This window comes from Ensifer sp. GW101-20A05, assembly GCF_059424735.1.
The window spans coordinates 55,702-275,992 of sequence record NZ_JBWKZT010000001.1 but is presented as its reverse complement, the minus strand read 5'-3'; the positions used below and the strand labels follow the sequence as shown (position 1 = coordinate 275,992).

Annotated in this window: 232 protein-coding genes, 2 tRNA genes, 9 pseudogenes and 2 riboswitches (2 of these 245 running past the window's edge); of the genes and pseudogenes, 135 read left to right on the top strand and 108 right to left on the bottom strand. The window is 62.8% G+C overall.

Going from position 1 to position 220,291, the window contains the following annotated elements:
• Positions 1-1,627: the 5' portion of a DUF3604 domain-containing protein gene (locus AC070A_RS01485; RefSeq protein WP_057253858.1), read on the bottom strand. It extends 314 nt beyond the left edge of the window; 1,627 of the gene's 1,941 nt are visible here — the first part of the coding sequence; its start codon is at positions 1,625-1,627; its stop codon lies beyond the left edge, outside the window.
• A gap of 226 nt (positions 1,628-1,853) precedes the next feature.
• On the opposite strand from AC070A_RS01485, the pseudogene AC070A_RS01480 reads away from it, so the two are divergent.
• The 4 genes and pseudogenes from AC070A_RS01480 to AC070A_RS01465 form a co-directional block, all read left to right on the top strand.
• A pseudogene (locus AC070A_RS01480) lies at positions 1,854-2,093 on the top strand (efflux transporter periplasmic adaptor subunit); the annotation flags it as partial.
• Between the two features lie 128 nt (positions 2,094-2,221).
• Positions 2,222-3,094: a helix-turn-helix transcriptional regulator gene (locus AC070A_RS01475; RefSeq protein ID WP_057253863.1), complete on the top strand. Its 873-nt coding sequence runs from the start codon at positions 2,222-2,224 to the stop codon at positions 3,092-3,094.
• A gap of 87 nt (positions 3,095-3,181) precedes the next feature.
• Complete coding sequence (locus AC070A_RS01470) at positions 3,182-4,054, top strand: NmrA family NAD(P)-binding protein (protein ID WP_057253865.1); 873 nt, start codon at positions 3,182-3,184, stop codon at positions 4,052-4,054.
• A 73-nt stretch (positions 4,055-4,127) separates the two neighbouring features.
• Positions 4,128-5,060 (top strand): LysR family transcriptional regulator, encoded by a 933-nt coding sequence (locus AC070A_RS01465; protein WP_492384641.1) that lies wholly within the window; start codon positions 4,128-4,130, stop codon positions 5,058-5,060.
• A 26-nt stretch (positions 5,061-5,086) separates the two neighbouring features.
• Here AC070A_RS01465 and AC070A_RS01460 read toward each other — a convergent pair whose 3' ends face one another.
• Positions 5,087-6,097, bottom strand: a complete 1,011-nt coding sequence (locus AC070A_RS01460) for an aldo/keto reductase (RefSeq protein ID WP_058324842.1) — start codon at positions 6,095-6,097, stop codon at positions 5,087-5,089.
• Between the two features lie 584 nt (positions 6,098-6,681).
• Positions 6,682-7,074 carry a hypothetical protein gene (locus tag AC070A_RS01455; protein WP_112994450.1) on the bottom strand — a complete coding sequence of 131 codons (393 nt, stop codon included), beginning with the start codon at positions 7,072-7,074 and terminating at the stop codon, positions 6,682-6,684.
• A 323-nt stretch (positions 7,075-7,397) separates the two neighbouring features.
• On the opposite strand from AC070A_RS01455, the gene AC070A_RS01450 reads away from it, so the two are divergent.
• Both AC070A_RS01450 and AC070A_RS01445 read left to right on the top strand, forming a co-directional pair.
• On the top strand, positions 7,398-9,833 hold the full coding sequence (locus AC070A_RS01450; protein WP_113132233.1) for an arylsulfatase: 2,436 nt from the start codon (positions 7,398-7,400) through the stop codon (positions 9,831-9,833).
• 154 nt (positions 9,834-9,987) lie between these two features.
• Positions 9,988-10,317 carry a hypothetical protein gene (locus AC070A_RS01445; protein ID WP_112994448.1) on the top strand — a complete coding sequence of 110 codons (330 nt, stop codon included), beginning with the start codon at positions 9,988-9,990 and terminating at the stop codon, positions 10,315-10,317.
• Positions 10,318-10,549: 232 nt separating this feature from the next.
• On the opposite strand, the gene AC070A_RS01440 is transcribed toward AC070A_RS01445, so the two are convergent.
• Positions 10,550-12,298, bottom strand: a complete 1,749-nt coding sequence (locus tag AC070A_RS01440; RefSeq protein ID WP_113479429.1) for an adenylate/guanylate cyclase domain-containing protein — start codon at positions 12,296-12,298, stop codon at positions 10,550-10,552.
• 235 nt (positions 12,299-12,533) lie between these two features.
• Between AC070A_RS01440 and AC070A_RS01435 the strand changes: the two genes are divergently transcribed.
• The gene (locus AC070A_RS01435; protein WP_057253876.1) at positions 12,534-13,172 is read left to right on the top strand and encodes a glutathione S-transferase family protein; all 639 of its coding nucleotides are present in this window, start codon (positions 12,534-12,536) and stop codon (positions 13,170-13,172) included.
• Between the two features lie 95 nt (positions 13,173-13,267).
• Here the strand turns inward: AC070A_RS01435 and AC070A_RS01430 are convergent, their stop codons facing one another.
• From AC070A_RS01430 to AC070A_RS01420, 3 genes are all read right to left on the bottom strand, one after another.
• Positions 13,268-13,561: a putative quinol monooxygenase gene (locus tag AC070A_RS01430; RefSeq protein WP_057253878.1), complete on the bottom strand. Its 294-nt coding sequence runs from the start codon at positions 13,559-13,561 to the stop codon at positions 13,268-13,270.
• Between the two features lie 102 nt (positions 13,562-13,663).
• Positions 13,664-14,290, bottom strand: a complete 627-nt coding sequence (locus AC070A_RS01425) for a cysteine hydrolase family protein (protein ID WP_057253880.1) — start codon at positions 14,288-14,290, stop codon at positions 13,664-13,666.
• 32 nt (positions 14,291-14,322) lie between these two features.
• Positions 14,323-14,862: a hypothetical protein gene (locus AC070A_RS01420; protein ID WP_057253882.1), complete on the bottom strand. Its 540-nt coding sequence runs from the start codon at positions 14,860-14,862 to the stop codon at positions 14,323-14,325.
• Between the two features lie 157 nt (positions 14,863-15,019).
• On the opposite strand from AC070A_RS01420, the gene AC070A_RS01415 reads away from it, so the two are divergent.
• The 4 genes from AC070A_RS01415 to AC070A_RS01400 all read left to right on the top strand — a co-directional run bounded on the left by AC070A_RS01415 (position 15,020) and on the right by AC070A_RS01400 (position 20,344).
• Entirely contained in the window at positions 15,020-15,517 is a 498-nt protein-coding gene (locus AC070A_RS01415; RefSeq protein WP_057254424.1) for a winged helix-turn-helix transcriptional regulator, read from the top strand.
• A 303-nt stretch (positions 15,518-15,820) separates the two neighbouring features.
• The gene (locus AC070A_RS01410) at positions 15,821-17,332 is read left to right on the top strand and encodes a nucleobase:cation symporter-2 family protein (RefSeq protein WP_113133629.1); all 1,512 of its coding nucleotides are present in this window, start codon (positions 15,821-15,823) and stop codon (positions 17,330-17,332) included.
• Between the two features lie 256 nt (positions 17,333-17,588).
• The gene (locus AC070A_RS01405; protein ID WP_057253886.1) at positions 17,589-18,194 is read left to right on the top strand and encodes a deaminase; all 606 of its coding nucleotides are present in this window, start codon (positions 17,589-17,591) and stop codon (positions 18,192-18,194) included.
• Positions 18,195-18,439: 245 nt separating this feature from the next.
• Positions 18,440-20,344 carry an adenylate/guanylate cyclase domain-containing protein gene (locus AC070A_RS01400; protein ID WP_057253888.1) on the top strand — a complete coding sequence of 635 codons (1,905 nt, stop codon included), beginning with the start codon at positions 18,440-18,442 and terminating at the stop codon, positions 20,342-20,344.
• Between the two features lie 24 nt (positions 20,345-20,368).
• On the opposite strand, the gene AC070A_RS01395 is transcribed toward AC070A_RS01400, so the two are convergent.
• Positions 20,369-20,959, bottom strand: coding sequence for a TetR/AcrR family transcriptional regulator (locus AC070A_RS01395; RefSeq protein WP_057253890.1), 591 nt, complete (start codon positions 20,957-20,959; stop codon positions 20,369-20,371).
• 168 nt (positions 20,960-21,127) lie between these two features.
• Between AC070A_RS01395 and AC070A_RS01390 the strand changes: the two genes are divergently transcribed.
• Together AC070A_RS01390 and AC070A_RS01385 are read left to right on the top strand one after the other, a co-directional pair.
• Positions 21,128-21,550 (top strand): RidA family protein, encoded by a 423-nt coding sequence (locus AC070A_RS01390; protein WP_057253892.1) that lies wholly within the window; start codon positions 21,128-21,130, stop codon positions 21,548-21,550.
• A gap of 164 nt (positions 21,551-21,714) precedes the next feature.
• Positions 21,715-22,881, top strand: coding sequence for an IS481 family transposase (locus tag AC070A_RS01385; protein ID WP_057253894.1), 1,167 nt, complete (start codon positions 21,715-21,717; stop codon positions 22,879-22,881).
• A gap of 249 nt (positions 22,882-23,130) precedes the next feature.
• Here the strand turns inward: AC070A_RS01385 and AC070A_RS01380 are convergent, their stop codons facing one another.
• The 3 genes from AC070A_RS01380 to AC070A_RS01370 form a co-directional block, all read right to left on the bottom strand.
• Positions 23,131-23,988: a sigma-70 family RNA polymerase sigma factor gene (locus AC070A_RS01380; protein ID WP_057253896.1), complete on the bottom strand. Its 858-nt coding sequence runs from the start codon at positions 23,986-23,988 to the stop codon at positions 23,131-23,133.
• Positions 23,988-24,458: a carboxymuconolactone decarboxylase family protein gene (locus AC070A_RS01375; RefSeq protein WP_057253898.1), complete on the bottom strand. Its 471-nt coding sequence runs from the start codon at positions 24,456-24,458 to the stop codon at positions 23,988-23,990. Before AC070A_RS01375 ends, AC070A_RS01380 begins: the two co-directional genes overlap by 1 nt.
• A gap of 201 nt (positions 24,459-24,659) precedes the next feature.
• Positions 24,660-24,923 (bottom strand): hypothetical protein, encoded by a 264-nt coding sequence (locus AC070A_RS01370; protein ID WP_113479430.1) that lies wholly within the window; start codon positions 24,921-24,923, stop codon positions 24,660-24,662.
• A 175-nt stretch (positions 24,924-25,098) separates the two neighbouring features.
• Here AC070A_RS01370 and AC070A_RS01365 point away from each other — a divergent pair, with 175 nt between their 5' ends.
• Genes AC070A_RS01365 through AC070A_RS01345 form a run of 5 tightly spaced genes read left to right on the top strand, consistent with a single transcriptional unit; the run spans position 25,099 to position 29,682 of the window.
• Positions 25,099-26,079, top strand: coding sequence for an ABC transporter substrate-binding protein (locus AC070A_RS01365; RefSeq protein WP_057253902.1), 981 nt, complete (start codon positions 25,099-25,101; stop codon positions 26,077-26,079).
• 8 nt (positions 26,080-26,087) lie between these two features.
• Positions 26,088-27,860 (top strand): ABC transporter permease, encoded by a 1,773-nt coding sequence (locus AC070A_RS01360; protein WP_082616050.1) that lies wholly within the window; start codon positions 26,088-26,090, stop codon positions 27,858-27,860.
• Positions 27,848-28,903 (top strand): ABC transporter ATP-binding protein, encoded by a 1,056-nt coding sequence (locus tag AC070A_RS01355; protein ID WP_113133971.1) that lies wholly within the window; start codon positions 27,848-27,850, stop codon positions 28,901-28,903. Before AC070A_RS01360 ends, AC070A_RS01355 begins: the two co-directional genes overlap by 13 nt.
• A 54-nt stretch (positions 28,904-28,957) precedes the next feature.
• On the top strand, positions 28,958-29,257 hold the full coding sequence (locus tag AC070A_RS01350) for a hypothetical protein (protein WP_113133970.1): 300 nt from the start codon (positions 28,958-28,960) through the stop codon (positions 29,255-29,257).
• A complete protein-coding gene (locus tag AC070A_RS01345; RefSeq protein WP_113133969.1) occupies positions 29,254-29,682 on the top strand; it encodes a type II toxin-antitoxin system death-on-curing family toxin in 429 nt (142 codons plus the stop codon). The genes AC070A_RS01350 and AC070A_RS01345 overlap by 4 nt, the downstream gene beginning before the upstream one ends.
• Here the strand turns inward: AC070A_RS01345 and AC070A_RS01340 are convergent.
• A complete protein-coding gene (locus AC070A_RS01340; protein WP_112994439.1) occupies positions 29,603-29,899 on the bottom strand; it encodes a hypothetical protein in 297 nt (98 codons plus the stop codon). The two genes, AC070A_RS01345 and AC070A_RS01340, sit on opposite strands and share 80 nt — an antisense overlap.
• Before the next feature lie 258 nt (positions 29,900-30,157).
• On the opposite strand from AC070A_RS01340, the gene AC070A_RS01335 reads away from it, so the two are divergent.
• The 3 genes from AC070A_RS01335 to ftsZ all read left to right on the top strand — a co-directional run bounded on the left by AC070A_RS01335 (position 30,158) and on the right by ftsZ (position 33,226).
• Positions 30,158-30,955: a phosphotransferase gene (locus AC070A_RS01335; protein ID WP_112994438.1), complete on the top strand. Its 798-nt coding sequence runs from the start codon at positions 30,158-30,160 to the stop codon at positions 30,953-30,955.
• Between the two features lie 164 nt (positions 30,956-31,119).
• On the top strand, positions 31,120-31,728 hold the full coding sequence (locus AC070A_RS01330) for a glutathione S-transferase family protein (protein WP_113479431.1): 609 nt from the start codon (positions 31,120-31,122) through the stop codon (positions 31,726-31,728).
• A 463-nt stretch (positions 31,729-32,191) separates the two neighbouring features.
• On the top strand, positions 32,192-33,226 hold the full coding sequence (gene ftsZ / locus AC070A_RS01325) for a cell division protein FtsZ (RefSeq protein WP_093234707.1): 1,035 nt from the start codon (positions 32,192-32,194) through the stop codon (positions 33,224-33,226).
• A 396-nt stretch (positions 33,227-33,622) separates the two neighbouring features.
• Here the strand turns inward: ftsZ and AC070A_RS01320 are convergent, their stop codons facing one another.
• The 9 genes and pseudogenes from AC070A_RS01320 to AC070A_RS01280 form a co-directional block, all read right to left on the bottom strand.
• Positions 33,623-35,221, bottom strand: coding sequence for an ArnT family glycosyltransferase (locus tag AC070A_RS01320; RefSeq protein WP_113479432.1), 1,599 nt, complete (start codon positions 35,219-35,221; stop codon positions 33,623-33,625).
• Between the two features lie 822 nt (positions 35,222-36,043).
• Positions 36,044-36,175 carry a hypothetical protein gene (locus AC070A_RS01315; RefSeq protein WP_255571017.1) on the bottom strand — a complete coding sequence of 44 codons (132 nt, stop codon included), beginning with the start codon at positions 36,173-36,175 and terminating at the stop codon, positions 36,044-36,046.
• A gap of 232 nt (positions 36,176-36,407) precedes the next feature.
• Positions 36,408-37,508 (bottom strand): annotated as a pseudogene (locus tag AC070A_RS01310) (MFS transporter); the annotation flags it as partial.
• Positions 37,509-37,923: 415 nt separating this feature from the next.
• Positions 37,924-38,046: a hypothetical protein gene (locus AC070A_RS01305; RefSeq protein WP_255571016.1), complete on the bottom strand. Its 123-nt coding sequence runs from the start codon at positions 38,044-38,046 to the stop codon at positions 37,924-37,926.
• Between the two features lie 299 nt (positions 38,047-38,345).
• Entirely contained in the window at positions 38,346-38,765 is a 420-nt protein-coding gene (locus AC070A_RS01300) for a hypothetical protein (RefSeq protein ID WP_113133743.1), read from the bottom strand.
• 184 nt (positions 38,766-38,949) lie between these two features.
• A pseudogene (locus tag AC070A_RS01295) lies at positions 38,950-39,131 on the bottom strand (hypothetical protein).
• Positions 39,132-39,222: 91 nt separating this feature from the next.
• Positions 39,223-41,502 (bottom strand): mechanosensitive ion channel family protein, encoded by a 2,280-nt coding sequence (locus AC070A_RS01290; RefSeq protein ID WP_113737007.1) that lies wholly within the window; start codon positions 41,500-41,502, stop codon positions 39,223-39,225.
• Positions 41,503-41,776: 274 nt separating this feature from the next.
• Complete coding sequence (locus AC070A_RS01285; RefSeq protein ID WP_113737006.1) at positions 41,777-42,334, bottom strand: DsbA family protein; 558 nt, start codon at positions 42,332-42,334, stop codon at positions 41,777-41,779.
• 442 nt (positions 42,335-42,776) lie between these two features.
• On the bottom strand, positions 42,777-43,550 hold the full coding sequence (locus AC070A_RS01280; protein ID WP_057253927.1) for an SDR family oxidoreductase: 774 nt from the start codon (positions 43,548-43,550) through the stop codon (positions 42,777-42,779).
• 297 nt (positions 43,551-43,847) lie between these two features.
• Between AC070A_RS01280 and AC070A_RS01275 the strand changes: the two genes are divergently transcribed.
• Positions 43,848-44,750 carry a LysR family transcriptional regulator gene (locus AC070A_RS01275; protein ID WP_113737005.1) on the top strand — a complete coding sequence of 301 codons (903 nt, stop codon included), beginning with the start codon at positions 43,848-43,850 and terminating at the stop codon, positions 44,748-44,750.
• A gap of 104 nt (positions 44,751-44,854) precedes the next feature.
• On the opposite strand, the gene AC070A_RS01270 is transcribed toward AC070A_RS01275, so the two are convergent.
• From AC070A_RS01270 to AC070A_RS01260, 3 genes are all read right to left on the bottom strand, one after another.
• Entirely contained in the window at positions 44,855-45,265 is a 411-nt protein-coding gene (locus tag AC070A_RS01270; RefSeq protein WP_246805896.1) for a hypothetical protein, read from the bottom strand.
• A gap of 316 nt (positions 45,266-45,581) precedes the next feature.
• A complete protein-coding gene (locus tag AC070A_RS01265; RefSeq protein ID WP_192494766.1) occupies positions 45,582-45,725 on the bottom strand; it encodes a hypothetical protein in 144 nt (47 codons plus the stop codon).
• 136 nt (positions 45,726-45,861) lie between these two features.
• Entirely contained in the window at positions 45,862-46,233 is a 372-nt protein-coding gene (locus tag AC070A_RS01260) for a DUF2750 domain-containing protein (RefSeq protein WP_113737004.1), read from the bottom strand.
• Between the two features lie 354 nt (positions 46,234-46,587).
• Between AC070A_RS01260 and AC070A_RS01255 the strand changes: the two genes are divergently transcribed.
• Positions 46,588-47,361: a transporter gene (locus tag AC070A_RS01255; RefSeq protein ID WP_113737003.1), complete on the top strand. Its 774-nt coding sequence runs from the start codon at positions 46,588-46,590 to the stop codon at positions 47,359-47,361.
• Between the two features lie 75 nt (positions 47,362-47,436).
• Here AC070A_RS01255 and AC070A_RS01250 read toward each other — a convergent pair whose 3' ends face one another.
• Positions 47,437-48,141, bottom strand: a complete 705-nt coding sequence (locus AC070A_RS01250; RefSeq protein WP_112997053.1) for an SDR family oxidoreductase — start codon at positions 48,139-48,141, stop codon at positions 47,437-47,439.
• 125 nt (positions 48,142-48,266) lie between these two features.
• Here AC070A_RS01250 and gcvA point away from each other — a divergent pair, with 125 nt between their 5' ends.
• On the top strand, positions 48,267-49,175 hold the full coding sequence (gcvA, locus tag AC070A_RS01245) for a transcriptional regulator GcvA (protein ID WP_113737002.1): 909 nt from the start codon (positions 48,267-48,269) through the stop codon (positions 49,173-49,175).
• 24 nt (positions 49,176-49,199) lie between these two features.
• On the opposite strand, the gene AC070A_RS01240 is transcribed toward gcvA, so the two are convergent.
• Together AC070A_RS01240 and AC070A_RS01235 are read right to left on the bottom strand one after the other, a co-directional pair.
• Positions 49,200-49,745, bottom strand: coding sequence for a putative immunity protein (locus AC070A_RS01240; protein ID WP_210334441.1), 546 nt, complete (start codon positions 49,743-49,745; stop codon positions 49,200-49,202).
• 87 nt (positions 49,746-49,832) lie between these two features.
• Positions 49,833-50,486, bottom strand: a complete 654-nt coding sequence (locus tag AC070A_RS01235) for a glutathione S-transferase family protein (RefSeq protein WP_113737001.1) — start codon at positions 50,484-50,486, stop codon at positions 49,833-49,835.
• A 387-nt stretch (positions 50,487-50,873) separates the two neighbouring features.
• Here AC070A_RS01235 and AC070A_RS01230 point away from each other — a divergent pair, with 387 nt between their 5' ends.
• From AC070A_RS01230 to AC070A_RS01215, 4 genes and pseudogenes are all read left to right on the top strand, one after another.
• The gene (locus AC070A_RS01230; protein ID WP_113737000.1) at positions 50,874-52,253 is read left to right on the top strand and encodes a phenylacetate--CoA ligase family protein; all 1,380 of its coding nucleotides are present in this window, start codon (positions 50,874-50,876) and stop codon (positions 52,251-52,253) included.
• Positions 52,254-52,289: 36 nt separating this feature from the next.
• Positions 52,290-52,433 (top strand): annotated as a pseudogene (locus AC070A_RS01225) (DUF7674 family protein); the annotation flags it as partial.
• 124 nt (positions 52,434-52,557) lie between these two features.
• Positions 52,558-53,040: a transcription elongation factor GreA gene (greA, locus tag AC070A_RS01220; RefSeq protein WP_113736999.1), complete on the top strand. Its 483-nt coding sequence runs from the start codon at positions 52,558-52,560 to the stop codon at positions 53,038-53,040.
• A gap of 267 nt (positions 53,041-53,307) precedes the next feature.
• Positions 53,308-54,333 (top strand): DUF3095 family protein, encoded by a 1,026-nt coding sequence (locus AC070A_RS01215; protein WP_113736998.1) that lies wholly within the window; start codon positions 53,308-53,310, stop codon positions 54,331-54,333.
• Here AC070A_RS01215 and AC070A_RS01210 read toward each other — a convergent pair.
• Positions 54,282-54,521, bottom strand: coding sequence for a hypothetical protein (locus AC070A_RS01210; protein ID WP_113736997.1), 240 nt, complete (start codon positions 54,519-54,521; stop codon positions 54,282-54,284). The genes AC070A_RS01215 and AC070A_RS01210 overlap by 52 nt on opposite strands.
• Before the next feature lie 138 nt (positions 54,522-54,659).
• Positions 54,660-55,145 carry a MarR family winged helix-turn-helix transcriptional regulator gene (locus tag AC070A_RS01205; RefSeq protein ID WP_113736996.1) on the bottom strand — a complete coding sequence of 162 codons (486 nt, stop codon included), beginning with the start codon at positions 55,143-55,145 and terminating at the stop codon, positions 54,660-54,662.
• A gap of 154 nt (positions 55,146-55,299) precedes the next feature.
• Here AC070A_RS01205 and AC070A_RS01200 point away from each other — a divergent pair, with 154 nt between their 5' ends.
• Positions 55,300-55,695: an Ohr family peroxiredoxin gene (locus AC070A_RS01200; RefSeq protein ID WP_113736995.1), complete on the top strand. Its 396-nt coding sequence runs from the start codon at positions 55,300-55,302 to the stop codon at positions 55,693-55,695.
• 426 nt (positions 55,696-56,121) lie between these two features.
• Entirely contained in the window at positions 56,122-57,027 is a 906-nt protein-coding gene (gene dapA, locus AC070A_RS01195; protein ID WP_113736994.1) for a 4-hydroxy-tetrahydrodipicolinate synthase, read from the top strand.
• A gap of 160 nt (positions 57,028-57,187) precedes the next feature.
• On the opposite strand, the gene AC070A_RS01190 is transcribed toward dapA, so the two are convergent.
• Both AC070A_RS01190 and AC070A_RS01185 read right to left on the bottom strand, forming a co-directional pair.
• A complete protein-coding gene (locus AC070A_RS01190) occupies positions 57,188-57,400 on the bottom strand; it encodes a hypothetical protein (RefSeq protein WP_058323863.1) in 213 nt (70 codons plus the stop codon).
• A 158-nt stretch (positions 57,401-57,558) separates the two neighbouring features.
• Complete coding sequence (locus AC070A_RS01185) at positions 57,559-59,010, bottom strand: CYTH and CHAD domain-containing protein (RefSeq protein WP_492384639.1); 1,452 nt, start codon at positions 59,008-59,010, stop codon at positions 57,559-57,561.
• A gap of 332 nt (positions 59,011-59,342) precedes the next feature.
• Between AC070A_RS01185 and AC070A_RS01180 the strand changes: the two genes are divergently transcribed.
• Both AC070A_RS01180 and AC070A_RS01175 read left to right on the top strand, forming a co-directional pair.
• The gene (locus AC070A_RS01180; RefSeq protein WP_113736992.1) at positions 59,343-60,449 is read left to right on the top strand and encodes an endonuclease/exonuclease/phosphatase family protein; all 1,107 of its coding nucleotides are present in this window, start codon (positions 59,343-59,345) and stop codon (positions 60,447-60,449) included.
• Positions 60,450-60,451: 2 nt separating this feature from the next.
• Complete coding sequence (locus AC070A_RS01175) at positions 60,452-61,177, top strand: NUDIX hydrolase (RefSeq protein ID WP_113736991.1); 726 nt, start codon at positions 60,452-60,454, stop codon at positions 61,175-61,177.
• 226 nt (positions 61,178-61,403) lie between these two features.
• Here AC070A_RS01175 and AC070A_RS01170 read toward each other — a convergent pair whose 3' ends face one another.
• A complete protein-coding gene (locus AC070A_RS01170; RefSeq protein WP_110878568.1) occupies positions 61,404-62,663 on the bottom strand; it encodes a calcium-binding protein in 1,260 nt (419 codons plus the stop codon).
• 352 nt (positions 62,664-63,015) lie between these two features.
• Here AC070A_RS01170 and AC070A_RS01165 point away from each other — a divergent pair, with 352 nt between their 5' ends.
• Positions 63,016-63,945, top strand: coding sequence for an MBL fold metallo-hydrolase (locus AC070A_RS01165; protein ID WP_113736990.1), 930 nt, complete (start codon positions 63,016-63,018; stop codon positions 63,943-63,945).
• Between the two features lie 289 nt (positions 63,946-64,234).
• Positions 64,235-65,152 (top strand): PhzF family phenazine biosynthesis protein, encoded by a 918-nt coding sequence (locus tag AC070A_RS01160; RefSeq protein WP_113736989.1) that lies wholly within the window; start codon positions 64,235-64,237, stop codon positions 65,150-65,152.
• 55 nt (positions 65,153-65,207) lie between these two features.
• Here the strand turns inward: AC070A_RS01160 and AC070A_RS01155 are convergent.
• A tRNA-Lys gene (locus tag AC070A_RS01155) sits at positions 65,208-65,283 on the bottom strand.
• A 366-nt stretch (positions 65,284-65,649) separates the two neighbouring features.
• Between AC070A_RS01155 and AC070A_RS01150 the strand changes: the two genes are divergently transcribed.
• Positions 65,650-65,725 (top strand) — tRNA-Lys (locus AC070A_RS01150).
• Between the two features lie 143 nt (positions 65,726-65,868).
• On the top strand, positions 65,869-66,021 hold the full coding sequence (locus AC070A_RS01145; protein ID WP_156414716.1) for a hypothetical protein: 153 nt from the start codon (positions 65,869-65,871) through the stop codon (positions 66,019-66,021).
• Between the two features lie 37 nt (positions 66,022-66,058).
• Here the strand turns inward: AC070A_RS01145 and AC070A_RS01140 are convergent, their stop codons facing one another.
• Complete coding sequence (locus AC070A_RS01140; RefSeq protein WP_113132960.1) at positions 66,059-66,490, bottom strand: GFA family protein; 432 nt, start codon at positions 66,488-66,490, stop codon at positions 66,059-66,061.
• 701 nt (positions 66,491-67,191) lie between these two features.
• On the opposite strand from AC070A_RS01140, the gene AC070A_RS01135 reads away from it, so the two are divergent.
• Positions 67,192-67,452 carry a DUF1127 domain-containing protein gene (locus tag AC070A_RS01135; RefSeq protein ID WP_113736988.1) on the top strand — a complete coding sequence of 87 codons (261 nt, stop codon included), beginning with the start codon at positions 67,192-67,194 and terminating at the stop codon, positions 67,450-67,452.
• Between the two features lie 371 nt (positions 67,453-67,823).
• On the opposite strand, the gene AC070A_RS01130 is transcribed toward AC070A_RS01135, so the two are convergent.
• From AC070A_RS01130 to AC070A_RS01120, 3 genes are all read right to left on the bottom strand, one after another.
• The gene (locus tag AC070A_RS01130; protein WP_057253966.1) at positions 67,824-68,045 is read right to left on the bottom strand and encodes a hypothetical protein; all 222 of its coding nucleotides are present in this window, start codon (positions 68,043-68,045) and stop codon (positions 67,824-67,826) included.
• Between the two features lie 149 nt (positions 68,046-68,194).
• A complete protein-coding gene (locus AC070A_RS01125) occupies positions 68,195-68,464 on the bottom strand; it encodes a hypothetical protein (protein ID WP_057253968.1) in 270 nt (89 codons plus the stop codon).
• Positions 68,465-68,717: 253 nt separating this feature from the next.
• Positions 68,718-69,734: a glycosyltransferase family 2 protein gene (locus AC070A_RS01120; protein ID WP_057254434.1), complete on the bottom strand. Its 1,017-nt coding sequence runs from the start codon at positions 69,732-69,734 to the stop codon at positions 68,718-68,720.
• A 216-nt stretch (positions 69,735-69,950) separates the two neighbouring features.
• Here AC070A_RS01120 and AC070A_RS01115 point away from each other — a divergent pair, with 216 nt between their 5' ends.
• From AC070A_RS01115 to AC070A_RS01095, 5 genes and pseudogenes are all read left to right on the top strand, one after another.
• A complete protein-coding gene (locus AC070A_RS01115) occupies positions 69,951-70,478 on the top strand; it encodes an SAM-dependent methyltransferase (RefSeq protein ID WP_244495695.1) in 528 nt (175 codons plus the stop codon).
• Complete coding sequence (locus AC070A_RS01110) at positions 70,453-70,650, top strand: hypothetical protein (RefSeq protein WP_244495696.1); 198 nt, start codon at positions 70,453-70,455, stop codon at positions 70,648-70,650. Before AC070A_RS01115 ends, AC070A_RS01110 begins: the two co-directional genes overlap by 26 nt.
• Positions 70,651-70,780: 130 nt before the next feature.
• Complete coding sequence (locus AC070A_RS01105; RefSeq protein ID WP_057253970.1) at positions 70,781-71,146, top strand: hypothetical protein; 366 nt, start codon at positions 70,781-70,783, stop codon at positions 71,144-71,146.
• A 326-nt stretch (positions 71,147-71,472) separates the two neighbouring features.
• Positions 71,473-71,889 carry a hypothetical protein gene (locus tag AC070A_RS01100; protein ID WP_057253972.1) on the top strand — a complete coding sequence of 139 codons (417 nt, stop codon included), beginning with the start codon at positions 71,473-71,475 and terminating at the stop codon, positions 71,887-71,889.
• 448 nt (positions 71,890-72,337) lie between these two features.
• Positions 72,338-72,460 (top strand): annotated as a pseudogene (locus AC070A_RS01095) (entericidin); the annotation flags it as partial.
• A gap of 187 nt (positions 72,461-72,647) precedes the next feature.
• Here the strand turns inward: AC070A_RS01095 and AC070A_RS01090 are convergent.
• Genes AC070A_RS01090 through AC070A_RS01080 form a run of 3 tightly spaced genes read right to left on the bottom strand, consistent with a single transcriptional unit; the run spans position 72,648 to position 73,773 of the window.
• Complete coding sequence (locus tag AC070A_RS01090; RefSeq protein ID WP_057253974.1) at positions 72,648-73,052, bottom strand: heme-copper oxidase family protein; 405 nt, start codon at positions 73,050-73,052, stop codon at positions 72,648-72,650.
• Positions 73,053-73,087: 35 nt separating this feature from the next.
• Entirely contained in the window at positions 73,088-73,351 is a 264-nt protein-coding gene (locus AC070A_RS01085) for a hypothetical protein (protein WP_110881668.1), read from the bottom strand.
• Positions 73,348-73,773: a hypothetical protein gene (locus tag AC070A_RS01080; protein WP_112995530.1), complete on the bottom strand. Its 426-nt coding sequence runs from the start codon at positions 73,771-73,773 to the stop codon at positions 73,348-73,350. The genes AC070A_RS01085 and AC070A_RS01080 overlap by 4 nt, the downstream gene beginning before the upstream one ends.
• A gap of 247 nt (positions 73,774-74,020) precedes the next feature.
• On the opposite strand from AC070A_RS01080, the gene AC070A_RS01075 reads away from it, so the two are divergent.
• Positions 74,021-74,269 carry a hypothetical protein gene (locus AC070A_RS01075; RefSeq protein WP_057253978.1) on the top strand — a complete coding sequence of 83 codons (249 nt, stop codon included), beginning with the start codon at positions 74,021-74,023 and terminating at the stop codon, positions 74,267-74,269.
• 374 nt (positions 74,270-74,643) lie between these two features.
• Here the strand turns inward: AC070A_RS01075 and AC070A_RS01070 are convergent, their stop codons facing one another.
• Positions 74,644-75,291, bottom strand: coding sequence for a S24 family peptidase (locus AC070A_RS01070; protein ID WP_057253980.1), 648 nt, complete (start codon positions 75,289-75,291; stop codon positions 74,644-74,646).
• 95 nt (positions 75,292-75,386) lie between these two features.
• On the opposite strand from AC070A_RS01070, the gene AC070A_RS01065 reads away from it, so the two are divergent.
• The 5 genes from AC070A_RS01065 to AC070A_RS01045 all read left to right on the top strand — a co-directional run bounded on the left by AC070A_RS01065 (position 75,387) and on the right by AC070A_RS01045 (position 78,867).
• Entirely contained in the window at positions 75,387-76,292 is a 906-nt protein-coding gene (locus AC070A_RS01065; RefSeq protein WP_492384638.1) for a hypothetical protein, read from the top strand.
• Between the two features lie 5 nt (positions 76,293-76,297).
• Positions 76,298-76,498 (top strand): hypothetical protein, encoded by a 201-nt coding sequence (locus tag AC070A_RS01060; RefSeq protein ID WP_057253982.1) that lies wholly within the window; start codon positions 76,298-76,300, stop codon positions 76,496-76,498.
• A gap of 458 nt (positions 76,499-76,956) precedes the next feature.
• A complete protein-coding gene (locus AC070A_RS01055; protein WP_143032972.1) occupies positions 76,957-77,493 on the top strand; it encodes a hypothetical protein in 537 nt (178 codons plus the stop codon).
• Positions 77,483-78,160 carry a helix-turn-helix domain-containing protein gene (locus tag AC070A_RS01050; RefSeq protein ID WP_244495697.1) on the top strand — a complete coding sequence of 226 codons (678 nt, stop codon included), beginning with the start codon at positions 77,483-77,485 and terminating at the stop codon, positions 78,158-78,160. Before AC070A_RS01055 ends, AC070A_RS01050 begins: the two co-directional genes overlap by 11 nt.
• A 104-nt stretch (positions 78,161-78,264) precedes the next feature.
• The gene (locus AC070A_RS01045; protein ID WP_057253988.1) at positions 78,265-78,867 is read left to right on the top strand and encodes a hypothetical protein; all 603 of its coding nucleotides are present in this window, start codon (positions 78,265-78,267) and stop codon (positions 78,865-78,867) included.
• A gap of 159 nt (positions 78,868-79,026) precedes the next feature.
• Here AC070A_RS01045 and AC070A_RS01040 read toward each other — a convergent pair whose 3' ends face one another.
• Both AC070A_RS01040 and AC070A_RS01035 read right to left on the bottom strand, forming a co-directional pair.
• Positions 79,027-79,497, bottom strand: a complete 471-nt coding sequence (locus AC070A_RS01040; protein WP_057254438.1) for a nucleoside deaminase — start codon at positions 79,495-79,497, stop codon at positions 79,027-79,029.
• A gap of 235 nt (positions 79,498-79,732) precedes the next feature.
• Positions 79,733-80,197, bottom strand: a complete 465-nt coding sequence (locus tag AC070A_RS01035; RefSeq protein ID WP_057254440.1) for a cupin domain-containing protein — start codon at positions 80,195-80,197, stop codon at positions 79,733-79,735.
• Between the two features lie 341 nt (positions 80,198-80,538).
• On the opposite strand from AC070A_RS01035, the gene AC070A_RS01030 reads away from it, so the two are divergent.
• Entirely contained in the window at positions 80,539-81,345 is an 807-nt protein-coding gene (locus AC070A_RS01030; RefSeq protein WP_057253990.1) for a class I SAM-dependent methyltransferase, read from the top strand.
• Between the two features lie 108 nt (positions 81,346-81,453).
• Here the strand turns inward: AC070A_RS01030 and AC070A_RS01025 are convergent, their stop codons facing one another.
• From AC070A_RS01025 to AC070A_RS01015, 3 genes are all read right to left on the bottom strand, one after another.
• Positions 81,454-82,104, bottom strand: a complete 651-nt coding sequence (locus AC070A_RS01025; RefSeq protein ID WP_057253992.1) for a glutathione S-transferase family protein — start codon at positions 82,102-82,104, stop codon at positions 81,454-81,456.
• A 91-nt stretch (positions 82,105-82,195) separates the two neighbouring features.
• The gene (locus AC070A_RS01020) at positions 82,196-82,579 is read right to left on the bottom strand and encodes a nuclear transport factor 2 family protein (protein WP_112995609.1); all 384 of its coding nucleotides are present in this window, start codon (positions 82,577-82,579) and stop codon (positions 82,196-82,198) included.
• 250 nt (positions 82,580-82,829) lie between these two features.
• Entirely contained in the window at positions 82,830-83,282 is a 453-nt protein-coding gene (locus AC070A_RS01015; protein ID WP_057253994.1) for an Lrp/AsnC family transcriptional regulator, read from the bottom strand.
• Between the two features lie 115 nt (positions 83,283-83,397).
• Between AC070A_RS01015 and AC070A_RS01010 the strand changes: the two genes are divergently transcribed.
• A complete protein-coding gene (locus AC070A_RS01010; protein WP_093234675.1) occupies positions 83,398-84,021 on the top strand; it encodes a LysE family translocator in 624 nt (207 codons plus the stop codon).
• 15 nt (positions 84,022-84,036) lie between these two features.
• Here the strand turns inward: AC070A_RS01010 and AC070A_RS01005 are convergent, their stop codons facing one another.
• Positions 84,037-84,987, bottom strand: a complete 951-nt coding sequence (locus tag AC070A_RS01005; RefSeq protein ID WP_057254444.1) for an alpha/beta hydrolase — start codon at positions 84,985-84,987, stop codon at positions 84,037-84,039.
• A gap of 494 nt (positions 84,988-85,481) precedes the next feature.
• Between AC070A_RS01005 and AC070A_RS01000 the strand changes: the two genes are divergently transcribed.
• Together AC070A_RS01000 and AC070A_RS00995 are read left to right on the top strand one after the other, a co-directional pair.
• Positions 85,482-85,940: a MarR family winged helix-turn-helix transcriptional regulator gene (locus tag AC070A_RS01000; protein ID WP_063891506.1), complete on the top strand. Its 459-nt coding sequence runs from the start codon at positions 85,482-85,484 to the stop codon at positions 85,938-85,940.
• Between the two features lie 111 nt (positions 85,941-86,051).
• Entirely contained in the window at positions 86,052-86,867 is an 816-nt protein-coding gene (locus tag AC070A_RS00995) for an SDR family NAD(P)-dependent oxidoreductase (RefSeq protein ID WP_218372987.1), read from the top strand.
• A gap of 540 nt (positions 86,868-87,407) precedes the next feature.
• Here AC070A_RS00995 and AC070A_RS00990 read toward each other — a convergent pair.
• Both AC070A_RS00990 and AC070A_RS00985 read right to left on the bottom strand, forming a co-directional pair.
• Entirely contained in the window at positions 87,408-87,989 is a 582-nt protein-coding gene (locus tag AC070A_RS00990) for a dienelactone hydrolase family protein (protein WP_113736986.1), read from the bottom strand.
• A 19-nt stretch (positions 87,990-88,008) separates the two neighbouring features.
• The gene (locus tag AC070A_RS00985) at positions 88,009-88,152 is read right to left on the bottom strand and encodes a hypothetical protein (RefSeq protein WP_156414718.1); all 144 of its coding nucleotides are present in this window, start codon (positions 88,150-88,152) and stop codon (positions 88,009-88,011) included.
• A gap of 27 nt (positions 88,153-88,179) precedes the next feature.
• Between AC070A_RS00985 and AC070A_RS00980 the strand changes: the two genes are divergently transcribed.
• Positions 88,180-89,262, top strand: coding sequence for a D-alanine--D-alanine ligase family protein (locus AC070A_RS00980; RefSeq protein WP_057254003.1), 1,083 nt, complete (start codon positions 88,180-88,182; stop codon positions 89,260-89,262).
• Positions 89,263-89,379: 117 nt separating this feature from the next.
• Positions 89,380-89,925 carry a BA14K family protein gene (locus tag AC070A_RS00975; RefSeq protein ID WP_110879491.1) on the top strand — a complete coding sequence of 182 codons (546 nt, stop codon included), beginning with the start codon at positions 89,380-89,382 and terminating at the stop codon, positions 89,923-89,925.
• 127 nt (positions 89,926-90,052) lie between these two features.
• On the opposite strand, the gene AC070A_RS00970 is transcribed toward AC070A_RS00975, so the two are convergent.
• The 4 genes from AC070A_RS00970 to AC070A_RS00955 form a co-directional block, all read right to left on the bottom strand.
• The gene (locus AC070A_RS00970) at positions 90,053-90,355 is read right to left on the bottom strand and encodes a hypothetical protein (RefSeq protein WP_113398944.1); all 303 of its coding nucleotides are present in this window, start codon (positions 90,353-90,355) and stop codon (positions 90,053-90,055) included.
• 325 nt (positions 90,356-90,680) lie between these two features.
• Positions 90,681-90,812, bottom strand: a complete 132-nt coding sequence (locus tag AC070A_RS00965; protein WP_255571009.1) for a hypothetical protein — start codon at positions 90,810-90,812, stop codon at positions 90,681-90,683.
• Positions 90,813-91,146: 334 nt separating this feature from the next.
• Positions 91,147-91,314 carry a hypothetical protein gene (locus AC070A_RS00960; RefSeq protein WP_176907390.1) on the bottom strand — a complete coding sequence of 56 codons (168 nt, stop codon included), beginning with the start codon at positions 91,312-91,314 and terminating at the stop codon, positions 91,147-91,149.
• A 433-nt stretch (positions 91,315-91,747) separates the two neighbouring features.
• Positions 91,748-92,116, bottom strand: coding sequence for a tetratricopeptide repeat protein (locus tag AC070A_RS00955; RefSeq protein WP_057254007.1), 369 nt, complete (start codon positions 92,114-92,116; stop codon positions 91,748-91,750).
• A gap of 412 nt (positions 92,117-92,528) precedes the next feature.
• Here AC070A_RS00955 and AC070A_RS00950 point away from each other — a divergent pair, with 412 nt between their 5' ends.
• The 9 genes and pseudogenes from AC070A_RS00950 to AC070A_RS00910 all read left to right on the top strand — a co-directional run bounded on the left by AC070A_RS00950 (position 92,529) and on the right by AC070A_RS00910 (position 98,027).
• Complete coding sequence (locus AC070A_RS00950; RefSeq protein WP_113133112.1) at positions 92,529-92,918, top strand: hypothetical protein; 390 nt, start codon at positions 92,529-92,531, stop codon at positions 92,916-92,918.
• Complete coding sequence (locus AC070A_RS00945) at positions 92,803-94,242, top strand: terminase large subunit domain-containing protein (protein ID WP_112995535.1); 1,440 nt, start codon at positions 92,803-92,805, stop codon at positions 94,240-94,242. The genes AC070A_RS00950 and AC070A_RS00945 overlap by 116 nt, the downstream gene beginning before the upstream one ends.
• Positions 94,242-94,718 carry a hypothetical protein gene (locus AC070A_RS00940; RefSeq protein ID WP_113736985.1) on the top strand — a complete coding sequence of 159 codons (477 nt, stop codon included), beginning with the start codon at positions 94,242-94,244 and terminating at the stop codon, positions 94,716-94,718. Before AC070A_RS00945 ends, AC070A_RS00940 begins: the two co-directional genes overlap by 1 nt.
• Before the next feature lie 241 nt (positions 94,719-94,959).
• Positions 94,960-95,754, top strand: a pseudogene (locus AC070A_RS00935) (portal protein); the annotation flags it as partial.
• A gap of 25 nt (positions 95,755-95,779) precedes the next feature.
• Positions 95,780-96,214 (top strand): hypothetical protein, encoded by a 435-nt coding sequence (locus AC070A_RS00930; RefSeq protein ID WP_246805892.1) that lies wholly within the window; start codon positions 95,780-95,782, stop codon positions 96,212-96,214.
• Between the two features lie 70 nt (positions 96,215-96,284).
• Positions 96,285-97,088 carry a hypothetical protein gene (locus AC070A_RS00925; protein ID WP_494773555.1) on the top strand — a complete coding sequence of 268 codons (804 nt, stop codon included), beginning with the start codon at positions 96,285-96,287 and terminating at the stop codon, positions 97,086-97,088.
• Positions 97,085-97,288: a hypothetical protein gene (locus tag AC070A_RS00920; protein WP_058323330.1), complete on the top strand. Its 204-nt coding sequence runs from the start codon at positions 97,085-97,087 to the stop codon at positions 97,286-97,288. The genes AC070A_RS00925 and AC070A_RS00920 overlap by 4 nt, the downstream gene beginning before the upstream one ends.
• 120 nt (positions 97,289-97,408) lie before the next feature.
• Entirely contained in the window at positions 97,409-97,666 is a 258-nt protein-coding gene (locus tag AC070A_RS00915) for a hypothetical protein (protein WP_113736983.1), read from the top strand.
• Positions 97,638-98,027, top strand: coding sequence for a DUF1515 family protein (locus AC070A_RS00910; protein ID WP_309140267.1), 390 nt, complete (start codon positions 97,638-97,640; stop codon positions 98,025-98,027). Before AC070A_RS00915 ends, AC070A_RS00910 begins: the two co-directional genes overlap by 29 nt.
• A 357-nt stretch (positions 98,028-98,384) precedes the next feature.
• Here the strand turns inward: AC070A_RS00910 and AC070A_RS00905 are convergent, their stop codons facing one another.
• Positions 98,385-99,416 carry a GlxA family transcriptional regulator gene (locus tag AC070A_RS00905; RefSeq protein ID WP_309239022.1) on the bottom strand — a complete coding sequence of 344 codons (1,032 nt, stop codon included), beginning with the start codon at positions 99,414-99,416 and terminating at the stop codon, positions 98,385-98,387.
• A gap of 118 nt (positions 99,417-99,534) precedes the next feature.
• On the opposite strand from AC070A_RS00905, the gene AC070A_RS00900 reads away from it, so the two are divergent.
• Both AC070A_RS00900 and AC070A_RS00895 read left to right on the top strand, forming a co-directional pair.
• The gene (locus tag AC070A_RS00900) at positions 99,535-100,551 is read left to right on the top strand and encodes an alpha/beta fold hydrolase (RefSeq protein ID WP_192494765.1); all 1,017 of its coding nucleotides are present in this window, start codon (positions 99,535-99,537) and stop codon (positions 100,549-100,551) included.
• Between the two features lie 73 nt (positions 100,552-100,624).
• Positions 100,625-101,590 carry an MBL fold metallo-hydrolase gene (locus AC070A_RS00895; RefSeq protein ID WP_192494764.1) on the top strand — a complete coding sequence of 322 codons (966 nt, stop codon included), beginning with the start codon at positions 100,625-100,627 and terminating at the stop codon, positions 101,588-101,590.
• 75 nt (positions 101,591-101,665) lie between these two features.
• Here the strand turns inward: AC070A_RS00895 and AC070A_RS00890 are convergent, their stop codons facing one another.
• The 3 genes from AC070A_RS00890 to AC070A_RS00880 are packed head-to-tail and all read right to left on the bottom strand — an operon-like array spanning position 101,666 to position 103,606.
• Positions 101,666-102,778, bottom strand: a complete 1,113-nt coding sequence (locus AC070A_RS00890; protein WP_113737991.1) for an NADH:flavin oxidoreductase — start codon at positions 102,776-102,778, stop codon at positions 101,666-101,668.
• Between the two features lies 1 nt (position 102,779).
• Positions 102,780-103,172, bottom strand: coding sequence for a RidA family protein (locus AC070A_RS00885; protein ID WP_113737992.1), 393 nt, complete (start codon positions 103,170-103,172; stop codon positions 102,780-102,782).
• Between the two features lie 41 nt (positions 103,173-103,213).
• Entirely contained in the window at positions 103,214-103,606 is a 393-nt protein-coding gene (locus tag AC070A_RS00880; RefSeq protein WP_113737993.1) for a RidA family protein, read from the bottom strand.
• Between the two features lie 143 nt (positions 103,607-103,749).
• Here AC070A_RS00880 and AC070A_RS00875 point away from each other — a divergent pair, with 143 nt between their 5' ends.
• On the top strand, positions 103,750-104,658 hold the full coding sequence (locus AC070A_RS00875; protein ID WP_065377312.1) for a LysR substrate-binding domain-containing protein: 909 nt from the start codon (positions 103,750-103,752) through the stop codon (positions 104,656-104,658).
• Between the two features lie 17 nt (positions 104,659-104,675).
• Here AC070A_RS00875 and AC070A_RS00870 read toward each other — a convergent pair whose 3' ends face one another.
• Positions 104,676-104,972: a hypothetical protein gene (locus AC070A_RS00870; RefSeq protein WP_057254026.1), complete on the bottom strand. Its 297-nt coding sequence runs from the start codon at positions 104,970-104,972 to the stop codon at positions 104,676-104,678.
• A gap of 483 nt (positions 104,973-105,455) precedes the next feature.
• Between AC070A_RS00870 and AC070A_RS00865 the strand changes: the two genes are divergently transcribed.
• On the top strand, positions 105,456-107,231 hold the full coding sequence (locus AC070A_RS00865) for an SLC13 family permease (RefSeq protein ID WP_218372985.1): 1,776 nt from the start codon (positions 105,456-105,458) through the stop codon (positions 107,229-107,231).
• A gap of 81 nt (positions 107,232-107,312) precedes the next feature.
• On the opposite strand, the gene AC070A_RS00860 is transcribed toward AC070A_RS00865, so the two are convergent.
• The 4 genes from AC070A_RS00860 to AC070A_RS00845 all read right to left on the bottom strand — a co-directional run bounded on the left by AC070A_RS00860 (position 107,313) and on the right by AC070A_RS00845 (position 113,476).
• Complete coding sequence (locus AC070A_RS00860) at positions 107,313-108,992, bottom strand: aspartate:alanine exchanger family transporter (protein ID WP_218372984.1); 1,680 nt, start codon at positions 108,990-108,992, stop codon at positions 107,313-107,315.
• Between the two features lie 268 nt (positions 108,993-109,260).
• On the bottom strand, positions 109,261-110,913 hold the full coding sequence (locus AC070A_RS00855) for a bifunctional aspartate transaminase/aspartate 4-decarboxylase (protein ID WP_057254032.1): 1,653 nt from the start codon (positions 110,911-110,913) through the stop codon (positions 109,261-109,263).
• Between the two features lie 59 nt (positions 110,914-110,972).
• Complete coding sequence (gene aspT / locus AC070A_RS00850; RefSeq protein WP_309239021.1) at positions 110,973-112,661, bottom strand: aspartate-alanine antiporter; 1,689 nt, start codon at positions 112,659-112,661, stop codon at positions 110,973-110,975.
• Between the two features lie 521 nt (positions 112,662-113,182).
• A complete protein-coding gene (locus AC070A_RS00845; RefSeq protein ID WP_058327048.1) occupies positions 113,183-113,476 on the bottom strand; it encodes a DUF1330 domain-containing protein in 294 nt (97 codons plus the stop codon).
• A 215-nt stretch (positions 113,477-113,691) separates the two neighbouring features.
• Positions 113,692-113,907: riboswitch (cobalamin riboswitch) on the top strand.
• 105 nt (positions 113,908-114,012) lie between these two features.
• Here AC070A_RS00845 and AC070A_RS00840 point away from each other — a divergent pair.
• The 8 genes from AC070A_RS00840 (at position 114,013) to AC070A_RS00805 (ending at position 123,510) form a co-directional block, all read left to right on the top strand.
• Entirely contained in the window at positions 114,013-114,426 is a 414-nt protein-coding gene (locus tag AC070A_RS00840) for a DUF1636 family protein (RefSeq protein ID WP_113737995.1), read from the top strand.
• A gap of 160 nt (positions 114,427-114,586) precedes the next feature.
• The gene (locus AC070A_RS00835; RefSeq protein WP_375293054.1) at positions 114,587-115,531 is read left to right on the top strand and encodes an ABC transporter ATP-binding protein; all 945 of its coding nucleotides are present in this window, start codon (positions 114,587-114,589) and stop codon (positions 115,529-115,531) included.
• Entirely contained in the window at positions 115,458-116,255 is a 798-nt protein-coding gene (locus tag AC070A_RS00830; RefSeq protein WP_375374105.1) for an ABC transporter substrate-binding protein, read from the top strand. The genes AC070A_RS00835 and AC070A_RS00830 overlap by 74 nt, the downstream gene beginning before the upstream one ends.
• Before the next feature lie 3 nt (positions 116,256-116,258).
• The gene (locus AC070A_RS00825; protein ID WP_192494761.1) at positions 116,259-117,326 is read left to right on the top strand and encodes a FecCD family ABC transporter permease; all 1,068 of its coding nucleotides are present in this window, start codon (positions 116,259-116,261) and stop codon (positions 117,324-117,326) included.
• A 229-nt stretch (positions 117,327-117,555) separates the two neighbouring features.
• A complete protein-coding gene (locus AC070A_RS00820; protein ID WP_057254039.1) occupies positions 117,556-118,116 on the top strand; it encodes a DUF924 family protein in 561 nt (186 codons plus the stop codon).
• A 126-nt stretch (positions 118,117-118,242) separates the two neighbouring features.
• Entirely contained in the window at positions 118,243-121,056 is a 2,814-nt protein-coding gene (locus AC070A_RS00815) for a mechanosensitive ion channel domain-containing protein (RefSeq protein ID WP_375293053.1), read from the top strand.
• Between the two features lie 167 nt (positions 121,057-121,223).
• On the top strand, positions 121,224-121,502 hold the full coding sequence (locus AC070A_RS00810; protein WP_057254041.1) for a hypothetical protein: 279 nt from the start codon (positions 121,224-121,226) through the stop codon (positions 121,500-121,502).
• 451 nt (positions 121,503-121,953) lie between these two features.
• Complete coding sequence (locus AC070A_RS00805; RefSeq protein WP_113737609.1) at positions 121,954-123,510, top strand: caspase family protein; 1,557 nt, start codon at positions 121,954-121,956, stop codon at positions 123,508-123,510.
• A 53-nt stretch (positions 123,511-123,563) separates the two neighbouring features.
• On the opposite strand, the gene AC070A_RS00800 is transcribed toward AC070A_RS00805, so the two are convergent.
• Complete coding sequence (locus tag AC070A_RS00800; RefSeq protein ID WP_113737610.1) at positions 123,564-124,316, bottom strand: hypothetical protein; 753 nt, start codon at positions 124,314-124,316, stop codon at positions 123,564-123,566.
• Between the two features lie 227 nt (positions 124,317-124,543).
• Here AC070A_RS00800 and AC070A_RS00795 point away from each other — a divergent pair, with 227 nt between their 5' ends.
• Complete coding sequence (locus tag AC070A_RS00795) at positions 124,544-125,305, top strand: MBL fold metallo-hydrolase (protein ID WP_058327043.1); 762 nt, start codon at positions 124,544-124,546, stop codon at positions 125,303-125,305.
• Between the two features lie 178 nt (positions 125,306-125,483).
• On the opposite strand, the gene AC070A_RS00790 is transcribed toward AC070A_RS00795, so the two are convergent.
• Positions 125,484-126,893 carry an adenylate/guanylate cyclase domain-containing protein gene (locus tag AC070A_RS00790; RefSeq protein ID WP_058323463.1) on the bottom strand — a complete coding sequence of 470 codons (1,410 nt, stop codon included), beginning with the start codon at positions 126,891-126,893 and terminating at the stop codon, positions 125,484-125,486.
• 264 nt (positions 126,894-127,157) lie between these two features.
• Between AC070A_RS00790 and AC070A_RS00785 the strand changes: the two are divergent.
• Positions 127,158-127,739: pseudogene (locus AC070A_RS00785) on the top strand (DUF1254 domain-containing protein); the annotation flags it as partial.
• A 75-nt stretch (positions 127,740-127,814) separates the two neighbouring features.
• Entirely contained in the window at positions 127,815-128,555 is a 741-nt protein-coding gene (locus tag AC070A_RS00780; protein ID WP_309239025.1) for a DUF1214 domain-containing protein, read from the top strand.
• Positions 128,556-128,694: 139 nt separating this feature from the next.
• Here the strand turns inward: AC070A_RS00780 and AC070A_RS00775 are convergent, their stop codons facing one another.
• Positions 128,695-129,111, bottom strand: coding sequence for a nuclear transport factor 2 family protein (locus AC070A_RS00775; protein ID WP_057254051.1), 417 nt, complete (start codon positions 129,109-129,111; stop codon positions 128,695-128,697).
• Positions 129,112-129,300: 189 nt separating this feature from the next.
• Between AC070A_RS00775 and AC070A_RS00770 the strand changes: the two genes are divergently transcribed.
• From AC070A_RS00770 to AC070A_RS00745, 6 genes are all read left to right on the top strand, one after another.
• A complete protein-coding gene (locus AC070A_RS00770) occupies positions 129,301-129,711 on the top strand; it encodes a GFA family protein (protein ID WP_057254052.1) in 411 nt (136 codons plus the stop codon).
• 141 nt (positions 129,712-129,852) lie between these two features.
• A complete protein-coding gene (locus AC070A_RS00765) occupies positions 129,853-130,926 on the top strand; it encodes a cyclic nucleotide-gated ion channel (protein WP_192494760.1) in 1,074 nt (357 codons plus the stop codon).
• A gap of 184 nt (positions 130,927-131,110) precedes the next feature.
• Entirely contained in the window at positions 131,111-131,956 is an 846-nt protein-coding gene (locus AC070A_RS00760) for a response regulator (RefSeq protein WP_113737612.1), read from the top strand.
• A gap of 307 nt (positions 131,957-132,263) precedes the next feature.
• A complete protein-coding gene (locus tag AC070A_RS00755; protein ID WP_063891512.1) occupies positions 132,264-133,532 on the top strand; it encodes a GGDEF domain-containing response regulator in 1,269 nt (422 codons plus the stop codon).
• A 122-nt stretch (positions 133,533-133,654) separates the two neighbouring features.
• Positions 133,655-134,131, top strand: a complete 477-nt coding sequence (locus AC070A_RS00750; RefSeq protein ID WP_113737613.1) for a VOC family protein — start codon at positions 133,655-133,657, stop codon at positions 134,129-134,131.
• A 226-nt stretch (positions 134,132-134,357) separates the two neighbouring features.
• Positions 134,358-134,765: a DUF805 domain-containing protein gene (locus tag AC070A_RS00745; RefSeq protein WP_158539409.1), complete on the top strand. Its 408-nt coding sequence runs from the start codon at positions 134,358-134,360 to the stop codon at positions 134,763-134,765.
• A 36-nt stretch (positions 134,766-134,801) separates the two neighbouring features.
• On the opposite strand, the gene AC070A_RS00740 is transcribed toward AC070A_RS00745, so the two are convergent.
• Positions 134,802-135,401 carry a YdeI/OmpD-associated family protein gene (locus tag AC070A_RS00740; protein ID WP_057254066.1) on the bottom strand — a complete coding sequence of 200 codons (600 nt, stop codon included), beginning with the start codon at positions 135,399-135,401 and terminating at the stop codon, positions 134,802-134,804.
• Positions 135,402-135,551: 150 nt separating this feature from the next.
• Positions 135,552-136,556 (bottom strand): GlxA family transcriptional regulator, encoded by a 1,005-nt coding sequence (locus tag AC070A_RS00735; protein WP_057254457.1) that lies wholly within the window; start codon positions 136,554-136,556, stop codon positions 135,552-135,554.
• Positions 136,557-137,099: 543 nt separating this feature from the next.
• On the opposite strand from AC070A_RS00735, the gene AC070A_RS00730 reads away from it, so the two are divergent.
• Complete coding sequence (locus tag AC070A_RS00730; protein ID WP_162771003.1) at positions 137,100-137,822, top strand: hypothetical protein; 723 nt, start codon at positions 137,100-137,102, stop codon at positions 137,820-137,822.
• Positions 137,823-137,944: 122 nt separating this feature from the next.
• Here AC070A_RS00730 and AC070A_RS00725 read toward each other — a convergent pair whose 3' ends face one another.
• Positions 137,945-138,148 carry a hypothetical protein gene (locus tag AC070A_RS00725; protein WP_057254070.1) on the bottom strand — a complete coding sequence of 68 codons (204 nt, stop codon included), beginning with the start codon at positions 138,146-138,148 and terminating at the stop codon, positions 137,945-137,947.
• 99 nt (positions 138,149-138,247) lie between these two features.
• Entirely contained in the window at positions 138,248-138,526 is a 279-nt protein-coding gene (locus AC070A_RS00720; RefSeq protein ID WP_057254072.1) for a hypothetical protein, read from the bottom strand.
• Between the two features lie 112 nt (positions 138,527-138,638).
• Here AC070A_RS00720 and AC070A_RS00715 point away from each other — a divergent pair, with 112 nt between their 5' ends.
• From AC070A_RS00715 to AC070A_RS00700, 4 genes are all read left to right on the top strand, one after another.
• Positions 138,639-139,529 (top strand): LysR substrate-binding domain-containing protein, encoded by an 891-nt coding sequence (locus tag AC070A_RS00715; RefSeq protein WP_057254074.1) that lies wholly within the window; start codon positions 138,639-138,641, stop codon positions 139,527-139,529.
• Positions 139,530-139,603: 74 nt separating this feature from the next.
• Positions 139,604-140,251, top strand: coding sequence for a VIT1/CCC1 transporter family protein (locus AC070A_RS00710; protein WP_113737615.1), 648 nt, complete (start codon positions 139,604-139,606; stop codon positions 140,249-140,251).
• Positions 140,252-140,484: 233 nt separating this feature from the next.
• Complete coding sequence (locus AC070A_RS00705; protein WP_093234639.1) at positions 140,485-140,718, top strand: hypothetical protein; 234 nt, start codon at positions 140,485-140,487, stop codon at positions 140,716-140,718.
• 140 nt (positions 140,719-140,858) lie between these two features.
• A complete protein-coding gene (locus AC070A_RS00700; RefSeq protein WP_255571003.1) occupies positions 140,859-140,987 on the top strand; it encodes a hypothetical protein in 129 nt (42 codons plus the stop codon).
• A 154-nt stretch (positions 140,988-141,141) separates the two neighbouring features.
• Here AC070A_RS00700 and AC070A_RS00695 read toward each other — a convergent pair whose 3' ends face one another.
• Both AC070A_RS00695 and AC070A_RS00690 read right to left on the bottom strand, forming a co-directional pair.
• Positions 141,142-141,597, bottom strand: a complete 456-nt coding sequence (locus AC070A_RS00695; protein ID WP_093234637.1) for a hypothetical protein — start codon at positions 141,595-141,597, stop codon at positions 141,142-141,144.
• Between the two features lie 188 nt (positions 141,598-141,785).
• The gene (locus AC070A_RS00690) at positions 141,786-142,442 is read right to left on the bottom strand and encodes a GntR family transcriptional regulator (protein WP_058327032.1); all 657 of its coding nucleotides are present in this window, start codon (positions 142,440-142,442) and stop codon (positions 141,786-141,788) included.
• A gap of 274 nt (positions 142,443-142,716) precedes the next feature.
• Here AC070A_RS00690 and AC070A_RS00685 point away from each other — a divergent pair, with 274 nt between their 5' ends.
• The 8 genes from AC070A_RS00685 to AC070A_RS00650 all read left to right on the top strand — a co-directional run bounded on the left by AC070A_RS00685 (position 142,717) and on the right by AC070A_RS00650 (position 149,170).
• The gene (locus AC070A_RS00685) at positions 142,717-144,141 is read left to right on the top strand and encodes a M20 family metallopeptidase (protein ID WP_093234636.1); all 1,425 of its coding nucleotides are present in this window, start codon (positions 142,717-142,719) and stop codon (positions 144,139-144,141) included.
• Between the two features lie 33 nt (positions 144,142-144,174).
• Positions 144,175-144,894, top strand: coding sequence for an ABC transporter permease (locus AC070A_RS00680; protein ID WP_113737616.1), 720 nt, complete (start codon positions 144,175-144,177; stop codon positions 144,892-144,894).
• Entirely contained in the window at positions 144,894-145,616 is a 723-nt protein-coding gene (locus AC070A_RS00675) for an ABC transporter permease (protein ID WP_113737617.1), read from the top strand. Before AC070A_RS00680 ends, AC070A_RS00675 begins: the two co-directional genes overlap by 1 nt.
• Positions 145,617-145,618: 2 nt before the next feature.
• A complete protein-coding gene (locus AC070A_RS00670; protein ID WP_113737618.1) occupies positions 145,619-146,395 on the top strand; it encodes an ABC transporter ATP-binding protein in 777 nt (258 codons plus the stop codon).
• 72 nt (positions 146,396-146,467) lie between these two features.
• A complete protein-coding gene (locus tag AC070A_RS00665; protein ID WP_113737619.1) occupies positions 146,468-147,325 on the top strand; it encodes a transporter substrate-binding domain-containing protein in 858 nt (285 codons plus the stop codon).
• Between the two features lie 112 nt (positions 147,326-147,437).
• Positions 147,438-147,776, top strand: a complete 339-nt coding sequence (locus tag AC070A_RS00660) for an ArsR/SmtB family transcription factor (protein WP_113737620.1) — start codon at positions 147,438-147,440, stop codon at positions 147,774-147,776.
• A 64-nt stretch (positions 147,777-147,840) separates the two neighbouring features.
• Positions 147,841-148,308 (top strand): SRPBCC family protein, encoded by a 468-nt coding sequence (locus AC070A_RS00655; protein WP_113737621.1) that lies wholly within the window; start codon positions 147,841-147,843, stop codon positions 148,306-148,308.
• Between the two features lie 376 nt (positions 148,309-148,684).
• Positions 148,685-149,170, top strand: a complete 486-nt coding sequence (locus AC070A_RS00650) for a BA14K family protein (RefSeq protein ID WP_065376572.1) — start codon at positions 148,685-148,687, stop codon at positions 149,168-149,170.
• Positions 149,171-149,387: 217 nt separating this feature from the next.
• On the opposite strand, the gene AC070A_RS00645 is transcribed toward AC070A_RS00650, so the two are convergent.
• Entirely contained in the window at positions 149,388-149,699 is a 312-nt protein-coding gene (locus tag AC070A_RS00645; protein ID WP_057254099.1) for a hypothetical protein, read from the bottom strand.
• A 148-nt stretch (positions 149,700-149,847) separates the two neighbouring features.
• On the opposite strand from AC070A_RS00645, the gene AC070A_RS00640 reads away from it, so the two are divergent.
• Positions 149,848-150,303: a hypothetical protein gene (locus AC070A_RS00640; protein WP_245299211.1), complete on the top strand. Its 456-nt coding sequence runs from the start codon at positions 149,848-149,850 to the stop codon at positions 150,301-150,303.
• 32 nt (positions 150,304-150,335) lie between these two features.
• Here AC070A_RS00640 and AC070A_RS00635 read toward each other — a convergent pair whose 3' ends face one another.
• From AC070A_RS00635 to AC070A_RS00600, 8 genes are all read right to left on the bottom strand, one after another.
• Positions 150,336-152,408, bottom strand: coding sequence for an ASKHA domain-containing protein (locus AC070A_RS00635; protein WP_058323480.1), 2,073 nt, complete (start codon positions 152,406-152,408; stop codon positions 150,336-150,338).
• 154 nt (positions 152,409-152,562) lie between these two features.
• Positions 152,563-152,895 (bottom strand): hypothetical protein, encoded by a 333-nt coding sequence (locus AC070A_RS00630; RefSeq protein WP_057254103.1) that lies wholly within the window; start codon positions 152,893-152,895, stop codon positions 152,563-152,565.
• A 140-nt stretch (positions 152,896-153,035) separates the two neighbouring features.
• Positions 153,036-153,998 (bottom strand): methyltetrahydrofolate cobalamin methyltransferase, encoded by a 963-nt coding sequence (locus tag AC070A_RS00625; protein WP_093234631.1) that lies wholly within the window; start codon positions 153,996-153,998, stop codon positions 153,036-153,038.
• A 98-nt stretch (positions 153,999-154,096) separates the two neighbouring features.
• Positions 154,097-155,188, bottom strand: coding sequence for a methylenetetrahydrofolate reductase (locus tag AC070A_RS00620; RefSeq protein WP_057254108.1), 1,092 nt, complete (start codon positions 155,186-155,188; stop codon positions 154,097-154,099).
• A complete protein-coding gene (locus AC070A_RS00615) occupies positions 155,185-155,787 on the bottom strand; it encodes a methylenetetrahydrofolate reductase C-terminal domain-containing protein (RefSeq protein ID WP_093234630.1) in 603 nt (200 codons plus the stop codon). Before AC070A_RS00615 ends, AC070A_RS00620 begins: the two co-directional genes overlap by 4 nt.
• Entirely contained in the window at positions 155,780-156,082 is a 303-nt protein-coding gene (locus AC070A_RS00610) for a virulence factor (RefSeq protein ID WP_113737622.1), read from the bottom strand. The genes AC070A_RS00615 and AC070A_RS00610 overlap by 8 nt, the downstream gene beginning before the upstream one ends.
• Before the next feature lie 340 nt (positions 156,083-156,422).
• On the bottom strand, positions 156,423-157,226 hold the full coding sequence (locus AC070A_RS00605) for a formyl transferase (RefSeq protein ID WP_113737662.1): 804 nt from the start codon (positions 157,224-157,226) through the stop codon (positions 156,423-156,425).
• Between the two features lie 45 nt (positions 157,227-157,271).
• Positions 157,272-157,451 (bottom strand): hypothetical protein, encoded by a 180-nt coding sequence (locus AC070A_RS00600; protein ID WP_058327025.1) that lies wholly within the window; start codon positions 157,449-157,451, stop codon positions 157,272-157,274.
• A gap of 203 nt (positions 157,452-157,654) precedes the next feature.
• Here AC070A_RS00600 and AC070A_RS00595 point away from each other — a divergent pair, with 203 nt between their 5' ends.
• Entirely contained in the window at positions 157,655-158,080 is a 426-nt protein-coding gene (locus AC070A_RS00595) for a pyridoxamine 5'-phosphate oxidase family protein (RefSeq protein WP_058323485.1), read from the top strand.
• A 16-nt stretch (positions 158,081-158,096) separates the two neighbouring features.
• Here the strand turns inward: AC070A_RS00595 and AC070A_RS00590 are convergent, their stop codons facing one another.
• The 4 genes from AC070A_RS00590 to AC070A_RS00575 all read right to left on the bottom strand — a co-directional run bounded on the left by AC070A_RS00590 (position 158,097) and on the right by AC070A_RS00575 (position 160,013).
• A complete protein-coding gene (locus tag AC070A_RS00590) occupies positions 158,097-158,870 on the bottom strand; it encodes a pyrroline-5-carboxylate reductase (protein WP_058323486.1) in 774 nt (257 codons plus the stop codon).
• Between the two features lie 313 nt (positions 158,871-159,183).
• A complete protein-coding gene (locus AC070A_RS00585) occupies positions 159,184-159,447 on the bottom strand; it encodes a DUF1488 family protein (protein WP_057254121.1) in 264 nt (87 codons plus the stop codon).
• A gap of 92 nt (positions 159,448-159,539) precedes the next feature.
• Positions 159,540-159,662: a hypothetical protein gene (locus AC070A_RS00580; RefSeq protein WP_093234627.1), complete on the bottom strand. Its 123-nt coding sequence runs from the start codon at positions 159,660-159,662 to the stop codon at positions 159,540-159,542.
• A gap of 45 nt (positions 159,663-159,707) precedes the next feature.
• The gene (locus AC070A_RS00575; protein WP_113737623.1) at positions 159,708-160,013 is read right to left on the bottom strand and encodes a hypothetical protein; all 306 of its coding nucleotides are present in this window, start codon (positions 160,011-160,013) and stop codon (positions 159,708-159,710) included.
• 550 nt (positions 160,014-160,563) lie between these two features.
• Here AC070A_RS00575 and AC070A_RS00570 point away from each other — a divergent pair.
• Positions 160,564-160,722, top strand: coding sequence for a hypothetical protein (locus AC070A_RS00570; protein WP_162771004.1), 159 nt, complete (start codon positions 160,564-160,566; stop codon positions 160,720-160,722).
• 12 nt (positions 160,723-160,734) lie between these two features.
• Here the strand turns inward: AC070A_RS00570 and AC070A_RS00565 are convergent, their stop codons facing one another.
• The gene (locus AC070A_RS00565) at positions 160,735-160,989 is read right to left on the bottom strand and encodes a hypothetical protein (protein ID WP_143032969.1); all 255 of its coding nucleotides are present in this window, start codon (positions 160,987-160,989) and stop codon (positions 160,735-160,737) included.
• A gap of 134 nt (positions 160,990-161,123) precedes the next feature.
• Here AC070A_RS00565 and AC070A_RS00560 point away from each other — a divergent pair, with 134 nt between their 5' ends.
• A complete protein-coding gene (locus AC070A_RS00560; protein ID WP_057254125.1) occupies positions 161,124-161,495 on the top strand; it encodes a COG4315 family predicted lipoprotein in 372 nt (123 codons plus the stop codon).
• A 500-nt stretch (positions 161,496-161,995) separates the two neighbouring features.
• Positions 161,996-163,108 (top strand): AI-2E family transporter, encoded by a 1,113-nt coding sequence (locus AC070A_RS00555; RefSeq protein WP_113737626.1) that lies wholly within the window; start codon positions 161,996-161,998, stop codon positions 163,106-163,108.
• A gap of 259 nt (positions 163,109-163,367) precedes the next feature.
• Here AC070A_RS00555 and AC070A_RS00550 read toward each other — a convergent pair whose 3' ends face one another.
• From AC070A_RS00550 to AC070A_RS00515, 8 genes and pseudogenes are all read right to left on the bottom strand, one after another.
• Positions 163,368-163,643, bottom strand: a complete 276-nt coding sequence (locus tag AC070A_RS00550; RefSeq protein ID WP_043619696.1) for a metal/formaldehyde-sensitive transcriptional repressor — start codon at positions 163,641-163,643, stop codon at positions 163,368-163,370.
• 45 nt (positions 163,644-163,688) lie between these two features.
• Positions 163,689-164,318 (bottom strand): annotated as a pseudogene (gene dmeF / locus AC070A_RS00545) (CDF family Co(II)/Ni(II) efflux transporter DmeF); the annotation flags it as partial.
• 140 nt (positions 164,319-164,458) lie between these two features.
• Positions 164,459-164,932 carry a hypothetical protein gene (locus AC070A_RS00540; RefSeq protein WP_162771005.1) on the bottom strand — a complete coding sequence of 158 codons (474 nt, stop codon included), beginning with the start codon at positions 164,930-164,932 and terminating at the stop codon, positions 164,459-164,461.
• 317 nt (positions 164,933-165,249) lie between these two features.
• A pseudogene (locus AC070A_RS00535) lies at positions 165,250-165,626 on the bottom strand (DUF1638 domain-containing protein); the annotation flags it as partial.
• A gap of 46 nt (positions 165,627-165,672) precedes the next feature.
• Complete coding sequence (locus tag AC070A_RS00530; protein ID WP_113399757.1) at positions 165,673-166,176, bottom strand: YciE/YciF ferroxidase family protein; 504 nt, start codon at positions 166,174-166,176, stop codon at positions 165,673-165,675.
• Between the two features lie 173 nt (positions 166,177-166,349).
• Positions 166,350-166,643, bottom strand: coding sequence for a hypothetical protein (locus tag AC070A_RS00525; protein ID WP_113737628.1), 294 nt, complete (start codon positions 166,641-166,643; stop codon positions 166,350-166,352).
• Between the two features lie 62 nt (positions 166,644-166,705).
• Complete coding sequence (locus AC070A_RS00520) at positions 166,706-167,023, bottom strand: hypothetical protein (RefSeq protein ID WP_057254138.1); 318 nt, start codon at positions 167,021-167,023, stop codon at positions 166,706-166,708.
• A 118-nt stretch (positions 167,024-167,141) separates the two neighbouring features.
• On the bottom strand, positions 167,142-167,360 hold the full coding sequence (locus AC070A_RS00515) for a hypothetical protein (protein WP_113737629.1): 219 nt from the start codon (positions 167,358-167,360) through the stop codon (positions 167,142-167,144).
• 357 nt (positions 167,361-167,717) lie between these two features.
• On the opposite strand from AC070A_RS00515, the gene AC070A_RS00510 reads away from it, so the two are divergent.
• A complete protein-coding gene (locus tag AC070A_RS00510; protein WP_113737630.1) occupies positions 167,718-168,332 on the top strand; it encodes a LysE family translocator in 615 nt (204 codons plus the stop codon).
• Positions 168,333-168,363: 31 nt separating this feature from the next.
• Here AC070A_RS00510 and AC070A_RS00505 read toward each other — a convergent pair whose 3' ends face one another.
• A complete protein-coding gene (locus AC070A_RS00505; RefSeq protein WP_113737631.1) occupies positions 168,364-168,984 on the bottom strand; it encodes a DUF1638 domain-containing protein in 621 nt (206 codons plus the stop codon).
• Between the two features lie 39 nt (positions 168,985-169,023).
• Here AC070A_RS00505 and AC070A_RS00500 point away from each other — a divergent pair, with 39 nt between their 5' ends.
• The gene (locus tag AC070A_RS00500) at positions 169,024-169,182 is read left to right on the top strand and encodes an entericidin domain-containing protein (RefSeq protein WP_057254143.1); all 159 of its coding nucleotides are present in this window, start codon (positions 169,024-169,026) and stop codon (positions 169,180-169,182) included.
• Between the two features lie 120 nt (positions 169,183-169,302).
• On the opposite strand, the gene AC070A_RS00495 is transcribed toward AC070A_RS00500, so the two are convergent.
• Complete coding sequence (locus tag AC070A_RS00495; protein WP_057254147.1) at positions 169,303-170,001, bottom strand: corrinoid protein; 699 nt, start codon at positions 169,999-170,001, stop codon at positions 169,303-169,305.
• 335 nt (positions 170,002-170,336) lie between these two features.
• On the opposite strand from AC070A_RS00495, the gene AC070A_RS00490 reads away from it, so the two are divergent.
• From AC070A_RS00490 to AC070A_RS00465, 6 genes are all read left to right on the top strand, one after another.
• The gene (locus AC070A_RS00490; RefSeq protein WP_058323207.1) at positions 170,337-171,911 is read left to right on the top strand and encodes a trimethylamine methyltransferase family protein; all 1,575 of its coding nucleotides are present in this window, start codon (positions 170,337-170,339) and stop codon (positions 171,909-171,911) included.
• Between the two features lie 107 nt (positions 171,912-172,018).
• Complete coding sequence (locus tag AC070A_RS00485; RefSeq protein ID WP_058327015.1) at positions 172,019-172,720, top strand: 4Fe-4S dicluster domain-containing protein; 702 nt, start codon at positions 172,019-172,021, stop codon at positions 172,718-172,720.
• A gap of 262 nt (positions 172,721-172,982) precedes the next feature.
• Positions 172,983-173,510 carry a hypothetical protein gene (locus AC070A_RS00480; protein WP_162771006.1) on the top strand — a complete coding sequence of 176 codons (528 nt, stop codon included), beginning with the start codon at positions 172,983-172,985 and terminating at the stop codon, positions 173,508-173,510.
• 84 nt (positions 173,511-173,594) lie between these two features.
• Positions 173,595-174,344, top strand: a complete 750-nt coding sequence (locus AC070A_RS00475) for a phosphodiester glycosidase family protein (protein WP_113737663.1) — start codon at positions 173,595-173,597, stop codon at positions 174,342-174,344.
• A 137-nt stretch (positions 174,345-174,481) separates the two neighbouring features.
• Positions 174,482-175,009: an RNA polymerase sigma factor gene (locus tag AC070A_RS00470; RefSeq protein ID WP_113737633.1), complete on the top strand. Its 528-nt coding sequence runs from the start codon at positions 174,482-174,484 to the stop codon at positions 175,007-175,009.
• Positions 175,006-177,054 carry a vWA domain-containing protein gene (locus AC070A_RS00465; protein WP_492384634.1) on the top strand — a complete coding sequence of 683 codons (2,049 nt, stop codon included), beginning with the start codon at positions 175,006-175,008 and terminating at the stop codon, positions 177,052-177,054. Before AC070A_RS00470 ends, AC070A_RS00465 begins: the two co-directional genes overlap by 4 nt.
• A gap of 307 nt (positions 177,055-177,361) precedes the next feature.
• Here the strand turns inward: AC070A_RS00465 and AC070A_RS00460 are convergent, their stop codons facing one another.
• Complete coding sequence (locus AC070A_RS00460; RefSeq protein WP_058323203.1) at positions 177,362-177,709, bottom strand: hypothetical protein; 348 nt, start codon at positions 177,707-177,709, stop codon at positions 177,362-177,364.
• 241 nt (positions 177,710-177,950) lie between these two features.
• Here AC070A_RS00460 and AC070A_RS00455 point away from each other — a divergent pair, with 241 nt between their 5' ends.
• From AC070A_RS00455 to AC070A_RS00445, 3 genes are all read left to right on the top strand, one after another.
• Complete coding sequence (locus tag AC070A_RS00455) at positions 177,951-178,586, top strand: helix-turn-helix transcriptional regulator (RefSeq protein WP_093234612.1); 636 nt, start codon at positions 177,951-177,953, stop codon at positions 178,584-178,586.
• A 99-nt stretch (positions 178,587-178,685) separates the two neighbouring features.
• On the top strand, positions 178,686-179,831 hold the full coding sequence (locus AC070A_RS00450) for an aminotransferase class I/II-fold pyridoxal phosphate-dependent enzyme (RefSeq protein ID WP_113737634.1): 1,146 nt from the start codon (positions 178,686-178,688) through the stop codon (positions 179,829-179,831).
• Positions 179,832-180,007: 176 nt separating this feature from the next.
• Positions 180,008-181,978, top strand: a complete 1,971-nt coding sequence (locus AC070A_RS00445) for an acyltransferase family protein (protein ID WP_192494755.1) — start codon at positions 180,008-180,010, stop codon at positions 181,976-181,978.
• A 103-nt stretch (positions 181,979-182,081) separates the two neighbouring features.
• On the opposite strand, the gene bmt is transcribed toward AC070A_RS00445, so the two are convergent.
• Positions 182,082-183,098, bottom strand: coding sequence for a betaine--homocysteine S-methyltransferase (bmt, locus tag AC070A_RS00440; RefSeq protein WP_192494754.1), 1,017 nt, complete (start codon positions 183,096-183,098; stop codon positions 182,082-182,084).
• A gap of 65 nt (positions 183,099-183,163) precedes the next feature.
• Positions 183,164-184,522 (bottom strand): O-antigen ligase family protein, encoded by a 1,359-nt coding sequence (locus tag AC070A_RS00435; protein WP_113737637.1) that lies wholly within the window; start codon positions 184,520-184,522, stop codon positions 183,164-183,166.
• A 371-nt stretch (positions 184,523-184,893) separates the two neighbouring features.
• Here AC070A_RS00435 and AC070A_RS00430 point away from each other — a divergent pair, with 371 nt between their 5' ends.
• Positions 184,894-185,763 carry a D-alanyl-D-alanine carboxypeptidase family protein gene (locus AC070A_RS00430; RefSeq protein WP_057254171.1) on the top strand — a complete coding sequence of 290 codons (870 nt, stop codon included), beginning with the start codon at positions 184,894-184,896 and terminating at the stop codon, positions 185,761-185,763.
• Between the two features lie 324 nt (positions 185,764-186,087).
• Here AC070A_RS00430 and AC070A_RS00425 read toward each other — a convergent pair whose 3' ends face one another.
• From AC070A_RS00425 to AC070A_RS00405, 5 genes are all read right to left on the bottom strand, one after another.
• A complete protein-coding gene (locus tag AC070A_RS00425; protein WP_057254173.1) occupies positions 186,088-187,134 on the bottom strand; it encodes a quaternary amine ABC transporter ATP-binding protein in 1,047 nt (348 codons plus the stop codon).
• Complete coding sequence (locus AC070A_RS00420; protein ID WP_057254175.1) at positions 187,127-188,038, bottom strand: ABC transporter permease; 912 nt, start codon at positions 188,036-188,038, stop codon at positions 187,127-187,129. The genes AC070A_RS00425 and AC070A_RS00420 overlap by 8 nt, the downstream gene beginning before the upstream one ends.
• A 294-nt stretch (positions 188,039-188,332) precedes the next feature.
• Positions 188,333-189,331 (bottom strand): ABC transporter substrate-binding protein, encoded by a 999-nt coding sequence (locus AC070A_RS00415; protein WP_057254177.1) that lies wholly within the window; start codon positions 189,329-189,331, stop codon positions 188,333-188,335.
• A gap of 340 nt (positions 189,332-189,671) precedes the next feature.
• Complete coding sequence (locus AC070A_RS00410; protein WP_162771008.1) at positions 189,672-190,040, bottom strand: hypothetical protein; 369 nt, start codon at positions 190,038-190,040, stop codon at positions 189,672-189,674.
• A gap of 80 nt (positions 190,041-190,120) precedes the next feature.
• Positions 190,121-190,264 (bottom strand): hypothetical protein, encoded by a 144-nt coding sequence (locus tag AC070A_RS00405; RefSeq protein WP_093234608.1) that lies wholly within the window; start codon positions 190,262-190,264, stop codon positions 190,121-190,123.
• Positions 190,265-190,514: 250 nt separating this feature from the next.
• Between AC070A_RS00405 and AC070A_RS00400 the strand changes: the two genes are divergently transcribed.
• Positions 190,515-191,972 (top strand): cobyric acid synthase, encoded by a 1,458-nt coding sequence (locus AC070A_RS00400; protein ID WP_113737665.1) that lies wholly within the window; start codon positions 190,515-190,517, stop codon positions 191,970-191,972.
• A gap of 150 nt (positions 191,973-192,122) precedes the next feature.
• Positions 192,123-192,749 (top strand): class I SAM-dependent methyltransferase, encoded by a 627-nt coding sequence (locus AC070A_RS00395; RefSeq protein ID WP_113737638.1) that lies wholly within the window; start codon positions 192,123-192,125, stop codon positions 192,747-192,749.
• Between the two features lie 40 nt (positions 192,750-192,789).
• On the opposite strand, the gene AC070A_RS00390 is transcribed toward AC070A_RS00395, so the two are convergent.
• Positions 192,790-195,021 (bottom strand): adenylate/guanylate cyclase domain-containing protein, encoded by a 2,232-nt coding sequence (locus tag AC070A_RS00390; RefSeq protein ID WP_113737639.1) that lies wholly within the window; start codon positions 195,019-195,021, stop codon positions 192,790-192,792.
• Positions 195,022-195,264: 243 nt separating this feature from the next.
• A riboswitch (cobalamin riboswitch) is annotated at positions 195,265-195,413 on the top strand.
• Between the two features lie 436 nt (positions 195,414-195,849).
• Between AC070A_RS00390 and cobU the strand changes: the two genes are divergently transcribed.
• The 5 genes from cobU to AC070A_RS00365 all read left to right on the top strand — a co-directional run bounded on the left by cobU (position 195,850) and on the right by AC070A_RS00365 (position 202,534).
• Complete coding sequence (gene cobU, locus AC070A_RS00385; protein ID WP_113737640.1) at positions 195,850-196,374, top strand: bifunctional adenosylcobinamide kinase/adenosylcobinamide-phosphate guanylyltransferase; 525 nt, start codon at positions 195,850-195,852, stop codon at positions 196,372-196,374.
• A 3-nt stretch (positions 196,375-196,377) separates the two neighbouring features.
• Positions 196,378-197,442 carry a cobalamin biosynthesis protein CobW gene (gene cobW, locus AC070A_RS00380; RefSeq protein ID WP_113737641.1) on the top strand — a complete coding sequence of 355 codons (1,065 nt, stop codon included), beginning with the start codon at positions 196,378-196,380 and terminating at the stop codon, positions 197,440-197,442.
• Between the two features lie 101 nt (positions 197,443-197,543).
• Positions 197,544-201,311, top strand: coding sequence for a cobaltochelatase subunit CobN (gene cobN / locus AC070A_RS00375; protein ID WP_492384632.1), 3,768 nt, complete (start codon positions 197,544-197,546; stop codon positions 201,309-201,311).
• A 153-nt stretch (positions 201,312-201,464) separates the two neighbouring features.
• On the top strand, positions 201,465-202,109 hold the full coding sequence (gene cobO, locus AC070A_RS00370) for a cob(I)yrinic acid a,c-diamide adenosyltransferase (protein ID WP_057254188.1): 645 nt from the start codon (positions 201,465-201,467) through the stop codon (positions 202,107-202,109).
• A complete protein-coding gene (locus tag AC070A_RS00365) occupies positions 202,109-202,534 on the top strand; it encodes an EamA family transporter (RefSeq protein ID WP_113737643.1) in 426 nt (141 codons plus the stop codon). The genes cobO and AC070A_RS00365 overlap by 1 nt, the downstream gene beginning before the upstream one ends.
• Positions 202,535-203,197: 663 nt before the next feature.
• Here the strand turns inward: AC070A_RS00365 and AC070A_RS00360 are convergent.
• The 3 genes from AC070A_RS00360 to AC070A_RS00350 form a co-directional block, all read right to left on the bottom strand.
• Complete coding sequence (locus AC070A_RS00360; protein ID WP_113737645.1) at positions 203,198-203,791, bottom strand: methyltransferase family protein; 594 nt, start codon at positions 203,789-203,791, stop codon at positions 203,198-203,200.
• A gap of 353 nt (positions 203,792-204,144) precedes the next feature.
• On the bottom strand, positions 204,145-204,267 hold the full coding sequence (locus AC070A_RS00355; protein WP_255570999.1) for a hypothetical protein: 123 nt from the start codon (positions 204,265-204,267) through the stop codon (positions 204,145-204,147).
• 730 nt (positions 204,268-204,997) lie between these two features.
• Complete coding sequence (locus AC070A_RS00350; RefSeq protein WP_057254193.1) at positions 204,998-205,783, bottom strand: TSUP family transporter; 786 nt, start codon at positions 205,781-205,783, stop codon at positions 204,998-205,000.
• Positions 205,784-206,333: 550 nt separating this feature from the next.
• Between AC070A_RS00350 and AC070A_RS00345 the strand changes: the two genes are divergently transcribed.
• The 6 genes from AC070A_RS00345 (at position 206,334) to AC070A_RS00320 (ending at position 211,601) form a co-directional block, all read left to right on the top strand.
• Positions 206,334-206,768 carry a cobalamin biosynthesis protein gene (locus AC070A_RS00345; protein ID WP_113737646.1) on the top strand — a complete coding sequence of 145 codons (435 nt, stop codon included), beginning with the start codon at positions 206,334-206,336 and terminating at the stop codon, positions 206,766-206,768.
• 130 nt (positions 206,769-206,898) lie between these two features.
• Positions 206,899-207,738, top strand: coding sequence for a uroporphyrinogen-III C-methyltransferase (gene cobA / locus AC070A_RS00340; RefSeq protein ID WP_375293058.1), 840 nt, complete (start codon positions 206,899-206,901; stop codon positions 207,736-207,738).
• Positions 207,735-209,036 (top strand): cobyrinic acid a,c-diamide synthase CobB, encoded by a 1,302-nt coding sequence (locus AC070A_RS00335; RefSeq protein ID WP_093234596.1) that lies wholly within the window; start codon positions 207,735-207,737, stop codon positions 209,034-209,036. Before cobA ends, AC070A_RS00335 begins: the two co-directional genes overlap by 4 nt.
• Complete coding sequence (gene cobD / locus AC070A_RS00330) at positions 209,033-210,052, top strand: threonine-phosphate decarboxylase CobD (protein ID WP_113737648.1); 1,020 nt, start codon at positions 209,033-209,035, stop codon at positions 210,050-210,052. The genes AC070A_RS00335 and cobD overlap by 4 nt, the downstream gene beginning before the upstream one ends.
• Positions 210,053-211,024 carry an adenosylcobinamide-phosphate synthase CbiB gene (cbiB, locus tag AC070A_RS00325; protein ID WP_113737649.1) on the top strand — a complete coding sequence of 324 codons (972 nt, stop codon included), beginning with the start codon at positions 210,053-210,055 and terminating at the stop codon, positions 211,022-211,024.
• 148 nt (positions 211,025-211,172) lie between these two features.
• Complete coding sequence (locus tag AC070A_RS00320) at positions 211,173-211,601, top strand: L,D-transpeptidase (protein ID WP_058323186.1); 429 nt, start codon at positions 211,173-211,175, stop codon at positions 211,599-211,601.
• 238 nt (positions 211,602-211,839) lie between these two features.
• Here the strand turns inward: AC070A_RS00320 and AC070A_RS00315 are convergent, their stop codons facing one another.
• The gene (locus tag AC070A_RS00315; protein ID WP_113737650.1) at positions 211,840-212,577 is read right to left on the bottom strand and encodes a Crp/Fnr family transcriptional regulator; all 738 of its coding nucleotides are present in this window, start codon (positions 212,575-212,577) and stop codon (positions 211,840-211,842) included.
• Between the two features lie 216 nt (positions 212,578-212,793).
• Here AC070A_RS00315 and hemN point away from each other — a divergent pair, with 216 nt between their 5' ends.
• From hemN to AC070A_RS00275, 8 genes are all read left to right on the top strand, one after another.
• Positions 212,794-214,143 carry an oxygen-independent coproporphyrinogen III oxidase gene (hemN, locus tag AC070A_RS00310; protein ID WP_113737666.1) on the top strand — a complete coding sequence of 450 codons (1,350 nt, stop codon included), beginning with the start codon at positions 212,794-212,796 and terminating at the stop codon, positions 214,141-214,143.
• Between the two features lie 159 nt (positions 214,144-214,302).
• The gene (locus AC070A_RS00305; protein WP_089044188.1) at positions 214,303-214,587 is read left to right on the top strand and encodes an acyl carrier protein; all 285 of its coding nucleotides are present in this window, start codon (positions 214,303-214,305) and stop codon (positions 214,585-214,587) included.
• A gap of 130 nt (positions 214,588-214,717) precedes the next feature.
• A complete protein-coding gene (locus tag AC070A_RS00300; RefSeq protein WP_113737651.1) occupies positions 214,718-215,203 on the top strand; it encodes a 3-hydroxyacyl-ACP dehydratase FabZ family protein in 486 nt (161 codons plus the stop codon).
• Position 215,204: 1 nt separating this feature from the next.
• Positions 215,205-216,407, top strand: a complete 1,203-nt coding sequence (locus AC070A_RS00295; protein WP_093234592.1) for a beta-ketoacyl-ACP synthase — start codon at positions 215,205-215,207, stop codon at positions 216,405-216,407.
• 12 nt (positions 216,408-216,419) lie between these two features.
• Positions 216,420-217,703, top strand: coding sequence for a beta-ketoacyl-ACP synthase (locus AC070A_RS00290; protein ID WP_065774608.1), 1,284 nt, complete (start codon positions 216,420-216,422; stop codon positions 217,701-217,703).
• A gap of 101 nt (positions 217,704-217,804) precedes the next feature.
• Positions 217,805-218,833: a zinc-binding dehydrogenase gene (locus tag AC070A_RS00285; RefSeq protein ID WP_113737652.1), complete on the top strand. Its 1,029-nt coding sequence runs from the start codon at positions 217,805-217,807 to the stop codon at positions 218,831-218,833.
• Between the two features lie 11 nt (positions 218,834-218,844).
• Complete coding sequence (locus AC070A_RS00280; protein ID WP_057254466.1) at positions 218,845-219,774, top strand: lipid A biosynthesis lauroyl acyltransferase; 930 nt, start codon at positions 218,845-218,847, stop codon at positions 219,772-219,774.
• Between the two features lie 363 nt (positions 219,775-220,137).
• Positions 220,138-220,291: the 5' portion of a PAS domain-containing protein gene (locus AC070A_RS00275; protein WP_057254468.1), read on the top strand. Its footprint extends 557 nt past the window's final position; 154 of the gene's 711 nt are visible here — the first part of the coding sequence; its start codon is at positions 220,138-220,140; the stop codon falls past the right edge of the window.

Here is a 220,291-nt window from a genome sequence, read left to right as displayed (position 1 = left end):
GTTCGTGCGTCTCGCCCTTGTCGTCAAGCCAGCCCTTGACGACCTGGTAACGATCGAGATTGGCGCCGATCGGGTCCCTGAGCGCGGCAACGAGAAATGTCGGTGCCTTGCCCTCAGGCGCCGCCGTCAGATCGCCACCCATGGGCACGCCCTTGGCATAGCCGATGGCGCCGGGATTGCGGCCTTCGGCATCGGCCGGTTCGAAGTCCCAGCCGCCGAAGAAGCGCACGAGCATGCGCGGTCCTGTTGTCGCATAGGTCTCCTTGCGCTGCATGGCGTCCCAGATTGACTCGCGGGTGTTTTCCACCGCCCAGACGGCTGCGTAGCCAGACGCCCCGACCTCCCAGTCCATCACCGTTATGTTGGTCTTAGGGTTCTTGACGAAGGTTGCAGTCAGTCGTTCCGGGCTCGGTTCCTGGGGGGTCGTCTTGCCGAAGAAGTTCTCTTCCTCCATGGCCGACAGACCGGTATGCGAGTCCGAGCTGCCCACCAACCCGAACTTGTAGGGATTGGTGCCGAGTTGAGCCTCGAGCTTGAGGCCGTTCTTGAACGCCGAGCGCGCATATTCGAATTCGAGCATGTCCGGCGTCTTGCGCTCGCTGGCATCGAGGTTGCCGAAGTCCCAGATCTCGAAGTTTGCGAACTCGTCATTGGGCGCGAGCGCCGGGTGCGCCTCGCCGGTGCCCTTGGTCTGGGTTGTCTCATAGAGCCGTTCCCAGCGGGCGCGTTGCTCGACATAGTCCTTGTCCACCGGCTTGCCGGTGAAGGATTCGATCATCGGGAACATGCGCCCGTTGGACAGGTTGCCGTTGTGGGCGATCGCCAGCACACTGCCACCGGTCTTGTCCTCGTAGGCCTGCATCCACTTCCACAGGTCGCGCGGATTGTCGCTGCCGAGCGGCTTCAGCGTCGTGTAGGGCAAGACCTCGTTCGCCTTGTCGGCATTGTCGCGGAAGATGACGTTGCGGTGCAGGTTGTTGCCCGCTGTGTTCGATGTCCATTCGTAGCCGATGAAGGCGGTGAAGCGGCCGGGCTCGTTATATTCCTCGGCCGCCTTGATCGTGTCCTGCCAGGCGTTCTTGTAGGGGCGGGTGTCGGGCCCGTAGATCATCGACTGCGGCAGGGTGCCCTCGCTGAACCCGACGATGATTTCCATCGCCGCCTTGCCGCCCTGGCCCGACTTGATCATGTCGTACCAGGTCTTGGCCTGCGGATCGGAGATAACCTCCGGCTTGCCGGCGAAGAGGTCCGGAAACATGCCCATGTTGTCGGAGTGGTCGGAGACCACCAGGAAGTCGAGCGGGCGCGACAGCTTGGCGGGCTGGCCGCTCGACGCCATGACCTCTTCGCCGCGGGCGAAGCGATAGGCGTCGCGCGGCGTCAGCCGCGCCCCGAACGCGCCGGCGTCGAATGAGGCTCCGGTGTGAAGATGCGTGTCGCCGAACAGGGGGCGGGTCGGAAAATTGCGGCCTGCGTAGGGCGAATAGAGCGGCTTGGCGGCAAAAGCCTTTTCGGCCTTGGCCGTGTCCAGCGTGCCGGTGTCGTTATGTTCCTGTGCGGCTGCCGGGAGCGCCGGGCCAAGGCTCAGAATGCTTGCAAGGATCAATTTGGCAGACTTGTTTCTCATCGCTTTCCCCTCCGTGCGGCACGGCCGCTTCGCGAAAGACTGAGCTACTGCACGGAAACAATCGCACGGCGCTGCGGGGATTTCCTTGACTTTGATCAAGATCACCAGGGCGATGAGGGGGCGGGCCAGCGAGCAGGACAAGCGGGCAAAAGCTCGCCCGCCGCCCTCCGATGCCAGCTAACGGTCAGTTGGCAAACTCGGCGTTGCGACCTTCCCGTTCCTCTGACTGCAGGCGATCGCCTCCGGGCAGGCGCGCGTCTCCGGCACGGCGGTGGCGCCGGAGGCGGTATCGGCCGCACCCTTCATCGTGCGGATCAGGCTGGATGACGAGGCCTTTGCCGCAAGGCTGCCCGCGGGCGCGGCAGGGGTTGCCGCTGTATTCACCGACCGGGTAAAGGCGGCGCATGTGATCCGCCGGGTGCTTTTGCGCCAGATCGCGATCACCAACTATATCAACCCGTTCTGATGGAGCAACGGAAGCCTGATCTGGCAGCGGAAGCAAAGGTGGCGATCAACTGCGCGCCCGCCGTTGTTAAGCCGCCTGTTGCGACGTAGCATGGCCACCCCATGCCGAGGTCCAGGTCGCAGCAGGTCATGTCACTTTCTTCCATTCAACCATCGCCACAGATCCTGCTCACCAGTGCCGGGCGGGCATGGAACGTGCTTTCGGCCGACTTCATCCATATTCCGCGCGGCCGGGTGCATGTGCCGGGCGGCGAGATGCACCGTCTGGGCATGCATTTCGGTCCGCCGGTCAACGCCGATTGCCAATGCGGCGGTCGGCGCATGCGGCGGGTGCAGAAGCCGGGCGATATCGACATCATTCCGGCCGGCGTCGACGGTTCCTGGGAGGATGATGCCGACTGCCGGATCCTGCGGCTCAGTTTCTCGCGATCGCTGCTCGACCGGGTCGCGGCCGACCTCGGGCGGCATGGCGACAGGGTGGAATTGATGCCGCAATTGCAGCTGCGTGACACCAGGCTCGAAGCGATCGGCTGGGCGATCAAGGCGGATCTGGAGGCCGACACGCCATCCGATCCGCTCTATATCGACCTTCTTGCCAATGCGCTTGCCGTGCGGCTGATCGAGACCGCGACGGGCGGACCGCAACGGCCGGAAGGGCGGAGCGAACCGAAACTCTCGGCGCGGCAATTGCGGGTTCTGACCGAGTTCATCGAGACCCATCTGGACAAGAGGCTTCATCTTGCCGACCTTGCCGCGGTCGCGGGCTTGAGCGCCACGCGGCTGAAGACGCTCTTTCGCAACAGCACCGGCCTGCCGGTGCACCAATATGTGATCCGCCGCCGCGTCGAGCATGCCCGTGCGCTGATGACCACGACGATGATGCCGGCGAGCGAGATTGCGGTCGCCGCCGGCTTCGCCCATCAAAGCCATATGGCTTCAACGATGCGCCGGCTTCTGGGCGAGACGCCTGGCGAGATCATGCGACGCGCGGCCGAAATCTGACCGAAGCTGCAAAATCCTGGCCGAATCTGTGCGACGAGGGCCCTCGCGGTCCCTAGAACTTGCCGATCTTCAGCAAGGAACGAGATCATGTTTGTTATCCTCGGGGCCGCCGGAAAGGTGGGCTTTTCAACGGCATCGGCACTGCGCGCGGCGGGCCTGCCGGTCAGGGCGGTGCTGCGCGACGCGGCCAGGGCGGACAAATTGCGCGCGATCGGTTGTGACGTCGCGCTCGCCGATTTGCAGGACCCGGCGGCACTCCGTCAGGCATTCGCGGGTGCGCAAGCCGTGCAGATCATCCTGCCGCCGCCGCTCAGAGCCGAGGACGCCAGAGCTGAAATGCGCCGGATGACGGCGAACATGGCCGAGGCGATTGCGCGCGCAGGGCCGGAACGCGTGCTGGCGATCTCCGACTACGGCGCCCATGTCGACGAAGATATCGGCATGCCCACTGTGTTCCGTCACTTCGAGGATCGCCTTCGCGAGCTCGCCATGCCCAAGGTGTTCCTGCGCTCGGCGGAGCATATGGAGGGCTGGGCCCGCAGTATCCCCACGGCGATCGCGACGGGCATTCTGCCGAGCCTGCACCACCCGGTCGAGCGGACATTTGCCGCCGTTTCGACCGGCGATGTGGGCCGATCGGCAGCCGACCTCCTGCGCCGCCCGAGCATGGAAAAGGTCGAGCGTATCGTTCACGCCGAAGGACCGCGCCGCTATAGTGCCGCGGATGTTGCCGGCGCCCTCAGCCAGTTGCTGGGCCGCACGATCACCGCTCAGGCCGTGCGGCGCGAGCATTGGCAGGCGGCGCTTGAGCGGGCTGTGAGCGCGAGCACCGCCGGGCTCCTGGTCGATCTCTACGACGCGCACAACAAAGGCGGGCTGATCGACATCGAGCCGCAGGGCGAGGTTTGCTACGGCACCACCGAACTGGTCGAGGCTCTCCGGCCGTTCGTACCGGCATGACGGGACAGGGCGACAGGTCGAGGTTTCCGCGATAGCCTGACGGCGGGTTTTCGAATTCGAACCGGGTGGCGTCATGGATAACCGCGCAGGCGAGATGATGGTCTTTGTCCAGGTGGTCGAGGCCGGCAGTTTTTCCGAGGCGGCGCGGCAGCTCATGATGACGCCGTCGACCGTATCCAAGCTCATTCAACGGCTGGAAGCTCGGCTCGGCATCCGCCTGGTCGAGCGTTCGACGCGGCGGCTGCTTTTGACGGATGAAGGCGCGTTCTATTACGAGCGGAGCCAGAGGCTGCTTGCCGATCTCGACGAGACCGAGCAGCAGATCGCCCAAGGAGGTGCAGCACCCGAGGGGCTGATCCGGGTGAGTTCGTCCGTCAGCTTCGGCACGGCGGCGCTGGAGCCGATCCTGCCCGCTTTCTTTGAAGCCTATCCGAAGATCGTCATCGACCTCTCGCTGTCCGACGAGGTGGTCCACCTCTATCTCGAACGGACCGATGTCGCGATCCGGGTCGGGCGCCTGCCGGATTCCAATCTGGTGGCGCGCAAGATCGGCACGACAAAAAGGCGCATCGTCGCTTCACCCGCCTATCTCGCCAGGTGGGGCGTGCCGAAAACGCCGGAGGATCTGCTGAGGCATAATTGCCTGGGGTTCAATTTTCGCCGGGCAAACCCCGTCTGGCCGATGCGCGAGGGCGGGCGGATCGTCGAGCGGATGCTGAGCGGCTCGCTTCTGACCAATCACGGCGAAACCATCCGCCGCATGGCGATGGCAGGCGTCGGGATCGGGCGGATCGCCGACTATCACGTCCGCGGCCCGATCGCCCGCGGAGAACTCGTCGAGGTGCTTGCCGACAGCGCCATTGCCGAGGCTGATGAAATTCATGCGCTCTATCGCGGTGCCCAGCATCTGCCGGCGCGCGTGCGCGCGTTCCTCGATTTTGCCGTGCCGCGCCTGCAGCGCTTTCTGGCGGAGGATCCGGTAGCGGCTGCCCCGCCCGCAAGATAGCGGGCGGGCACAGTTCACGCTCTCGCTCAGGCTATCGGCAGGGGAGCGGCGGGATTGACCAGGCCGGCTGCCCTGAGTTCGCGCCAGAAATCGGCGGGAATGACCTCGTTCAGCGCCGCGCGGTCTTCCGCAATGCGGCTCGGCTGGCTGGCGCCGGGGATGACGGCGGCGACCGCCGGGTTGGCGAGCGCGAATTGCAGACCCGCGGCCTTCATGCTGATGCCGTGGCGGTCGGCGATCGCCTTGATGCGCGCGACCTTTGCAAGGATTGCGGGCGTGGCCGGGGCATATTCGAAGTTCGGTCCGCCAACCAGGGCACCCGAGCTATAGGGGCCGCCGACGATGATGCCGAGGCCGCGTTCGGCGACAACAGGCATGACGCGCTGCAGGGCGCGGTCGTGATCGAGCAGGGTATAGCGGCCGGCAAGCAGGAAGCCGTCGGGGCGGGGGCCTTCGAGCGCGAGCAGCAGTTCGATCGGCTCGACACGGTTGACGCCGAGGCCCCAGGCCTTGATCACGCCCTCGTCGCGCAGCCGGTCAAGCGCCTTGAACGCCCCCTTGCGGGCGGTCTCGAACACATCCAGCCATTCGTCGCCGTAGAAATCCTGGGCGACGTCGTGGACGAAGGCGATCTCGATCCGGTCGGTCTTCAGGCGCTTCAGGCTGTCTTCGATCGAGCGCAGCGTCGCGTCATAGGAATAGTCGTTGACGATCTTGTTGGGCCGGCCATAGCGGAAGACGTCGCCCTTTTCCCCGAGATCGCGGGCGCTGACATCCTCGATCTCGTCGAGGATGACCCGGCCGACCTTGGTGCTGATGACGTATTCGTCACGCGGACGGCCGGCCAGCGATTCGCCCATGCGGATTTCGGCGAGGCCGGCGCCATAGAAGGGGGCGTTGTCGAAATAGCGGATGCCGTCGTCCCAGGCGGCCTCCACGGTGCCGAGCGCCTCCTGTTCCGGGATATCGCGGAACATGTTGCCGAGCGGTGCGGCGCCGAAGCCGAGCGTGCCGGGAAGAATGTCCTTGAGTGCCATTTCACTGTCCTTTGCTGATCAATGGGGCAGGCCCTGCCTGCGTCGAGGGTGGACAGAGAAATAGGTCAGCCCGTGGATCGCCGGTAGGCAGACCGGGTTCGCAGGTATTAGGAAGCAAATTCACAGATGCCGAGACGGTCGATCTGTTGGGGGCGGCATGGCGCTCGCAATCTTGCGCCGCAGGGTCGATGCCGAATGGGACCGCCCGGCCAGCGCTCCAGGCGCAGGGTGGGGGCGATCCGTTTGGCCGCGCAGGGTGCGCTCTCTCGTCAGCCTGATGCAGCGCGCCATCTCCATGAGACGAACGGCTGTAAGCCGGCCGGGCAAAGCTCCGGCGGGAAATAGGGAAAAAAACTGCTTGGGAGGTTCACAGGGTGCGAGGCCGAAACCTCGTGAGGGAGCACAGACCTTCACGCTGTCACGGTGCTTGAAAAGCGCCAGTATCGTCCGTCCATGAACGCCTGACGAGGTTCACCGTCCGGGCCGGCCCCCCGTTTTCAGCCGGGGGCGGGGCCTGAGATAGCGGGCCGCCGGGTTGGGGCGGAGATCGCCCCAACCGTCGACGGAAAGCCCCGCAATGCATTTTACCAGTTGTTGTAGCCGCGAACCGGGCAGTTGGGCTGAAGGCCGAAGACGATCGTGCGACGGTGCGACCCTCTAATTTCGATCCATTGATTGGTGGTTCGACCGACTCTGGCGCCCTGCAAGCCCTCGGCCCGCGCTATAGCCAAAGCGCGTTGCGGGGTGCAAATGCGGCGCTGGGCGCGGCGATCGCGATACTGGCGGTCGCGATAGTAGCGGTCGCGATAATAGTCGTCGCCGTAGTCCTCGTCGTAATAGCGTCGGCCATCGTCATATCTTGGCCCACCGTCATCGAGATAGAGCTCTACGCCCTGGGCCAGTGCTGTGCCCGGCATCAGTGCTGCGCCCGGTATCAGCGACGCGAGCAGCAGGCTGATTGAAATGATCTTCTTCATGTATGTCACCTCCTAAACGTCGGTCCCATTTAGCGCTCGTAATTATGAACGCAGCCAGAACGGAATTGTTCAGGCAACGAAAGACGCGACGCCCGCGTCGATCGCTGGGATGCTTGCATCGCTATACGTGAGTCCCGCTCAAACGAGCATGTTTTTGCGTGATTCATGTTTGCCTGTGTCGGCATCAGCCGCCTTGGGACATTGAACCTAACGCGCGCGAGTTTTACGACCGGTCTTTTACCTTTCCCACACGCAGTGATATGCGTATATTAGACCGTTCTAATTCGGAGAGAATTCAACGATCTGCAGTAGAGGTGTTCGCCATGACCATTGGCCAGAGCATGCTTGCGGGTGCAGCCTTCTTCGCGCTTGGTTTTACGTCCGCATGGGCACAGCAGGTTTCAGGGACGCTCGGCGCACCCGGAGCGACCACGACAATTACGGGTAAGCAGCTTCCGTCGCCAAGTCCGGCTTTTGGCGGCGTGATCAAGGAAAAAGCCTCGGAATCGACGCCCTGGTGGACGCCGCGTGTCGTGCCTCCGAAAGGCGCTCCCAATGTGCTGCTCATCATGACGGACGACCAAGGCTTCGGCGCGCCGAGCACCTTCGGCGGGGTCATTCCGACACCGGCGATGGACCGCATCGCCAAAGAGGGGTTGCGCTTCACGAACTTCCACTCGACATCGCTTTGCTCGCCGTCCCGTGCGGCGCTGATCACCGGGCGCAATCACCATTCCGTCGGTTTCGGCGTGGTCGGCGAAATCGCTACCGGGTATCCCGGTTACGATTCGATCATTCCCATCGAGAAAGGAACGATCGGCACGATCCTCAAGGAAAATGGCTACGCCACCGCGTGGTTCGGCAAGAACCACAACACGCCGTCCTATCAATCGAGCCAGGCGGGGCCCTTCAACCAGTGGCCGACGGGCATGGGCTTCGACTATTTCTACGGCTTCGTCGGCGGCGATGCCAGCCAGTGGCAACCGAACCTGTTCCGCAACACGACTGCCATCTATCCGTTTGAAGGCAATCCCAAATGGAACCTGGAAACGGCCATGGCCGACGACGCGATCCAGCACATCAAGCAACTGAGCGAGATCGCCCCCGGCAAGCCCTGGCTCGTATATTACGTGCCTGGCGCCACCCATGCGCCGCACCACCCGACGCCCGAATGGATCAAGAAGATCAGCGACATGCACCTCTTCGACGAGGGCTGGAACAAGGTTCGCGAGACGATCTTCGCCAATCAGAAGCGGCTCGGCATCATGCCTGAGAACGCGAAGCTCACGCCTTGGCCCGACAGTTTACCGCAATGGGATTCGCTCAGTTTCGAGCAGAAGAAACTGTTCATCAGGCAGGCCGATGTGTACGGCGCCTACCTTGCCTATGCTGACAACGAGATCGGGCGGGTCATCCAGGCGGTGGAAGACCTCGGAGAGCTCGACAACACCCTGATCATCTACATCGGCGGCGACAACGGAGCGAGCGCCGAGGGCATGCTCAACGGCACACCGAATGAGTTCACCACATTCAACGGTGTCGAAGTTCCGGTTAAGGACCAGTTTCTCTGGTATCCATTCTGGGGTTCGGAGCGGACATTCCCGCATTTCGCAGCCGGCTGGGCCTGGGCAATGGGGACACCGTTCAAGTGGGTAAAGCAGGTGCCGTCGCATTTCGGCGGGACGGCGCAGGGCATGGTCATGTCCTGGCCCGGCCATATCAACGACGCGGGCGGCATCCGCGCGCAGTTCCACCATTTCATCGACATCGTGCCGACGATCCTGGAGGCGGCCGGCATCCCGCAACCGGAGACGATCAACGGCATCAAGCAGGAGCCGATCGAAGGCGTCAGCTTGGCCTACACATGGGACAAGGCGAATGCCACTGCCCCGACGCAACACCAGACGCAGTACTTCGAGATGCTTGGAAACCGCGCGATCTACCACGAGGGATGGGTCGCCGCGACGACGCCCGCAACACTGCCGTGGGAACTCAGCACCAAGACGCCTCCCGACGTGATCACCGGCTACAATTGGGAACTCTACAACGTCGACGAAGACCCGACGCAGTTCACCGATCTTGCCGCCAAAATGCCTGACAAGCTCAAGGAATTGCAGGACCTCTTCTATGCCGAAGCGAAGAAGTACAACGTGCTGCCGCTCGACAATTCGACGCTCGCACGCTGGAACGCCCCTCGACCCAACCTGACGGCCGGACGGACGGAATTCACCTATCAGGGAGAATTGAGCGGTGTGCCGGGCAGTGCTGCGCCCAGCACCTTGAACAAGTCCTATACGATTACTGCCGACGTCGAGATACCGGACGGCGGTGCGCAAGGCATGATCGTCACCGAAGGCGGCCGCTTTGGCGGTTACGGCCTCTTCCTCAGCCAGGGAGACTTCGGTGTCGGCAGTGGGAAGGTCGTGTTCCTCTACAATCTCCTCGACCTCAAGCGCACCATGTGGGAGGGACCGGAACTCGAACCCGGCAAACACACGATCGTCTTCGACTTCAAGTCGGATGGAAAGGGACTTGGCGCCGGCGGCACGGGCGTTCTGTCGGTCGACGGCCAGGAGGTCGCCACGAACAGCATCGACCACGGCATCCCGGTTACCTTCCCCGAGGATGAGACCTTTGACGTCGGTCTCGACACACGCACCGGCGTCGCCTTGCTGGAATACCGCTACGACACGCCCTTCCGCTTCACGGGCAAGATCGACAAGCTGACTTTTGAGCTGAAGCCAAACGCAACGCCCTAGAGCGCCGTGCGTTCAAGCGAACGCACAAAGGACGCTCTAGTACTTTGAATCTAGGCCATCTTTCCGCTTCCAGTGATTCCACTTGAGAGCGGGATGCTCTAGCGCCGGTGCATCGCAAGGCTTGGACATAAACGGCTAGCAGAGGTGCGTTCCTATGATACGCGTGCTTGATCTCGCCGCCTTCGCGGAGATGGCAACAGGCCTCGCGCTGGTGGTGCTGCCTTCGTTCGTGGGGCAGGTATTGCTTGGCGAGGCACTGACCGGGCCCGCTATCCCGACGGCCCGGGTGGCCGGTATTGCCCTGATCGCACTCGGCGTTGCCTGCTGGAGGAACTCAGGTCTCCTCGGCATGCTGATCTACAGTGCGGCAGTCACACTCTATCTGGCCTATTTCGGACTAACTGGCTCCGCGGGCGTCCTTCTGTGGCCCGCGGTCGCAGTTCATGCGGTGCTGTCGGTCTTGCTCTGGCGCAGTCGCAACTAACCCAACGTCACCTAGAGTGCCGTGCGTTCGACTGAACGCACAAAGGACGCCCTAGCACTTTGATTCTAGAGCATCTTTCGCCTCCAGTGCTTCCACTTGAGAGCGGGATGCGCTAGGCCGTGAACCCATAAATCAGCCGGGCGGACGACTTGCCGGCGTCCGCTATGCACCGAAAGCGACCAACGTTTGCAGCGCAGCTAAAAGAAGCAATGGGCCACAAGCAGAAGTTAACTCAACTTGCTCGTAAGGGGCGCACATACTGCTCCGGCAGCCCCGCCTTCCGCAGGGCATCAATCAAGTGTTGCTGAGCTTCAGGGCGTGCGTAGTGCAGTACCTGGATCACATTTCGAAGCGATAAATCCGGTTTCACCAGCTTCACCTTGGCGATCACCTCACTTGCACCAGTTAAGTCGCCTAATTGCGCGCGCGCGGCGGCTAGGTACAAGAGGCCACTGGAGCGTTGTACAGGGACACTCTCGAGCGCTTCGACTGCGTCAGCATATCGAGCGAGGTCAAAGAGCGTCAGGCCGCGAACCGCTGCAAACCAATCGGGCACGAAGGGACCCAAGCCTATGGCGGCATCGATTGTGGCCAACGCATCGGCCGGCCTGCCACTGGCGCGCTGCCAGTTCGCGTAGTCGCCCTTAATCTGTATATCGGCCGGATTGAGTGTCAGCGCCCTGTCAAAATGGAAGCGTGAACGGTCATGGTCTCCTGTCCAAAGGTAGTAGAGCGCTCTTGCCCAATGAGACGTGGCGTCGTTGGCATCTAGTTCCAGCGCTTGTTTCGAAGCGCTCTCGGCCTTGGCCATCTGATCGTCATCGAGCACAATGATATTGCTGATGGTAAGAGCTATCGCCAGCCAGGCATGCGCAAGTGCAAAATGCGGATCGACGGCAATTGCCCGCTCAAGTAGGGGTACGGCTTCGGCATCACGCTGATGGTCACATAGATTGCGGCCTTGTAACAGACAGTCATAAGCCGACCAGCTAGTAGTTGGTTTTGCACGGGCTTTTGCTGCTTCTGCAGCGTACATGCGGCCCTCCAGCATTGTTACTATTGCGGCCACAACAAGGTCCTGGACAGCGAAGATATCCTGCGCATCGCGATCGTAGCGGTCGGCCCAGACGTGAGTGCCGGTTATGGCATCGACCAACTGGGCTGTGATGCGTATTCGGTCGCCCAATTTGCGTAGACTACCCTCAACTACATAGGCAACGCCCAGTTCCCGCGCTACTTCGCTATGACTTTTTCCTTTGTTGGCAAAATGAAACGACGCGTGGCGAGCTACTACGGATAGGCCGTGAAAGCGGGCGAGTTCGGTAATGATATCCTCGGTGATCCCATCGGAAATGTACTGTTGCCCGGGATCACCACTCATGTTGGTAAATGGCAGTACTGCTATGGACGGTTTGATTCGTTCTACCGCTGTTGGTCGCACCGATGTTCCTGAGGGAGCTCCCAGACTATAGACCCGGACCGGCTGGGCGATATTCTTGAGTTGCTGCTCACCCATGTCTTCAAACGAGAGATCAAGGCGACTTCCTACGTTGTCGTGAACCATGCCGGTGACTGCAATGCCGCCCGCCGGGGCAAGTCCCTCGATCCGCGCAGCGACGTTCACGCCTTCACCGAAAACATCGCCATCCTCAGCAATCACATCCCCCAAGTTGACGCCAATGCGGAGTTGGATGGCTCGGTCCTCTGACAGCTCTGCGTTCCGTGCTGCCATATCCTTCTGTAATGCGACTGCGCAGGCCACGGCCTTCACGACGCTGGGGAATTCCGCGAGAAAGCCATCCCCCATAGACTTAAACAGCCGACCTTGGTGCTCGGCGATCCTGGTTTCGATCACTTCGGCGCGGAGGTTCCGCACGACCGCCAAGGTGCCGTCCTCGTCCACGCCCATGAGGCGACTGTAACCGACTACATCGGCGGCAAGGATGGCAGCCAGACGGCGCTGAACGGACTTGTCCACCACTCGATAGTGTCCCTGTTGGTCACCTGGGCTCCCTTGCAGAGCCTGGTTGATGACAGGATAGCATACATAGCCGCGCCTGGCCGCAACCAGTTGTCCCAGAGCGAAGTCAGGCTGCTACGCGTCAGGTCTGCTAGGAGTCATTCGCGACGAAGCGGCGGTCGATTTTTCTTTCGTACCTGTCGGCGCGCGGCGCCTTCGTTCGTCTTCATGACGTGCACCAACGGAGAGCCACCGCATGAAGCTCTACTTCAGCCGCAATCCTAATCCTCGCCTGGCGGTTGCCGTCGCGCGGTATCTGCAGGCCGGGGTCGCGTTCGAATTTGCCGAACCCATGGCGCCGGGCCAGGCCGAACGTTTCCGGTCACTCAATCCGAACCTGCTGCTGCCGATCCTGGAGCGCACCGGCCGGTCGCTCTGGGAGGCGGATGCGATCGCCTGCTATCTTTCCCGCCAGACCGGTTCCAATTTCTGGCGGACGGATGACGACGAGCCGGAGATGATCCGCTGGATCAGCTGGGGGAAGGAGAACTTCGTGAAAGCCTGCGACATGGTGCATTGGGAGCGCGGCACCAAGCTGCGCTACGGCATCGGCCCCTGCGAGGAAGCGATGGTGGAGGAGGGGCTGCGGGAGTTTCATAGGGCGGCGAGGATACTCGAGGCTGAGCTCTCCGGTCGCGCGTGGCTGGTCGGCGACACGGTGTCCTTCGCCGATTTCCGCATGGCGACATTCCTGCCCTTTAACGACGCGGCGCGGCTACCGATCGGTGATTATCCGGCGCTCATGCGCTGGTCGCGGCGGCTTGAAGAGATCGAGACGTGGCGTGATCCTTTCCATGGTCTGGTCGCGCCTGAACTGCCGCCGCTGCCGGGGTGAAGGGTACAGATTTTGCCTTTGGTTCGGACGGCGCTGGCAGCGGCCCGCGTGGTGATGCCGGCGGTCGCCGCTGCCGAGCTTCATACCCTCGGCGCCTATTCGACAGGTGTCGCTTTGTGGACGACAACGCCCGCGACCAGTCCTGCGGTTTCTTCGCGCCACTGTTTGATCGAGGGGCCGTCGAGATGCAGGTCGAAAGCGGCTGCATCCTGATAGACCTCGTGGATGTGGATTTTCGCCTCGTCATCGTTCGACGTCATGATGTCGAAGCGGAGCGTTCCTTTCTCATCACGCAGGCAGCGAGCCCGATGGGCTTGCAACAGGGGGATGAGCTGTTCTCGATGGCCGGCAACGGCTTCGATTGTTCCAAGTACTACGAATTTTGACATGGTCATTTCCCTGGTCACTGGGGACGGCGCGACAAACCGGCGTGCCGTCCGTGTCTCTTCGTTTCAGAGCAGCGGGCCCGAGGCTCTCGCCGGCGCCTTTCGTCACGAAGCCGGCAGGGCCTCGAGCAGTTCGCCCGTTGTCAGGATCGCGTGCGCGAAAGTGGGGCCGTTCAGATCGTGGGCGGCATGCATCATTTCATGCGTGAAGGCGGCCGTCGCATCGCGCACAAGGGTCACGTGATAACCGAGCTCCATGCCGTAGCGGGCCGTGGATTCGATGCAGGTATTGGCGAGCAGGCCGACGATGATGAGATGCGTGATGCCGCGTTGCCGCAGCTGCTGGTCCAGGTCGGTATTGGCAAAGCCGCTCTGGCCCCAATGCTCCTTGGCCACCACGTCCCCCGGCTTCGGCGCAAAATCCGGATGCCATTCCCCGCCCCATTCGCCGCGGGCGAACGAGTGGCGGTGCATGATGGCCTGCTGGGTCGGACTGGGATGCGCCCAGTCTTCGTAGTCGCCCGGTTCCCAGCGGCGATGCGGGGCGATGAAGACGCGTATTCCGGCGGCGCGGATTGCGGCATCGATCGACTTCAGGTTCTCGATCAGCCCGACGTCCTCGGCGATCGGCTTGATCCGGTCCCAGATCTTGCCGCCTTCCGAAAGGAAGTCGTTATAGGGGTCGACAAAGAGCAGGGCTGTCGTCTCTTTGCTGTAATTCGGCTTTGACATGGTCGTCTCCATTTTTATTGGTTCATAGAGACCTAGTTTCGAAGCGCCGCACGCTCGATGCTGGCAGCAAACAGCGGTGTCTCGCCCTTGTTGTGCGCAATCGACATCGGCTGTCGCTGCGCGCGGAACACGTCGAAGGGGATGCCTTGCCGGTCGAGCGAGGCCTTGAATTCCTCCGTCGCCCTGGAGCGAACGTGGTTGGTGAATTCGCACGTGTGCTCGTCAATGCGCCTGACGCTCAGTTCCCAAAGCACATGGATCGTGGTCCGGCCCGAAGGCGGGAAGAGATCCGAGACCGACTCCAGCACCAGGTGATGCTTCTCGCTCAGCGTCTCCACATAGTGCTGCACCATCAGGGTGCCGCCAATCGTTTCGACGTTGATCGACATGCGTCTGCCGTCGGGCGCTGTGGTAACGCCGGCGGCAATATGGGCCGGGGAGCAAAGCCGGTATTCCTCCTCGGCAAGCGTAAAGCACCAGCTCGGTATGTCGACCTTCTCGAAGGGGGCGTTGATGATGGCGCTGAAGCTGGAATCGACGATCTCGAGATCGCCGGTCTCGTGGCTGTTCATGGCAGACTCCTTTTCATGTCTGGCCTTTTCATGCTTGGCCTTTGAATGCCTGGCCGCATCGCGGGGGCCCTCATGGCCCGTTGCATTCCGTGCGACATCGCTTATATTAGATATGAAAATCATAGTGACAAGTGCCTATGAAAAAGAAAGTGACAAAGTGGAAAAGAATTCTGCCGAACGCACCTTGTGCCCGGTGGCGCGCTCCGAGGCCGTCGTGGGGGACCGCTGGACCGTGCTGATCCTGCGCGAGCTGTTCATGCGCGGACATCGCTTCGAGGAGATCCAGGCGCAGACGGGGGGCACGCCTCAGATGATCACCGCGCGCCTGAAGGCGCTGGAAACGGAAGGCATGGTGGAACGCCGCCAGTACAACCAGCGCCCGCCGCGCTTTGAGTATCACCTGACGGAAAAGGGAAACGCCTTCTACCCGGTCATCCTGGCGCTGCGCGCCTGGGGCGAAGCCTGGGTGAAGGCACCCGAAGAGGGGCGGGCGGTCAACTACACCCATCTGACCTGCGGCAAACCGGCAGGGCTGGGTCCGCTCTGCGAGAGCTGCGGCGAGCCCTTGAAGCGGGCGGATCTCAGCGCCGAGCTCAATCCGGCCTATGCCCAGGAAAGGGAAGAGCGGTGGGAACGGTTCAAGGAGAGCCGGTAGTCCGCATTCCGCTGCCGGGCGGGCGGCACGCCTGAGACACCACTGCCAGGCCATTGCGGAATGCGATCATCTCTGCTCTCCTCTGGACGTGCCGGGTGACGGCGCCAGACCGCCCGGGCGGTCGGACGCTTGCGGCTGCAATCGCCGGAAATGGCCGAGAAGCGGCCTGTCTCGCCGACTTTCCCGCCCAACCATTCCCGCCCAAAATCCGAAAGGTGTTTCGCGTTTTTTAGGCAAGCGCGATTTGCCCTCCTTCAGTAGCCTTTGCCTTGTCCCGCTGGAGACGGGACGCGTCGCAAAGGGATGGAGGAGAGACCCTTGGCAAGCATTTCAGAGGACACTACGCGTACCCAGAATCTGGCCCAGAATCCGGCCCAGAATCCCGAAGACGAACGCCTGAGCATCGGCGCCAACCTCGCCTATGGTCTGCAGCACGTTTTGACCATGTATGGCGGCATCGTTGCCGTCCCCTTGATCCTTGGCCAGGCGGCGGGCTTGAATTCCGCCGATGTCGGCCTGCTCGTCACCGCATCGCTCTTTGCTGGCGGTCTCGCAACTATCCTGCAGACGATCGGCTTGCCTTTCTTCGGCAGCCGCCTGCCGTTGGTGCAGGGCGTTTCGTTCTCGGGCGTCGCGACGATGATCGCGATTTCAGGCAATGGCGGCATTCCGGCCATTCTCGGCGCCGTCATCGCGGCCTCGCTGATCGGTCTTCTGATCACGCCGATATTCTCGCGCGTCACGCGCTTCTTTCCGCCGCTCGTTACCGGCATCGTCATCACCACCATCGGCCTTACGCTGATGCCGGTGGCAGCGTTCTGGGCCATGGGCGGCAACAAGGCGGCGCCGGACTTTGGCAGCACCGCCAACATTCAGCTTGCGGCGGTGACGCTCGTCATCGTCTTGCTGCTCAGCAAGCTCGGCAGTGCTTCGATTTCCAGGCTTTCGATCCTGCTTTCGATCGTGATCGGCACGGGCATCGCCTACGTCGCCGGCATGACCGACTTTTCGCAGGTGGCAAACGGCCCGGTCTTCGCGCTGCCGAAGATTTTCCACTTCGGTTATCCGACCTTCGAACTGGCGGCGATCATCTCCATGCTGATCGTCATCATCGTGACGCTGGTCGAAACTTCGGCGGATATTCTCGCCGTCGGCGAGATCGTCGAGACCAAGGTGGATTCGCGCCGGCTCGGCGACGGCCTGCGCGCCGACATGCTGTCGAGCATCCTGGCACCTGTCGTCGGCTCCTTCACCCAGAGCGCTTTTGCCCAGAATGTCGGCCTCGTGGCGGTCACCGGCGTCAAGAGCCGCTATGTGGTGGCAACGGGCGGAATGTTCCTGGTGACGCTCGGCCTTTTGCCGATCATGGGGCGCGTCGTTGCTTCCGTCCCGACCTCCGTTCTCGGCGGCGCCGGCCTCGTGCTCTTCGGCACGGTCGCGGCTAGCGGCATCCGTACGCTGTCCAAGGTCGAGTACAACAACAACATGAACCTGGTGATCGTCGCCACCTCGATCGGCTTCGGCATGATCCCGATTGCGGCCCCCGGCTTCTACGAGCATTTCCCGGCCTGGGTCGCGACGATCTTCCATTCGGGCATCTCGTCGGCCGCCGTGATGGCGATCCTGCTCAACCTCTTGTTCAACCACTTCACGGCAGGCAATTCCGATCAGCAGTCGGTCTTCGCCGCGGCAACGGAGCGCACGATCCGCTACCAGGACATCGCCCGTCTGCATGACGGCGACTACTTCCTCAACGGCAAGCTCTACGATGCCAAGGGCGCGGAAGTGCCGCTGATTGCGGCGGAGGCGCACTGAGCCGGCCCGATCTTTGGAACACGCAATCCCGGGCGGAAGTCGCTTCAGACTTTTCCTGGGATTGTTTTGAAACACGCAATCCCGGACGGAAAACCGCTTCGCACTTTTCCTGGGATTGCTCTGAAATACGCAACTCCGGACGAAAAACCGCTTCGCACTTTTTCTGGAGTTGCTTTGAAACCCGCCATTCCGGGCAGGAAGCCGTTTCCTGTTTTTCCTGGCGTTGCTCTCAAAACCCAACAAAAGGACACTGGGAATGACACAGCAGACCGATAACTACCAACTCCTCGATGCACTGCTTGGCACGATGGAGCGCGGCATCATCCCGGCAACGGAAGCCGGTGTTGCTGCCGGCAACAAGATCTTCGGCGCGGCACTGATGCGCAAGTCCGATCTTTCGACCGTGCTCGTCGAGACCAACAACGAAACGGAAAACCCGCTCTGGCACGGCGAAGTGCACACGCTGAAGCGCTTCTACGAGATCGAGGGTACTGAGCGCCCGGACTCCCGCGATCTCATCTTCCTCTCCACGCATGAGCCCTGCTCGATGTGTCTGTCGGCGATCACCTGGGCGGGCTTCGACAATTTCTACTACTTCTTCAGCCACGAGGATTCCCGGGACAGCTTCTCCATTCCGCACGACCTGAAAATCCTGAAGGAGGTCTTCACGCTGGAGCCCGGCGGCTACAACCGCACGAACGCGTTTTGGAAGGGCCAGTCGATCCACGCGCTGATCGACGGCCTGCCCGAGCCGCAGCGCAAGGATTTGAAGGCTCGCGCAGACGCGATCCGCGCGAAGTACGACGAACTCTCCTCCACCTACCAGGACAGCAAGGACGGCAACGCCATCCCGCTGAACTGAGGCCTGAAAGACGGCCTGCGCATCGGACCATTTCATTGTCTCCTGCAGCGCCGCGCGTCCTATCAGACGCGCGGCGCTGTAGCGCTTTGAAGTGCTGCATGTTTGTGTCCTTCAATCGGCTACGATCGAAGGAAACATGCAGTTGATTCAATGAAATGGTCTATTTGTTTGAAAGATTGCGCATTCCTGCCGGCCCGAGCAGGTGATAGTTTCGCCGAAATAAAGTCACGTTTCGGGGGAGTTGCGTGAACTGGTCCAGGCCTCTCAGGGTGCACCTCAGCGTTCTGGTCGTCGCCTTGCTCATCTGCACGGCGACGCCGATCATCTGGATGGCGTTCAGCCAGGGCAGGGCGGCGGCCGTTCTCGGCGGCGCCAAGCACATGCGCGAGATGAGCTTTCGGCTGATCGAAGGCTACAGGAATGCGTTGGAAGGCGGACATGAGGCCGTCGGACTGGCGTCCGCGGTACCTCAGCTCATACCCACGCCGCCTGCGGAACTTGAGGCAAAACAGCAGTTCTTCCTGGAGGTGCTTCGAAGCGTGTCCAACGCGACGAGCATCTATGCCGGTTATCCTGACGGTTCCTACGTGCAGGTGATCAACACCGAGAGGGATTATGTCCGCCAGAGCCTTTCGGCGCCGGCGGAGGCGAACTTCGCCATCCGGACGATCACGCCCAGGCAGGGTTCGCAGGCTCAGTCGACCCTTCAGTTTCTCGACCGCGAGACAAGGCCGATCGGAGAGCCGAGGTTTGAGCCGACATCCTTCGATCCACGGCAACGTCCGTGGTATCAGGCCGCCGTTTCAAGCGGTGCGCCGGTGTCCGTCGGGCCCTTCGTCGCGGGAACGCTCCGGGTTCCGACGCTCGCTTTGGCCGCGCCGATGAAGGGCGACCACCGGGTCGTGGTTGGCGTCAACATTCACCTGCAGACCGTCAGCCGGCTGCTCGATCCGCGGGAGATTTCGCCGCGCGCCCGGTCCTTCATCATCGGCGACGGCGACACGATCGTCGCCCATTCCGACCCGGCGATCATGGGCAGGATCTTGGGAACCTGGTCGGGCGGGCGCGCCGTCGACATGGGCAGCCTCGACATGAGCGTGGAGGCCGTGGCGCGACTGCGCAAGGATCCGCGCTATGCCAATGGTGGCCTTGCCGAGATTGATCTTGAGGGCGAAAGCTATCTGGCGCAGGTCGCGCCGGTCAGCGTTGACGGCCTGTTCAAGGGGAGCTCGGTCGCAATCGTCGTGCCGCTCGACGATCTCGTGGCGCAGGCCAACCGGTTGCTGGTGCGCAACCTGTTGATTGCCGCCGGCCTTCTGGTGGCCGGCGTGTTCGGATCGCTGATGCTGTCGCGGGTGATCAGCCAGAAGCTTTACCGGCTTGCCGACGAGGCGCGCCGGATCGGCGATCTGAATTTCACCGGCAAGGGCGTGGCGCATTCGTGGATCACCGAGATCAACACGCTCGGGGGCGCGCTTGCTGCCAGCCGCCGTGCCATCGTGCAATTTGCGCTCTACGTGCCGCGCGAGGTGGTGCGGCGGATCATAGACCCTCAGGGCGGGGCGGTGGTCAAGGGCAGGCGGCAGGAGGTGACGGCACTCTTCACCGACATTCGCGACTTCACCACCATTTCCGAGCAGCATTCGCCGGAGGATGTGGTCGACATTCTCTCTGCCTATTTCGAGCTCCTGAACGGCATCGCCGAAGAGCATGGCGGGACCGTGGTGCAATATCTCGGCGATTCCATCTTCGTCGTGTGGAATGCGCCCGTCGAGGATATCAGGCACGCCGAACACGGCTGTCGTTGCGCGCTGGCGATGAAGGCGGCGGTCGAGGGCCTGAATGCTGCCAACCGCCAGGCGGGCCGGCCCGAATTGTTCACACGCTTCGGTCTGCACACCGGTCCGGCCGTCGTCGGCAGCATCGGGGCGGCCTCGCGCCAGCAATACACGGCCATGGGCGACACCATCAACGTCGCCTCCAGGCTCGAAGGGTTGAACAAGGAGTTCAATACGTCGATCCTGGTGAGCGTCGCCGTGCACGACGCGGTCGCCCGCAGCTTTGTTTTCCGCGAAATCGGGCTAGTGCAGGTCAAGGGACGCGCTGCGAAGATCGACCTTTGGGAACTGGTGGGGGAACGCGGCGGGTAGGGCCGGCGGATCGCGCCGCCTGCCTCATCGATCCGCCAGAAAGCCCGAGACCAGTGCGCGGAAAGCATCAATCGCCTTCGGCAGCACGGCCTGCGGATCATCACTGGCGGCGACCCATAGGGCGGCGTTGAGCGCGGCACCGCTCAAGAGCCTTGCGGCGGCTTCCGGATCAACCGGCTTCAGCACGCCTTTCTCCAGCAGCTGCTCCACCGACCGCTTCGTCGCCACCAGGCAGCTGTTCTGGCTCGGCCATTTCGAGGGGTCGCCGAGCACGGCGGGGCCGTCGAGCAGCACGATGCGCTGGACCTCCGGGTCGAGCGCCATCTCGATATAGGCGGCACCTTCCGCAAGCATGGACTGCCAGGCGTCGTCGTTTGCGCCGCCGATCTCCTTGGCGCGCGCGGCCATTTCGCCGTCGATCTCATTGACGACGGCGGCGAGCAGCCCGCGTTTGTCGCCGAAATTATGGTAGAGCGCGCCGCGCGTCAGGCCGACATCGGCGGTGAGCTCATCCATGGAAGCGGCGGCGTAACCCTTTTCGGCGAAGGCCTTTCGGCCCGCCGCTATCAGCTTCACGCGGTTTTCTTCCATCGTTTCCTGGCGCGTTCTGGCCATGTTGTCCTCAAATTCATATACGATGCGTATATGAATTTGACATACGCGCCGTATTTGGTTAGTTCATATACGTGGCGTATATCAAATGAAGCAGGTTTTGTGAAGTTCTGCCGGATCGGGCAGCGCTCGCCCGTTTCTGCGCCCTGGATTTAGCAAAGGACCAGACAGATGACTTCACGCGACGCAATCTTTCCCGCAAACAGGCACGCGCTTTACGAGGCCCACGGCTATTCGGCCGCGATCCGCTCTCAGGATCTGCTGTTCGTGTCCGGGCAGGTGGGGAGCCGCGAGGACGGCTCGCCCGAACCGGATTTCGCCCGCCAGGTCGAGCGCGCCTTCGACAATCTCAAGGCAACGCTCGCCGCGGCCGGCTGCAGCTTTGACGACATCGTCGATGTCACCACCTTCCACACCGACCCGGAAAACCAGTTCGAGACGATCATGACAATCAAGAACCGGATCTTCCCGGAAAAGCCCTATCCGAATTGGACCGCCATCGGCGTCAACTGGCTTGCCGGCTTTGATTTCGAGATCAAGGTGATTGCGCGGATTCCGGAGAGTGCTGGAGTTGGGCGCGAGCGGGCGGCCTGACACCGCCGGTAGACCGCTGACAAAGCCGAAATGCTTTTTGGCGAGGGTTGTCCCATTCTCCCTCATCCTCGCCCCTGTTGTTCAGTCCGGGGAGATACCTGACAGGTGTTCGGGGAGATAGCTGACACATCATCGGCTGGATTTGGTCTTGAGGAGATCGGTCCATGCCCTGGCGAGAGGTGTCGGCGATGGAAGAACGTCGCGAGTTCGTTCGTCTGGCGATGATGGAAGGAGCGAACCGGCGGGAGCTTTGCCGTCGGTTCGGCATCAGCGCGGATGTTGGCTACAAGTGGCTGGCGCGATGGGCGGCAGGCGATGGCGATCTGGGGGACCGGTCGCGTCGTCCTCATGCCAGTCCCGGCCGCTGCAGCGAGAGGATCGAAGCTGCGGCGCTTTCGGTGCGCGACGCTCATCCGGCCTGGGGCGCCCGCAAGATCGCCGCCTGCCTGCGGCGCGACGGGCTGGAGCCGCCGGCGGTCTCGACCGTCCACGCGATATTGCGCCGTCACGGCCGGATCGATGGCTTCCCGACTTGTCCCGGCAAGGCCTGGCAACGCTTCGAAAAAGCCGAACCCAATCAGCTCTGGCAGATGGACTTCAAGGGCTGGGTCAAGCCGACGGGAGGCGAGCGTTGCCATCCCCTGACCATCGTCGACGATCATTCCCGCTTCTCGCCCTGCCTGAGGGCGTGTGCCGACCAGCAGGGCGTGACGGTCAAGGCTGAGCTGACGCGGACCTTCCGGCGCTATGGCCTGCCCCAGGCCTTCTTCGTCGATAACGGCCAGCCCTGGGGCGAACCGGGCGGCGAGCGGTGGACCCGCCTGTGCGTCTGGCTGCTCAAGCTCGGCGTCGAGGTGTGGCACAGCCGGCCCTACCATCCCCAGAGCCGCGGCAAGATCGAACGCTTCCACCGAACTCTGGAGGCCGAAGTCCTCGATCTGCGCGGCTTCAGCGATCTGGGCCAGGCCCAGATCGCCTTCGATCGCTGGCGTGAGATCTACAATCACCAACGGCCCCACGAAGCCCTGGGCCAGAACCCGCCAGCCAGCCGTTACCGACCGAGCGCACGGGCCATGCCCGGCTGCCTCCTCGACCCGCATTACGACAGCGGCGACGTCGTCTCCACCACCAAGGCCTATGTCAGCTTCAAGGGCAGGCTATGGCGTGTGCCAAGAGCCTTCTGCGGAGAACGCCTCGCTATCCGCCCCCTGACCCGGGACGGCACCTATGGCGTCTTCTTCGCCTCACACAAGGTCGCAACCATCGACTTGACCAAACCCAAAACTGTCAGTCATCTCTCCGAACAGGTGTCCGCTATCTCCCCGGACTGAACACCTGTGGCGGGGATCCAGCGGCCCGACGTCGGTCGGGTCAAAAGACCTTTCAGCCCAAGGACTTGGGCTGGTCCGCAGTTCCATTGGAACTGCTAGAGATTCCTGTGACGAGCACAGGAATGACGGAGATTTTGGCTGACGCACCGGCTTCTCCCGCAAGCTTACAATGATCAAACATAGTTTTGTCAGCAGTCTGTCGGGTGGCTTAGTGCCGCCCGGAACAGTAACGCCGGATAATGCCCACGCCTAATGCAGATGCACCAGCTTGTCCGGGTTGCGCACCACATAGATCGCCACCACCTTGCCGTCCTCGATCTCAAGCGCGGTCGTCTGCAACTCGCCGTCGGCTTCCCTCGTTACGAAGCCGGGGAGACCGTTGATGAAGCCGGTGCGCACCAGGGTTGAGCCGTGTTTGGCAAAGAGGGCGGCCAGTTGCTGGTGCACCTTCATGACGGCATCGAAGCCGAGGATTGGCCGCATCGCCGCCGGGCGTTTGCCGCCGCCGTCGGAATGGACGCTGACATCGGCCGCCAGCATCGCGCCGAGCGTCTTCATGTCGCCGTTTCTGGAGGCCGCGAAGAAGGCATTGGCCAGTTCGAGCCCACGCTGTTGTTCGATCTGGAAGCGCGGTCGTTCCTCGCGCACATGGGTACGGGCACGGGCCGCGAGCTGGCGGCAGGCGGCGGCATCGCGGTCGATCGTCGTTGCGACTTCGTCGAAACTCAGGCCGAAGACGTCGTGCAACAGGAAGGCGGCGCGCTCCAGCGGGGAGAGCCGTTCAAGCGCAAGCATCAGGGGCAGGGTGACGTCATCCTCCGGCTCCTCCTCGACCACGGGGTCGGGCAGCCAGGGGCCGACATAGGTTTCGCGCTTGAGCCGCGCGGATTTCAATTGGTCGAGGCAGAGCCTGGTCACGGTACGGCGCAGGAAGGCTTCGGGTTCGCGCACAGCCGCACGGTCGGCCCCCATCCAGCGGATGAAGGCCTCCTGAACCATGTCCTCGGCATCGGCGACCGAGCCGAGCATGCGGTAGGCGACGCGGATCAGCTTCGGACGCAGCGGGTCGAAAACCGCCGCTGCGTCCTCTTGGGGGGTGCCCGTCATCAGGCGGCCTTCTCGGCTGCGGCCTTTGCCTCTGCCGGATCGACCCAGAGGCCAAAGCCGACGGCCAGGCGGTTCCAGCCATTGATGACGTTGATCATCAGCGTGAGCTTCACCTGTTCCTCCTCGGTGAAATGGTCCTTCAGCGCTTCGTAGGCCTGTTCATGGGTGTGGCCTTCCGAAAGCCGCGTCAGCGCTTCGGTCCAGCCTAGCGCGGCGCGCTCGCGATCGGAATAGCACGGCGCCTCGCGCCAGGCCGCAAGCAGGTAGATGCGCTGCTCGGTCTCGCCCTTGGCGCGCGCTTCCTGGGTGTGCATGTTGATGCAGTTGGCGCAGCCATTGATCTGCGAGGCGCGGATCTTGACGAGTTCGATGATGGTCGGGTCCAGGCTCGCGGCAACGGCGACGGAGGTGCCCATCCAGTTTTTCATCAGCTGGGGGGCGGCAGCGAAAAGGTCGATCTTGGCAGTCATGGTTCCGTTTCCTTTCGTTGGTTCCGATACCATGACGAGCGAGCTACGGCCGGTGTGACATCGGCGCGAAATTTTTTACGGAATCTTTTGCGGCGGGCTCGTCGGTAGCTTGGTTGATGCAACATTTGAAGGCGCATCTGGCGGCATCCTTCCCCGTCCGATCACGCCCTTTCCACCCGCGATCGACACGGTCGGCAGCGCCTATTCGGCGGAAGGTTGGCTGCGGCGTTCCAATATGGACTGAAGCAGATCGGCCTGGCGCTCGGCGGCGAGGCGAATTTTCTTGAGCTGTCCGAGCAACGAGCCGAAGGCCGCAAGCGCGATGCCTGCGCCGACGGTCGGCAATGCCGACTGCACGGCAAGAATAATGCCCAGCCAGCCGAAAGACGGCACGATTGCGTGCAGCGCATCCGCCAGCGATACGACGATAAGCACCGCTCCGGCAATTTTCAGAAAAGTGTCCATGGCAGTTTCTCCACTCGCATTCCGTGCAAACTTTCTCCGTCTGCACGTCTTGTCAAGGGAGCGTGCGTTCTCTCGCTAAGGGAGCGCGACAGGGGGCTTGCGGTTCTGGTCTGTCATACCCCTGTAAAACGTCCTCTCTATCCCTCGGCGCCAGTTTCAACACGAGGGTATATCCATGAAATCCTTTGTTTCCGTCCTTGCCGGCGCTCTCGTCGCGGGCCTGCTTTCGACCGCGGCCTACGCCGAAAGCCTGGTGCTCTATACCAGCCAGCCGAACGAGGACGCGCAGGCGACCGTCGATGCGTTCCAGGCGGCCAATCCGGGCATCGAGGTCGAATGGGTGCGCGAGGGCACGACGAAGATCATGGCGAAGCTGATGGCCGAGATCGAAGCCGGCAATCCGGTCGCCGACGTGCTCTTGATCGCCGACACCGTGACGATGCAGCGGCTGAAGGAAGCCGGGCATCTGGCCGACTACAAGTCGCCGGAAGCGGGCAACTACGATGCTTCGCTCTATGATGCCGACGGCGCCTATTACTCCACCAAGATGATCACGACCGGCATCGTCTACAACACCGCGGCCGCGATGAAGCCTGCCGGCTGGCAGGATCTCACAAAGCCGGAAGCCAAGGGCCTCGTGACCATGCCGAGCCCGCTGACCTCGGGCGCGGCGCTGATCCATGCGCAGACGCTGACCAACATCGATGGTCTCGGCTGGGACTATTACAAGGCGCTCGCGGCAAATGGTGCCACGGCCGCTGGCGGCAACGGCGGCGTGCTGAAGGCGGTTGCGACCGGCGAGAAGGCCTATGGCATGCTCGTCGATTTCATGGCGATCCGCGAAAAGGCCAAGGGCGCGCCGGTGGAATTCGTCTTCCCGGCCGAGGGCGTTTCGGCTGTGACCGAACCAGTCGGCATCCTGAAGACTGCCAAGAACGTCGACGCCGCCAAGAAGTTCGTCGACTTCCTGCTTTCCGAGGAGGGCCAGAAGACGGCGGTGAAGATGGGCTACATCCCGGCCCGCAACGGCGTGGCGCTGCCCGAGGGCTATCCGGCCCGCGAGACGATCAAGGTGTTGCCGGTCAACGCCGCCGACGCGGTGAAGAACTCCGACGCCGACCTCAAGACTTTCTCCGGCATCTTCGGCACGAACTGATATCGGGAATGCTTGAACGCAATGACCTGCGCAGCCGGCCCCGCTGGCTGCGCTTTCCCTTTCAAAGCCGGACGCAGGACGTGCCGCAGGCGAGGGTGGGTGCCAGACCCGCCGCCGAGCCGCGCTGGCTGGTGCCCTTCGTTTTCGCCTGCCTGTTTCTGCTGTGCCTGCTGCCGCTCATCAGCCTGGCCAAGGCCGGCTTTGCCGGGCTCGTCTCCGGGCAGTCGATCGGCGTGCTCACCGAACCCGCGACCTTTGCAGCGATCCGCAACACGCTGATAACGGCGACCGGCGGCATGATCGTCTCCGTCGTTATCGGCGCTATCTTCGCCTTCGCCGTGGCGCTGACGGATGTGCGCGGCAAGCAGAGCTTAAGCTTCGCCTTCATGCTGCCGATGATGATCCCGCCGCAGGTGACCGCACTCGCCTGGGTGGAGATGACCGGGCCGGCGAGCCCGCTTCTGAAGACGCTGGGGATCGCGCCGCCGCTCGGCAGCCCGCAGCCGCTCTATTCGCTCGCGGGCATCTCGCTGCTTCTCGGCGTACAGCACGCACCACTGGTCTTCTTGGCGCTGAAAGCCGGGCTTTCAGCTTCCCCGCGGGATGGAGTGGAGGCGGCACGGCTTGCCGGTGCCACGCCGTTCCGCGTTTTCCGCGATATCGTCGCGCCGCTGTCGCTGCCGGGGCTGATTGCCGGGGCGGCGATCGCCTTCGTTTCGGGTGTGGGCAATTTCGGCATTCCGGCGATCCTCGGCATTCCCGCTGGGATCGAGGTGCTGCCGACCTTGATCTACACGAGGCTGGCAAGCTTCGGTGCCGGCACCTTCGGCGAGATCGCGCTGCTTTCGAGCCTCATCGCCGTGATCGCCGCGGCCGGGCTGATCCTGCAGCAGCGGGCGCTCTCAGGGAAGGACTACCGCATCATCGGCCTCTCCGGCGCCAATGCCGCTTTCGCGCTCGGGCGTTATCGCCTGGTCGTGGAGATGGCGCTGGTCGCGATCCTGTTCTTCGTGCTGGTGGCGCCGCTGGCTGCGCTTGTCGCAAGCTCGATGGTGCCGGCCTATGGCGTGCCGCTCAACCTTCAGACCGTGTCATTGCGCGCTTACGAAGAAATCCTCTTTCGCCAGTCGATGACGCTGAAGGCGCTTGGCAATTCGACGTTCCTTGCGACCACCGCAGCACTTGGCCTGCTCGCGGTCTCCGTACCCGCGGCCTACCTGATGACCCGGCGCAAGGGCTTGCTTGCCAATACGCTCGGCATCCTTATCGAGATCCCCTATGCGCTGCCCGGCATCGTGCTGGCTGTCGCCTTCATTCTCACCTTTGCGGCTCCGTTGCCTCTCCTCAGCGTCTCGCTCTACGGCACCATCTGGATCATCCTGATCGCCTATTTCTCCTCGTTCCTGGCCGTCAGCCTGAAACCCGTCATGAGCGCCTTTCTGCAGATGGATCCGTCGCTCGAGGAGGCCGCGCGTCTCTCGGGTGCCGGCTTCCTCAGGCGCATGCGTGACGTGATCCTGCCGCTGGTGGCGCCCGCCGCCGGGGCTGCGATCATCCTCGTCTTCCTCATCGCTGCCAACGAACTGACGGTCTCCGCACTGCTCTGGTCGGCCGGCACCCAGACGCTCGGTGTCGCCATCTTCAATCTCGACGACAGCGGTTCGTCCGATCTTGCCGCAGCGCTCTCGGTGCTTGTCGTGGTGATGGTCGTGCTGTTGATGGCGGCGCTCGAGGCGCTTGCGAAATATCTTCCCGAGGGCGTGCTGCCGTGGCGCAACTGATCCTCAATCACCTCACGAAACATTTCGGCGGCGGGCGGCCGGCGGTATCGGATGTTTCGCTGACCGTGCGGGAAGGCGGCTTCCTGGCGCTGCTCGGTCCCTCGGGCTGCGGCAAGACCACGGTGCTGCGCATGATCGCCGGCTTCGAGCAACCAACCGACGGCTCGATCGATTTCGGCGAAAGGCGGCTTTCCGACGCATCGCGGGCGCTGCCGCCGGAACGGCGCAACATGGCGATGGTGTTTCAGTCCTATGCGCTGTGGCCGCATATGACGGTGGCCGAGAATGTCGGCTATCCGCTGAAGGTGCGCGGCATTTCCGGTGAAGCCTGGCGACGAAGTGTCGGCGAGGCGCTGGCGCTGGTGAAGCTCACCGATTATGCTGATCGCCGGCCCGCGGCCCTTTCCGGCGGCCAGCGCCAGCGCGTGGCGCTTGCCCGCTGCCTGGTGACCTCGCCGGATGTGGTGCTGCTCGACGAGCCGCTCGCCAATCTCGACCAGCATCTGCGCAAGTCGATGGAGGAGACCTTCCGCATCTTCCACGAGCGCTCGGGCGCGACGATGATCTACGTGACCCACGACCAGGCCGAGGCGATGGCGCTCGCGACCGATGTCGCCGTCATGTCCGAGGGGCGGCTGATGCAGATGGCGTCGCCGGCGGAGATTTACGCGAGGCCTGAGGGTGCCGTCGTCGGCGGTCTGATTGGCCGCGGCTCGGTGCTCAGGCTGCCGCTGTCCGAGGGGGCGCCCAGGGCGCTGGAGTGGCCGGCGCTGCGGACCGCACTTGGCGGCATGCGCGAGGCGGGTGCGAGCAATGGGGCGATCCGTGACGTGCCAATGCGCGATGTGCTTGTGCGGCCGGAGCATGTGCGCCGCGACGGCGAGGGGGTGGCGCTTCGGGTCATCGCCTGCTCCTTCGAGGGCGAGCGTTTTGCGCTGACGCTTTCGCTGCCCGACGGGCAGGCGTTGAAGGCCTATGGCGACCAGGCGATGAAGCCCGGAGAGACCGGGCGCTTCGTTGTTGGCAGGGGCTGGCGGCTTTAGGGAAGGAGGTTGCGCCTTCTTGGGAACGCCACTTCCAAATGCTATATCGTAGCTATGGTCAAGAATGTCAGGAAGACAACGGGAAGAGTTGCGGATGCCGCGATAAGGCGTGAGCTTTACCGCGACAAGGACGGCATTTTTCACGAACGGCTGAAGTACAATAGCGAAGTTATTTCTCAATCCGTAGTCGGATCTTCGCGGTCCACTTCGAACCTACGACCGCAGACGGTTGTCGTCAAACAGGAGCAAGCGCCTGCGGCAGACAGTAGCGACGAAACCTACGACATCTCAAAGGAGGCGGCAGAAGACGTGTTCGCCCGCTTTGATTGGACGCTCTCCGAACTCGCCAAATGAAGCCAATATCCTTCGACGCCTTGGTGCAGGCCCATGACCTGACCATCAAGCGGCACGGCGGTGTTTCGGGCATCCGGGATGAAGGGGCCATTCGAGGCGCGATCGCGCGTCCCGTCAACATTGCGCTCTATGAAGGTGAGGTCACCGTCGGGAGGCTGGCGGCGGCCGTATGCGTTGGTATCGCCAAGGCGCACGGCTTTACCGACGGCAACAAGCGTGCAGCGCTATTCGCACTCGCCATGCAATTGCTCATCCTCGGCTACCGGCTTGACGCCACCCAGAAGGATATGCGCGATGTCATCTGGTCTGTCGCCGATGCCGATTGCCCGCTTTTTAGAGTGCTGTTCAATCACAATCCGGCTTGTCGAGCCGGACCTCGAATTGGCGCGGGCCGACCAGTCCGGGTTTCGACGGCAGGCCGATGATCCTTGCGATGACGGTGCATTTGCCCGCAATCACCGCAAAGCGGTCGCGGCCCTGGCTGATGATCTTGTCGATCGGATATCTGGGAACCGCGGCGGCAACCGCGTCGATGACGGCGGTGAGTTCGCGGGCGCGCTGATAGTTCGGCGCAAGGGCTGCAGCCGCCTGACTGGCGGCAAGAAGGAGGGCGAGGCAGCAGACGGTCGATCGGGCGAACATGGCAAGGCTCCTGTTTGGGAGAGGCAAGCAAGATGGCTGAGCAAGTTCAAGCATATCGGGTTGATCGGCACGCCGAGGGACGCGATCCGTTGACAGTTGCTACAGCGCCGCGCGTCTTATCAGACGCGCAAAGGTCGCTGTAGCACTTTGAATTGCTGCATGTTTTTTGTCCTTTAATCGGGTACGATTAAAGGAAACATGCAGTAGCCTGAAGCCGATCCTCGGCCCGACTTCGTCTCCAGCCTCCCGAACGGTCCGATGACATCCGAAACCTCGGCACAAGAAACGCCGCTTGCCGGCGGCAACGTCAACGCAAGCGTCGTGCGTGTGAGCGATACGGTGCGTCGCGCAACCGCGCCGCAGAGCGCAAGCGTCCACCGGCTGCTCCTTCATCTGGAGGCAAGGGGCTTTCAGGCGTCGCCGCGCTTCCTGGGCCTCGATGATCGTGGGCGCGAGGTCCTGAGCTTCCTTGATGGCGAGGCCGGCGTGTCTTCCGAGATCTGGCTTTCTGAGCGTGCCTTGACCGCCGCTGCCGCGCTGCTCAGGGCCTATCATGACGCGACTGCCGATTTCGAATTCACGGCGGCCGATCTCTGGGCCTTCCGGGATCCGGATCAAAGCCGCTCGGAGGTCGTCTGCCACAATGATTTTGCGCCGTACAATCTCATTTTCCGCGGCGGCGAACCGGCGGGGATCATCGACTTCGATCTCGCTGGGCCCGGGCCTCGCCTGCGCGATCTGGCCTATCTCGCCTACTGGATGGTGCCGCTTTCCTTCCATGCCGAGGAATTGAAGGCGGCGGCGCTCGCGGATCTCGGCGACGGCAGCCGGCGGCTGAAGCGCCTGTGTGCGGTCTATGGTCGTGCCTGCGACGACGCGCTGCTCACAATGGTGGTCGAGGTGCTTCGACATATGGGCGACGAGGCGGCAATGCTGGCGATGATCGGCGCGGCCGCGACCGAGCGCCTGAAGCGGGACGGGCATCTCGATCACTGGCAGCGGGAACGGGAAGCCTTCGAGCGCCATAGGGCATTGCTGTCGCTAAACATTGCGTAGCGGCCTTTGACGCACCGAGGACAGGCCGATGGCTCAGTGAAAAGATTTGCTGTCCTTTGAAATAAACCATTGAGTTAAATGAAACCGGTTGCTATATACAACCAGTATCCCGCGTAGATGCGTTGGGGAAACGAGGCGGGTGGCCTCATCGACAGGAGGATAAGATGAAGCTTTATCAGGGCATGGGGCCGAATTCGTATCGCGTACGCATCTTCATGGCGGAGAAGGAGATTTCGGTGCCGATGGTGGATGTCGATTTCGCCAAGGGCGAACACCGGGCGCCGGAGTTCCTGGCGGTCAATTCGCTCGGGCAGATCCCAGTGCTGGAGCTCGACGACGGAACCATCATCACCGAGAGCGTTGCGATCTGCCGCTATCTCGAGGAGACGAATCCCGAGCACCCGCTCTTCGGCCGCGATGCCGTCAGCCGTGCCAAGGTGGAGATGTGGAACCGTCGCGCCGAACTGGTGATCCTCGGCACCGTCGGCAATGTGGCGCTGCATTCGGACGCCTTCTTCGCCGAACGGCTGACGCAGTTTCCGGCTTTTGCCGAGACCGAGCGGGAGGCGGTGCCGAAGAAATGGGGCTGGCTCGACGACGAACTTTCGGATGGCCGGCCGTTCCTCGCCGGTGATGAGTTCTCGATCGCCGACATCACTGCAGGTGTGACGGCCTGGCTCTGCGATGTCTTCGGCATGGAGATCCCGGCTTCGGCCCGTCATGTTCAAAGCTGGCTGGAGCGGGTGCGCTCGCGGCCGAATTTTGAGGCTTAGGGCTCAACAAAGGGCAGGGCGGTTGCCTGTACTGCGGATCTGCCCCTCATCCGGCCTGCCGGCCACCTTCTCCCCGCCACGCGGGGAGAAGGAGACTCGCGGCGGCCGCTCGTTCCATCTCGGCCAGTCTCCGTTGCCGCTTCTTGCACGGACAATGTCAGATCGTGAGGCGGCGTTGGTTCTCGTCCCCTCTCCCCGCAGCCGGGGAGAGGGTTAGGGTGAGGGGCAATTGCCTAGGCCCGGGCCTAGGCAAGATACTGATCCGAATATCATTTTTTGGTCTGGCGCGGCGCGGGGCAGTGCGCCAAGTTGCCACCGAAAGGACCCGCTAAAATTCATATGTGGATAGGCGTTCTGTCCTTTTTCCTTGCCTTCTCCATGGCTTTTTTCAATTCCTAAAATAACAGCTGCCCGATTCGCCCGCCGTCGGCGCCTGCAGGGCGTCGGCTCTAGGAGACAAGCCATGAACGATTTCAAGAAGCCCACGATCACCGAAATGCGCCCGAAGATCACCGTCATCGGGGTCGGCGGCGGTGGCGGCAACGCCATCAACAACATGATCAACGAAGGGCTGCAGGGCGTGGAATTCGTGGTGGCGAATACGGACGCGCAGGCGCTCGCCATGTCGAAGTCGTCGCGCATCATCCAGCTCGGCGCTGCCGTGACCGAGGGCCTCGGCGCCGGCTCGCTGCCGGATGTCGGCCGGGCGGCGGCGGAAGAATCGATCGACGAGATCATGGATCACCTCGGCGGCACGCATATGTGCTTCGTCACCGCCGGCATGGGCGGCGGCACGGGCACGGGGGCGGCACCGGTCATTGCGGCTGCGGCGCGCAAGGCCGGTATCCTCACGGTCGGCGTCGTCACCAAGCCCTTCAGCTTCGAGGGCAAGCGCCGCATGGAGACGGCGGAGCAGGGTATCGAGCGGCTGCGCGAGGCTGCTGACACCGTGATCGTCATCCCCAACCAGAACCTCTTCCGCATCGCTGACGCCAAGACCACCTTTGCCGATGCCTTCGTGATCGCCGACCGGGTGCTTTATTCCGGCGTTGGCTGCATCACCGACCTGATCGTCAAGGAAGGTCTGATCAACCTCGACTTCGCCGACGTAAAGTCGGTCATGAAGGGCATGGGCCGGGCGATGATGGGCACCGGCGAGGCAACCGGCGAGGGCCGGGCGCTGAAGGCTGCCGAAGCGGCGATCGCCAACCCGCTGCTCGACGAAGTGTCGATGCGCGGCGCCAGGGGCGTGCTGATCTCGATCTCCGGCGGCATGGACATGACGCTGTTCGAAGTGGACGAAGCCGCGACCCGCATCCGCGAAGAGGTCTATGACGAGGCCGATATCGTCGTCGGCTCGATCTTCGACCGCACGCTCGACGGCACCTTCCGCGTCTCCGTCGTCGCGACCGGCCTCGATTCCGCGCGTTCGGCCAACAATGCCGCCGGCGCTGCCGCTGGCCAGCCCGCACCGGCCCCGACCCGCACGCTGCAGTAGGGCTCACACGCCCCAAGCGGGCGCTGCTTCAAGACAACAGGACGCCATGCGCTCATCCGGGTGCATGGCGTTTCCTGTATGAGCCCCTCATCCGCCTGCCGGCACCTTCTCCCCGCAGGCGGGGAGAAGGGACGTTGCGGCATGCTCACCGTTTCCTCTGCTCGCTTGCAGCCGCAGGATACCTTGAGGGAGCACAGCCGGCTTCTTGTTTCCGTATGCCAGAGGTGGCGGAAAGGAGACGTGGGAGCTGCGCGCGGTTCCCTCTCCCCGCAGGCGGGGAGAGGGTCAGGGTGAGGGGCGGGGCCAACCGGAAAGGCTTCGTCACGGCTTTATGAAAACCCATGTCGCGCGCCCATGAGAGCCGCAAACGCGCCGCGACGGGTGAAGCCGAGCGGTTCAATTCGAAGCCGCCGCATCCGCCCGAGGCGCCAGCCGGTAGATCAGCATCGTATCGTCGTCGACGACGCGCTCGGCTGTCCGGTCGAGATGCGCGATCAGGCCCTTATTGTATTCGAGGAGCTTGCGCCGCTGCATGTCGCGGGCGTTCTTGGTGATGCCGAACCAGGTGGCGTTCCGGGCGCGCAGCTCCTCCAGCGCCTCGATCGCATCGTTGTCCTCCATCAGCATCGACCATTCGGTTTCGCCGCCGCCGGGCGGGAAGACCCAGCCGCGGCGGCGGCTGTAATAGATCGCCACGGGATCGCCGATCGTCGGCGTTGCGGTGATGACGAGATCGCCGGGCTGGCTGAGTTCGCTCAGCTTCGTGCCGAGCTTTTCACCATGATCGGCATAGGGCGCCTTCATCAGCGAGAGGCCGGGGATGCTGCCGCCGATGACGACGACGGCGGCGATCGCCGCGAGGCGCAGAGCGCGCGTGCGAAATCCCTGTTCGCGGCCGATGCCGACCAGCAGGATCAGGCCGCGCCCGGCAAGTGCCGCCATCGGCACATTGAAGATATGGAAGTTCCAGGGGTTGGTCTTGATCTCGCGCGCGGCAAAGACATAGACGATCGCCGCCCCCAGGAACCAGACATGGAAGAACCAGGGCGCGCCGGCGGGGGAAGCGTCGTCTGGCGCCGCTTCGTTTGCCGCCGGCGGCGCGGTCAGGAGCGCGATGCCGGTGAGGATCACCACCGGCAGGGTGAAAAGCCAGCTGCTGGCGATCCTCCACGTGGCGGGAATGTAGAAGGCTTCGTCGAGGAACCGGGAAAGCCCGTCGCTCCAGAGATAGCCGCTGCCGGCGACATGGTATGGCGGATAGTTGGCGCCGAGATAATGCGCCCACCAGTAATAGCCGAGAATGAGCGCACCGGCGGCGAGTGCGACGGGCAGGATTGCCAAGAGCCGGCCGACGCTGAGCCTGCCGCGCTGGTGCAGAACGACGAAGGTCGCGTAGGTCATCGGCACGACCACGGCGATGCCCGGGAGCTTGGCAAGCACGCCTGTCGTGGTGAGGAGGCCGGCCGCGATGAGAACGGGCAGGCGATCGTTCTGCAGATAGGCGACATAGGTCCAGCCGCCCGTCGTCACCAGCGCCAGCATGGCCGGATCCGGCAGAAACGAGCGGTCGATCATGACAGCGCCCGGCATGATCGCCAGCAGGAAGGCGCCGGCATGGGCGTGGGCCTCGTCCCAGAGCCGCGCAATCAGCCGATGCAGCGCGAAGACGCCAAGGACGCCGAAGGCGATGGCGACGAGCCGGCCCCAGGTGTCGTCCCAGCCGAAGACGGCATAGAGAAGGGCGGTGATGTAGGAGACGACCTGCAGTTCGCGGCCCTGATAGGAGGGGTCGGGACCGGTCCAGCTCACCTCTGGAAAGAAGATGTTCCAGCTGCGCAGGAAGAAATTGTCGGCCATCATCGCCGTGCTCGCCTCGCGCCAGCTGAAGGCATCGACCAACGGCTGCTGAACGTCATGCAGGCGGAACAGGGCGGCGAGCACCAGGATCGCGGCGAGTATCGCGCCATTCATGTGCCTGTGATCGAACCCCGACATATGCCTCCCCAGGCGCGCCGAACGACCCTGACGACGACCGCGAGCGAGATGGGTGCCCTGCGGTAGGCTTCCGCCATGCGCCGTCGCCTGTATCCCTTAGTCTAGGACGAATATAATTAAGTAATCGCTGATTGTCTTGGTGGGAAAAGCTGGAAAACGGCCCCGTTTTCGGGCCTCGATGCGTCGCCAAGACTAATCCCTGGCGTGTGCCGTAGCCCAAAGGGACAGCTTGTCCAGAAACGCGCCCGGTCCTATAAAATTAGTACAAGCAAACTGTTGAGCACGACGCTCGCAGTTGCGCGTTGCTTTCGACCTTGACCACGGATGTACTGGCACGCGTTTTGAGAGCGAAAGAACAGAAGGGCCGGAGCCGCGCGCTCCGGCCTTTTTTTGTTGGGACGGGCCGATCGCCCTCCTGAAGTCCGCCGGCTCGGGTAACAGCGCGACGGCCAGGCCGCCGGCAACAAAACGAAGGTTCAAGATGGTGATCGGTTAAGTTGTCTCTTGTGATCTTCTATCGCAACTTTGCCGTTTGGCAAGGCGCCTGAGGATCGTGACACCAAGTGGAGGCGTGAACGCCGAACGGCCGACGCGCAAGTCTCGCGCGGTCGCTTTCACGAATTGTTCCTCACCCAATTGGGGGAAATGGTTAGAGCGAGACCGCTTTCGTGCTTGGAGCGTTCTCTCATCGTTCGTCGCGTATTAGTCATTGCGCAATTGGGCGCGACCAATTTCCGGGTGGCGGAACGATAGACAGGCCGCGGCTGGGGCAGGCGCGGCCACCCTGTGACGGCCGCCCGCGTCGCGGGCAAGGGGAAAGGTTTACAGGCCCAGCAACCAGAACAGCGCGCCGAACACGAGGATGAAGGCGACGACGGCGCCGATGAATCGCAGCATGCCGGTGTTGGTGTCGCCCGTGCCGACAAGACAGTACCAAAGATTGTCATTGTTCATGTTGCAGCGCTCCGTTTTGCACGTTCCGGTCTTACCAGAACCACCCGGGGATGCTCTTACCAGAACACCCCGGGGATATTCCTACTAGAATACCCCGGGGATGGAAGCGCAAGCCGGGCGCGCGGCAGTCGGGGTGCGCCCCGGCTGGCCATGTTTGCGGGATCCAGGGAGAGTTCCCGCCGGCGGCACGAAACCGCGCGCCCAGGGGCGCGGTCGTCTGCCGCGGTCGCGGCTATGCGGACGGAGCCTCCTTCACCTTCGGCAGTGCGCAGAGGATGGCGACCGAAAGCAGGTGAATTGCGCTAACGACGAGGGCGAGGGCCGGCAGTCCTTTGGTGATGACAGGCGCTGCCGCCATCGTGCCCAATGTGGTCGTCATGAAGATGAAAAAGACGATCAGCGCCGAGCCGCGAGCATCATTGCCGCCGGAAGCGACGATGCCGCGGTAGAAGCCGATGGGGCCACGCAGGCCGAGGCCAATGCCCATGGGCAGGAAGAGAACGGGCACGAGCAACGGATTGGTTCCGCCTGAGAGGCCATAGGCGAGGAGAGCGAACGCGCTTGCGGCGGCCATCGCGCTGCCGGCCATGATGACTTCTTCCGTGCCGAAGCGCTCGGCGATCTTCGCGGTCAGATTGGCGGCGACGATGAAGCCCGCGACGCTGACGATCTGCACGATGATGAAATCGTTGAGCGTGCCGCCCATCGTCTCGACGATCACCATGGGAATGCCGAACACGAAGGTCAAAACGCCACCGAGCGTCATGGCCTGGCTCAGTGCGTAGCGCATGAAGACGGGATCCGTCAGCAGCTGCAGATAGGTTCCTTGGGTGCCGCTTCTTCGTTGTTCGCGCGGAAGGCCGATCGCCAGCATCAGGACGAAGACGATCGCTCCGGCGGCGTCGAGAAGCTCGAACGACGATTGCCAGCCGAAATGCGCAAGAAGTGCCACGCCGGCGATGGGCACAAGCGCCGGAACCAGCGACTCGACGCTTCCGAGAAAGCCGATGGCGCGCACGGCCGTCTTCTCGCTGAACAATTGCCGGATGACGCCCGGCGCAAACACGGGCGCAGCGCTGGCGGCGATACCCTGCAGGAAGCGCAGGCCGATGAGGACGGCGATATCAGGCGCAAAGGCGCCGGCAAGGGAGGTGGCGGCAAAGGCGGCAAGGGCTGCGACCATCAGCGTCTTGCGATCGAAGTGATCGGCGAGGTGGCCGAAGAGCAGGAGGCCGAGTGCACTGCCGCCGACATAGGCGGCAAGCACCATCTGCGCGGTCGCTTCGCTGGCGGAAAACACGCCCGGCAGGATCAGGTCGGTGCCGGCAAGGGAAAGCGCGGTGCAGTATGAGCAGGATGAAGGTGAAGGAAGCGCTGGATGATCCTGTCATAGCAGGATCACCAGGCTGCGGGAGAGCGCATGTCGCATCGTCAACGTCTCGATATCAGTTGGAAGGATCGGCCTGATCTCCCGCCCCTAGAGCGAGAAGGTCGGCCAAGCCGTTCCCGCTGCTATCCAGAGACGCACATAGGGAGTGGGGCCGCCGGGGCGGTCAGACGTTTGGCAGCAATGATGAGCCGATACGATCGCATGCGATGAGGATTGCAGAAGACGGAGATCGCTGCAAGACGGAATGAAACCTATGCGGGAGGGGCTGAACGACTTCTGCGAGCATCGCCCGAGCCGGTCCGGTGGTCAGGACCCGCTGGGAGCGGGAGGGGGCGACCGGTCTATTTGCAAAGACCGCTCAGAGGGCGGCAAGTTCCTCGGCCGTCGCAACGATGTGCGTGTTGCCGATGGAATGATCGGCATATTTGAACGCCAGAATGCTCATGACTGACGCGACGAGGGCTACCAGGATGATACGCATTGGGGCGCTCCGAGCTCTTGCTGCCTGACCATGATCTTTCGTTGGGCCAGGCGTTGACCGAACCGGAACCGATGCCCCGATTGAAAGGCCACCGGCCTTTGTGCATTTGTTTTAGCAACGGAACCGGGTGGATGTTGTTCCCGCGGGGACAGGGGGCAAGGGACCGCGACGGCGGCCACGCCTTGCCGCCGGATGCGCCTGTGATCTGCCGTGATGGAGCGAGGAGGACTGGTCGCGCCTCACCCCAAGGGGCGCGTGAGAACTCAGGGCGGCCAGGCAACGCCAGCCTGGAAGCGTGGTTACGGTGTCTGGTAGCGCAACAGCAGAGTGCCGAGCCGCGGGTACCTGCGCAGCACCAACTCGATTGCGCCGCCGCCATAGTCGCGCCCCTCGAAGATGTCGACTTTCTCGCAGGTGCCGCAATATGTTCGGCGTTCGCCATAGCCAAGCGAGCATTCACGCTCGGGGCAGGTGATCTCAATTTCGTTTTGCCGCCTGCTCAACTTGAAGGTCATCTTGCTGGCGGGGGACGGCGTGAACTCGCACGGTTCCCCGACGACACAGGCGACCTCGCCTGCCACGGGCTCCTCACCGTCCAGCATCAGCGCATAGTGCATCGCGTAGGTGGGCGGTTCGGCGTGGACGGTGGCCACGGGCAGAAGCGAAAGGACAAGGGCAGACAGGGCTAGAGCAGACGGGGCGAGGCGCATGGATCGCATCAGGCAACATCCTCGGTGGCAGCGGCAACATGGCAGCGTCGGCAGGGTGCTGCAGCGCCTAAGCCTCGTCTGTGCGTTTGAGGTAATGCAACAATGATGTCAAAACTGTAGCGGGTGTTGGCCGTCGGTCGCGCTTTTTAATTGCGCGGTCTTGCTTGGCCTGATCGGGCCTACTTGGTTGGCCCTACTTGGTTGGCTTGACGAGCGAGATGAACCGCGGCTTTGCGGGGGCGTCCAGCCAGTCGATCCATTTGTCGCGTTCCATCGGCAGCAAGCCGGATGACCTGGCCGGTGCCGTAGGTTCCATCGGGATCGTCGACCGTGAAAATGCATGCCGGTCAAGCTGTCGAAGGCTTTGTCGTTGATAGGGTTCAGGCGTTGCCCGATGGCAAGGCCATGCTGACACCAGCCGCGACGAACGCAGGAAGTCTGTCGCCGCGTCGCGCCGGATTGACCGTTACCCTTCCGCGTCTGCTGCTTCCGGTGCCACCGGCTTCTTCGCCAGCGCCAGGTTTGCCGCCGCAGCCTCCGCTTCCGCCGCACCGGCCGCGCCGGAGCGTACGGTGACGGCGTTGGAGGCGAGGTCGAGGCCGGCTTCGCGCAGCGCCGGAAGCAGGCGCTTCATCGCCTCGCGCTGGAGGATGCTGGGGTTGCCGGGGCGGGCGGTGAACTTAAGGCGGACGACGAGGGAGTTTTCGGTGACGTCCTGGATGCCCTGCATCTTCAAGGGCACCAGGAATTCGCTGCCGATCTCCGGGTCCTCCAGCATGGCGAGGCCAACCTTCTTGATGGCCTTGCGGATCTTTTCAGGATCGGCGTCGCGCTCGAATTTCAGCTCGAACTTCACCGTGCTCCAGTCGCGGCTGAAATTGGTCACCGCCTGAAGCTGGCCGTAAGGGACGGTGTGGATCTGGCCGTTCTGGTGACGCAGCCTCAGCGAGCGCAGCGAGATGCGCTCGACCGTGCCCTTGAGCTTGCCGGTATCGACATATTCGCCGACGCGGAAGGCGTCGTCGGCGATGAAGAAGATGCCGGAGACGACATCCTTCACCAGCGTCTGCGAGCCGAAGGAAAGCGCCAGACCCAGCACGCCGAAGCCCGCCAGCAGCGGCGCGATGTTGATGCCGAGTGCTGAGAGGACGACGAGGCTGGTGACAGCGAAGATGGCGCCGAAGATGAGGTTGCGGACGAGCGGCAGGATGGTCGACAGCCGGCTTGTCTGATGAACCATCGTCTCGTCCTCGCTGTCGCCGGGCATGGCGACGCGGGCAGACGGCGAGAAGGCTTCGAAGCTCCGCCAGAGGAAGCTGCAGATCACCCAGGCGGCCACGACCGCAAGGCTGATGCGCTCGAGAACGACGATCCAGCCGACGGCGGCGGCGGTGTCGTCCTGGACCATGATCGGGCGCCAGAGCTCGATGATGATGTGCAGGCCGATCAGCCAGGTGGCGCCGGCAAGCGCCGTCTGGATGCTGCCTGATATCGCCGCATGCAGGGCGTGCGAGGCCGGCGTGCGCCGACGCGCGGCGGCCGCACCGGCCAGCGAATGGATGCCGAAGGCAAGGATCGGCAGCGCAAGCAGGATGATCTGCGTGGTGCCGCCGGCAAAGCTCCAGGCCGCGCTATTAGGGCTGCCGGCAACGATGACGCTCATCAGCCAGAGCACGATGGCGCTCAGCGCATAAAACTCCGGCACGCCGAAGGCGATGGCGCGACGCACGGGGCCGGGGTTCTCGCCGGCAAAGAGCGCGCGGATATCACCCGCGCCACCGATGAACCAGTGGAGCTTCACCACCGTGAGGATGCTGACGCCGATCAGCAGCCAGCCATCGGTGGCGGAAAGGTCCAGCCCGCGCTGATGGGCGAAACGCATGCTGGCGCCGACGACGGCGCTGGCCGCGCCATAGGTGGCAAGCATGTTGGCGTGGAAGCGCGGATGGGCGATATCGAGCAGGCGGATTTCGGGTCGCGTCGGCGCGAAGAGGAAGCGGGCGCCGACGGCATAGACGGCGGCGACGACGGCGATGGTGATCAGGGCATGGGCAAGCTCGGCCGAGCCCGTACCGCGCGTCAGGAGCAGCTGGGCGATCGTGTGGCCGACGGCGGCGAAGATCACCAGATAGGCGATGTCGAAGCCGAGCCGGATCACCGAGGCGCGCACGCGGTGCAAGAGGTCGACCACCTCGAAGGAAGCGCCAAACAGCCGATGGATAAGGGAGCGGCTGGCGAAGGCGGCGGCCAGCCCGGCGGCAATGGCCAGCACGGAAATGGCGGCAACCGAGACGACCGACCAGCCTTCGGCGCGGATGCCTGCCGCAACGTCAGCCATCACGCCGGCGATGCCGGAGATGCCCGCAAAGCCCATCTGCAAGCCATTGAGAAAACGGGCGGAAAGGGTGTCAAAGGAATCCTCGGGGTCAGCGAGTGGAGCGGCTTGCTGTGGCGTACCCGCCGGCGTCGCGGCGACGGCCGGTGTGGCGGCGTGGGTGTTGTCAGGTGTCGCCGCGCTGGCCGGCGCTGCGGCCTGATTTGCCGCGTCGCGCCACTCGACCGTGACCGGACCGCCTGCTTTCGCCGCGGCGCGCAAGGTTTCCTCGATCTCGGCAGGGCTTTGGCCGGGCGTGAGAATGACGGTGATCGGCGCTGGTGCCGTCTGGGCAAGGGCGGGCAGGGCGAGCGCGAGAAGCAGCGCCAGGCTCGCCAGCAGGTGGCGGCAGAAAAAGCAGTTATATGCCATGAATTTCACTCATCGAGCCCCGTCGCGCGCCATGCGCTCATCCGCATCACATTACACAACGTCCTAAAATTCCAATCCTATTTTGAATGGAAGGGGCGTCAGCAGCACGCACGCTCTGCCAGATCGCTTCGGGTTGGAAGCGAGCTCGGCCGGAATGCCCGATGGGTAAAGCCGACCAAGAGGTGGTCGCCTGGCCGAGCCGCGCAATTCCCCACAAGCATATGTGCATGAGCACTTTAACGGACCCGGCTGCTCCAGCCTTCCGCGCACCCCATCAACCAAGCAACTTCCTTGCCCAGTCCGAAACATCATCGCCGCTGCTGACGTCCGGTTGCACGATTCCGTCGATCATGAAGGTCGGGGAGACGTGGATGCCGTTCTGTCGCGCAAATTTGCAATGCCACTTGATTTCCCGGTCGAGATCCGGGATCGCGAATGCGGCCTTGAGCTTGACGCCGCTATAGCCTTCCAAGCGCTCGATGATCTGGTTGGGTGTAGCGTCCAGATTGGGGCCGCCGGCATGATGGACGAATTCGAACTCTTCCCGATGCGCAGCGACTGCAGCGATGACTTTCTTCGCGGTATTCTTGCCGCCCTCAAGTGTCGAGGCCGCGATGATGCAGCGAACGATGACACCGGAATACATATGCCAGGGCTGCGACTGCAGGCGGATCTTAATAGTGACGTTGTCTTCGCCGGCCTGGTCGAGCAGGGCGTCGAGCTTGCTAAATGCCTTGGTGGAGTAAGGATCGGTCGGCTCCAGAAAGACCTCGAAGAGATGTGGACCGGTGCCCCAGGTGAGTGGATCGGCGTGCCAAGCTGAGTTGGTCATGGGACTTCCTCTCTTTTCAGGGTCGACGGGTTGGGATCGTTGAATTTTCAGAGTTTTCCAGTTTCGATTGTCGCTGAACCGTCCATGGGCAGAGCATGCATCAGGCTTGTGTGCCACGCTAGGTGATATCATTGGGGCGGGGCATCCCTGACAGCCGCTGCCCCTCTCCTCGGGTTTAACCCGAGGACTAGCCCTCTCCCCACAGGCGGGGAGAGGGGACGGCGCCGCGTGTGCTGCACTCTCGTCTTCTTGCCTTGGCCGCGAATACAGCCACACGCGGACGTCCTGGTTCCCGAGGTATACCGTGGCACGACGCCTCGCGGTGCGCCGAAGTAGAGCGCGGAGAGAGCCACGTGTCCCTTCTCCCCGTGATTACGGGGAGAAGGTGCCGGCAGGCGGATGAGGGGCGTTTCACTCACCGCGCGGATGAGGGGCCAGTCACTTACTTCGTCGTGTAGCCGCCATTGACCAGGATCGTCTGGCCGGTCATCCACCAGCCGTCGGAGACGAGGAAGCGGATATAGGGGACGATGTCCTCGATGTCGGTAAGGCCGGTCTTGGAGAAGCCCGAGAGGGCCGACGCGGTCTTGTGGTAGGCGACGGCGTCGGCGCCTTCGGCCGGGTAGAAGAAGGGCGTATCCATCGGGCCGGGGCCAATGGCGGTAACCGAGATGCCGCGTGCGCCGAACTCCTTGGCGGCTGCGCGGGTGAAATGCTCGACCGGGGCCTTGGTGCCGGCGTAGGCGGCGTAGAAGGGCGTGAAGGCGCCAAGCAGCGAGGTGACGAGCGTGCAGACCTTGCCGTTGTCGTTCACATGTTTGCCCGCTTCGCGCAGGAAGAAGAAGGCGGACTTGGCGTTGACCGCGCTCATCTCGTCATATTCGGCCTCGGTGATCTCGACGAAGGGCTTCTTCAGCACCTTGCCGACGGTGTTGACGGCGATATCGATGCCGCCGAGCGCCGCCTTGGCATCGGCGAAGAGCTTTTCGACATTGGCCGCGCTGGTGAGATCGCCGGCATAGGCGTGGGCTGCAGCACCGGCTGCCTTGATTGCCGCCACGGTTTCTTCGGCTGCCGCCCTGGTGGCGGCGCTATTGTAGTGGATCGCGACGCCGCGGGCGCCATGTTCGGCGAGATCGCGCGCCAACAGGCCGCCGAGGTTCTTTGCGCCGCCGGCGATGAGAACGGATTTACCATTGATGCTGTGGTCTGCCATGGGTTTCTCCTGTTATCGGCCGCTTGCTGCGGCCGGTTTGCGGCGAGCGGGAACGCCGGCGCGAAAGGTGCGCAGGTTCCCGGGCTGCTCTGGCGCTGACGGCCTGTCCCGAACACGTTGTCTGTCCTGAACGCCGCACGCCGCGTTTCAAATAGCGCGGGCCTTGCCGCCGCCAACGCGAGAGGTCAGCGGTGCGACAGGCATCGCAGGGTTGAGAATACCGTCCGCGCCGCTGGTATAAAGCGCCAGTTCGTGACATGACTTGTCAGAATTGACGAACAATTGGCGTGGCCCGGCATGGACAGGATCGAGCTTTTCCGCATCTTCACGCGCGTCGTCGAAAGCGCGAGTTTTACCCGCGCGGCCGACACATTGGGGCTGCCGCGCTCTTCCGTTTCGGCCGCGGTGCAGACGCTCGAAACCCGGCTCGGCACACGGCTGCTGCACCGCACGACCCGTAAGGTGGCGCCGACGCAGGATGGGGCCGCCTTCTACGAGCGCTGCCTGCGGCTGATTGAGGACATGGACGAGGCGGAGAACCTGTTCCGCCGCAGCGCTTCCGGCCCGACCGGGCGGCTGCGCGTCGACCTGCCGAGCCGCATCGGCCGGCTGATCGTGGCGCCGGCGCTGCCGGAGTTCCTGACGCGCTACCCCGGCATCGACATCGATCTCGGCATGACCGACCGGGCGGTGCACCTGATAGAGGAAAGCGTCGACTGTGCGCTGCGGGTCGGGCCGCTCAGCGATTCCGGCCTGATCGCCCGGCCGTTCGGCACGCTTCGCCTGATCAATGTCGCAAGCCCCGACTATCTCGAGCGGTATGGCACGCCGCGAACGCCCGCCGATCTCGCCAGCCATTTCGCCGTCAACTATGCCTCGCCCTCAAGCGGCCGGGTGGAGGACTGGGAGTGGATCGAAGGCGGCGAGGCGCGCACGGTTGCCGTTCCCGGCCGCATCAGCGTCAACAGCGCCGAAGGCAGCATCGCCTGCTGCCTCGCCGGCCTCGGCCTTATCCAGATCCCGGCCTTCGACGTGATCGACCATCTGAAAGAGGGGCGCCTGGTGGAGGTCATGCCAGACCATTCAGCCGCACCCATGCCGATGGCGTTGCTCTACCCGCACCGCCAGCACCTATCGCGCCGATTGCAGGTGTTTGCCAATTGGCTGGAAGGGCTGATGCGGGAGGTGATTGCGGCGTGAGGGAGCGGATATGGATGCGGCCGTCAAGCGTGCCGCATCCTGTGGCTCAACTTCGCCTGCGCATTCTAGACCGCGATGCGTTCAGGTGAACGCATAAGGATGTTCTAGCTGATCGTCTGGTTGCAGCGCCGGCCGTTCCACGGCAGGAACTCCGATCCGCCGGCGTTCCATTTGCCTTCGAACTCGGAGAAGTCCGGCGTGAAGGTCACGACCAGCTGGCCGTAGCCGTATTTGTCGCGCCACATGAAGGTACGGGTCCGATCGCTGCCGTCGCCGTCGTCACCGGTCTCGGCAAGCTCGCCGTGAACGGGCTGGCCCTGATCGGAGAACATATATTCCCCAATGATCGTGCCGCTCGCATCGGTCTCGAAGTGCGTTTGCGCGTCCGACAGGACGCCGGCGGACGAGAGCTGGCCGCAATAGGCTCCCGAGGGGGCTCTCTCGCCGGCCATCGCGGCAAATGCGACCGAGGCCGCGAGCAGGCTTGCAGCCGTCCATGAAATGCTTGCTATCAACGCGGCACCTTTGGCGTGTCGGGCATGTTGCCGTTACCTCGCGCCGCGATCGTGGCGCGAACGAGTCGTGACGGCTGCTGCCATGGGCGATCATTCGGGACGCAAAATCAAGATGCTCTAACGCCCGTTGCCGGCACGCTCCTCACCGTCGCCGACCGGGTGGCCTTCTCGGCGACGGGTTAACGGGCGAGCACGCAAGCGCCAAAGAGGCAGAGGTTCACGTTGAAGAGTTCCTAGCGATGCGCGCTCGCGGCAATTGGCGGGGTTCGGCTTTGCGCTGAGTTCATCCTCATCGTCCAGGCTCTTTGCCTGAGCCCTAGTTTTCCTGAACCGAAACGCCGTCCCGGCCGATCTTGATCTCGACGCCCGGCTTCGTCTCTTCCTGATAGACGTAGAGGCCAAGGCCGACGACGGCGACGGCGAGCAAGGCGATGACGAGATAGAGGCCGTTTCGGTTCATGCCGAGCTCCTTTATGCGGTTTCGACAGGGAAGTAGGCGCTTCTGCACGAAAGACAACAGGATAGCGGCGGAACTCACGCAGGGACGCCAGTCCAGCCGATCTTTGCGGCTGCGTCGAATTGCATGGCGTGGCACGTCACTGGTGTTGACGAACTATTGGCCTCAAGCTTTGCAACCGCCGGCGGACATCGGCAGGCGCGAAATCGAAACCGGTTACCGTGGCGCTGCTCCAATTTGTGCCGATCACCAAATTGTCCTTCTCAAGGCCCGGTAGCCAGCGATCGACAAAGACGTCCAGTGACAGTTGATGAGGCGTGAAGCTGCGATAGGTGGGTATCCGGTCGATTATCAGCCGGGCTCTGGAGAGCGACGACCAGAACGGCATCGCGGTTTCATTCGACTGGTTCGTCGAGGTCGGGAAACCTGTTGCGTCACGAATCGTCCAGACGAAGCCGGCCTCCAGGACTTCTTCGAAGAAAGCATGTGTGTGGAGGGGCGCGACGCTCATCGCGCGACGTAAGCAGTGATATCAGGTGTTTGCAACCCTGTGAGGGTCACGGATCAGAGCGGGATGTCTCTCCTCATCCCGCTCCGACGCGTTGCCGCAACGTCATGTGACGCCGCGGCAAGGCCGTCCGATGGCGTCCGGTCGTCTCAGCGTCCGGGATGGCGAGCGCCCGTCCAGCGGCCGGGCGCCGGGTTGCTTTAGAGAAAATGCAAGTTCCCGAATCGGCAGGGGTGACGTAACCTGCGGCCATTCGGTCGAGGTGTGGTCCGGTGCAACTGAGACTGGCGACGCCGCCGCGGACGCTGCAAGGGGGAATTGCGCGTGGGGCAGATAGGAGCCAATATTTGGGTGGCGATGCTTGTCGCCGCCGCTATGCAGGGGCAGCAGGCGCTGGCCCAGGATGCGGACGACCTCGCAAAGAAGCTCTCGAACCCGGTCGCCGACCTGATCAGCGTACCGTTCCAGAGCAATTTCGATTTTCGCGCCGGCGCCGAGGAGGATGGCTTCTCCTATACGCTCAACGTCCAGCCGGTCATTCCCATCACGCTGAACGCGGACTGGAACCTGATCTCGCGCACGATCCTGCCGATCGCCTATCGCGACTACCTGCCGCCGCCCGACGGCGATACGTTCGGGCTCGGCGACATCACCCAGAGCCTCTTCCTGTCGCCGGCCAATCCCGGCCCTTCGGGCATCGTTTGGGGTGTCGGTCCGGCCTTTTTGATCCCGACCGCCACCGACGATTTCCTCGGCACCGGCAAGTTCGGCATCGGCCCGACGGCGGTCGTGCTGAAGCAGGAGGGACCGTGGACCGTCGGCGCGCTAGGAAACCACATCTGGAGCGTTGCCGGCGAGGGTGACCGGGCGGATGTGAGCCAGACCTTCCTGCAACCCTTTCTGTCCTACGGCCTCGGCCATGGTGCGACCCTGACACTCAACACGGAGTCGACCTACGACTGGGAGGCCGATCAATGGACCGTGCCGATCAACCTCAGCGTTTCGCAGGTCTTCAAGGTGGGCGACCAGATGCTTCAGGCCCAGATCGGTGGGAAATATTATGCCGAGGCGCCGCAGGGCGCGCCGAGCTGGGGCGTGCGCGCGACGCTGACCTTCCTGTTTCCGAAGTAAGTCGTTCGCGCCGACGCTATGTTTCAGCGGCGCCGCGGCTTCCGCCGCCGCGCCGCTCTCCGGCGTCTTCCGCCCTCACACCGAGCGCGTCAGGCCGCCGTCCACCTTCAGGTTCTGGCCGGTGATGTAGCCCGCACCTTCAGAGGCGAGGAAGGCGACGGTTGCGGCAATTTCGGCGCTGGTGCCGTAGCGCTTCATTGGCACGGCGTCGCGGCGCTCTTCGGTCGCCGGCAGGCTGTCGATCCAGCCGGGCAGCACGTTATTCATGCGCACATTGTCGCCCGCATAGGTGTCGGCGAAGATCTTGGTGTAGGAGGCAAGGCCGGCGCGGAAGACGGCGGAGGTCGGGAACATCGGCGAGGGCTCGAACGCCCAGGCGGTGGAGATGTTGACGATCGAGCCGGACTTCTGCTTCTGCATGATGGGTGCGACGAGGCGGACCGGGCGGATGACGTTCATCAGGTAGACGTCGAGGCCGGTGTGCCACTGTTCGTCGGTGATCTCGAGGATCTGGGCGCGCGGGCCGTGGCCGGCGCTGTTGACCAGCACGTCGATCCGGCCCCACTTCTCCACGGTCAGGTCGACCAGGCGCTTCAGGTCGTCATTCGACTGGTTGGAGCCGGTAACGCCGATGCCGCCGAGTTCAGCGGCCAACGCCTCGCCCTTGCCGGAGGAGGAAAGGATCGCGACCTTGAAGCCATCAGCGGCAAGACGCTTCGCGCTTTCGGCGCCCATGCCGCTGCCGCCGGCGGTGATAACGGCTACTTTTTCTACTGCCATGGTTCTATCCTCTCGTGTCGCATCCGGCGCAGTGCCAATTGTGCTGGTATTGCGATTGAAATACCATCTCTCGGATGCAACGACGAGGCAGTATCGCTTTCCTATGCCAGTAGAAAAACTATTCGATGAGTGACGCACCGGGAAGGCTCCCTTCGCTGAATGGGCTGAAAGTGTTCGAGGTGGCGGCGCGCCATCTGAACTTTCGGCTGGCGGCCGAGGAGCTTGGCGTCACGCAAGGGGCGGTCGCCCAGCAGATCCGCGGGCTGGAAGCCGAGCTCGGGGTGAAACTCTTCGAGCGGCTGCCGCGCATGCTGGCGCTGACCGGCGAGGGGCGGGCCTATATCGCCGATGTCAGGCGCGCCCTCGACATCATCGCCCGGGCGACGGATGAGCTGAAGCCGCAGCCGGTGCGGCTGACGATCAGCACCACGCCATCCTTCGCCTCGAAATGGCTGATCCCGCGGCTGCCGGATTTCACCGCGCGCCATCCGGACCTCGACCTGCATATTCTCGCGACCGATCGCATGTCGAATTTCCAGGCCGATGGCGTGGACCTGGCGGTGCGCTACGGGCGGCCGCCCTTCGGGCCGGGGCTGGCTGTCGAGCTGCTGTTCGAGCAGGAGATCGTCGCCGTGTGCAGCCCGATGCTGATGGCCGGCCGACGCGTGCCTGAGACTGCGGACGCGCTTGCCGGCTATACGCTGCTGCACGACGCGCATAATTTCTGGCCGGAGTTCATCGAACGGCATTTCGGCGGGAGCCGGCAGGCCTCGTTCAAGGGCATCAGCTTCAATCAGACCTCGCACGCGATCGAGGCGGCGATCGCCGGCCAGGGCATCGTGCTCGCCAACGGCGATTTCGTGGCGCAGGATATAACCGAAGGTCGGCTGATCCGCATCTTCGCGGGGTCAATGTCGGGGCCTTCGGATTTCTACCTCGTCTGGCCGCGCTATCGCAAATCGCCGGCGCTGCAGACGGTGATCGCGTGGATCAGCGAGGAAGCCGGCAAGGCACGCGAGCGCGCCCTGGCGTGATCTGCCGCTTCGCCACGCGTAAAGTCAGGGGCGCAGGGCGGTATCGAGCCGGTAGAGCAGGGCGTGAAACGCGCCCTTGCTGGGCTTGCGCCCCGGCATCTTCGCGACAATGCGCCGGATCTCTTCCGATGCGGCGGTAATCGCCCAGCGCAGTTCGGTTTCGCTGGTACCGGCTTCGTCGTCCGCTCCGAGCGCCAGCGCCTGGACGGCATAGGCGGCGGGTCCGAGGATATGATTGATCTGATGCGGCGTTTCGATCGGGTGGGTGTAGGGCGCACCGGCAGCGGCAATGGCTGCGCGGGCGGCAGCCTTGGCGGCGGGATCGTCGACCGCGCGCGCCGCTGCTTGAGCGCCCCACGCGGCCTTGCGCAGATGCGCGGTGCGCGGGCCCCCTTGCGCAAAGGCGCGGGCCGCCGCGATCGCCTCGCGCGGGCGGTCGTCGCCCGGCACGGCCGCCTCGAAGACCGGGAGCGCCCGCTCGGCTGTGAGCACCGCCCATCCGGTAATGTGGCGTAGGTCGTCTTCGGTGAGGAGCGGTGGCAGTGCGTCGTTGGTCATTGGAGGCGACATCGGTGTTTTGAGCGAGCCTGCGGCGGCAGATCCAGCGGAAAGCCGGCGGCTTTGTTGACGGGCTTCAGGGATCCGAAACGGAGAGGACTAGCGCTCCCAGCCGGGCGTGAAGGGGAAGCGTTCGGCCCACAGGGTCGCCAGCCGGGGATCGGCGTCGACGCGGCGGACGGTTTCCGCGAGCCCCGGTGCAACCTCGTAGAAGCGCCGCCGACCGGGAGACCAGCGCGACGCCGTTGCCACATAGAGGTCGAGCACCGACACGTCGTCGCCGAGAAGGTATCTGCCCGGGCGCAGCTCCGCACCCATCCGCGCCCGGCAGTGGGCGATGCGCTCGAACAGGCGCGCCTTGACGGCGGCGTGGTCCTCTTCCCGTTCGACGATGCGGGATGGGTCGTCGGCAATCCAGTAGAGGGCGTAGATGGCCGCCGATACGAAGGTCATCCATCGCAGGAAGGCCGGTCGTGCCGGGTCTGTCGGCGCCGGTGCGAGCCGCCCGTCGGGGTGGGCATCGGCCAGCCAGATCAGGATCGCGGCGCTTTCGGTCATCAATTCGCCCGTCGGCAGCGCCAGGGCCGGAACCTGGAGTAGCGGATTGATGCGGGCGAGCCTGTTTGCTTCCTGCTTGCCCTCCCAGGGCGCGTGTTCCTCGACGCGATAGGGCAGGTTGAGAAGGGTCAGCGTTGCCTCGATCGGAACGGATCCCGAGGCTGACGCGCCATAGACGATAAACGGTTCGGCCAACGATCTTTCTCCTTCGCATGACGCAGCAGGGCTTCGGGCTCAAGCCTGCCCAGGTCCGTTCGAGACTCACCTGCACGTTCCCTCAAACGCGATGCGATTCAAGGGAAAACATGCAGTAATACCAAAGCGGTGCGGCGGCATTCGCGCCGCTGACACGTCGCGCGGGCGAAGCTCTCCATCGCATCGCTGTCGCATAGATCCCGGCTTTCGCGATACAATCAAGGCCTTGAGGTGCAAAGGCATGATCGCTTGCAAACCCCGGTTGCGAAAGGGCGCGCGCCGGGTCCTGTCCACGGGCTGCCAGCCTGGTCGCCTGTCGAGGCCGCGCCGGGCGAGGCGAGCGCTCGTGCGGCCGCGCCGCAGAAGCAAGACACGAGGACCAATTCGATGCCACCAGTGACCGCATCTGCCACCCTCGATCCCGATCTTTTGCTCAGGCAATCGCAGGCGCGTCTTTTGCGCGCGGAATGGTCGAGGGAGCGATTACTGGCCTTTCAGCGCAGCGAGTTGCAGTCCGCCTTGCGGCACGCTGTCGGGGCATCGACCTATTACCGCGAGAGCATTGGCGAGCTGGTGGCTAGCGGTGCGCCGTTTCATGCCTTTCCGGTGCTGACGAAGCGGGCGCTGATGGAGAATTTCGACCGGGTCGTCACCGATCCGAGGCTGAGTCGCGGCCTGATCGAGCAGCACCTGGATGGAGACGATCCCGGGTCGCTTCTTCTCGGACAATACCGTGTGGTGGCAACCGGCGGCACGACGGGCGAGCGGGGTATCGCAGCCTTCGACGATGCCGCCTGGCTTGCGGCAATCGCCAACATGGTGCGCTTCCAGGCGATCGTCGGCATTGACGACACCACGCGCAGCGTTGCCATCTTTGCCTCGTCGCCGGTGCATATTTCCTACCATATCGGCGTGGAGCTTCGCGCGATCCGGCCGGCTGCGCCACGCTTCAACGTGCTCATGCCGATCGAGGAGATCGTCGAGGGCCTCAACCTGCACCAGCCGGAGGTGATTTCGGCCTATCCTTCCTTCGTGCGGGTGCTGGCGACGGAGCAGCAGGCCGGTCGCCTGCGGATCAGGCCCCGGCTGTTTCGCACCAGCGCCGAAACGCTGACGCCGGAGGTGCGCGACCTCGCCGCCGAGACGTGGCAGGCGGCTATCGCCAACAGCTATGTGTGCACCGAGGCGGGGCCCATGGGCCACGAGTGCATCTTTGGCGATGGGCTGCATCTGGCCGAGGATTCCTTCGTCTTCGAGGTGGTGGACGAGAATGATCGCCCGGTGCCGGATGGGACCGAGGGCGCAAAGCTTCTGGTGACGACGCTCACCAATCGCGTGCTGCCGCTGGTGCGCTACGAAATCTCCGACATCGTTGCGATGGCGACGGAACCCTGTCCGTGCGGCCTGCCGTTCTGGCGGATCGCATCGATCGCCGGACGCAGGGAAGAGACACTGCATCTGCCCGGGCGAGGCGGCGGCGTCGTGCGCGTGCACGCGCACCGGCTGCGCTCGCCCCTGACCGGCACCGCCGGGGTGCGACAATTCCAGTTCGTGCAATTGCCCGATGGGCTGGAGATCACCATCGCCGTGTTTGGAGGCGTGGATGCTGCCGCCGTCAGCGCTAAGGTCGATGAGGCCGCCAAGGCGGCGCTCGATGCGGTGGGCGCCGAGGCGGGCGGCGTGCGGGTGAGGGTGGTGGATGCCATCGAGCGCTCGGGGTCCGGCGCCAAGCAGAAACTGGTTGTCGCCTCGCCAGCCATCGAGTAGCCAGGACCGGTGACGGGAGCGTGAGAGGCGGCTACGGTCGGCCTTCTCGAAGACTTGCAGAATGGACATTTGCACCGCGGGACGCATCCTGAGGCGTTTCGCCCATGGCTGCGGCCGGAGACCCTTCGATGGTGGGGCAAGGTCGATGAATTCTGGGCGAGTGGAAAGCCGATCGTCTGAGATCCTTCGCGAGGCGGCGCCGTTGTTCTTCCACCCAGCGACCGCAATTGCGTATAGTGTTGATTGGCAGGCAGCCGGCCGATAAGGACGCTGCGTGCCATACTGCCAGACGGAGTTCCAGAGATTGAGCGTTGCCTTCACCAAGGAAGAAAGTGCAGAGACCGCGGCCGAAACATTGCTGCCGGATCGCCCGATCTCGCCGCATCCGAACCTCGTGACCGAGGCGGGCTTGAAGGCGCTGGAGGCGCAGGTGCAGGAGGCGCGTGCGGCCTATGAGGCGGCGGCCACAGTCGACGACGTGAACGAAAAGCGCCGTCAGCAGGCCGGCCCCTTGCGCGACCTGCGCTATCTCGCCGAGCGGTTGCGCACGGCGCAACTGATGCCGGAGCCAGCGTCCAACGATATCGTCGCCTTCGGCAGCACGGTCACTTTCAGCCGCAACGACGGGCGGGTGCAGACCTACCGGATCGTCGGCGAGGACGAGGCCGATCCGAAGGCCGGGTCGATCTCCTATGTCTCGCCGGTGGCGCGGATGCTCCTGGGCAAGGCGGTCGGCGACGTCATGAGCGTCGGCGACCAGGAGCTGGAAATCACCGCGATCGCGTGAGCGCGCTCTTGCAACCATCGGGCGGAACCTCAGCCCCGCGGCAATCCCTCAGGATACCCACGCTTTGGTATAGCTATCTTCGCCGTGATTATTATCGTATGCGATTAAATCGCATTGTATTGACATTGTGACACGCTTCAGTATTTATATCGCATCCGATTTAATGTGAGGCGGCAAGCCCATGGATGCCGGTGCGCCTCAGAGCGCTCGGGCATTCCCTGGAAAAGCCCCGTCCACAGCGATCAGTCCGTCGACTGGAGGAAGCTGATGCAGTTTGAGCCCCAACGCGTACAGGCCTATAGCGAGTTTTCGCTGGTGCTGGACCCAAAGGCCTATGAGCCATTGCCCGACGACTGGCTGGTGGGGATCACCGATGTCGTCGATTCGACCGGGGCGATCAGGTCCGGGCGCTACGAGGACGTCAACTACACGGGCGCCTCGGCCATCGCCGCGATCGGCAATGCCTGGGGCAATTTCGATTTCCCCTTCGTCTTTCGGGGCGATGGCGCCGCCTTTGCGCTTCCGCCGGAAGGGGAAATGACGGCGACCGCGGCGCTCAGGCAGATTGCAGCCTTCGTGAAGGATCGATTTCGCCTCAACCTTCGCGTCGGCCTGCTGAGCGTCAGAGAAATTCGCGCCAACGGGCAGGACGTGACGATCGCACGCTACGCCGCTTCGAAAGATGCCACTTACGCAATGTTTGCCGGCGGCGGGCTCAAATGGGCGGAGCAGCAGCTGAAGAGGGGACGCTACCAGCTTGAGCCGGACAAGGATGGCACCAAACCTGATCTGACGGGGCTTGCCTGCGAGTGGCGACCGTTTCCGAGCCGGCGCGGGCAGATTCTGTCGCTGCTGGTCGAGCCGACGGACGATGTGGCGCCGGCGCGTTTCGCGGCGCTCGCCAGAGACGTGATTGCCGTCTTCGACGAGGCGGCGCGGCAGTCGCATCCGTTGCCCGCGGAAATGGGCGTGCCGAAGGATGAGCGGGTCTATATCGCGCCAGAGCGCTGGCTGGGCGTTGCCGCCAATTCGGACTTTCGCAAATACGACGATGGTCTTCGCCTGACGGTGGACGCCGCAGTCGGGCAGATCGATCGGGTCGAAGCGATCCTCCTTGCGGCAAGGGCAAGGGGTGAGGTCAAATTCGGGCTGCACCGGCAATCACATGCGCTGATGACCTGCCTGGTACCGTCAGCCCGGCCGGATGCGCATCTGCATTTTCTCGACGGCATGGATGGCGGCTACGCGCGGGCGGCCGAAATGATGGAGTCGCGCAGGCGCGTCGAGGCGTAAGTGCGATCGAAACGGGCCGCTTCAAAGCAGCCCCGAGCCGGCGAAACGACAATGGGCGGCCAGCGGCCGCCCTCAGACTGCTGACAAGGATATCTCTGATCATCCCAGGCATGCTGAAAAAGCCCGTCGCCAGCCAGCGGCGCCGCGTCGGTGGCGCGGGAAATCATCCTGATGTCGAGCGTCGGCATTCCGGCTCTGCATCTCCTGCCGTGCCGACGCACGGCTGCTGGATCTCTGTGACAAGCACAGAGATGAGGGTGGAGAGGACGGGCGGTCTCATGCCGCCCGTCGTCGTTGGTTGCCGGCCATAGGGATCGAAGCGACGGTTATTCCTTCTGGGATCCGCGTTGTATCGAGTGCAGCAGGTTGTCGCGCAGGCTTGCCACCGATTGCTGCACGACCGGAAAGTCGTCGCCGAGGCCGGTGGCGTCAAGGAGCGCCGAACCCGGCTCCGCGTCCACCAGTTCGCGACCGGCCGGCGTCAAGGTGAGGCGCACCTGCCGCTCGTCCGAAGGGTCGCGACGGCGCTGCAGATAGCCGTCCGCTTCGAGCTTCTTGAGGATCGGCGTCAGCGTGTTCGATTCCAGGAAGAGCTTTTCGCCAAGCATGCTGACGGTCTGGTCGTCTTCCTCCGACAGCGCCACCAGGGTCACGTATTGGGTGTAGGTCAGGCCCAGCTTGTCGAGCAGGGGTTTATAGGCGCGGCCAAAGGCGAGGTTTGCGGAATAGATCGCAAAGCACAGGAAGTTGGAGAGCTTCTTGCCGCCCTGTGCAGGCGTGGTCTCAGGGCTCGCTGTTTTGGAGGCGGGCATGGGGGTGTCCTTTTTTCTCTTTCCGTATCTGCACTTAATATAAATCGTATCCGATTAAATCGCAATGGTGTTGACGTCGCATCCGGTTTCATCTATATACATCGCATCCGATTGAAGCGGATCCGCTTAATAAATCAAACAGAGAGGAAATGACATGACCACGAAGCTCGTATTCACTGGCAAGACCCACAACACCGGCGGCCGCAACGGCGGCACCCGCAGCCAAGACGGCATGCTGGAACTGAAGCTGTCGCAGCCGCATCCGGCCGCGGAAAACCTGTTCGGTGCCGCCTGGTCGGCCTGTTACATCGGCGCGATCGAGCTTGCTGCGCAACAGCACAAGGTGAAGCTGCCGGCCGGCCCCGAGGTCGAGACCGACATCAATCTCAACGTCGACGACGGTTCATACTTCCTCAGCGCTCGGCTGAATGTCAGCCTGCCGGGCCTCGATCGCGACCTCGCCCATGAAATTATTCACGCCGCCCACGAGATCTGCCCGTACTCCAAGGCGACCCGTGGCAACATCGAAGTCGAGACCAATCTCGTCTGATCTCGCCCTCCGAAAATCCTATTGATATCATCGGGATGTGCCGGACCTGGATCTCCAGCCGCGGCGCATCCCGATACCGTTTCAGGGGCTTCGTCCTTGCGCGCCGATCGCGGGCGGAGGCGGTCTTCCGGTCCGACCTCAGGGGAATGTAATTGGGCTGATCGGCAGAACTCCCGTTGTATGGAACGTGTCGCCTCCCGGGCCGATGCCCTCCGTCGCCGCTTGACAAAGATGGAGGACTGTTCGAGTTTCGCCTCATGATCTGCCGTCTCGCCAAACTGACGACCTCGAAAAAAGCCCCGTACCCGGGGCTGTCGGTCGTTGCGCGCAGAGCATAGCAAGCACAAGGATCAGATCGACCCCGCCGGTTCGGACGGGGTTTTCGCTTGCGCTCCGTCTCCGGTTTCTTGAAGGAGATGGAATTTCATGGAAACCACATATTCAATGCCGAGCGGCCTCTGGCTGCCGCTGATCACGCCGTTTCGCGATGGCGAACTCGATGAGCGCTCGCTGCGCCGGCTGGTGACGCACTATGCCGCAGAGCCGATCGACGGCTTCATCCTGGGTGCTACCACCGGGGAGGGCATGGCGCTCGGCGAGGCGGAAGGCGAGCGGCTGGTTGGGATCACCAACGAGACCCTGGCTGCGGCGGGCAAGTCCATACCGGTCTATTTCGGCCTTTCGGGCAGCGACACGCTGAAGACGGTAAAGGCGCTGGAGCGGACGGCGCCTTGGGATATCACCGGCTATCTGATCGCCTGCCCCTATTACACAAGGCCGTCGCAACGCGGGCTCTTCGCCCATTTCTCGGCACTTGCCGATGCCACCGCACGGCCGATCCTGATCTACAACATTCCCTACAGAACCGGGGTGAACCTCGGCAACGAGACGATGTTGCAACTGGCGGAGCGGGAAAACATCGTCGGCGTCAAGGATTGTTCGGCGGATGCGACGCAATCCTTCGATCTGCTGCGCCACAAGCCCCAAGGTTTTTCGGTGCTGACCGGCGAAGACCCGCTGTTCTACACGGCGCTGACTCAAGGGGCGGAAGGCGGGATCACGGCTTCGGCGCATGTTCAAACGGCAGCCTTCGCCGCCATTCGCAACAGGCTGATATCCGGCGATCAACCGGGGGCTTTGGCCGACTGGCAGCGTCTTGCCGATCTGCCGTGGCTGCTGTTTGCCGAGCCGAGCCCGGCTCCGATCAAGCACTGGCTCTGGCGCTCAGGGCTCATCGACAGCCCGGAAATGCGCCTGCCGATGGTGCCGGTCAGCCACGAGCTGGCAGCACGGATCGACCGGGCGATCGCCAGCCAGGACAGCGAAGGCTGACGGGCTTGCTGGAGCCCGGCCATTGTCGCTCGGCTAGAGCATCCGCTCTCAAGTGGAATCACTGGAGGCGGAAAGATGCTCTAGAATCAAAGTGCTACAGCGACCTTTGCGCGCCTGATAAGGCGCGCGGCGCTGTAGTGCATCTTTCCGCTTCAAGCGATCACGCTTGAAAGCGGGATGTTCTAGCCAGGGCCTTCAGCGCGCTGCAGTCACGGACGCCGCTTTGGTAGATCGCAACAAGCCGCTTTGCGATCCGCTCTGCGGCTTCGCAGCGTCGCGTCAGCCCGCGATCACGCAGGATGTCGTCGAAGATGCGCTCGATCTCCTGCATGTCATGGGGGTGTATCGCCTGTTGGCGGGTCGTGGAATGCATCGCGCGACCTCCAGAACTGGGGCGAAAGCGCGAATGAACTTTCAGCCGTTGGAGCCCGTATAAACAGTCCAACGATGGGCGTGAGTATGCGCCGTTTCGCGGCGAATACAATGAAGCCTTGCGGTTGTGTGCGATGGCCGGGTCGGCGCGGCCGTGGCTCAGCGCCAGAAGCGCTTGGCGTCGATCACGTCGTCAAGTGCGCTCTGCGCGTGGTCGATCAGCTTGTCCTTGTCGGCGTGCACAACGAGCGTTTCGGCGTCCGGATGATCCTCAAGGCCGATCTCGCCGAGCACGAGCGGACCGGACACGAGATCGTTCAGCGTGCCGAGCCGGTCCTGCAGTCCGGCCATCGCATCGATGAACCGCTTGTGGCGCCGCGTGCCCCGCTTGTCGTCAAACAGCGCGGCAAAGAATTCGGCGGCGTAACGCAGCTTCTTGGCATCCTTGCGGGCCTCGTGCCGCTCCTCGTCGCTGACCTTGGCGAGTGCGCGGCCATGTTTCTTGAGCTTGCGGCGCGCGCGGTCGAGAACGGCTTCGGCGAAATCGGCCACCGGCCGGTCGCGAAGCTCGGCGGGCGGCGTCGACAGATAGTCGCCGCAGTGCAGCCATTGCTGGATATCGAGAAGAAGGGCGCGGCCGCGTGCGCCGTCGAGGGCCTCGAAGACTTCGACGTAGCGGGCGGCGCGCGCCGTCTTCAGGCGGTCGCGCAACTCCGGCTCCGGATCACGCGTCAGGAGAACGTCAACATCGCGGACCTTGCCGAAAACGCCAGCCAGCCATTTCAGCTCGCCGTTGATGCGCGCGCTCTCCTCATCGCCAAGCATATCCTTGTAGAGCGAGATAGCCGAGCGCAGGCGGCGAAGGGCGACGCGGACCTGGTGCAGCGCCTCCGGGTTCTTTCGTTCACGCAGCACGTCCTCGTTCAGGCGGTAGTGCCTGAGACAGGCAAGCGCGATGGTGCGGAAACTCTTCGTCACCCGCATCTCGCGGTCGAGCACGACCGGCTCCGCCTTGAAGACGATCGGCCTGGCGTCGATCAGACGGAAGCCGCGCTCGGCCTTGGAAAGAACGCCCAAGCGGAAGGGAACGATCGCCTCGATGCGGCGGGCGAGGGTGAAAAGCGCCTTCGGGTCGCCATCCTTCAGCTCGAGATCGATTTCGCCGACGGCGGTCTGGCGATTGCCTGAGGCGATCATTCCACGGTCGAGGGCCACTTCGATCTGCGTGCCGTCCTGGTGAACCTCCCAGGTCCTGCGCTCGACCTCGACGGTAAAGTGCGGCTCCAGATCGTCGGGCTCAAGGTCAAACGCGGCGGCAAGCGGGGTGGTGTGATCGACGACCGGCTCATCGGCGGAAAGCGGCTGCTCCCATTCCGGACGGGCAAAGACCGATGCGCCGGGGCCGGTCGCCTTGATCGTCTGGGTGCGTGCCGCGCCGACCGTGCGGATGCGCAGCGTGAAGCCTGACTGATAGAGATCACGGCCGCGCGTATCGAAATAGACGGACCGTTGCTGCTCCGTGCGCGCCGGCTCACCAAGGAGGCCGGATGCGGCAAAGCGGTCAAGATCTTCGGGAGAGAGCTCGAGCTTGAGTTCGATTTCGGTGTTCAAACCATCCTCCATGAGCGCAAGGTCATACACTAACGCCATTTGAGCACATTGGTTCGCGTTCTGGATGACATGGATCATATTGCGGGCGCAGAGACGGAAATCCGATCGGCCGGGAAGTCGCGCTCGCCGAGACGTGACTGGCCGACAAGGAAATCAGGCTCGACATTTGCCGCTCGATGCCTGGATCATCTGCGCAATTCCGGACGGAAAACCGCTTCGCACTTTTCCTGAAATTGCTCTTTGTATTGGACGCAATTCCAGGCGGAAAACCGCTTCACACTTTTCCTGGAATTGCTTTAAGCTCCCGGCATTTCATGCCACGGAATTGATAAATGTCGCTTCGCCTTGCCACCTTCAATATCGAGAACCTTTTGAGCCGCTTCGATTTTTCCGGCTTTCGCAACCAACTCAAGCAGGACCGGGTCCTCAGGCTCTTCGACGTGAAGACGGAAGCCGAATACCAGCGGCTGGAGGAGGCGCGCACCATCGCGCACACCGATGATACGCGGCAGATGTCGGCGCTCGCGATCGCCGATTGCGATGCGGATATCCTTTGCCTGCAGGAGGCCGACAACATGGCCTCGCTGCAGGCCTTCGAATACAACTATCTCTTCCGCATGGTGGGTAACGGCTACCGGCAGAAATACCTGATCGAAGGCAATGATTCGCGCGGCATCGACGTGGCCGTGCTGATGCGCGAGGAGACACGCGACGGCCAGCCGATCGAGTGCCTGGATGTGAAGAGCCATGCGGGGCTGACCTATGAGGATCTCGACCTCTTCAACGACCAGCTCGCGCTCACCAACCGGCCGGCCGACCGGATCTTCAAGCGCGATTGCCTGGAGCTGGACCTGCGCATCGGCGGGCGGCCGCTGACGCTTTATGTCGTGCACTTCAAGTCGATGGGGCCGGCGCGCGAAGGGCTCGACGGCCGGCAGGCGACGATGCCGCTGCGCGTGGCGGAGGCGAGCGCCGTGCGCCATATCATCGAGAGCCGCTTCGGCCGCGGGAAGACCGCCGACAAGATGTTTGCGATCTGCGGCGACATGAACGACTACCAGGAGAAGGTGAACATCCTCGGCGACCGGCGCAACGGCTACCAGTTCGTGCCGCACGAGGAGGAAACGAGCTCGCTCGACGTGTTCAGCCATGACGGCTTCGTGGAAAACCCGATGCTGCGCCGGCCGGTGATGGACCGCTGGACGCTGTTTCACAGCCGCGGGCCGCAGGAGCGGCACCTCTGCCAGCTCGACTATATCTGGCTGTCGCCGGCGCTTGCCAAGCGCAACCACTCCCAGGTGCCCGAGGTCATCCGCGGCGGCCAGCCCTTCCGCACGATCTTTCCGCCGGGGCTTGACGTGGAGCGCTACCCGCGCACCGGCTGGGACCGGCCGAAGGCGTCGGACCATTGCCCCGTGGCCATAACGCTGGATGTGTGATCATGGGCGCTCTTGAAAGCAATAGGGCAGCGTGGCCGGCCGAGGGCGTCATCATCCCGATCGACGACGTCGATATCCGCGTCAACGGCGCGGCGCATCCGTTTCACCTCGACGAGGTCGAGCGGGCGCAGGAGAACTGGCAACGCGAAATCGCGGCCAACCCGCATCTCTTCGATGGCCGAATGGTGCTGCAGCGGGTGCTCCGCATCGAGGATGGGCGGATCCGGGGCGAGGGGCATGTTGTGCCCTATTCGACCTTTCTCTGGTGGCGGAAGACGCGGGCCGAAGGCGCCTTCCATCTCTTCGCCATGCCGGCGATCCTGTCCTCCGACGGCGCGTTGATCCTGGTGCGCATGGGGTCGCACACCGCCAATCCGGCCCGCGTCTACAGCCCCTCCGGCTCGCTGGAGCCCGAGGATATCGTCGACGGCCGCTGCGACATCGCCGGCAACATTCGCCGCGAGGCGCTGGAGGAAACCGGCATCGACCTCGCGCTTGCGACGGCCGAGCCCGGCTATCACCTCCTGCATATGGACCGCGCCGTGACCGTGCTTCGCGTCTACCGCTATCCGGAAACGGCGGCGGCGCTGGTTGCCCGCGTCGCGGCGCACATCGCTGGTGATCCCGAGCCGGAGATCGACGAGGCGATCGCCATTTTCGGGCCGGACCCTGGGGCGCACAACTATCCGCCGTTCATCCTGCCTATCCTGAAGTGGCTGTTTCGGTAACATCCGCTCGCCACGGCCTTGAATCAATAAATCGCGCTATCTTTTTGTATTTGTAGTGCTTATGCCGCGCGCGTCTGCTTGCGCCTTAGGCCCTGTTGATGCGCAGGAAGAACTGCCACGCCTTCACACATGCCCGCGCCCCTCGGTCCTCACATCCCAATAATCAGGAAGGACCGCGCAGGGTGGAAAGCGGACTTCCGCCGGACCGGCCACCGACACTGCAGTCTCACAACGTGAAAGCAATATCGTCGGCAGATAAGTCCGCAAGCGAAACGCCTTCGATGAGGATACCTTCGGTTTCACCATGAAAGGCTACATAGAGACCCTCCTCTGTGTCATGCGAGGCAGCCACAAAGGAATCGAAATTATAGATGTTGGTGTCGCCAGGATAGAAGCCCCCCAACTCGATCACGTCGCCACTTTGGGTGTCAAAATCGACGATATGGTCGATGCTGCTATGGCGAACCTCAAATCCACTCCAGTGGAATGTGTCAGCGCCCTCACCGCCGATCAGACGATCCGCACCGTCGCCTCCAGAGAGGTGGTCATCGCCTTCACCCCCACTAAGTGAGTCGACTCCGGCACCGCCTTCAAGGCGGTCATCATCGCCTTCGCCATAGAGATAGTCATTATTTTCGCCGCCAAACAGGCGGTCGGCCCCATTGCCGCCGAAGAGGTTGTCGCGACTGAGGCCACCGAGCAAAGTATCATTGCCGCTGCCGGTATGTGCGTAAACCCGCTCAAAATTGTGAAAGGCCGTACCGGTCGATGTAACGCCATTGACCACATCGACCGTGACATCATCGGTCCGATCCGCATCCTCGAACCGTAACGTGTCGTCACCGTCGCCGCCGTCGAGTTCGGCAGATGAAAGTGTCGTTGTGATGCTGTCGTCGCCACTGCCGCCAGAAAGATGATTGGCCCCGAACCGATCGATTATCGTGTCGTTGCCCGCACCGGCGTCGATAACATCAGCACCCAGGGAACTCATTTGATTATGGGTGTTCGGCAATGACTGGCCGCCGATGATGTCCGCGCCGTCTCCGGTCGAGATCACGTCGTCACCCGTGCCACCCTCAACAATGTCCTTGCCGCTACCGGTCGTCAGCTCCAGCCGCTCAATGCCGCGGTAGAAGATGTGATTGTCGGTCTCAGCCGGGTCACCGAAGGTTACGTGGCGGTTCATGCCGTTAAACGTGACTCGGTTGCCCGTCCCTGAAAGATTGATGACCAGCGTATCGATGCCGGCACCTCCCCGCGCCACGCCGCCCGTTCCGTTGAGTTCCAGCCGGTCATCGCCATCGCCGCCATCGAGCTCGTCATAGCCGCTGAAACTCACCAAGCCGTCGTTACCGGCCCCGCCATAGAGAAAATCGTTCCCAAGCCCGCCGTCCAGCGTGTCATTGGCGCCGAGACCCCAGATATTGTCGTTTTCGTCTGTCCCGAACAGGGTGTCGTTCGCATCAGTGCCGACTATCTTTGCCATTGTTTTCATCCTCCTGAAAGCAATCTATAAGCAAACAACAATTGCAAACAAGTATTATATTTATTAAGTGCAGTAATTTATTGTATTTCAATTATAATTCAAAACTTAAATTAATATCCATCACTGTCATTCAAATAACTGAAAGCCGGCGCGATCCTGGAACAACTGGCGTTGAGATCGATGACGCTAGCCCGAAGCGCCCGAGCCAGGCGCGGGACGGCTGGCAAGACTCGGATCTACGATTGTTAGTAGTTGCTGATGTTTCCTTCAACTTTGCTACTGTTGTCGAGATGATGGAAAGTAGCGCGGTAACTGTGTGCCGCAGGCTGTTGAGCAAGATGGGAGAGCGCTCATGGCAACGGGGACAGGTTTCACGCCCGGGGAATGGGGGCAGGTACACTGCGTCCAAGACGTCGGTTGGTACCGTTTCCGACTGGGGGTATTCGAGGGGACGGTTGTCTGGGATGGTTATATCCATCACAGCTACGAGGGCTTCTACCCAGATGCTGATCCGGCCGAAATCGCCCGCCTGAAATCCGTCCATCGGTTGCCCATCGACCACATTCCAATGGATATCAACCCAGTCGTGATGAACACGGGCGACAGATTGTTTCTCATCGATGCGGGCGCGGGGCGGACACTTACATGGCGTGGCGACATGGGTCGTCTGATAGACAATCTCGGCGCGGCCGGTATTGATCCGAAAGACATCGACGCGGTCCTGATGACCCACCTGCATCCGGATCACGCCTTTGGCCTCATCCATCCCGACGGTAGCGCGACCTTCCCCAACGCGAAGCTTTTCTGCACCGATCGGGAATGGGCTGAATGGACCGATCCGGAAAACTTGAATCGGAATGACTTCCGATCGGAGTGGACGGGAGGAGCACTTGAAGCAGTGGCTCCTTATCGCGACAGGCTGAGGCTTTTCTCAGTCGGGGAGACCCTGTTCCCGGGAGTGTCCACGTTTTCCGTCGCGGGTCATACCGCCGGGATGTGCGCCTACATCTTCGAGAGCGAAGGGCAAAAAATTGTCTTCACCGGTGACGTCTGCCACCATCAGGTATACGACCCGGCTCATCCGGAATGGTATTTCCATATGGACTACGATACCAACCCGCAGCAGGCCGCGGATGCGAAGACCGCGATTTTCGCCAAGGTCGTGACCGAGGGTATTCGCTATCATGGCTACCATTTCCCTTTCCCGGGAATTGGGGACGTCGTGCCATTGGGCGACGGCACGTATCACTTTCATCCGGAGGCTGTTGCACCGCGCCATTAAGAGCCAAGTTCAGCCGTCGGTGGCTCGCAACCGGCGAACGATTGGTATTGGATTTTCCCGAGGAAGTCCGACGAGGGCTTACGCGGAAGACAGCAAATAAGCTCGGTCAATGTCTGCAGGTATTGCGACATAATCCCGGAAGTTTGGACGGCTCTCGTGAGCTTTAATAGAGGTGCGTAGCGCTACGAACCCATGACACCTGCTCCGAGTTGTGCACGGGTGCTTTTTAACCCTTGCCGCCCGCGCCCCGACGCTGCAAAGTTCGGGGCATCTTCGCAAGGGGACATGAATGACGCTGAGTTACGCGATCTACGACGTCTTTACCGACAGGCAACTCGAAGGCAATCCACTGGCTGTGGTCTTCGGCGCCGACCGGCTGGACGACGAGGCGATGCAGGCGATCGCGCAGGAATTCAACCTGTCGGAGACGGTGTTCATCCGCAGGCCCGGGGGTGCTGCGCATACGGCGAAGCTCCGGATCTTCACCCCCAGCCAGGAACTGCCCTTTGCCGGACATCCGACCGTTGGCGCGGCGATCGCTATCGCCGAGGCGCAGCATGGCGCGATCGAGGAGGGGATCGACCTTGTGCAGGTGCTGGAGGAGAAGGTGGGTCCGGTGCGCTGCGCCGTCCGCCTCAAGTCGAGGGCTGCGAGCTTTGCCGAGTTCGACCTGCCGCGCAAATCGGTACGGCTCGATGCCCGCTTCGACCGGCAGGCGATCGCCGATGCGTTGAGCCTGAAACAATCACAGATCGGCTTCGAGAACCACGTGCCTTCGTTCTGGAGTGCCGGCGCGCCCTTCGTCATGGTGCCGGTGCACGATGTTGCGGCGGTTTCTTCGATCGAGTTCGATTCGCAACGCTGGGAGCAACTGACGCCGATGGCCGAGGGGCGGCTGGCCCCGGCCTATGTCTATTGCCGCGGCGGCGTGAACCACACGGCGCGCTTCCACGCGCGCAAGTTCGGCCCCGGTGCCGGCAACCTCGAGGACCCGGCGACCGGCTCGGCCGTGGCCGCTCTCTCCGGTGCCATCCATTTTTTCGACCAGTTCGTCGACGGTCATCACCCGGTGCTGGTCGAGCAGGGGGTGGAAATGGGACGGCCGTCCTTCATCCACCTGCATCTGGATATCGCCGGCGGCGAGATCAGCAATGCCCGCATCGGCGGCCACGCGGTGAAGATCGGCGCAGGCGAACTTTTCGTCTGAAGCGGGAGCCAAGCCTTTTGGAAAAGAGAAATTCAATCAGCGTTTTAGGAGAATTTGGTGGGTGATCACGGGCTCGAACCGTGGACCCGCTGATTAAGAGTCAGCTGCTCTACCAACTGAGCTAATCACCCATCCGCGAACGCGTCGGTCAAGTCCCGTCGCTGTCGTGAGGGGGCGTATAAAGGCGTTCGATTGGCTTGTCCAGCGCCTTTGTGAAAATCTTTTGAAAAACTTCATGGGGCCAAGGCGCGCCCTGTGGAGAACGCCCCGCACACCGCCGTGGTTGTAGGGAACACGGGAGTCACGACGAAAGACGCGTTTGACAACTGCCGCTTTGACCTGGGCGGCCGCTTCATCGGCGTGCGCTGATGGCGCGGCCAGGCGAGAGCAAACGCAATCAACTCGGAGCCGGATGGAAACGCTGTGGGTTTATCGTCGCGTGACGCAAATACCCTCTTGAGTGTCATCGGCCCGTGCGCTAAAGCGACGCCACGGATGGGTGATTAGCTCAGTTGGTAGAGCAGCTGACTCTTAATCAGCGGGTCCACGGTTCGAGCCCGTGATCACCCACCAAAACTTCTCCTAAGACGCTGATTAAATTCCAATTTTTCCGGCAGGCATATTGGTGCGCTTTCCAGGTTCTGGGAGGTATCCACGGCCCGTTCCTAAGCATCCGGCGTGACCGCGTGCCGTCCTGTCCGCCGACACTTGTTGCGATGGCCTACGAGGCGCATCAGCGGCGCCATAATCCCGACCGGCGATATGTGCAGCGCTCGACCAGCGCGATTGGTCGCCTGGTCGAGCCGGTCGCGGGCGACGCCAACGGCACCGACCACGCCCTCATCAAACGGTGCGCCGAACATTCATAACGGCGTGACCAATATCGTCGTCAGACGCTGCTGCCGTTCATTTGGCGGGAAAGTATCGGAGCGTTCCGGCGAGCCGCGGGCCGGTCGATCCCTGGGCGTCCATCGGGTGATTGATGCCGTCGTTCACGGGCAATTCTTCAAAATCAAAGGGGCTCACGCCTTCGAGACACGCTGCATTGACGCCGTAGAAATCGGGGTTCGCGCGCGGCCTGTGGAAGGTGTAGATGCCGCATTTTGAGCAAAAGAAATGCTCGGCCGCCTTTGTGTTGAACTGATACCTGGTCAGCGCCTCACCGCCTGAAAGCACAGTGACGCCGTCCTTTGCGGCGGAGACGGCAACCGCGCCCTTCAACTGGCAGTAAGAGCAGGTGCAGCGGCGGGCCGTATGAAGACCGTTCTTCAATCGAACATTGAAACGAACTGTTTTGCAGTGACAGGCGCCGTTGAGGTCCTGAACGTCGAGATTCATGGAAGCATCCATCTGATTTTGAAGCGCAATTGACGTCCTTTTCTTAGGGGCTGGATTGCGGATGCTCAAGTGCGGGCAAAGCGAATGGCATGCCGGGCGGAAGGTGAGGACAGCCGTGACGACCCTTGGAGGCCTCTCCGCCTCATCGCGGCAGCGCCTCGACGTCGTGGCGTGAGGGGCGTGGCTCTGTGGTCGCGATGTCAACGATGCTGCCGATGCAGATCAGTGCGAAGAAGACGGAGAACGAGACAATGACAATCAATCGCTCCGTTTTGAACTCTTCGCCGCGGTGGAAAAGCCGCGTCTGTTGGCGATAAAGGCCGGATCGACCCCTGCGGCACGCTCGCACCCGTCACCTGTTGCTCCCGTGCAACAGGCGCTTCGTCATTCCGACAGTTTGCGATTGTGCTCTTGCCGCAGAAGTAAACTCGTGTAATTTTCACCAAATCGGAGCTCAAACTAGAGGAGGCATACGATGAATCATAATTTTGTTCAGATGCTCGCCTCTGGTGGAATGGCTTGCTCGTCACGACGAGTGTGCCACAATTCTGTGAATTACTTCGGCGCATAAACGCGACCCGAGTTCCGCCTTTTCGTATTTTCCATTTTGACTTGATGTGACCGGTTCCCGGAACGCGTTTCCGTGTCCGCGCGCATCCATAATCTAGAGGACCCGGCCGCTCGCGGCGGCGGGAATAAACATGCGCGAATTGCAACTCACCTCCGCCGGCACCCTGCTGGCGATCATGGACGACCTGTTTCGAACGTTCGGCTTCCGGCGGACAGTCGGTGCCTTCATTCTGGCTGCCTGGAGGCGTCGTCGGACGCTCAACCAGCTCAGCCATCTCTCGGATCACATGCTCCGCGATATCGGCGCGGAGGAAGGCGTGAAGAAGCCCGAGATAGCAGACATATCCCTCTGGCAAATGCCGGTCGGCTATCCGGTTACGAGACAGAACTGAGGCCCGCGTCAGCGGGCCTCAGGCTGCTGGCAAACCCTAAAGATGGCTTTCTGCCGCGAAGGGTGTCCCATTCTCCGTCATCCTCGCCCTTGTGGCGGGGATGTGAGCGACCCGACGTCCTTCGGGTCGAAAGACCTTTCGGCCCAAGGACTTGGGCTGGTCTCGCAGTTCCAGCGCACAATTGGGTGGCAGCGCCGCTTGTGTGTGAACGCGGCTGATCCTGCAACGCCGCGCATCTGCTCAGGCGCGCAAAGGTCGCCGTAGCACTTTGAATTGCCGCATGTTTTTGCCCTTTAACGGGCTACGAACAAAGGAAACATGCAGTCGGCAAGTCATCTCTCGTCACCAGCGCGTTGCAGGCCGATCGGAGATCAGGGTGCCAGCGCGGTCGCCGCCGATTGTTGTTCGGCGGCGAGCTTGGCGGCGCAGTCGTGTTTTATCATCGCCGCTGCGAGGTTCGCTCGCCCGGTACCGGTGGCCTTCGCCTTTGCTGCCGCCATGTCCCTGCACCAGTTTGCGTCGAGAACCTCTTCGGGGATGTGCGGCATGCAGGACGAGAGAAGCAGCAGCAAACATAGCAACGCGACGCGCATTCAAGGCTCCTTTGCGGGTGCCGGATTCTTATCATCAGCGAACCGAAAGGAAACACGTGCTTGTGCTTGGGGGGCTGCCTGATAGCCCTTGTTTCATGCGACCACCCGCTGGCCGGCGGTGCGGCAGGGGTGGTCGCGTTTCGTGGCCGTTACGGTGTCGTTGCCGGCTGCGTCGTGGACGGCTGCGTCGTTGACGGTTCGGTCGTGGACGGCTGAGTGGTCGAGGGCTGCGTCGTCGACTGGTCAGTCGTTGCCGGCTGCTGCGTCGTTGCTGGCTTCTGCTCGGTCGTCGCGGGCTCCGTCGTCGTCGTCGCCGGTGCCGTCTCGGTGGCTTGCTTGGCCCCCGGTTTCAGGTACACGACGCCAAGAATGATGAGCACGATCACAACCACGATGCCGATGACTGTGTTTCGATTCATGCAGGCTTCTCCTCAGGTTAAGTGCCTCAGAGGTGTAAATGGAGCGGTCGGTCGAATAATCAACGGCCAAACTCGCGGATCGGTTGAAAAACGATCCATCCGGTCGCGCAGCGACCGGCCGTGCCGTTGATCTTCGGCCTGGAGACATAGCCGGGAGCGGCGCGGTGATGAGTTCTCGAGCGTGCCTGTGCCGGGAGAGCCGGTGCTTTTCCGGTGTGTGAAGGCTGACTGGTAAGGGCCGCGGACCGCGAGCCTAGCGCTCGCCGCCGGCGGTGGATTTGGGCACGGGGGTGATGAAGCCGAGCCGCAGCAATTGCTTCGAACCGCCGAATTTCACCGAGGAATGGGAAAAGAGCTGCAGCGCGCCGGTGCCGGCGAGGGCTTCCGTCATCTTCGCATAGGCCGCCGAACCGTCGAAGTATTGGCCGTCGGCGACGGCATCCTCGATGACCTTTTCGTAGTCGGCGAAGAACTTGAAATGCAGCAGCGCGCCGAGCACCGAGGAGAAGTTGCGTTGATAGGGCAGCGGCTGATGGATGCTGGCGCCGAAGCGACAGTCCTCGTCCCAGAAGATCAACGGATACTTGATCAGTTCCAGGTCGGATTCAAACTCGCGGTGGCGCGCGCCGCCCTTGACCGTGATCGCTCGCGCGGTCGTTGCCAGCGAATAGCCACGGCTATCGAAATGATCGGCGACCTCCCACGGGGCTCGGGTTTTCAGCTGATTGACGTCTGCCGTGCGCAGATTGACCGGATACATATCCAGCATCGGTGCGGGCAGCCGTGAAATCTTCAGATTCTCGAGCGTATGGATCACCGACCACAGCGTGCGGTTCTCGCAATCGTCGTAGATCAGGAACTCATCGGAATCGACGTTGACGTACCAGCGGTCGCCGCCATAGCGCGCAAACAGCGCCTCCCTCCAGAGGCGGCCGCGCCGGGCTTCCGCGTAGCGAAGCGCAGACGCCCACAGGTCGACATCGGGCTGGCCCAGCAGATATTCACGCGTCCCATCGGTCGAGGCATCATCCACACAGATGAAACGGGTAACGCCCAACGACCGGTAATGCGCCAGAAAGCCGGGCATCAGCTTCGCGTCATTGCGGCTGAGGAAAACCAGCGGGAGATCATCAGGGTAGAGCGACGTTTGCCCCTGCGGGCTGACGCAGCGCAGGTCGACTTCGCGGCCCTCCGTCCGTTCGCGACGCTCGACCTTGGCGGATTCGTACCAGGTGATGAGGCGATCGAAGAGGTTTCGGTCCGAGATCATCTCGGCGTCGGATTGATCCCTGAAGGGATAGGTAATGTCTTTCATTCCCATTCCGATATGTATTCTTCATACATAATATGGGGCGACTTAGATCAAAAACACCGGTGAGGCAATTGCCTGATGGCATCGACCCGGCGATGCCGCGAGTGGCGCATTGCCTGTCTCTGGAGCGCGAAATCGCACTAACTGGCGGTGAAAAGATCCTTGAGGCAAGGCATGAAGCGTCTTCTTCGTTCGATCCGAAAGAGAATTCGTTACTTCACCAATGCGCGCACGGTGACGATCGACGGCATCCGGCTGGTGTCCGACGCGGCGCGCGTTCCGGCCGTCGTGCGCGACCTGATGTATCGCGAAGTCTACGAGGATACGGAGCGCAACATCCTGCTTCGGCTGCTGAAGCCCGGCTCGAAGGTGCTGGAAGTCGGCACCGGCGTCGGCTTCATCGCGCTGCTTGCGGCAAGGATCTGCGGCGCTTCGAACGTGCTGACCTATGAGGCCAATGCGTCGCTGGAGCCGCTGATCCGCGAGAACTTCCGGCTGAACGGCATCGAGCCCGCCTTGCGGCTCAGAGCGATGACGGCCGAAGGGCGCAGGATCTCCTTCTTCCGGAGCGACAACATCATTTCGTCGAGCGCCTACGACCGTCAGCTGCCGGGCGCGAAAGTGGAGCGACGTCTTCTCCGAGGTACTCCAGACCTATCGCCCCGATGTGCTGATCATGGATGTGGAAGGCAGCGAGGATGAATTGCTGCGCGTTGCCGATTTCGGCTCGTTCAGGGATATCCTGGTGGAACTGCACCCGCATGTCATCGGCGAGGCGAAGGTCGAGGAATTGAAGGCGATCCTGGCGGACAAGGGGTTCCGGCAAGGCGAGACCGACCGCAAGACCTTCCATTTCCACCGGAACCGCGCTTGAACGCAGCCGATTTCGCTCGCCATGACGCGACCATCGCAACTTTTTGGCGGGTCGTTGGTTACTCCTGCATTCACGTTCACTGGGCTAGCCTTGAGGTCCTCTCAATGGGTAGCGGGTGGAGGAGACTGATATGACACACAAGATGAGCAAACTTCTGGCCGTGCTCCTGGTCGCCGCAGGCGCCGTAGGCGCCGTCACGGCGCTGCCTTCGGTATCTCCGGCGCAGTCCCTTGATCTCTACATCGGACCTCGCGGCGACGATGGCGACTGGGATCGGGACTATCGGCGCGAACGCCGCTATGACGACGATTACTACAGCCCGCGGCGCGGCTGCAGCGCCCGCCAGGCCATTCGCCGCGCCTATGGCTATGGCATGCGTGATCCCGAGATCGCCGGAATGAGCCGCAACCGAATCGTCGTCGAGGGCATCGGACGGCGTGGACAATACGCCAGGATCTATCTCGCCAACCGCAGCGGTTGCCCGCGCATCCGCTAGATCACTTCATTGTTTCATCGAAACACTGAAGTGATCTAAGTCTTTGAAATTACGCAATTCTGGACGGAAAACCGTTTCGCACTTTTCCTGGAATTGCTCTAACGTGTCTCCCTGTCTCGACCGCGCGCTTGGTGCGGTCAGGGGGCGCGGTCGAGGGCGCAGTCGGGAATTGCCTGCGCCGCGCAAAGGACACGCGGCAAATGCTCCTCGTTCCGTATTCCGCAGTGCGAGGCGGCGGCGTGATGCTCGTGCCTGGCTCGCCGCAATGGGGTGAACGCCGCTGGTCCGTTCCCTTGAGGAAGGGCAATGTGATATAGCGTCCGCCGATGATCATTCCGACCTCTTCGACATCCACACCGCTCGGCGAGCGTGCCTGCGGCACCTGCACCCTTTGCTGCCGGCTGCCGGATATCGACGCGTTGGAAAAACCGGCAAACGACTGGTGCCGGCATTGCATCGACGGTGAGGGGTGCCGGATCTATGAGCAGCGGCCGCAGCTCTGTCGCGACTTCCTCTGTCTTTGGCGCACGGATGAGGGCCTGGACGACACCTGGGATCCGGCGCGCTCGCGCATGATGATTTATCGGCAGGGGCCGCAGGTCACCGTTCTCGTCGATCCCGATTATCCGGAAATCTGGAAGCAGACGCCCTATGCCGAGACGCTGCAGCGCTGGGCGCGCGCGGGCGAAGGCGGGCAATATGTGATCGTCTTTGTCGGCGACGCCGTATTCAAGGTCGTCTGACGCGCGCGACAAAGCGCGAAAAAGAAAGAGCCCCGCACGAGGGCGGGGCAAGCGAGCACCCAAAATGGCTCGGGGTGCGGGGAAGCGCAGTCAGAAAGAACGTACTGCGCGGTACGGAAGCTAACGCGCATCCGCCAGCCGGGGGAAGGCCTGATTCGGCGATTCCGGTACGCTCGCCAAAATAAATCCTGAGAAGAGCCGAGCGGCGGGCCATGGCCGCCGCGCCCGTCTTTCGCGGTCCCGGTCTTGAGCAGCGCCGATTGACTTTGCCGCGTTCCGCCTCATTTCCGAAAGGAGAAACTGACGGAGACGATGATGTCAAAGACGATGCTCATGGTCCTCTGCCTACTGCATGTGTCCTTTAATCGTACCCGATTAAAGGACAAGAACATGCAGCAATTCAAAGTGCTACAGCGACCTTTGCGCGTCTGATAAGACGCGCGGCGCTGTAGCGCTTCTTGCCCTTTCGGCCTGTGGCAACACGGCGCGCGGCTTTCGGCAGGATGGAGCCGAGACCGGCCACGCACTCGACGACGCGACGCACCGGGTACTGAAGTCGACCTCGAAATAGAGCAAATCCAGGAAAAGTGCGAAACGGTTTTCCGTTCGGAATTGCGTAATTTCAAAGACTTAGATCACTTCAGTGTTTCGATGAAACAATGAAATGATCTAGGGCGCAAGAACCCGATGCAGGAAAGGCACTTCGGCCTTTCCTGTGTTCGCGCTCGATGGTGGTGCGGTCGGTGCCCGGACGAGCGTTATCGCGGCCGCAAGGCGTTCGGCTGAGCGACCGTTTCGCTGCTCGAAAAGATGACGACTGCAAACAGCAGCACGCCGACGAAGGCGACGATCGAGGCCGCGGCGACGATGGGCTCGATCTCGGGCCTGCCGGTGACCATCAGATAGAGCGACGGCACCAGCACGGCGACGCCTGAGGTGTAGACGTAATATTGGATCATGGCGAGCCGGCGCTCGGCCTTGGCGGGATTGAGCGCATAATAGATGCCGAAGATTGCCATCGTGACCCAGCCGAGCAGGTTTGTATGGGCATGCGCCGGCGTGGCGGCATGATCCTGACTGATAGCCATGTGCAGGCCGATACAGAGGCCGATGATCAGGAATATGATTGCGGTCTTGAAATACAATTGAGCAAGGCGCGGCATCGATTCTCTCCTCTTGATGCTCCCCGCTTACTTTATTAGCATTTTTGCAAATTAATAATGATTGCCAATATTGGGCACTTTGCGCCGTCGTCATGCCCGCGAGCGGATCCATGCGACCGGGCGGTTGCCGCGGCCAATGCGGCGCGCTTGCGCGTGGCCATGTCGTTGAAAGCGGTGAGGTTCTGGCGCTGCAGATAGGCGGATATCGCGGCTTCCACGCCGCGCTCATTGCCGCCTTCGGCTTCCCAGAAGGCTTCCATGGCGGCGAAGAGGGCGGACTTGTCGAGCGTCATGGTCATCTGAGATCGGCACCGAACTGCTGGCGGTGGTTGAGGGTGCCGTGGACGGCCTGGCTGTAGGGGGAGCGTTCCGCGTCGAAATCCGCGCACCAGCGCTCCCAGGCGTCGGAGGTGCGGACAAAGGCCGGCAGCTTGTGCTCCTCTTGCGGGCTCTGGTCGTAGCCTTCGAGCCAGGCGTCGGCGACTGTCTCGGTCACGTCTTCGCCGTGGAGGACGTCGAGATCGAAGCGGATCAGCTTTGCGACATGCTCGCCATCGTGGACCCGAAGCCAATCGGCAGCGGTGCGGTAGGTGGTGCCGACCGTGTCTGTCTCCTCGCAAAAATAGCCGGTGCCGAGCGTCATGACGGCGAGAATGACCTCGCGCCCGTGAAGGAACGGGGCGGGGCCTGTCACAGCATCCGCGATCAACACGTCGGGCATCGTTCACCTCGGCCTGTTCGAGGTGCGCGCTGGCGCGCCCTTGCGGGTGCCATCGGTCCCTCCGGTTTCGTTCTGTGGCAATATAGGAAAATTCCTATTTATACTTCAATAGGAAAGGCACTGCCGGCAGGAATTTTCTTCGCGCGGCCGCTTTTAGTTGTCGATAGGCGATTATTTGTTCTTGTTTTGTTCGATCGATTGCGCCACCTTGGAGCCGCCATTCCAGGTGGCGGAAAAGGAGCATGGGATGATCACCTATTTCGTGGTTCAGAGCTTCACGCTGGGGAGCCGCGGGGCGCTGCTTGCCGACAATCCGGTGCAGGCGACCGGGGCCGAACATGCGGTGCGGCTGGCCGAAAGGCTGGCAGCGACCAAGGTGGGCGTCGTGGCCTTCAGCCGCTCAGGCGATCTCGCGACCGGGGAGTTCGAGGACGCCACGCTGCTCTTCATGTCGGGCGACCTGCCGATGGAGATCGAGGAGGGGATGGCGGCCTGAGTGTCAAGTGGCAGGAGGCAGCGGACCGAACGCTTTGTGACGGCATGCGGAACGGCGGCGATTGCATGGCGAAGTGTTGAGGACTGCCCCGAGGCGATGCCTTGCCCGCGGCATCCTCGCCTGGCGGTGAGGGGCGAACCAGCCAGTGCCTGTGGCGTGCGGGATTTGTCCCTGGATCGGCTGGCACTTGGTGCAGAATTGACGTGCCTGTGGTCGGGACTCGCTACCCCACTGCCAGTCGTCGAGACAAGCTGGCGCCCATCGCGGCCCTGTTCAGGGGGTGAGCAGCTATGTGGTCGGCATGCTGCTTTGAATCAGGTAAGCGATATAGCACGTTGAATATGCAAGGATATCGTCGCTTGGCCCTGCAGGCTCTAGCGGGCGCTGTATTTGCCGACCACCCGGTGGCAGAAGGACCACTCGACCCGGCTCTCGGTGAATTCCAGGAAAGGGTTGTACTGCCGGAGCGTCCATTCGCGGTCGTTGAAGGAGACCAGCCGCTTGATGATCGCTTCGGCGTCGTTGGCGGGCGGCACGTGATAGAGCACCACGTCCTTGTCGCGCGCCGGCGGCAGATGCGGGTGGACGAGCGCCATGTCGCCGGGCTCGTATGCCGGGATCATCGAGCTGCCGGTGAGGTAGATGCCGTAGGCGCCCTTGACGCCCTCAAGCACCGAGGGGCGCTTGACATATTCGACCGCATCGAAGGTGACGATCACGTGGCCGTCGCCGCCTTGCGCGGCGGCGAAGATCGGTAGGTCGCGATGGCCGACGAGCTGTTCGCCGGGCACGATCTGCGGTGCGAAGCCGGGCGCACGTCTCGGTGCCGCTTCGGCGGCGGGGGCGCCCTGAATCAGATCGACGATCGTGCGCGCGTCGCGCTCGCGCAGTTCCCGCGGTGTCTCGCGCTCGACGAATTGCTGGATATAGGCGTGGTTCTTCGCGATCGCGATCGACAGATCCTTGTAGGTCGTCTTCTTCGCGTCGACTGCTTCCCGGATAAGGCGGCGCAATTCGTCCATGGCACTGGCATCCCAGATTCCGTTTCTTACGTCCAATAGGAAATTTCCTCTTGATGAGTGTAGGAAATCCTACTATGAATAGGATGTCAACGGAAATGAGCGGTGCAAATCGCCTGAGTTTCCGGCGGCGGCCGGCATCGCCAGCGTTTTTAAAAGACGCGCGGCGCTGTCAATGGCCCCACAGATCGGTCTCCGCAGCAATTGCGGTGAGCATTTTGAGAAAAGCTGCTGTCTTCCCGATCGGCAACGATTTCGGGGTGCGCAGCGGGCGAGAGGTTCCGCTTCCTCCCCGGAGCCTCTCGCTCTTCGATTACGATGATCTTGGGTCGGCTCGGCCCGGCAACATGAGCGCGATCGAAATTGGCGCGAGCGGGAAACCGTCAGCACTTTTCCTCCTCTCGCTGCAATTCGTCGCCGGCAAGCCGTCACCGGCGCATGCCTCCGGAACTGGCAATGGTTGCGGCTGGCGGCGTGCGCGGTCCGGGCGCCGGGAGCAGGCGGCTGCGCTCCTTGGGGGTGCGGTGCCGGCTCACGAGCCCGAAGTGGCGCCCGTCGTCCCGCCTGCATTCCTTTGGGATGCGCGGCGCAAGGGACCGAAGGGCCTGACCGGTCCGCCCATCAGGGGCGGATGCTGGAAGCGGCTTGTCGGCGGGGTGGGGAGACAAGCGGATTTGGCGCGCGATGAGCGCGATGGAATGGCCGTGCCAGACGGGGCGGCCAAAGGCGAAGGCATGGGAAAAGGCATGGCGCAGGACAGTCTGACAGGAAGGCCTGGAGCTTCCCGCTTTCAAGTGGAAACGCTGGAGGCGGAAAGATGCTCTGGAATCAAAGTGCTGGAGCGTCCTTTGTGCGTTCGGTCGAACGCACGGCGCTCTAGAGGACAGGCGGAAAGCAAGGGCGCGGGCGTCCTGCCGCCTTTGGTACGCGTCTGCGGCAGCGCTGTTGCCGCGGCGCCCGGCAAGGCCAGGGCCGGGGCCGCATCCCGGCCGAGCGGGGAGTAGCGGCCATGCGCATCACCGCGATCGTCGAGGCGCTGGTTCAATCCGGTGCGTCGCCGGAGATGATCCTTTGCGCCGTGCGCGCCGCCGAAGCCGGGCAGCAGTCGGAGATCGAGCGGCGCCGGGCAGGCGATCGCGAACGGCAGCAGCGTCACAGGGCGCGCGTGACGTCACGCGATGTCACGGCGACAGCGGCGGGTGTCCTCTAACTCTCCCGACACGACTCCGGCCGGGAGCGGCCCTCAGCTCGATCTCCACCTGGGGGCGGAAAATGCAGCGCGGTCGGGGCGCGGCCGCAGGGCCAGCCGGCTGCCCGCGACCTTCGAGCCCGACTGGGCGTTTGCCGCCGGGCTCGGCTTCGGGCCGGCCGAGGCAACAATCGAATTCGACAAGTTTCGCGACTACTGGACCGCCAAATCCGGCCGCAATGCCACCAAGCTCGACTGGGCGGCCACCTGGCGGAACTGGATGCGCAATGCCGGCCGACCAGCCAGGGCTGGCGGCCCCCAAGTCGCGAGCCGATCAACCGCGGCGGGCCGGGCCGGAGACGCCGGACCACCGCGACGCGGACATCGCCAGCAGGCGCCGCCGCACGAGACCGCCTTTGCCCGCCACCAGCGGGAATGCAGGCAAGCGATTGAAAGCGAAATCAAAGGAAACCGAAACAATGACCCTCTTGGAAATGATGAGTTTGCCGGCGCAGGCCCGGCTTTCGACCTTGAGCCGGGAGATTACCGCGCTCACTGAACGGCTGGCGCCGGCCAGCGAGGCGGCGGTGCTGCGCAGCCTCGACGCGATGCAGACGGCCGGCATGACGATGCCGCAGGGGATCGAGCCGAAAAAGATCCTCGCCGTCTACCATTATGCGCTCTCCGGCGTGCCGGGCTGTGGGCTAACGGCGGCGACGCAGAAGCTGATCCGCGGCGACTATGCGGCCAACGCCAATGTGCTGCTGGGCACGATCCCGAAGCCGCCGGTGCTGGCGGCACTGGCAAAGGCAGAGGCGCTGAGCATGCGGGCGGAGCTTGCCCGCAAGCGTGAGACGATCGCCGCCCTCAAGCCCCGGGATACCGGCCGTTCCGAAGCCAGTCGTGCCCGCGTTCGCGCCAGGCTCGAAGCGTTTCGGCGGACACACGCAGCGGCCAAGGCGGCCGCCCAGAACGTAAGCGCGCTTGCAACCCGGGAGATCCACCATGCAGCCTGAGGCAACGGAATTCATGACAGGGCAGACAGCTGCAGGCGGCAGGACAAGCGCCGTTGCGGCGCGGGCGAGGGCCGTGCCCGGGGCTGGCGGTGACGACGATACGGGAAAGCGCCACCGTGGACAGGCGCGCGCGGAAAGCGGCGCAGAGGCTATGGCAATGCGGATGACGGCAGGCGACGAGGTGAGGCAGAAGGCGGCCGCGCGTGGTCACGCGCAAGCCGAAGGTTCCGTGGGGATGGCCGCGGCTGACCGCGAGGCGGCGCCCGCCGCGACGCTGGAGGATCTGGCGGGCATGGTCGCGGTTCAGGTGCGCACGCAAACGCGGCGGATCGCGGAGCTGGAACTGGCGCTCGCCGATGCGGAGGCGCGGCTTCTGTCGCAGGCGCGGATGATTTGCGGCGCGGCGGATGCGGCAGGCGGCGATCTCTTCAGCCGGCGGCCGGTGCGCGAGATCATCGACGACGTGCTTGGCGCCTATCCCGGCATCACCTGGGAGGAGATCATCGGCGTTGGCCGCGAGCGCCGCCTGGTCGAGCCGCGCCATCGCTGCATGGCGGCAGTCTACGAGGAGCGCAAGGATCTGTCGCTGCCGGCGCTCGGCCGCATCTTCCACCGCGACCATACGTCGGTGCTGCATGCGGTGAACAGGCGCGGCGCCAGCCGATGACGGCAGCCTTTTGATTTTTGGATTGATTTTGCGTCAGCGCGAAGCCGGGGCCGGCGGTACGGCCAAGCAGCGATGACGAATGAATGAAACGAGGAAACGATACGATGACATCCAAGGCAGAACGCATCCGCATCAAGCGCGCCAGCCGGGCCGGCCGGCCGCGCAAGGCCGACGTGGCACGCTATCCCGGTGGGCAGATCAAGCACGGCGAGACCGAACGGGAGGTGCGCTCCGTGGCGCTCGACGCGCGCAAGCGCATGCATTTTTCCGGCAAGCGCGACGTCGATGTTGCGAGCCCCTTTGCCGGCTACACACTCGGCCGCATGTTCCTCGACGGCAAGCTGACGGCGCATGAGCGCGAGGCGGGCGACGAGTACGCCCGGCAGATGGCGCGCTATTACAGCCTCACCGGCATTCCCTTTCCGAGTGTCAGGGCGCAGTCGCTCTTCAGCGTCAAGGGTTTTGCCGGCGAGACCTCCGCCGAGCGTGCCCGGAGCGCCCGCCAGGCGGCGAACCGGATGATGGAACTGGAAGGCGTGCTCCTGAAACTGCAGGACGGACCGCAGGTGAAGACGACGGTCTTCAACGTCTGCATCATGGATTACGAGATGCTGCGCACCATGCCGGAACGGCAGCTCGCCTGGCTGAAACGCGGGCTGACCGAGCTGCACTGGCACTTGGGGCTGTCGCGGGAGAAGGAGGGGTGAGGTAGATGGCGCCCATCTTCTGGACCGCTCGTCCGGCCTGCCGGCCACCGTCTCGCCGCAGGCGGGGAGAAGGGACATATGGCGACGCCCCACCTAAATCGCTTCGTCACACCCGGCCGCGGGATACTTTTGCAGTCTAACTCCATCGGGCGCGCCGCATCAGCGGCGCCAGAAGGTCCGGTGGGGGCTGAGTAGTTCGTCCTCGATCTCGGGGAAGGGGCCAAAAACCTCGATCGGCTTCTGGCCGGAGGCAAGCACCGTGCGCGAGGCGAGGTTCATGGTCGGGTTTTCGGGGTGGTCGCTGGTTTCGGCAAGGAGCTTTTCCTCCTCGAAGCCGTAGACCAGGCGACCGATATTCGCCCAATAGAGCGTGCCGGTGCACATGGCGCAGGGCTCGCCGGTTGAAACCAGCGTGCAGGACCATAGGAATTTCGCCGGATAGGCGGTCGCGGCACGCCGGCTAAGCTCGGTCTCGGCGTGGCGTACGGTGTCGATATTGCCCTGGCGCATCAGGATGCTGTCGTCGGGGCCGACCAGGACCGCGCCGAAAGGATGATGGCCGTGCGCGGCGGCCTCGCGCGCGACTTCGTCGGCGGCGCGAAGGTGGGCGAGCATCTGATCGCGGGTCATGGTCTGTCGCTCCCCAACGTCGTGGACGCCACCGATTGGACGGTGCCGTTCGGACGATCGTAGCTCGAAAATCGAATGTCCGATATCGCCGCTGCCCGCAATTTCGCAAGACATCCGCCATGCCAGCGGGTGCTGCGCTTGCAAAGGGGAGTGTGTCTCCGTTCTCCTTGCGACAGGTGAGGCGGTCGCATTGCCCGGTCTTTCCCCAACCGCCGCAGCCTGCGCTGGCGGCGGGTCAATCTTGATCCGACCAGTCGGCAAGCAGGGTGATGCCGAACTTCGGCGCGGCCCTCCGAAGCCGATCAAGCTCTTCCGATGTCGGTGGCTTGACCGCTTCGCCCGGCCCAAGTTCACGGCCGGCTTCCTCCAGAAACCGGTCGAAGATGGCTGGCGTGCCGATCAGGATGTAGCGCGCCGGCCGGCGGCTGACGTTGAGGAGCTGGTGGGGTACGCGGCGCGGGAGAAAGATGCTCTGGCCCACGGTCAACCGGTGCGCGGTCCCGCCGATTACCGCAGTCAGTTCGCCCTCGAGGATGTAGACGGTTTCGTCGTCGCTGGCGTGGACGTGAATTGGCGTCCTGGTGTCGCCGCCGCTGACGTTTTCGAAGAGGCAGAACTGGCCGTCGGTCTGGCTGCCGGACAACAGACGCTTCATGACGACGCCGGCGAGGGCGAATGCTTTCGGTTCTGTGCTGCTCATCGCAAATACCCCATCGAATTTCGCAGGAGCGGTCCTGTCCGCTGCGCTCCCGAGGAAGCGCGGCGGCATGGTTGCATGCGTCGGCGGCGACATCAGGACGAAGGGTGAGGTGCGGCACGGTCCGATCCGGCGCCGATGGAGCCGGGGCGGCGCCCTGTCTGGCCGGCTTACCGAGAGGATGGCGAAATATCCACCGCGCGCGAATGGCGATCGGTTCCGCATGCCGGGGATCGGTCTCGAACCCGGTAAACCGATCGACGCGGCAGTTTGCCAGCACCGATGTCTCGGCTTGCCCAGCCTGTGGTAGAGTTCGCCCGTTCAGCTGGCTGGAGTGTGCTGTGATGGCTGCATCGACGTTCAATGCCAACACTGGCGACGGATATGAGTTGCAGATGGGGCGCTGGAGCCGAAGGCTGGCCGTGCCCTTCCTGGCATTTGCCGGAGCCGCGGCGGGCGAACGGGTGCTGGATGTCGGCTGCGGCACCGGCAGCCTGACATTCCTGTTGGCCGCGCGGCCCGACCTTTCCGCCGTCTGCGGGGTGGATTGCGCAGCGCCCTACATCGAACACGCCAGCCGCAGCAATCCGGATCCGCGCGTCTCCTTCCAGATTGGCGACGCATGCGCTCTGCCCTTTGAGGATGCGGCGTTCGATCGGGTCCTGTCGCTGCTGATGCTGCATTTCGTTTCTGAGCCGGAACGGGCCGTGGCGGAGATGCGCCGCGTTGCGCGGCCTGGCGCAACGGTCGCTGCCACCGTGTGGGACGGTCGCGGCGGTTTCGTTGCCAGCCGCCTGTTCCTCGATACGGCGGCAGCCCTTGATCCCGCCGCCCGCCGGCTTCGCGAGCGCGCCTTCACCCGCCCGATGACCCGGCCTGGCGAACTGGAGGCGGCCTGGCATAGGGCCGGCCTTGTCGAGGTCGAGACGGCTGAGCTTGCGATCCGCATGGAGTACGCTTCCTTCGACGACTACTGGACGCCCTATCTCGGCAAGGATGGCCCAGGGGCCGAATATATCGCGACACTCAATGAGCCGGCGCGCACGCGGCTTCGCGATGCGGTCCGTTCTGCCTATCTCGATGGCGAGGTCGATGGTCCACGGTCCTATGTCGCGGTCGCCTGGGCCGTCAAAGGTGTGGTGCCAGGTTGAATTCAGGGCGGCGGCTCATACCCCTGGGATCGCTGGAGACTTGAAGAAAGAGGTCAACCGGGTGATGCGGCTCTGTCAGAGTGACGCAACTCGGTTGCCGCTTCCGGGTTAGCCTGCCGATGCGGAGGTGAAAACCGCCAACTGGGCCTCGAAGGCGCGCTTGTAGGCCGGCCGTGCTTCGCCGCGAGCGACATAGGCAGCAAGGTTCGGGTATTCCTCAAGAATCCCTGATCCATGCAGCCGGCGCAGCACCGTCACCATCAGGAGGTCGCCGGCGCTGAAGGCGCCATCGAGCCAGTCGGCATCGCCAAGGTGATTGGAAAGGCCGCCAAGCCGTCTGCGGATGGTTTCGTCGAGCGCACGCAGGCGGTGCTCGTACCAGGGCTCGTTGCGTTCGAGGATCTGGACGAGATTACGGTCGAAGACCGGCGGCTCGATGGTGTTGAGCGCGGCAAACATCCAGGCGATCGCGCGCGCCCGGGCATTGGCTTCGTCTGGCAACAGGCCGGCATGGCGCTCGGCGATATGGAGCACGATCGCTCCGGACTCGAAGAGGGCGAGATCGCCTTCCTCATAGGTCGGGATCTGGCCGAAGGGCTGAAGGGAGAGATGCGGCGGCTGCTTCATCGCCTTGAACGACAGAAGGCGAACCTCGTAGGGCAGGCCTACTTCCTCGAGCGCCCAGCGGACACGCATGTCGCGCGCGAGCCCCTTGCCGCGATCCGGTGACCGTTCGAAAGCGGTAATGGTGATCGTCATCGTTGTCCTCCATCGCTTGGTCTCCCTTGAAGACGGATGGCAGCCCGCGATCCCGACACGTCGTCGCGAAAGTCGCGCCTGGACGGGCCGCTCAGGCCGCTCCCGTCACCGTTCCCTGGTGGAACAGCATCTGCCACCTGGTTCCGTTTCGCTTCCAGACAGAGCTTCTGAGTGCGTGCCGCTCCGATCCATCGCTTTCTCTGCGATGGGTTCTGTAGGTCAAGAGCAATGCTTCCGGCGAAATGGCGGTCAGGCGGTAATCGCTCGCGCGCAGTTCGCCATCGTCTTGCTCTGGCTCCTGCACAAGCAGATCGATGATTTCCGCACGATGATAGATCGTACCGGAAGCCCCGAACTCGACGAAGCCTTCGGCGAGCAGCGCCTCGACGGCTGAACGCGACCGGCGAACCTCCGGGCGGTGCAGTGCTTCTTCAAGCGCACGGATTTCATCGAGAGGGGGCAGAGCGTGCATCATGATTGTTCCGCTGTGGGCGAGGGCTGCCGGTACACTACTGCATGTCTCCTTAATCGACCTCGATTTAAGGACAAAGGCATGCAGAAAATCAAAGTGCTACAGCGACCTTTGCGCGTCTGATAAGACGCGCGGCGCTGTAATCTGCTGAGACCTCGGACGGCAACTGCCAGAGCGCCGTGCGTTCAGATGAACGCAAAGGACGCTGTAGCCGTGGCGCACCAGTTCATCCGGGGCGGCGCGAGCCAGCCGTTCAAAGAGGAAGCGGCCGGTTCTGGAAGATGCTCTTCATCACAAGGGTAGAGGTCAGGCGCAGCACGCTCGGCAGCGCAAGCAGGCTCTCGTCATAGAGCGCCTGGAAAGCCTTCAGGTCCTCAGTCACCACGTGCAGCATGTAGTCGGGATCGCCAAACAGACGCTCGGCTTGCGTGATTTCCGGTATCGCCCAAAGAGCCTTTTCGAAGGCATGCACGTTCTCGCGGCTGCCTTCCCTGAGCGTCGCAAAGACGATCGCCGAGAAATTGAGGCCGACCTTGGCGGCATCGATATTGGCGCGATAGTCGCTGATCACGCCGGATTGCTCGAGCGCCCTGACCCGGCGATGGCAGGGGGAAAGGCTGAGCCCGATGCGGTCGCCGAGCTCGGTAACCGACAGTCTCCCGTCCTTCTGAAGCTCAGCAAGAATCTTGCGGTCCGTATCATCCATGAGGGAGATATTACCTCAATATGCCACATCTCGGCAAGAGATATGGAGCTAATCCCCGTGATGCAACGCTATTCTTCCTTTGATGGCGCGGGTATCCGAAGGAAGGTGGCGCGAGATGGAAATGGGTCTGTTGACGGCGTTTTGGGCGATATCGTTTTCGCTGGTGCTGACACCCGGCGCAGACTGGGCCTATGCGATCTCGGCGGGATTGCGAGACAGGGCGATCATGCCGGCCGTTTCCGGCATGCTGCTTGGCTATCTTGCGATCACTCTGGTGGTCGCGGCCGGCGTCGGCGCGCTCGTCGCCGGCGTTCCGGCGGTTCTGACGGTGCTTACCGTGCTGGGAGCGGGCTATCTCCTTTGGCTCGGCGTCGGGGTTCTGGCCCATCCGCCTGTTCCGGTGGCCGATGAAGATCAGGCGGCCAGGAGCTGGACCGGGTGGATCGTCCGCGGTTTCGCGGTGAGCGGCATCAACCCGAAGGCGCTACTTCTTTTCCTGGCGCTGCTGCCGCAGTTTACCAGCCGCGACGGGAGCTGGACGATCCCGAGCCAGATCGCGGCGCTCGGGGCCGTGCATATGCTCAACTGTGCGCTGATCTACTCGCTTGTCGGCACGGGTTCGAGCATGGTCCTCAGGACGCGCCCGCGCGTGGCCCGTCTGGTGAGCCAGTTCTCAGGCGCGGCGATGATTGCGATCGCGCTGTTCCTGCTCGCCGAGCAGCTTGTCATGGTCCGATGAGGCGTGGCGGCCGCCTCAGGACGCTTTAGCCAGCTTTTCTTCGCGACCGATGCGGGCGTCGAGGTCGCGCAGGCGAAGCGTGACGGCGGGGTGGCCGGGCAGGAGCGACAGGGCATTCGTCAGCATGTCGCGCGCCGTGACGAGGTTGCCGTCGCGGATATGGCGATTGGCGCGGTGGAAGAGGAAGTTGACCTGCTCTGTAGGGGCAAAGCGATCGCCGAAGCGGGCGTGCAGGCGATCGGCCCAGGCCGGGTGGCGGGCCATGGCGGCGACGGCGTTCTGGTAAGGCCGCATCGGCGCGTCGATCCGCGCGGAGCGGGCAAGGGCGCGCAGGGCAGCAAGGTCATTGGCGCGGCAGGCATCGATCAGCGAAAGCGCGCGCTGCGTTCCGGTGAAGACCCTGACCGTGCCATGACCGGTCATGTGTACGGGCACGAGATGCGTTTCCGCCTGCAGTTCCGCTATGCGCTCGGCATGCCTGCGATCGATCGCGTGGAACGGGTCGTAGAAGAGATAGGCGCGGCCGGCGGCATGGTCGGGGGCGATACTCATATTGGCGTGCAGGTCGGGCGAGAAATGCCTGAGAAAGCGATTGTCGTAGGGAACGGCTTTGGGATTGATCGAGATTTGCGGGCAGAAGGCGATGGCTGTCGTGGCGTTGAAACGCCGGCGGTAGCGAAGCGCTGCATAACCGCCCTGAGAATGGCCGTAGAGGATGCGCTCGGGTGCTGCCTTCAGGATCGGCGCCGCAGCCTCGACCGCCTTGACCACGCTTTCGGCCGGAAACCAGTTGGGACGCTTGCTGATGAAGCCGAGGGCGGCGATATCCGCCTTCTCGCAAAAGCGCTGGCCCCAGTAGCGGCTCCCGTTTGCCTGGATTTCCATCTCGTTGAAGGTGATGAGGAGGTAAGCCGAGGCGCCCGGGCGATGGATGACCTCAAGGTTTTCGTCCGAGTAGATAAGCACGGTTGCTCCGAAGTATTTCAAGGTTTGCAGTAGTATATTTCCAATTTCCGAAGCTTGTTCGGCGACGTTATATTAGTGTGAATTCGCCTGGGATTTCCAGTGCCTAGGACTTTCTGCAAGAGGATTTCAATATTCATTTCGGCTGACGGCTTCAGCGGTCGTTCGTTTCGGCAGCTTTCGGCTCAAACCGGACATAGAGGTTCGCATCGCGGACGGCTGCTTTGCGCCCCCATTTGAGCCGTTCAGCGCGCCGATCGCCGAGCCCAGAAGCTGCCATTCATTCACGTGGAGCGGCGCTGAGCGGCAACGGCCTCAATGGGACTCTGCTGCCGTCCTCGGATGATACGGCGAACGGCAGCTTCCAGCGAGAGCGAACGTTCCGGCGTTTATGCAGATCATCGCCCGTGGCATGCGCTGAGACATCAGGGTTTCGTATCCTCCTTGAAACGCGATACTGGTTGACTACATGTTGTAGATGCATCATCGAGAGACTTATGAACCTGCGTTCCCTACCCGACGATAGACGAGCAATGCTGCGGGAACTGGAAGATGCCTGCGTAATTTCGCGGGCGCGCCTTATCTCACGCGTTATGACCAACATCTTCGACGAGGAACTGCGGCCGTTCGGCCTAGTGTCCTCGCAACACACCTTACTCGGTTCAATCATGCGGATGGGCGTCGCGACGCGTGCCGAAATCGGCCGAGCCAACTGCCTCGATCGCTCCACCTTGACGAGAAACCTCAAGCTGATGCTGGACGCGGGATGGATCGAAGAGGTCCCCGACAAGGTTCAAGGTCGTCAGCGCCCCCTTCGGCTGAGCAAAGCTGGCGAAGACCTGCTGTTTTCATCCATGCCGGCCTGGCGGGCGGGGCAGGAACGAGCGTCCAAGCTGCTTGGGCAAGCAGGCTTGAGCGCAATCAAGACCGTCGCGGACGACATTCCGCGCGATTAGCCGGAATCTGAAATTATGGTATTGCATATACAACACTGCTTCCCATGTGTTGTATATGCAGCATTAGGACGCCGCGGAGCGCCTGATGCCATTATCGAAAGGAGAAATGCGATGACAACGATTCTGGTGACCGGTGCAACCGGAGATACGGGGCGTCCGACCGTGAAGGAACTGCTGAAGAAAGGCCTAAAGGTCCGCGCCCTCGCTCGTCGGGAGGACGCTCGCTCGCAGGAGCTGGCCAGTCTGGGTGCCGAGATCGTTTATGGGGACATCACCAGCCTGCGCGATATGCGGCTGGCTTTCGACGGCGTCGACCGCGCTTACTTCTGCTATCCCATTGCCGACGGTCTCGTGGAGGCGGCAGTCATCTTCGCACAGGTGGCGAGAGAGCAGGGCGTCGAGCACATCGTCAACCTGTCCCACAAGCAATCCAGGCCCGACGCGCGCAGCAAGGTGACCCAGAACCATTGGCTTTCGGAGCAGGTGTTCAAGTGGTCAGGCATCCCGACGACGAACTTGCGCATCACCTTCTTCGCCGAGTGGCTCCTCTACATCTCGACATTCATCCAGCGCGGCCGCTACGTCATGCCATTCAACAAGGATGGCCGCTTTGCTCCGCTGGCCGCGGCCGATACGGCGAAGATCATCGCCAACATCCTGGAGAAACCGGAAGGCCACGGCGGCCAAGCCTACCAGCTGCACGGCCCGAAGGAGTATAGTCACGAGGAGCTCGCGCAGAGGTTGGTCGGGTCCTCGGAGTCGATCTGCCCTTCGAGCAGCTTACCGTATCGGCCTTTCTGGAGCTCGCGGGGCTCGAGGATGACACCGTCTTGCGGCGGCACTTCGAAGCTGCGGAGCTGGACCAGCAAGAGGGTCTCCTCGCCGGTCTCGATGACATCGGCACGAAGATTATTGGTGGCCCGCTGATGACCGTAGAAGCTTTCGTCAACGCGAACCGGGCGCGCTTCGTCCGTGAAGCGCAAACGTCAGTCGACCGAAATTAGAATCCTGTACGTTTTGGGGCGGATATATCAGGGTGACTAATCCAGGTCGCTAACCGGGGCTATCCGGAACGCATGTTTCGGAGCTGCATCGTCCACCTCGAAAATGCCATGGCTTTGCGATTAATTCACCGGCCACTGAGCTGAATCCTCGAGTGCGTAGCGACTGGCAGCTGCGCACTCGATGGACTATAGCTTTTGGCCGAAGCAGATGCTCACATCCAGGTCAAGGTACGACCTGGAGGGGTCGACAGCAGTCAATGGCCGACCTGCTGATTTAAGCCGATAGCGAATGTCCGCTTCATCAATGCTGCTGCCCGGAACCTGCCGTCCCGCTCTCGGCCCCATATCGGCCACGGCGCCGCGGTCGGCGAATGTCTACTGTTGGCGCAAAGCGGCCAAGGCCACCATGACCGATTGGTGGGATTGCTGAGCAACTCCGAGCTTTTCCTACAATAGGGCAGCTTCAGACCCGCTTGAGAAAAGCAAGCACCCGATCCGTCAGCAGCGCCGTTGCCGCCGCGTCGTAGGACGGCAGCGAGCTGTCGGCGAAATAGTGCTGGTCGCCGGGATAGAGGAAGAGCTCGGCATCGTCGGCCTTCTCGACGAGTTCGCGGGCGGCGTCGATGTCGCCTTCGCCGACGAAGATCGGGTCGTTGTCCATGCCGTGGATCTGGACGGGCACGCCATCCGGCCAGGGGCCGAAGGACCACTGACCGCTGATCGGGATGCAGGAGTAGAAGAGTAGGGCGCCGCGGGCGCCGGGCCGGGTCTGGGCGAGCTTCTGGGCCGGCAGGACGCCGAAGGAGAAGCCGGCATAGACGAGGCCCTGGGGAAGCGCGTCGGCGAGGCGAACGCCGCGCTCGCGCATCTCATCGAAGCCGACCTCGCCGATATAGGCGAGGCCTTCTTCGATGCTTGCGAAGGTGCGCCCCTCGAAGAGATCAGGCAGGTGCACGGTGTGGCCGGCGGCCCGGAGGTCCTCGGCGAAAGCGTGCATTCCCGGGGTCAGCCCCTGGGCGTGATGGAAGAGCAGGACCTCGGCCATGGACGACTTCTCCTTCAAATTATCCTTCGCGTTCCAATTGTGTCTCGCCGCCTGAAGGGTCAAGCGGTGTTGCGGTCGATTGAGAAAATTTTCCTGTCGCAGCGATAGCACGTTTCCTTGACGTCTTGTTGCCATCTTCGACCGCTTCCTTGCGGATCAGCATTGGTCACGATTCTGAAGGAAAGACGTCATGACAGGGAAGTTGCGCATTGCCGTGTTGTTTGGTGGGCGTTCGGCGGAGCATGAGGTTTCGCTGATGTCGGCGCGCAATGTCGTCGCCGCGCTTGACAGAGCACGCTACGAGATCGTGCCGATCGGCATTGCCAAAGATGGGCGTTGGCTGTTGCTCGAGCTTGAAAACGGCGAGCTGCCCCGGACCATTCCGGCGGCAGGAACGCAAGTTGCGCTGATCCCGGGCGGCAAGGGCCGGGCGGTCACCATTGCCGCCGACGGAACGCAAGGGCTGCTGCCGGCCGTCGACCTGATCTTTCCGGTGCTGCATGGGCCGTTCGGCGAGGACGGGACGGTGCAGGGTTACGCCGAGACGGCCGATGTCGCCTATGTCGGCTGCGGCGTTGCGGCTTCGGCAGCCGCCATGGACAAGGTGCTCGCCAAGCGCCTGCTTGCGGCCGAGGGGTTGCCAGTCGCGCGTGCCATCGCGCTGCATCAGGAGGACGCCTATTCCGGCGAAACCATCCTGGAAACACTGGGATTGCCGGTTTTCGTTAAGCCGGCGCGGCAGGGCTCATCCGTCGGCGTCAGCCGTGTCAATAGCCTCGACGGGCTTGCGGCTGCGCTGGAAGAGGCGTTTCGCCACGACGACAAGGTGCTGATCGAAGAGTTCGTGCAGGCCCGCGAGATCGAGTGCTCGGTGCTGGAAGACGCCAAGGGCAGGCTCACCGTGTCGCGGCCGGGAGAGATCATCCCCGCCGAAAGCCACGGTTTCTACAGCTACGACGCCAAATATGTCGACGCTGGCGGCGCGATCGTGAATGCGCCGGCGGACCTTGCCGAAGAGGTGGGCGCGCGGGCGCAGGAGATGGCCGAGCGGGCCTTCCGGGCACTGGCCTGCGCCGGCATGGCGCGCGTCGATTTCTTCCTGCGGCCAGATGGAAGCCTCGTCATCAACGAGATCAACACCATTCCCGGCTTCACCAATATCAGCATGTATGCCAAGGCGCTTGCGGCAGACGGAATCTCCTATGTCGCGGCGGTGGAAACGCTGATTGCGCATGCGCTCGCGTTGCGTGGGGATGGGGCCGCGCGCGCATGAAACACTAGCCGCGGATGCTGCCTTTGGGTTGTATTACATATTAGATGTATCGCATTCATTGTGGGTTCACGTCATTCCGCGAAACTGCCGCCTGTTTCCAAACGGACAGGTGATGAGATGAAGAAGATTGCCATCGTCATAATGGCGGCGGTTACGGCTCTTTCGGGCATCACGCCGGCGAATGCCGTGCCGGCGGTTGCCATCGAGCGGGCGCAGAAGAGCGACGTCGAGCTGGTGCAGCACCGGGAATGGAACGGCGGACACTATCGCCGGCGTCCGCCGGGTTGGCATGGCGGCTATCGCCCGCGCCCCGGTTGGGACGGCGGCTACCGTCCGCGGCCAGGCTGGCATGGCGGCTATCGTCCGCGTCCGGGCTGGGATGGCGGCTACCGCTATGGACACTATAACGGCTACCGCGGCTATCGCTACGAGCGCTATGGCTATCGCCGCCATAATGACGGCTGGTGGTATCCGCTGGCGGCCTTTGGCACCGGCGTCATCATCGGCGGCGCCATTGCCGCGCCGCCGCGCCGGGCGGATGCCGGCGTGAACCCGCGGCACGTGGACTGGTGCTATGCCCGCTACCGCTCGTACCGCGCTTGGGACAATTCGTTCCAGCCCTATGGCGGCCCGCGCCAGCAGTGCTATTCGCCCTATTTCTGAGCGAAGCGCGTTCCAAAAAAAAGGCCCGTCGGTTGTGGTGACCGGCGGGCTTTTCTGTTCATGCTTGCAAGTCAGTTAGCCGCATGTCGTTTATCGCAAAACCGCTGCCCACTTTTGCGCGACATGCCTATCGGCTGCTCTTCGGAAGCTCCTCGTCGAAGCGGGTCTTTTCGCGCGCCGGGTCGTCGTCGAGGATTTTCTCCTCGCCGTCTTCGGGCAGGGCGTCGTCCGGGTTCACATTGGCCTCATCGCGGCTCGGAACCGGCGGCACGCGGCCCTGGTCACCCGGCGGAATGTCATCGCCCTCAGGAACCAGATCGACCGGCAACGGCGGGATCCTGCCGATCGGCACGACGGTCGGTTCTGCGGGTTGCGACAGGTCTTCGGGTGTCTGCCTGAGATCACGTGATTTCGGGTTCGCCTTGCTCATCCTCGCATCTCCTCGGTTGGTCATGTCGAAGGAGTAAGGCGAGGAGGCGGGAAAGGTTCCCGGCTGCCGGGCAAGGGGAACGTCTGTGAGAGGAAGGGAGCCAAAGTGCTCGCTGTCGCCAGTCGACGCTGTCCGCGCTCAAGATGGTGCGGCCCGGCGAACGAGTGGCGCTGCGAAGCGGGCGCTTGCGCGCTTAGCACGTTTCATGGAAGAGCCAGCGGCTCTAAAGCGTCGCGATCTTTCAGATTCGCTCCTTGCGCTTTAAGTTCTTGATATTTCGCATGTCGTTGTCGCAAAACCGCTGCGCACTTTTGCGCGACAGGCTTTAGAACTTCAACCGGGCGTCGTCATGATCGGGAGGACGGTGTGCGTCCTTGCGGCGCATTCCGTAGGCAAGCGCAAGCCCCAGGATGGCGGAGCCGACGACGATGGCGGCGAGTGCGAAGAAATTCTCCATGGCATTTTCCTCCCAAGGGGAAGCTTAACACAGAATGCGCGCAAACAAATGGCGTGGCACCGAGATTGCGCGTCATGGTTACTCAACGCGTTTCGGCGCCGGAGGTTCAATCAGCAAGCGCCGAAGCGAGGCGAACGGTGCCGGCAGGCTCCGTGCATGGCGGTGCTGTCATACGCGGACTGGACAGGCAGCCTGCGGTCGGCGACGCTCGTCACAGGGCCGTTCAGTTTTGGGTTGTCGCAGCAAAACCGCTGCGCACATTTGCGCGACGTGCTTTATTGGTTTGTCGCATGTCGTTATCGCAAAACCGCTACGCACTTTTGCGCGACATGCTTTAGTAGCCGGAGCTTCCGCCGCCCTGGCTCATGCCTTGGCCGCCTTGCGTGCCCTGGTTTCCCTGGCTTGGGGCAGGGGCGGTGCTGCGGCTGGCCTGGTCGGTGGTGCAGCCGGCAAGCGCGACAAGCGCCGCGATAACAGCGGCAAGCAGATATCGTGGGGTCATGGGATCCTCCCGTCGTCGTGGGAACGGCCTTCGACCGCCTCGCCATCGAACCGGACATGGCGCGCTTGGTCATGGCCGGCGCTCCATTGCCGCGGGACCGCGGGGCAAAGGCAGTGTCGCGTGCCGGGCGTAACTATATCACCAAACGATGGGAGCGGGCGGGCGAGACGGCAGGTGGGCGTGAGGCGAGCGACGCAGGCGGCTCGCGAAAAAAGAACAAAACAGAAACAAATTTAGGCAAAGGGGCTTGCCAAACGGCCAGAAGCGGGCTAAGGATATTACAGGCTGGCCGTTTCGTCATTGAAGCGGCCTTTTTGATTCCGGGGTCAGCTAAGGCGAGCGGCCTACAGCGCCGCGCGTCTTATCAGCCGCGCAAAGGTCGCCTGACCGTTGCGGATCGTTACGGTGCTTCGCGAAGGCCGGTTGGCGCTTGCTATGCTTCCTGTTTGGCGATCTTGCCGGAAACGGCGCGGGCGGGCTCAATTCGCGCGCGCGGTTGCCCAATGTTGCGAAGCCAGCGCGAGGCCTCTTTCGGATCGCGCTCGACGCCGAGCCCCCTTTGATAGATGGTGACGAGACGGGCCTGCGCGGCGGGATGACCCTGGCGGGCGGCCTGCCGGTTCCAGTGAAGCGAGGCGGCGTAGTGTTCCTCGCCGCCGTCGTTGAAATAGATTTCGGCCAGTTTTGCCTGGGCGTCGACGTTCCCCGAGGTGGCCAGTTCAAGCAACCTGGGCGAGATATTCGTTGCGGAGGGCCGCGGGGTGAAAATGGTCTTCAACTTACTGAACGCGTTGCGGATCATCTGACACCTGTTGCATCCATCGCACGGTTCCCGCAGCGGGCCTGCTAGGCTGATAAATTACTCAAAATCTTGAACTACTTTGGCTTTTCCCTGGCTAGCAGGGCGCTTGCGATGCATTCCGCCAAGAGGACCCGAAACGGGCAACCCGGTGGGCCGCATTGATGACCGGATACAACCTGAAGTCAAGGTTGCAAGCGTGACATCCGGCGTGACACCCGCAATTTTCTGTGATCGGCTGTCACGCTCGGCGCGCGTTGCGCTGTCCGCGGTGACGGCGCTCGACGATTGGCAGGTGCGCCGAGCCATTCGAGCAAAGACGAGGTGACGGACCGAAGTCGAGGCCGAGTGCCTTTTCTGTCAAAGCCGCGGCTGCCAGCAGGCTCAGCGGCTCAGCCTGCCCGGAGTAATTTCCATGACAAGCAAACCAGCCAAGGACCCGAAAACCGGGCGTTTTTTGCCGCGCGCCGACCGGGCAGGTGCGGTCATCCGGCCGCGCGCCCGCAAGGCGGTACGCACCAAACTCGGCGAGCTTTTCCTCGAAGACATGCTTTCGGCCTGGGAAAGCCGCGGGGCAGCGGCGATCCACGCGCTGATCGAGAAGAACCCGCATGATTTCCTGAAGGCCGTCGCGGCGCTGATGCCGAAGGACGTGACCATCAATGCCAACCAGATCGGCGAGATGACGGATGAACAACTCCTTCAGCGGATCCGCAAGCTCGACCAAACCATCCGGCCTTTCCTTGCTGCTCAAGGAGCGGATGGAGCTGGCGATGGAGATCGGGCGCCGGCAGAACACGAATAGGCTGCTCTATTACCGGCCCTATGCGAGGCAGACGGCATTCCATGAAGCAGGGGCCACGTTCCGCGAGCGGCTGTTCATGGCCGGCAATCAGCTCGGCAAGACGCTGGCCGGTGCTGCGGAAGCGGCGATGCATCTGACAGGCGACTATCCCTCTTGGTGGGCGGGCCGACGGTTCGAGCGGCCGATCACGATGATCGGCGGCTCGGAATCGCACGAGCTGACACGCGATGGCGTGCAGCGGCTGCTCGTCGGCCCGCCGATGAGCGAGGAGGATTGGGGCACCGGCTATATCCCGAAATCGAATATTTCAGGCTGGACCCGGCGTTCCAGCGCTTCCGGCGCGCTCGACAGCGTGACGGTGCGCCATGCTTCGGGCGGCACCTCGACGCTGCTTCTCAAAGCCTATGAGCAGGGCCGGGCGAAATGGCAGGCAAACACGGTGGACTATGTCTGGTTCGACGAGGAGCCGCCGGAGGATGTCTATTTCGAGGGCATCACCCGCACCAATGCGACGGGCGGCTCGGTCGCCGTGACCTTTACGCCGCTGAAAGGCATGAGCTCGGTCGTCAGCCGCTACCTGCTGGAACCCTCCGAAGACCGGACCGTGGTGACGATGACGATTGACGATGCCGAGCACTACACGCCGCAGGAGCGCGCGAAGATCGTTGCGAGCTACCCGGCGCATGAGAAGGAAGCGCGCACCAAGGGTGTGCCGACACTCGGCTCCGGCCGGATTTTCCCGGTGACCGAGGAACAGATCCGCGTCGAGCCGTTCGAGATACCCAGGCATTGGGTGCAGATCGGCGGGCTCGACTTCGGCTGGGACCACCCCTTTGCCGCAGCGCTTTGCGCCTGGGACCGGGAGGCCGATGTCTTCTATGTGACCCGGGTCTACCGCGAGCGCGAGGCGACGCCGATCATCCATGCGGCGGCGCTCAAACCTTGGGGGCCCTGGCTGCCGTGGGCGTGGCCGCATGACGGGCTGCAGCACGACAAGGGCTCGGGCGAGCAGCTGGCGGCGCAATATCGCGGGCAGGGGCTGGCGATGCTTTTGGAGCGTGCGACCTTCGACGACGGCACCAACGGCGTCGAGGCGGGGATCTCCGACATGCTGCAGCGCATGCAGACCGGGCGCTTCAAGGTGTTTTCCACTGCGAGCGAATGGTTCGAGGAGTTCAGGCTCTACCACCGCAAGGATGGCCGGATCGTGAAAGAGCGCGACGACGTGATTTCGGCCTCTCGTTATGCGCTGATGATGAAACGCTTTGCCCGGGTGAAGGCGGACGCCGCCGCCTGGGCCTTTACCGATCGGAAGGTTCTCTGATGGCAGAGAACACCCTTGCCGGAAGCGAACTTTTAACGCGGGCTCGCTACCAGTGCGGGTATGTATTTTTTCTGGGGAAGCAAACGAAGGCTGATTTGGGCGCTGCTTGGCGTGCTGTTGGCGATTTCGATTTCAGCCGCCTACTGCACCAGAGCGGCATCGTAACGGCCAGGAGCGCCACGCTCTCGGTCTATGCCTGGACAATACTGTCTTTCACCTTCATTGCCGCGTTGATACTGTGGCGCGAGCCCGACTACGTTTCCAGGTTCTTCGACGTTATTCCGGTGGCAGAGATGAAGCGAGCCTACCTGGGGCTCGGAGGCTTAGTGACGTTCGCTGCCCTGTCGAGTGGCATGGCGCGGCAAGAGGGGTTCATGCCCATCGCTCAGTTCGTCGCGTCGGCCAGTGGCATATTCGTTCTCCCAGACTGGTTGGCCGCGGTCAGGTCTCATCGAAGGTCTCGCCGCAAGGGGTGATGCAATCGATCGACGGCTGCCCTCCGTTGCCGACCTGTCCAACATTCTGCAACAACAAGCGGTGAGCTGGCGACCTAAGGTTTCTCACCCCGGTGTTCGCCGTCACCAATCCCTCACGACAAAACGATGTTCATGCGACATCTTTCCGCTGCCGATCAACCCCAGGGCGCGGCCGCACCCGTTCGGGCCGCGCGTGACAACGGCAGCATCTCAACCATATTCCTCCCTGAAAGGTTCTCTGATGGCAGCGATGACGAAACCGGAACTGACGGAGCTCGTGAGCCAGCTCGTCAGGGATTGCGAGGACTATCGCGACCAGCTTTCGGCCACGCGTGTGCGGGCAATGGAATACTACGACGGCGTGATGGCCGACGTGCCGGCGGAAGCGAACCGCTCGAAGGTGGTTTCGCGCGACGTGCGGGCGGCGGTGAAGAAGGTGCTGCCTTCGCTCATCCGCACCGTGCTTGGCAATGACAAGGTGGTGGAATACCAGCCGGTCAACCAGGGCGACGAGGCAGGCGCCGAGCAGGCGACCGACTACATCAACTACATCGTCTTTCCCGAAAGCGACGGCTATGACGCGGTGCAGGATGCAGCGCATGACGCGCTGAAGCTCGGCAACGGCGTGATCCGCTGGTGGTACGAGAAGAAGAAAAGCGTCGAGGTTTCGACCCATAGCGGGCTCGACGAGGCCGCCCTGGTGCAACTGATCGCCGACGACACGGTGGAGGTGCTGGAACAGGCGCAATCGGTCGAACGGATCGAGCTGCCCACCGGGCCGGTGGAGCAGCCGGTCTTCACCGTCAAGATCCGCCGTACGGCCGAGCGTGGGGCGACAAGGCTTGCCGCCGTGCCGCTCGAGGAATTCCTCGTTCATCCAGATGCGATCTCGATCGACGACAGCCCGATTGCCGGCATCAAGCGGCGGATGCGCCGCTCGGATCTGATCGCCATGGGCTACGACCGTGATCTCGTCGAAGGTTTTGCCATTGCCGGTAATGCCGATGGCGAGGACGAAGAATTTGCCCGCAGGCGATAGGCTTCGGGAGTGGAGGAAGGCAATGTGCGCTGTTGGATTTGGCAATTCCATACGCGTTCTGATGGCGCTGGGTGCCTTGGCAACGGCAACGCCTGCGACGGCAGAGCCAGGGCGTTTTGGTCTCAATCCGGCCATCCGCAAATGGCTCGACGGCAACCATGATTTTCCAATTGCCAAGTATGTTCCTCCGACGGATGAGGAGAGCCGTAGAGTGATGCCATCGCTCTCCGCGCGGCAATTCCGTCTCGGTCTCGTTAGTGCGGGCGCTTCGCCAGAGGCCGTGGCAACGACGATTGCCGCGATACCTGTGGGCCCCGAACGAGACGAGGCACAGATTGAGTGGGAATATGCCGAGACGTTTCAGCGTGGGCACCCACTCGTCGCGACGGTTGCGGTTGGGCTGGGCCTGTCAGATCTGCAGGTCGATGCTCTGTGGCTCGCGGCAGTCAATCTCTAGCCGCCCTCTGCTATACAGGTGATTTATGAACCGATCGGTATTCTTTGCCGCTCTCCGGCGACGGGGCAGCGTGGTGTTCGGCATCTCTCTATCTGTCCTACAGATGGCAGGCGTTGACGCTATCGTCGACGAGGCGCGTCGCCGTGGTGTCAGCCTCTGCCAACTGGCAGCGATCCTTGCAACCGTCTACCACGAAACCGGCAGCTCCATGCTGCCGGTTGAAGAAAATCTCAATTATTCCGCGAAGCGGCTCACCCAAGTGTGGCCTGCTCGATTCCCGACACTTGCGAGTGCCGAACCCTATGCTGGCAAGCCGCAAAAGCTTGCGAACCGGGTCTATGGCGGGCGGCTCGGGAATGTGGAGGCCGATGACGGGTGGCGCTATCGCGGGCGCGGTTTGGCCCAGATAACCGGCAAGGCGAATTATGCGAAGTTCGGCATCGCGGCGGCACCTGAACAGGCGAGCGAGATGGCGACCGCAGTGCGCATCCTGTTCGACGGCATGACGGAGGGGCTTTTTACCGGGAAACGGCTTTCCGACTTCGACACGGACGAGAGCCTTTCCGGGGCGGCAACCGGCTATCGTTATGCGGCATCCCGCGCGATCATCAATGGTGACATCAGGCAAAATGGTCCGAAGATCGAGGCTTATGGTCGGGCGTTCGAGGCGGCATTGCGGGAAGCCGGATATGGCCGGAGTGGCCAGCAAAAGGTGGGGCCGGCAGAGGCGGGCGTCATCGTGGTGCTTCGACCCGGAACGTCGGGATCGGAGGCAAAAGGCGAGGGCGTCAGCGCTTCGGCCCTGTCTCTTGGCAACATCTTCGAACGCCTTGTCACCGTGATTGTCTCAATTTTCGCGAGGCGGGCGAAATGAGCGCCGTGATGATCCGCATCGTGTTGCGCTATGGCGCCGGCTTGCTTGTTGCGAAGGGCTTGCTGGCGCCTGAAACCGGTCCCGCGATTGCCGATGATCCGGACATCCAGATGCTGTTGGAGGTTGGCGTCGGCCTTGCTGCCGGCGTCCTCTCCGAAACCTGGTACGTGCTCGCGCGCCGCCTTGGCTGGGCCAGATGATGCTACCCTGGCCGAAGTTGTTGGCTGGCGGCTTGTTACTCGCCGGCATCGTCTGGCTCGTTCACGAAATCCGGGCCGACGGTGCCCGTTCCATAGCCAATGCTATCGAAAGGCAGAACAATGACGCTCAGAGCCGCGCTCGCGAAAAGCGCTTTGATTACGATTCCTGCCTTGATGCAGGCGGGTTGTGGAACTTCGCAACCGGCCAGTGTTCCGGGTCTGCGGGGCGTCGTCGGAACTGATCTCGTCGGCGCGCGCGGCGCGACTGCGGCCGATCAACGCCGGATTGATCGCACGGCCGTTGGCCTCTGTGCTGCGGAAATCTGGACACGGGCGGAATGCGCCAGGCATGGTGGGCGCGCCGATGTCGGCAGTTGAAATCGATGTTGCCGTTCACCGCCAGCTCGGCGAATTGGTTGCGGGCATGCGCGGCTTGCAAGAATCCATCCGCCGGATCGAGGAGGGCAGCCGCCGTGCCGAGGACAAGTACGCCGCCATTCATGGCAGCGTACATCTACGCATGGAGCAGCTGGTCGATCGCGTGGGTGAGATCGAGGCGTCTGTCTCGGCGATCGGTGCGGACGTCGCGGAGATGAAGCCGGTGACCGACGACGTCAGGCGCTGGAAGCTGATGGGGATCGGCGCATTGGGCGTCACCGGCATCGCGGCGATGGCGCTGGGCGTCAGCTTCGCCGAGGCGATCCGCCGCGTCGTCTTTGTCATCATGGGCAAGGGCTGACGGGGCCGTCTGAGATCGGAGGCGACGGCAACGCCGTCTTGGTGACCCCGAAGGGATAGAAAACGCAAAAACCGCCGCGCGCCCGTTGGGGCGCGCGGCGTGCATTGAATATAGTGGTTTGGAACGATCTTCCTTGGACGAGCGGTCAATCCAGATCTGACTTGTCTCGGAACTCGGCCGGCAAATCTCGTCGACCCAGCTTAGGCCTTCGCGGCGCCCATGATCGGCTTGTTGTCCTTTATCGGGGGAGCGCCAGGTGGCGAGAACCTACCAGGAGATGCGCTGTGGGCTGTCACTTTGGTCGGGTCTTGAGCGGATGCAGCTTGCTGGCGCGCTCAATCGATGGAGCGCCCTAGGTCACAAAGCCGGCACCGCATTCGGCGCTCCTGCGGCCATTCGCCGGGCACCATCCGATACCGAGAAGCGGAGGCGATATTCCTTTGGCGAGAGACCGAGGATCTTGCGGAAGATCTTGCGGTAGGCGTTGGTGTCGTCATAGCCGCTCTGCCAGGCAACCTGCTCGATCGAGAGATGCGAACGCTCCAGCAGATCGCGTGACTTGGCGATCCGCAGCCGCTGGCAATACTCCGTCGGATTGAAGCCGGTCGCCCTCTGGAAGCGACGCAGGAACGTGCGGTCGCCGAGCCCGGCGCGCTCCGCCATAATCTGCAGCGTCACGCCCTTGGTGCTGGTGCCATGCAGCCAGTGCTGGATCTTGAGGATGACGTTGTCGCCGTGATCGAGCTTCGGCGCGAAGACGCTGTAGTAGCTCTGCTCGCGCGCGCCGGGATCGATAATCATGTACCGCGCCGTTGCCAGCATGACGTCGGTTCCGAGGAACCGGTCGACGAGTTTCAGCCCGAGATCGATCCAGGCCATCATGCCGCCGGCGGTGATGATGTCGCCCTCGTCGATCAGCAGCCTGTCGGTGTCGACGCGGATATTGCCGTAGCGGTTGGCGATCAGGTCCTGGTGCGACCAGTGCGTGGTGATGGTACGGCCAGCAGCGAGGCCCGATTCGGCGAGCAGATAGGCGCCGCCGCAGACCGAACAGATGGTCGTGCCGCGTTGATGCTGCTCGCGCACGAAGGCGGGCAGGGTGCCGATGCGCTCCCCGACCGGCAGATCGGCGAGCGTCGGCGGCAGGATCAGCGCCACCAGGCTCGAGGAGGGATCCTGGTGGGTGTCGCGTGATTTCGCCACCGAGCCGTCTTCCTGCAGCTTCCAATGGCTGATGCGGATCTGGGGAGCGTCTACCCCGCTCTGTTCGACCGATTGCATGCTCGCCACCTGGAACATGTCGGTCAGCCCGTGGATCGCCGACATCAGGGCGCGCGGGTAGACGACGATGCCGATCTCCGCCGGTTCGCTTTCCGCTCGTTTTGTCACTTCTGCCCCCATCGTTGTCAGCTTTGCCGGTCGAGAGGTTAGGCCCCCCGATTTATCAATTCAACCATCGCTTCCACGGGATGGAAGCCGGGCAACAGAGATCAAAGAGGTGAGGACAATGACACAGGCAAAAGCAGTTTCCGCAACCGTTTCCAATGGCCTTTCGCGCCGCAACGTTCTTTCGGCAGCCTTCGGTGCCGCCGCCACCGCCGCCGCGGTCAACGCAATGAACATTCCGGCCAAGGCCGCATCCGCCACCGCATCAACCGCCGGCGCGTCCGGCACCGAGGGAGCAAAGACCATGGGCAGCCGCATCACCACCCGCGATGGCGTCGAGATCTACTACAAGGACTGGGGTCCAAAGGATGGCCCGGTCGTCGTGCTCAGCCACGGCTGGCCGCTGTCGTCGGACAGCTGGGAAGCGCAGGCCTTCCACCTCGCCGCCAATGGCTTCCGCGTCATCACCCATGACCGCCGCGGCCATGGCCGCTCGTCGCAGCCCTGGGACGGCAACGACATGGATCATTATGCCGACGATCTGGCCGATCTGATCAATGCGCTCGATCTGAAGGGCATCTTCCTTGCGGGCTTTTCCACCGGCGGCGGCGAGATCAGCCGTTACATCGGCCGCCACGGCACCAGCCGCGTCGCCAAGGCCGGGTTGATCTCGGCGGTGCCGCCGCTGATGGTCAAGACCGACAAGAACCCCGGCGGCCTGCCGAAGGAGGTGTTCGACGGGCTGCAGGCGGCAAGCCTCAAGGATCGCTCGAAGCTCTACCGCGATATCGCCTCGGGTCCGTTCTTCGGCTTCAACCGCCCGGGTGCGGTTGCCTCTCAGGGCATGATCGACAGTTTCTGGCTGCAGGGCATGATGGGCGGTCACAAGAACACCTATGACTCGATCGTTGCCTTCTCGCAGACCGATTTCACCGAGGACCTGAAGAAGTTCGATGTGCCGACCCTGATCATCCATGGCGATGACGACCAGATCGTGCCGATCGACGCGGCCGCGCGGGCTTCGAAGAAGCTCGTCCCACATGCGGAACTGAAGGTCTATGCCGGTGCCCCGCATGGCATCACCGACACACACAAGGACCAGCTCAGCGCCGACCTGCTCGCCTTTGCCAAGGCCTGATGCTTGCTCGCCGGTGGCGCCCAAGGGGCGCACCGGCACCTTTCCTCAGACGTTTCAGCCAAGGACTAAAGCCATGACCTCTTCCCGCATTTCCACCGACGCATCCGGTCTCGATCGTCGTGAATTCCTTGCCGGTTCCAGCGCGATTGCTGCTTCCGTCCTCCTGCCGAAAGGTGCCTACGCCGCTGACATCCATCGCCTTCGGCACGGCAGCTTCGATATTTCCGTCGTCAGCGACGGCTTCATCATGCTGCCGGTGAGCATCGTGCTGCCGGATGCGACGCCTGAAGAGCGGCCGGACATCATGCGCCGCCTCGGCGGCACGCCCGAACGCGCGCCGTTTCATACCAATATCCCCGTCATCCGCACCGGCGGTGATCTGATCGTGGTCGACGACGGCTCCGGCAATCACTTCCAGGAGAGCGCCGGCAAGCTCCGCGCCAATCTGTTGGCCGCTGGCATCGATCCGGGCCTGGTGACGAAGGTGGTACTGACCCACGCCCATCCCGATCATGCCGGAGGCACCCTTGGCGTCGACGGCAAACTGACCTTTCCGAACGCGCAGTATTTCGTTTCGGAGGCCGAGTGGCAGTTCTGGACCGATCCGAACTTCGAAAAGGTGATGCCGCAGGCGTTGCATGGCTTTGCCAAGGGCGCGCAGCGCGACCTCTTTGCCGTTCAGGACCGCCTGACCCTGGTCAAGCCCGGCGACGAGATCGTCAGCGGCATGCAGGTGTTCGATACGCGCGGCCATACGCCCGGCCACATCTCGCTTCAGCTTGCCGGTGGCGACGGGGCGGGACATGACGGCCTGGTGATCACGGGCGATGCGGTGACCAGCAATGTCGTCTTTTTCGAACATCCCGACTGGCATTTCGGCTTCGACATGGATGCCGAACTGGCCTTGAAGAACCGCAAGGCCCTGATCGACAGGGCGGCATCGGAGCGGCTAGCGTTGCTTGGCTATCACTGGGCCCATCCGGGGATCGGGCGCGCCGAGCGGAACGGCTCAGCCTATCGTTTCGTCGCGGCGTTGTAACCGCGACGAGTAGTCCTCAACGAACGCGAGCGACGTTGCCGACGGGCGCCTTCTCAAGCGCCCGTCGATCCATTCTCAGAGTGCGAGCTCGCTGTCCTTGATGTCGCTGATCGGCGCGAGGAACGGCAGGTCGAACGGACGCAGATCGTTGCGTTTGGCGGTCAGCCGCGGCCAGTCGGGATTGACGAGCGCGCCGCGGCCAAGCGCGATCATGTCGGCCCCGGCTTCCATCACCTCCTCTGCGCGTGCGAGATCGTGCAGACTGCCATTGGCGATGAGGAACAGGCGCGGCGCGTGGCGATGGGCAAGCGCCACGAGTGAGGCGTCGCCGCCGTCGAAGGCCGGCTTCCAGGCTTCGAACTCGGTCACGTGAACGAAATCGGCCGGACTTTCGGCCAGCGTCTTGAACACGCGCGCTGCACCCGGTTCGCGTTCGGCCCATTTGTGCCTGAAGTCGTTGACCTTGCCCTGGGAGAGGCGCAGTCCGAGCGGGACGTTGGGGCCTATCGCCGCGCGCACAGCCTTCAGCACCTCGAGCGACAGACCGAGCCGCTGCACGATATCGCCGCCCCAGCGGTCTGTCCGCCGGTTCGAGAAATCGGTGAAGAACTGATCGAGCAGGTAGCCGTTGGCGCCGTGGATCTCGATGCCGTCGAAGCCGGCGACCTCGATGGCCAAGCGAGCGGCATTGGCGAAGCCCTCGATCGCTTCGGCAATCTCGACCTCGCTGATCTCGCGCGGCAAAGGATAGGGGCCGTCGCCATGGTAGCCGGTCATCTGGGTGCCCTTCGGACGTATGGCCGAGGGGCCTACCGTATCCGGGCGGTAGGGGTTGCCCTGTGCCAATGCGCCGCCATGCATGAGCTGCGCGAAGATGCGGCCACCGGCGGCGTGGACTGCATCGACGACGCGGCGCCAGGCAGCCGCCTGTTCCCTGTCGGTCAGGCCGGGCTGGTCCCTGTAGGTCTGGGAATAAGCCTTGTCGGTGTAGATGCCTTCGGTCGTGATCAGGCTGAAGCCGCCTCGGGCGAAGCGTTCGTAGTAGCGGCGCATGCGTTCGCCTGGAACGCCTGCAGCCGAAGCGCTGATGCGGGTCATCGGCGCGACCGACAGGCGGTTGCTGAAATCGAGCCCCTTGAAGGTGACGCCAGTGAAAATGGGAGATGGGAGGATCTGTGGCGCGTTCATGTCAGCGGTCTCCGTCAAGCGCGATCGCTTCGATCTCGATCAGTGCATCGGGTAAATAGAGAGAAGAAACCTCGATCATGCTTTCGGCCGGGTAGGGTGCCGAAAGCCACTTGCGGCGAAGGTCGACCATCTTTCCCGCGTCCTTGGTGGAGCGCAGGAAGATCGTGGTCTTGGCGACCTTGTCGAGCCCGGAGCCGGCGGCCTTCAAGGCGCGGTAGAGATTGTGAAAAGCCTGGTTGGCCTGGTGGTCGAAATCGCCAATGCCGACGATTTCGCCGTCGTCACCGATTGCCGCCTGGCCAGAGACGAAGACGAAGCCGTTGGCCCTGATTGCCTGGGAGAGCAGGAACGGCGCGTAGGGATCCGGCGCGGTGACGACCTGTTCAAGATGCATGGAATGTCCTTTCGATAACGGAACGATTTCCGGCGCTCATCTCAACGGCCTGCATCGAGCGCGATCGCTTCGATCTCGATCAGCGCGTCTGGCGAATAGAGCGAGGAGACCTCGACGATGCTGTCGGCGGGGTAGGGTGCCGAAAACCACTTCCGGCGGAGTTCGATGATCTTTGCGAAATTCTCCATGGAGCGCAGGAAGATCGTAACCTTGACGATCTTGTCGAGGCCGGAACCGGCGGCCTTCAAGGCCCGGTCGAGGTTGCGGAAGGCCTGTTCGGCCTGGCGGTCGAAATCGCCTTCGCCGACGAGCTCGCCGTCATCGCCGATCGCCGCCTGCCCTGAGACGAAAACGAAGCCGTTGGCCTTGATCGCTTGCGAAAGCAGGAAGGGCGCGTAGGGATCGGGCTTGGTGATGACCTGTTCGAGAGACATTGAGATTATCCTTGCATACTTGAGATTTTCTCAGCTTGGCGCTGTTGCCTTGGCTGTTGAACTCAATATGCTGAGGAGATAGCAGGCTGACAAAGAGTGATTTCTCAGCTGATAGATGAGATGAATTCTTCCATGAGGATGCGATGAGGAAGCTGCCGCCGCTCGGCGCCTTGCGGGTCTTCGAAGCGGCCGCCCGCCGACTGAGCTTCAAGCATGCGGCGGAAGAGCTGAACGTTTCGGCGACCGCCGTCAGCCACCAGATCCGGCAGCTGGAGGAGATGCTGGAGGTCAAGCTCTTCGAGCGCGAGACGCGACAGGTGCATCTGACGGCTGCCGGCAAGGCGCTGTTTCCGGTGCTGCGCGATGGTCTCGATCGCTTCGAGCAGGCGATTGCCGACGTGCGCCGCCAGCAGGGGAGCAAGGTCGCGCGGCTGACCTCGACGGTCGCCTTCGTCGCCAAGCGTCTGGCGCCGCTCGCCGGCTCGTTTCGCGAAGCCTATCCGGACTGGACGCTGAGGCTCGACGCTTCCAACCGGACGATCGACCTGGAGGCGGACGCGGACGCCGCAATCCGTCTCGGTGGCGGACACTACCCGGGTCTCATAACCGAGCCGCTCTTTGCCGATCGTTTCGCCCCGGTCTGCGCGCCGCGACTGGTGCCGGCAAGTGCTGCGGATCTCAAACGCTCAACGCTCATTCATTTCGATTGGGGTGCGGCTCGGCGAGACGAGCCGCGTGCGCCGGTCTGGCGGCAATGGCTGGAGCGGGCTGGCATCGCAGATGTCGATGCGAACGCGGGTCTTTCGTTTACCGATGAAATCCATGCCGTTCAGGCCGCCGTAGCCGGGCAGGGCATCGGCCTTTTGAGCCTGACGCTGGTCGCCGAGGAACTCGCCTCGGGCATTCTCGTCCAGCCTTTTCCTGTGACGCTCGAAAGCGACCGCTACGATCTCGTCTATAGCCCACGGATGGCAGATCGACCGGCGACGCAGTTGTTGCGCGATTGGGTGATCGCGCAATTCGGCAGCGGCGACTGCCGCTCCCTCCCATAGTCGCCCCACGAAATGCGTCAGTCAAAATCGAAAATATCATCCGGCTGCCAGCGCCGGCTGGTGAGGCGCAACGACCGGTCCGGCTCGATGATATAGGTTTCGTAGACCTTGCGGCCGTACTGGTCGATGAACTGGTGCGGCACGATGCTGCCGACAGGCGACTTTGTGAGCTTGGTGCGCGGCTGGCCGCCATAGGTGATGCTGCCGGGGATCGGCTCGAGGTTCGACGAATAGCCGTAATAGCTGGAGCCGCCGCTTGCGGTACAGCCGCTCAGAAGCAGAACGACGGAGAGGGCGGCAAGGGCGTTTTTCATGTCGGCGATCCTCGGTTACGGGTGCGCTTGGTAGGGGAGGCGCAGTCAGGTTCCTCGCCTTCAAATGGACTACGGAACGCGCTGCAACACTTTGATCTATTGTACAATTTCCTGATGCAAATCCAAGGGCTCGCAATTATCTAGGCAAGCCTAGCGCCTGCTTCGAGCAAGCCTGGGGCGACGCGGTGGAGGAAGCAGATGGTCCGCCGGCACCGGCGGCAAAAGCGGCGGCCAAGGCGCTCCAACACCCTTTGCTAAAGTGTAGGGCGGCAACGGTGTTTTCCAAGTCGGCAACGTCGCGTGAATGCCTTGCGGTCGCTGGAGAATTTCGCCTTCGTACCCAGATTTGTCGCTGAGCCGGATTCCGGTGCGGAGAAAGATGCGTTACTTCTCTCGTGAACGTTCCGGCGGATCGCGCGTTTCGGCCTTGCGCCAACTGCACGTTCCGTCCCGCCCAGTCCTTTCGCCGAACCCGGGTATTGCATGACCGCCGAACAGTCTCTCGCGTTTATCGTCATCGGCGCCATGATGGTCTTCTTCATCTGGGGGCGGTTTCGATACGACGTGATCGCCTGTTCTGCGCTGATGCTGGCGGTGGCCGTCGGCATCGTGCCTTACGATCATGCCTTCGACGGTTTCAGCGACGACATCGTCATCATCGTCGGCAGTGCCTTGATCGTCAGCGCCGGCGTGGCGCGCTCAGGCGTGGTGGATGCGGCGATCCAGCACTTCCTGCCCAATATCTCGTCGGTCCGGGCCCAGCTTGCGCTGCTGGTCATCACGGTGACGGTGCTTTCCGCCTTCATCAAGAATATCGGGGCGCTGGCGATCATGCTGCCGGTCGCCTTCCAGTTCGCCCGGCGGTCGAATGTCCAGCCTTCGGTCTTCCTGATGCCGATGGCCTTCGGTTCGCTGATTGGCGGGCTGATGACGCAGGTCGGCACCTCGCCGAATATCGTCGTGTCGCGCGTGCGTCAGGAACTGACCGGCGAGAGTTTTACGATGTTCGACTTCACGCCCGTCGGCGCGACCTTGGCGCTGGTCGGCTGCATCTTCCTGCTCTTTGCCTACAAGCTCGTGCCGCAACGGACCAGCAGCCAAGTTTCGGTTCATTCGGCGATCGAGATTACCGACTATACGTCGGAGGCCGTCGTTGCTGCCGGATCTCCCGCGATCGGCAAGTCACTCAGCGCTCTGGTCAAGCTCGGCGATGGCGGTGCCGTCGTCATCGCCATTTTTCGCCGCGGCCTGCATCTGGCGCCGCTGCCCGACATCACGCTTGAAGCCGACGACATCCTGCTGCTTGAAGGCGGGCCGGGGGCGCTCGATCGTATTGTCTCGCAGGCCAAGCTGAAGATCGCCGGAGACCGCTCGCCGGGTAGCCGCGAGAAGGCAGGGTCCGAGATCGAGGCGGTGGAAGCGGTCGTCGGCAGCGGCTCGCCGATCGAAGGCATGTCGGCGCAGCGCCTGGCGCTGTTCAACACCCACAACATCAACCTGCTCGCCGTCAGCCGCCAGGGCGAAAGGCTGAAGCAGCGGCTCGGCAGCATTCGTCTGCGCGCCGGCGACGTCATTGTGTTGCAAGGCGCGCGGCGCGAATTGACGTCTTTTCTGCAGGACTTCGGCTGCCTGCCGCTCGCGCAGCGCGAGATCCTGCTCGGCACCACGCGCAAAGCGCCGTTGCCGCTTCTGGTCCTGGCCGCCGCCATGGGCTCGACGGCAGTCGGCCTCGTGCCGGTGCCGATCGCCTTTTTCGCAGCGGCCCTTGCCATGGTCATCTTCCGCATCATTCCGTTGCGCGACGTCTACCGTTCCGTCGACGGGCCGATCCTCGTGATGCTGGCGGCGCTGATCCCGGTCAGCGATTCCCTGCGCACGACCGGGGGGACGGAAGTCATTGCCGGGTGGCTCGGTACGGTTGCCGCCGGCTTGCCGCCGGCAGGCGCGTTGACCATCATCCTGCTTGCGGCAATGGCGGTCACACCGTTCCTCAACAACGCCGCGACCGTGCTGGTCATGGCGCCGATCGCCGCGAGCTTCGCCGACGCGCTCGGCTATCGGCCGGAAGCCTTCCTGATGGCGACCGCCATCGGCGCCGGCTGCGATTTCCTGACGCCGATCGGCCACCAGTGCAACACACTGGTCATGGGGCCGGGCGGCTACCGGTTCAGCGACTATCCGCGCCTCGGCCTGCCGCTCTCGCTCGTGATCGTTATCGTCAGCATACCGACGCTGATGGTGGTCTGGCCTCTGCGGTAGTTTCCTGACCTGACGTCAGGCCGCTCCGTGCATGACGCAGCAATCGGCCGGCACGGCATGCTGACGTCGGCGGTTTAGACGCTACCCAAGAACCGTGACAAGCACAGCCCCCCAGAGCGCCAGGAGCACGTTGCCGATCGCATAGCCAAGGCCGTAGCCGAGGGTTGGCACCTGGCTGCCGGCAGCCTCCTGCACCGCGGCGAGCGCCGGCGCCGAGGTTCCGGCGCCGCAGCAGGTGCCGGCGAGCACGCCTTCGTTCATGCGGAAGACCCAACGGCCAAGCGCAAGTGCTGCGAGGTGCGAAATCAGGCAGATCAGCAGACTGGCGATCACGAGCGCCGGACCGGACTGAACGAGGCCCGTGACGAAGCTCGGGCCGGCCGAGATGCCGACGCAGGCGATGAAGGCGCAGAGCCCGACGCTGTCGAAGAACCAGAGGGTTGCCTCCGGCACGAAGCCGAACGTGCGCCTGACCGAGCGCAGCCAGCCGGCGACGAGACCGGCGATCAGCACGCCGACCGCAACGCCGAGGCCGATTTCGAGCGCTCCGAGTTTCAGCGCGGGTATGCCGATGAGGCCGCCGAGGAAGATGAAGACGCCGACATAGACCATGTCGGTCGCCGTCGTCTTGCGATCCGCATAGCCGAGCCGGGCAGCGACATCCTCCACATGGCGCCTGGCACCGGCGATCGACATCACGTCACCCCGGCGGATTGTCAGCCCGGGGAAAATCGGGATCGGCTGGCCGGCACGCAGGATGCCGCGCAGGAAGACCGAGCGCGCCTCGGGCTGCTGCTTGAGCTGCCAAAGGCGTTTGCCGGCGACGTCCTTGTTGGTCACCACCACGTCGAGAATTTCGACCGGAATGTCGAGAAGCTCGCGGTCATCGGTCTCGGTGCCGATCCGGCTGGCATATTCCACCAGGAAACCGCGAAGCCCGGCGACCGCAATGATGTCCCCGGCCTGCAGTCGCTCTTGCGGGGCGGGGGAGATGATCTCATTGCCCCTGCGAATCTGCTCGACATAGGCCTTCTGATGCTCAGGGACTCGCGCCTCCGCTTCCGCCACGGTCAGGCCGACCAGATTATCGGCGATCTCAAAGGCGCGCGCTTCGATCTCGCGGCGGGCGGTATCGCCGCTGTTCTCCGGGGCGATGTTGAGTTCGGCTTCGAGCTCGGCGCAGGCTTCCTTCAGGCTGCGGCCGAACATGCGCGGTGCGAGCTGCGACTGGACGAGGATCGCGGTGACGACGCCGACGAGATAGGCGACCGCAAAGCCGGTGGCCACGGCGGATTCGAATTGGGTGACGGCTTCGGGTGTTGGCGCCGTCTTGCGGAAGGTGTCGATGGCGACGCCGACGGTCGCCGATTCCGTTGCCCCGCCCGCAAGGACGCCTGCGGCCGTGCCGAGATCGAAACCGAACAGGATCGAAAGAAGGATCGCCGCCGCGAGCGCCGCGACGCAGAGCGTCACCGTGACGGCGATCTGGGGCAGGGCATCGGCATTGAGGCTCTGGAAGAATTGCGGGCCGGTGCGGTAGCCGATGGCGAAGAGGAACAGCAGGAAGAACGCCTGCTTCACGTCGTTCGACAACACGGCGCCCGTCTGTCCGATCAGCACGCCCGCCAGCAGGCAGCCGGTAACGGCGCCGATGGTCACGCCGAAGATGGTGATCTTGCCGACGGCGTAGCCGATGCCGAGCGCGAGGAAGAGGGCGAGCTCCGGATGCGCTCTGAGGATGCCGAACAGGTGATCGATCACGCCGCTTTACTCCCAACTCCATGCCGAAGGGGCGCCTTCAGCCTGATGATGCGCTGCTCACTTGCCGGCAGGACCCTGCCGGAAAATCCGGGGTGGCTGGGTATCAGGGCGTCTGCTCACGCCCTTCTGCATGTGTCCTTCAATCGTCGCCGCTTGAAGGACAAAACATGCAGCATTCGAAAATGCTACAGCGACCGTTGCGCGTCTAATTGGACGCGCGGCGCTGCAGGGGGAGGCGGCCGACGGGTTTGCCGGCCGCTTTGCTCGGCTAGCTGATCTTCAGGCCCTTGGCCGCCTGGTAGGTCTGCACGTAGCCACGCGCCACGGAGCGCACGGCACGGCCGATCTGCGAATAGGCGTCGTCATTGAGGTTGGCGAAGGAAACGCGCGCCGACCAGTTTGGCGCGTCGAAGCCGGAGCCGTTCAAGAGAACGATGCCGTGGTCCTCGGCCAGTCGGAAGGGAATGTCGAGCGGATGGATGTTGTCCTTCACCCATTCGACAACATCCTGCCCGACATATTTGCGCAGCCAGAACTCGAAATCGATGATGCCGTAATAGTGGTCGAAATAGATGCCCGGGTTGGACTCGACGCCCATGCCGTTTACGAGGTTCCAGAACCGCTTCGTGCAGATGGCGATGCAGGCCTTCTGGTAGGCCTTCTCGACATCCATCAGCTCGACCAGGCTGAAGAGCGACATCATCACCTGCTGGGGAAGCGACAGGCCGGCGGTGTGGTTCAGCGCCACGTCGCGGCTGTCGGCGACGATGCGGTCGATGAACTTCACCTCGCGCGGCTTCGGCGTCATCGCCTTGTAGCGCTTTTCCAGAAGCTTTTGGATCGGCTCGGGATGCGCCTTGATCCTCTCGTCGAAGATATTGTCCTGGGCAACGGCCACCACGCCGAGGCGCCAGCCGGTGCAGCCGAAGTACTTCGAATAGGAATAGACGCCGATGGTGTTGCGCGGCAGATGGCCGAGCAATGACTGGAACCCCGGGACGAAGGTGCCGTAGACGTCATCGGTAAGGATGATCAGATCGGGACGCTTGTTGTTTACGAGATCGACAAGGCGCTTGATCGAATCCGGATCCATCGCGACGGCCGACGGGTTACCGGGGTTGACCAGGAACAGCGCCTTCACCTCGGGGTTTTCCAGCGCCTTGATGTCATCGTCGGTGAACTGGAAGCGATCTTCCTGCTCGGCGCTGACATTGATGGTCTTCAGCGTGTAGTCCTCGAGCTGCGGCATCTCGAGATAGGGAGTGAAGATCGGCGTTCCGAGCGCGATCGTGTCGCCGGCGTTGAGGATGCGGGCGTTCTTCAAGGCCTTGAAGATGTAGCACATGGCGGCGGTGCCGCCTTCGACCGGGTAGAGGTCGAATTTCACGCTTGGCCGGTGGCCGGCGCACATCGCCCACATCAGATATTCGTGGGTGATGATCTCGTTGTGATGCAGCGCCCGATCGGGGACCGGATAGTTGTCGCCGATGATCGAGTCGGTCAGCTCATGCACGAATCCATCCGGGTCGAAGCCGAAGGTGTTGATGGCATAGGCGACGGCGTCACCGAGGGTTTTGGCGGCCGGGACGCCTTCGTCTTCCTCGTCCACGGTTTCCGTGCTTTGAAGCTGTTTCTTGATCCACTTCTGGAACCGCGCATGCGCGCCGTCCTGGGGCGGCATGCCGGCGACGCCCGCCTTCGGATCGTAGTAGGCGCGTTTAGCCTCCGTCAGGGCGAACTGGCCGAGCAGGAAGAAGGCTTCGCGGGCGCGCGTTGCCGTCCAGTTCGGGTTGCCGCGGCCGGCATTGAGGAAGGCCTTGGCGGATTTCTGCGAGCTCGTCTTGGCGAGCTTGATCAGTTCGTCCTTGATTTCGAACGGGCTGAGATCGGAAATGCTGTCGTAGAATTTTCTGTCCAACATGATCCACACTCCCTGTGATCTATGAAATTGGAACAATGGTCTCGGTTCGCCGGCGCGCCTCAGGCGAGCATGATGACGATGACGAGGCCGAAGATGGTGAGCAGCGTGTTGCCGATGGCGTAGGGCATGCCGTAGCCAAGCGCCGGCACCTTGCTCTTGGCCGCCTCCTGGATCATGCCGAGCGCTGCGGTCGTGGTCCTGACGCCGGCGCAGGCGCCAAACAGGATCGCCGGGTGGAACTTGAAGACATAGTGGCCGATCAGCACCGAGGCGATCATCGGGATGGAGGTTGCAACGACTCCCCAGATGAACAGCGAAATGCCAACCTCCTGGAGGCCTGCGACGAAGCCCGGTCCGGCGCCGATACCGACCACGGCGATGAAGATGTTGAGGCCGAGCGTGTTCAACAGCCACAGCGCCGGCGACGGGATGCGGCCGAAGGCGGGGTAGGTGGTGCGCAGCCAGCCGAGCACGAGACCGGCAAGCAGGGCGCCGCCTGACGTGGATAGCCCGATCGGAATACCGCCGATCGTTATCGTCAGCGCCCCGATCATCGCGCCGATGAACAGACCCCAGCCGAGGAAGGCGATGTCGGTGGTTTCGACCGGGCGATCGGCAAAGCCGAGAGCCTTGATCGCCGCTTCGACGTGCCTCCTGGCGCCGCCGATGGTGACGATGTCGCCACGCTCGACGGTCGTGCCGGGAAGGACCGGGATCTCGACCAGCGAGCGCACGATCTTGCGGGCATAGACGCCGCGCGCCCAATCCATCGTGCTGACTTCGGCGAGTGTCTTTCCGGCCAGCGCCTTGCTGGTCACGTAGACGTCGACGATCTCGGCCTCCGCGTTCAGAAGCTCCTTGTCCTCGACCTCCGTCAGCTTGCTGTCCAGGTTTTCGACGAGCAGGGCGCGCCTGCCCGAGAAGGCGACGACGTCGCCCGGCTGCAGCACGGTGTTGCCATCCGCTTCGATGATCTGATCGCCTCTTCGCAGGCGCTCGACGAAGACGCGAATGCCGGGAAGCAGGTTCTTGACCGGCGTTCCGGTTAGCCCGCTTGCTTCGTCGATCCGATAGGCCCGAAGGCCGAAATCATGATAGGCGCGGGTGATGCCGGGTTCGCTGCTCTCGGTGCCGCCGCCGAGCTTGGTCTCATACTCCTTGCAGGCCGCCGGAAGATCGATGCCGAGAAGTTTTGGGCCAAGCTGGGCGAGGATGATGGCAGAGCCGATCGTGCCCCAGATGTAGGTGACCGCATAGGCAATCGGAATCTGGTCGGCAAAGGTCTTGGCCTGCTCCGGCGTCAGCCCGAGCGAATTGATCTGGTCCGTGGCAACGCCGATCGCAGCCGAGATCGTCTGCGACCCGGCATACATGCCGGCGCCGTAGCCAAGCGGAAGCCCGGCGATCAGCGCGCAGAGATAGGGAACGATGAGGCACAGCACCAGGACAGACAGCGCAAAGGCAATCTGTTTCGGCCCATCGGTGCTCAAGCCGCGCACGAATTGCGGGCCGACACCGTAGCCGACGGCGAACAGGAAGATCAGGAACAAGGTGGACTTCAGATCACCGGAAACCTGGATGCCCAGCTGCCCGATGAGAACACCCGCCAGAAGCGTAGCGGTGACGTTTCCGAGATTGAACCCCGCGACCTTGATGGGCCCGATCAGGAAACCGATGCCGAGGGCGAGGAAGACGGCGACCGGCGGATAGGTCCGAAGCGTCTCGACGAAGAAGTCAATTGGATTCACTGCCATCCCCTGTAGAAAGTTGCGTTGCCATCACTTCATTTCGGGACTTGCGCGGCTAAGTTGATTTTATCGGTGGCTTGTCGATGCCCAATCCTAGCTTTGGCAATTGTCGCTTCGGCTGCTGATTTTCTCAACGGCCTTGGGGTTACGTGAGCGTAACGTACGTTAAATTTCTGGCTTTTGCGGCCAGTGGGGGCTGATGAGCGCTGCGCGGCATCGGTCCGAAAGCGTCGGGTCGGGCGGTCGTGCGAAGGCAAGTTCGGGAGGGCGGCGGCGCGCCGGTCCCGATGAAGGCACACGGTCCCACTACGGCGGATTTCGCCGGCTATTCAACTCTGGCATTGTATTTCTATGTTATCGCATAACGGATGGACATGACGAAACGCCGCATGTCGATGGACCCGGAGCACATGCCCCCGCAGTTGCTTCATCCGCGCGCCGCGAAGCTTGAAGTGACGGGGGCGCTCATCCGTTCGTTTCACGAGCAAGGCCGGCAATTGCGGCCAGTCTTGCGCTCCGCTTCAGATGGCGACGCCTTCGAGTGCTATGATCCGTGTCCTGGCACAGCGCTCACGGATCGCCTTCAGGCGCTGATAGTCCGGCGATTGGTACCAGGAGAGCAAGGCTTGCATGTCCGGGAACTCAAGGATGACGAGCCGGTGCGGTTCCCAGTCGCCTTCAAGCACCCGGGTTGCGCCACCGCGGCCGAGATAACGCCCGCCATAGCGGGCCTCCGTCGCCGGCACCTCTCTTTTGTATTCCTCGAAGGTCGCTGCATCGGTGATATCGACATCGGCGATCAAATAGGCAGCCATGGCAGAGCTCCTTTCCCGACAAGCCAAGGAGCAAGGATACGCCGGTCGTCGCCGTCAGGCGAGACTCTCGCCCGCGGCGGCCGGCAGGGTGACTTAGGATCATTTCCTTGTTGATTGTTGTTATGTTATTTTATAACAGTCGGTACATGACGAAACGCCGCATGTTGATAGATCCCGGCCGCCCAACCCCATCGGTTGTATCCGCTGCCGATTCATGCGAGGAAGAGCGCGATGGTGCTGCGTCCGCGACAATGCGGAAGCGGCTGAAAAGGGAACACGGAACGGACGACCCTGACGGGACCGAAACCGTGGCTGCCCCCGCAACTGTGAGCGGACAGCGCATTCACACCATGTCACTGGCCAAAGGCCGGGAAGACGTGGATGCGCCGCGACCCGCGAGCCAGGAGACCTGCCATCGAACCGATCAACCACAACGGACGGGGTGTTCCGATGGAAAAGAACTGGCTTTCGCGCGACGGTTTTCCGTCACCCTGCCGCTTCGCCATCTCTTGCCGTCAGTCCGGCGGAGAGAGAGAATGGCTGAGCCGACTTCAAGACAGCATAAGATAACGGTCTGCACCGATTGCCGCTTTACCGGCGGCCCCTGCATGCCGGGCGCCGAGCTGATAAAGCGGCTCAACCGCAGCATTGCCGCCCTCGGCGCGCCGCTCGATAGTGATTTCTCGATTGCCGGCACGGTCTGCATGGCGGCATGCACGCGCCCCTGCACCATCGCCTTCCAGGCGACGGGCAAGGCGACCTATCTCTTTGGCGACATTTCGCCGGAAGAGGACATCGACGATCTCGTCCGCTTTGCCGCCACCTATGTGGAGCGCGGCGACGGCATGACGCGGGCTGCCGAACGGCCGCGCGGACTGAAGGGCAAGACGCTCGCCCGCATCCCGGCGGCCATGCTCGTCTCCGAAGACGTTGCGGGCCATTTCCAATGAGTGCGACACGCATGCGCTCAAGCGCGTTTGGTGCGTCGGGGATGGACGCGTGGCGCTGCCGGGGTGGGATCAGACCATGACCTGCACCGCAACAGGAGCCGCCCTTCGCGTTAAGGGGCTTTGCTGGGGGCCGCGCCCGGGGTTGAAGCTGGTCGACGACATGGACTTCGCGATCGAGGCGGGCAGCCGGCTTGCGATCCTCGGGCCGAACGGGGCCGGCAAGACCTCGCTTCTGCGCTGCCTTTACCGGGCGGTGCAGCCGAATGCGGGCCGCATCGAGGTCGACGGCGTCGACCTCTGGTCGACCTCGGCGCGCGAAGCGGCGAAAACGATCGCCGTCGTGCTTCAGGAAATGCCCGGCGATTTTCCCTTCAGCGTGCGCGACGTGGTGATGATGGGCCGCATCCCGCGGCGGGAGGGGCTCAACGGCTGGACGGACACCGACCGTGAGCGCGTGCAGCACGCGCTCTCCCATCTCGATCTCGCCCATCTGGCCGGCCGCCAGTTCTCGACGCTCTCGGGCGGCGAGAAACAGCGGGTGCTGATTGCCCGGGCGCTTGCCCAGGAGCCGCGCATCATCATCCTCGATGAGCCGACCAACCATCTCGACATCCGCCACCAGCTCGAAATCCTCGAGCTCTTGCAGACGCTGAAGCTGACGATCGTATCGACGCTGCACGACATCAATCTCGCCGCCGAATTCGCGACTGACGTGGCGATCGTGACGGCGGGGCGGCTCACCGCCTTTGGCACACCCGACGCGGTGCTGAGCCCGCGGGCGCTGTCCTCCGCCTTCGGTGTCACCGCCACCGCCCACAGCACCGCCGTTGCCGGCACCGCCCGTTTCTCCTTTTCACTTCCTCGGGATCCATTTCATGAAGATCAACATTGCCTCCTCTGCCTTCCTGTTTCTCATCGCCACTGCTGTGCCGGCGCTCGCCTATCCGGTCACCGTCAAGAGCTGCAACCGCGAGGTGACCTTCGATGCCGCGCCGAAGCGGGCGATCGCCAACGACGTCAATCTGGTCGAGATGATGCTGGCGCTGAAACTGCAGGACCACATGGTCGGCTACACCGGCGTTTCCGGCTGGAAGACGCTGGATGAAAAGCTGCGCGAGGGCGTCAAGGAACTGCCGGAGCTTGCGGAGAAATATCCGACCAAGGAAGTGCTCCTCAACGCCGACGCCGATTTCTTCTTCGCCGGCTGGAACTACGGCATGAAGGTCGGCGGCGAGGTGACGCCCGAGACCTTGGCGCCGTTCAAGATCGGCGTCTACGAACTGACCGAATCCTGCATCCATGTCATGGCCAGGGAAAAGCCTACGATGGACGACATGTTCGTCGATCTCCTCAACCTCGGCCGCATCTTCGGGGTCGAGGATCGCGCCGAGGCGCTGGTCGACGGCTACCGCCGCCAACTGGCCGCGATCACCGAGGCAAATGCCGGCCGCGAAAAGCCGACGCGCGTCTTCGTCTATGATTCCGGCGAAGAAAAGCCCTTCACATCCGGCCGCTTCGGCATCCCGACGGCGATGATCGAGGCGGCCGGTGGCGCCAACATCATGGACGACGTCGACAAGAGCTGGGTGGAGGTCTCCTGGGAGCCGGTGATCGATCGCAATCCGGAGGTCGTGGTGATCGTCAACTACGGCGAGGTGAAGGCCGAGGACAAGATTGCCTTCATGAAGAACAATCCGGCCTTCGCCAATATCGATGCGGTGAAAAACGACCGCTTCGTGGTCCTCGATTATGTCGAGGCGACGCCGGGGCCGCGCAACATCGACGCCATTGCCCGGCTCGCCGAGGTCTTTCACGGCGAAGGCCTGTAACCGATGCTGGCTGAGGATACGTCGCCTGGTCCCGCTACCGTTTCGCGGGTTCTCTCCGTTCGGGCGATCCGCGGCGGGGTCGGGGTGTTCGCGGCGCTGCTTTTGCTTCTTCTGACTGTGACCGTGGGCGTGTCGCTCGGCTCGGCGCCGATCCCGGTAACCACCGTCTGGTCGATCGTCGCCAGCAAGCTCGCGCCCGGCAGCGTCGAGGCCTTCTGGTCGGCGGGGCGCGAAAGCATCGTCTGGGACGTGCGCCTGCCGCGGGTCATGCTGGCGGGGCTTGTCGGCGCCGGATTGGCGCTGACAGGCGCCGTGCTGCAATCGGTCACGCGCAATCCGCTTGCCGATCCGCATCTGCTCGGCGTCTCCTCGGGCGGCGCGCTCGGGGCGATCGTCGCACTGCTCCACACCGGAATGATCCTCGGTCTTCTCACGGTGCCGCTCTTTGCCTTTGGCGGCGCGCTGCTGGCAACCGTGCTGGTCGCTTTCGTTTCCCGCGCTCTAGGCACCAGTGCCGATCGCCTGGTGCTTGCCGGCGTCGCCGTCGCCTTCGTGCTGACGTCGATCGGCAATCTCATGATCTTCCTGGGGGATCCGCGGGCGACGCACACGGTGATCTTCTGGATGCTCGGCGGCCTTGGCCTGGCGCAATGGCCGCATCTCATCTATCCGGCGCTCGTGCTGTCAGTCTCGCTCGGCTGGCTGGTCGTCCGATCGCGGGAAATCAACGCGCTTGCCATGGGCGACGAGACGGCGATGACGCTCGGCATTCCCGTGCGCCGCTTCCGTCTGACGCTCTTCGTCGTCACCGCGCTCCTGACCGGGGTCATGGTGGCCTTTTCCGGAGCGATCGGCTTCGTCGGGCTGATGGTGCCGCATTTCGTGCGGCTCTTTGCCGGCAGCGACAATGTCCGGGTCATCCCGTTCTCGGCCTTCTTTGGCGCCTTGACGCTGATCATGGCCGACCTCGTGGCCCGCGTCATCATGGCGCCGGAGGACATGCCGATCGGCGTCGTTACCGGCATTGTCGGCGGCATCGCCTTTGTTGCCATCCTCACGCGGCGCGCGTAAGGCGTGCATCGACATTGGGCATGCATGGAAATGGGCCGGTCCGCGCCTATGTCTTAGCGCATGTCTCCTTGAATCGAACTCGATTTAAGGACAAAGACATGCAGAAAATCAAAGTGCTACAGCGACCATTGCGCGTCTGATAAGACGCGCGGCGCTGTAGCGCATGCATGGCTGCCCGATCAGGCCTCGAAAGGGGCAGGACCGGCAGAAGAGCGGTGCGAGGGAGCAAATGACGAACGAAGTTGAAATCTGCACGCCGGATGACGTTTTGAGCTTCTGGTTCGGCGAGCTCACCTATGACGACTGGTTCACGATGAGCGGCGAACTGGATAAGGCCTGCATTCGTCGTTTCCAGGCATCGCACCTGGCGCTTGCCCGCGGGGTCAGCGAGATCTGGCGCGCAACGCCGGAGAACCGGCTGGCGGCGATCATCCTGCTCGACCAGATGCCGCGCAACATGTATCGCGGCACGCCGCTTGCCTTCGCGACCGATTGCCTGGCACTGCACGAGGCGAAGCTTGCCGTCGGCATCGGTGCCGACATGGCGATCAAGCCGGAAGCGCGCGCCTTCGTCTATCTGCCGTTCGAGCATTCGGAAAACCTGACCGACCAGACCATGTCGGTGAAGCTTTTCACCGAACTCGGCGATGCCGACTATCTCGACTATGCCATCCGCCACCGCGAGGTGATCGAACAATTCGGCCGCTTCCCGCACCGAAATGCGCTCCTGGCCCGCGTCTCGACAGACGCCGAGCTTGCCTATCTGGCACAGCCCGGCGCCGGCTTCTGACGAAAAATCCGGCGCTGGAGCGCAATTGGCGGCGTCTTTTGCATCTTTCCGCCGTCTTTCGTATTCACACCGCATTGTGACGACCACTGACGCGATTCCGCACCATGGTCTCAACCTGCAAGGATCATGAAATTGCGTTCTGTCGGAAAATTGCCTGCCATTCTCGTCTGCCTGCTGGCGCTTGCCGCCGCCGGCCCGGTCATGGCGCAAGGCACGACGCAACCGGCACAAGGTACGACCCAGAGCGCAACTCAGCCAGAGCAGAAGGCGACGCCGGCTCAGCCGGCCCAGACCGCAACGCAACCAGCCGGCAAGGCGGCGGCACCCGCGCAGGATGGTGCGCAGCCCGCTGACAAAGGCGCGGCACCCGGCGGCGCGACACCCGGCGCTGCCACCCAGCCGGCCGCGACGGCGGTTCAGCCGGCGCAGACGGCAACCCCGCCGGCCGGCGAGGCGGTTCCGGAGGATGCCACGCCGCCGGCCCAGAGCCAGGCGGCCGATCAGCTTTCCAAGGCCGCCGAGGATCTCAAGCGGCTGACGGACCTCGTCGACAAGGCCAAGGACGACGACATCGTGCTTGCCGACCTCAAGGTTCAGGTCGACGCGCTCGCCAAGCAAATCATCGGCGTGTCGGTCTCGACCCGGCCGCGCCTCGACGAAATCAAGGGGCGGCTCACCGAACTCGGCGATCCGCCGGCCGAGGGACAGCCGCCCGAAGCCGACATCGTGACCGCAGAGCGCAAACGGCTGATGGTCGAGCGCGGCGCCATCAACGCGCTCACCGGCGAGGCCGAGGGTCTTTCGATCCAGGCGACGAAGCTTTCCAACACCATTACCGCGACAAGGCGCGCGCTGTTTTCCAACACGCTGCTGAAGAACACCGAAGTCTCGACCGGCATGTTCGACGACGCTCTGACGGCGACGGCGGACGAAACGCGCGTGCTCTCGCGCAGTGTCGGGAGCTGGCTGAGCTTTGCCTGGAACTACAAGCGCGTGCCGCTTTTGACGGCGCTGTTCCTGTCGCTGCTGGCGGCGCTCGTGTTCCTTGCCGGCAGCCGCAGGCTCTTTCGCCCGCTGATCCAGCATGACATTACCGATGAGGAGCCGAGCTACTTCCGCCGCCTGTCGGTCGCCTTCTGGTCCACGCTAATCCCGACGATCGCCTCGGCCGCCTTCGCGATTTCAAGCTTCCTGTTCCTGCGCGGCTTCAACGTGCTGCGCTCCGACATCGCACCGATCATTGCCATTACGCTGGGGGTGGCGGTGGTGGTGTTCTTCGTGACAAGGCTCGCCCAGGCGGTGTTGTCGCCGCGCGATGCGCGCTGGCGGCTCGTCAGGGTTTCCGATCGCGGCGCCAGGATGCTGATGATCGCGATCTTCGCCATGGCGCTGGTCAACGGTCTTGATTACCTGTTCGGCGGCGTCAGCGAGGCGCTCGGCTCGCCGGTGGTGCTGACCGTCGTCAAGAGCTACATCGCCTCGATCGTCATCGGCCTCATCATCATGGCGTCGGCCTGGATCAAGCCGACGCTCAGAAAGGACGAGTCCTTCGATGCCCATGGCCGCGCCTGGCCGCGGCTGGTGTCGTTCGCGCTGCTTGCGACCGGGGCCTTGCTGATCATTGCGGCCGTCTCCGGCTATGTCGGTCTCGCCCGCTTCATCGCCACGCAGATCATCATCACCGGCGCGATCCTGGTGACGATGTATATCGGCATTCTCACCGGCCGGGCCGTGGCCAAGCAGGGTGCGTTTGCCGAGACGGCGGCCGGGCGCTATCTCGAGCGCCGCTACAATCTGGAACAGGTGGCGCTCGACCAGATCGGTCTTGCCGCGGGCCTCAGCATCTATGCCCTGGTCGTGATGGTCTTCATCCCGCTGATCCTCTTGCAGTGGGGCTTCCAGGTCGCCGACATCGAGTCCTGGGCCTACCGGATGGTGACCGAGATCAGGATCGGCTCGATCACCATCTCGCTAGTCGGCATCCTCGCGGGCGTCCTGTTCTTCGCGCTCGGTTTTGCGGTCACCCGCTTCGTGCAGCGCTGGATCGACGGCAACATCATGGCGAGAAGCCGGGTCGATGCCGGCGTGCGCAACTCGATCCGCACCGGCATCGGCTATACCGGCGTCGGCCTTGCGTGCCTCATCGGCCTCTCGGCAGCGGGCATCGATCTCTCGAACCTCGCGCTCGTCGCCGGTGCTCTCTCGCTCGGCGTCGGTTTCGGTCTGCAGAACATCGTTTCGAATTTCGTCTCGGGCCTGATCCTGCTCGTCGAGCGGCCGTTCAAGGTGGGCGACTGGATCGTCAGTGGCACGACGGAAGGCTTCGTCAAGCGCATCTCGGTACGCGCGACCGAGATCGAAACCTTCCAGCATCAGTCGATCATGATGCCGAACTCGCTGCTGATCAACGCCTCGGTCGGCAACTGGACGCACCGCAACAAGCTCGGCCGCTCCGAAATCGCCGTCACCGTCACCTATGCCAGCGATCCGCGCCGGATCATGGAACTGCTGTCCGAGATCGCCGCCGCCCATCCGATGGTCTTGAAGAACCCTTCGCCGACCGTCGGTTTTACCGCCTTTGGCGACGAGCGCATGACCTTCGAGCTCCGGATTTACGTCGCCGACGTCTTGACCGGCGGCGGCGTGCGCAACGACCTGCGCGTGTCGATCTACGAGCGTTTCCGCGACGAGCGGATCGGCGAGCCGTTCCCGGTCAAGATCGAGGACGTGCCGGTCGAGGACCAGACCGGCATCGAAAGCCACCACCCGGAAGAGGTGGGCGAACCGAAGGGCGCCACCTCCGCCGAGGCAAGAGCGTCGGCCAAGGCGACGGCTTCAGGCAAACCGGCTGCTTCCGCAGCGCCGCTCAACGAGGAACGCGAGGCAGAAGAAACGGGCAGTCGCCGAACCGCCAGCCGCCGCGCAAACCCGAACCGCTGATAAACGGAGCGTTCAGCCGCTATTCAGCCGGCGTGCCATAAAAAGCATGCAATTCTTCTGGTGACCGATTACGTTGTCATCGGCTGAAGAGGTGGCCGGCGCAGCGTCGCGAAACCGACGGGGCGGCCGGCTCGGCGAGAGGGCGGCGCTTCGGGCGCCGATGGGCAATGAAGAAATCTGTGATTGCTTTGCTTTCCGGCGTACTGGTGGCCTACGTGCCTATGGCAGGCGCGGCCAGTGCCGCGACGGTCACGAACAAGGACAGCGAGACCGCCGTCCTGGTCGTCGTCGAGGGCGAAAGCCGCATGGAAGTGGCGATCGCCGCAGGCGCCACGGAGATGATCTGCCCGAGCGGCTGTTTCGTGACGGCGCCGAGCGGCGACCGCATCGGCCTGCAGGGCGACGAGAATGTCGAGATCGTCAACGGCAATGTCGTGGTGAAGTAACCGGAAACCAGCCACTGAAGGGCGCGGACTCTTCCGCGCCCCTAGAGCGCCGTGCGTTCAGACGAACGCGCAAAGGACGCTCTAGTACTTTGATCGTAGAGCATCTTTCCGCTTCAAGTGATTCCACTCGGACGCTCTATAGCGCCGCAGTTTCAGACGAACGCACAAAGACGCTCTGGCTCTTGAAGTCGAGAGCAGTTTTCCGCTCTCAATGTTTCCACTTGAGAGCGGAATGCATTGGCGCCCACAGCTAATCACGGCGCGCCAATCCCATTGGATGGCGAATGAACCGGCACTCCCGCCCGTCAATACGACGAGAGACGGGGTGGCCCCGGCGAATGCCTTTGCCATCCCATCGAAGCGCATTGACACGACCCATGCCCGGTAGCACGCTCGGCTGTTCGGCCGACGTTGCTCGCCACGGTCGTTCGCGCATTGCGGGAGGGGAACCATGCCATTCCTTCGCATCGCCTTGGCCGTCCTATTGGTGTTTTGCGCCTCGGAGGCGGTTGCCGAGAAGCGCGTGGCGCTGGTCATCGGCAATTCCGCCTATCAGCATGTGGCGGCGTTACCCAATCCTGGCAATGACGCTGCCGACATGGCGGCCAAGCTCGAAGGGCTCGGCTTCGAGGTGGTGACCGGTGTGGATCTCGATCTCTCGGGCGTGCGGCGCGTATTGCGCGATTTCGTCGGCCGTCTCGATGGCGCCGATCTGGCGCTGTTCTACTATGCCGGCCACGGCCTTCAGGTGGATGGCGAGAACTACCTTGCCCCTGTCGACGCCAAGCTCGCCTCCCATGTCGATCTCGATTTCGAGGCGGTGCCGATGAACCTGATCCTGTCGGCGATGGAGCGCAGCACCAGGGTCAATGTCGTGCTGCTTGATGCGTGTCGCGACAATCCGCTTGCGGTCAATCTCGCCCGCTCCATGGGCACCCGATCGGCCTCGGTCGGCCGCGGGCTTGCCAAGGTCGGCACCGGCATCGGCACGCTGATCGCCTTTGCCACCCAGCCCGGCAATGTCGCGCTCGACGGCAGCGGGCGAAACTCGCCCTTTACGTCGGCGCTACTCCGGCATCTCGGCCAGCCGGGACGCGACATCACCCGCGAGCTGATCGAGGTGCGCCGCGACGTTCTTTCGGCAACCGGCGGCAAGCAGGTGCCCTGGGACAATTCCTCGCTGACCGGCGAGGTGGTGCTGAAGCCTGCCGATGGCGGCCAACCGGCGTCGGTCAAAGAGCCGGCGACGGATCAGACCGCCGAGCTTGCCTATTGGGACACGATCAAGGATGGGACGGACCGCGATCTGTTCGACGCCTATCTGCAACAATATCCCGATGGCGCTTTCGCATCCCTGGCGAGGGCCAAGATCCGCATCATCGAGCGGGTCTCTGCCCCGGCAACCGAGGGCGTGACCGAGGTGCCCTCCGGCCAGGCCGTGGCGGCCGTCGATCCGGCCGCAGCCGCTGCGGGCACCGACGATCGCGCCTTGACCCGATCGATCCAGCAGCAGCTGAACCGGCTCGGCTGTCAGGCCGGCAGCGAGGATGGGCTGTGGGGCGCCGGCAGCCGCAAGGCGCTGGAGGCATTTGCCAGGCACAGCAAGCTTGAACTCGCGACGCTCGAACCTTCCAGCGACGTGCTCGAACGCCTGAAGGCCGAGAAGGCGCGGATATGCCCGCTTGCCTGCGCGCGAAACCAGGAGGCAAAAGACGGCCGCTGCGTGACGATCCGGCGCGAGGCCAAACTGCCCGAGCCGAGTGCGACCCAGGGCACCGCCAAGACACCGGCGAAGAGCACCGGCACGCGAGCGATCAGCCCGCCGGCCGAGCTGAAAAAGAAGAGCTATGCCGGCTGCCCCGACAATGCGGACGTTGCCTTCCGGCAGATGTTTTCCCGCGGCTCTGGCCGCGGCAGGACGACGATTACCGCCACGCACTCCTGCGGCCGCACCTTTGCTTGCCACCGGGCGGCGCGGGGCCAGCCCTGGGATTGCGGCTGGCGGTGAGGCTGCGTGTAGGCTGGCGCGGTGCGCGCTCGGCCGGCGTTGGCTGAGGTGCCTCAGCTTCGTCCGCCGAGCGGTGCTCTCGCTGCGCCGCCCCCAGACTGCGGTGCGTCGGCCCGTCCGCCGCCTTGCTCACGGCTGCTGAGGCAGAGATGAATGGAGGCGGCGGCGAAGAGTAGCAGCGGTACGCTCGGGTAAAGCGTAAGGAAGCGAAGCGAGGTGTCGATCGTCTGCAGCAGATTTCTAAGGCCGAGCCCCTTCATCCCGAAAAACAGCAGCCAGAAATGAGATAGAAGGCCCATGAACCCGATCGTCGCGAAAAATGCGAGCAGCGCGGCCCACAGGCGATAGGCTTTGCCATAGCGCTCCGGCCTCGGCTCCGTAGGCTCTCGGATGAAGGCGAGGGCAACGAGGGCGATCACAGCCGCCAGGAGCGAAGCGGGTGTCGGTACCAGGCTCAGGCGAACGGCAAAGGCGGTAATCCAGCCTGGGTCGAACATCAGGCCGAAGGGAATGTCTGCCAGCACAAGGAGAGTGATGGAGGCCGCGACCTTGCGGGGCATCCCGATAGCTTTTGTCCGCGCGGCGCATACCGCAGCAATAGCGGCTGCAAAGATCACCCACGCAATTGCCTTCGAGTAGACGGCGAGGACAACGGCCAGCATGCCGGCGGCCGGGGAGCCATTTGCGCCCAGGGCATGGACGAGCCAGTACACCAGGTAAGGAAGGGCCAAGAAAAAGCCAATGAGCAGCGCAAGCCATATCCCCCATGCCCGCATGTAGCGCCAGCCGCCTTCAGTGATTGCCACCAGAAACTCTCCCTGTGTTCGCTTTTGTCCGATAGCATTGACAGGGAAATGTGAAGGCCAATCTCAAATAGAGGTTGCAATTTTATCTATCTGCGTTCCTTTGCGTGCCTCGTGCGCCGATCCTGAGCACTTGCGTTGCTTGGCCGCATTTCAGGGCTTGATTTCATCGCGGCTTGCGTAAGGATCGACACCACGTTCAAGCCGGCTCCGGCAAGGGAGGACTCCCCATGAAACTCCAGCTTATCCGCAACGCCACGCTCAAGCTCGACTATGCCGGCCATACCGTGCTCATCGATCCCTTTCTGGGGCCGAAAGACAGCCTGCCGTCTTTTGCCGGGCGCTCGCCCAATCCGACGGTCGAGCTGCCGGTCGATATCGACACCATCCTGGCCGGTGTCGAACTCGTCATCATCTCGCATCTGCATGAGGACCACTTCGACGACACCGCCAAGGAGCGGGTGCCGAAGGGGCTGCCGATCCTCTGCCAGCCGGGCGACGAGGAGGCGATCCGTGCCGCCGGCTTTCGCGACGTCACGCCGCTTTCCGACAAGGCCAGCTGGCAGGGGCTGACGCTGACCCGGCGCGATGGCAGTCATGGGCTCGGCCCTGTGGTCCAGGACATGGGGCCTGTCATCGGTTTCAGCCTTGAGGCGAGGGGCGAGCCGACGGTCTACTGGGCCGGCGACACGGTTTTCTACCCGGCGATCGAGAAGACGATCCGCGAAACGAAGCCTGACATCATCGTCACCCATTCCTGCGGAGCGAAGTGGGATGGCGATCTCATCGTCATGGATGCCGAGCAGACGATCAAGGTCTGCGAGACGGCGAAAAACAGCACCGTCATTGCAACGCACATGGAGGCGCTGGATCACGCGACGGTCAGCCGAAAGGAGCTGCGGGCAGCAGCCGATGCCCATGGCATCCCCTTGACGAAGCTGGTGATCCCTGATGACGGCGACGTGCTGACGCTGATACCGCCGGTGGTCTGAGCAATTCCAGGAAAAGTGCGAAGCGGTTTTCCGTCCGGAATTGCGGAGATACCAAGCAATTCCAGGAAAAGTGCGAAGCGGTTTTCCGTCCGGAATTGCGGAGGTTCCAAGCAATTCCAGGAAAAGTGTGAAACGGTTTTCCGTCCGGAATTGCGGCGATCCAGAAGGCCGGCCGCGCTTACGGGATCGAGAAGATACTGATCTCGTTGGTGATGCCGCGCAGAGCGACATTGTGCGACTGCGGATTGAGGCCGCGGTCGCTGAGCAGGCCGGAGGTGCGCGGGTCGTCGAGCACGGAGCTGGTGGCGAAGATCTCGCGCGAACTCGCGAGATGCTGGACGCGCGAGGCGATATTGACCGTCTGGCCGAAATAATCCTGGCGCTCGTTGAGGTTGACGGCGATGCACGGCCCCTCGTGGATGCCGATCTTCAACAGCAGATCCTCGGAGCCCCGGTCCTCGTTGAGCTGTCGCATCGCCTCGCGCATGCGCATGGCCGCGGCAACCGCGCGATCCGGCGTCGGGAAGGTTGCCATGACCGCGTCACCGATCGTCTTGACCACGGCGCCGGCCTCGGCGGCAACGATCTCGTTGACGGCGCTGAAATGGGTCTTCACCAGATCGAAGGCTGCGAGATCGCCGACCCGTTCGTAAAGCTCGGTCGAGCCGCGCAGATCCGAGAAGAGGAAGGTGAGGCTGGTGATCTTCAGCCGCTGGTCTACGTCGATCGTGTCGGTGCGGTAGATATCGCGGAAGGTCTGGTTGGACAGCAGCCGCTTGGCGGTGAGGAACGGGCGCCGACGGCCGAGAATATCGTGCAGGGTGTCATTGGCGATACAGACCGAGGGCAGGGTGCGCACATCCGTATGGTTTTCCACTTGGATGCGCAGCGGACCCGGCTGCATGGTCAACGCCTCGTCGTGGCGATGGCCGCGATCGAAGACGAGCGACAGCGTCCGCCGCTCCTTGGTCGGCTCGCCCTTGACGTCGATGAATTGCGCGGCATGGGTCACCGGCTCGAAGACGATGATGAATTCCGCCGGCATCTGCAGCGAGATCACCGCCTTTTCGCCGGGCGGCAGTTCGAGCGCCTCGATCATGAAATCGTCGACCTGGGCCTCGTAGTCGTCCTCCGGCAAATCTATGCCGGAGCCCCAGTAGATCTGGCGGAAATATTCGAGCGGCGGCAGCTCGTGCGGGTTGTGGGCCTCGATGTGGCGTACCCGCGGGTTAACGGTGAAGGTCACTTCCACCATCTCGTCGAGCGTCGGCTCATAGCCGGCGGCGCAGAGCGAGCAGGTATAGGTGTCGCTCTGCACGGTCTTCAGCGAGGTATTGCTGTCAAGCACACCGCCGCAGCCGGGGCAGAGCACATTCCACGACAGCTCGAAGAGCCCGAGGCGTGAGGCATGCAGGAAGGCGGCGATGACCTTTTCTTCGTCCAGCCGATGTTCGGCGGCAAAGGCGAGCGCATTGACGCGGCAGAGCTTGCGGTCCGGCGCTTCCCGGACAAATCGCTCCAATACGCCGGCGATGTCAGGCTGCACGTTTTGGCGCAGCATGTCGAAGAGAGGCTGAGCGTCACTCATGATTGCATCCTACACTGAAAAGAGCCGGCGGGGCAGCCGGTTTGTCGGCGGGGTGGACAGGCCGCCTGGTGACTGATCTGCGCACGAGAAATTTGCGAGTGATCCTTTGATGTAACCGTTACGTACTTCCCGTTATTGACAGTGCCATGCAATTGAAAGGCAGACGGCGCCGTGAATCGCGCATCGTTCTGCGAGCGCCTTTCTCGTGCCTTCATTCCGTTCGTCGCACAGTGCACACGACGGCCGCAAAGGAGAACCATCCTGATGAGAGTAGCCCTCAAATTGATCACGGTTGCGCTTCTGGCGCTCGCTGGTCCGGCGGCAGCCGAGGGCGCCTCCGAGCGGGAGGCCTACCAAATAGCCAAGGATGCCTATGTCTATGCCTATCCGCTGATGCTGACGCATGCCACTGTGCTGAGGAACTCCAACTTCGCCGAGCCTGTCGCGGGTACAACTGCAGGACCGGTCAATGACTTTCACCACGCGCGTGCATTCCCTGACGCGGGTGACAAGCTTGTCATCCGCATGAACGTCGACACGCTCTACTCGGGCGCTACGCTTGACTTGAAGGCCGAACCGATGGTGATCACGGCTCCCGCCACCGATCGCTATTTCCTGCTGCCGATGCTGAGCCTTTGGTCGGATGTATTCGATGTGTTGGGCACGCGTACGCTCGGCAAGAATAGCGCCCGAAATTTTCTCGTTGCTGGACCGAACTAGAGCGGTGACGTTCCTGCGGATATGGAGGTCATCAAGAGTCCTACCCGCTATCTCTGGATCATCGGCCGTATCCAAACGAACGGCAAGGCGGACTATGAGAACGTTCACAAGATCCAAGACGGTTTTAAGGTGACGCCGCTCTCTGCCTTGGGCAAGGGCGACTATGTGCCGCCGAAAGGGACTGTCGATACCAGCATCGACATGAAATCACCGCCGCCGCTCGTCGTGGACAAGATGGATGCGGCGACCTACTTTGGCCGTTTTGCCGAACTGCTGAAGGACAATCCACCGAACCAGGTCGACTATCCGATGATCCATCGCCTTGAACGGGTGGGGTTCAAGGTTGGCCAAGACTTCGACCTGAAAGCAGCATCGGACGCCCTGCGAAAGGCAGTCGAGCGTGGCTACGCCGATGGCAAGGCCCTGGTGCAGGCTGAAGGCAACAAGGCCGGGGGCGTCGGCGGCGAGGGATGGATCTACACCATGCGCAGCGGCGCCTATGGCGTGGACTATCTCTACCGCGCCGCAATCGCGCAATGCTGCCTCGGCGAGAACTTGCCGCAGGATGCCGTCTATCCGGCACTCTCGACCGACAGCGACAGGCGGCCGCTCGATGGCAGCACCAATTACGTCCTGCACTTTGACAAGGGCAAGCTGCCGCCGGTCGATGCATTCTGGTCTGTGACAGCCTATGACATCGAGGGCCACTTCATCCCCAACGAGCTCAAGCGCCAGGCGATTGGCGACCGCGACAGGCTCGTCACGAACGCCGACGGCTCGGTCGATCTCTACATCCAGGCGAAGTCTCCTGGAAAAGACAAGGACGCCAATTGGCTGCCGGTCGGCAAGGCACCGTTCACCCTGCTCATGCGCCTCTACTCGCCGCGCGAGGAATTTCTTGAAGGCAAATGGCTTCCGCCGGAGGTTATCGCGGTTCACTGAACCTTCCGTCGGCCCGCATGTCTGGGGGCCAGTGAACGACGACGTCGGACGTGCTCCGCCGATCGCCGCTCAGGTGCCCGTAGCCTTGCAGATCTGCGCGCGGGCACTGGAACGTGGCCGCGTCGGCGTCCGGTTATCTCTAAGCCGCCTTGCGGTCGCGGCCGAAGGGATCGCCGAGCACCGATTCCGTATGCAAGGAGGCCAGCCATCCACCGTCCTTGCGGATCCAGGTGGTGGCGTCGGCCGCCTTTATCGTCAGAGGCTCGCCCTCGACTTCCATCTCCTCCGTCACCGTGTAGGCGATGACGGCGACGTCCTCGCGCGGAAAGATGACGCTGACGTCGTCGAGGCGAAACGCGTTGAGCTTCCAGGAACCTTCGGCCTGGTCGGCCATCCTGCGATAGTCATCGCGGGTAAGAATGGCCGCCCCTTGCGCCCCCACGACGATCGACCGTTCGGGCAGCATGGCCACGGACGCCTCGGTATCCTTCTCCAGGATGGTTCGCCAGAATTCCTGTTCGAGATCGATGATCTCCTGTTCGTCGGCATGTGCCATGGTTTGATTCCTCCGTTTACAATTTGCAGAAGCCATGGGACGGACAAAGGTTCCGACCAAAAAGACCTCGCCGCATAGCGCGCATTTTTTGCGCGACCGCGTGAGATCGAAGCCGAACCGCCCCGCGGGAACCCAACACCCGCCTCTGTCGTTTTCCGGATCCAGCAGTTGCGAAGCAGGATGAGACACATGAGGATCTTCTCGGGAAAATGCCTCTGCGGCCAGGTGCAAGTATCGCTTCGTGGCGAACCTCTGCGCGTCGGTATCTGCCATTGCATGGATTGCCGGAAGGAAAGCGGTTCGGCCTTCACCTTCTATGGCATCTGGCCCGCGGATCAATTTGAACGTACCGGCGACACGTCGGAGTTTCAGGGACGGTGTTTCTGTCCCGGTTGCGGGTCGCGGGTTTTTTCGGTCGATGCGCGTGAGGCGGAGGTCAAGCTCGGTATCTTGTCCGACGCGCCGACCTCGCTTAAGCCGAGCTACGAGCTCTGGATCAAGCGGCGCGAGCCATGGCTAAGGCCGGTCGAGGGGGCCGAACAGTACCAGGAGGATCGCGAACGGGCAGCCGACGAAGGGCCGGTCGACACGCGCTACTAGAGCGCGCGTCACCGTCAATCTGCCATCCCTTAATTAAGCGTCGATTCATCGGTGGAATTGTGCTTAAGATCAAAGCGTTACTGCGCTGCTGGCATGTCGGGCCGAGGTATCGCCTGAGAGCGCGGGTCGCTGGGGGAGTGAATGTCGGCACGGCCTTTCCTGAAAATCTCCGCGCCGCTCAACGGGCTTTTGGCGGCGGCGGGGCTTATTACGGTCGCGGAGCTGACGGCGCGGGATATTGGCCTGACGGCCAAGCTGTCGCTGGAGCTTGTGCTGGCCGGTATCTGGGCCATCTATGTTCTGCAACTGGCCGATACGGTGATGCGGCAGCGGGCGAAGGACGATCGCGGGCGGACGCCCGAGCTCATCATCGATCTGCTTGCCGTCGTGGTTCCGCTTGCCGGATTTCTTCTCGCTGGCCCGCGTGACCAGAGCCTTTATTGCGGTATCTGGCTGTTGAAGCCGCTGCGTCATTTCACCTTCTTCCGCCTGCTTGGCCGGGTGGTGGCGCGGGCGGCACCCAATCTCGTCGGTGTCACCTCGGTCTTCGGCATCGTTCTCTTCGGCGCATCGCTTTTTGCCTATCTCATCGAGCGCGATATCCAGCCCGACAAGTTCGGCAGCATTCCCCAGGCCATGTGGTGGGCGGTGGTGACACTTTCGACCACGGGCTATGGCGACGAGATTCCGATGAGCTTTGCCGGTCGGGTGCTGGCGGGCCTCGTCATGATGTGCGGCATTGGCATCTTCGCGCTGTGGGCCGGCATTCTTGCCACCGGCTTCTTCGAGGAGGTGCGCCGCCAGGATTTTGTGCGCAACTGGCAGCTGGTTGCGGCCGTGCCGTTGTTCCAGAAGCTCGGCTCGGCCGCCTTCGTCGAGATCGTGCGGGCACTGCGCCCGCGGGTGGTTCCGGCGGGTGCCATCATCTGCCGCAAGGGCGAGGCGGGCGACCAGATGTTCTTCATCGTCGAGGGCCGCGTCAGCATTACGACCCCTTCGCCGACACCCATCGAACTCGGCCCCGGCAGCTTCTTCGGCGAAATGGCGCTGATCACGGGCGAGCCGCGCTCGGCGACCGTCAGCGCAGCCACGGAGGTCTCGCTGCTGTCGCTCTATGCGGAGGATTTCCAGATGCTGTCGAGCAGCAATCCGGAGATCGCCGAAGTCATCCGCAAGACGGCGGAGGCGCGGCGTGGCGGGACGTCCAGGGATTGACGGGATGGTGGCATCCGGCGGCCCTCGTGTCATGCCGGCACGCGACCTCGTTATTTCGCCGGTCGCTCATTAACACCAGAGAAAGCCTTTCTCCTCTAGCATGGCGGCTGCAAGTTACAGTGACTTTGCGGGCACGAAGAACGCTTGGGCGCTGTAGGGGAACACTCTTTCACATAGGCGTTCAATGTCGTTTTTTGGCATTTCCGGAATGTATTATTCCGGCGAATCCCTTGCCCAGCACCGTATCGTGCTCGCCGAGGACTCCAACCTCTTCTCGTCGATGGTTTCGAAGCGGCTGAAAGAGCTGTTCGACATCGATGTCATCGTCTGCCGCGACTATGACGATTTGCAGTTCGCGGTCGAAAACGCGACTTTTCCGGCGTCGCTCGCCATCTCCAACATCAACCTGCCGGGGGCGGAGAACGGCGAGGCGCTCAACTATCTGATCGACATGAGCGTGCCGACCGTCGTTTTCACCGGTTCCTTCCAGGAGTCGACGCGCGAGAAGATCCTCGCCAAGGAGATCGTCGACTACGTTATCAAGGATAGCGTCTTTGCCGTCGACATGTTGGCGGAATCGGTCTGCCGCTTCCTCACCAACCACAAGCACCACGTGCTGATCGTCGACGACAGCCCGACCGCGCGCGCACTTCTGACGACGCAGCTGAAGCGCTACAATTTCCGCACCAGCCCGGCCGACAGCGGCGCAGCCGCGCTCGAACTTCTCAAGAGCAATCCCGATATCGGCCTCGTCATCACCGACTACAACATGCCCGATATCGACGGATTCGAGCTGACGCGGCGCATCCGCGGTTCCTACGGGCCGCATCAGCTGCGCATCATCGGTGTTTCGTCCTCCACCAACCGGCTCCTGTCGGCGCGTTTCCTCAAAGCGGGCGGCAACGACTTCATCGTCCGTCCCTTCGTCAACGAGGAATTCTACTGCCGCGTCAACCAGAACCTGGACACGCTGACGAAGATCCGCACCCTCAGTGAAAAGGTTAGGGTTCCGGCGCAGGCTTCGGCCTGATACGAGAAATAATCCCCAAAATTTTGTTGCAATCTGCGCGAAATCCCGCGCGCAGGTTGCTCCATTAACGAAATTGCAATCCGATCGGTCTTCAATCCGCCCCAGCAGGAGCGGGGAGCCCGGTCACACCAGACCACGCCGGCCAATGGGTCGGTGCGGTCAGTGGCAGGGTCTATTCATATATTCGGAGCCAGCGTCACCCCCTTCAAGGGAAGCACGCCTGCGGCTCGAGAGGGGTTGCAGGGACGTGAGATTGCGCCGCACGCCAGGCCGGCTGAATTCTGTGCAAAAGCACAGCGACAAGCGCATGCTCCTTGTCGAAGATTCCCGGATGTTCGCGACGGCGCTGAAATACGGGCTCGAGTCCGTCCATGGCATCCGCGTCACCCATTGCAGCTCGCTTGCGGCGCTCAGGGAAACGCTGGAGCAGGCGCCGGAAAGCTTCTCGCTCGCCGTGCTCGACCTCAACCTGCCGGACGCGCCCAATTGCGAGGCGCTCGAATTCGTCCTCGACAATCAGGTGCCGGCCGTCGTCTTCACCGCGGCCTTCAACGACCAAACGCGCGAAGAGATACTCGGGCGCGGCGTGCTCGATTGCGTCATCAAGCATCAGCCTGAATCGATCAACCTCCTGATCGGCGCCGTCGACCGTGCGCTTACCAATGGCAAGACGACGGTGCTGCTTGCCGATTCCGATGCCGCCTCGCGCAGCGAGCTTGCCGGTATCCTGAGAAGGCAGCGGATTTCCGTCTGCGAGGTCGCGTCCGCTGCCGATGCGCTGCAGGTGCTCGACAGCGGCGAGGCGGTCGATCTGGTCGTCACCGATCTCGATCTCGCCGACATGACCGGGGCAGCACTTCTTGCCGAAGTGGAACGCCGGCAGGGCGATGGCGCGCTGCCGGTGATCGGGCTTTCCGACAGCGGCGACCGAAGGGCGGGCGCCCGCTTTCTCGAAGCAGGCGGTACCGACTTCATCCAGAAACCGTTCCTCGAAGCGGAGTTCAACGGCCGCATCGCGCAAGCCGCCAGCATCCAGAAGCGCCTGCAGACGCTGCAGCGGCAGGCGGCCAGCGACTATCTCACCGATCTCTACAACCGCCGCCATTTCTTTCTTGCAGGCCCGCGCCTGGTGGAGCAGTGCCTGAGGCGCGGCGAGCCGACGGCGATCGCCATACTCGATATCGACCATTTCAAGCGGCTCAACGACACCTACGGCCACGAGATCGGCGATATCGTGCTGAGACACGTGGCCAAGCGCCTGGCGGTGCTGGTGGGCGAGGAGCACCTGCTTGCCCGCCTCGGCGGCGAGGAGTTCGGCATCCTCTTCAACGGCTGCGATGTGCGCCGCGCCTTCGCCTTCTGCGATGCGCTCAGGCTGGAGCTGGCGAAATCGCGGATCGTCGCCGACGACGAGGAACTGACGATCACCGTGTCGATCGGCCTTGCCACCATCGAGACGTCGGAAGCTTTCGAAAACTATCTGCACGCCGCCGATCAGTTTCTCTATATGGCGAAACATGCGGGGCGAAACCGGGTGATCTCGGAATTGGCACTGCTTGACGCGCTGGCGTCGTGAAGTCTCTGGCCGAGCCGCAACCCTCCTCCAGAAATATGATGCGCTCCGTGTCGGCTTGGAACGAAGTCGAACGTCCTTTGGTTACCCGCACATGATCAAGCGGTACGAAGAGGAGCCGACTGATGACGAATGTTGTTTCAAATCTCTGGTTTGCGAAGGAAGCGCGCGAGGCGGTCGACTTCTATATTTCCCTCGTTCCCAACTCGGCGATCACGCGCATCACCACCTTGCCGGCGGAAAGCCCGAGCGGACCGCCCGGCAGCGTTCAGGTCATCGAGTTCATGCTTGGCAATCAGCAGTTCATGGCGCTCGAAGCCGGACCGCTCGACCCGTTCAACCATGCCTTCTCGATCATGATCCAGTGCGACAGCCAGGAGGAGATCGACCGGCTGTGGAGCGCGATCCTCGATAACGGCGGAGAACCTGAGCAATGCGGCTGGATCCGCGACCGCTGGGGCCTCTGCTGGCAGATCGCGCCACGGGTGCTTGGCGACATGGTCGCCCATTCGGACCGCGAGCGCGCCAAGCGGGCGACGGAGGCGATGCTCGGCATGATAAAACTCGACATCGCCGAACTGGAGCGCGCCTTCCACGGTTAGGGTCGCACTCGTTTGTGGGGCTGGTCCTTGAGCGGAGGGAACGGAGAGCGAGGCGCTTCCAACGGCTCCGGAGGGCAGCTCCGAGGCGACTTGTTTACGCAACCATGAAGCGCTTTCTGTCGCCATGACATCTACGCGTTTATTAGCGAATCTTCTATATGAGGGGAAGGGCAGGCCAGCGCGGAGGCGCGCCTGGATGCGGAGAAGCCGATGGGGAGGGGACGACGTGAATTCGCAGACTTTTACGAGTTTTGATGGTCGTATCGGACGCCAGACCTGGTGGTTGGCGCAGATCGTTGTCTGGATTGCGACGGCGGCGGCAATGTTCGCCGGAGCGGCGCTGTTGGCGCTTTCGGGCGTCGATAACTATGCGGCGGGCTTCAGCCTCATGCATTCGCTTGTCTTCATTATCCTCATCGCAAACCTCTATTTCAGCTTCACCGTCAACACCAAGCGCTGGCACGACCACGGTCGCTCCGGATGGTGGAACCTTGCGCTGTTTGTCCCGGTCGTCGGGCCGCTCCTGGGCCTTGTGATGCTGGGCTTCCTTGCGGGAGAAGAGGGCGACAACCGCTTCGGTCCGCCGGCCGTCACAGGCGCCGAAGAGCCGAGCCAGCGGTTCGGGCGCGCTTAGCCATAGCGTGAAGTTGGCAGGCGCGGCTGCGGCGTTCTATTTCAGCTTCTGCGGATAGATCGTCTCGCCGCGCTTCAGCATCTCGACGAAGGCCTCGATCTTCTTTTTGCGACCGGCCTCGGTCTTCATGTTGTGGGTGCGGAAGGCGAGCGCGAAGCGGTTCTGGGCGCTGAGCTTGGCGAGCATTTCTTTCGCCTTGGGCTCGGCATCGATCGCCGCCTGCAGGTCGTCGGGGATTTGCATGTCCTTGCCGCTGGCATAGGCCCGATCCCAGCGGCCATCAGCCTTGGCTGCTTCCACCTGGCGCAGGCCAAACTCGGTCATACGGCCTTCTTCGATCAGCCGGGCGACATTGTCGACGTTGATCTTGCTCCAGATGCTCTTCTTGCCGCGCGGCGAATAGCGCTGCAGGAAGCTCTTGTCGTCCAGCCCCTTGCGCACGCCATCGATCCAGCCCCAGCAAAGCACCACATCGATCGCTTCCTTGGGCGTGATCGAGGCTAGCCCGGAGTTCACCTTGTGCGTCTTGATCCAGACCTCGTCCTCGCTCTGATGATGGGCGCCGAGCCAGTCGTAGAAGCACTGCAAATCCCTGAATTCGTGGACTTTGGCAGGATTGATTTCGACGGGTGCCATAGGAAGCATTGCCTCTTGTTCTGAAACGCCAGCCATTCAACCCAAAAAGAAGGAGCGTGCAAGCGGCGCGACGACGCAAGCCAAACGTGTCACAGGCAAAACGAAAAAGGGCGGATCGCTCCGCCCTTCGACTGGTCTTTATGTCGGTCTTTACCGCGCCATCTGCAGCGTCAGCTTGCGGTCGGCGCGCTCCTGCTGCGGCGAGCGGTTGTAGAGTTCGCGATAACACTTCGAGAAATGCGAGGCGGAGACGAAGCCGCAGGCAACCGCCACTTCGACGACCGGCATCGACGACTGGATGAGCAGGTGCCGGGCGCGGTCGAGGCGGATCTCCAGGTAGTAGCGGGCCGGCGACCGGCCCATTTCCTGGCGGAAAAGCCGTTCGATCTGGCGGCGCGAGAGATCGGCGCCCTCGGCGATTTCGAGCAGCGACAGCGGCTCGGCGAGATTTGCCTCCATGAGTTCGATGATCGACAGCACCTTGGCGTTCTGCACGCCGAGGCGGGCGCGCAGCGGCAGGCGCTGGCGGTCATGCGGCCCGCGCACGCGGTCGGTCAGCGCCTGCTCGCAGACGCGGTTGACGAGGTTCTCGCCGAAATCCTGGTCGATCAGGTTCAACATCATGTCGAGCGAGGCGGTGCCGCCGGCGCAGGTATAGATGTTGCTGTCGATCTCGTAGAGGTCGGCATAGACGTCGACCTGCGGGAAGCTTTCGGAAAAGCCCGGCAGGTTTTCCCAATGGATGGCGCAGCGCTTGCCCGTCAAAAGGCCGGCAGACGCCAGCACATGGGCGCCGGTACAGAGGCTGCCTACGGCGACGCCGCGGTTATAGACCTCGCGCAGCCAGGCATTGACCGACTTGTTGTTGAAATCCTCGACATAGATGCCGGAACAGACCAGCACCATCGATGGGCGGTTCTCGCCGCCGAGAAACTTGCGCTCGTCGGCGAGCGACGAGTTGACCTCGAGCGCGATCCCGCTCGACGACAGGACCTTTTCGCCGTCGGACGAAGCGAGGCGCCAGGTATAGGCCTCGTAGCCGAGCATGCGGTTGGCGATGCGGAGCGTTTCGATCGCCGCCGAAAAGGGCAGCATGGAAAAGTTCGGCACCAGGAAGAAGACGAGAGAACGCTTTTTGGTCAGTGGCTTGTTCATGAGGCTTCCCATGCTTGGCGATGGCGTATATTCGTCGCTTGGAAGATACTCTTCGGCTTGTCTGTTTGCGACATTGGCATGGAAAGCAACGACCGCAAAGAGATTTCGCATTGCGACATCGGGCGGCAAGAGGCGGTTCCGCCGGTCTTTCAGGCTTTTGTAAGGAAAGCGACAGTTTTTCCAGGGCTCTTGACGTTATCTGACAAGAACCTCCAGAGATACGCAACAATCGCAAAGCGCGCGCCAAGGTTGCATCTTCCGATTGCGACGCTTTCGGCGTCCAGTGCCGCGGTGTCGGTATAAGACAAGTCTCGCTCAGCTGGCGATGCATTGGACGTGTCGCCACGACAACCCAGTCCCGCGCAAGAGAATCCGCCGACAACACTCTCAGCCTGTTACCGATCTCCAGCGAGCGGATCAAATCAAATCGCTAACTTGAAATCCTCCACGATTCAATCAGATCGGGTTCTGTGCGGAGGCGGCAGGCGCCGATTGTATTAGCAAATGTTAAATGGTAGCGATCATCGTTGGGCGCAATCACCGATGGCGCCAGACGGCTTCACAGCTTGGCGATGCATCGCGCTTTGCCGGAAGGGGCTCTGTACGCATGTGGTTCGAGTTGCAGGAGGCTATGCCGCTATGACGCAATCGGAAAACGTACGGGTCTGGGCCAGCCGCGCTTTCATGGATTCGACACGGATCAAAGGCTTTACTGCCGATCCGCTGCCGTCGGGGATGGGCCTCGGCCAGATGGCCGAATTGAATGAAGCCGGCGAACGGATGTCTGCGGAGCATTTCCCAAAGGAGATCTTTGCCAAGTATCCGGACAAGAAGGAAAAGAAGCAGGCGCATCTCGTGCTTGCCGCAGGAGTGGTGGTGGTTTCGGCGGCCTGCGCCAATGTGCTGCGGCAATTCGGTCTCGGCCATTCCTCGCTCTATCCGATCAAGCTTTTCCAGCATGACCGCAAGACGCCGGTGGAGGGCGAGTATTTTTGTCTCAACATCGGCGAGCGCAAAGAGGCTTTCCTGCGCCAGCATTCGCAAAGGGTCATCGAATTCGGTGACGGCACATTGAGCATGTCGCCAAACCTTCAAGACGACGAAGTGGCCGTCGGTCCGGCCGCACTCGAGGGTTCCGATCTGTGGGTAAGCCCTCCCTTAAATCGCATATTTTTTCTGAGCGACCGCCTTACGCAAGCGCTGCGAGAGGCAAAGATGAGCAGGGTCTTTGGCTTCCGCACCTGCCGCATTGTCGAAGCGGACTAAACCATCGGCGGGCAGCTCTCGCTCAGGAAAGATGGGGCGCAAAGAAAAAGGGCACCGCCTTCTCGGCAATGCCCTTCATCGTATACGGCTGCTCGACCCGCCGAGGCAGGTCAAGCCGTCATTCATTGTTCGGTCTTATGCACCGCATCGTCTACCGACGGGAAGCCGATATCCTTCAGGGTGTCATAGGACAGATTTTCCAGCGCCCGTTCCTGGCGGTGACGCTTCCACGCTGCCCAGGCACGGACGCGCAGGTTGAAGAGACCCGGAAGGGACGAGTGGGAGGATGCCCGTTCCGAGGCCGATGAAAACTGAATGTTGGACATTTCATGGCTCCTTCTGAGTTTCTCAGCAGGTCGCGACCATAATCGTATATATGGCGCAACCTGATCTATCATTCCAACGAATATGTTTGATGCTTTCCATCAAACTTGGTGATTGATTAGCGGGTCCGCAAACATCACGTCGTCGCGGACTCTCTTCGGCAGTTTTGCCAGTTCGCGCCGGGCTTCCACCCGATTTCGTGCGATCTGCTTTTCGCGTCTCTGCCGGACAACGCCGTCGAGTACGGCGATCACTTGGGTAAGGGTGTTGAGGACCATGTCGTTGCTCCTTCGATCCTGAATCTGTACCACTACCTGCGACGCGGGGCTGTTACACAGGGAACTCTTCGAAGCGGCGATAACAAGCGCGGCGGCGGACATGGGCTTCTCCTTCCTTCGTCGTCCTTGAGCTTGACTATCGGTCATTGCTGATGTTCAATCAAACGAAATGAAGTGAACTTATCTTTCAGTTTTTCTGATCGAGGATGCCGCCATGAACATGATGATGCGCCACGCGCTTCCGCTTCTTGAAATGGACGTGCTGAAGACCTTTGTCGCCATCGCCGAGACCGGCAATTTCACCACCGCCGCCGAAACCGTCTACCGCACGCCGTCTGCGGTCTCGATGCAGATCAAGAAGCTCGAGGAAATGCTCGGCAGTACGCTCTTCCTGCGTGACGCGCGCTCGGTGACGCTGACGCCGAAAGGGGAAATGCTGCTCGGCTTTGCCCGCCGGCTGCTGTCGCTCAACAATGAAACGGTGTCGCGCTTCCTGCTGCCGGACATGAATGGCGTCGTGCGTGTCGGTGCGCCGGAGGATGTCGGCGAGCGCATCCTGCCCGAAGTGCTGAAGCGTTTTGCGGAGTCCTATCCGAACGTGACGATCGACGTGTCGATCGGCATGAGCAACGCCATGCGCAAGAAGGTCGACGAGCACCGGCTCGACATAGCCATCTTCAACAGCCTCACCGAGGGAACGCCGAGAAACGGCGAAATCCTGATGCAGGAGAAGCTGGTCTGGGCCGGCGCCAAGTGCGGCAACGCGCATCTGAAGGATCCGCTGCCGGTATCGATGTGGGAGGATGGCTGTGTCTGGCGGGCCGATGCGGTGGAGAAGCTGTCACGCGCCGGCCGCAAGTTCCGCATTGCTTTCTTGAGCGCCTATACGACCGGCCAGCGTGCTGCCGTTCTCGCCGGCCTCGCGATCGCGCCGCTGCCGCGCTACCTCGTCCAGGGCGAGATGGTGCAGCTTGGCGAGCGCGACGGCCTGCCGGATCTCGGCCACTACAATATCGGCCTGCAGGTGATTACTGACGCGCCGGCACCGGTACTGGCCGTTGCCGATCATGTGCGTGACGCTTTCGCCGACCTGCAGATGCAATAGGGAGGTCGCATGCGGTTCGCCGCCTTCCGCCCCCTGTCTTCCACCCTTCGGTTCTTCTCGCGGGGCGAACAACCTTGAGCGACCATCCACGCCCCGTTCTCGATCCAATCGATCGCCTCTCGGAAATCATCTTCGGGCTGCTGATGGCGCTTTCCTTCACGGGAACGATGAGCACGGTCACGGGCAGCGAGGGTGGGGTCAATGCCGTGCTCGTCGCCGCCCTCGGCTGCAACATCGCCTGGGGTATCGTCGATGGCGTCATGTATGTGCTGACGACGGCTGTCGAGCGGGTGCGCCGCCGCGGCTTCCTTGACGCCCTCCGGCGCGAGCCGCTTGCCCGCGCCCGCGAAATGTTCCTGGAAAGCCTGCCGGACGACGTTCGCCGCGTGTCCTCGCCAAAGGAGACCGAGGCGCTGCTGCTCCGGGTGAGGGCGCTTTCCTCCGATCCCAGGCACAGGGCGGTCACGGGGCATGACCTGAAAGCGGCCTTCGCCATCTTCCTGCTCGTCGTCACCTCGACGCTGCCGCCTAGCATTCCCTTCCTGTTGATCGACGATGTCGCGCTGGCGATGCGCGTTTCCAACGGTATTGCGCTCGTCATGCTCTTCGTCGTCGGCGCGCGGCTCGGGCAATACACGGGCCGTAGCCCCTGGCCGATGGCCTTTGCGATGACGGCGATCGGCGCGGTGCTGGTGGCGGTAACAATCCTGTTTGGCGGTTAGCTTTCGCCGCAGGCGCCGCGCTCGGATCAATCGCAACCGGCGTTGTGGCGCGAAGCAGCCGTGGCGTCTCGACCGAAAGGGCCGGTTCCTGGTCTGCTTGCGGTGCCGCATTTTCGAAAGCGGACGCGATGCTCCAATCGATCGTCACCCATTGACGTGGGCATTTTTCTTCACAATAGGGTCAAGCCGACGAATGTGGCGAGCGCCAGCCACACACCAACAGGAGTGTAACCGTGAGCGAACCGACCGTAGCAGATGCAACCAACCGCATTTATGAATCGCTCCAGGCGGACAATGCCGACATCGACGTGCATATTGCGACCCTCAAGGCAGCGTTGGCGCGGGCGGGGTTGAAAGAAGCCGTATTCGACCCGGCCAGGCTCGTGCAGAACAACCGTTCCGGCAGGAAGCTGATGCAGGCATACTTTCGCCAGCGCGGCGTGACGGTGAAATTTTCGGCTGAGTGAAGCCTTCGCACGACGTCAAACGGGGCCTAGCGTGACGGCTGCTTGATCACCCTCGCTGCCCCGCGCCCGCGAGAGGTTTCTCGATAACCTACCGGACGACGCGCCGCGTATCCTCGCCCAAGGAAACCGAGGCGCTGCCTTTGAGGGTGAGGGCGCTCGGCCACGATCCCAGGCACAAGGCCGTCACGGGCCGCGACCTGAAGGCGGCTTTCTCCATGGCCGCGATCGGCGCGGTACTGGTGGCGGTTACGATCGCGCTTGGAGGGTAGCTTTCGCCTGAGGCGCTTCGCTAGGCCAAGCCGGCGCTCCAATTCATGGAGTCGTCGGCGCCGGTCATGCGTCAGATTGAGGGGCTTGAACTACCCCTCACGGTCGTGCGTTCCCAAGGACCTTATCGGCCCGAAGCGGACATTAATAGTCGCCTCAGATCTCCAGGTAGAGATCCCGGTTCAGCAGTTCAAAGCTGTCATCGGTGGTATCGAGAGTACCATCCTGAAGATAGCAATAATCGCCATTCGCTTCATCGAGAAAGCTGAACCCGTTGTCGCCGTAGGATACATAAATCCCAAAAAGATCTCTGGTAGGGATTTTAGCGATATAGAGCGAGGTGGAACGTACTTCTCTGCCTGCATATTTGCTGAGCGAATCGACGGTGAAAACCGGGTAGGAAAAATCCGTGTCAAAGCCATCACGTTCGCTCAGTTGCGGCTCTTCCTGTTGTCGTCGAAACGTCATTTCGCCATCGGAAAACGAGATGGAGTACCAAGAGCCCTCGATTTTGAAAAACAGTAGGACGTGTTCAGCCAGAAGCTCTCCATCCATGTAGAACGCGCATCTGCGAAACTCCTCTATCGTCCTGCCGGCCAGCGTCTTCATCATCTCAAAAACTCAGCGATTTCTCGGCAATCAGCGCAGCCGGTATTTCCCTTGCTATGTCGCTCGCCACCAACCGTCAAACAACGGCAACTCGGCATGCCCGCAAGTGGTGCAAAGTTGCCGTCCCCTCTTGGCTCAGTCTTCGGCACTGCGTAGGCGCCTGACCGGCGAAGCGCCGAAAGGCCAGACGCTCAGGTCCTGATCGGCGCCTGGCGGATGTGGATTTCGATCAGACGCTTCAGTTCAGCCAGATCCCTGGCTTCCAGCGCATCGACCATCAGGTGGTGCTCGCGCGCCGATTGCTCGATGCGGGCACGCGTGCGCCATTGCGAAACCGGGGCCGATACCGTTCGCTGGCGAATTTCGGCGACGACGTCGACAAGTTCGGAGTTGCCGGCAAGAAGCAGAAGCGCGCGGTGAAAGGCGAGGTTGGCGTCGTAGTGCTCCATGATGGAGCCTCGGAACGACATTTCGTCGAACCGACGGGCAAGCCCACGCAGCTCGGCAATGGCCGCAGGCGTGACATTGGCGATCATCCGGTCGGCGACGCCGGTCTCCAGGATCACGCGGATATCGCTGATCTCCCGCGTGCGCTGGTCGTCAAGTTCGTAGACCTGATAGCCGCGGTTGGGATTGTGCTGCACCAGCCGTCGCTGCGACAGCCGGTCGAGTGCCCGGCGCACCTCCGGCCGGGTGCAATCGTAGCGGCGCTCCAGGTCGATCTGCTTCAGCCAGGTGCCCGCCGGCAATGTCCCGGTCAGGATGTCGTGCAGCAACAGGTCGGTGACATCCTTCTTCTCCTCGGGCTTTTCCTCGGCCGCCAGCATTTCCGTCAGATCGTCGCTCATTCCTGCCTTACACTCTCTCTTGCCGCATGGTCTTCCTCGCGCCTCACGTCGCCTGCGCGTGGCTCACGTCGCCTGCTGCGGCGAAATTGGTTCCATTTTTGGAGAAACTATGATGCTGCCCTGGACAATTCAATGCGCCAGAACGGCTTTCCTTGTCCGCCTTTCGCTGTTGTGCACATCGGTGGAAATATTTCATGACCCTCTTGTGTATCCAAAAATGTTATCATAAATTGGCGCCAATTCTGGTTACTATTGTTGCGGAAGTTAATAAACGATGAAAAATGCCGATGCCGTCTGGGACCTCCTTGAAGCCAAGCGCGAGCGGTTTTTCGTGCTCAGCGACCGGGTCTGGGATACGCCGGAAACCAACTACGAGGAGTTTCGCTCGTCGGCCGAGCATGCGCGCCTCCTGGAGGCCGAGGGTTTCCGCGTGTCGCGTGGCATTGCCGGCATGCCGACGGCGGTCATGGGCGAGGCGGGCGAGGGCGGACCGGTCATCGCCATTCTCGGCGAGTTCGATGCGTTGCCGGGCCTGAGCCAGGAGGCAGGTGTTGCCGAGGAACGGCCGCTCAGCGAAGGCGGCAATGGCCACGGCTGCGGCCACAACTTGCTCGGCGCCGGTTCGCTGATGGCGGCCACCGCCGTCAAGGATTACCTCGCCGCCAACGGCATCAAGGGGCGGGTCCGCTATTACGGCTGCCCGGCGGAAGAGGGCGGCTCTTCCAAGGGTTTCATGGTTCGTGCCGGCGTGTTCGACGATGTCGATATTGCGATCTCCTGGCATCCGGCGCCCTTTGCCGGTGTCAACAACCCGATCTCGCTCGCCTGCAACGAGCTCGACTTCCGCTTCAGCGGTCGGGCGTCGCATGCGTCGGCGGCACCGCATCTCGGCCGCAGCGCGCTCGATGCGCTTGAGCTGATGAATGTCGGGGTCAACTATCTGCGTGAGCACATGCCGTCGTCGGCGCGGATCCACTATGCGGTGACGGATACGGGCGGCAATGCGCCCAACGTGGTCCAGGCCCGCGCGAAGGCGCGCTATCTCGTTCGCGCCCGCAGCCTGCCGGAGCTACTTGACCTCGTCGAACGCGTCCGCAGCGTGGCGAAGGGTGCGGCGCTGATGACGGGAACGACGGTCACGGACGAGATCGTCAGCGGTGACGCCAACCTGATCGGCAACACGCCGCTCGAGGCGCTGATGCATCGCCAGCTCGAGCATCTGGGGCCGCCTCAGTTCGATGAGGACGACCGCAGGATGGCGGCAAAATTCCAGGAGACCTTTACCGGCGAGGATATCGCCTCCGCCTTCGAGCGGTTCGGCCTGAGACTGCGCCGCGGCATTTCGCTCTGCGACACGATCTTCCCGCCGGAAAACGGCGCCGGAACCCTCGTCGGCTCCACCGATGTCGGAACGGTCAGCTGGGTGGTGCCGACGGTGCAGATGCGCGGCGCAACTTACGCGATCGGCACGCCCGGCCACTCCTGGCAGCTGGTCGCGCAAGGCAAGCTTCCGGCCGCCCACAAGGGCATGGAGCATGCGGCAAAGGTGATGGCGAGCACGGCGATCGAGCTGATCCTCGATCCGGCGCTCATCGCCGCCGCCAAGGCCGACCACGCGGCACGGCTGGAGGGCACGCCCTTCGTCAATCCCATCCCTGATGATGTCGACCCGCCGATCCCCGGAGTGAGCCATGGTTAAGTCATCGGTCGACAAGCGAAGGGAGGCGCTGCGATGACTGGGCCCGGTTTCCTTGACATCATTAGCTTCGGGCCTGACGGCTGGGGGCCGGCGCTGGCGGCCGGCGCGTGGATGACGATCCTGATCGCGATCGCAGGTTTTGCGATCGGCGGCGTCATCGGCACCTTCGGTGCCTGGGCGAAAATTTCAGGTGGTCCGCTGCTTCGCTCACTTGCCGAAGCCTACACAACCCTCCTGCGCGGCATTCCCGACCTGCTGGTCATCTATCTCTTCTATTTCGGCGGCAGTGCCGTGGTGACGGCCGTCGGTCAATTGTTCGGAGCGGAGGGTTTCGTCAGTTTCCCGGGCTTCATCGCTGGCGCGCTTGCGGTCGGCATCACCTCGGGCGCGCAGCAGACCGAGGTCTATCGCGGCGCCTTTCGCGCCGTGCATCCGGGCGAACTGGAGGCGGCAACCGCCTGCGGCATGGGGCGGCTCCTCAAGTTCCGTCGCATCACCGCGCCTCTGACGCTGCGTTACGCGCTGCCCGGCCTCGGCAATGTCTGGCAGGTGGTGCTGAAGGAATCGGCGCTGGTCTCGGTCACGGGCGTCGTCGAACTGCTGCGCCAGGCGCAGATCGGCGCCGGATCGACCAGCCGCCCGTTCGACTTCTTCTTCATCGCGGCGATGATCTATCTCGCGATTTCCACGGTCTCGGGCCTCGTTCTTCAGGTCACCGAACGCCGGTTCTCGCGCGGCGTCAGGAGGGGCTGATGGATATCAAATTTGCCCTCGAAACCTTCTGGAGCTTGGCGGCGGCCCTGCCGCTGACGCTTGAGCTTGCCGCCACGTCGATCGTGCTCGGCTCGGTGCTGGCCCTGGGGCTGGCGCTCGCGCGTCTGTCAGGCATTCTCGCGCTCGATCTCTTTGCCCGCGTCTATGTGTTCCTGTTTCGCGGAACGCCGCTGCTCGTGCAGATCTTCCTGATCTATTACGGTCTCAGCCAGTTTCCGGCCGTGCGCCACAGCATTTTCTGGCCGATCCTCCGTGAACCCTACTGGTGCGCGGTGCTGGCGCTGATGCTGAACACGGCCGCCTATGCCAGCGAGATCATCCGCGGCGGGCTGCTTTCGGTCCCGCACGGCCAGGTCGAGGCGGCGCGGGCCTGTGGCATGGGGCGCTTCATGATCTTCCGCCGCATCGTCATGCCGCAAGCGCTTCGCCAGGCGCTGCCCGGCTACGGCAACGAGATGATCTCCATGGTCAAGGCGACCTCGCTCGCCTCGATCATCACGCTGATGGAAATCACTGGCGTCGCCGCCAAGCTCATTTCGGAGAGCTACCGGGTGATCGAGGTCTTCGTCGTCGCGGGGGTCATCTATCTCGCCATCAACTTCGCGCTGACCCGGCTCGTCGCTTTCGCCGAACACAGGCTGAGCCCGCAACTGCGCGCGCCGCTGGCGATCTCTGCCGAACTCAAGGGAGAAGCCCATTGAACATGTCCGCCGCCGTCACCGCACCGGTTGCCATCCGCGTGCACGATCTTCACAAGAGCTTCGGCCCCGTCGAAGTCCTGAAAGGCGTGTCACTTGACGCACGCGAGGGCGAAGTGATTTCCATTCTCGGATCGTCCGGATCGGGCAAGTCGACACTGCTTCGCTGCATCAACATGCTGGAAGTACCGAATTCGGGTACGATCGAGGTCGCCGGCGAGGCGATCCGGCTGAAGACGCTGAGCGACGGGCGCAGCCGTCCGGCCGATCAGAAGCAGGTGGACCGCCTCCGCTCCGAACTCGGCATGGTGTTCCAGAGCTTCAATCTCTGGTCCCACAAGACCGTGCTCGAAAACGTCATCGAGGCGCCGGTGCATGTGCTGAAGCGCCCGCGCGCCGAGGCGATGGAAGAGGCCGAAGCGCTGCTTGCCAAGGTCGGCATCGCGGACAAGCGCAACCACTATCCCTCGCATCTCTCCGGCGGCCAGCAGCAGCGCGCCGCGATCGCCCGCGCACTCGCCATGCGCCCGAAGGCGATGCTGTTCGACGAACCGACCTCGGCGCTCGACCCGGAACTGGTGGGCGAGGTGCTGCGCGTGATGCGGGGGCTGGCCGAGGAGGGGCGGACCATGCTGGTGGTGACCCACGAGATGGGCTTTGCCCGCGACGTCTCGAGCCGCGTCGTGTTCGTGCACAAGGGAACGATCGAGGAGGAGGGGCCGCCGCACGAGGTCTTCACCCGTTCGAAGTCCGAACGCTTCCGCCAGTTCATCAAGAGTTGAGATCTGCCGCGAGCTGCAGACCGATTACCAACAACCAAACCAATCAACATCCACAAAAAGGGGAATGCTGTAATGAAAAAGATGACCGCAATCATGGCTTCGGCGCTTGCCGTTGCCGCGGGGCTGATGTCCATGCCGGCTCAGGCCGAAGACAAGAAGTGGACCAAGATCACGATCGCCACCGAAGGCGCCTTTCCGCCCTATAACCTGACGAAGGCGGACGGCACGCTCGACGGCTACGAGATCGAGCTCAGCAAATATCTCTGCGAGCATATGAAGGTCGAATGCACCATCATCGCCCAATCCTTCGACGGCCTGATCCCGGCGCTCAACGCCGGCAAGTTCGACGCGATCATGGCCGGCATGTCGGCGACCGAAAAGCGCAAGGAAGTCATCGACTTCTCGATGTCCTACGGCAGCACCGGCCAGGCCTTCGCGACGCTGAAGGGCGGCGAGCTCGAAACGCTGCCGATGAAGGGCGAACTGTTCTCGCTCGCCTCCAACGAGGCCGGCGCGCGCAAGGCGGTCGATGAATTGAAGCCGCTGGTCGAAGGCAAGACCGTCGGCGTCCAGACCGCCTCGATCGCCGCACGTTTCATCGACGAATACCTGAAGGACGTCGTCGAGGTGCGCGAGTACAAGACGACCGAGCAGCACGACCTCGATCTCGTCGCCGGCCGCGTCGATTTCGTCATGGCGTCGATGGGCTATCTGAAGACCGCGGTCGAAAAGCCGGCCAATAGCGACATGGTCATCGTCGGCCCCCGTTTCCAGGGCGGCTTCCTCGGCGCCGGCAGCTCCGTCGGTCTGCGCAAGAGCGATACCGAGCTGAAGGCGCTGTTCGACGACGCCATCGCGGCCGCCAAGGCCGACGGCACCATCAAGCGCCTGTCCGAAAAGTGGTTTGGCTTCGACCTGACGCCGCAATAAGGCGGTCCGCCACCGCTCTCAACCCAAGCGCCGCGTGTTCTCTCGAATGCGCGGCGCTTTTGCGTGGCGGCGCTAACGGTTGACTCTCATAAGTAGCGCCTTATGATAAGTCATGGCTTATGAAGGAAAAGTGCTCACTGCGCTCGCAGACCCGACGCGCCGGGCGATCTTCGAGAAACTTGCCAAGGGACGTTCCTCGGTTGCTGATGTCGCCCGGTCCCTGCCGGTCTCGCAGCCGGCGATCTCGCAGCATCTGAAGGTGCTGAAGCAGGCGGGGCTGGTCACCGACGAGCCTCAGGGCCAGAGGCGCATCTATTCGATCGATCCGGCGGGCCTCGGGCCGCTCAGGCAATGGCTGGACCGCTTCTGGGAGGATCAGTTAGCCGCCTTCAAGGCGCTGGCCGAAAGCGACGAGGCTTCGGGAACTGAGCCGAGGGAACCGGAGCGATAGGGGGCGGAAGCCCTACAGTCGACACGCCTCCGCCGCGACCACGTCAGCAACGGGAGGAAAGGATATGCATATGATCGAGCCGGCGCCGGTGCGCAAATCCGTAACCGTCAACGCTCCACCGGAGCGCGCCTTCGAGATCTTCGTCGCGCGCATGGGCGACTGGTGGCTGAAGACCCACAGCCTAACGGCGAGCGGCCAGAGGGCTGTTATCGTCGAGCCCGCCGCCGGCGGCCGTTGGTATGAGGTGGGCACCTCGGGCGAGGAAAAGGACTGGGGGCGGGTGCTCGCCTATGAGCCGCCGAAGCGGATCCTCTTCGCCTGGCAGCTCAATGCCGAATGGACCTTCGATACCGATTTCGCAACCGAGGTGGAGGTGACCTTCGAACCCACGCCGGAAGGCGGCACCACCGTGCGGCTCGAACATCGCGACCTCGCCAACTACGGCGCGAAGGCGGAGGTGGCCCGTGCTTCGCTTGATTCCGACGGTGGCTGGGCAGGGCTGCTCGCAGCGTTTGCGGCGAAGGTGGGGTGAAGTGTCGAGCCCGGTTGGTTTGGCGTCGCATCGAGGGCGGCGCGCTTCCAACCTTGTTTCGAACACAATCGCCCCGTATACACCCGGCCATCGGTATTGCTTATGAGCGCTGAAAATTCTCGCCGCTCGCAATCGCCGCGTCGCTTTAGACTTTTGACCACGGATGTACTGGCACTGGTGTAAGAGCGATGATGAGGAAGGTCGGTGCGGTTTCGCCCCGGCCTTTTTTGTTGGCCCCACTACGGAATGATGATCTTCATCTGGTCATGGGCTCCCGCTGCTTTGAGGTTCGACGCTGCGCCAAGCTGCGCACGTTCATCTGAGGTTCATGACGGGTGCCGGAAAATGACCCGACGAACAACAGTTGGACGATGCCATGAAAAGAATAGGTGCAGTACTCGTAGCCGCGGCTACGGCACTGTCGGCGGTCTCGGCGCAGGCCGTGCCCATGTCTCCCGTTTCGGTGGGGCAGTCAGTTTCCCAGCCTGTCGAGTTGATCCACCACAAGCCAGGTCACTACGGCGGACCGCCGCACAAACGCGGGTATAACGGCTACCGTTACGGCGGCAACCGTTACAATGCAGGTCCACGATACGGCTATTACAATGGCTACGAGGGCTACCGCTACCGTCGCGACGGTTACCGTCGGCACAGTGACGGATGGTGGTATCCTCTGGCGGCATTCGGGGCAGGAGTGGTTATCGGTGGCGCGATCGCGCAGCCACCTCGCAGGGTCTATTCCAACGCGCCGTCTGCGCATGTCGAATGGTGCTATGACCGCTACCGCTCGTACAACGCCTACGACAACACTTTCCAGCCCTATTACGGGCCGCGCCAGGAATGCGTGTCGCCGTATTACTGATCAGCACGCCTGCTTGACGGTGGCCATGGGTTCGAAGCCTTGATGGCCATCGATGCCCCGTGGCCGCCTTCGTCCGCCGCCAGTTTGCCCTTTGGCAATGACGGCGGCCGAAAGCTTCGGGACGGCCGTCGTCTCCACCTTCCGACCAGTCTGGTGGGTTGCCCGATTTCGCGCGAGGAGCGGCAGGGTTGGCGGCCGAGAGCGTTGCGGCGAACCTTTATTTTGTTGGTGTCGGCCGCACCAGCGTGACGACGCGTGGCTTTGATGGCGCATCCAGCCATTCGATCCACTTGTCCCGTTCCTCGATCGTGTCGAAGAACCGCCAGAGCTTGTAATCTTCTTCGGTCGTCTGCAGCATCTCGCCGAGCGAGACGAGCTCCATCGGCAGCTCCACCTCGTTGCCGTCGTAGCGAATGAAATAGATGCCTTCGGCGGCGAGACGGACCACCTGGCCGGTGCCATAGGTGCCATCGGGATCGTCGACGGTGAAGTACATGCCGGTCAGGGTATCGAGAATCTTGTCGTTCATGGGTTTTGGATGCCAGTTCAAAGAATACGATTCATCAGACCGTCGCCCGCCGCCGGAATTAAGGCAAGCCGAAATATCGAGTGTCCACGTCTGGTGAAGAGGTCAGGCAGCGTTCCAGACGGTGCGAGACGGCAGAAGAGTTGACAAAGTGGCGGCTGACCGGAACCATCTCGTCGTCAACAGAAACAGTGCCCACAATCAAATCATGCAGATATCGATACCGCAGGAGGCTTTTCCCGCGTTGGGAACTGTCGCAAATCCCGCTGTGCTCTACGATGGGCTCAGCGCTTTTGTCTGTTATGAAGCTGCTCCGAGCGCTGGCGGCGGTAATGTCGTTCTCAAGTTCGGCGACGTTATCGATTTCCGGATTACGCCGATGAATGTCGATGGCCTGCCGGAGTGCAGGTACCCAATCCGTCCATGGGCGTTCAATGAAGTCGTGGACGGTGACGAAGCGGCCAAATGGAAAGTCCTCAATCCGCGTTTCTGGCTCATATCCTTTAACGACGTAACGATCGAGGTTCTGTTCGAGACGGTCTCGCTCGAGCTTCATGACGAGCGAGGCGGGCCGCTGCCCAGGACGCTGATGAGCGCCTTGAGATGACGGTCTGAAGACGGCAGCTTAGCCGACTCACTCTACTCCCGGCTTCTTCTCCGCCGACGACCGCCACCCTCGCCATCATCGCCCGTCACCTTGCGCTCCGGCAAAGTCACGACTGCAGAAAGCTTCGGGAAGGCGTCGACCTTGTTCGGCATCGCCATGGCGTTGACGAAGTGCTCCTGAAACTTTGATTCAAGCGCCGTCTCTATCTTCTCGATTTTGCTGACGGTTTGCTCGATCTCGCGACGGTGGCCGCGGTTAAGCAGCGCCATCAGCGCGCCGGTGCCGGCGGCGTTGCCGACGGCCTTGACCTCGTCGAGGTCGCAGTCCGGAATGAGGCCCAGGACCATCGCGTATTTCGGGTCGATGAAGGAGCCGAAGGCGCCGGCAAAGCGGATGGTGTCGACATGCTCGATATCGAGCTTCTCCATCAACAGCTTGATGCCGGCATAGAGGGCAGCTTTCGCAAGCTGGATGGCGCGGATGTCGTTCTGCGTCACGGTAATGCGCTGTTCGCCCTCGTGCAGCAGATAGGAGAAGGTGCGGCCGTTGGGGATGATGCGCGGGCTTTTCGCCGCCATCGCGCCATCGACGACGCCATCCTGCGAGATGATGCCGGAAAGGTACATCTCGGCGACGATCTCGATGATCGCCGAGCCGCAGATGCCTGTCACGCCGACGGAGGCGGCCGCCTCGGCAAAACCTTCCTCGTCCGACCACTTGTCGACGCCGATCACCCGGAAGCGCGGTTCCAGCGTTTCGGGGTCGATACGCACGCGCTCGATGGCGCCGGGGGCGGCGCGCTGGCCCGAGGAGATTTCAGCACCCTCGAAGGCTGGGCCTGTCGGTGACGAGGCGGCGACGACGCGGTCCTTGTTGCCGAGCACGATCTCGGCATTGGTGCCGACATCGACGAGCAGCATCATCTTGTCCTGGCGATAGGGACCTTCGGCGAGCGTGGCACCCGCCGCATCGGCGCCGACGTGGCCGGCGATGCAGGGCAGCATATAGAGCCGCGCGCCGCGGTTGACGTCGATGTCGATCTCGTGCGCCCAATATTGCAGCGCGCCGGAGACGGCGAGCGCAAACGGCGCCTGGCCGAGTTCCGTCGGGTCGATGCCGAGGAACAGGTGGTGCATGATCGGGTTGCCAACGAAGACCATGTCGAGAATGTCGTGGCGGTCGACCTCACCCTCGGCGCAGACCTTGCCGATGAGGCCGTTGACCGCTTCGCGCACCGCCTTGGTCATGGCTTCCCGGCCGTCCGGGTTCATCATCACATAGGAGACGCGGCTCATCAGGTCTTCGCCGAAGCGGATCTGCGGATTGGAGGCGCCAGAGGAGCCGACGATGCGGCCCGAGAGCAGCGACACCAGATGCATCGCGATGGTGGTCGAGCCGATGTCGCAGGCAACGCCATAGGCCTCGTTCTTCAGGCCCGGCCACAGGCCGACGATGAAGGGGCGGGACGAATCCATGTCGCGGTGGATGGCGGCGGTGACGGCCCAGTTGCCCTTGCGCAGGATCGTCTGGACCTGCGGGATCAGGTGCGGCGCAATCAGGAGATCCTTCCAGCCCCAGTCCTTTTCCAGCATCACCTTGAGACGGTCGAGGTCGCCGAGCGGCTTGTGCATGTCGGGCTCGTCCACCTCGACATAGCAGAGCTGGACGGCGGCATTGCGCTCGATCACCCGATCGGTCGCGGCCTTGCGCACGACCTGCGCGTTGATGACAGTGTCCTGCGGCACGTCGATGACGAGGTCGCCGAGGATCTGGGCGGAACAGGAGAGGCGGCGGCCATCGGGCAGGCCGCGGATCTTCTCGTAGCGATCTTCCTTGGCGCCCTTTTCCGAGATGTGCTCGTTGGAGGAAACGATCTTGTGTTTGGCGAAGTTACCTTCCTGCACCACGATCTGACAGCGCCCGCAGGTGGCCCGCCCGCCGCACACACTTTCAACATAGACGCCGAGCTTGCGCGCCGCATCGAGAACCGGGGTGCCCACCGGGAAGCGGCCGCGTTTGCCCGAAGGCATGAACAGCACCAGAGGTTCCTTTTGCGCGGCTTCGGTCATGTTGGTCTCGATCTCGGAAGTGCCTTCGATGCGCATGCTCTAGTCTTTCGTCAGGTCCGCTTCAACAGGTGAGCGAAGCACGGCTAAACGGTTTCAGACTGCACCGGAACGCCGCCCGATAGTTGTCCAATCCCGACATGGAAGCATCTGTTTCAAACAGTTAAGGCGTGAGGCTTGGTGGCCGGTCAGGCTACTTGCGCGATAGACGCCGGGCGTTGCTGCGCACCCGCTTGCCATAGGGCCTGAGCGCTGCGGACGCAATCGCCGTTCCGTGGCCGGAGGCCGTGCCGCCGGCCATCAGCCGCAGCGTGTTGTCGAAGGCAGCTTTCCAAAGGGCCATGTTCACGGCCATGACGCTTTCCGCTGAGGCCGCAATCTTCTCGGAGATCATGCGGTGAAGCTCGGTTACGTCGTGGGACTTGCCCGTAAGCGCCGCCATCTGCATCTCCTGCAGCCGGACGGCGATGACGAAGGGGGCTTCGAACCAGAGGGTCGCGGCGTCGAGGCGAAGGCGGCGTGTCATGGTGATCCCTTGTGCTGTGAGGTGGGGTGCCGAAGTCGGTGGTATAGCGCTCCCGTTTGTATCACCGCGAATGCGACGGGAGGAGGGCGGCGACGAGACGCGGATGGCTTCTCATGCCGTTCCCCCTCGCAAGACGTAACCTACTCGCTCGCTGCCGCACCGCCGGTGCGGGCCGCGCGACCGCCGCGGCGTCCACCGCTGGCGGCTGCCGGTGCGGCCGCAACGACGTGGCCACCGTCGGCCGGCTTGTGGTCGCGATAGGTCTTGATCCAGTGGGTGCAGTTCGGGTCGGTGCCGTTCAGAACGTTGGCGGCGCGCACGGCCTCCATTTCCTGCGGGCGGCAGGGGTTCATGATGGCCGACGTCATGCCGGCGCCGATGACCATCGGGATGAAGCCGGCATTGATGCCGTGGCGGTGCGGCAGGCCGAAGGAGATGTTGGAGAGGCCGCAGGTGGTGTTGACCTTGAGCTCCTCGCGGAGCCGCCGCAGCAGCGCGAAGACCTGCCGGCCAGCGTCGCCCAGGGCGCCGATCGGCATGACCAGCGGATCGACAACGATGTCGTGCGGCTTGATGCCGTGATCCAGGGCGCGCTCGACGATCTTCTTGGCGACGGCGAAACGCACGTCCGGGTCCATCGAGATTCCGGTTTCATCGTTGGAGATAGCCACCACCGGTACGTCGTATTTCTTGACGAGCGGGAGGATCGCCTCGAGCTTCTCCTCTTCGCCGGTGACGGAATTGACCAGCGGGCGGCCCTTGGCAACGCGCAGTGCCGCCTCGATCGCGGCGGTGACGGAACTGTCGATCGCCAGCGGTACATCGACGAGGCCCTGGACGATTTCGAGCGTCTTGACGAGCAGCGGCGGCTCGGTCTCGTTCGGGTTGACGGCGGTGACGCCGGCGTTAACGTCGAGCATCGTCGCGCCCGCTGCCACCTGCTCCAGCGCATCCTTGATCACCGTGTCGAAGTTGCCCTCGATCATTTCGGCGGCGAGTTTCTTGCGGCCGGTCGGGTTGATGCGTTCGCCGATGACGCAGAACGGCTGGTCGAAGCCGATGATGATCTCGCGGGTGGCGGAAGCGACGATGGTCCGGGTCATGCAGGGTCCTTTGTCAATTGGCGTCGGGCTATGTAATCACGCCCAGGAAGTCGATGATAGGCGCCTTCTGATAGGCGCCGGTTTTGTCTGCGGTCTGGTCAGTGCGGATGATGGGCTGCGGCTTCGGCCATCTCCTGCTGGTTTTCTTCCTTGCCTTCGCGAATATGCTCCAGCCGCTCGGCAACGAGCGCATCCTCAGGCAGCGTCTCGTGCTTCCAGGGCCGGCGGCCCTTCAGCACGCCCGATTCATGCACGATCTCTGCGACATATTCTTCCTGGCGATAGGCCATCACGTGGATGCCGGAGACACCTTCGATCTCCTTCACCTCGTTGATGATGTCGATGCAGAGCTGCTTGCCTTCCTTCTTCTGGTCCTGCGCGCCTTCCAGGCGGGTAATGACGCTGTCGGGGATATGGATGCCCGGAACGTTGGAGCGGATCCAGCGGGCGGTCTTGGCCGATGCCATCGGCCCGACGCCGACGAGGATATAGCACTTCTCGTGCAAGCCGAGGTCGCGCACCTTCTTCATGTATTCGCGGAACATCGGCACGTCGAAGCAGTACTGGCTCTGCACGAACTGCGCGCCGGCCTCGATCTTCTTGGCGAGACGATAGGGGCGGAAATCGTAAGGCGGGGCGAAGGGGTTGATGGCGGCGCCGAGGAACACCTGCGGCGGCGTCGTCAGCTTGCGGCCGGAAAGGAACTTCGAGTTGTCGCGCATGATGCGCACGGTTTCGAGCAGCGACATGCAGTCGAGGTCGAAGACCGGCTTTGCGCCCGGCTGGTCGCCGGCCTGCACGCCGTCGCCGGTCAGGCACATGATGTTCTGCACGCCCATGGCCGAAGCGCCGAGCACGTCGCCCTGGATGGCGATGCGATTCTTGTCGCGGCAGGCGATCTGCATGATCGGCGCATAGCCCATGCGGGTCAAAAGCGCGCAGATGCCGACCGAGGACATGTGGCAGTTGGCGCCGGATGCATCCACCGCGTTGATGCCGTCGACCCAGCCGTCGAAGACCGCGGCGCGTTCGTAGACGTCCTGCGGGTTGGCGCTGTCGGGCGGGTTGAGCTCGGCGGTGACGGCAAATTCGCCGCGACGCAGAACACGCTCCAGACGGCCGCGGGAGGAATGGCCGGGCAGGGGCTCAAGCGGCGCGCCGGGATCGAAGGGATTGATATCGGGGCTCATGCCTGGCCTTCCTTGGATGCCGCTTCACGCTGCGCTGCGGCTTCCGCCGTCACGCGCAGCCAGGACGAAGTTTCGCGCAGCGACTGGTTGACCGGCTTTTGCACGTTCATGATCGCATTGCCCTTCTCCATGTTCTGCGAGCCCTTCCAGGCCTGCACCCAGACGCAGGGCATATCCGGCTCGACCTCGCAATTGCCGTTGGCGCGCACGCCGCCGCAGGGGCCATTGCGCAGCTGCTTCGGACAGTTCATCGGGCAGGACATGCCAGTTGAAGACAGCGCGCACTGGCCGCACATGCGACAGTCGAAGAGGAAACCCTTGACGTGACGCTCGACGAAGGTGATCGGTCGCTCGACCCGGCCGTAGCCGAGGGCGTTCCAGAGCGGATGCAAGAGCAGGAATACATCGGCGAAGCGGTTGTAGAACCACTCGAGGAAACGGGAGTTGCGCACGGCCCAGAGGCGAACCGTATATTTGTGGCGCGACCGGCGGCTCGGAGAAACCCCGGTCGGGGTATAGGCGCCTGTCGCAGCCTTTGCCCCAGGTGCTGCGTTGCCCTTCATGATCTTCGGTTCGCCTGCGGGCTTGGCGTCAGCCATTGTCACGGCCTCCGGCTTTGACGAGCGCCACGAGGCGTTCGCGGTCATAGGCGGCTTCAAGCTCGGCGGCAGCGCCGTCGGCTTCCGCTTCCAGATCGTCGGACACCGGCACCGGATCGGCCTTGCGCCATTCGGCGAGATAATCGTCGGTTTCGGCGGCACCGGTGCGCATCGCGCACATGTCGATCGCCTCGGTGAAACGCAGCGACAGCTCGCGCTTCGCCGTCGTGCGGCCCTTCTTGATGATGACCTGGGCCGGAATGTCGCGCCAGTAGACGATAATGCGATCTGCCATCGGGTGTCGTTCTCCTCCCCTGCATGTTTCCTTTAATCGGAGCCGATTAAGGATCAAAAACATGCAGCACTCTAAAGCGCTACAGCGACCTTTGCGCGCCTGATACGACGCGCAGCGCTGTAGGTGCGACAATGCGCATGTACAGGCGTCCGGGCTCATCTCGCCACGACGTCGGATATGTCCAAAAACGACGCTGGGCGACGAGCCGCCGCGGGCGCGCTTCACGGGACGCGCGAGCGTCGGTCGAGCGGCCGGGCGTGTCAATGCCGTTCGGAGCGGATTGCCCACAGTTTCAGGCTTTTAGCGCGCATGTGACAGGAACGTTAACCCTTTGCACCGCTTACCAGATACGACGTGTGAGCCCATTCCACACCCAGGCCCAGATTGGCGGGTGAAACCATTGCCGTGACGGACCTGCGACATCGACGGGCCGCAGTTTTCCGTCAAGCGCATCTGTGACTGCGGCAATCGCAATATCGGTGGAAGCAGCCGTCTGCAGCAGCGGATAGGTGTGCATCGTGTCGCTTTGGCTCGGCCTTTGGCGTGACTGGTAGAGTACGCCGCCGGTGTCGACGCCGGCATCGACCAGATGCACGGTCGCGCCGAAGTTCTCCGCATCGTCGTTGACCAGCGCCCAGTAGCCGCCCATCAGGCCGCGATAGGTGGGGTTGATGCCGGCATGGAAATTGAGGACCGGGCAGGGGATCGCGGCAAGCGTTTCGGCCTTCAGCAAGCGGCAGCTGATGAGGAAGATGACGCCGGGTTTCAGCGCGCGGATTTGCTTGATGGCGTCGGCGTCGTTGATCGAAGCCACGGATTTGATCGGGATCGACGAATCGAGTTTTCCCGAGACCTTGTAGGTGGCGAAGATTTCTTCCGCGCGGCTACGGGTAAAACGCTTGCCGAAGCGCGAGGCGATCATGGTGGCAAGCTGCCCGAGCGCCATCGGCCAGCCGAGCTTGCGGGCGCGGCGACGCAGGAACAGGCCCTTGGATTCCGGCTGTTCCTCGATGACGGTCACATCGGAAAAGCGGCCAGCGAGCGCGTTGATCATGATCCACGGGTTCTCACCGCCCGCCGTGACCATGACGATAGGGCCGGGGCGCTTGCCGGCGGCTTGATTCGGACTGGCGATTTCGGTCATGGCGGCCCCATGCGTGAACAGGGCCAAGATATGCAGGCTCGCCCGTTACCGGCGGCTTAACTGGTTCCAGTACCATTCGGCCACACCGCCGCCGAGCACGACCAATGCCACGGACTCGAGCAGCGCTACGTCTTCCGTCAGGTTGCAGACCGCACCGATCAGCAGAGCCAGAAGCAGGCCGGCCGCACATCCAAGCGCATAGGGCAGATATTCGAGGAATTTCACTGCTGTCTCCTCCGACAGGCGTGGCGATCTTCTTCAACATAGCCTCACGGCAAGGGCGCCGCGCTGCTGATGGTTCGCCGCATGGTTGCCGATGGCTATGAGATCACCTTGACTCCCTCCATTGCCTTGTCAAGCTGCGCTTGGCAGGAAAGCCTGAATTCGTTCCGCCGGCAACGCACCCAGCCATCCAGGACGATGAAGCAATGGGCGACATTCAATCCAGACGCATGATCCTCGACTTCTTGAGGCAGCACACCTTGGCCGTGATCGCGACCTGCGGCCGGGATGGCAGGCCTGAAGCGGCGGCTATCGATTTCTCGGTGCGAGACGACCTGGAAATCGTGTTCGACACGTTCGAACATACCCGCAAGTTCGCAAACCTCTTGGAGCAGAGCCGCATCGCGCTCGTCATCGGCTGGGACAACAACATCACCGTTCAATATGAGGGCGACGCGACGAAGGTCTCCGCCGATGATCTCGAGCGATACCAGGAAGCGCATGTGAAAAGCGTTCCGGCCGAAAGAGAGTTTGTCGAGAAGGGTGCCGTGGTGTTCCGGGTCGAACCGCGCTGGATTCGCTACTCCGATTACAGCAAGACTCCTCCCGACGTGATCGAGCTCGGCTTCTGAAGTTTGGACCTTGCCGTCATGAAGCCGCGGTGATGCGGCGGTGAATACCGCCGAGACTTTCCTTGAACCGCTCGAACGTCCCGTGCTCCGTCAGCTCTCGCAGCACCTGTTCGTTGATGCCGCCGCGTGTCGCGTAATCCTCGGCGAGATGCGCGAAGCTGGCATCCGGTGTCGTTGCCGGTGCCTGACCCAAAGCCCCAAACAGCGAGGCCACATAGTCGCGGCCCTTGGCGTCCTCCACGCCGTTGTCTTTCAGCCAGCCATGGATCGTTTCGAGATATTTGAAGTAGCTGGCATAGGTGGCCGTCGCCACGCTCAGCACATCGAACTCGCTCTCGCTTTCAACCTCGATCGCCTTGCCGAGCCTGCCGAAAAACGCTGCCATTTCCGGATCCGGCGGGAAAATGATCGTCGGCCCCTGGCGGATCGCGATCATCGGCATCGGCAATGCCTTGGTCACCCGCTTCACCGGGCCGACCATGGCGGCGATCTCATTGCAGGAGAAGGTCGCGATCAGGCTGACGACATGGTGATCCGGCCGGAAGCGCAACAGCGGCAGCACTTCGCGGGCGATCTGTGGCCGGACGGCAAGCATGACCGTGTCGCAATCGTCCAGGACCGCCTGATTGTCGGCCGCCACCCGCACATCGGGAAACCGCGCGGCAAGGCCCGCCGCGATCTCTTCGTTGCGTGGCGACAGCACGACCGGCGTGGTTTCGCCCGGAAGCGATTTGAGCCCGGTGACGATCGCAGACGAGAGTGCGCCGGTGCCGATGAAGCCGAGTTTCATGAGAAGTCCTGTCGCTTGGTGATTTCAGCAGATCCGTGAAACTGCCGGGTGCCGCATGCACGGGTCCTGGTTTGTGGTTCGCGGAACAATAATACCAAAGGCGCTGGCGACAAGCGGTCGCGACAGCGTCGCCCACAGGGTAGCGGGACGCATTTCAACAACGGAGTTGAGGTTGCCACACCCTGTCGCCGCCTGCGGGGAGAGGGGACGTGGACAGTGAAGTCGCCGAACAGGGCGGCGATCCTGTGAGACCAAGGGGTGTTGGGCGCGAGCGGGTGCCGCGGGTTTCCTTCCGAGATCTAGCGGCCGAGATCTAGCGGAAGTCCGCGGCTGTGAGGATATAGATTGTCCGGCGCCCGTTGGCATAGGCTGCCCTTGCGACTTCGTAGATCGAGTTGCGTGCGGCGTCGAATGCCTGGAGGCAGGCCGCCTCGGTCGTCCGGGTGGGCGCGCCACGGGCCAGAGCCGCCGCCTCGACATAGAAGGGCACTTCGAACATGCCGTCGTGGCCAAGGAAGCGAACGGCGTTCCTCGCACCATCGAAGCTTCGGGATTGGTTTGGGAAGCTCAGTGGCATGGTGTGATCCTTTTAGCGGTAAGCCAAGTTGGCCAGCGGTGGGTCGGCCGGGTAGACGCGTGAAGACGTGCATTCATCTTCGCGCCGCGCCATCACAAGATCCGCCCGAAGAGGATTGTGGTAACGACGACGGCGATCGCGAGCGAAAGGGCAATCCAGGCAAGCAGACCGCGATAGTCGAAGAGATAGATCTGAGCCGGTATGTGGTACTTCATGATCGCCTCCTGTGGCTGATCTGTTCGGACCGCTTGGCTTGGTGTTTACAAGATGTGTGCAGTTCTGAACGCCCGTTCGGCCCGTGCGATCGCGTCGTTGCCGGCATTGACGAGTTCGAGATTGCCTTCATCGGTTACCCGCTCATGGCATTCGCCGTTGCTGCGTATGCGGTACTGGAGCGCATTGTCGCGGATCGGCAGCGTCGCGGTAATGCGATATGTTTCTCCGACAATTGACTCCCTCGTCAGCGCCCCTCTGGAGCGAACGAGCTGGCCAACGTGAAAACGGTGGACAGGCGACTGGGCGCGCGGACTGCGGATGATGCGTTTGGTGAACGTTAGCGTGTTCATGATGGTCTCAGTCCTCTAAAAATGTGCTTGGGCACGGTCGGCCGGACAGCTGCTCAAAGATGGCTTGGCGCGGGCGAACAGATGTCCCGAAGCGAGATGTGCTTCGAGACGAAGCGTTGGCCCAAGCACTGGAACCGAAGCTTGCGTATCTGTCGAAAATTTAGGAGATCGGGGCGGTTCGAAGTTCTGATACCGCGAAAGCCACATCGGCCAAATCTACTTGGCTTAATATAGCGCGTCGATTGAGTTTCAATTGAGGCGGTTGTGTCTGCTGGCGGGGATGCGCGCGCCTGTTGGCGGGCTTGCCGGAGGTTCTCCGGATGTCGGGGCTCATCAACCGTCACTCCCTCACGGTTTTCCGTTGTCCGCTCGATAAAGCCCCGCGTCAATTGCCGATGTGGTAAGCTCATCGTTTGGAATTGGAGACTGCGATCGAAGGGGCCCTGAACCGAACGGCTGCCGACACCTTGCAAAAGGCGCTTGCACGTTTCCTTACTCAAGCCTGATGACGCCCGGCCGCGATGATCTCATTCGAAGAAGGAGAGGCGCAATGTCCTCCCGTTTGGTCTTCTGCCTGCTTCTGTTTGCCCTGTCGGTTGTCCTTGTCTGGGCCTTCAGACCGCCTCAGGGCAACGCCGATGGTCGCTCAGCCATGCCGCATCTGGCGGATCAGGGCCAGGTCGTGAACCCCGATTGTGGACTGGGCTGAACCATGGCAACGCTACGGTACGGTCTCAAGGTCGAAGCCAACAATGTCTGGGCGGTGGTCGATGTCTTCACCGGGCAGCCGGTCGTTCTTCACGGCTCTCTGCTGTCGAACTTGCCGCGCGATGAAGCGGATGATCTTCTGGATATTCTCAATCTCAAAGACGGCATACGCAGGGGCACGATAAAGGTTCCGCCCCGCCCGCCGGAAGATGAGAGCTAGTTCCGCCGCACCAAGGCAGCCGCCACGGCGGTTGACGTTGTCGGTCAAGGTTCCGCTCTTGTCCGAGCCGATAGACGCCTCCAACTTCGCGTTCGTGGAACCGCAATCGAAGCGACACGTTTGCATGTGTTAGACTTCGGGGCACTACTGGCATTCCGCCGGCATCCCCGATGGGAAAAATCATGAAAACCTTTCTGATCGCATTGGGCGTGGCTGCCGCTACGTCATGGACGGCCTTTGCCGCAGAACCAGGCAAGATGGTCGACACGAAGATGGGCAAGGTCATGGCCACGGATACAGGCATGACCCTCTACACGTTCGACAAGGACACCAAGGGCAAGTCGAACTGCGACGCCGATTGCCTGAAGAAATGGCCGGCCTTCCACGCCGCAGCGAATGCAAAGGCAGATGGCGAGTGGTCGTTGGTCAAGGACACCGCCGGCAAGCAGATGTGGGCCTACGACGGAAAGCCGCTTTACACCTATGCCGAAGACACGAAGGCTGGCGACGTCAAGGGTGACGGCGTCAACGGCGTCTGGCACCGCGCCAAATAACACCCCAAACGACGGCGGGCGGCTTTATGGCCGCCCGCCTCTGGGCGCCGGAACGAAGGCACATCTGGCGCGTTACATCCTACGTTGGAGTACAGCAAAAAATAGCATCGTCCATCATCTTGATCGACGATAACCAGGGTACTCCCAGGAGACCCAAATGGATATCACCACACTACTCATCATCGTTCTCATCGTTCTCTTGCTCGGCGGCGGCGGCTGGTACGGTCGCGGTCGCTGGTATTGAGCCATTCGTCTACGGACGGACACGTAGGCCCTTTCTGAATGGATCGGGTTGTCCGAGGGAGACCTAGCAAGGCGGGCAATTGCCCGACATTGCGTCGTATGAGTTCGTGAGCGAGCCACGTTGCGGTCACTCAAATCTCTAGCCTCGTCGGACCTGCGCCGGCAGTCCATCGGATGCCGGCCTAGGCTCGTCGTCTGCTCGATCCGGCGAGTGTGTCGTCTGTGAAAAGGTGCCCCTGGAGGAGGCGGATCGGGCAATGTCAGATTCTCGCAGATGGATAGGGCCTGTTCTCGGTACGGGCGCGCTTGCCCTGCTGGTGATCGGTTGCGCCCTGGTCCTCTGGCCCTTCCTGTCGGCTTTGTTGTGGGCTGCGGTGATCTGTTTCTCGACCTGGCCGCTCTACCGCCAATGCGAACGTGCCGTCGGAGGATATCGCCCAGCTGCCGCGGCGATAATGACGATGCTGGTCGTCTTTGTCTTGGCAGCACCCCTTGCGTTCCTTGTGACCGCGCTCGTGGACGATATAAAGACTGTTGCCGAAGCGATTGCGCACGTCCTGGAAGAGGGGCCGTCGGTGCCGCCCAACTGGGTCAAGGGCCTGCCGATCATTGGCGAAGGCGTTGCGGCCTACTGGGAGAACCTCGCTCATGACGCCCCAGCGTTCATAGCTGAACTCAAGAAACTGACGGGACCCGTCACCGATATGGCGCTTGCAGGCGGAGCGGCCCTCGGGGCCGTCCTGCTTGAGCTCGCACTCAGCATATTCATCACCTTCTTTTTGTTCCTGCATGGTCGCCGTATGATCGGCTTCATGCGCCAGATCAGCGAGCGCGTTGCCGGTCCCCGCGCCAAGAGATTGCTGATGGTCATCGGTATGACCGTGAAGGGTGTCGTCTACGGCATGATCGGAACTGCCCTTGCGCAGGGCTTGCTGGCCGGCACCGGGTTCTGGATCGCCGGTGTGCCCCAACCGATATTGTTGGGCGGCCTGACCTTTGCACTGTCATTCGTGCCGGGAGGCCCGCCGTTTCTCTGGGTACCGATGGCGCTTTGGTTGCTGTTGCAAGGTTCCATGGGCTGGGCGATCTTCGTCGCCGTCTGGGGGCTCCTGCTCGTCAGCAGCATTGACAACTTTCTTCGGCCGTATCTGCTCAACCAAAACAGCAACCTGCCGGTGTTGCTCGGCTTGTTTGGACTCGTCGGCGGAGTGCTTGCCTTTGGGCTGATCGGGCTCTTTCTTGGACCCACCCTGTTGGCGGTCGCTTACAACTTGTTTCTCGAGTGGGTCGCAGCCGAGCTCGAAGAACGGGCGCAAACAGTGTCCCCTTCCGGCGTGCCCGAGGATACGAGAACCACGGCAAGAAACTGAGCTCCGATCAATGGAACGTTCCAGGTGTTGCGGCGCGATCAAACGCCATGCCGCCACCCTGATTTTCCCCATCGGTCCAATTCTTCAGACGAAAAAGGCGAGGTGAGCATTTGCGGTCTGATTGACGACCTTGGTGGCGATGGCGATCGCGGTCAGGGCAATGTCCGTCGCCTGCTCTTCGTCGAGCGTCGCGTCTGAAGCAGCTTGGCGGGGGATGCCGCTAATTCCGGCGGCGGAGGCGGTGTCCTTTCCGCCCGGCCTATTTCATATAGGCGCGCACCACGTCGACCAGTTCCGCCGCCGCTTCATCCCGGTCCTTTTGCGACAGGTCGGCCGCGGCCAGATGCATGTGGATGTGGTCCTCGACAACCTCCGCCATCAGGCCGTTGACCGCGCCGCGGATGCCGGCGATCACCTGCATGACCTCGGCGCAGCCCTTTTCCTCCTCGAGCATCCGTTCGACCGCCTCCATCTGGCCCCGGAGCCGCCGGACCCGGTTGATGAGCTTCTGTTTTTCACGGATGGTATGGGTCATCGGTCACTCCGGTTTCGGGCGCCGTCACTATGCGGCCCGTGCTTCTGCGAGAACCGAGGTCAGCGCATCGGCGAGGACGTGCAGATAGGCGGCGCGCAGGTTTCGATCCTGCCCGCCGTGGTGTCCGTGGTGATGCCCATGGTGTTCGTGATGGTGATGGCCGTGATCATCCTTCAGCAGCCAGGCGCAGACCAGGTTGACGACGAGGCCGGCCACGGCGACGAGAATGGCCTCGCTGAAATCGATGCTGACAGGTGCGCTCAGGCGCTGGAGGCTTTCCTAACCGATCAGCAGCGCGATGAGCGCCAGCACGATGGCGCTGGAAAAGCCGGCGAGGTCGCCAAGCTTTCCGGTGCCGAAGGTGAAGCGGCGGTTGTTCGAATGCTTGCGCGCATAGAGATAGGCGAGTGCAGCAATCAGCATCGCGGCGGCATGGGTCGACATGTGCCAGCCGTCGGCAACGAGCGCCATCGACCCGAAGACCTGCCCGGCCGCGATCTCGATCACCATCATCGTCGCGGTGACCGCGATGACGATCCAGGTCCGCCGCTCGTTGCGCTCGTGATTGCCGCCAAGGAAGACGTGATCGTGGCGCGCCGCGAGCACGCGTCCTTCGCCATGCGAATGCCCGTGGTGACTGTGGTGGTGATGATGGTCGTGTTGGTGATTGCTCATGCCGCTGGCTCCAATATTATATAGGGGGGTACCCTATATAAGGCTCGCCGTAAAGTGCTCGGTTCCTGCTTCCGCCGCCGTCAGACAATGTCGTTGCCGGCGGCAATGGGCGCTGGCGGCATCAGCCTCCGTGATCGGCTCTAGCCGGCTCGACCGAGGGCGATGGCCGAGCCCGTGAACGGCAGCACCCGCTTGTAGCCCACCGGCGTCGGCTCGATCTGCGTGGCGGCGGACGTGCCGAATTGCGTGATGCCCGCGCCGAGATAGTGTGCGAAATCATGGCGGCGACCGCCGAAATCGAACGGTGCGCTTGCAATCAGGCGGGCCGAAAACACATTGGTGCCGAACAGCACCGCCGTTGTCCCAGCGATGGTGTCGGAGACCGTGGTTCCCACCACCAGGCTGATCCGCCGGAACGTGGCTATGCATTCTCCCTTGGCGAAGGAGGCGGGGTCATCGAAGGTTCCAACCGGCTTGCGCTGAAGATAGAGCGAAAATTCGCCGACCGGGTCGAGGCCGAGAGACAGGACACCGTTTGCCGCCGCTTGCGCCTTGAAAGGCTTGGCGGCGAAGGTGAAATGGGCAGTCGTTTCGCCCGGTTCTCCATCAAACATCTGGGCATCAAGAAAAGGCAGGTGCAGGAAATAGCCGTAGTCGGCCAACGTGCCGTCGTTCGCCTCGTAGAAGCGGCCGGTGGCGTACTAGGCGAGTTCGGCGGAAAGCAGTGCGCTCATGACGGGCAATCCTGTGGTCAGCGGTGGAGTTGCAGCCAGCAGGTTGTGCAGCGTTCTGTCCTATGCGGGAAGGCCCATCGTGGCGCGTGTGCCGGTCGGAGCGCCCAATCAACCGATAGAGTAAATGCGCGCTAGCAGGGCCAGCGTGTGATGCCCCAACCTGCGACACCGCGCGCCATGCGCGACAAGTCGCATACTCACGCCCTGATCAGCGAGGTCGCGAGATCGCCATAGCCAGTGAAGCGGTACTCGCATTCAAGCCCGAGATAGTCCGCTGCCTTCTTCGCCTTTTCCTGCAGGGCTTTGTCCTCCTGCTGCGAGAGATAGACCAGCTTGCGGTAATGGCCGAAATACATGTCGCGCAGCTCCGGATGCCGGTCGAGGCCGAGCGGGTCGATGACGAAGGTTTCGAACTGGCGGGCGAGGAAATCGGTAAGGAAAAAAGCGGTTATGTCGTCGTCCCGGCGGCGGGCGAAATCCCTGTTGCCGGCAAAGAAGGAATAACGGTGCGGGCCGGGGATGCGCTCGACCTCTTCAATTCGCAGAGCCGGTCGAGATGGCCGCCGGAACCGCAGCCTTTGCCCGGCTCGATAAAGGATCAAGCCGGGCTGGTGCTTGTGTCAGGCCGCTTTTTCGGCGGTCTGATTGACGACCTTGGTGGCGATCGCGGTCAGGGCAATGTCCGTCGCCTGCTCTTCGTCGAGCGTCGTCTGAAGCAGCTTGGCGGCGTCTTTCATGCCCAACTCCAGCGCCCAGGTCCTCAGCGTGCCGTAGCGTGACATTTCGTAGTGTTCGACAGCCTGTGCGGCTGCAAGTAGTCCGGCGTCGAGCGCGGGCGAGCCTTGATACGCTTCCATGATCGAGGCGCCTTCCTTGGTGATGCCCATGATCGCGTCACAGGTCTTCTTCTCAGGCTTCTTGCCGATGATCTTGAACACTTCGTCCAGCCGCTCGACATGGACCTTCGTCTCTGCGAGATGCTTGATAAACGCGTCCTTGAGCGGCTTGCTCTTGGCGGCATCGCGCATCTTCGGCAGCGTGTCGACGATCTTGTTCTCGGCGAAGTAGACGTCCTTCAACGTATCGTGAAAAAGCACGTCCAGTGTCTTGATGTCCTTGGCCATGATGGCTCCTGTTGTTCGAGGGCTCACTGTCATGTTCCAGGCGACGCGCCTGGCCGTGCTGGCTGCTCGTGAGCGGCGGCCAGATAGCAGAAATCGGACGGTTGGAACGGCGGTTACAGTTCGACGGGTAGAGCGACTACTGGGCGTCTCGACCGCAAATCTGTTGCCTGTGTTCAGCCGAGATCGTGGTTCTCTCGGGCCAATGCTGTTTGTATGTCAACGATCGAGTGGCGCTTCGCCTCGGGCAGGCTGCCCCGTGTCTCGTGCCATAGGGCACATTCAAGGAGCGAAGCCTCGTCGGTATTGCCGAACCGAAACTCGTCCACAATGAATCTGGCCAGGCGGTCGGCATGGTCGCCGGGACGCTGAATACATATTTTCGAGCAGGTCGCTTCAAAAACCCTCCGGACCACCACGATGTCGTGGTGGCTGAGATTATGGCCCGTCAGGTTGGGCAGCGTGTACATCGAATTCTCCCTTCCGGCGCCGGAATAGCGCACGCGATCAATCGGTTAGCCGCAAGCGGCGGTCAGGCCGCAGGCTTGGCGACGACATCCGAAACGGCGCCGCCCTCGTCATCCCATCGGTCAATCGCCTCGGCTTTTAACTGTGCCGGCGTCTGATGTTCGCCGTTTGAGGCATCCGCACGCTCTACAAGTGCTGCGGCGAGCGTCGCACTGGTGTCGATGCCGCTTTCGAGAGCAGTCATCAGGAAGCGTGCCGCGGCAAGCCGTCCGGCCGGATCTGCCGTCGCTGTCGTTCCGTAGAAACCGGCAACGGTAAGCACCTCGACCAACAGGCTGAGGTCGTCTGAATCAAGATAGTGTTCTGGATTGCTGGAAGACACTACGTCCTCCTTTGGTTGGGGCGCAGGCACGGAAAGGCCTGTTTGCGACAGCGCCCGCTTCAATCGCTGTCGATGGAGCACCCTGCACGCGTTGTCGCGCCAGCGCAAAGAACTTCACTCAAGCACCTTGAGCGTGTTTCGACTGGTCCTGGGGCGCCGTTATGTCTCGTGCGTCCATCGCATTTGCCAGATCGAGCCGGCGGGGGCCGGCCTTTGCGAAGATTTCGCGCGCGGCAAGCGGTGGCAGGCGATAGGCCACAATGAACTCTTCGAGATCGTAGACTGCGTCCCAGCCACGAAGCAGGGCCTCTTTGTCATACTTGAAATGCCTGGTCACTGGAGACGCTCCCGCGTGTTGGATCGGTGCTTGGCGCAAAGACGGCCAATTGTCAGGCGGCAGAGGAAGCGTCAGGGGTGGAGATATGATCTGGTAGCTAAACGAGGTGGAGCGCACATGGTTCCAAAATAAATTCTGAAGTCGACGAGATTTAAATTGAATAGTTACAGATCGTGAGGCCTGGTTTTTCTCGAGATATGTTTTCGAGTGTTTCTTCTCTTGAAGATTGTTTCGGTTTGTCTTGCGCATGTCATTGTATATGCGCGTGGATCCAATTTTTTGTGTGTTTGTCTATTTGTGTAGGTCGAGCGATCGTGCCTATATGCTTGGATCGAGGAATTTTCCCAGGCCTTAGCCATGACCCTTGCTGTTATCTCCACATATGCTCTGGCACTGTTCCTGGCCGCGGTCACCCCGGGGCCTGCCATGTTCGCGGTCATTTCCACCAGTATCAGCCGTGGCGTTGGCCCGGCGCTGGCCTGTGGCCTCGGTATCGCGCTCAGCGATATGGTGCTCGTAAGCGTCGCGCTTGCTGGCCTCACGGTCATTGCACAGACGTTCGGCTGGCTGTTTCTTGCCATCAAATATGCTGGCGCCGGCTATCTGATTTTCCTCGGATATCGGATGTGGCGCGCGGCTGCGACGGTTGAGGCGGAGGTGGCATCGGGCGAGCGCAGATGGATGCGCTCGCTGGCGCTCGGCGCTGCCATCGGCTTCGGCAATCCGAAGGCGATCCTCTTTCATGCCAGCCTGATGCCGCTGATCCTCGACCTCGAAAGCCTTGATCGCTTCGGGATCGGGACGGTGCTTGCCGTCGTTTTCGCGGTCAATGTTGTCACGATGGGTGGCTATGCGCTCTTGTCTGCGGCATCGTCACGGTGGTTCCGCACCACCCGGGCGGTCCGGGCGCTGAACCGGGTGGCCGGCAGCGCCATGATTGCCACCGGCCTCGTGATCGCCGCGCGCAGCTAGATCTGCCGCGGCCACTTCGGCCGCCGTTCCATCACGCCCTGATCAGCGACGTCGCCAGATCACCGTAACCGGTGAAGCGATATTCGTATTCCAACCCGAGCGTTTCGGCTGCCTTCTTCGCCTTTTCCTGCAGGGCTTTGTCCTCCTGCTGCGAGAGATAGACCAACTTGCGGTAATGGCCGAAATACATGTCGCGCAGTTCCGGATGCCGGTCGAGGCCGAGCGGTTCGATGACGAAGGCTTCGAACTGGCGGGCGAGGAAATCGGTGAGGAAAAAGGCGGTGATGTCGTCGTCCCAACGGCGGGCGAAATCCGCGTTGCCGGCGAAGAAGGAATAACAGTGCGGGCCGGGGATGCGCTCGACCTTTTCCTCCTCGCAGAGCCGGTCGAGATGGCCGCCGGTGCCGCAATCGGCATAGGCGACGAAAATGCGCTCGAAGTCTTCGGCGCGCGCCTTGGCGATCGCGTCACGAATGCCCGGCGTGATCTTTTCAGGCGTGTTGTGCCAGATGGCGGGCAGACAGTTGAGGTCGATATGGGCGAGCCCGTTTGCCTCGCAGATCGCCAGGATTTCGCGCGCGATGGCGCCACAACCGATCACGTGAACTTTTTTCGGTTGTGCACGTTCTATTGCCGACGATATTTTTTCCATCTTGATTCCATGTGGCTATAAGCGGGAAGGAACCTGACCATGACAGTAAAGACCCTTGCAACCGTCGGCGCCGTTCTCGTCGCCCTCTCAACGCTCACCGCCTGCGGCAACACCATCCGCGGCATCGGGCAGGATACTGCAAACACTGTCAACGCGACACAGTCGGCCGGCAAGAAGGTGGCACACTCCGTCAACTAAGCCTGACGGCAAACGACTGGGCACGGCCTCCGTCGCCCACGCCGAACCAGCCAGACATAAGAAAGCCGGCCGCGGATTTCACTTCTGCGGCCGGCTTTTTCATCTCGGATTGCCCGAAGCTTAGCCAGCTGCCAGCCGGTTGTGCTTGCGCTTCATGAAGTCCTTGGCGGTTTCGACGGCGATCGCCGCGTCGCGGCAATAGGCGTCGGCGCCGACGGCCTTGCCGAATTCTTCGTTCAGCGGCGCACCGCCGACGAGAACGACGTAGTCGTCGCGTAGTCCCTTTTCCTTCAGCGTGTCGATCACGACCTTCATATAGGGCATGGTGGTGGTCAAAAGCGCCGACATGCCGAGAATGTCCGGCTGCTCGCGCTCGATCGCTTCGAGGTAGTTCTCAACCGGGTTGTTGATGCCGAGGTCGACGACGTCGAAGCCGGCACCTTCCATCATCATGCCGACGAGGTTCTTGCCGATGTCGTGAATGTCACCCTTGACGGTGCCGATCACCATCTTGCCGAGCTTCGGCGCGCCGGTTTCGGCAAGCAGCGGACGCAGGATGGTCATGCCGGCCTTCATGGCGTTAGCCGACAAAAGTACTTCCGGCACGAACAGGATGCCGTCGCGGAAGTCGATGCCGACGATGCGCATGCCTTCGACCAGCGCCTGGGTCAGGACATCGTAGGGCGTCCAGCCGCGCTTGAGCAGGATGTGGGTCCCGTCCTCGATTTCTTCCTTCAGACCGTCATAGAGGTCGTCGTGCATCTGCTGCACAAGTTCTTCGTCGGAAAGGTCCTCGAGAATGATTTCATCGTCTGCCATATTGGGGTTCCTCGGTTCCTGGCACGGCCGCGCAAATATTCCGGGCGCGTCCATCAATCCATAGCGTTCGATTTCTAAAAATCTGTTTTCGAAAGCGACGTCGCATATGACAAAAAGCGACGGGAGGGCAGCTTCTTTTGACGCCTGCATATTCTTAACAAAAACAATATATTCGCGCCACGCGGTTTTTGGCGTCCTGTGGTCGCTTCTCGGTAGTGTTCGAGTTGCGCCACTCCTTGGCGCATTGAGACCCGCAAGGCCCCCTATGCTTGGTAGCATTAGGACCAATTGATGCTTGAAGGCGCAAAAAGTGATGCGCGGGAGAGGAAAAGCGAATGAGCGACGTGACAGATCAGGGCGCGGGTGAAGGCGGCGGTCGCCGCTCGCGTGGCGAGGGACGGGGAGCGGCAGCACGGCGTGCGTCGCGCACCGGGGGCGGTCCGGGACCGTCTCTGCCCTATATCCAGCGCAAGATTCGCGAATATGAGGTCCTCGACGAGGAAGGCCTGCAGCTCATCGAGCGCAATGCCGACACGATCCTTGAGGAAATCGGCATCGAATTCCGCGACGACGCCGAGGCGCTCGAACTCTGGAAAGAGGCCGGTGCCGACGTGCGCGGCCAGCGCGTGCATTTCCCCAAGGGGCTCTGCCGCGAACTCCTGAAGACGGCGCCATCCGAATTTACCTGGCATGCCCGCAATCCGGAGCGCAGCGCCCAGGTCGGCGGCAAGGCGACGATCTTCGCGCCGGTCTACGGCCCTCCCTTCGTGCGCGACCTCGAGGGCAACCGCCGCTATGCGACGATCGAGGATTTCCGCAATTTCGTGAAGCTTGCCTATATGGCGCCGTCGATACATTCGTCGGGCGGCACGGTCTGCGAGCCGGTCGATATTCCCGTCAACAAGCGTCACCTCGATATGGTCTACAGCCATATCAAATATTCCGACAAACCCTTCATGGGCTCGGTGACGGCGCCGGAGCGCGCGGAAGACACGATCGCCATGGCGAAGATCGTATTCGGCGATGAGTTCGTCGAAAACAATTGCGTCACGCTGAACCTCATCAACGCCAACTCGCCGATGGTCTTCGACGAGACCATGGTGGGGGCGCTGAAGGTTTATGCCCGCCACAACCAGGCCTGCGTGCTTTCGCCGTTCATCCTCTCGGGCGCCATGAGCCCGGTGACGGTTGCCGGCACGCTGACGCAGATTCTCGCCGAAGTTCTCGCCGGCGCCTCCTTCACCCAGCTCATCCGCAAGGGCGCGCCGGTTCTGTTCGGCACCTTCGCCGCCTCGATCTCGATGCAGTCGGGCGCTCCGACGTTCGGCACGCCGGAGCCGTCGCTGGTTTCCTACGGTGCTGCCCAGCTCGCCCGTCGCCTGAAGCTGCCGTTCCGTACCGGCGGCTCGCTCTGCGGCTCCAAGGTTCCGGATGCACAGGCAGCGCACGAATCGGCCAGCACGCTTAACATGACGCTGCTTGCCGGCACCAACTTCGTGCTGCATGCGGCCGGCTGGCTCGAAGGCGGTCTCGTCTCGTCCTACGAGAAGTTCATGATCGACCAGGACCAGCTCGGCATGATGCAGAAGATGGCCGAGGGCATCGATCTCTCGGAAGAAGCCCAGGCGCTGGACGCAATCCGCGAAGTCGGCCCGGGCAGCCATTATCTCGGCTGCGCCCATACCCAGGCCAACTTCCAGACGGCCTTCTATCGCTCGCCGCTCGCCGACAACAATTCCTTCGAGCAGTGGGAAGTGGAAGGCGAAAAGCGCATCGAGCAGCGCGCCAATGCGCTCGCCCGCAGCTGGCTGGAACACTACGAAGCGCCTTACCTCGATCCCGCGATCGACGAAAAGCTCAAGGCCTTTATCGACCAGCGCAAGAATTCGATGCCGGACGCTTTCACCTGAAAGGGTCCCGAGCGAGCCAGGGAGCAAGGCGGCGCGGCGCAGGTGGCCGACATGATCCAGAAGGAGGTCTGGCGCCCGCATTACGAACACCAGGGGCCGAAACCGAAATGACGGCGCCTTCCGCGACAGCGGACAAGATTGTCGAGATAGTCCGTGCGGCGCTGGCGCCGCACGGACTTTTTTTGCGCGGAACGCTGAACTTCTCTTCCGCAGAGGCAGCACCGCTGCTGGCCGATGGGCGACCGGCGGCAAGCGTGCTGCTGATCGGCAATATCGGCGGCTCGCTGTGGCAGGCCTTCAATGCCTGGCGGGAGGGCCTGCCGGATCGTGGCGGTGCCGATCCGCTCGACACCTGGTCGAAGATGGTGATAGGGCCGGTTGCCGCAGCCTGCGGGGCGACCGTCTATTTCCCATCCGATCCGCCGTGGCAGCCCTTCCAGCAATGGGCGATGCGGGCAGAGGGCCTGCAACCTTCGCCGCTCGGCATCCTCATCCATCCGCGTTACGGGCTCTGGCACGGTTATCGTGGCGCCCTTGCTTTCGACAGGCCGCTTCCCGAAACCGGCGAGCGGGCGGCGCAGCACCCTTGCGATCGTTGTGCCGCAAAGCCCTGCATGTCAGCCTGTCCAGCAAATGCGCTTGTCGAAGAGCGCTTCGATGTCGGCCTCTGCCGCGGGCATCTGCGCAGCGAAGCGGCCAGGGGTTGCCTGTCGGCAGGCTGTCTTTCGCGCGATGCCTGTCCTGTCGGGAGTGACTATCGCTATCGTCAGGAACAGCTTCGCTTCCATATGGCAGCGCTTAGCCTCTAGAGTGGGACGAGGAAAGTGTCTCGGTCTTTCGGCCGCATCGCCCTAACTTACGAGAATCGATCGCGTTTATGATTTGGAGGAGCGCCCCAAAAATCACTGTGGTCTCGGCGATCCGGCTATCCTCCTTGTCCGCAAAGATGGTGGAAATCTCCAAAATGACTAAAATTGGAGATGTCTTGGAAAGATAATATTATCGAATTTACACCGATCTGGACGGCGTGGCGTTGGAGTCCATCGTATGAGAGGTAGCCCAGTCGTATCCGTGAGTAACTATCCTCCGCACCTTTCGCGCGAGGAGGTGGAAGCGCAGATCTCTCGTCTTAACAGCATCCACGCCGCAAACAGCCAGGTCCTCGATGAAGCCTTCAAGCGCCTGCTGGCGATCGGCGCCGGCCACGCCGCCGTCATTGCCGCCTGCATCACCGGCTTTGATGCGCTGGTGGACCGTTCGGTGTTTTCGGGCGGTTTCCTTCCCGATGCCATCGACCTGCTCCGGAAATTCGCGCTGACCGTCAGCGCCCTTGGCCTGTTCCTGACCTTCCTGGCCATCGGCAACAACTTCGGCGAGGTGCGGAAGGAAGCGAAGCGCCATGCGGTGAAGCTCGCGACGACGCTCAGGGAAAAGCGCCTGCTGCTTTCGCTGTCGCAGGATGTGCTGAACCGCGATCCCAAATCCTATGTGCTTGCTGGCGTCGGCGGCTTTGCCTGCCTCTGCGTGATCTTCGGGCTGGCGGCTGCGGTCGGGAGTTATGGACTTGTGATTGCCATGGGGCTGATCGCCGCCGGCTGAGGGCGGATGCTTGTCGTTGGCGTTGCGCCAGAACCGCCGCAATCTCCGTCATGCTTGACGTCTGATTCGATTGGACCTTTTGCCATGCCGCTTTTCCCAAAGCCTTTTCTCGTCGGTGCTGTTCTGTCGGCTGGCCTTGCCGGGCCTGCTGCTGGCGCCTGCCGCGACGTCAGCCATCTCGGACAGGACTATCTCGCCTGTTCGTTCAATCCGGCGACAAGCGATATTCGCCTGTACAATAAAGACCAGGCGGGCGTGCCCTTTCGCTCGTTCCGGGCGCTGTCGCTCGAACTGCGCCACCGTGAGGAGTACATGGCCTTCGCCATGAACGGCGGCATGTATCACGACGACCTGTCGCCCGTCGGCCTGCACATCGAGGAGGGGCGCGAGCAGGCGCCGCTCAACACCAATACCGGCTGGGGCAATTTCCATCTGCTGCCGAATGGGGTGTTCTACATCGACGACGGCAAGGCGGGGGTGATGGGGGCGGAAGCCTATCGTGATGCCGGGATCACACCGCGCTTCGCCACGCAATCCGGGCCGATGCTGGTGATCGACGGAAAGCTGCATCCGCGCTTCCTGCCCGATAGCACCAGTTTCAAGACCCGCAACGGCGTCGGCGTGACGGACAAGGGCGAGGTGGTCTTCGTCATCTCGAAACGCCCGGTGCGTTTCCACGATTTCGCGACGCTCTTTCGTGACACGCTTGATTGCCCCAATGCGCTTTTCCTCGACGGCACGATTTCCAGCGTCTACGCGCCCGAGATCAATCGTCACGACCGGCTGTTTCCGATGGGGCCGATGATCGCCGTCGTCGGGAAGTTTCCCCGCTGATTTTCTCTGGACGCGGGATGCGGGCGGAAAACCGCACGCACTTTTCCTCATCCCGCTGGAAAAAAATATGTCTTCCACCCAAGGAACGGGCAGCCTGCAACGTCTAAGGTTCAAATGAGGTGAGGGCGGGCACGGATTTGGACGCTGAACTCGTCGAAAAGGCGATAAGTGGAGACCGGCAGGCTTTTGGCCAGCTGGTCGAGCGACACTATGATTTTGTCCATGCGGTCGCCTGGCGCTGGTCCGGCAATGCGTCGGATGCCGAGGATATCGCCCAGGATGTCTGCCTGCGCTTAGGGGGCGCGATCCGTGGTTTTCGCGGCACCAGCCGGTTTCGCACCTGGCTCTATACGCTGACTTTGAATGCCGCCCGCGATCACAAGAGACGGCAGGCGCGCGATGACCGGCGCATGCAGGCCTATGCCAGCGAACAGGCGACGATCGCTCCGCCCGAGGATCCCGATGAGGAGCAGCGCGAGGCGCTGTGGGCGGCGGTGCGGGACCTGCCGGAAAAGCAGTGCGATGCGGTGCTGCTCGTTTACGCCGAGGGGCTGAGCCATGCGGCTGCCGCCGACGTGCTCGGATGCTCGGAAGCAACCATATCCTGGCATGTGCACGAGGCGCGCAAGCGACTGAAGACATTGCTCGGCAAGGAGGCCGTGTGACGATGAGCGACGATTTCGAAAAGCTCTCCGGGCTCACCCCGCCGAAGGCCTCTGCGGAGGCGCGCGCCCGCGCACTCGCTGCCGCGATGCAATCCTTCGACGCCGCAGAAGAAAATTCGACTGCCACCCAAGGATCGGTCCAGCCGGTTCGTCAAAGCTCCATCTTCAACCGGATATGGAGCCCCATCATGAACCGGAAACTGCTCGCCGGATCGGCACTCGCCACACTTCTCGTCGTGCCTGCCGCAGCCTTTCTGACGCTAGAACTGACGCGCAACGGTGCGCCCTTCGGCGAGAGCGCGCAGGAGATCGCACTGAAGGACGAGACGAAGAAGGAAGTGGAAAGGCAAAAGGCCGAGCCGCAGATGGTGGCCAAAAAGGCGGCTACAGACGAACTTGCGCGCCAGCGGGAGGCAAAAACCCTGGAGGCGCCCGCCAGCGCTTCGGTGGAAAGCGAGGCTGCGGCGCCAGCCGCCGAAGCCGACGCCATGGCCAACCGTATTGCGACCGACAGTGCCGCTCCGCTCTCGGCCGTCGGTGGCATGCAGCCGCAGATGACCTATCAGCCTGCGCCGATCGCCCAAGAGGAGAGCCTGATCGCACCGCCGGAAAACCGCGAACGCTTCGGCAAGGCCGACAGCAATCCGGTCAAAAGTGTTGTGACTGACCCGGTCTCGACCTTTTCGGTCGATGTCGACACGGCGGCCTACGCCTTCGTGCGCCGCTCGCTGATGGAAGGGCAGATGCCGGAGCGTGACGCCGTGCGGGTCGAGGAGATGGTCAATTACTTCCCCTATGATTGGCCACGCCCGGAAACCGCCGCCGAGCCGTTCAAGGCGACGGTGACGGTGACCCCGACGCCGTGGAACGGCGGCACACGGCTGATGCATGTGGCGATCAAGGGCTACGACGTCGTGCCAGCGCAAGCGCCGAAGGCAAACCTCGTTTTCCTGATCGACGTCTCCGGCTCCATGGACGAGCCGGACAAGCTGCCATTGTTGAAGAGCGCCTTCCGGCTGCTCGTCGAGAGATTGAAGCCTGAAGATACGGTTTCGATCGTCACCTATGCCGGCAATGCCGGAACGGTGCTGGAGCCGACAGCGGTGAAGGACAGGGCGAAGATCCTTGCGGCGATCGATACCCTGCAGCCGGGCGGTTCGACGGCCGGCGCCGAAGGCATCGATGCGGCCTATGCGCTCGCCGAGAAAGCCTTCGTCAAGGGCGGGGTCAACCGCGTCATGCTGGCGACGGATGGCGACTTCAATGTCGGTCCGTCGAGCGACGACGACCTGAAGCGGCTGATCGAAGACAAGCGCCAGAGCGGCATCTTCCTGTCGGTCCTCGGCTTCGGCCGCGGCAATTACAACGACGCGCTGATGCAGACGATCGCCCAGAACGGCAACGGCACGGCGGCCTATATCGACACGCTCGCCGAAGCGCAGAAGACGCTGGTGGAGGAGGCGGGCTCGTCGCTCTTCCCGATTGTCAAGGACGTCAAGCTGCAGGTCGAGTTCAATCCGGCGGCGATCGCCGAATACCGCCTGATCGGCTACGAGACGCGCGCCTTGAAGCGCGAAGACTTCAACAACGACAAGGTGGACGCCGGCGATATCGGCTCCGGCCATAGCGTCACGGCGATCTACGAGGTGACGCCGACGGGCAGCCCGGCGGTGCTGAACGACGACCTGCGCTATGCGGAGGCACAGAAGCCGGCGGCAGAAGCAAGCCCGCATGGCGGCGAACTCGCCTTCCTGAAGATCCGTTACAAGAAGCCAGACGGAGACAAAAGCGAACTGATCACCACGCCGGTGACCGAGGCCAATGCCGTGCCGGCGCTCGCTGAGGCGTCGGGCGACGTGCGTTTCTCGGTGGCAGTCGCTGCCTTCGGGCAAAAGCTCTCGGGCGTCACGGCCCTCAACGACTATGCCTATGACGCCGTCATCGACCTCGCATCGGCTGCCAAGGGCGCCGATCCGTTCGGCTACCGCGCCGAGTTCGTCAATCTGGTGAGGTTGGCGAAGGGGCTCGGCGGTTCCCGCAACTGAGTGGCAGTCCGCTTATCTCCGCGCTCAGGGAAGCCCCTCATCCGCCTGCCGGCACCTTCTCCCCGTCATTACGGGGAGAAGGGACGAGCGGTGACGGTTTTGCCCATCGCGAGGCGGAGATTGAACGACGAAACGTTTGAGGTCTGGCACTGGAGCGGGCGCCTAGCTGTTCTCTCCCCGCCTGCGGGGAGAGATGTCCGTCAGGACAGTGAGGGGCAATCATTAGAGGCAGGCGCCGCGCTGCACCAATTGCCTGCCGCGCTCGATATCTCTCCCTGCTTGCGGGGTGAGAGGCAGCGCCGCGTGCTCACGCCTTCGGAAAAGCGCGGTCCAGGCCGCCGGCCTTCGAAAGCCCGGCCTTGAACGCCTGGTAGGCGGCGTGCTGGCTGGAGCGGCCGGCTTCCATCAGGCGCATCTGCAGGCGCGCTGGGGCCGTGTTGCCGAACCATTGCCCGAGCTTTTCCAGTTTCAGGGAGTTCAGGAACTTGGCCTCCGAGGCGAGGTCGAGGTGGCGATAAAGGCCATCCATCAGACGCTCGTCCTGCTCGGGGTTTTCCATCAGCAGGCGCAGGAAGGACTGGTCTGCTTCGGCGAAAGCCCCAAGCTTCTCGGCGACCGTATCCCGGTCGGGAAAGGAGGCTGGGCCGGCGTTCATGTAAGTCTCCCGTCTGCGTTTCCGAGCGCGCGGCGCGTCTTGTGAGGCGCGCATGGGGTCGCTGTAGCACGTTGAATTGCTGCATGTTTTCGTCCGTTTCCGGTACGAACAGGCGAGCAGCGAATCTTCCTGTCATCGGGGATAGGCCAGCGGCTATCGGTACGCAAGCTGTAGCGCATATGCTGTGTTTGAGCAAATCGTCCAATATTGACAATAAATACAAATTCAGAAATAAGCGGGCATGACCATTGCACCCGCCTTCGCCTCCATCCTCGCCACGCATGCGCCGACGGCCGCTGCGATCAGCGCCTTGCTCTATCCGCATGGAGAAGTCGTGCTGCACGATCTCAGGACCGGTACGGTTGCAGGGATCTGGAACTGCTTTTCCGGGCGCGCGGTCGGCGAAGATTCGCTGATCGAGGAAGAGTTCGCCGCGGTCGGCAGCGCCGACGCCGTGCTCGGTCCTTATGAAAAAACCGGCACGGATGGCCGGCGCTTCAAGTCGATCTCCGCCGTGCTGCGTGACGGCACGGGCGAAGCGGTCGGCCTGCTCTGCATCAATCTCGATATGTCGATGATCGATTCGGCGGTGAAGCTGCTTTCGGCTTTCGCCGGCGCCGAGCAGCCGAGGCCACAGGCGCTCTTTGCGCGCGATTGGCGCGAGGAGATCAATGCGACGCTGCATGGCTGGCTGAAGGAGCGGGGGCTGGCACTTTCGGCCCTGAAGCGCGGCGATCGCGTGGCGCTGGTGGCAGCACTCGATGGACGCGGACTGTTCCAGACGCGCAATGCCGTCGATCACCTGGCAAGCCTCATCGGCGCCTCGCGCGCCTCGATCTACAATTATCTTGCTGCGGCACGCGGCGAGGCACCCTGATTGAAACATGCGCAATTCCGGACGGCTTGGCGCTTTCCCGGAACTGCCTGATCCGCAACCGTTTCGCGCGCCGTCGGGCGCCGAGAGGAGGAGACTTCCATGACGACCTTGCCCGATTTCCGCCTCGAAACCCATTTCTCCCGCTGGGAGTTCAGTGCCCGCCACCACATGACCGCGAGCGACAGCCAGACGATAAGCATGAGCGATCTGCTCGCACTTGCCGACGACGAGGACCGCGCCGCCTGGGAAAGCGTGACGCTCGGCTATACCGAGACCCATGGCGCGCCGGCGTTGAGAGCGGCGATCGCTGCCACCTATGAAGGCCTTTCGGCCGCAGACATCCTCTGCTTCGCCGGCGCGGAGGAGGGGCTCTATTGCGCCATGCTGGCGCTGCTCGGGCCGGGTGACCATGCGATCGTGACGGTCCCGAACTACCAGTCGATGGAAACTTTGCCGGTAACGATCGCCGGTGCCGTCACCGGTGTGCCGCTCCGCCCGGAAAACAACTGGCGGCTCGATATCGCCGACGTGCGCGCTGCCTTGAGACCCAATACCCGGCTGATCTGCATCAACTTCCCCAATAACCCGACCGGCGCCATCGCCGACCAGGAAACGTTCCGGGCTCTGGTGGCGCTCTGCGCCGAGCGCGGCATCCATCTCTTCAGCGACGAGGTCTATCGCGGCCTGGAACGCGATCCCTCGCTTCGGCTGCCGCAGGCGGCCGAGTGCTTCGAGCGCGGCATCTCGCTGAACGTCATGTCCAAGGCCTACGGGCTTCCGGGCCTCAGGATCGGCTGGATCGCCTGCCGCGACCACGCACTGCTCGAGCGCATGGAGAAGATGAAGCACTACCTGTCGATCTGCAATTCGCGACCGTCGGAAGTGCTGGCGACGATCGCGCTCAAGGCCCGCGCTGTTATCCTCGATCGCAACCGGGCGCTGGTCGCTGCCAATCTCGAAAAGCTCGGTACCTTCTTCGCCGAGTTTCCCGATCTCTACGAATGGCGGGCACCTGACGGAGGTTGCGTCGGATTTGCCCGCTATCTCGGCGCCGATGGTGTCGAGACCCATTGCCGGCGTCTCGTGGAGGAGTCGGGCGTCTTGCTCCTTCCTTCGAGCCTCTTCGTTTCCGATCTTCTTCCGGTCGCAACCGATCGCTTCCGTGTCGGTTTCGGCCGCAAGGACATCGAGATCGGGCTCGATGCCTGGCGCCGGCATCTCACCGGGCTTCGTGCATCCGCCTGACACCCGCAAGCCGAAGGATATCTCGTGCTTTCCCGCGGCGGCATTCGGTCGCCGCGGTGCCGGTTGGCGGCCGTGCCCAGAAATCCCGCGAATGTGGATATACACCGGGCAGCAATGGTCCTGTCGTTAGGGCCGTGTTAACCAGCGGCCCCTGCCACCGAGTGTTCCCCCTGCTGATGCATTACAGACCCGAAATCGATGGACTGCGCGCGCTTGCCGTGGTGCCAGTCCTCCTGTTCCATGCCGGTTTCGGCCTTGTTGCCGGCGGTTTTGCCGGCGTCGACGTCTTCTTCGTCATTAGCGGCTTTCTGATCACCTCGATCATTCATAGCGAAATCCACGACGGGAGCTTCAGCATCGTCCGCTTTTACGAGCGGCGGGCCCGCCGGCTCGCGCCCGCGCTCCTGCTGGTTTGTGCCGTTTCGATCCCTTTCGCGCTTCTGTGGATGCTGCCGCAGGAGCTCAACACGTTTGGCAAGAGCCTTTATGCCGTGAATTTCTTCGCCTCGAATTTCCTGTTCTGGGATCAGACGGGATATTTCGAGCCGAGCACCGATCTGATGCCGCTGCTGCACACCTGGTCGCTGGCGGTCGAGGAGCAGTTCTATCTCGTCTTTCCGCTGCTCCTGCTTGTGCTGCGCCGTGTGTCTGCGGCAACTACGCTGAAGGTCGTGCTGGCACTCGTCGCCTTGAGTTTTGCGATGACGCAGCTCCTGGCGCGGGTCGATCCGGCCGCGAATTTCTATCTTCTGCCCAGCCGTTTCTGGGAGCTTGGCATCGGTGCGGCCCTGGCGCTTATGGGCGCCGCGAGGCTCGATCTGGCAAAAGGCCGCCGCGAACTGCTCTCGGGCCTCGGCCTGGCCGCGATCATCGCGAGCTACCTCTTCGTGCCGGAATCGGCCTTCTATCCCGGCTTTACGACGGTGCCCGTGGTGCTCGGAACGGCGCTGGTTCTTGCCTTTGCGCACGGCGACACCGCCGTCGGCCGGCTGCTGTCGCTGAAGCCGCTGGTCGCGATCGGCCTCATCAGCTACAGCCTTTACCTCTGGCACCAGCCGGTGTTCGCTTTCGCGCGGCTGAGGGCGATCGATGGGATCCCGGCCGAGGGCTATGCGCTCTTGATCGCGCTGTGTTTCGCGCTCGCCTATCTCAGCTGGCGTTTTGTCGAGCAGCCCTTCCGCAATCCCAAGCGCTTCGGGCGCGGCGCGGTCTTCGGCGCAACGCTTGCCGCCGGATCGGCGGCGATCGCACTCGGCTTCGGCTTTGATGGTTCGGACGGACTGGTTGCCCGGAACCGCGAGCTCGCGCAGTTGACACAGCCGAGCGTCGGTCTCGGCAAGAAATGCGACGCCGTCGCCGATCTCGCATGCGCCACCAGCCCGAAGCCGGAAGTTGCGGTCTGGGGCGATTCCTTTGCCCGCCATCTCGTCGATGGCGTCATCGCCTCGAAGCCGGACGTGCGGCTGGTGCAGCTTGCCAAGAACAATTGCGGGCCGTTCCTGAACCTGGCGCCCGTCGTTCCCCGGCTCGGTCGCAACTGGCCGCAGGACTGCGCGCGTTACAACGACGACGTCCGCCGCTTTCTGCTCGCCAACCGGTCGATCCGCTACGTCGTTCTGTCCTCGCAGCTCAGCCAGTATCTGCAGCAGGAGACGGTGCTCGTCGACGGCCGCAAGGAAATGCGGTCGGAAGTGAGCCTTCTCAGTGATGGCCTGCGGACGACGCTCGCCTGGCTGAAGGCCAACGGCTTCGAAGCCGTCTTCGTGGCGCCGACGCCGCATGACGGCCGCGACACGGGGCTCTGCGTGGCCAGGGCACGGTTGCTCGGCGAACCGGATCAGCGCTGCGAGCCGGCGCTGAAGGACGTGCGCAAATATGATCAGGACGTGCTCAAGGTGGTCGCCGATATCGCCGACGAATATCCGGTCGTCAGCTTCATGAACTATCTCTGCGATGCGGATAGCTGCAAGGTCGAGGACAAGGGTGTCTCGCTCTTCGAGGACTTCGGGCATTTCTCCGAGCAAGGATCTCGCCAGATGGGCCGAGCCTTCGACTTCTACCGCTCCTTCATCCAGGCGGCGGAGCGCGATGCTCTTTCCTGGCGTGAGCCGGGCACTCTGCCGCTCTTCGGGAGCGCCGATCTTTAACGGCGTGTGCCACCACCGGGCGCTGTTCATCAATCTCCAAAAGCAAACGCCCCGGATCGTGCGATGCCGGGGCGTTTGCTTTTGATTTGGCTTGTCGCTCAGATCAGGCGCGGCGGCTGCGACGCTCGCGGGCCGGCGCGGCTGCCGTTTCGTTGGCGGTCTTGTTGCGCAAGGGGCCGATCCTTTCGATGATCAGATCAAGCGTCGGGCGCTCGCGGCGCACGTGCTCGTCGAGTGCCACGCGCATGGCGGCGAGGTGGTCGCAGGTGGTGCCGCAGCAGCCGCCGATGATCTTGGCGCCGGCATCGGCCGCAAGCCGCACATATTCGGCCATCAGCGGCGGCGTGCCGGAATAGTGGATCTCGGAGCCGCGGAATTCCGGAATGCCGCAATTGCCCTTGACGATCACGGTCGCCTCAGGGGCGGCTTCGGTCATGTCGAGCAGCGAGGAAAGGATGTCCGAAGCGCCGACGCCGCAATTGGCGCCAACGGCCACGGGGCCGTTGCCGAGATCGCTGGCAACACCGTGGATATCCTTCGGATGCAGGCCCATCATCGTCTTGCCGGCGGTATCGAAGGAGCCGGTATAGACGTAGGGCAGGCCGACCTTGGCGGCTGCTTCTGCGGCCGCGCGAATCTCGTCCGGCGAGGACATGGTTTCGATCCAGGCGACTTCGGCGCCTCCGGCCTTCAGGCCTTCGATCTGCTCGATGAAGGCGACAACCGCGTCCTCATAGGAAAGCGCGCCGAGCGGAATCAGCAGTTCGCCGGTCGGGCCGACGGAGCCGGCCGTGATGACCTTGCGCGGTGCCTTGTCGGCAACGGCGCGGGCGATCTCGGCGGCGCGCTTGTTCAGCGCATGCACGCGGTCGTCCGCCTGGTGCAGCTTCAGGCGATGGCGGGTGCCGCCGAAGGTGTTGGTGAGGATGATGTCGGCGCCGGCGTCGACGAAATCCTGGTGCAGCTTGGTGATGTTCTCCGGCTTGCTCTCATTCCAGAGTTCCGGCGCTTCGCCGGCCTCGAGCCCCATGGCGAAGAGCGACGTGCCGGTGGCGCCGTCTGCGAGAAGAATGCCTTTTTCGGCAATGAGGGCGGAGAGGACATTGGATGCTGCGGTCATCGGTTTTTCCCGGCTAGAAGAGATTGCAACAAGATATAAAGATATCTTTATGTCTTGGCAAGCGTTCAGCGTCGGGAGGCTGGCGCTTCCGCGCGCATGCTCATGCGGCCGGCAAGCCCGAGCCCGAAGACGGTAAGCGCGGTCAGCAGCCACATCGGGTCGGCACGATTGAGGAAGAAGCTTTCGAGCATGGCGTTATAGGTCATGAAGATGACCACCATAACGCAGAAGTCGGCGAAGATGCGCGCCTGCGGGCGACGATAGGCGCGGATGTAATCGAAGAGCGGTTTGACGAAGAGGAGGGCCGTCATCAGAATGCCGCCCGGCGCGCCGAACATCAGCACCGCGTCGAGATAGCTGTTGTGACCGGTAACGATGCCGCGCACGTCCCAGCTCGCCTCGAAATTCGCTTCCATTCCCATGATCACGGGCGATAGCCAGAAACTCGCATAGCCCTGGCCGAGCCACGGGCGCTCGGCGATGCTGGCACTGGCGAATTTCCAGATGTCGTCGCGGCCGGTAAATGTCGGATCGTCGATCAGGGCCTTGGTGATCGAAAGCAGCGTGTCGGAATAGATGGTGCCGAGGGTCAGGCCGAAGATCAGAGCCGACATGGCGAGGTGGGCGAGGATCATCAGGCTGGGGCTGCGCACGGCGCGCCCGGCAAAGACGAGGCCGATCGCGATCGGCAGGAAGCCGATCGTTGTCTTCGACCCGGTATGAAGCACGAAATTGGCCGCAAGAAGCGTGATTGCCCAGCCGCGCAGCGGCGCACCGGCACGCAGGCAATAGATGCCGAACATGCAGAGGATGGAAAAGACCGGGGCCGAGACGTTCTTGTGCAGCAGATGGCCGCGCCAGAAGCCCGCATGCCAGGGTTCGTCGCCGAGGGCCGAATGGATGGCGCGGTCTGGCGCCACGAAGAGCGCGGCATAGTCGATCAGGATCAGAAGCAGGATGGCGTTGGCGCCGGCATTGACGAAATCTCGCTCGCTCCTCGGCAGCACCAGCACGCCCGCCACCATGATCATCGCAATGAGGCTCAGCGTCAGGCCGCGGGCGGAAGCCGCAGGGTCATAGGACTGCAGGCAGGAGAGATAGGCGATCGCGAAGATCGCGATCCAGCTCGGCGAGACCAGGCGGGCCAATATCCGCCTGTCGACCGTAAGCAGCATGGCGAACAAATAGACCGCGCCGAGCACCAGGTAGCCGACCTGGTTGATGATATTGCCTTCGTTGGCGGCGTTGGGGTCCGTGGTTACCGCACCCTCAAACGGGATCAGCGTGAAGACGATGAGGAACAGGCCAAGGCCCGAGAGCAGCGCGGCAAGACCGTGGACGAGCTCCGCCAGGCCGGCATCGAAGGCAGCCGGCACCCGCTGACGTTCGGTGGATAGGTTTGCCGTGGCTGAGTTCGGGTGCATGGCCTGCCGAAACGGGTGGAAGTTTGCCGCGTCGCGGGCGACGCCTTCGTTTGTGAACCCACGCCGGTGTCGCCGTTGAGGCTGGCCGGGCAGGGGAGACGGTCACCTTGGCGCAATCAGGTTAAACCTCGGTGAAGCGCGAGATGGTCCTGCCCGCGGCGACGGCTTGGTGCCTCGGTCGCCGGGAATGTGATATTTGCAGACGGATTGCCGCAGGTGCTTGCCGCGCCGGCCTCCTACCCGTAAAAAGGCGGGGATGTCTCGGCCGTGGAAAACGCGGCCGCTGCCGTTTTCAGCGGCATGTCTTCCATAATTCGATCACGATTTTCGTCCCGAGGTCGTTCGATAGCGTCGAAACGAGAAAACACGATATGCAGTCCCTTATCCGTATGGTCGCGTCCGCCGCGGTCTCCGTGAGCCTGCTCATTGGCAGCGCCTCCTTTGCCGCTGCCGGGCAGGCGCATTTTGTCGTCAACGCCGAGACCGGCTCGATTCTCGAAGCCGACAATGCGGACGAGCTGAACTTTCCGGCCTCGCTGACGAAGATGATGACGATCTATCTCGCCTTCGAAGCGCTGAAGAACGGCACCCTGCAATGGGACCAGAAGTTGACCGTTTCCGAACACGCCAACGGCCTTGAGCCGTTCAAGCTTGCCGTCGGCGCTGGCCGCCAGATCACCGTGCGCGAAGCGGTCATGGGCATGGTCGTGCTTTCGGCCAACGACGCAGCCGTCGTCATCGGCGAGACGCTTGCCGGCAACGAGCCCGCCTTCGGCGAGATGATGACCCGCAAGGCCAAGGCTCTCGGCATGAGCCGCACCGTGTTCAAGAACGCCAACGGTCTGCCGGATCCGGCCCAGGTGACGACGGCGCGCGACATGGCGACGCTTGGTCTCGCGCTGATGCGCGACTTTCCTCAGGAGTTCCAGCTTTTCGCCAACAAGACGATCGAGTTTCGCGGCATGAAGCTGCGCGGCCATAACGGCGTGATGAAGCGCTACGAAGGCGTCGACGGCATCAAGACCGGCTATACGGACGCCTCCGGCTACAACCTGGTGACGTCTGCCAAGCGCGGCGGCACCCGCCTCGTCGCCGTCGTCATGGGCGGCAAGACTGCACAGGCGCGCGACGACGACATGATCGCTCTGCTCGACAAGTTCCTGCCGCCGAAGGAAGACGCAAGCGCTGCAAGCGTCGCCGAGCCGGTTGCAGCGGCAACGGCAGCGAACACGACGAACTAACACGCGTTTCGATTTCGATTGTCGGGGGGCAGACTCGCCTTCCGATACAGGTTCAATCCGCCTCTAAGCCGATCTTCGGTTCTTGTGATTGATCATCGGCGAGAAAGTCTGTCCCTCACCCTAACCCTCTCCCCGCAGGCGGAGCGAGGGGACGTGCCCGGTCGCCAACCGCCAGCCATTGGCTGGGGAGCTGGATGATCTTGTCAGGTTAGGGAATGCGGCCTTGCCGCGAGTCCCTTCTCCCCGTCAGAACGGGGAGAAGGTGCCGGCAGGCGGATGAGAGGCGCCTCGTCAGTTGGCGCGGCTGACCCCGATCATCCCGTTTCAAGCCGCCGCGCGATCCTCGTGGCTCGTTGGCGTGACCATGGCGGAGATGACGGTGGAAAGGTCGAGTGCACCGATCGGGCGGCCGTTGACGTCGACCACATGGGCGCTTGTGACTCGGGCAGCGGTCATCATGCGGGCGGCCGATTCCAGCACGGTGCCGGTCACGAGCGGTACGCCTTCGGCATTGCCCGAGAGCGGGCGCATGATCGTTTCGACATTGATCACCCGCCCACGGTTCACTTCCTTGACGAAAGCGGTGATGTAGTCGTCGGCCGGCGAAAGCACGATCTCCTGGCCGGTGCCCTGCTGCACCACGCGTCCGTCGCGCAGGATGGCGATCTTGTCGCCGAGGCGCAGCGCCTCGTCGAGGTCGTGGGTGATGAAGACGACGGTCTTCTTCAGTTCCTTCTGCAGGTCGAGAAGCACGGTCTGCATGTCGACGCGGATCAGCGGATCGAGCGCCGAATAGGCTTCGTCCATCAAGAGGATATCGGCATCGTTGGTGAGCGCGCGGGCAAGGCCGACGCGCTGCTGCATGCCGCCCGAAAGCTGGTTCGGATAGTGGTTCTCGAAGCCCTTGAGGCCGACGCGCTCGATCCAGCCGCGCGCACGCTTCTCGCTCTCCTTGCGCTCGATGCCCTGGATTTCGAGGCCGTAGACGGTGTTGTCGAGCACGGTACGGTGTGGCAGCAACGCGAATTTCTGGAACACCATCGCCGTCTTGTGGCGGCGGAATTCCCGGAGAGCGTCGTCGTTCATCTTGCAGACATCGACACCGTCATAAAGCACTTCGCCCGAGGTCGGGTCGATCAGCCGGTTGATGTGGCGGATCAGCGTCGACTTGCCGGAGCCGGAGAGACCCATGACCACCATGACGCCGCCGGCGGGCATGGAGATGTTGATGTCCTGCAGGCCGAGCACGTGGCCGTGCTTCTCGTTGAGCTCGGCCTTGCCCAAGCCTTTCTTGACGGCGTCGACAAAGTCGCCGCCACGGGGTCCGAAGATCTTGTAGAGGTTCTTCACCTCGATCGCGTGACTAGCCATGGATAACCTCCGAGTGCTTTTGCAGCCGCTTGCCGAAGGCCTGGCTGGTACGGTCGAAAATGATGGCTATGCCGACAAGGGCAAAGCCGTTGAGGAAGCCGACGGTGAAGAACTGGTTGGCGATCGCCTGCAGCACGTTCTTGCCGAGGCCGCCGACGCCGATCATCGAAGCGACGACAACCATCGCCAGCGACATCATGATCGTCTGGTTGATGCCGGCCATGATGGTCGGCAAGGCGAGCGGCATCTGCACATTCTTCAGTTTCTGCCAGGACGACGAGCCGAAGGCGTCGGCCGCTTCCATCACTTCCTTGTCGACGAGACGAATGCCGAGATTGGTCAGCCGGATCATCGGCGGCACGGCGTAGATGACGACCGCGATGAGGCCCGGCACCTTGCCGAGGCCGAAGACCATGACGACAGGGATCAGGTAGACGAAACTCGGCATCGTCTGCATGACGTCGAGGATCGGGTTGATAAAGGCCTGCACCCGGTCCGAGCGCGCCATCAGAATGCCGATCGGAATGCCGATGACGATCGAGATGAGCGTGCAGACGGTGACCATCGCAAGCGTGACCATCGTGTCGTTCCAAAGCCCGACAAGGCCGATGGCGATCATCGACAGCGCCGTCCCGATGGTGACGTTGATGTTGCGGCTGCCGAAATAGACGACCGCCACCATGAGCACCAGGACCAGGATCCAGGGCGAGCCGACGAACAGGCTTTCGAGGTAGTTCAGGAACCATTGAAGCGGCTGGACCATCCTGTCGATGATGTCGCCATAGGACCGCACGAATCCCTTGAAGCCGTCATCGACGGTCTTGCGAGCGAGCCGGATCGTGCCTTCGTCAATGGCAGGGAACTTGCAGAGCAAAGCTGGCAAGACACTGCAGATGGATGCCATATGTATCCCCTTCTTGGCCGGAAGTCTTTTATCTCGCCGGTTGCGTCTCGGCATCGATTTGCGTCGATGCCTGCGCACACTGCTGGTGGCCTCTTTGGGCCCGGCTCTTGAACTGTGTCAGCGAAATGTGGCGTCCGCTTTACTGTTTGCGACGCGGACGGCCTCGCTTCGCCGCCTCTGGAACGACGCGCGCTCGAACGGAACCCGTGAGAGCGCTGCATTGTCCCCGTTCCGGCATCACAACCGGAACGGACAGGCGGCCGTGAGGGACGGCGCGCCTGCCCTTGTGTCGTGTCAGAGTGCCGCCTTGACCTTTTCGGCCACTTCCGGGCTCACCCACTGGGTCCACATGTCCGGGAACTCGGCGAGGAAGTGCTTGGCGCCATCCTCGTTGGTACCCTGGTTCTGGTCCATCCAGGCGAGAACCTTGTTGACGGTGCCGTTGTCCCACTTGCGCGCCTTGACGTAATCCATGGCGACGCCGGCCTTCTCGGAGAAGGACTTGGTCACGACCGTGTAGACGTCGGAAACCGGGTAGGAGTTGACCTTCGGTGTCGGGCAGTCAGGAACGGCGGTGCAGGCGTCCCAGTCGGCCTTGTCGTGGTCGACGCCGAAGGAGAGGCGGGTCATTTCGTACTTGCCGAGAATGGCGGTCGGCGCCCAGTAGTAGCCGAGCCAGCCGGTCTTCTTTTCGAAGGCGTTGGCGATCGAGCCATCGAGGCCGGCGGCCGAACCGGTATCGACCAGCAGGAAGCCGGCTTTTTCCGCGTCCAGTGCCCGATAGAGATTGGCGGTCGAGACCTGGCAGTTCCAGCCCGACGGGCAATTGTGAACGGCGGCCTTCGACGAATCTTCCGGCGACGGGAAGAGTTCCGGATGCTTCAGGGCGTCCTGCACCGTCTTGATGTCAGGATGCGCGTCTGCGAGGAATTTCGGGATCCACCAGCCCTCGATGCCGCCTTCGCTCAAGATCTTGGCGGCTTCGATCAGCCGGCCTTCCTTGATCGCGGCGTCGAGCGGCGTGCGCACGGCGTTGACCCAGAGTTCCGGCGCCATGTCGGGTTGCGACTTTTCGTTCATGGAAGCGAAGGTCGGCATGGTGTCGCCGGTGACCAGCGTCACGGTGCAGCCGTAACCGTTTTCGAGAATGAACTTGTCCACCTGGGCGGCGACGCCGGCGGAAGCCCAGTTCATTTCGGCAATGCTGACTTCACCGCATTCCGCAGCCTGCGCGGAACCCGCCAGAGCATAGAGGCCCGCGGCGAGAATGGTGGAAGCGAGGAGTTTCTTCATGTTGCAAGACCTCCCAGTCTTTATTTGCAGCCAATTTCCAAACGGGAACCCACGGCGGATGCCGAGCATCCTCCGTCACCCGGAGCAACTATGCAGCCTGGGGTTCGGCATCAAATTAAGCCAAGGTTCACCCTTGCTGCGGACGGTGCGGGAGTTCGTTTTCAGCCCTGGCCGCGGAACCCTGTCGCCAGCCAATCTCCTCTTATACCGCCAGCCAAGCCTAAGTATTCTCATTGAGAAATCAACCTCTTCAATCGGAACGTCGGGTCGCCGCCGCTCTTTACGCGTTCTGTCTGCGACATCGCCGGCGGGCGCTTTTTGAGCATGAGGAAGGCCGAATTTAAGCAATACCGACAATTCCTGCCGCAAAAAATGGCGCTATGCGCCACATCGTTCGAATCCCTGTCGAGATCCTGACGTTTCCTGTCGTGATTGCGTCACGGCGATTGTCGCGCATGTCGCGAAAAAAATTCAAAAAAAGCCGAAATTCATCTTTGGTTAAATCCTCAATAACCATCCGGTAACGATGTCCAGCTAATTGTTCTTTTCGCGGCGGGGGACTGCCGCGGGTCCGGATCAGGTAGTGCGTCCCGGATTTCAAGCGAACCTTCGGTGCGTTACCCCGAAGTGACCAGGCGTTTTTTGGGTGGCCGCATCCCTCTTTTCGAGGTTGATGCGGCCTTCGCATTTCAGCACCAGCGTCGGACATAAAAAAACCGCCCCGGATGGGGCGGTGGAGGAGGCTCTGGGAGGAGAGCTCGAAGGGGCATCTGCGCCCCGATCGCGGACCTAGCCGACGTTCGACGTACGGATGAAGCCGAGCGGACCGAAGGGAGCGTCGACGACGAGGTTGCGCACGCGTGACTGGCTGGTCGGAACCTTGGAGTTCCAGGCGATCTGGACGAAGTTGGGCTTGCTGAAGATGTACAGCATGGACGTAAACCTTGAGAGGCCGGAGGCCTGTCCCCCGGAGCGTGTTGCTATGCCGCTGATATAGGTGTGCGCTGCAATAGAATGAATGCCAAACTCGCCATGCGATGTCGCAATTTGGCTACCGGCTGCGGCATTTTCGACAAGCCTTGCGAAAGGCCGAAACAATGCGTGAGAAGCCTCACTTAATTGCGGCGAAATCGTGTCGAAACAGACCTTTGCCGCTGACCGTTTCAGTGTTACCGATGGCCGCATGACACGCAGGATCATGTTGCAGGGAACCGGCTCGGATGTCGGAAAATCGGTACTGGTGGCGGGGCTCTGTCGGCTCGCCGCCAATCGGGGCTTAAAGGTCCGGCCGTTCAAGCCGCAGAACATGTCGAACAACGCCGCCGTTTCCGACGACGGCGGCGAGATCGGCCGGGCGCAATGGCTGCAGGCGCTGGCCGCGCGCGTGCCGTCGTCCGTGCACATGAATCCCGTGCTTTTGAAGCCGCAGTCCGACGTCGGCAGCCAGATCGTCGTGCAGGGCAAGGTGACGGGGCAGGCCAAGGGCCGGGAGTACCAGGCGCTGAAACCGAAGCTGCTTGGCGCCGTGCTGGAAAGCTTCGAACAGATCTCGGCCGGCGCCGATCTCGTGGTGGTGGAGGGCGCGGGCTCGCCGGCGGAGATCAACCTCAGGGCCGGCGATATCGCCAATATGGGCTTTGCGACACGCGCCGACGTGCCGGTCGTGCTCGTGGGCGACATCGACCGCGGCGGGGTGATCGCCTCGCTCGTCGGCACCCATGCGATCCTTTCGGACGAGGACCGGCGCATGGTCACCGGGTACCTTATCAACAAGTTCCGCGGCGACGTTACGCTGTTCGATGATGGCATCGCCGCCGTCAACCGCTTCACCGGCTGGCCTTGTTTTGGCGTCGTGCCATGGCTGAAGGCAGCAGCCAGGCTGCCGGCAGAAGATTCGGTCGTGCTGGAGAAACTGACGCGCGGCGAGGGACGGGCGCTGAAGGTTGCCGTGCCGGTGCTGTCGCGCATCGCCAATTTCGACGACCTCGACCCGCTGGCCGCCGAGCCCGAGGTCGATCTCGTCTTCGTCCGGCCGGGCAACCCGATCCCCGCTGATGCCGGCCTCGTCGTCATTCCCGGATCGAAGTCGACCATCGGCGATCTCATCGATTTTCGGGCGCAAGGCTGGGATCGCGATCTCGAGCGCCATGTGCGCCGCGGTGGACGGGTCATCGGCATTTGCGGCGGCTACCAGATGCTCGGTCGTCGGGTCACCGATCCGCTCGGCATCGAGGGTGGCGAACGTGCGGTCGAGGGCCTCGGGCTTCTCGACGTCGAGACCGAGATGGCGCCGGAAAAGACCGTGCGCAACAGCCGCGCCTGGTCGCTGGAGCATGACGTGGCCCTCGAGGGTTACGAGATCCACCTGGGCAAGACGCAAGGGGCCGATTGCGACCGACCTTCGGTTCGCATCGGCAACCGTGCGGATGGTGCGCTTTCTGCCGACGGCCGGGTGATGGGTACCTATCTGCACGGGCTGTTCACGAGTGACGCCTATCGCACAGCACTTTTGAAGAGCTTCGGCATTGAAGGCGGCGCCAGCAACTATCGCGAGTCGGTCGATGCGGCGCTCGACGATGTCGCCGGCGAGCTGGAGGCGGTACTCGACCGGCGCTGGCTGGACGGACTGCTCGGCAGATAACCGAAAAGGCGGGCAGCGGAAATCATCGGGATTCCTGGCGACAGCATGGACAAGCCTGAAACCCCAGCATCTTCCACCGTTCCGCTGTAGAATTCACTGGGAAGGACGGAGCGCTCAGCTGCGGCCGCGCGCTCGGAGACAGGTGTTGCAATGCAGGACGAAACCAGACGAGCCCATTGGGACAAAGCCTATCAATCGAAAGGCGAAGCGGGGGTCAGCTGGTTCGAAGATGCGCCCGCCGTTTCGCTCGATCTCATCCGCAGGCACGTGACGATCGCCACCGCGTCGCTGATCGATATCGGCGGCGGCGCCTCGCGGCTGGTGGACGCGCTGCTCGACGAGGGCATGAAATCAGTGACGGTGCTCGATCTGTCGCCGGCGGCGCTCGATGCCGCCAGGGCAAGGCTCGGGCCGCGGGCCGACGCGGTCCACTGGGTTGCGGCCGATGTGACCGCGTGGCGGCCGGATCGGACCTACGACATCTGGCACGACCGCGCCGCCTTTCATTTCCTGACCGATCCGGACGACCGGGCGGCCTATATCGAACGCCTGACGGCGGCCGTCGTTCCGGGCGGACACGCCGTTATCGCCACCTTCGCGCCCGATGGTCCGGAGCGCTGCAGCGGTCTGCCCGTGGCGCGTTACGACCCGGCGGCGCTGGCCGAAGTGATCGGACCGTCCTTCCGGCTTGTCGAGCATATCATGCACCAGCACACGACGCCGTGGAACTCGACGCAGGCCTTCCAGTTCAGCGTGCTGCAGCGGGTGACGCACTAGGGCCGCAACCGGTTTGGCGCCTGCGTCGCTTCTGCCGTGGCTAGCGCATCTGCGAGAAGGTGAAGGCTCTGTCGCCGTGGTACCAGATGAACTCGTTTTCCCGGGCGCTCAGTCCTCCGGGGTTCCGCGAGACCACCCCACAAAGGTTCGTCGTTTTCAGCCACAGGAAACAAACCTCGTCCTTCTCGAACCGGACCTCGACGTTGCTCATCCTGCCGGCGCCGAGCGAAGCCCAGTCTCCCGTCAAGGTGGCGATGCCCTCGGGCGAAACGACAGCTTCATGTTCCTCGCCCGAATCCAGCATGCGTCCACGCAACCGGTGCCCGAAGAACAACGAACGGAGCTCATCGGCTGGCAGCCTGTCGCGAATGCTGACGTCGGTGTTCATCAGGGTCTCAGGCACGCCCGCCAGACGCAGTCCCTGATAGAGCTTCTCGCTGGCATGCGGCTGCGCCAGGTCCAGCGGCGGGCGCTCTGAAATGCAGACGGGCGTTCCGCCACGGCTGATGCGAAGCGCGTCGTAGCGGGCGACTGCCGCCTCAGCCTCCGCGCGGTGACCGAGATGTCCGGCGGCAGAGGCAAGGAGAAGGAAAGGACCGTCATCCTGGGGGTTGAGTGCGATACTGCTTTTCGCCGCTGCCGCTGCCGCTTCGAAATCCTCCAGGCTGAACTGCGTCAGGCCGAGGACGTACAGGAAGAAGGACGGGGAGTGCGGATCGAGGCGGATCGCCGTGCGGATATAGGGCAGAGCCTCCGCCGGCCGGCCGGCGGATGTCAGGACGAAGGCCGTCAATGCGTAGCTCCAGGAGTCGCCGGGTTCCAGCGCGATCGCTTCCTTGAGGTCTGCGAGCGCGTCGGCATGCCGCCAGTCCACTTCGGCAAGGAGGGCCGCTGCCTGATAGGCGAGTGCCGTCTTATGTTTCTGCGCCATCCGCAGAAACTGCCGCGCCTTGGCTCGCGCCTCGAAGCGCGTGATGCCCAGCTGATAGTGCCAGCGCCACAGGTAAATGCGCGCATAGACCATGGCTGCGGCGGCATAGGCACGTCCATAGGCGGGATCGAGCGCAATCGCCTGGTCGAAGTAGGGCAGGGCCTTCGCGAAGTCTTCGGGCGTGGTGCGCCGGTGATGCTCCCAGCCGCGCAGGAACGCATCGAAGGCCGCTGGCACGGCCGTTTCCTTGCGCCCGAAGGCCATCTGCTGGTCAGGGTCCAGCCGCAACGCAAGCGCTTCGGCAATGCCGCGCATCACTTCGTCCTGCAGCGCAAAGGCATCGGTGAGCGATCCGTCGAACTTTCCGGCCCAGACGTGTCCGCCATCAAGGGAATCTATGAGCTGCGCATTGATGCGAAGCTGCTCTCCGGCACGCTGGACGCTGCCTTCAAGCACATATCGGACACCGAGCTCTTCCGACACCTGCCTGGCTGTCACCGATCTCCCCTTGTAGGTGAAGGTCGAGTTGCGCGCGATGACGAACAGGCCGGAGATCTGGGCCAGTTCGGTGACAAGGCCGTCGGTCATGCCATTGGCGAAGAATTCCTGCTTGGGGTCATCGCTGACATTGGCAAAGGGAAGCACGGCGATCGAGGGCTTGTCTGCCTGGCTGAAGTCCACGGCCTGAGCCGGACGGATGTCGGCAGGCGGCTGCCACGGGCGCCACCAGGCGGCACCGACGGCGGCTGCGAATGCCAGGGCAGATGCCGCGGCCAGCGCGGCCCAGCGTCTCCCGCGGTGCGCTTTGGCCTTCGGCTTGCGGGCGTGGGCTTCGTCCAGCCAGAGACGGTAGGTCCGAACCGGTTTTTCGACGTGTTTCAGACGCTGCTCGCCGAGAAAGACGAAACCGACATCGAGGTGCTTCTCGACCTGGTCGTAGGCGGTGCCCGAGATGACGATGCCGCCCGGTTCGGCCAGGCCCTGCAGGCGCTCGGCGATGATGACGCCATCGCCGTGGATGTCGTCGCCCTCGACGATCACGTCGCCAAGATTGATGCCGATGCGGAATTGCAGCCGCCCCGTGTCCACACCGCGACTATCAGATTTGGCGCGCTGCACCTCGACCGCACATCGGACTGCCTCGACGACGCTGTGGAACTCGACCAGCAGGCCGTCGCCCATGGTCTTGATCAGCCGGCCGCGATGCGTCTCGATGCTTTGTTCGAATAGTTCGTGCAGGTCGGCCTGAAAGCGGGCGCAGGTACCCTCCTCGTCGGCCTGGGTAAGCAGCCCATAGCCGCAAACGTCGGCAATCATCACGGCGGCGAGCCTGCGTTCCATGTGCCTACCGGATAAACGAAGCCCCTCGGGTCGGTTGCGGGATGGTTCAGCGACCTTTGCACGTCCATAGGACGCGCGGCGCTGCAGTTTAACGCAACATCTGTAATTGCTAAAATATGTTCGTTCGCGATCTGCCATTCGCCTCATGTCCGGTGCGGCTTCGCGCTCGACAAATCGTCGCGCGACGCAAGTCGGCCGGGGAGGTGTCGCAAGCGTCGATTGACTTTGCGGCGCCCGCTTCCTAATCATCGGATGTTGGATGGTTCCCCCTTGTCGTGGCGATTGGGGGGAATAATTGGGAATGTGACGGATGGACCCAAACCGGGCATCCTTATCGCAGCCGACCCCGCGACTGTAGAACGGTCAGGGTTCGCCATCGGGCTCAAATTCAGAGCTGCCAGCCGGTTGCATGGGGCAATCGAGGCAGTGCGGAATCGAGCCGGAAAAGCCACTGGCGTGGCATCGTGATCAGCCGGGTTGGACGCCTCTTCTTCTACGAATCGTCCGCCTTTCATGATGTCGCCCACAGCACCCATGCGTCGGAGACGACGCGCAAAGGTTCGCTGTGGCACTGGAAAGCGCCGGGAAGGTGAGGCGGGCCGCTCGGGTCCTGACATCGGAACCTCGTCCATTCGGGGCGAGGCGATGTGGGGCCCGTGACGCCGTGAGCCAGGAGACCTGCCACCCGACATGGGCATTCCGCCCGAGGAGACGTGTCGTCTCCAACGCCATCACGGAGGTTGTTTTGGCTCTCAGATACTTTCCCGAACGCGCCGCCGGCGCGTCGCACGGCTGTTGCCATCTGCCGCTGACCTTGGCGCGGTCACGATGAGCAATCCCAGCGCCGGACCGGTCCTGGTCCTCGGCGGCGCCCGTTCCGGCAAGTCCAGCTTTTCCGAGAAGCTCGTCGGAACGTCCGGCCTTACCAAACATTATGTCGCCACCGGCCGCGCCTGGGACGACGAAATGCGCGCGCGCATCGACCATCACAGGACGCGCCGCGGCGAAGGCTGGACGACGCATGAGGAGCCTGTTGATCTCGTCGGCATTCTGCGGCGCATCGACGACCCCACCCATGTCGTTTTGATCGACTGCCTGACGCTGTGGGTCACCAATCTCATGCTTGAGGAGCGCGACATCGAGGCGGAGTTCGCAGCGCTTGCCGCCTTCCTGCCGCAGGCGCGGGCGCGCCTCGTCTTTGTTTCCAACGAGGTCGGCCTCGGCATTGTGCCCGAGAACCGCATGGCCCGCGAGTTTCGCGACCATGCTGGCCGGCTTCACCAGATCGTTGCGGAGAAATCCGCTGAAGTTTACTTTGTCGCGGCCGGTTTGCCGCTGAAAATGAAGGGTTGAATAATGACCACTGCGAGAACCAGCCACGGCAAGATCCCGGCGACCGTCATCACCGGCTTCCTCGGCGCCGGCAAGACGACGATGATCCGCAACCTCTTACAGAACGCCGACGGCAAGCGCATCGCGCTGATCATCAACGAGTTCGGCGATCTCGGCGTCGATGGTGATGTGCTGAAGGGCTGCGGCGCGGAGGCCTGCAGCGAGGACGACATCATCGAACTTACCAATGGCTGCATCTGCTGCACCGTTGCCGATGATTTCATCCCGACCATGACCAAGTTGCTCGAACGCGAAAACCGCCCGGACCATATCATCATCGAGACCTCGGGCCTGGCGCTGCCGCAGCCGCTGATCGCCGCCTTCAACTGGCCGGACATCCGCAGCGAAGTCACCGTCGATGGCGTCGTCACCGTGGTCGACAGCGCTGCTGTTGCCGCCGGCCGCTTTGCCGACGACCATGACAAGGTCGATGCGCTGCGCGTCGAGGACGACAATCTCGACCATGAAAGCCCGATCGAGGAACTGTTCGAGGATCAGCTGACCGCTGCCGACCTCATCGTGCTCAACAAGACCGATCTGATCGACGCGTCCGGCCTCAAGGCCGTGCGCGACGAGGTTTCCTCGCGCACCAGCCGCAAGCCGACCATGATCGAGGCAAAGAACGGCGAAGTGGCCGCCGCCATCCTGCTCGGCCTCGGCGTCGGCACCGAAAGCGATATCGCCAACCGCAAGTCGCACCACGAGATGGAGCATGAAACGGGCGAGGAGCACGACCATGACGAGTTCGACAGCTTCGTCGTCGAGCTCGGCGCCATCGCCGATCCGGCCGCCTTCATCGATCGCCTCAAGGGCGTCATCGCCGAGCACGACGTGCTGCGCCTCAAGGGTTTTGCCGATGTGCCCGGCAAGCCGATGCGCCTGCTGATCCAGGCCGTCGGTGCCCGCATCGACCAGTATTACGACCGGGCCTGGGCGGCCGGCGAAAAGCGCGGTACGCGCCTCGTCGTCATCGGCCTGCACGACATGGACGAGGCGGCGGTGCGCGCTGCGATTGCTGCGCTCGTCTGATCGTTCATTGAATGAAATGATCTAACGCATTGAAATAACGCAATTCCGGACGGAAGCCGCTTCACGCGTTTCCGTTCGGAATTGCCCGAACGGACAAGATCATGCATCTGCTTCTCGCCCAGAAAGGAACGATCGCCGACGGCAACGAGGCGATCGACCTTGGGCAAACGCCGGCCGATATCCTCTTCCTGTCGGCCGCCGACACCGAGCTTTCCTCGATCGCTGCGGCCCACGGCCGGCGCGACGGAGGCCTGAGTCTGCGCATTGCCAGCCTGATGAGCCTGATGCACCCGATGTCGGTCGACACCTATGTCGAGCGCACGGCACGTCATGCGAAGCTGATCGTCGTCCGGCCGCTCGGTGGCGCCAGCTATTTCCGCTATCTGCTCGAAGCCTTGCATGCGGCGGCCGTCACTCACCGTTTCCAGATCGCGGTGCTGCCGGGCGACGACAAGCCGGACCCGGGCCTTGAACCGTTTTCTACGGTTGAGGCCGATGACCGCCAGCGGCTCTGGGCCTATTTCAACGAGGGCGGCGCCGACAATGCCGGCCTGTTCCTCGACTATGCCGAGGCGCTGGTTTCCGGCGCCGAGAAACCGCAGCCGGCCAAGCCTTTGCTGAAAGCCGGCATCTGGTGGCCGGGGCGGGGCGTGATCGGGGTTTCGGATTGGTTGAGTGTTGTGGGGGCTGGAGCCCCCGCATGCGCAAATCCCACCATCGCCATCTGCTTCTACCGCGCGCTGGTCCAGAGTGGCGAGACACGGCCGGTGGAGGCGCTGATCGATGCGCTGGCGGCGCAAGGGGTTCGGGTACTGCCGGTGTTCGTGTCGAGCCTCAAGGATGCCGTGTCCGTCGGCACGCTGCAGGCGATTTTTTCCGAGGCCGCACCCGATGTGGTGATGAACGCCACCGGTTTTGCCGTTTCCTCGCCCGGTGCCGACCGGCAGCCGACGGTACTGGAATCAACCGGCGCGCCGGTGCTGCAGGTGATCTTCTCCGCCTCGTCGCGGGCGCAATGGGAGACATCGCCGCAAGGGCTGATGGCGCGCGATCTGGCGATGAACGTTGCGCTGCCGGAGGTCGACGGCCGCATTCTCGCGCGCGCCGTCTCGTTCAAGGCGGCGTCGATCTACGATGCGAAAGTCGAGGCTAACATTGTCGGCCATGAGCCGCTTGAAGACCGGGTGTGTTTTTCCGCAAGCCTCGCCGTCAACTGGGCGAAGCTGCGTCGCACGAAGCCCGCCGAGCGGCGGATCGCCATCGTCATGGCCAACTATCCGAACCGCGACGGCCGCCTCGGCAATGGCGTCGGACTCGACACGCCGGCCGGCACCGTCGAGGTGCTCGGCGCCATGGCGCGAGAAGGTTATGTGGTAGGGGCGGTGCCGGCGGATGGCGACGCGCTGATGCGTTACCTGATGGCCGGCCCGACCAATGCAGCAGGCCGAGACCGCGAGATCCGCGAAAAAATTTCGCTCAGCGATTACAAGCGCTTCTTCGATTCGCTTCCGAAACAGATTCAGGATGAAGTTGGCGGCCGTTGGGGCGCGCCGGAGGCCGATCCGTTCTTCCTCGACGGCGGCTTCGCGCTGCCGCTCGCCTGCTTCGGCGAGGTCATCGTCGGCATTCAGCCGGCGCGCGGCTACAATATCGATCCGAAGGAAAGCTACCACTCGCCGGATCTGGTGCCGCCGCATGGCTATCTCGCCTTCTATGCCTTCCTGCGCCATCAGTTCGGCGCGCAGGCGATCGTGCACATGGGCAAGCACGGCAACCTCGAATGGCTGCCGGGCAAGGCCTTGGCGCTGTCGGAGAGGTGTTATCCCGAGGCGATCTTCGGGCCGCTGCCGCATATCTATCCCTTCATCGTCAACGATCCGGGCGAAGGCACGCAGGCCAAGCGCCGCACCAGCGCCGTCATCATCGACCATCTGACGCCGCCCTTGACGCGCGCTGAATCCTACGGGCCGCTCAAGGACCTGGAAGCGCTGGTCGATGAATATTACGACGCCGCCGGCGGCGATCCGCGACGGCTCCGGCTCTTGAGCCGCCAGATCCTCGATCTCGTGCGCGACATCGGCCTCGACAGCGATGCCGGTATCGACAAGGGCGACAGCGACGACAAGGCGCTGGAAAAGCTCGATGCCTATCTCTGCGACCTCAAGGAAATGCAGATCCGCGACGGCCTGCATATCTTCGGCGTGGCGCCGGACGGGCGCTTGCTGACGGACTTGACCGTGGCTCTGGCGCGCGTCCCACGCGGGCTTGGCGAAGGCGGCGACCAAAGCCTGCAGCGGGCGATCGCGGCGGATGCGGGACTCGCCTTCGATCCGCTCGATTGCGTGATGTCGGACGTGTGGACAGGCCCGAAACCGGCTATCCTCGCCGACATCTCCGACGCCCCCTGGCGCACTGCCGGCGACACGGTCGAACGCATCGAGCTGCTGGCGGCAAGCCTCGTCTCGGGTGAGCAGCCTTGCCCGGCGGACTGGACGAACACGCAAGCCGTACTCGACGAGATCGAAACCCGCCTCAAGCCCTCGATCACGGGCTCTGGTGCTGCGGAAATGGCCGGCTTTCTCACCGGCCTCGATGGCCGCTTCGTCGCCCCCGGTCCCTCTGGAGCGCCGACACGAGGCCGGCCGGACGTGCTGCCGACCGGCCGCAACTTCTATTCCGTCGACAGCCGCTCGGTGCCGACGCCGGCCGCCTACGAGCTCGGCAAGAAGTCCGCCGAACTGCTGATCCGCCGCTATCTGCAGGATCACGGCGAATGGCCGTCGTCCTTTGGGCTCACGGCCTGGGGCACGGCAAACATGCGCACCGGCGGCGACGATATCGCCCAGGCCTTGGCGCTGATCGGCGCCAAGCCCGTCTGGGACGTGGTCTCGCGGCGGGTGACGGGCTACGAGATCGTGCCGCTCGCGGTGCTCGGCCGGCCGCGCGTCGACGTGACGCTGCGCATCTCCGGTTTCTTCCGCGATGCCTTCCCGGACCAGATCGCGCTGTTCGACAAGGCGATCCGCGCCGTCGGCGCACTCGAGGAAGACGATGCCGACAACATGATCGCCGCCCGCATGCGCGCCGAGACCCGGCGGCTGGAGGCGGAAGGCGTTGACGCCACCGAGGCCGCGCGCCGCGCCTCCTATCGCATCTTCGGCGCCAAGCCCGGAGCGTACGGCGCCGGCTTGCAGGCGCTGATCGATGAGAAAGGCTGGGACAGCAGAGCCGATCTCGCCGAGGCCTATCTCACCTGGGGCGCCTATGCCTATGGCGCCGGCGAGGAGGGCAAGGCCGAGCGCGATCTCTTCGAGGAGCGCCTGCGCTCGATCGAGGCGGTGGTGCAGAACCAGGACAACCGCGAGCATGACCTGCTCGACAGCGACGACTATTACCAGTTCGAAGGCGGCATGAGCGCTGCCGCCGAGCATCTCGGTGGCACCAGGCCGGCGATCTACCACAACGACCATTCCCGGCCGGAAAAGCCGGTCATCCGCTCGCTGGAAGAAGAGATCGGCCGCGTCGTGCGGGCGCGCGTCGTCAATCCCAAGTGGATCGATGGCGTCATGCGCCACGGCTATAAGGGCGCCTTCGAGATCGCCGCCACCGTCGACTACATGTTCGCCTTTGCCGCGACCACGGGTGCGGTGCGCGACCATCACTTCGAGGCCGCCTATCAGGCCTTCGTCGTCGACGAGCGGGTGGCGGAGTTTCTGCGCGACAAGAACCCCGCCGCCTTTGCCGACCTTGCCGAGCGGCTGCTGGAAGCGATCGACCGCAATCTCTGGACCCCGCGCTCGAACTCGGCGCGGTTTGAACTTGGTGGCATCAGCGGCGCCGCCACCCGGCTTCGCGCCGGCAACGAATAGAGCAGCTCCGGGCACGGTTTTCCGTCCGGAATTGCCTGGAAGCAAAGACTTGGGTTCCGTTTCGCGTTCAGTGAAATACGGAAAAGGAACAGATGCGGGATCAGAGCTGCGGTTTTGCATCCATCCCGCCAACCGGAAATCGAGGGAGTTATCATGAGCGACGAGACGACAAACAGCGGCGAACCTGTTGCCGAGAAGGACGATGCCCGCCACGCCATGAAGATGGCGAAGAAGAAGGCCGCCCGCGAAAAGATCATGGCGACGAAGACCGACGAGAAGGGCCTGATCATCGTCAATACCGGCAAGGGCAAGGGCAAGTCGACCGCCGGTTTCGGCATGATCTTCCGCCATATCGCCCACGGCATGCCCTGCGCCGTCGTGCAGTTCATCAAGGGCGCCATGGCGACGGGCGAGCGCGAACTGATCGAAAAGCATTTCGGCGACGTCTGCCAGTTCTACACGCTCGGCGAGGGCTTCACCTGGGAAACGCAGGACCGCGCCCGCGATGTGGCGATGGCGGAAAAGGCCTGGGAGAAGGCCAAGGAGCTGATCCGCGACGAGCGCAACTCGATGGTGCTGCTCGACGAGATCAACATCGCGCTGCGCTACGACTATATCGACGTCGCGGAAGTCGTGCGCTTTCTGAAGGAAGAGAAGCCGCACATGACCCACGTGGTCCTGACCGGCCGCAACGCCAAAGAAGACCTGATCGAGATTGCCGATCTCGTCACCGAGATGGAGCTGATCAAGCATCCGTTCCGCTCCGGCATCAAGGCGCAGCAGGGCGTCGAGTTCTGATGAGCCAGAGCTGGCAGTTCTGGGCGCTGCTTTCGGCAGCCTTCGCTGCCCTGACGGCTGTGTTCGCCAAGGTCGGGGTCGCGCAGATCAACTCCGACTTCGCGACGCTGATCCGCACCGTCGTCATCTTGCTTGTGCTTGCCGGCATCGTGGCGGCAACAGGGCAGTGGCAGCGGCCATCGGAAATCCCGGGCCGCACCTGGCTGTTCCTGGCACTGTCCGGCCTTGCCACCGGCGCCTCGTGGCTTGCCTATTTCCGGGCGCTGAAGCTCGGTGACGCCGCCCGCGTGGCGCCCATCGACAAGCTCTCGATCGTCATGGTCGCGATCTTCGGCGTCTTGTTCCTGGGCGAAAAGCTCAACCTGATGAACTGGCTGGGCGTCGTGTTCATCGCCGCCGGCGCGCTGCTTCTGGCGGTGTTTTGAGGTTTCATGATCGGTTTGTTGCTTCGAAGCGATTTGCTCACTGAACTTTAAGAGGCAATCGCGGTAACTGAATGGATGGTATCTGCTCAGCGCTAAATGGTATTTCCAAAATGAATTACGGCGATGTCGGCCTCAGAAAGGCATTTGGTCCCTATGCGGTATTCTTGTCCGTCAGTTTTCTTTTCGCGACCATTGTTGTCTACTTATACTTAACGTTGTTCGACGATCAGGCAATCGTAAGGCGGCTCGGGATCGAGGGGCTGAGCCTCGAAACATGTGTGAGTGCATCTTATTGGATCGCGAACTCAATTTACATTTCGCATAAGCTCCTATCGATCGTAGTATTTTTCAGTTTTGTCGTTGCATTATATTTCTCGTATAAGTTCAATTCTCTCCTTTTTGTTGGTGTCGCTATTGTCGGGTCATTGTGTATTTTCCCGTTCGCGATAGTGTTTCTGAGCAGTAACGTTTTCATCATCCCATCGTTGCTCGGATCTTCATGTTCTCATGGGGGTGCGTCTGTGTTTTATATTTTAGTGTTAATGATCAACATGATGTCGGCCTATGTAATTTCAGGAGTCGCCTATTTTTTGTTCAAAGCTCACAGAGACGGTCTTGGTCGCGACTGAAGCCGGTGACGTAGTTGCTGCCAGTCCGTCAAAATCAAACCCACCGGCGGACGCGCCCGCAATAGGCACTGTATGCCTCGCCAAAAGCGCGGGAGAGGTGGGTTTCCTCCATGCGGATCTGGTAGGAGATCGAGATCCAGGCGGAGAGCGCCAGCGCCACCGAGACGACGTTCGGGACTGCCAGCACCGTGCCGATCAGCGCCGTGGCCATGCCGACATAGATCGGGTTGCGTGAGAAGGCGTAGAGGCCTGAGGTCACGAGCGGCGCGTCCTGTTTCTCAGGGATGCCGATCTTCCAGGAATGGCGCATCGCCCATTGCGACAGCATCGTCAGCCCGCCGCCGAGCGCCATGAGTACAAGGCCGGCGGTGTGAAGCAGCGGCCGGTCGAGCACTGGGATCCTGCCGAGCGAAGCGCCGACCGCCTCCGGAAAGGCGGCGACCGCCAGCAGGTGAACCACCAGCGCCGCCACGATCACGCGAAAGAGTTTGCCTGCAAACCCCTCGGCATCGCCGCCATAGGTCAGCACGACGGGTGAGCGGCCGGATTGAACGCGGCGCAGCGCTGCCAGCGCCAGCGTGAACAGGCCGACGATAAGCATCAGGATGGCGGGCAGGGTGGTGAACATTGGAACCTCTGGGCAACGACAGGGGGACGCTTGCGGCCGGGCGCCTGTCTGACAGTCTCTGGCTCGCCCGACTTCCGCGACGTATTTCCTGCAAGTTGCAATCTCTAGCGGCTAGAGGTTCAAGGGGGTGCGCACTCGACCTTCGTTTTGGTTAGCGCATTTTGTATCAGCGAGTGTCGATGACAGGGAATGCTCGTCGGGCCTCAGGGAGGATGTCACCGCCATATCCGCACATTGCCTAGATTGAGACAAGCCAGATCGCCCCATGACCACCCAATGACCGACATCTATGCGCAGGGTGGTCGCCTTCCGTTTCCAGGAAGCGATCCGGCGTTGGTTTGTCCTGATCGTTCTTAGTGGTCCGAGAGTTCCTCGGCCGTTGCGGCGATCTCGGAGCTGCCGAACGTGCCGTCGACATACTTGAAAACAAGTATGCTCATGATCGAGGCGACTATTGCAATCACGACTATACGCATTCGGCTTTCCCGGTGGTCGGTGCGATCTACAGCAACACCCGGCGAAGGCCTTGGTTCCCGGACTTGGTCTAGTTGGCAGGAACAATTGCAGGCGTGGGCGATGGGGCGTTCTCCAAATCCGGCCGAACCGCCAGAATGCTTATTACGAGAGCGACGAGAACGCAGATGAGCATGAGGAAGGCGATACCAGCTTTGTCCATGCCCCGACATCAGACGTTCAATGTGGGCAAATCGAGGCGGCGGCACAGCCGCGTTTAGGGTTGCCCTCTGTGCGGGGGGCCTTGATGAGGCTTCTGGAAGCACGCATATAGATGCCCACATTGTTTAGATCGCGGGTGTACCTTGAAGACCGTTGCTAGAGTTGCGTTTGCTATCGCATCGCTTTTGATAATCGCATCATGCAGTGAAACCGGCCCAGCCCAAACGACCAAGGCGAGCGCATCCGCGGTCCAGCAGGCAGCCAAAGCAAAGGCGGCTCCCACGCCGAAGATGAGCCGAAAGCAGAGAGCCGCAGCGGAAGCTGAGGCAAAGGCGCGTGCAGAAGCGCGCAGTCCTCGGCAATGCAAGACCCCCAAACAGATATGTGGTTACGGCGCCGGGCCAGCAGGCGAAGAATGCTCATGCTGGTCGACCACAGGCGCGCCCGACGTTGGTGTGACAGTCAAGTGACGTTCACTTAAGTCGCGGCATCTGGTTCCAGTCTAAGAGAGCCAGGAATGCGCGCCGGGACTCAAAGCCCCAGCCAGATTCTGAGCGGATGCGTCGGATCTGCCAGCAGCCGGATGGCGAGCGCGATCGAGACGATGACCAGCAGCGGCTTGATGATCTTGGCGCCCTTGGCCATGGCATAGCGCGAGCCGACCTGGGCGCCGAGAAACTGGCCGACGCCCATCATCAGGCCGACCTTCCAGAGGATGGCGCCGAAGAAGAGAAATACGCCAAAGGCGCCGACGTTGGAGCCGAAGTTGAGGAACTTCGTATGCGCTGTCGCCTTCAAGACGCCGAAGCCGGCCAGGGTGACGAAGCCGAGCATGAAGAAGGAGCCGGTGCCGGGACCAAAGACGCCGTCGTAAAAGCCGATCAACGGCACAAGCGTCAGCGTGAAGACGAAGGGCGTGATCCGACGGTGCTGGTCGACGTCGCCCATGTTCGGCTTCAGCCCGAAATAGAGCGCAATGGCGATCAGCAGGAAGGGCAGCACGGCCTTCAGCACGTCGCCTGGAACGATGGTTGCAAGCAGCGCCCCCAGCACGGAGCCTGCCGCCGACATCAGCGCCATCGGCAATTGCTCTTTCAGGTTCACGTGACCGCGCCGCGCATAGGAAAGGCTTGCCGAACCCGAGCCGAACAGCCCCTGCAGCTTGTTGGTGCCGAGCGTTTGCAGCGGCGGAATGCCGGCAATCAGCATGGCGGGAATGGTGATCATGCCGCCGCCGCCGGCGATCGAATCGATGAAGCCGGCGATGAAGGCGGCAACGAACAAGAAGGCGAGCAGGTGGAAGGCGAGATCTTGCACGGGAGGGACTCGGGGAGAGGGAGACGTATGGAGGTTTTGCCGCCTTGTGTCAGAGCCGGCCACGATTTGCAAAGCCTTCTGTTGCGGCGTTGTTGGCCGCCCGGGCGGACGACCTTCGAATCTTTCACGGAATCAAAACCTTGTCCTGAGTCGCTGTGTTTCTGGATGGAGGCGCCGGCGATCGAATGGCGGCCGACACAGGCGGCTATAGCGATCCGCCGGGCAACTGTGCGCCTTCGTCAATCGCGACATGGCGATGGCGCAATCCGGTTTGACCGGTCTCCCGCGCTCCGGTAAAAATGACAATCATGCGACGGCGTCCGCTTCGGTGGACTGAAAGAGCGTCCGGTGCGGCCGACCCAGCCAGGGGGCCATCAGCCGGTGCTGTCCAGATCGGCCGGAACGGTTCGTTCCAGCCGGCGCTTCGTTAAGGAAAACCGACGAAGGGAGCCGGCCGCCGATGCCATCGGTTAGCGGATCAAAGCAATTCCAGCAAAAGTGCGCAGCGGTTTTGCGTCCGGAATCGCGTGAAAATAACGTTCTGGCACAAATGAAAGAAGAGGCCGGGCTGGTGCTCGGGCTCGGTTGCGAGCGCCGCACGCCGGCCGAAGAGGTGATCGCACTTGCCGAGCGCGCTTTGGCAGACGCCGGTGCCAGTGCCGGCGATCTGCGGCTGGTCGCCTCGCTCGATGCCCGCGCCGAGGAGCCGGCAATCCTTGCAGCCGCGAAGCACTTCTCCGTTCTTGCGGTTTTCTACGATGCGGCCACGCTGGAGGCCGAAGCCTCCCGTCTCGCCAATCCCTCCGAGATCGTCTTTGCCCACACCGGCTGTCATGGCGTGGCCGAGGGTGCTGCCCTTGTCGGCGCCGGACGCGAAGCGGTGCTGATCGTGGCGAAGATCATCTCCGCGCATGCGACGGCGGCGCTTGCCGGGCCGGCGGCATTGCGTGTCGAAGAGTGCCTCCAGGCGGCGGAGGTTATCTGATGCGCTTCTATGTTGTTGAATTGAATCAATCTTTTGTCCGGGTTTGCTCTGAAATGGAATCCAGTTCTTCGCGGCTCGATTTAGGCACGGCGTCAAACGGTGCCGGTATACAGGTGAGGCAGCACGCATGATCGACGACCTCTTTGCCGGATTGCCGGCGCTCGAGAAAGGCTCGGTCTGGCTCGTCGGCGCAGGTCCGGGAGACCCGGGCCTTTTGACGCTGCATGCGGCCAATGCGCTGCGCCAGGCGGATGTGATCGTGCATGATGCGCTCGTCAACGAGGATTGCCTGAAGCTCGCCAGACCGGGCGCCGTGCTTGAGTTTGCGGGAAAACGCGGCGGCAAGCCTTCGCCGAAGCAGCGCGACATCTCGCTTCGGCTGGTCGAGCTTGCGCGTGCCGGCAACCGGGTGCTGCGGCTGAAGGGGGGCGATCCCTTCGTCTTCGGCCGCGGCGGCGAGGAGGCGCTGACGCTGGTCGAGCACCAGATCCCGTTTCGCATCGTGCCCGGCATCACCGCCGGCATCGGCGGTCTTGCCTATGCCGGCATTCCCGTGACGCACCGCGAGGTCAATCACGCCGTCACCTTCCTCACCGGCCACGATTCCTCCGGCCTCGTGCCCGATCGCATCAACTGGCGGGGCATCGCCAGCGGCTCGCCCGTGATCGTCATGTACATGGCGATGAAACATATCGGCGCGATCACCGCCAACCTCATTGCCGGCGGCCGTTCGCCGGACGAGCCGGTTGCCTTCGTCTGCAATGCGGCGACGGCGAACCAGACGGTGCTCGAAACGACGCTTTCGCGCGCCGAGGCCGATGTCGAGGCGGCCGGGCTTGAGCCGCCCGCGATCGTCGTCGTCGGCGAGGTGGTGCGGCTCCGGGCAGCGCTCGACTGGATCGGTGCGCTTGATGGCCGCAAGCTCTCGGCCGACCCCTTCGCCAACCGCATTCTCAGGAACCCGGCATGAGCGGACTGCTGATCGCCGCACCGTCGTCGGGCTCGGGCAAGACGACGGTGACGCTCGGGCTGATGCGGGCGCTGAAGAAGCGCGGTGTTGCGATTGCGCCCGGCAAGGCGGGACCTGACTATATCGATCCCGCCTTCCATGCGGCCGCGACCGGCGAGCCCTGCTTCAACTTCGACCCCTGGGCAATGCGGCCGGAACTGCTGCTTGCGAACGCTTCGCATGCCACGACCGGTGGCCGCACGCTGATCGTCGAGGCGATGATGGGCCTGCATGACGGCGCCGCCGACGGCTCCGGTTCGCCCGCCGATCTCGCAGCGACGCTCGATCTCGCCGTCATCCTCGTTGTCGATTGCGCCCGCCTGTCCCATTCGGTCGCCGCACTCGTTCGCGGTTATGCGGACCATCGCGACGATATTCGGGTGGTTGGCGTCATCCTCAACAAGGTCGGCAGTGACCGGCACGAGATGATGCTGCGCGATGCGCTGGAGCGGGTGAGCATGCCGGTTTTCGGTGTCTTGCGGCAGGACAGTGCGCTGCAACTGCCGGAGCGCCATCTCGGCCTCGTGCAGGCGGGCGAGCATGGGGCGCTCGAAGGTTTCATCGGGGCTGCTGCCGAACGCGTGGAGGCGAACTGCGACCTCGATGCCGTCGGCCGCGCTGCGACGATCTTTCCGCACGGGTCGGTCACGAGGATCGAGCGGTTCCGGCCGCTCGGGCAACGCATCGCCGTGGCGCGCGATATCGCCTTTGCCTTCTCTTACGAGCATCTGTTGTTCGACTGGCAGCGGGGCGGCGCCGAAATCTCGTTCTTCTCGCCGCTCGCCGACGAAGCGCCGGATCCTTCGGCCGACGCCGTCTATCTGCCGGGCGGTTATCCGGAGCTGCATGCGGGGCACTTAAGTGCTGCTTCAACCTTCCGTACCGGCATGCAATCCGCGGCGGAACGCGGCGCCCGGATCTTCGGCGAATGCGGCGGCTACATGGTGCTCGGCGAAGGGCTTGTCGCCGCCGATGGCGCACGCTACGACATGCTCGGCCTGCTGCCGCTGACGACCAGTTTTGCCGAGCGCAGGCGGCACCTCGGCTATCGCCGCGTCGTGCCTGTCGACAACGCCTTCTTCGATGGACCCATGACGGCGCACGAATTCCACTATGCGACCATCGTCGCCGAAGGTGCGGCGGACCGGCTGTTTGCGGTCAGCGATGCGGCCGGCGAGAATCTCGGCCATGCGGGCCTCAGGCGCGGCAATGTCGCCGGCTCCTTCATGCATCTCATCGACATCGCAGGCGCGCCATGAGCGCACCGATCGTTCACGGTGGCGGCATCACCGAAGCCGCAGCCCGCTTTGGCGGCCGCTTCGAAGACTGGCTCGATCTTTCGACCGGTATCAATCCTTGCCCCGTCGCCGTGCCGGCGGTGCCGGAACGCGCGTGGCACCGGCTGCCGGATCGGCAGACGGTGGATGACGCACGCCTGGCAGCGGCAGATTATTACCGCACCAATGGCGTGCTGCCGTTGCCGGTGCCGGGCACCCAGTCGGCGATCCAGCTTTTGCCGCGTCTCATAAATGAAAACGGGAAGGCGCCGGCGAACAGGCGCGTCGCGATCTTCGGGCCGACCTATGGCGAATATGCCCGTGTGCTGTCGGCAGCCGGCTTTGCCGTCGATCGCGTCGAACATGCCGCTGCGCTCAGCGCCGAGCATGCCCTGGTCATCGTGGTAAACCCCAACAACCCGACTGGCCGTGCCTTCGCGTCCGCCGAACTTCTGGCGATGGCGGCGAGGCAGAAGGCAAACGGCGGGCTGCTGCTGGTCGACGAAGCCTTCGGCGATCTTGAGCCGGAGTTGAGCGTCGCCGGCCATGTGCGCGATGAAGGCAACCTCATCGTCTTCCGCTCCTTCGGCAAGTTCTTCGGGCTCGCCGGTCTGCGCCTCGGCTTCGTCGTCGCGACGGAGCCTGTGCTTGCGTCCTTTGCCGATTGGCTCGGTCCCTGGGCCGTCTCCGGCCCGGCGCTGACCATCTCGAAAGCGTTGATGCAGGGCGACACCAGGGCGATTGCGGCCGGTATCCTCGAGCGGCGAGCCGGCCTCGATACGGCGCTTGATGGAGCAGGGCTCAAGCGGATCGGTGGAACAGGGCTCTTCGTGCTGGTCGAGCATCCGAGGGCCGCTCTGTTGCAGCAGCGGCTCTGCGAGGCGCATATCCTCACGCGCAAGTTCGACTATGCGCCGGAGTGGCTGAGGATCGGTCTGGCACCGGATGCGGTGGGTGACCGGCGACTGGCGGATGCGCTTGCGCGGATGGAGCTCTGAATGTCGGAGACCATCCTTCTCATCCTCGCGCTGGCGCTGGTGATCGACCGCGTCGTCGGTGACCCGGACTGGCTCTGGGCGCGTCTGCCGCATCCGGTCGTCTTCTTCGGCAAGGCGATCGGCTTCCTCGATGACAGGTTGAACCGCGAGAATCTGGAGGACGGCGCGGCCAGGTTTCGTGGCGTTGTCACCATCGTGCTGCTGCTTGCCGTCAGCGCCTGGTTCGGCCACCTGCTGCACCGCTTGTTCGCCGCTCTCGGTCCCGTCGGCTTCCTGCTGGAGGCGGCGCTGGTCGCGGTTTTCCTGGCGCAGAAGAGCCTTGCCGATCATGTGCGCCGCGTTGCCGAGGGCTTGCGGCAAGGGGGGCTCGAAGGCGGGCGGGCGGCCGTTTCGATGATCGTCGGCCGCGATCCGAAGACGCTCAACGAACCGGCGGTCTGCCGCGCGGCGATCGAAAGCCTCGCCGAAAACTTCTCCGACGGCGTCGTGGCGCCGGCCTTCTGGTATGCGATCGCCGGTCTGCCCGGTCTGCTCGCCTACAAGATGCTGAACACGGCCGACTCTATGATCGGCCACAAATCGCCGAAATATCTGCACTTCGGCTGGGCTTCGGCGCGGCTCGACGATCTTGCCAACCTGCCGGCAGCACGGCTCTCGATCCTGCTGATCGCCGCTGGCGCGCTGATCCACCGTGGCACGCGCGCCGCCAAGGATGCGTTGACGGCGGCCCTTCGTGATCACGGCCTGCACCGCTCGCCGAATTCCGGTTGGCCGGAAGCGGCGATGGCGGGGGCGCTCGATCTGCAGCTTGCCGGTCCGCGCATCTATGGCGGCGTCAAGGTCAGCGAGCCGATGATCAATGGTCCGGGTCGCGCCGTTGCGCGAAGCGAAGATATCGATGCCGGCATCGCTGTATTCTATGGCGCCTGCACGGTGATGACCGTTTTTGTTCTTGCCGTCGCGATGATTTGATCGTTTCGGCGGCTCCCGTCTTGCGAAATCGTGCTTCGCATTAAGACTTTGCTTTCCATATGTATTAAGATTGCTTCATACTCGGCCGGTTATTCTCTTCGGACGTTTGGTTCCACCGGTAAGTGTTTGTCCTCCCGGAGAGAGAAGCATGCGGAATGCGTTTTTGACTGTGCTCGTTGCCGCTTTGATGCAGTTTTCCGTTCAGCCGGCGAACGCCGCCAATCTCATTGCCAATATCAGCCTGTCGTCGCAGACCATGACCGTCAAACAGAACGGCATCGTCATGTACCGCTGGAAGGTGTCTACCGCCCGCAGGGGCTATGTCACGCCGCGCGGCAGCTGGAGGGCCAAATGGCTCTCACGCTACCATCGCTCGAGCAAATACGACGACGCGCCCATGCCCTATGCGGTGTTCTTCAATGGCGGTTACGCCATTCATGCCACCTATGACATCAAGCGCCTCGGCCGCCCGGCATCGCATGGCTGCGTGCGGCTGCATCCGAACAACGCCGCCGAGTTCTTCGCGCTGACGCGCGAGCATGGGCTGAAGAACACGCGCATCGTGATTGCGCGCTGATCGGAGCTGCCCCTCATCCGGCTGCCGCCACCTTCTCCCCGCAGGCGGGGAGAAGGGACCTGTGGCGCCGTTTCCGTTTCATCATCGGCGGCCTCCTTCGGGGGGGCTAACCGCAGGCGACGTTCCCTCTTTCCGCCTGCGGGGAGAGGGGTAGGGTGAGGGGCAAATTTCGCTGCTGGGAAATTCGGTGTAACACCGCAAATCTGCGAGCGTCTTCGCAGCCACCGCTGAGCGCGGCTCAGTCGATCCCGCCGACATGCATCAGCCGCTCGAGGCTCGGCACGGTGACGTGGCGGCTGTTTTCGATGCGGATGACGTTTTCCTTGCGCAGCTTGGTGATCTGCCGGCTGACGGTTTCGATCGTCAGGCCCAGATAGTCGGCGATGTCGGCGCGCGAAAGCGGCAGGTCGAATTCGTTCGCGGTCCCCTGTTCGGGGTCGATATGGGTGGCAATGATGTAGAGGAAGCTCGCCACTTTCTCCTGGGCGGTCTTGCGCCCGAGCGTCAGCATCCAGTCGCGCGCCTCGTCGAGCTCCTTCAGGGCCTGCTCGTGCAGTCGGTGTTCCAGCCCCGGCGCCTCGGAAACGAGCCGCTCGATGACGTTGCGCGGGAAGGTGCAGATGTCGGTGTTGACGGCGGCTTCCGCCGTCAGCGCGCTTTCGCGGGTGAAGGGACGTCCCATGAAGTCGGGCGCGAACTGCAGGCCGACGATCTGCTGGCGGCCATCGGCCAGAACTTTGCTGAGCTTGACGACGCCGCTGATGATGTTGGCATAGCTGTCGGTCGTCTCGCCCTGGCCGACGACTTCGCGGCCGGGCTCGATGCTGCGGCGTGTCGAGTGGCGGGAGAGGTCGAGAAGCTGATCCGGGGTGAGCGTTCCGCAAACGCCGCCATGACGCGCCTCGCAGGCTGCGCAGACGGTTGGAATGTCCGAATTGTGGATATCCTTACGGCGATGTTCGTTCACGATCTGCAATTCTTTCTACCTGCATTCCATTACTCCCTGGATGACCAAAGAGGATGCGCGGCGTTAAATCAAGAGTTGACAGGTGCTAATTTCGAAAGCGCGAAACAATGTCTCATGCTGGCTTGAGTATTGTCAATTTTAACGTGTTAATTTGCCGACTTGATCAAAATCAAAGGCCGCTCCGCGCATCTGGCCTATGCCGTTTCCAAGACAGCGGAGAGACCGATGGAAGACGCGCTCATCCTCAAACATTCAGGCCCTGTGCCGCGCTACACCAGCTACCCCACGGCCCCGCATTTTTCCGAGGCCGTGGGCGCTGCGGACTATGAAAGCTGGCTCGATGCGATCGGCGCCGGGGAGGCGATTTCGCTTTATGCCCATGTGCCCTATTGCGACCGGCTCTGTTGGTTCTGTGCCTGCCACACCAAGCAGACGCTGCGCTATGATCCCGTTGCGACCTATCTGCATGGCCTGCATCGCGAAGTTGCAGAAATCGGGGGGCGGGTGAGCCGCGAGGCCAAGGTGACGGCGCTGCATTTCGGCGGCGGCTCGCCGACGCTCGTCCGGCCGGATGACATGATCGCGCTTAAGCGCACCTTCACCGATCACTTCACCTTCGCGCCCGATTGCGAGATCAGTGTCGAGATGGATCCGAACGACCTCGATGAGGCGCGCCATGATGCGCTGGCCGTGATCGGCATGACACGGGCGAGCTTTGGCATCCAGGATTTCGATCCTGAGGTGCAGAAGGCGATCAATCGCATCCAGACCTTTGAGCAGACGCGCGGTGCGATCGAGGCATCCCGGGCGAGGGGCGTCCACTCGGTCAATTGCGACGTTCTCTACGGTTTGCCCTATCAGAGCCTCCAGTCGCTGGAGCGCACGATAGAGGCGGTGCTGACGCTTGTTCCGGATCGCGTTGCGCTCTTCGGCTATGCGCATGTGCCGTGGATGAAGACGCATCAGAAGATGATCCCGGACGAGAGCCTTCCCGGCATTGTCGAGCGCTTTGGCCAGATGACCCGCGCCGGCGAGATGCTGGTTGCGGCGGGCTACGAAGCCATCGGCATCGATCATTTCGCAAAGCCCGGAGACAGCTTGGCGCGTGCCAGCCGGGAAGGGCGTCTCCGTCGCAATTTCCAGGGCTATACGGACGATGCCGCGGAAACGCTTGTTGGCCTCGGCGCCTCGGCGATCGGCCAGTTTCGTCAAGGTTATGTCCAGAACATGCCGGCAACCGGTGAATATCTGCGTCATGTGGAAGGGACGGGGCTGGCCGCGGTTCGCGGCTACCGCTTCACGCCGGACGACCGGCTGAGGGCAAAAGTGATCGCCGACATCATGTGCCGTTTCGCCTTCTCCTTTGACGAGGTCGAGCAGGCATTTCCGGGTCTGGCCGGCGCGGTGATCGAGGAATCGCGGCTGTTTCGGGCGCGCGATGCCGACGGGTTGACGACGATCGAGAACGGCATCTTCCGCCTGACCGAGCGCGGCCGACCCTTTGCCCGCTCGGTGGCGGCGGCCTTTGATGCCTATCTCGGTAACGGCCGTGGCCGGCATTCGGTGGCGGTCTGACCGATGCGCTTATCCGTACTGTGGGCATCAGAGCGCCTTGTGCGCGCGGCGCTCTGGCAACACCGGTTTCCTATTTGCAAACCGTTGCCATCTAGGCCATTGGCTTTTGCGGCGCATTTACCTATAGGATCGCCGAGACTCGACATAGAATAAAGAGGTATGCGCGTGACAGCTACATTCGACAAGGTTGCCGACATCATCGCCGAAACGAGCGAGATCGATCGCGAGACGATCACGCCGGAAAGCCACACGATCGACGATCTCGGCATCGACAGCCTGGACTTCCTCGACATCGTGTTTGCGATCGACAAGGAATTCGGCATCAAGATCCCGCTCGAGCAGTGGACGCAGGAAGTCAACGAAGGCAAGGTTTCGACCGAAGAGTACTTCGTTCTGAAGAACCTCTGCGCCAAGATCGACGAACTGCGGGCTGCCAAGGGCTGATCGGGCTTTCGCCCGAGCCTTGCCGCACCAATTCCAATGCCGCCCGTCGCGCCCCGCGCTTGACAGGCGGCATTGGCGTTTTTACTTGAGCCCGAAACGAACGGCCCGAAAACGAACAGGGTGAGCCTCAATGCTCCTTGAATACTTCCAGATGATCGATCGTGTCGAAGCGGTCGATCTTGCGGCTGGCCGGCTGACGGCGCGGTCCGTGGTGCCAGAGAAGAGCCCCGTGTTCGAAGGCCATTTCCCAGGCTACCCGCTGGTGCCGGGCGTGCTCCTGATCGAGACCATGGCGCAGGCCTCCGGTTTCCTGGTGCTGGCCGCCACCAATTTTGCCGCCATGCCCTTCCTGATGTCGGTCGACGGCGCCAAGATGCGCACCTTCGTCGAGCCCTCGGCCGAACTTGAGATCGAGGCTTTCCTCGAACACGAAGGCTCGGGCTTTGCCGTCACCAAGGCGAAGATCACCTCGGCCGGCAAAAAGGTGTGCGACGCCCAGCTGAAACTGAGGACGATGCCGTTCGATCAGGTTCCGCTCGGCGATATCGTGCGCAAGCGGGCCGAGGAAGTGGGTCTGATGGCGGCTCTTTCGGCAACAGCCGGTTCGGAGAAGTAAGATGAGCAAATCCGCAAACGACGTTGTCATTACCGGCGTCGGTATCGTCACCAGCCAGGGCGTCGGCGTCGAGCCGCATCTGGCGCTGCTCACCGCCGGCACATCGCCGGCCGTGCGGGTCGAGACAGAAAAGTTCAGCCCCTATCCGGTGCATCCGCTGCCGGAAATCGACTGGTCGCAGCAGATCGCCAAGCGTGGCGACCAGCGCCAGATGGAAAACTGGCAGCGCCTCGGCGTGTTTGCCGCCGGCCTGGCGCTCGATGATGCCGGCCTCAAGGACAATCTCGAAGCCTGCGGCAGCATGGACATGATCGTCGCTGCCGGCGGCGGCGAGCGCGACATCAATGTCGACTCGCTGATCGTCGACGAAGCGCTGAAGCGCAACGATCGCGAACAGCTCCTCAACGAAAAGCTGACGACAGAGTTGCGCCCGACGCTGTTCCTCGCCCAGCTTTCCAACCTGCTCGCCGGCAACATCTCGATCGTGCACAAGGTCACCGGTTCTTCGCGCACCTTCATGGGCGAGGAAGCGGCCGGCATCTCGGCGATCGAAACCGCCTTTGCCCGGATCAAGGCCGGCCAGTCGACGCACACGCTCGTCGGCGGCGCCTTTTCGGCCGAGCGTCTCGACATCATCCTCCTCATCGAAGCGATCCAGGGCCATGCGCTCGGTGACTGGCACCCGATCTGGTCGCGCAGCCAGGATAATGGCGGCGGCATGATCCTCGGCTCGGTCGGCGCCTTCCTGGTGCTGGAATCGCGCGAATATGCCGAAGCCCGCGGCGCCCGCATCTATGCTTCGATCGACGCGATCGGCGGCGACCGCGGCGCGCGCGACGGCGGCAAGCTCGAAGCGCGTCTTGGCGACCTCGCCAAGCCTGCGGAAAAGCTTGATGCGGCCTCAACCGTCGTGTTCTCCGGTACGTCTGGTTTCCATGAGCTCGTGGCGCGCGAAAAGGCGTTCCTCGACAAGACGTTTGCCGGTGCGCCGGTGCGTGCCTATGGCGGTCTCGTCGGCCACAGCATCGAGGCGCAGTTCCCACTGGGCTTGGCGCTGGCAGCACTGACGCTGGGCGAGGGCGCCAAGGTGCCGGCCTTTGACGCCGGTGCGGAAAAGCCGATGACGGCGGCGGCGAAAAGCGCCGTGGTCACCACCATCGGCCATTCGCGCGGCGAAGGCGTCGCCGTTCTTTCGGCGGAATAACAGGAGCGGACCATGAGCAACGCTTACAAGGACCATCTCGGCCGCCCGATCATCGCCATTACCGGCATGGGCGTCATCACCTCGCTCGGCCAGGGGGTCGAAGACAACTGGGCAGCCCTTTCGGGCGGCGTCTCGGGCATCCACAAGATCACCCGTTTCCCGACGGAAGGCCTGAACACCCGCATCTCCGGCACGGTCGATTTCATCGATATCCCCGCTGCCAACTCCGTCGAGCGTTCCTATGCCATGGCGCGCGAAACGACGCTGGAAGCTTTGGCGCAGGCCGGTATTTCCGGCGATTTCAACGGCCCCTTGTTCCTGGCTGCCCCGCCGGTCGAGCCGGAATGGAGCGCGCGCTTCGAGCTTGCCGACCGTTCGCCGCCTTCGGAACAGCCGGGTGATGCCTATAACCGCTTCCTCGCCGCCATGCGCCAGAAGGCCGATCCGGTGTTCCACGAGGCCGTGCTCTTCGGCTCGATCTCGGAACGCCTTGCCGATCGCTTCGGCACGCGCGGCCTGCCGGTGACGCTGTCGACCGCTTGCGCTTCGGGCGCCACCGCGATCCAGCTCGGCGTCGAGGCAATCCGCCAGGGCCGCACCGATCGTGCGCTGACGGTTGCGACCGACGGCTCGGTCAGCGCCGAGGCACTGATCCGCTTCGCGCTGCTTTCGGCCCTCTCCACCCAGAACGATCCGCCGGAAAAGGCCTCCAAGCCCTTCACCAAGGACCGCGACGGCTTCGTCATTGCCGAAGGTGCCGCGACCCTGGTGCTGGAATCGCTCGAAGCGGCTGTTGCCCGCGGCGCCCGCGTCTACGGCATCCTCAAGGGCTGCGGCGAGAAGGCCGACCTCTTCCACCGCACGCGCTCTTCACCGGACGGTGGCCCGGCGATCGCGACGATCCGCGCGGCCCTTGCCGACGCCGGCATCAATGAGGACGGTATCGGCTACATCAACGCGCACGGCACCTCGACGCCCGAAAACGACAAGATGGAATATCTGTCGATGTCGGCCGTCTTTGGCGATCGCCTGCCGTCGATCCCGGTCTCGTCCAACAAGTCGATGATCGGCCACACGCTGACGGCCGCCGGTGCGGTCGAGGCGGTGTTCTCGATCCAGACGATGCTGACCGGTACGCTGCCGCCGACGATCAACTACCAGAACCCCGATCCGGCGATCGTGCTCGACGTGGTGCCGAACGTGAAGCGCAGCCAGCAGGTGACTGCGGTGCTGTCGAACTCCTTCGGCTTCGGCGGCCAGAACGCTAGCCTTGTCATGACCGCCGAGCCGGCCTAAGCCGGAAACTCAAGAGCTGCAGCGCCTTTCTCGCGCCCCGTCGGGCGCGCGGCGCTGCAAAATCCAAGACGCAAACATGCCGCCAAGGCAGAGGAAGAACCATGCGCGCCCTGCAACTGCTCGATGACCGCAAGCTCGAAATCACCGACATTCCGGAACCGGAAGCGCCCGGCCCGGGCGAGGTGACCCTGCGCGTCAAGGCGGTTGCGCTCAACCATATCGACGTCTGGGGCTGGCGCGGCATGGCCTTTGCCAAGCGCAAGATGCCGCTCGTCATCGGCGCGGAAGCATCCGGCGTGGTCGACGCGATCGGTCCGGGCGTTTCGAGCGTGCTTCCGGGCCAGCTCGTATCGATCTATGGCGCGCGTACCTGTGGCCTCTGCCGTCCGTGCAAGGAAGGCCGCGACAATCTCTGCGAACATGTCGGCGGCGTGCACGGCTTCCATCTCGACGGCTTCGCGCAGGAAAAGATCAACCTGCCGGCGCGCCTGCTGGTCCCGGCGCCTCCGGGTGTCGATGCCGTCGCTGCAGCGCTTGCTCCGGTCACCTTCGGTACCGTCGAGCACATGCTGTTCGACAATGCCAAGCTTGAGCCGGGTGAAACCATCCTCGTCCATGCCGGCGGCTCCGGCATCGGCTCGGCGGCGATCCAGCTTGCCAAGAAGATCGGCTGCACGGTGATCACCACCGTCGGTTCCGACGACAAGATCGAGAAGGCCAAGGCGCTCGGCGCCGATCACGTCATCAACTACCGCACCGATCGCTTTGAAGGCGTGGTGCGCAAGCTCACCAAGAAGAAGGGCGTCGACGTCGTGTTCGAACACGTCGGCAAGGACACCTGGGCGGGCTCGATGCTCTGCATGAAGCGCGGCGGCCGTCTGGTCACCTGCGGTTCCACCTCGGGCGTTTCCACCGACATGAACCTGATGATTCTGTTCCAGCAGCAGCTGAAGCTGCTCGGCTCCTTCGGCTGCCGCATGGAGAACATGGCGAACGCCATGCAGAAGATGGCCCGCGGCCTGGTGCATCCGGTCATCGACACTGAAATCAGCCTCGATCAGATCGACCGGGCGCTGGAGCGCATGGAATCGCGCCAGATCTTCGGCAAGATCATCCTGAAGATGGATTGATCGACGTGCGCATGCTGATCACACGGCTGGTGCTGGCGGCGGATCGTACCCGCCAGTGGCTGATCGCGCAGTTCGTTTTCCTGCTGCTGACGATCCTGAAGATGTTTCCGGCCGATGCCGCGATCCGCTTCATGGATCGTGCCCTGCGGTTCATCGGGCCGAAGACCAGCCGGCAGAAGCTGACGCTCACCAACCTGCGCAACGCTTTTCCTGAGAAAAGCGAGGCGGAGATCAACGCGATCGCGCTTGAGAGCTGGGGCAACATGGGCCGCATGGCGGCCGAATACGTGTTCCTCGACCGTCTGTTCGATTTCGACCCCGAGCGCACGACGCCCGGCCGTGTCGAGGTGTCGGGCATCCCGTTGTTCCTCGAGCTTCGCGACAATCCGCGCCCCTTCATCGTCTTCACCGCGCACAGCGGCAATTTCGAGATGCTGCCGGTCGCCGGCTCCGCCTTCGGCCTCGACGTGACCGTGCTGTTCCGGCCGCCGAACAACCCTTACGTGGCGGAAAAAGTGTTCAAGTTCCGCGAGGAGCGCATGGGCAATCTGGTGCCGTCACACGCCGGCTCGTCCTTCGCACTCGCCCGCCAGCTCGAACGGGGCCTGGGCGTCGGCGTTCTCGTCGACCAGAAGTTCCGCAAGGGGCTGAAGACCAAGTTTTTCGGCCAGGACGTGCAGACCAATCCGCTGCTGGCCAAGCTCGTCCGCCAGTTCAACTGCGAAGTCTATCCGGCCCGCTGCATAAGGCTGCCGGGCGGCCGTTTCCGGCTGGAGCTGGAACCGGCGATCGCCATTCCCCGCAAGGCCGACGGCAATGTCGACGTCACCGCCACGGCGCAGGTGCTGAACGACAAGGTGGAAAGCTGGGTGCGCGAGTATCCGGGCCAGTGGCTCTGGTATCACGACCGCTGGCACATCAAGCGCTACCTCAAGGACTGATTCCCCTCCGCACGAACGATCGCGCTTGAGCTTGCTTCCGGGCAGCCTTGAGAATTCGGCGCGTTCCGATTTCGGTTCGGCGAGCATCACCTTCGTGGTCCGTCCGCGGCAGCGCATGCCCTTTGTCCCGAAATTGCTTCAAAAGGTTAAGTTTTTCTTTCTGCTGTTGAACGCTAACGCAATGAGTGTAAACTCAACGTTGTCTCGCGAGGGGAAGATTGCAAGCGCTTTGGGTGGCCGGAGCGGTGTGGTTTTACACGGAAAGGGTGGGGAAGCCTCAAAACTAAATCAGTGTCTGCAGCATCAACGCCTGTCTTGAAGTGCATCGAAGCGGCTCTGCCGTGGGGGAATTGGGGTTTCGAATTGAACGCACTGATTGAGCTGTTCTGGTTCAAGTATTCGCAGCTGCAGTATGCCGTACGTACGGCAGACGAGCATTTGATCGGCATTCTGGATCGCGAATTGGATCCGATCCTCAGATCCGTCTACGACGAGAAGGCGGTGAGCGTCGAAGATG

Bases quoted from the DNA above. Each gene is read 5' to 3' on its own strand.
- AC070A_RS01475 (WP_057253863.1), top strand. From the start codon at position 2,222: ATGTCACTTTCTTCCATTCAACCATCGCCACAGATCCTGCTCACCAGT.
- AC070A_RS01470 (WP_057253865.1), top strand. From the start codon at position 3,182: ATGTTTGTTATCCTCGGGGCCGCCGGAAAGGTGGGCTTTTCAACGGCA.
- AC070A_RS01465 (WP_492384641.1), top strand. From the start codon at position 4,128: ATGGATAACCGCGCAGGCGAGATGATGGTCTTTGTCCAGGTGGTCGAG.
- AC070A_RS01460 (WP_058324842.1), bottom strand. From the start codon at position 6,097: ATGGCACTCAAGGACATTCTTCCCGGCACGCTCGGCTTCGGCGCCGCA.
- AC070A_RS01455 (WP_112994450.1), bottom strand. From the start codon at position 7,074: ATGAAGAAGATCATTTCAATCAGCCTGCTGCTCGCGTCGCTGATACCG.
- AC070A_RS01450 (WP_113132233.1), top strand. From the start codon at position 7,398: ATGACCATTGGCCAGAGCATGCTTGCGGGTGCAGCCTTCTTCGCGCTT.
- AC070A_RS01445 (WP_112994448.1), top strand. From the start codon at position 9,988: ATGATACGCGTGCTTGATCTCGCCGCCTTCGCGGAGATGGCAACAGGC.
- AC070A_RS01435 (WP_057253876.1), top strand. From the start codon at position 12,534: ATGAAGCTCTACTTCAGCCGCAATCCTAATCCTCGCCTGGCGGTTGCC.
- AC070A_RS01430 (WP_057253878.1), bottom strand. From the start codon at position 13,561: ATGTCAAAATTCGTAGTACTTGGAACAATCGAAGCCGTTGCCGGCCAT.
- AC070A_RS01425 (WP_057253880.1), bottom strand. From the start codon at position 14,290: ATGTCAAAGCCGAATTACAGCAAAGAGACGACAGCCCTGCTCTTTGTC.
- AC070A_RS01420 (WP_057253882.1), bottom strand. From the start codon at position 14,862: ATGAACAGCCACGAGACCGGCGATCTCGAGATCGTCGATTCCAGCTTC.
- AC070A_RS01410 (WP_113133629.1), top strand. From the start codon at position 15,821: ATGGAGGAGAGACCCTTGGCAAGCATTTCAGAGGACACTACGCGTACC.
- AC070A_RS01405 (WP_057253886.1), top strand. From the start codon at position 17,589: ATGACACAGCAGACCGATAACTACCAACTCCTCGATGCACTGCTTGGC.
- AC070A_RS01395 (WP_057253890.1), bottom strand. From the start codon at position 20,959: ATGGCCAGAACGCGCCAGGAAACGATGGAAGAAAACCGCGTGAAGCTG.
- AC070A_RS01390 (WP_057253892.1), top strand. From the start codon at position 21,128: ATGACTTCACGCGACGCAATCTTTCCCGCAAACAGGCACGCGCTTTAC.
- AC070A_RS01385 (WP_057253894.1), top strand. From the start codon at position 21,715: ATGCCCTGGCGAGAGGTGTCGGCGATGGAAGAACGTCGCGAGTTCGTT.
- AC070A_RS01380 (WP_057253896.1), bottom strand. From the start codon at position 23,988: ATGACGGGCACCCCCCAAGAGGACGCAGCGGCGGTTTTCGACCCGCTG.
- AC070A_RS01375 (WP_057253898.1), bottom strand. From the start codon at position 24,458: ATGACTGCCAAGATCGACCTTTTCGCTGCCGCCCCCCAGCTGATGAAA.
- AC070A_RS01370 (WP_113479430.1), bottom strand. From the start codon at position 24,923: ATGGACACTTTTCTGAAAATTGCCGGAGCGGTGCTTATCGTCGTATCG.
- AC070A_RS01365 (WP_057253902.1), top strand. From the start codon at position 25,099: ATGAAATCCTTTGTTTCCGTCCTTGCCGGCGCTCTCGTCGCGGGCCTG.
- AC070A_RS01360 (WP_082616050.1), top strand. From the start codon at position 26,088: ATGCTTGAACGCAATGACCTGCGCAGCCGGCCCCGCTGGCTGCGCTTT.
- AC070A_RS01350 (WP_113133970.1), top strand. From the start codon at position 28,958: ATGGTCAAGAATGTCAGGAAGACAACGGGAAGAGTTGCGGATGCCGCG.
- AC070A_RS01345 (WP_113133969.1), top strand. From the start codon at position 29,254: ATGAAGCCAATATCCTTCGACGCCTTGGTGCAGGCCCATGACCTGACC.
- AC070A_RS01340 (WP_112994439.1), bottom strand. From the start codon at position 29,899: ATGTTCGCCCGATCGACCGTCTGCTGCCTCGCCCTCCTTCTTGCCGCC.
- AC070A_RS01335 (WP_112994438.1), top strand. From the start codon at position 30,158: ATGACATCCGAAACCTCGGCACAAGAAACGCCGCTTGCCGGCGGCAAC.
- AC070A_RS01330 (WP_113479431.1), top strand. From the start codon at position 31,120: ATGAAGCTTTATCAGGGCATGGGGCCGAATTCGTATCGCGTACGCATC.
- ftsZ (WP_093234707.1), top strand. From the start codon at position 32,192: ATGAACGATTTCAAGAAGCCCACGATCACCGAAATGCGCCCGAAGATC.
- AC070A_RS01320 (WP_113479432.1), bottom strand. From the start codon at position 35,221: ATGTCGGGGTTCGATCACAGGCACATGAATGGCGCGATACTCGCCGCG.
- AC070A_RS01315 (WP_255571017.1), bottom strand. From the start codon at position 36,175: ATGAACAATGACAATCTTTGGTACTGTCTTGTCGGCACGGGCGACACC.
- AC070A_RS01305 (WP_255571016.1), bottom strand. From the start codon at position 38,046: ATGCGTATCATCCTGGTAGCCCTCGTCGCGTCAGTCATGAGCATTCTG.
- AC070A_RS01300 (WP_113133743.1), bottom strand. From the start codon at position 38,765: ATGCGATCCATGCGCCTCGCCCCGTCTGCTCTAGCCCTGTCTGCCCTT.
- AC070A_RS01290 (WP_113737007.1), bottom strand. From the start codon at position 41,502: ATGGCATATAACTGCTTTTTCTGCCGCCACCTGCTGGCGAGCCTGGCG.
- AC070A_RS01285 (WP_113737006.1), bottom strand. From the start codon at position 42,334: ATGACCAACTCAGCTTGGCACGCCGATCCACTCACCTGGGGCACCGGT.
- AC070A_RS01280 (WP_057253927.1), bottom strand. From the start codon at position 43,550: ATGGCAGACCACAGCATCAATGGTAAATCCGTTCTCATCGCCGGCGGC.
- AC070A_RS01275 (WP_113737005.1), top strand. From the start codon at position 43,848: ATGGACAGGATCGAGCTTTTCCGCATCTTCACGCGCGTCGTCGAAAGC.
- AC070A_RS01265 (WP_192494766.1), bottom strand. From the start codon at position 45,725: ATGAACCGAAACGGCCTCTATCTCGTCATCGCCTTGCTCGCCGTCGCC.
- AC070A_RS01260 (WP_113737004.1), bottom strand. From the start codon at position 46,233: ATGAGCGTCGCGCCCCTCCACACACATGCTTTCTTCGAAGAAGTCCTG.
- AC070A_RS01255 (WP_113737003.1), top strand. From the start codon at position 46,588: ATGCTTGTCGCCGCCGCTATGCAGGGGCAGCAGGCGCTGGCCCAGGAT.
- AC070A_RS01250 (WP_112997053.1), bottom strand. From the start codon at position 48,141: ATGGCAGTAGAAAAAGTAGCCGTTATCACCGCCGGCGGCAGCGGCATG.
- gcvA (WP_113737002.1), top strand. From the start codon at position 48,267: ATGAGTGACGCACCGGGAAGGCTCCCTTCGCTGAATGGGCTGAAAGTG.
- AC070A_RS01240 (WP_210334441.1), bottom strand. From the start codon at position 49,745: ATGTCGCCTCCAATGACCAACGACGCACTGCCACCGCTCCTCACCGAA.
- AC070A_RS01230 (WP_113737000.1), top strand. From the start codon at position 50,874: ATGCCACCAGTGACCGCATCTGCCACCCTCGATCCCGATCTTTTGCTC.
- AC070A_RS01215 (WP_113736998.1), top strand. From the start codon at position 53,308: ATGCAGTTTGAGCCCCAACGCGTACAGGCCTATAGCGAGTTTTCGCTG.
- AC070A_RS01210 (WP_113736997.1), bottom strand. From the start codon at position 54,521: ATGCCGACGCTCGACATCAGGATGATTTCCCGCGCCACCGACGCGGCG.
- AC070A_RS01205 (WP_113736996.1), bottom strand. From the start codon at position 55,145: ATGCCCGCCTCCAAAACAGCGAGCCCTGAGACCACGCCTGCACAGGGC.
- AC070A_RS01200 (WP_113736995.1), top strand. From the start codon at position 55,300: ATGACCACGAAGCTCGTATTCACTGGCAAGACCCACAACACCGGCGGC.
- dapA (WP_113736994.1), top strand. From the start codon at position 56,122: ATGGAAACCACATATTCAATGCCGAGCGGCCTCTGGCTGCCGCTGATC.
- AC070A_RS01190 (WP_058323863.1), bottom strand. From the start codon at position 57,400: ATGCATTCCACGACCCGCCAACAGGCGATACACCCCCATGACATGCAG.
- AC070A_RS01180 (WP_113736992.1), top strand. From the start codon at position 59,343: ATGTCGCTTCGCCTTGCCACCTTCAATATCGAGAACCTTTTGAGCCGC.
- AC070A_RS01175 (WP_113736991.1), top strand. From the start codon at position 60,452: ATGGGCGCTCTTGAAAGCAATAGGGCAGCGTGGCCGGCCGAGGGCGTC.
- AC070A_RS01170 (WP_110878568.1), bottom strand. From the start codon at position 62,663: ATGGCAAAGATAGTCGGCACTGATGCGAACGACACCCTGTTCGGGACA.
- AC070A_RS01165 (WP_113736990.1), top strand. From the start codon at position 63,016: ATGGCAACGGGGACAGGTTTCACGCCCGGGGAATGGGGGCAGGTACAC.
- AC070A_RS01160 (WP_113736989.1), top strand. From the start codon at position 64,235: ATGACGCTGAGTTACGCGATCTACGACGTCTTTACCGACAGGCAACTC.
- AC070A_RS01145 (WP_156414716.1), top strand. From the start codon at position 65,869: ATGGCCTACGAGGCGCATCAGCGGCGCCATAATCCCGACCGGCGATAT.
- AC070A_RS01140 (WP_113132960.1), bottom strand. From the start codon at position 66,490: ATGAATCTCGACGTTCAGGACCTCAACGGCGCCTGTCACTGCAAAACA.
- AC070A_RS01135 (WP_113736988.1), top strand. From the start codon at position 67,192: ATGCGCGAATTGCAACTCACCTCCGCCGGCACCCTGCTGGCGATCATG.
- AC070A_RS01130 (WP_057253966.1), bottom strand. From the start codon at position 68,045: ATGCGCGTCGCGTTGCTATGTTTGCTGCTGCTTCTCTCGTCCTGCATG.
- AC070A_RS01125 (WP_057253968.1), bottom strand. From the start codon at position 68,464: ATGAATCGAAACACAGTCATCGGCATCGTGGTTGTGATCGTGCTCATC.
- AC070A_RS01120 (WP_057254434.1), bottom strand. From the start codon at position 69,734: ATGATCTCGGACCGAAACCTCTTCGATCGCCTCATCACCTGGTACGAA.
- AC070A_RS01115 (WP_244495695.1), top strand. From the start codon at position 69,951: ATGAAGCGTCTTCTTCGTTCGATCCGAAAGAGAATTCGTTACTTCACC.
- AC070A_RS01110 (WP_244495696.1), top strand. From the start codon at position 70,453: ATGGATGTGGAAGGCAGCGAGGATGAATTGCTGCGCGTTGCCGATTTC.
- AC070A_RS01105 (WP_057253970.1), top strand. From the start codon at position 70,781: ATGACACACAAGATGAGCAAACTTCTGGCCGTGCTCCTGGTCGCCGCA.
- AC070A_RS01100 (WP_057253972.1), top strand. From the start codon at position 71,473: ATGATCATTCCGACCTCTTCGACATCCACACCGCTCGGCGAGCGTGCC.
- AC070A_RS01090 (WP_057253974.1), bottom strand. From the start codon at position 73,052: ATGCCGCGCCTTGCTCAATTGTATTTCAAGACCGCAATCATATTCCTG.
- AC070A_RS01085 (WP_110881668.1), bottom strand. From the start codon at position 73,351: ATGACCATGACGCTCGACAAGTCCGCCCTCTTCGCCGCCATGGAAGCC.
- AC070A_RS01080 (WP_112995530.1), bottom strand. From the start codon at position 73,773: ATGCCCGACGTGTTGATCGCGGATGCTGTGACAGGCCCCGCCCCGTTC.
- AC070A_RS01075 (WP_057253978.1), top strand. From the start codon at position 74,021: ATGATCACCTATTTCGTGGTTCAGAGCTTCACGCTGGGGAGCCGCGGG.
- AC070A_RS01070 (WP_057253980.1), bottom strand. From the start codon at position 75,291: ATGGACGAATTGCGCCGCCTTATCCGGGAAGCAGTCGACGCGAAGAAG.
- AC070A_RS01065 (WP_492384638.1), top strand. From the start codon at position 75,387: ATGAGCGGTGCAAATCGCCTGAGTTTCCGGCGGCGGCCGGCATCGCCA.
- AC070A_RS01060 (WP_057253982.1), top strand. From the start codon at position 76,298: ATGCGCATCACCGCGATCGTCGAGGCGCTGGTTCAATCCGGTGCGTCG.
- AC070A_RS01055 (WP_143032972.1), top strand. From the start codon at position 76,957: ATGACCCTCTTGGAAATGATGAGTTTGCCGGCGCAGGCCCGGCTTTCG.
- AC070A_RS01050 (WP_244495697.1), top strand. From the start codon at position 77,483: ATGCAGCCTGAGGCAACGGAATTCATGACAGGGCAGACAGCTGCAGGC.
- AC070A_RS01045 (WP_057253988.1), top strand. From the start codon at position 78,265: ATGACATCCAAGGCAGAACGCATCCGCATCAAGCGCGCCAGCCGGGCC.
- AC070A_RS01040 (WP_057254438.1), bottom strand. From the start codon at position 79,497: ATGACCCGCGATCAGATGCTCGCCCACCTTCGCGCCGCCGACGAAGTC.
- AC070A_RS01035 (WP_057254440.1), bottom strand. From the start codon at position 80,197: ATGAGCAGCACAGAACCGAAAGCATTCGCCCTCGCCGGCGTCGTCATG.
- AC070A_RS01030 (WP_057253990.1), top strand. From the start codon at position 80,539: ATGGCTGCATCGACGTTCAATGCCAACACTGGCGACGGATATGAGTTG.
- AC070A_RS01025 (WP_057253992.1), bottom strand. From the start codon at position 82,104: ATGACGATCACCATTACCGCTTTCGAACGGTCACCGGATCGCGGCAAG.
- AC070A_RS01020 (WP_112995609.1), bottom strand. From the start codon at position 82,579: ATGATGCACGCTCTGCCCCCTCTCGATGAAATCCGTGCGCTTGAAGAA.
- AC070A_RS01015 (WP_057253994.1), bottom strand. From the start codon at position 83,282: ATGGATGATACGGACCGCAAGATTCTTGCTGAGCTTCAGAAGGACGGG.
- AC070A_RS01010 (WP_093234675.1), top strand. From the start codon at position 83,398: ATGGAAATGGGTCTGTTGACGGCGTTTTGGGCGATATCGTTTTCGCTG.
- AC070A_RS01000 (WP_063891506.1), top strand. From the start codon at position 85,482: ATGAACCTGCGTTCCCTACCCGACGATAGACGAGCAATGCTGCGGGAA.
- AC070A_RS00995 (WP_218372987.1), top strand. From the start codon at position 86,052: ATGACAACGATTCTGGTGACCGGTGCAACCGGAGATACGGGGCGTCCG.
- AC070A_RS00990 (WP_113736986.1), bottom strand. From the start codon at position 87,989: ATGGCCGAGGTCCTGCTCTTCCATCACGCCCAGGGGCTGACCCCGGGA.
- AC070A_RS00985 (WP_156414718.1), bottom strand. From the start codon at position 88,152: ATGCTGATCCGCAAGGAAGCGGTCGAAGATGGCAACAAGACGTCAAGG.
- AC070A_RS00980 (WP_057254003.1), top strand. From the start codon at position 88,180: ATGACAGGGAAGTTGCGCATTGCCGTGTTGTTTGGTGGGCGTTCGGCG.
- AC070A_RS00975 (WP_110879491.1), top strand. From the start codon at position 89,380: ATGAAGAAGATTGCCATCGTCATAATGGCGGCGGTTACGGCTCTTTCG.
- AC070A_RS00970 (WP_113398944.1), bottom strand. From the start codon at position 90,355: ATGAGCAAGGCGAACCCGAAATCACGTGATCTCAGGCAGACACCCGAA.
- AC070A_RS00965 (WP_255571009.1), bottom strand. From the start codon at position 90,812: ATGGAGAATTTCTTCGCACTCGCCGCCATCGTCGTCGGCTCCGCCATC.
- AC070A_RS00960 (WP_176907390.1), bottom strand. From the start codon at position 91,314: ATGACCCCACGATATCTGCTTGCCGCTGTTATCGCGGCGCTTGTCGCG.
- AC070A_RS00955 (WP_057254007.1), bottom strand. From the start codon at position 92,116: ATGATCCGCAACGCGTTCAGTAAGTTGAAGACCATTTTCACCCCGCGG.
- AC070A_RS00950 (WP_113133112.1), top strand. From the start codon at position 92,529: ATGACAAGCAAACCAGCCAAGGACCCGAAAACCGGGCGTTTTTTGCCG.
- AC070A_RS00945 (WP_112995535.1), top strand. From the start codon at position 92,803: ATGAACAACTCCTTCAGCGGATCCGCAAGCTCGACCAAACCATCCGGC.
- AC070A_RS00940 (WP_113736985.1), top strand. From the start codon at position 94,242: ATGGCAGAGAACACCCTTGCCGGAAGCGAACTTTTAACGCGGGCTCGC.
- AC070A_RS00930 (WP_246805892.1), top strand. From the start codon at position 95,780: ATGTGCGCTGTTGGATTTGGCAATTCCATACGCGTTCTGATGGCGCTG.
- AC070A_RS00920 (WP_058323330.1), top strand. From the start codon at position 97,085: ATGAGCGCCGTGATGATCCGCATCGTGTTGCGCTATGGCGCCGGCTTG.
- AC070A_RS00915 (WP_113736983.1), top strand. From the start codon at position 97,409: ATGACGCTCAGAGCCGCGCTCGCGAAAAGCGCTTTGATTACGATTCCT.
- AC070A_RS00910 (WP_309140267.1), top strand. From the start codon at position 97,638: ATGGTGGGCGCGCCGATGTCGGCAGTTGAAATCGATGTTGCCGTTCAC.
- AC070A_RS00900 (WP_192494765.1), top strand. From the start codon at position 99,535: ATGACACAGGCAAAAGCAGTTTCCGCAACCGTTTCCAATGGCCTTTCG.
- AC070A_RS00895 (WP_192494764.1), top strand. From the start codon at position 100,625: ATGACCTCTTCCCGCATTTCCACCGACGCATCCGGTCTCGATCGTCGT.
- AC070A_RS00890 (WP_113737991.1), bottom strand. From the start codon at position 102,778: ATGAACGCGCCACAGATCCTCCCATCTCCCATTTTCACTGGCGTCACC.
- AC070A_RS00885 (WP_113737992.1), bottom strand. From the start codon at position 103,172: ATGCATCTTGAACAGGTCGTCACCGCGCCGGATCCCTACGCGCCGTTC.
- AC070A_RS00880 (WP_113737993.1), bottom strand. From the start codon at position 103,606: ATGTCTCTCGAACAGGTCATCACCAAGCCCGATCCCTACGCGCCCTTC.
- AC070A_RS00875 (WP_065377312.1), top strand. From the start codon at position 103,750: ATGAGGAAGCTGCCGCCGCTCGGCGCCTTGCGGGTCTTCGAAGCGGCC.
- AC070A_RS00870 (WP_057254026.1), bottom strand. From the start codon at position 104,972: ATGAAAAACGCCCTTGCCGCCCTCTCCGTCGTTCTGCTTCTGAGCGGC.
- AC070A_RS00865 (WP_218372985.1), top strand. From the start codon at position 105,456: ATGACCGCCGAACAGTCTCTCGCGTTTATCGTCATCGGCGCCATGATG.
- AC070A_RS00855 (WP_057254032.1), bottom strand. From the start codon at position 110,913: ATGTTGGACAGAAAATTCTACGACAGCATTTCCGATCTCAGCCCGTTC.
- AC070A_RS00845 (WP_058327048.1), bottom strand. From the start codon at position 113,476: ATGGCTGCCTATTTGATCGCCGATGTCGATATCACCGATGCAGCGACC.
- AC070A_RS00840 (WP_113737995.1), top strand. From the start codon at position 114,013: ATGGCTGAGCCGACTTCAAGACAGCATAAGATAACGGTCTGCACCGAT.
- AC070A_RS00835 (WP_375293054.1), top strand. From the start codon at position 114,587: ATGGACTTCGCGATCGAGGCGGGCAGCCGGCTTGCGATCCTCGGGCCG.
- AC070A_RS00830 (WP_375374105.1), top strand. From the start codon at position 115,458: ATGATGCTGGCGCTGAAACTGCAGGACCACATGGTCGGCTACACCGGC.
- AC070A_RS00825 (WP_192494761.1), top strand. From the start codon at position 116,259: ATGCTGGCTGAGGATACGTCGCCTGGTCCCGCTACCGTTTCGCGGGTT.
- AC070A_RS00820 (WP_057254039.1), top strand. From the start codon at position 117,556: ATGACGAACGAAGTTGAAATCTGCACGCCGGATGACGTTTTGAGCTTC.
- AC070A_RS00815 (WP_375293053.1), top strand. From the start codon at position 118,243: ATGAAATTGCGTTCTGTCGGAAAATTGCCTGCCATTCTCGTCTGCCTG.
- AC070A_RS00810 (WP_057254041.1), top strand. From the start codon at position 121,224: ATGAAGAAATCTGTGATTGCTTTGCTTTCCGGCGTACTGGTGGCCTAC.
- AC070A_RS00805 (WP_113737609.1), top strand. From the start codon at position 121,954: ATGCCATTCCTTCGCATCGCCTTGGCCGTCCTATTGGTGTTTTGCGCC.
- AC070A_RS00795 (WP_058327043.1), top strand. From the start codon at position 124,544: ATGAAACTCCAGCTTATCCGCAACGCCACGCTCAAGCTCGACTATGCC.
- AC070A_RS00790 (WP_058323463.1), bottom strand. From the start codon at position 126,893: ATGAGTGACGCTCAGCCTCTCTTCGACATGCTGCGCCAAAACGTGCAG.
- AC070A_RS00780 (WP_309239025.1), top strand. From the start codon at position 127,815: ATGAAATCACCGCCGCCGCTCGTCGTGGACAAGATGGATGCGGCGACC.
- AC070A_RS00775 (WP_057254051.1), bottom strand. From the start codon at position 129,111: ATGGCACATGCCGACGAACAGGAGATCATCGATCTCGAACAGGAATTC.
- AC070A_RS00770 (WP_057254052.1), top strand. From the start codon at position 129,301: ATGAGGATCTTCTCGGGAAAATGCCTCTGCGGCCAGGTGCAAGTATCG.
- AC070A_RS00765 (WP_192494760.1), top strand. From the start codon at position 129,853: ATGTCGGCACGGCCTTTCCTGAAAATCTCCGCGCCGCTCAACGGGCTT.
- AC070A_RS00760 (WP_113737612.1), top strand. From the start codon at position 131,111: ATGTCGTTTTTTGGCATTTCCGGAATGTATTATTCCGGCGAATCCCTT.
- AC070A_RS00755 (WP_063891512.1), top strand. From the start codon at position 132,264: ATGCTCCTTGTCGAAGATTCCCGGATGTTCGCGACGGCGCTGAAATAC.
- AC070A_RS00750 (WP_113737613.1), top strand. From the start codon at position 133,655: ATGACGAATGTTGTTTCAAATCTCTGGTTTGCGAAGGAAGCGCGCGAG.
- AC070A_RS00740 (WP_057254066.1), bottom strand. From the start codon at position 135,401: ATGGCACCCGTCGAAATCAATCCTGCCAAAGTCCACGAATTCAGGGAT.
- AC070A_RS00735 (WP_057254457.1), bottom strand. From the start codon at position 136,556: ATGAACAAGCCACTGACCAAAAAGCGTTCTCTCGTCTTCTTCCTGGTG.
- AC070A_RS00730 (WP_162771003.1), top strand. From the start codon at position 137,100: ATGGCGCCAGACGGCTTCACAGCTTGGCGATGCATCGCGCTTTGCCGG.
- AC070A_RS00725 (WP_057254070.1), bottom strand. From the start codon at position 138,148: ATGTCCAACATTCAGTTTTCATCGGCCTCGGAACGGGCATCCTCCCAC.
- AC070A_RS00720 (WP_057254072.1), bottom strand. From the start codon at position 138,526: ATGTCCGCCGCCGCGCTTGTTATCGCCGCTTCGAAGAGTTCCCTGTGT.
- AC070A_RS00715 (WP_057254074.1), top strand. From the start codon at position 138,639: ATGAACATGATGATGCGCCACGCGCTTCCGCTTCTTGAAATGGACGTG.
- AC070A_RS00695 (WP_093234637.1), bottom strand. From the start codon at position 141,597: ATGATGAAGACGCTGGCCGGCAGGACGATAGAGGAGTTTCGCAGATGC.
- AC070A_RS00690 (WP_058327032.1), bottom strand. From the start codon at position 142,442: ATGAGCGACGATCTGACGGAAATGCTGGCGGCCGAGGAAAAGCCCGAG.
- AC070A_RS00685 (WP_093234636.1), top strand. From the start codon at position 142,717: ATGAAAAATGCCGATGCCGTCTGGGACCTCCTTGAAGCCAAGCGCGAG.
- AC070A_RS00680 (WP_113737616.1), top strand. From the start codon at position 144,175: ATGACTGGGCCCGGTTTCCTTGACATCATTAGCTTCGGGCCTGACGGC.
- AC070A_RS00675 (WP_113737617.1), top strand. From the start codon at position 144,894: ATGGATATCAAATTTGCCCTCGAAACCTTCTGGAGCTTGGCGGCGGCC.
- AC070A_RS00670 (WP_113737618.1), top strand. From the start codon at position 145,619: ATGTCCGCCGCCGTCACCGCACCGGTTGCCATCCGCGTGCACGATCTT.
- AC070A_RS00665 (WP_113737619.1), top strand. From the start codon at position 146,468: ATGAAAAAGATGACCGCAATCATGGCTTCGGCGCTTGCCGTTGCCGCG.
- AC070A_RS00660 (WP_113737620.1), top strand. From the start codon at position 147,438: ATGGCTTATGAAGGAAAAGTGCTCACTGCGCTCGCAGACCCGACGCGC.
- AC070A_RS00655 (WP_113737621.1), top strand. From the start codon at position 147,841: ATGCATATGATCGAGCCGGCGCCGGTGCGCAAATCCGTAACCGTCAAC.
- AC070A_RS00650 (WP_065376572.1), top strand. From the start codon at position 148,685: ATGAAAAGAATAGGTGCAGTACTCGTAGCCGCGGCTACGGCACTGTCG.
- AC070A_RS00645 (WP_057254099.1), bottom strand. From the start codon at position 149,699: ATGAACGACAAGATTCTCGATACCCTGACCGGCATGTACTTCACCGTC.
- AC070A_RS00635 (WP_058323480.1), bottom strand. From the start codon at position 152,408: ATGCGCATCGAAGGCACTTCCGAGATCGAGACCAACATGACCGAAGCC.
- AC070A_RS00630 (WP_057254103.1), bottom strand. From the start codon at position 152,895: ATGACACGCCGCCTTCGCCTCGACGCCGCGACCCTCTGGTTCGAAGCC.
- AC070A_RS00625 (WP_093234631.1), bottom strand. From the start codon at position 153,998: ATGACCCGGACCATCGTCGCTTCCGCCACCCGCGAGATCATCATCGGC.
- AC070A_RS00620 (WP_057254108.1), bottom strand. From the start codon at position 155,188: ATGAGCCCCGATATCAATCCCTTCGATCCCGGCGCGCCGCTTGAGCCC.
- AC070A_RS00615 (WP_093234630.1), bottom strand. From the start codon at position 155,787: ATGGCTGACGCCAAGCCCGCAGGCGAACCGAAGATCATGAAGGGCAAC.
- AC070A_RS00610 (WP_113737622.1), bottom strand. From the start codon at position 156,082: ATGGCAGATCGCATTATCGTCTACTGGCGCGACATTCCGGCCCAGGTC.
- AC070A_RS00605 (WP_113737662.1), bottom strand. From the start codon at position 157,226: ATGACCGAAATCGCCAGTCCGAATCAAGCCGCCGGCAAGCGCCCCGGC.
- AC070A_RS00595 (WP_058323485.1), top strand. From the start codon at position 157,655: ATGGGCGACATTCAATCCAGACGCATGATCCTCGACTTCTTGAGGCAG.
- AC070A_RS00590 (WP_058323486.1), bottom strand. From the start codon at position 158,870: ATGAAACTCGGCTTCATCGGCACCGGCGCACTCTCGTCTGCGATCGTC.
- AC070A_RS00585 (WP_057254121.1), bottom strand. From the start codon at position 159,447: ATGCCACTGAGCTTCCCAAACCAATCCCGAAGCTTCGATGGTGCGAGG.
- AC070A_RS00580 (WP_093234627.1), bottom strand. From the start codon at position 159,662: ATGAAGTACCACATACCGGCTCAGATCTATCTCTTCGACTATCGCGGT.
- AC070A_RS00575 (WP_113737623.1), bottom strand. From the start codon at position 160,013: ATGAACACGCTAACGTTCACCAAACGCATCATCCGCAGTCCGCGCGCC.
- AC070A_RS00570 (WP_162771004.1), top strand. From the start codon at position 160,564: ATGTCCTCCCGTTTGGTCTTCTGCCTGCTTCTGTTTGCCCTGTCGGTT.
- AC070A_RS00560 (WP_057254125.1), top strand. From the start codon at position 161,124: ATGAAAACCTTTCTGATCGCATTGGGCGTGGCTGCCGCTACGTCATGG.
- AC070A_RS00555 (WP_113737626.1), top strand. From the start codon at position 161,996: ATGTCAGATTCTCGCAGATGGATAGGGCCTGTTCTCGGTACGGGCGCG.
- AC070A_RS00550 (WP_043619696.1), bottom strand. From the start codon at position 163,643: ATGACCCATACCATCCGTGAAAAACAGAAGCTCATCAACCGGGTCCGG.
- AC070A_RS00540 (WP_162771005.1), bottom strand. From the start codon at position 164,932: ATGTTTGATGGAGAACCGGGCGAAACGACTGCCCATTTCACCTTCGCC.
- AC070A_RS00530 (WP_113399757.1), bottom strand. From the start codon at position 166,176: ATGGCCAAGGACATCAAGACACTGGACGTGCTTTTTCACGATACGTTG.
- AC070A_RS00525 (WP_113737628.1), bottom strand. From the start codon at position 166,643: ATGTACACGCTGCCCAACCTGACGGGCCATAATCTCAGCCACCACGAC.
- AC070A_RS00510 (WP_113737630.1), top strand. From the start codon at position 167,718: ATGACCCTTGCTGTTATCTCCACATATGCTCTGGCACTGTTCCTGGCC.
- AC070A_RS00505 (WP_113737631.1), bottom strand. From the start codon at position 168,984: ATGGAAAAAATATCGTCGGCAATAGAACGTGCACAACCGAAAAAAGTT.
- AC070A_RS00500 (WP_057254143.1), top strand. From the start codon at position 169,024: ATGACAGTAAAGACCCTTGCAACCGTCGGCGCCGTTCTCGTCGCCCTC.
- AC070A_RS00495 (WP_057254147.1), bottom strand. From the start codon at position 170,001: ATGGCAGACGATGAAATCATTCTCGAGGACCTTTCCGACGAAGAACTT.
- AC070A_RS00490 (WP_058323207.1), top strand. From the start codon at position 170,337: ATGAGCGACGTGACAGATCAGGGCGCGGGTGAAGGCGGCGGTCGCCGC.
- AC070A_RS00485 (WP_058327015.1), top strand. From the start codon at position 172,019: ATGACGGCGCCTTCCGCGACAGCGGACAAGATTGTCGAGATAGTCCGT.
- AC070A_RS00475 (WP_113737663.1), top strand. From the start codon at position 173,595: ATGCCGCTTTTCCCAAAGCCTTTTCTCGTCGGTGCTGTTCTGTCGGCT.
- AC070A_RS00460 (WP_058323203.1), bottom strand. From the start codon at position 177,709: ATGAACGCCGGCCCAGCCTCCTTTCCCGACCGGGATACGGTCGCCGAG.
- AC070A_RS00455 (WP_093234612.1), top strand. From the start codon at position 177,951: ATGACCATTGCACCCGCCTTCGCCTCCATCCTCGCCACGCATGCGCCG.
- AC070A_RS00450 (WP_113737634.1), top strand. From the start codon at position 178,686: ATGACGACCTTGCCCGATTTCCGCCTCGAAACCCATTTCTCCCGCTGG.
- AC070A_RS00445 (WP_192494755.1), top strand. From the start codon at position 180,008: ATGCATTACAGACCCGAAATCGATGGACTGCGCGCGCTTGCCGTGGTG.
- bmt (WP_192494754.1), bottom strand. From the start codon at position 183,098: ATGACCGCAGCATCCAATGTCCTCTCCGCCCTCATTGCCGAAAAAGGC.
- AC070A_RS00435 (WP_113737637.1), bottom strand. From the start codon at position 184,522: ATGCACCCGAACTCAGCCACGGCAAACCTATCCACCGAACGTCAGCGG.
- AC070A_RS00430 (WP_057254171.1), top strand. From the start codon at position 184,894: ATGCAGTCCCTTATCCGTATGGTCGCGTCCGCCGCGGTCTCCGTGAGC.
- AC070A_RS00425 (WP_057254173.1), bottom strand. From the start codon at position 187,134: ATGGCTAGTCACGCGATCGAGGTGAAGAACCTCTACAAGATCTTCGGA.
- AC070A_RS00420 (WP_057254175.1), bottom strand. From the start codon at position 188,038: ATGGCATCCATCTGCAGTGTCTTGCCAGCTTTGCTCTGCAAGTTCCCT.
- AC070A_RS00415 (WP_057254177.1), bottom strand. From the start codon at position 189,331: ATGAAGAAACTCCTCGCTTCCACCATTCTCGCCGCGGGCCTCTATGCT.
- AC070A_RS00410 (WP_162771008.1), bottom strand. From the start codon at position 190,040: ATGTCCGACGCTGGTGCTGAAATGCGAAGGCCGCATCAACCTCGAAAA.
- AC070A_RS00405 (WP_093234608.1), bottom strand. From the start codon at position 190,264: ATGCTGTACATCTTCAGCAAGCCCAACTTCGTCCAGATCGCCTGGAAC.
- AC070A_RS00400 (WP_113737665.1), top strand. From the start codon at position 190,515: ATGACACGCAGGATCATGTTGCAGGGAACCGGCTCGGATGTCGGAAAA.
- AC070A_RS00395 (WP_113737638.1), top strand. From the start codon at position 192,123: ATGCAGGACGAAACCAGACGAGCCCATTGGGACAAAGCCTATCAATCG.
- AC070A_RS00390 (WP_113737639.1), bottom strand. From the start codon at position 195,021: ATGGAACGCAGGCTCGCCGCCGTGATGATTGCCGACGTTTGCGGCTAT.
- cobU (WP_113737640.1), top strand. From the start codon at position 195,850: ATGAGCAATCCCAGCGCCGGACCGGTCCTGGTCCTCGGCGGCGCCCGT.
- cobW (WP_113737641.1), top strand. From the start codon at position 196,378: ATGACCACTGCGAGAACCAGCCACGGCAAGATCCCGGCGACCGTCATC.
- cobN (WP_492384632.1), top strand. From the start codon at position 197,544: ATGCATCTGCTTCTCGCCCAGAAAGGAACGATCGCCGACGGCAACGAG.
- cobO (WP_057254188.1), top strand. From the start codon at position 201,465: ATGAGCGACGAGACGACAAACAGCGGCGAACCTGTTGCCGAGAAGGAC.
- AC070A_RS00365 (WP_113737643.1), top strand. From the start codon at position 202,109: ATGAGCCAGAGCTGGCAGTTCTGGGCGCTGCTTTCGGCAGCCTTCGCT.
- AC070A_RS00360 (WP_113737645.1), bottom strand. From the start codon at position 203,791: ATGTTCACCACCCTGCCCGCCATCCTGATGCTTATCGTCGGCCTGTTC.
- AC070A_RS00355 (WP_255570999.1), bottom strand. From the start codon at position 204,267: ATGCGTATAGTCGTGATTGCAATAGTCGCCTCGATCATGAGCATACTT.
- AC070A_RS00345 (WP_113737646.1), top strand. From the start codon at position 206,334: ATGAAAGAAGAGGCCGGGCTGGTGCTCGGGCTCGGTTGCGAGCGCCGC.
- AC070A_RS00335 (WP_093234596.1), top strand. From the start codon at position 207,735: ATGAGCGGACTGCTGATCGCCGCACCGTCGTCGGGCTCGGGCAAGACG.
- cobD (WP_113737648.1), top strand. From the start codon at position 209,033: ATGAGCGCACCGATCGTTCACGGTGGCGGCATCACCGAAGCCGCAGCC.
- cbiB (WP_113737649.1), top strand. From the start codon at position 210,053: ATGTCGGAGACCATCCTTCTCATCCTCGCGCTGGCGCTGGTGATCGAC.
- AC070A_RS00320 (WP_058323186.1), top strand. From the start codon at position 211,173: ATGCGGAATGCGTTTTTGACTGTGCTCGTTGCCGCTTTGATGCAGTTT.
- hemN (WP_113737666.1), top strand. From the start codon at position 212,794: ATGGAAGACGCGCTCATCCTCAAACATTCAGGCCCTGTGCCGCGCTAC.
- AC070A_RS00305 (WP_089044188.1), top strand. From the start codon at position 214,303: ATGCGCGTGACAGCTACATTCGACAAGGTTGCCGACATCATCGCCGAA.
- AC070A_RS00300 (WP_113737651.1), top strand. From the start codon at position 214,718: ATGCTCCTTGAATACTTCCAGATGATCGATCGTGTCGAAGCGGTCGAT.
- AC070A_RS00295 (WP_093234592.1), top strand. From the start codon at position 215,205: ATGAGCAAATCCGCAAACGACGTTGTCATTACCGGCGTCGGTATCGTC.
- AC070A_RS00290 (WP_065774608.1), top strand. From the start codon at position 216,420: ATGAGCAACGCTTACAAGGACCATCTCGGCCGCCCGATCATCGCCATT.
- AC070A_RS00285 (WP_113737652.1), top strand. From the start codon at position 217,805: ATGCGCGCCCTGCAACTGCTCGATGACCGCAAGCTCGAAATCACCGAC.
- AC070A_RS00280 (WP_057254466.1), top strand. From the start codon at position 218,845: ATGCTGATCACACGGCTGGTGCTGGCGGCGGATCGTACCCGCCAGTGG.